Annotated in this window: 197 protein-coding genes and 7 tRNA genes (2 of these 204 running past the window's edge); 69 read left to right on the top strand and 135 right to left on the bottom strand. The window is 68.6% G+C overall.

What is annotated here, in order from left to right; all coding sequences use genetic code 11:
* From ftsY to EDD31_RS11705, 10 genes are all read right to left on the bottom strand, one after another.
* Positions 1–1,182 carry the 5' portion of a signal recognition particle-docking protein FtsY gene (gene ftsY / locus EDD31_RS11750; RefSeq protein ID WP_123304315.1) on the bottom strand. It extends 12 nt beyond the left edge of the window, so the window shows 1,182 of its 1,194 coding nt (coding positions 1–1,182); the start codon lies at positions 1,180–1,182; its stop codon lies off the left edge, out of view.
* Between the two features lie 40 nt (positions 1,183–1,222).
* On the bottom strand, positions 1,223–4,774 hold the full coding sequence (smc, locus tag EDD31_RS11745) for a chromosome segregation protein SMC (RefSeq protein WP_123304314.1): 3,552 nt from the start codon (positions 4,772–4,774) through the stop codon (positions 1,223–1,225).
* A 25-nt stretch (positions 4,775–4,799) separates the two neighbouring features.
* Entirely contained in the window at positions 4,800–5,228 is a 429-nt protein-coding gene (ndk, locus tag EDD31_RS11740; RefSeq protein ID WP_123304313.1) for a nucleoside-diphosphate kinase, read from the bottom strand.
* 42 nt (positions 5,229–5,270) lie between these two features.
* Positions 5,271–5,753, bottom strand: a complete 483-nt coding sequence (locus EDD31_RS11735; protein WP_170163292.1) for a DUF4233 domain-containing protein — start codon at positions 5,751–5,753, stop codon at positions 5,271–5,273.
* 39 nt (positions 5,754–5,792) lie between these two features.
* The gene (dhaM, locus tag EDD31_RS11730; protein ID WP_245991157.1) at positions 5,793–6,509 is read right to left on the bottom strand and encodes a dihydroxyacetone kinase phosphoryl donor subunit DhaM; all 717 of its coding nucleotides are present in this window, start codon (positions 6,507–6,509) and stop codon (positions 5,793–5,795) included.
* Positions 6,506–7,174, bottom strand: a complete 669-nt coding sequence (gene dhaL / locus EDD31_RS11725; RefSeq protein WP_123305483.1) for a dihydroxyacetone kinase subunit DhaL — start codon at positions 7,172–7,174, stop codon at positions 6,506–6,508. Before dhaL ends, dhaM begins: the two co-directional genes overlap by 4 nt.
* Positions 7,175–7,253: 79 nt before the next feature.
* Positions 7,254–8,258 carry a dihydroxyacetone kinase subunit DhaK gene (gene dhaK / locus EDD31_RS11720; RefSeq protein ID WP_123304311.1) on the bottom strand — a complete coding sequence of 335 codons (1,005 nt, stop codon included), beginning with the start codon at positions 8,256–8,258 and terminating at the stop codon, positions 7,254–7,256.
* 34 nt (positions 8,259–8,292) lie between these two features.
* Positions 8,293–9,654, bottom strand: coding sequence for a bifunctional folylpolyglutamate synthase/dihydrofolate synthase (locus EDD31_RS11715; RefSeq protein ID WP_123304310.1), 1,362 nt, complete (start codon positions 9,652–9,654; stop codon positions 8,293–8,295).
* Positions 9,651–12,968 (bottom strand): isoleucine--tRNA ligase, encoded by a 3,318-nt coding sequence (gene ileS, locus EDD31_RS11710; RefSeq protein ID WP_123304309.1) that lies wholly within the window; start codon positions 12,966–12,968, stop codon positions 9,651–9,653. The genes EDD31_RS11715 and ileS overlap by 4 nt, the downstream gene beginning before the upstream one ends.
* Before the next feature lie 316 nt (positions 12,969–13,284).
* Positions 13,285–16,836, bottom strand: a complete 3,552-nt coding sequence (locus EDD31_RS11705; RefSeq protein WP_123304308.1) for an ExeM/NucH family extracellular endonuclease — start codon at positions 16,834–16,836, stop codon at positions 13,285–13,287.
* Between the two features lie 151 nt (positions 16,837–16,987).
* On the opposite strand from EDD31_RS11705, the gene proC reads away from it, so the two are divergent.
* The 9 genes from proC to EDD31_RS11660 all read left to right on the top strand — a co-directional run bounded on the left by proC (position 16,988) and on the right by EDD31_RS11660 (position 26,557).
* A complete protein-coding gene (gene proC, locus EDD31_RS11700; protein ID WP_123304307.1) occupies positions 16,988–17,800 on the top strand; it encodes a pyrroline-5-carboxylate reductase in 813 nt (270 codons plus the stop codon).
* 67 nt (positions 17,801–17,867) lie between these two features.
* Complete coding sequence (locus tag EDD31_RS11695) at positions 17,868–19,034, top strand: endonuclease/exonuclease/phosphatase family protein (RefSeq protein ID WP_123304306.1); 1,167 nt, start codon at positions 17,868–17,870, stop codon at positions 19,032–19,034.
* A gap of 141 nt (positions 19,035–19,175) precedes the next feature.
* Positions 19,176–20,204, top strand: coding sequence for an ABC transporter substrate-binding protein (locus EDD31_RS11690; protein WP_245991156.1), 1,029 nt, complete (start codon positions 19,176–19,178; stop codon positions 20,202–20,204).
* A gap of 119 nt (positions 20,205–20,323) precedes the next feature.
* Positions 20,324–21,244 (top strand): iron chelate uptake ABC transporter family permease subunit, encoded by a 921-nt coding sequence (locus tag EDD31_RS11685; protein ID WP_425453715.1) that lies wholly within the window; start codon positions 20,324–20,326, stop codon positions 21,242–21,244.
* The gene (locus EDD31_RS11680; protein ID WP_123304305.1) at positions 21,241–22,023 is read left to right on the top strand and encodes an ABC transporter ATP-binding protein; all 783 of its coding nucleotides are present in this window, start codon (positions 21,241–21,243) and stop codon (positions 22,021–22,023) included. Before EDD31_RS11685 ends, EDD31_RS11680 begins: the two co-directional genes overlap by 4 nt.
* A 244-nt stretch (positions 22,024–22,267) precedes the next feature.
* Positions 22,268–23,506, top strand: a complete 1,239-nt coding sequence (locus EDD31_RS11675) for a sugar ABC transporter substrate-binding protein (RefSeq protein WP_170163291.1) — start codon at positions 22,268–22,270, stop codon at positions 23,504–23,506.
* Complete coding sequence (locus EDD31_RS11670) at positions 23,499–24,473, top strand: carbohydrate ABC transporter permease (protein WP_148058944.1); 975 nt, start codon at positions 23,499–23,501, stop codon at positions 24,471–24,473. Before EDD31_RS11675 ends, EDD31_RS11670 begins: the two co-directional genes overlap by 8 nt.
* Positions 24,473–25,291 (top strand): carbohydrate ABC transporter permease, encoded by an 819-nt coding sequence (locus tag EDD31_RS11665; protein WP_123304302.1) that lies wholly within the window; start codon positions 24,473–24,475, stop codon positions 25,289–25,291. The genes EDD31_RS11670 and EDD31_RS11665 overlap by 1 nt, the downstream gene beginning before the upstream one ends.
* Positions 25,292–25,330: 39 nt before the next feature.
* A complete protein-coding gene (locus EDD31_RS11660; RefSeq protein ID WP_123304301.1) occupies positions 25,331–26,557 on the top strand; it encodes an adenosine deaminase family protein in 1,227 nt (408 codons plus the stop codon).
* Positions 26,558–26,647: 90 nt separating this feature from the next.
* Here the strand turns inward: EDD31_RS11660 and EDD31_RS11655 are convergent, their stop codons facing one another.
* Positions 26,648–27,070: a hypothetical protein gene (locus EDD31_RS11655; RefSeq protein ID WP_123304300.1), complete on the bottom strand. Its 423-nt coding sequence runs from the start codon at positions 27,068–27,070 to the stop codon at positions 26,648–26,650.
* 106 nt (positions 27,071–27,176) lie between these two features.
* Between EDD31_RS11655 and EDD31_RS11650 the strand changes: the two genes are divergently transcribed.
* Positions 27,177–28,775, top strand: a complete 1,599-nt coding sequence (locus EDD31_RS11650; protein WP_123304299.1) for an HNH endonuclease signature motif containing protein — start codon at positions 27,177–27,179, stop codon at positions 28,773–28,775.
* 26 nt (positions 28,776–28,801) lie between these two features.
* Here the strand turns inward: EDD31_RS11650 and cofE are convergent, their stop codons facing one another.
* The 3 genes from cofE to EDD31_RS11635 are packed head-to-tail and all read right to left on the bottom strand — an operon-like array spanning position 28,802 to position 32,091.
* Positions 28,802–29,647: a coenzyme F420-0:L-glutamate ligase gene (gene cofE / locus EDD31_RS11645; RefSeq protein WP_483964256.1), complete on the bottom strand. Its 846-nt coding sequence runs from the start codon at positions 29,645–29,647 to the stop codon at positions 28,802–28,804.
* Positions 29,648–29,670: 23 nt separating this feature from the next.
* A complete protein-coding gene (locus EDD31_RS11640) occupies positions 29,671–30,669 on the bottom strand; it encodes a TIGR03557 family F420-dependent LLM class oxidoreductase (protein ID WP_123304298.1) in 999 nt (332 codons plus the stop codon).
* Positions 30,670–30,678: 9 nt separating this feature from the next.
* Positions 30,679–32,091 carry a family 4 glycosyl hydrolase gene (locus tag EDD31_RS11635; RefSeq protein ID WP_123305474.1) on the bottom strand — a complete coding sequence of 471 codons (1,413 nt, stop codon included), beginning with the start codon at positions 32,089–32,091 and terminating at the stop codon, positions 30,679–30,681.
* Positions 32,092–32,132: 41 nt separating this feature from the next.
* Here EDD31_RS11635 and EDD31_RS11630 point away from each other — a divergent pair, with 41 nt between their 5' ends.
* From EDD31_RS11630 to EDD31_RS11610, 5 genes are all read left to right on the top strand, one after another.
* Positions 32,133–33,269 (top strand): carbohydrate kinase family protein, encoded by a 1,137-nt coding sequence (locus EDD31_RS11630; protein WP_123304297.1) that lies wholly within the window; start codon positions 32,133–32,135, stop codon positions 33,267–33,269.
* 79 nt (positions 33,270–33,348) lie between these two features.
* Complete coding sequence (gene valS, locus EDD31_RS11625) at positions 33,349–36,033, top strand: valine--tRNA ligase (protein ID WP_123304296.1); 2,685 nt, start codon at positions 33,349–33,351, stop codon at positions 36,031–36,033.
* Between the two features lie 9 nt (positions 36,034–36,042).
* Complete coding sequence (locus EDD31_RS11620) at positions 36,043–36,717, top strand: MSMEG_4193 family putative phosphomutase (RefSeq protein WP_123304295.1); 675 nt, start codon at positions 36,043–36,045, stop codon at positions 36,715–36,717.
* 9 nt (positions 36,718–36,726) lie between these two features.
* Positions 36,727–37,263, top strand: a complete 537-nt coding sequence (locus EDD31_RS11615) for a DUF3090 domain-containing protein (RefSeq protein ID WP_123304294.1) — start codon at positions 36,727–36,729, stop codon at positions 37,261–37,263.
* Between the two features lie 3 nt (positions 37,264–37,266).
* Positions 37,267–38,088 carry an SCO1664 family protein gene (locus EDD31_RS11610; RefSeq protein ID WP_123304293.1) on the top strand — a complete coding sequence of 274 codons (822 nt, stop codon included), beginning with the start codon at positions 37,267–37,269 and terminating at the stop codon, positions 38,086–38,088.
* A gap of 36 nt (positions 38,089–38,124) precedes the next feature.
* Here EDD31_RS11610 and EDD31_RS11605 read toward each other — a convergent pair whose 3' ends face one another.
* Positions 38,125–38,691 carry a TetR/AcrR family transcriptional regulator gene (locus EDD31_RS11605; protein WP_123304292.1) on the bottom strand — a complete coding sequence of 189 codons (567 nt, stop codon included), beginning with the start codon at positions 38,689–38,691 and terminating at the stop codon, positions 38,125–38,127.
* 70 nt (positions 38,692–38,761) lie between these two features.
* Here EDD31_RS11605 and EDD31_RS11600 point away from each other — a divergent pair, with 70 nt between their 5' ends.
* Positions 38,762–39,355: a dihydrofolate reductase family protein gene (locus EDD31_RS11600; RefSeq protein WP_123304291.1), complete on the top strand. Its 594-nt coding sequence runs from the start codon at positions 38,762–38,764 to the stop codon at positions 39,353–39,355.
* Here the strand turns inward: EDD31_RS11600 and EDD31_RS11595 are convergent, their stop codons facing one another.
* From EDD31_RS11595 to EDD31_RS11520, 16 genes are all read right to left on the bottom strand, one after another.
* Positions 39,356–39,664: a chorismate mutase gene (locus tag EDD31_RS11595; RefSeq protein WP_123304290.1), complete on the bottom strand. Its 309-nt coding sequence runs from the start codon at positions 39,662–39,664 to the stop codon at positions 39,356–39,358. It abuts the gene before it with no gap.
* Positions 39,665–39,690: 26 nt separating this feature from the next.
* Entirely contained in the window at positions 39,691–40,887 is a 1,197-nt protein-coding gene (locus EDD31_RS11590) for a baeRF2 domain-containing protein (protein ID WP_123304289.1), read from the bottom strand.
* Between the two features lie 109 nt (positions 40,888–40,996).
* Entirely contained in the window at positions 40,997–42,274 is a 1,278-nt protein-coding gene (gene clpX, locus EDD31_RS11585; protein ID WP_123304288.1) for an ATP-dependent Clp protease ATP-binding subunit ClpX, read from the bottom strand.
* A gap of 150 nt (positions 42,275–42,424) precedes the next feature.
* Positions 42,425–43,129 carry an ATP-dependent Clp protease proteolytic subunit gene (locus EDD31_RS11580; RefSeq protein ID WP_123304287.1) on the bottom strand — a complete coding sequence of 235 codons (705 nt, stop codon included), beginning with the start codon at positions 43,127–43,129 and terminating at the stop codon, positions 42,425–42,427.
* A gap of 17 nt (positions 43,130–43,146) precedes the next feature.
* A complete protein-coding gene (locus EDD31_RS11575) occupies positions 43,147–43,764 on the bottom strand; it encodes an ATP-dependent Clp protease proteolytic subunit (RefSeq protein ID WP_123305472.1) in 618 nt (205 codons plus the stop codon).
* Between the two features lie 169 nt (positions 43,765–43,933).
* Complete coding sequence (gene tig / locus EDD31_RS11570; RefSeq protein ID WP_425453713.1) at positions 43,934–45,325, bottom strand: trigger factor; 1,392 nt, start codon at positions 45,323–45,325, stop codon at positions 43,934–43,936.
* A 150-nt stretch (positions 45,326–45,475) separates the two neighbouring features.
* A complete protein-coding gene (locus tag EDD31_RS11565; protein WP_245991155.1) occupies positions 45,476–46,489 on the bottom strand; it encodes a LacI family DNA-binding transcriptional regulator in 1,014 nt (337 codons plus the stop codon).
* Positions 46,490–46,545: 56 nt separating this feature from the next.
* Complete coding sequence (gene arfA / locus EDD31_RS11560) at positions 46,546–48,045, bottom strand: arabinosylfuranosidase ArfA (RefSeq protein ID WP_123304286.1); 1,500 nt, start codon at positions 48,043–48,045, stop codon at positions 46,546–46,548.
* A 49-nt stretch (positions 48,046–48,094) separates the two neighbouring features.
* A complete protein-coding gene (locus EDD31_RS11555) occupies positions 48,095–48,994 on the bottom strand; it encodes a carbohydrate ABC transporter permease (protein ID WP_123304285.1) in 900 nt (299 codons plus the stop codon).
* Entirely contained in the window at positions 48,991–49,938 is a 948-nt protein-coding gene (locus EDD31_RS11550; RefSeq protein WP_123304284.1) for a carbohydrate ABC transporter permease, read from the bottom strand. Before EDD31_RS11550 ends, EDD31_RS11555 begins: the two co-directional genes overlap by 4 nt.
* Positions 49,938–51,287 carry an extracellular solute-binding protein gene (locus EDD31_RS11545; protein ID WP_123304283.1) on the bottom strand — a complete coding sequence of 450 codons (1,350 nt, stop codon included), beginning with the start codon at positions 51,285–51,287 and terminating at the stop codon, positions 49,938–49,940. The genes EDD31_RS11550 and EDD31_RS11545 overlap by 1 nt, the downstream gene beginning before the upstream one ends.
* A 152-nt stretch (positions 51,288–51,439) precedes the next feature.
* The gene (gene epsC, locus EDD31_RS11540) at positions 51,440–52,021 is read right to left on the bottom strand and encodes a serine O-acetyltransferase EpsC (protein ID WP_123304282.1); all 582 of its coding nucleotides are present in this window, start codon (positions 52,019–52,021) and stop codon (positions 51,440–51,442) included.
* Positions 52,021–52,950 (bottom strand): cysteine synthase A, encoded by a 930-nt coding sequence (gene cysK, locus EDD31_RS11535; protein ID WP_123304281.1) that lies wholly within the window; start codon positions 52,948–52,950, stop codon positions 52,021–52,023. The genes epsC and cysK overlap by 1 nt, the downstream gene beginning before the upstream one ends.
* A gap of 333 nt (positions 52,951–53,283) precedes the next feature.
* Positions 53,284–53,766 (bottom strand): mycothiol transferase, encoded by a 483-nt coding sequence (locus EDD31_RS11530; protein ID WP_245991154.1) that lies wholly within the window; start codon positions 53,764–53,766, stop codon positions 53,284–53,286.
* A gap of 41 nt (positions 53,767–53,807) precedes the next feature.
* Positions 53,808–54,446 carry an IMPACT family protein gene (locus EDD31_RS11525; RefSeq protein ID WP_123304279.1) on the bottom strand — a complete coding sequence of 213 codons (639 nt, stop codon included), beginning with the start codon at positions 54,444–54,446 and terminating at the stop codon, positions 53,808–53,810.
* Positions 54,447–54,456: 10 nt separating this feature from the next.
* Entirely contained in the window at positions 54,457–55,734 is a 1,278-nt protein-coding gene (locus EDD31_RS11520; protein WP_123304278.1) for a GNAT family N-acetyltransferase, read from the bottom strand.
* Between the two features lie 233 nt (positions 55,735–55,967).
* Here EDD31_RS11520 and rpmF point away from each other — a divergent pair, with 233 nt between their 5' ends.
* The 5 genes from rpmF to EDD31_RS11495 all read left to right on the top strand — a co-directional run bounded on the left by rpmF (position 55,968) and on the right by EDD31_RS11495 (position 59,094).
* Positions 55,968–56,135, top strand: a complete 168-nt coding sequence (rpmF, locus tag EDD31_RS11515; protein ID WP_123304277.1) for a 50S ribosomal protein L32 — start codon at positions 55,968–55,970, stop codon at positions 56,133–56,135.
* Positions 56,136–56,435: 300 nt separating this feature from the next.
* Positions 56,436–57,428, top strand: a complete 993-nt coding sequence (locus EDD31_RS11510) for a hypothetical protein (protein ID WP_123304276.1) — start codon at positions 56,436–56,438, stop codon at positions 57,426–57,428.
* Positions 57,425–57,925, top strand: a complete 501-nt coding sequence (locus tag EDD31_RS11505) for a hypothetical protein (RefSeq protein ID WP_148058943.1) — start codon at positions 57,425–57,427, stop codon at positions 57,923–57,925. Before EDD31_RS11510 ends, EDD31_RS11505 begins: the two co-directional genes overlap by 4 nt.
* 150 nt (positions 57,926–58,075) lie before the next feature.
* On the top strand, positions 58,076–58,588 hold the full coding sequence (locus tag EDD31_RS11500) for a hypothetical protein (protein ID WP_123304274.1): 513 nt from the start codon (positions 58,076–58,078) through the stop codon (positions 58,586–58,588).
* 86 nt (positions 58,589–58,674) lie between these two features.
* The gene (locus EDD31_RS11495; protein WP_123304273.1) at positions 58,675–59,094 is read left to right on the top strand and encodes a GNAT family N-acetyltransferase; all 420 of its coding nucleotides are present in this window, start codon (positions 58,675–58,677) and stop codon (positions 59,092–59,094) included.
* A gap of 66 nt (positions 59,095–59,160) precedes the next feature.
* Here the strand turns inward: EDD31_RS11495 and EDD31_RS11490 are convergent.
* A tRNA-Pro gene (locus EDD31_RS11490) sits at positions 59,161–59,234 on the bottom strand.
* A gap of 79 nt (positions 59,235–59,313) precedes the next feature.
* Positions 59,314–59,384, bottom strand: a tRNA-Gly gene (locus tag EDD31_RS11485).
* A 157-nt stretch (positions 59,385–59,541) separates the two neighbouring features.
* Here EDD31_RS11485 and EDD31_RS11480 point away from each other — a divergent pair.
* Positions 59,542–60,270 carry a hypothetical protein gene (locus EDD31_RS11480; RefSeq protein ID WP_123304272.1) on the top strand — a complete coding sequence of 243 codons (729 nt, stop codon included), beginning with the start codon at positions 59,542–59,544 and terminating at the stop codon, positions 60,268–60,270.
* Between the two features lie 8 nt (positions 60,271–60,278).
* On the opposite strand, the gene EDD31_RS11475 is transcribed toward EDD31_RS11480, so the two are convergent.
* Together EDD31_RS11475 and EDD31_RS11470 are read right to left on the bottom strand one after the other, a co-directional pair.
* On the bottom strand, positions 60,279–61,217 hold the full coding sequence (locus EDD31_RS11475) for an Fpg/Nei family DNA glycosylase (RefSeq protein WP_123304271.1): 939 nt from the start codon (positions 61,215–61,217) through the stop codon (positions 60,279–60,281).
* 38 nt (positions 61,218–61,255) lie between these two features.
* Positions 61,256–61,702: a ribose-5-phosphate isomerase gene (locus EDD31_RS11470; protein ID WP_123304270.1), complete on the bottom strand. Its 447-nt coding sequence runs from the start codon at positions 61,700–61,702 to the stop codon at positions 61,256–61,258.
* Positions 61,703–61,769: 67 nt separating this feature from the next.
* On the opposite strand from EDD31_RS11470, the gene EDD31_RS11465 reads away from it, so the two are divergent.
* Complete coding sequence (locus EDD31_RS11465) at positions 61,770–63,782, top strand: M13 family metallopeptidase (protein WP_123304269.1); 2,013 nt, start codon at positions 61,770–61,772, stop codon at positions 63,780–63,782.
* Between the two features lie 85 nt (positions 63,783–63,867).
* Here the strand turns inward: EDD31_RS11465 and EDD31_RS11460 are convergent, their stop codons facing one another.
* The 7 genes from EDD31_RS11460 to EDD31_RS11430 all read right to left on the bottom strand — a co-directional run bounded on the left by EDD31_RS11460 (position 63,868) and on the right by EDD31_RS11430 (position 73,873).
* Positions 63,868–64,476 carry a mycothiol-dependent nitroreductase Rv2466c family protein gene (locus tag EDD31_RS11460; RefSeq protein ID WP_123304268.1) on the bottom strand — a complete coding sequence of 203 codons (609 nt, stop codon included), beginning with the start codon at positions 64,474–64,476 and terminating at the stop codon, positions 63,868–63,870.
* Between the two features lie 66 nt (positions 64,477–64,542).
* A complete protein-coding gene (locus EDD31_RS11455) occupies positions 64,543–65,895 on the bottom strand; it encodes a sensor histidine kinase (protein ID WP_123304267.1) in 1,353 nt (450 codons plus the stop codon).
* Entirely contained in the window at positions 65,892–66,605 is a 714-nt protein-coding gene (locus EDD31_RS11450) for a LytR/AlgR family response regulator transcription factor (protein ID WP_123304266.1), read from the bottom strand. The genes EDD31_RS11455 and EDD31_RS11450 overlap by 4 nt, the downstream gene beginning before the upstream one ends.
* Before the next feature lie 14 nt (positions 66,606–66,619).
* Positions 66,620–67,627 carry a glycosyltransferase family 2 protein gene (locus tag EDD31_RS11445; RefSeq protein WP_123304265.1) on the bottom strand — a complete coding sequence of 336 codons (1,008 nt, stop codon included), beginning with the start codon at positions 67,625–67,627 and terminating at the stop codon, positions 66,620–66,622.
* 77 nt (positions 67,628–67,704) lie between these two features.
* Positions 67,705–68,391, bottom strand: a complete 687-nt coding sequence (locus EDD31_RS11440) for a hypothetical protein (protein WP_245991152.1) — start codon at positions 68,389–68,391, stop codon at positions 67,705–67,707.
* Positions 68,391–70,814 (bottom strand): glycoside hydrolase family 3 C-terminal domain-containing protein, encoded by a 2,424-nt coding sequence (locus EDD31_RS11435; protein ID WP_123304264.1) that lies wholly within the window; start codon positions 70,812–70,814, stop codon positions 68,391–68,393. The genes EDD31_RS11440 and EDD31_RS11435 overlap by 1 nt, the downstream gene beginning before the upstream one ends.
* 80 nt (positions 70,815–70,894) lie before the next feature.
* Positions 70,895–73,873 (bottom strand): beta-glucosidase, encoded by a 2,979-nt coding sequence (locus tag EDD31_RS11430; protein WP_245991149.1) that lies wholly within the window; start codon positions 73,871–73,873, stop codon positions 70,895–70,897.
* Positions 73,874–74,247: 374 nt separating this feature from the next.
* On the opposite strand from EDD31_RS11430, the gene EDD31_RS11425 reads away from it, so the two are divergent.
* From EDD31_RS11425 to pepN, 3 genes are all read left to right on the top strand, one after another.
* Positions 74,248–76,650 (top strand): glycoside hydrolase family 3 protein, encoded by a 2,403-nt coding sequence (locus EDD31_RS11425; protein ID WP_123304262.1) that lies wholly within the window; start codon positions 74,248–74,250, stop codon positions 76,648–76,650.
* An 81-nt stretch (positions 76,651–76,731) separates the two neighbouring features.
* Positions 76,732–77,190, top strand: a complete 459-nt coding sequence (locus EDD31_RS11420; RefSeq protein ID WP_123304261.1) for a hypothetical protein — start codon at positions 76,732–76,734, stop codon at positions 77,188–77,190.
* Between the two features lie 91 nt (positions 77,191–77,281).
* Entirely contained in the window at positions 77,282–79,879 is a 2,598-nt protein-coding gene (gene pepN, locus EDD31_RS11415; RefSeq protein WP_123304260.1) for an aminopeptidase N, read from the top strand.
* Between the two features lie 68 nt (positions 79,880–79,947).
* Here the strand turns inward: pepN and rlmN are convergent, their stop codons facing one another.
* From rlmN to EDD31_RS11395, 4 genes are read right to left on the bottom strand one after another with little or no spacing between them, the layout of a single operon-like run.
* On the bottom strand, positions 79,948–81,228 hold the full coding sequence (gene rlmN / locus EDD31_RS11410) for a 23S rRNA (adenine(2503)-C(2))-methyltransferase RlmN (protein ID WP_123304259.1): 1,281 nt from the start codon (positions 81,226–81,228) through the stop codon (positions 79,948–79,950).
* Between the two features lie 37 nt (positions 81,229–81,265).
* Complete coding sequence (locus tag EDD31_RS11405; RefSeq protein WP_123304258.1) at positions 81,266–81,772, bottom strand: PTS sugar transporter subunit IIA; 507 nt, start codon at positions 81,770–81,772, stop codon at positions 81,266–81,268.
* The gene (gene malQ, locus EDD31_RS11400) at positions 81,769–83,970 is read right to left on the bottom strand and encodes a 4-alpha-glucanotransferase (protein ID WP_123305463.1); all 2,202 of its coding nucleotides are present in this window, start codon (positions 83,968–83,970) and stop codon (positions 81,769–81,771) included. The genes EDD31_RS11405 and malQ overlap by 4 nt, the downstream gene beginning before the upstream one ends.
* A gap of 29 nt (positions 83,971–83,999) precedes the next feature.
* The gene (locus tag EDD31_RS11395; RefSeq protein ID WP_123304257.1) at positions 84,000–84,242 is read right to left on the bottom strand and encodes a PTS sugar transporter subunit IIB; all 243 of its coding nucleotides are present in this window, start codon (positions 84,240–84,242) and stop codon (positions 84,000–84,002) included.
* A 139-nt stretch (positions 84,243–84,381) separates the two neighbouring features.
* Between EDD31_RS11395 and ptsP the strand changes: the two genes are divergently transcribed.
* The 5 genes from ptsP (at position 84,382) to EDD31_RS11370 (ending at position 89,602) form a co-directional block, all read left to right on the top strand.
* The gene (ptsP, locus tag EDD31_RS11390; RefSeq protein ID WP_123305459.1) at positions 84,382–86,103 is read left to right on the top strand and encodes a phosphoenolpyruvate--protein phosphotransferase; all 1,722 of its coding nucleotides are present in this window, start codon (positions 84,382–84,384) and stop codon (positions 86,101–86,103) included.
* A 20-nt stretch (positions 86,104–86,123) separates the two neighbouring features.
* On the top strand, positions 86,124–86,528 hold the full coding sequence (locus tag EDD31_RS11385; protein ID WP_123305461.1) for a globin: 405 nt from the start codon (positions 86,124–86,126) through the stop codon (positions 86,526–86,528).
* A 48-nt stretch (positions 86,529–86,576) separates the two neighbouring features.
* Positions 86,577–87,509: an acyl-CoA thioesterase gene (locus EDD31_RS11380; RefSeq protein ID WP_123304256.1), complete on the top strand. Its 933-nt coding sequence runs from the start codon at positions 86,577–86,579 to the stop codon at positions 87,507–87,509.
* Positions 87,510–87,643: 134 nt separating this feature from the next.
* On the top strand, positions 87,644–88,711 hold the full coding sequence (locus EDD31_RS14805) for a hypothetical protein (RefSeq protein WP_170163290.1): 1,068 nt from the start codon (positions 87,644–87,646) through the stop codon (positions 88,709–88,711).
* A gap of 219 nt (positions 88,712–88,930) precedes the next feature.
* A complete protein-coding gene (locus EDD31_RS11370) occupies positions 88,931–89,602 on the top strand; it encodes a hypothetical protein (protein WP_123304255.1) in 672 nt (223 codons plus the stop codon).
* Positions 89,603–89,650: 48 nt separating this feature from the next.
* Here EDD31_RS11370 and EDD31_RS11365 read toward each other — a convergent pair whose 3' ends face one another.
* The 5 genes from EDD31_RS11365 to EDD31_RS11345 all read right to left on the bottom strand — a co-directional run bounded on the left by EDD31_RS11365 (position 89,651) and on the right by EDD31_RS11345 (position 95,626).
* Positions 89,651–90,490, bottom strand: a complete 840-nt coding sequence (locus EDD31_RS11365) for a carbohydrate ABC transporter permease (protein WP_170163289.1) — start codon at positions 90,488–90,490, stop codon at positions 89,651–89,653.
* On the bottom strand, positions 90,487–91,464 hold the full coding sequence (locus EDD31_RS11360) for a carbohydrate ABC transporter permease (protein ID WP_123304254.1): 978 nt from the start codon (positions 91,462–91,464) through the stop codon (positions 90,487–90,489). Before EDD31_RS11360 ends, EDD31_RS11365 begins: the two co-directional genes overlap by 4 nt.
* The gene (locus tag EDD31_RS11355; RefSeq protein ID WP_245991148.1) at positions 91,464–92,783 is read right to left on the bottom strand and encodes an extracellular solute-binding protein; all 1,320 of its coding nucleotides are present in this window, start codon (positions 92,781–92,783) and stop codon (positions 91,464–91,466) included. The genes EDD31_RS11360 and EDD31_RS11355 overlap by 1 nt, the downstream gene beginning before the upstream one ends.
* 57 nt (positions 92,784–92,840) lie before the next feature.
* Positions 92,841–94,019 carry an ROK family protein gene (locus EDD31_RS11350; protein ID WP_211336113.1) on the bottom strand — a complete coding sequence of 393 codons (1,179 nt, stop codon included), beginning with the start codon at positions 94,017–94,019 and terminating at the stop codon, positions 92,841–92,843.
* A gap of 89 nt (positions 94,020–94,108) precedes the next feature.
* Positions 94,109–95,626, bottom strand: coding sequence for a glycoside hydrolase family 3 N-terminal domain-containing protein (locus tag EDD31_RS11345; protein ID WP_123304252.1), 1,518 nt, complete (start codon positions 95,624–95,626; stop codon positions 94,109–94,111).
* 143 nt (positions 95,627–95,769) lie between these two features.
* On the opposite strand from EDD31_RS11345, the gene EDD31_RS14655 reads away from it, so the two are divergent.
* From EDD31_RS14655 to EDD31_RS11295, 9 genes are all read left to right on the top strand, one after another.
* On the top strand, positions 95,770–97,452 hold the full coding sequence (locus EDD31_RS14655) for a BadF/BadG/BcrA/BcrD ATPase family protein (protein ID WP_170163288.1): 1,683 nt from the start codon (positions 95,770–95,772) through the stop codon (positions 97,450–97,452).
* Between the two features lie 150 nt (positions 97,453–97,602).
* Positions 97,603–98,811: an exo-beta-N-acetylmuramidase NamZ family protein gene (locus tag EDD31_RS11330; RefSeq protein ID WP_123304251.1), complete on the top strand. Its 1,209-nt coding sequence runs from the start codon at positions 97,603–97,605 to the stop codon at positions 98,809–98,811.
* Entirely contained in the window at positions 98,808–99,791 is a 984-nt protein-coding gene (locus EDD31_RS11325; RefSeq protein ID WP_123304250.1) for a GNAT family N-acetyltransferase, read from the top strand. The genes EDD31_RS11330 and EDD31_RS11325 overlap by 4 nt, the downstream gene beginning before the upstream one ends.
* Positions 99,788–101,509 carry an ABC transporter substrate-binding protein gene (locus tag EDD31_RS11320; RefSeq protein WP_170163287.1) on the top strand — a complete coding sequence of 574 codons (1,722 nt, stop codon included), beginning with the start codon at positions 99,788–99,790 and terminating at the stop codon, positions 101,507–101,509. Before EDD31_RS11325 ends, EDD31_RS11320 begins: the two co-directional genes overlap by 4 nt.
* 78 nt (positions 101,510–101,587) lie before the next feature.
* The gene (locus EDD31_RS11315; RefSeq protein ID WP_123304248.1) at positions 101,588–102,565 is read left to right on the top strand and encodes an ABC transporter permease; all 978 of its coding nucleotides are present in this window, start codon (positions 101,588–101,590) and stop codon (positions 102,563–102,565) included.
* Positions 102,566–102,568: 3 nt separating this feature from the next.
* The gene (locus tag EDD31_RS11310; protein ID WP_123304247.1) at positions 102,569–104,455 is read left to right on the top strand and encodes a dipeptide/oligopeptide/nickel ABC transporter permease/ATP-binding protein; all 1,887 of its coding nucleotides are present in this window, start codon (positions 102,569–102,571) and stop codon (positions 104,453–104,455) included.
* Positions 104,452–105,306 carry an ABC transporter ATP-binding protein gene (locus tag EDD31_RS11305; RefSeq protein WP_123304246.1) on the top strand — a complete coding sequence of 285 codons (855 nt, stop codon included), beginning with the start codon at positions 104,452–104,454 and terminating at the stop codon, positions 105,304–105,306. Before EDD31_RS11310 ends, EDD31_RS11305 begins: the two co-directional genes overlap by 4 nt.
* 26 nt (positions 105,307–105,332) lie before the next feature.
* Positions 105,333–106,262, top strand: a complete 930-nt coding sequence (gene murQ, locus EDD31_RS11300) for an N-acetylmuramic acid 6-phosphate etherase (RefSeq protein WP_123304245.1) — start codon at positions 105,333–105,335, stop codon at positions 106,260–106,262.
* A gap of 27 nt (positions 106,263–106,289) precedes the next feature.
* The gene (locus tag EDD31_RS11295; protein ID WP_123304244.1) at positions 106,290–107,168 is read left to right on the top strand and encodes a MurR/RpiR family transcriptional regulator; all 879 of its coding nucleotides are present in this window, start codon (positions 106,290–106,292) and stop codon (positions 107,166–107,168) included.
* Between the two features lie 6 nt (positions 107,169–107,174).
* Here the strand turns inward: EDD31_RS11295 and EDD31_RS11290 are convergent, their stop codons facing one another.
* The 9 genes from EDD31_RS11290 to EDD31_RS11250 form a co-directional block, all read right to left on the bottom strand.
* The gene (locus EDD31_RS11290; RefSeq protein ID WP_123304243.1) at positions 107,175–108,107 is read right to left on the bottom strand and encodes a carbohydrate ABC transporter permease; all 933 of its coding nucleotides are present in this window, start codon (positions 108,105–108,107) and stop codon (positions 107,175–107,177) included.
* On the bottom strand, positions 108,104–109,066 hold the full coding sequence (locus EDD31_RS11285; RefSeq protein ID WP_245991146.1) for a carbohydrate ABC transporter permease: 963 nt from the start codon (positions 109,064–109,066) through the stop codon (positions 108,104–108,106). Before EDD31_RS11285 ends, EDD31_RS11290 begins: the two co-directional genes overlap by 4 nt.
* A complete protein-coding gene (locus EDD31_RS11280; protein WP_123304241.1) occupies positions 109,063–110,400 on the bottom strand; it encodes an ABC transporter substrate-binding protein in 1,338 nt (445 codons plus the stop codon). Before EDD31_RS11280 ends, EDD31_RS11285 begins: the two co-directional genes overlap by 4 nt.
* 50 nt (positions 110,401–110,450) lie before the next feature.
* Complete coding sequence (locus EDD31_RS11275) at positions 110,451–111,371, bottom strand: N-acetylmuramic acid 6-phosphate etherase (protein WP_123304240.1); 921 nt, start codon at positions 111,369–111,371, stop codon at positions 110,451–110,453.
* Positions 111,372–111,609: 238 nt separating this feature from the next.
* Complete coding sequence (gene ettA, locus EDD31_RS11270) at positions 111,610–113,292, bottom strand: energy-dependent translational throttle protein EttA (protein WP_123304239.1); 1,683 nt, start codon at positions 113,290–113,292, stop codon at positions 111,610–111,612.
* Positions 113,293–113,493: 201 nt separating this feature from the next.
* Positions 113,494–115,023, bottom strand: coding sequence for an outer membrane protein assembly factor BamB family protein (locus EDD31_RS11265; RefSeq protein ID WP_170163286.1), 1,530 nt, complete (start codon positions 115,021–115,023; stop codon positions 113,494–113,496).
* 171 nt (positions 115,024–115,194) lie between these two features.
* Positions 115,195–115,746 (bottom strand): single-stranded DNA-binding protein, encoded by a 552-nt coding sequence (locus EDD31_RS11260; protein ID WP_123304237.1) that lies wholly within the window; start codon positions 115,744–115,746, stop codon positions 115,195–115,197.
* A gap of 151 nt (positions 115,747–115,897) precedes the next feature.
* Entirely contained in the window at positions 115,898–117,376 is a 1,479-nt protein-coding gene (locus EDD31_RS11255) for a GTPase (RefSeq protein WP_211336112.1), read from the bottom strand.
* Positions 117,373–118,938, bottom strand: a complete 1,566-nt coding sequence (locus EDD31_RS11250) for a GTPase (protein ID WP_123304236.1) — start codon at positions 118,936–118,938, stop codon at positions 117,373–117,375. Before EDD31_RS11250 ends, EDD31_RS11255 begins: the two co-directional genes overlap by 4 nt.
* A 123-nt stretch (positions 118,939–119,061) precedes the next feature.
* On the opposite strand from EDD31_RS11250, the gene EDD31_RS11245 reads away from it, so the two are divergent.
* Both EDD31_RS11245 and EDD31_RS11240 read left to right on the top strand, forming a co-directional pair.
* Positions 119,062–119,137: transfer RNA gene (locus tag EDD31_RS11245), tRNA-Arg, on the top strand.
* Between the two features lie 51 nt (positions 119,138–119,188).
* Positions 119,189–120,697: a hypothetical protein gene (locus tag EDD31_RS11240; RefSeq protein WP_123304235.1), complete on the top strand. Its 1,509-nt coding sequence runs from the start codon at positions 119,189–119,191 to the stop codon at positions 120,695–120,697.
* On the opposite strand, the gene EDD31_RS11235 is transcribed toward EDD31_RS11240, so the two are convergent.
* The gene (locus EDD31_RS11235) at positions 120,657–121,196 is read right to left on the bottom strand and encodes an aromatic ring-opening dioxygenase LigA (protein ID WP_211336111.1); all 540 of its coding nucleotides are present in this window, start codon (positions 121,194–121,196) and stop codon (positions 120,657–120,659) included. The two genes, EDD31_RS11240 and EDD31_RS11235, sit on opposite strands and share 41 nt — an antisense overlap.
* Before the next feature lie 175 nt (positions 121,197–121,371).
* Here EDD31_RS11235 and EDD31_RS11230 point away from each other — a divergent pair, with 175 nt between their 5' ends.
* The 5 genes from EDD31_RS11230 to EDD31_RS11210 all read left to right on the top strand — a co-directional run bounded on the left by EDD31_RS11230 (position 121,372) and on the right by EDD31_RS11210 (position 125,545).
* Positions 121,372–121,899 carry a PadR family transcriptional regulator gene (locus EDD31_RS11230; protein ID WP_123305450.1) on the top strand — a complete coding sequence of 176 codons (528 nt, stop codon included), beginning with the start codon at positions 121,372–121,374 and terminating at the stop codon, positions 121,897–121,899.
* Positions 121,896–122,618, top strand: coding sequence for an ABC transporter ATP-binding protein (locus EDD31_RS11225; RefSeq protein WP_123304234.1), 723 nt, complete (start codon positions 121,896–121,898; stop codon positions 122,616–122,618). Before EDD31_RS11230 ends, EDD31_RS11225 begins: the two co-directional genes overlap by 4 nt.
* A complete protein-coding gene (locus EDD31_RS11220; protein ID WP_123304233.1) occupies positions 122,615–124,609 on the top strand; it encodes an FtsX-like permease family protein in 1,995 nt (664 codons plus the stop codon). Before EDD31_RS11225 ends, EDD31_RS11220 begins: the two co-directional genes overlap by 4 nt.
* Positions 124,610–124,672: 63 nt before the next feature.
* Positions 124,673–125,329, top strand: coding sequence for an oligoribonuclease (gene orn, locus EDD31_RS11215; RefSeq protein ID WP_281270441.1), 657 nt, complete (start codon positions 124,673–124,675; stop codon positions 125,327–125,329).
* Positions 125,330–125,469: 140 nt separating this feature from the next.
* Positions 125,470–125,545 (top strand) — tRNA-His (locus EDD31_RS11210).
* A 402-nt stretch (positions 125,546–125,947) separates the two neighbouring features.
* Here EDD31_RS11210 and EDD31_RS11205 read toward each other — a convergent pair.
* On the bottom strand, positions 125,948–126,232 hold the full coding sequence (locus EDD31_RS11205) for a hypothetical protein (RefSeq protein WP_123304232.1): 285 nt from the start codon (positions 126,230–126,232) through the stop codon (positions 125,948–125,950).
* A gap of 9 nt (positions 126,233–126,241) precedes the next feature.
* Between EDD31_RS11205 and EDD31_RS15095 the strand changes: the two genes are divergently transcribed.
* The gene (locus EDD31_RS15095) at positions 126,242–126,367 is read left to right on the top strand and encodes a hypothetical protein (RefSeq protein WP_281270440.1); all 126 of its coding nucleotides are present in this window, start codon (positions 126,242–126,244) and stop codon (positions 126,365–126,367) included.
* An 80-nt stretch (positions 126,368–126,447) separates the two neighbouring features.
* On the opposite strand, the gene EDD31_RS11200 is transcribed toward EDD31_RS15095, so the two are convergent.
* The 19 genes from EDD31_RS11200 to EDD31_RS11115 all read right to left on the bottom strand — a co-directional run bounded on the left by EDD31_RS11200 (position 126,448) and on the right by EDD31_RS11115 (position 153,937).
* The gene (locus EDD31_RS11200; protein WP_148058940.1) at positions 126,448–126,921 is read right to left on the bottom strand and encodes a hypothetical protein; all 474 of its coding nucleotides are present in this window, start codon (positions 126,919–126,921) and stop codon (positions 126,448–126,450) included.
* A 577-nt stretch (positions 126,922–127,498) separates the two neighbouring features.
* Complete coding sequence (locus EDD31_RS11195) at positions 127,499–128,365, bottom strand: hypothetical protein (protein ID WP_123304230.1); 867 nt, start codon at positions 128,363–128,365, stop codon at positions 127,499–127,501.
* A 333-nt stretch (positions 128,366–128,698) separates the two neighbouring features.
* Positions 128,699–128,896 (bottom strand): hypothetical protein, encoded by a 198-nt coding sequence (locus EDD31_RS11190; RefSeq protein ID WP_148058939.1) that lies wholly within the window; start codon positions 128,894–128,896, stop codon positions 128,699–128,701.
* A gap of 142 nt (positions 128,897–129,038) precedes the next feature.
* Positions 129,039–131,894 (bottom strand): helix-turn-helix transcriptional regulator, encoded by a 2,856-nt coding sequence (locus EDD31_RS11185; protein WP_170163285.1) that lies wholly within the window; start codon positions 131,892–131,894, stop codon positions 129,039–129,041.
* A gap of 77 nt (positions 131,895–131,971) precedes the next feature.
* A complete protein-coding gene (locus EDD31_RS11180; RefSeq protein ID WP_123304227.1) occupies positions 131,972–132,673 on the bottom strand; it encodes an LPXTG cell wall anchor domain-containing protein in 702 nt (233 codons plus the stop codon).
* Positions 132,670–133,200 (bottom strand): signal peptidase I, encoded by a 531-nt coding sequence (locus EDD31_RS11175; protein WP_170163284.1) that lies wholly within the window; start codon positions 133,198–133,200, stop codon positions 132,670–132,672. Before EDD31_RS11175 ends, EDD31_RS11180 begins: the two co-directional genes overlap by 4 nt.
* Positions 133,197–134,624: a SipW-dependent-type signal peptide-containing protein gene (locus EDD31_RS11170; protein ID WP_170163283.1), complete on the bottom strand. Its 1,428-nt coding sequence runs from the start codon at positions 134,622–134,624 to the stop codon at positions 133,197–133,199. Before EDD31_RS11170 ends, EDD31_RS11175 begins: the two co-directional genes overlap by 4 nt.
* A gap of 64 nt (positions 134,625–134,688) precedes the next feature.
* Positions 134,689–135,240 (bottom strand): hypothetical protein, encoded by a 552-nt coding sequence (locus EDD31_RS11165; RefSeq protein ID WP_123304225.1) that lies wholly within the window; start codon positions 135,238–135,240, stop codon positions 134,689–134,691.
* Between the two features lie 235 nt (positions 135,241–135,475).
* Positions 135,476–136,399, bottom strand: coding sequence for an SDR family oxidoreductase (locus EDD31_RS11160; protein WP_170163282.1), 924 nt, complete (start codon positions 136,397–136,399; stop codon positions 135,476–135,478).
* Between the two features lie 152 nt (positions 136,400–136,551).
* A complete protein-coding gene (locus tag EDD31_RS11155; RefSeq protein ID WP_123304223.1) occupies positions 136,552–139,665 on the bottom strand; it encodes an alpha-mannosidase in 3,114 nt (1,037 codons plus the stop codon).
* Between the two features lie 72 nt (positions 139,666–139,737).
* Positions 139,738–140,658: a carbohydrate ABC transporter permease gene (locus EDD31_RS11150; protein ID WP_123304222.1), complete on the bottom strand. Its 921-nt coding sequence runs from the start codon at positions 140,656–140,658 to the stop codon at positions 139,738–139,740.
* The gene (locus EDD31_RS11145) at positions 140,655–141,593 is read right to left on the bottom strand and encodes a carbohydrate ABC transporter permease (protein ID WP_123304221.1); all 939 of its coding nucleotides are present in this window, start codon (positions 141,591–141,593) and stop codon (positions 140,655–140,657) included. Before EDD31_RS11145 ends, EDD31_RS11150 begins: the two co-directional genes overlap by 4 nt.
* A 3-nt stretch (positions 141,594–141,596) precedes the next feature.
* The gene (locus EDD31_RS11140; RefSeq protein WP_123304220.1) at positions 141,597–142,976 is read right to left on the bottom strand and encodes an extracellular solute-binding protein; all 1,380 of its coding nucleotides are present in this window, start codon (positions 142,974–142,976) and stop codon (positions 141,597–141,599) included.
* Positions 142,977–143,125: 149 nt separating this feature from the next.
* Entirely contained in the window at positions 143,126–144,397 is a 1,272-nt protein-coding gene (locus tag EDD31_RS11135) for an ROK family transcriptional regulator (protein WP_123304219.1), read from the bottom strand.
* Between the two features lie 90 nt (positions 144,398–144,487).
* Positions 144,488–150,805: a DUF7507 domain-containing protein gene (locus EDD31_RS11130; RefSeq protein WP_148058938.1), complete on the bottom strand. Its 6,318-nt coding sequence runs from the start codon at positions 150,803–150,805 to the stop codon at positions 144,488–144,490.
* Between the two features lie 393 nt (positions 150,806–151,198).
* On the bottom strand, positions 151,199–151,900 hold the full coding sequence (locus tag EDD31_RS11125) for a hypothetical protein (protein WP_123304217.1): 702 nt from the start codon (positions 151,898–151,900) through the stop codon (positions 151,199–151,201).
* A gap of 52 nt (positions 151,901–151,952) precedes the next feature.
* Positions 151,953–152,114 (bottom strand): hypothetical protein, encoded by a 162-nt coding sequence (locus tag EDD31_RS14800; RefSeq protein ID WP_170163127.1) that lies wholly within the window; start codon positions 152,112–152,114, stop codon positions 151,953–151,955.
* A gap of 81 nt (positions 152,115–152,195) precedes the next feature.
* Entirely contained in the window at positions 152,196–153,017 is an 822-nt protein-coding gene (locus tag EDD31_RS11120; RefSeq protein WP_123304216.1) for an ABC transporter permease, read from the bottom strand.
* Entirely contained in the window at positions 153,014–153,937 is a 924-nt protein-coding gene (locus EDD31_RS11115) for an ABC transporter ATP-binding protein (RefSeq protein WP_211336110.1), read from the bottom strand. Before EDD31_RS11115 ends, EDD31_RS11120 begins: the two co-directional genes overlap by 4 nt.
* 274 nt (positions 153,938–154,211) lie before the next feature.
* Between EDD31_RS11115 and EDD31_RS11110 the strand changes: the two genes are divergently transcribed.
* The 3 genes from EDD31_RS11110 (at position 154,212) to EDD31_RS11100 (ending at position 158,007) form a co-directional block, all read left to right on the top strand.
* Positions 154,212–155,855, top strand: coding sequence for an MFS transporter (locus EDD31_RS11110; RefSeq protein ID WP_123304215.1), 1,644 nt, complete (start codon positions 154,212–154,214; stop codon positions 155,853–155,855).
* Positions 155,852–156,778, top strand: a complete 927-nt coding sequence (locus EDD31_RS11105) for an EamA family transporter (RefSeq protein ID WP_245991143.1) — start codon at positions 155,852–155,854, stop codon at positions 156,776–156,778. Before EDD31_RS11110 ends, EDD31_RS11105 begins: the two co-directional genes overlap by 4 nt.
* 80 nt (positions 156,779–156,858) lie before the next feature.
* Entirely contained in the window at positions 156,859–158,007 is a 1,149-nt protein-coding gene (locus EDD31_RS11100; protein WP_123304214.1) for a calcium/sodium antiporter, read from the top strand.
* 20 nt (positions 158,008–158,027) lie between these two features.
* On the opposite strand, the gene EDD31_RS11095 is transcribed toward EDD31_RS11100, so the two are convergent.
* On the bottom strand, positions 158,028–158,879 hold the full coding sequence (locus EDD31_RS11095) for an inositol monophosphatase family protein (protein ID WP_123304213.1): 852 nt from the start codon (positions 158,877–158,879) through the stop codon (positions 158,028–158,030).
* Positions 158,880–158,910: 31 nt separating this feature from the next.
* Positions 158,911–159,825: an ATP-grasp domain-containing protein gene (locus tag EDD31_RS11090; RefSeq protein ID WP_123304212.1), complete on the bottom strand. Its 915-nt coding sequence runs from the start codon at positions 159,823–159,825 to the stop codon at positions 158,911–158,913.
* Between the two features lie 104 nt (positions 159,826–159,929).
* Here EDD31_RS11090 and EDD31_RS11085 point away from each other — a divergent pair.
* Positions 159,930–160,002, top strand: a tRNA-Lys gene (locus EDD31_RS11085).
* 101 nt (positions 160,003–160,103) lie between these two features.
* Positions 160,104–161,381, top strand: coding sequence for a glutaminase A (gene glsA, locus EDD31_RS11080; protein ID WP_123304211.1), 1,278 nt, complete (start codon positions 160,104–160,106; stop codon positions 161,379–161,381).
* A gap of 50 nt (positions 161,382–161,431) precedes the next feature.
* Here the strand turns inward: glsA and trhO are convergent, their stop codons facing one another.
* The gene (gene trhO / locus EDD31_RS11075; RefSeq protein WP_123304210.1) at positions 161,432–162,355 is read right to left on the bottom strand and encodes an oxygen-dependent tRNA uridine(34) hydroxylase TrhO; all 924 of its coding nucleotides are present in this window, start codon (positions 162,353–162,355) and stop codon (positions 161,432–161,434) included.
* Positions 162,356–162,443: 88 nt separating this feature from the next.
* Here trhO and EDD31_RS11070 point away from each other — a divergent pair, with 88 nt between their 5' ends.
* Together EDD31_RS11070 and EDD31_RS11065 are read left to right on the top strand one after the other, a co-directional pair.
* Positions 162,444–163,148 (top strand): GNAT family N-acetyltransferase, encoded by a 705-nt coding sequence (locus EDD31_RS11070; protein WP_170163281.1) that lies wholly within the window; start codon positions 162,444–162,446, stop codon positions 163,146–163,148.
* A 163-nt stretch (positions 163,149–163,311) separates the two neighbouring features.
* Positions 163,312–164,361 carry a homocysteine S-methyltransferase family protein gene (locus EDD31_RS11065; protein ID WP_123304208.1) on the top strand — a complete coding sequence of 350 codons (1,050 nt, stop codon included), beginning with the start codon at positions 163,312–163,314 and terminating at the stop codon, positions 164,359–164,361.
* Positions 164,362–164,421: 60 nt separating this feature from the next.
* Here EDD31_RS11065 and EDD31_RS11060 read toward each other — a convergent pair whose 3' ends face one another.
* Complete coding sequence (locus EDD31_RS11060) at positions 164,422–165,882, bottom strand: sugar porter family MFS transporter (RefSeq protein WP_123304207.1); 1,461 nt, start codon at positions 165,880–165,882, stop codon at positions 164,422–164,424.
* A gap of 197 nt (positions 165,883–166,079) precedes the next feature.
* On the opposite strand from EDD31_RS11060, the gene pdxS reads away from it, so the two are divergent.
* The 7 genes from pdxS to EDD31_RS11025 all read left to right on the top strand — a co-directional run bounded on the left by pdxS (position 166,080) and on the right by EDD31_RS11025 (position 170,148).
* Entirely contained in the window at positions 166,080–166,991 is a 912-nt protein-coding gene (pdxS, locus tag EDD31_RS11055) for a pyridoxal 5'-phosphate synthase lyase subunit PdxS (RefSeq protein WP_123304206.1), read from the top strand.
* Between the two features lie 34 nt (positions 166,992–167,025).
* Positions 167,026–167,646 (top strand): pyridoxal 5'-phosphate synthase glutaminase subunit PdxT, encoded by a 621-nt coding sequence (pdxT, locus tag EDD31_RS11050; protein WP_123304205.1) that lies wholly within the window; start codon positions 167,026–167,028, stop codon positions 167,644–167,646.
* Between the two features lie 22 nt (positions 167,647–167,668).
* A complete protein-coding gene (locus EDD31_RS11045; protein ID WP_148058937.1) occupies positions 167,669–167,998 on the top strand; it encodes a hypothetical protein in 330 nt (109 codons plus the stop codon).
* Positions 167,999–168,165: 167 nt separating this feature from the next.
* Positions 168,166–168,864, top strand: coding sequence for an ANTAR domain-containing protein (locus EDD31_RS11040; RefSeq protein WP_123304203.1), 699 nt, complete (start codon positions 168,166–168,168; stop codon positions 168,862–168,864).
* Positions 168,865–169,061: 197 nt separating this feature from the next.
* Positions 169,062–169,571, top strand: coding sequence for a DUF6098 family protein (locus EDD31_RS11035; protein ID WP_148058936.1), 510 nt, complete (start codon positions 169,062–169,064; stop codon positions 169,569–169,571).
* Positions 169,549–170,025 (top strand): thioredoxin-dependent thiol peroxidase, encoded by a 477-nt coding sequence (gene bcp, locus EDD31_RS11030; protein WP_123304201.1) that lies wholly within the window; start codon positions 169,549–169,551, stop codon positions 170,023–170,025. The genes EDD31_RS11035 and bcp overlap by 23 nt, the downstream gene beginning before the upstream one ends.
* Before the next feature lie 38 nt (positions 170,026–170,063).
* Positions 170,064–170,148: transfer RNA gene (locus tag EDD31_RS11025), tRNA-Leu, on the top strand.
* 51 nt (positions 170,149–170,199) lie between these two features.
* Here the strand turns inward: EDD31_RS11025 and EDD31_RS11020 are convergent.
* Both EDD31_RS11020 and EDD31_RS11015 read right to left on the bottom strand, forming a co-directional pair.
* Positions 170,200–170,487 (bottom strand): MGMT family protein, encoded by a 288-nt coding sequence (locus EDD31_RS11020; protein WP_123304200.1) that lies wholly within the window; start codon positions 170,485–170,487, stop codon positions 170,200–170,202.
* Between the two features lies 1 nt (position 170,488).
* Positions 170,489–171,301, bottom strand: coding sequence for a TrmH family RNA methyltransferase (locus tag EDD31_RS11015; protein WP_123304199.1), 813 nt, complete (start codon positions 171,299–171,301; stop codon positions 170,489–170,491).
* 108 nt (positions 171,302–171,409) lie between these two features.
* On the opposite strand from EDD31_RS11015, the gene EDD31_RS11010 reads away from it, so the two are divergent.
* Together EDD31_RS11010 and EDD31_RS11005 are read left to right on the top strand one after the other, a co-directional pair.
* The gene (locus EDD31_RS11010; RefSeq protein ID WP_123304198.1) at positions 171,410–171,943 is read left to right on the top strand and encodes an NUDIX hydrolase family protein; all 534 of its coding nucleotides are present in this window, start codon (positions 171,410–171,412) and stop codon (positions 171,941–171,943) included.
* Positions 171,940–172,350, top strand: a complete 411-nt coding sequence (locus tag EDD31_RS11005; protein ID WP_123304197.1) for a DUF3054 domain-containing protein — start codon at positions 171,940–171,942, stop codon at positions 172,348–172,350. The genes EDD31_RS11010 and EDD31_RS11005 overlap by 4 nt, the downstream gene beginning before the upstream one ends.
* A 67-nt stretch (positions 172,351–172,417) precedes the next feature.
* Here the strand turns inward: EDD31_RS11005 and EDD31_RS11000 are convergent, their stop codons facing one another.
* From EDD31_RS11000 to rph, 8 genes are all read right to left on the bottom strand, one after another.
* Positions 172,418–174,493, bottom strand: coding sequence for a beta-xylosidase family glycoside hydrolase (locus EDD31_RS11000; RefSeq protein WP_148058935.1), 2,076 nt, complete (start codon positions 174,491–174,493; stop codon positions 172,418–172,420).
* 117 nt (positions 174,494–174,610) lie between these two features.
* Positions 174,611–175,420 carry a carbohydrate ABC transporter permease gene (locus tag EDD31_RS10995; protein WP_170163328.1) on the bottom strand — a complete coding sequence of 270 codons (810 nt, stop codon included), beginning with the start codon at positions 175,418–175,420 and terminating at the stop codon, positions 174,611–174,613.
* Positions 175,421–175,535: 115 nt separating this feature from the next.
* The gene (locus tag EDD31_RS10990) at positions 175,536–176,456 is read right to left on the bottom strand and encodes a carbohydrate ABC transporter permease (RefSeq protein WP_123304194.1); all 921 of its coding nucleotides are present in this window, start codon (positions 176,454–176,456) and stop codon (positions 175,536–175,538) included.
* 21 nt (positions 176,457–176,477) lie between these two features.
* Positions 176,478–177,773 (bottom strand): ABC transporter substrate-binding protein, encoded by a 1,296-nt coding sequence (locus EDD31_RS10985; RefSeq protein ID WP_123304193.1) that lies wholly within the window; start codon positions 177,771–177,773, stop codon positions 176,478–176,480.
* Positions 177,774–177,819: 46 nt separating this feature from the next.
* On the bottom strand, positions 177,820–179,433 hold the full coding sequence (locus EDD31_RS10980) for an FAD-dependent oxidoreductase (protein ID WP_123304192.1): 1,614 nt from the start codon (positions 179,431–179,433) through the stop codon (positions 177,820–177,822).
* Positions 179,426–180,538 (bottom strand): LacI family DNA-binding transcriptional regulator, encoded by a 1,113-nt coding sequence (locus EDD31_RS10975; protein WP_123304191.1) that lies wholly within the window; start codon positions 180,536–180,538, stop codon positions 179,426–179,428. The genes EDD31_RS10980 and EDD31_RS10975 overlap by 8 nt, the downstream gene beginning before the upstream one ends.
* Before the next feature lie 404 nt (positions 180,539–180,942).
* Positions 180,943–181,611: an RdgB/HAM1 family non-canonical purine NTP pyrophosphatase gene (gene rdgB, locus EDD31_RS10970; RefSeq protein ID WP_123304190.1), complete on the bottom strand. Its 669-nt coding sequence runs from the start codon at positions 181,609–181,611 to the stop codon at positions 180,943–180,945.
* Entirely contained in the window at positions 181,608–182,393 is a 786-nt protein-coding gene (rph, locus tag EDD31_RS10965; RefSeq protein ID WP_123304189.1) for a ribonuclease PH, read from the bottom strand. The genes rdgB and rph overlap by 4 nt, the downstream gene beginning before the upstream one ends.
* A 45-nt stretch (positions 182,394–182,438) precedes the next feature.
* Between rph and EDD31_RS10960 the strand changes: the two genes are divergently transcribed.
* Both EDD31_RS10960 and EDD31_RS10955 read left to right on the top strand, forming a co-directional pair.
* Positions 182,439–182,819 (top strand): ArsR/SmtB family transcription factor, encoded by a 381-nt coding sequence (locus tag EDD31_RS10960; protein WP_123304188.1) that lies wholly within the window; start codon positions 182,439–182,441, stop codon positions 182,817–182,819.
* On the top strand, positions 182,812–183,294 hold the full coding sequence (locus tag EDD31_RS10955) for an SRPBCC domain-containing protein (RefSeq protein WP_123304187.1): 483 nt from the start codon (positions 182,812–182,814) through the stop codon (positions 183,292–183,294). Before EDD31_RS10960 ends, EDD31_RS10955 begins: the two co-directional genes overlap by 8 nt.
* 101 nt (positions 183,295–183,395) lie before the next feature.
* On the opposite strand, the gene EDD31_RS14795 is transcribed toward EDD31_RS10955, so the two are convergent.
* The 5 genes from EDD31_RS14795 to clpS form a co-directional block, all read right to left on the bottom strand.
* On the bottom strand, positions 183,396–183,938 hold the full coding sequence (locus EDD31_RS14795) for an endonuclease domain-containing protein (protein WP_170163280.1): 543 nt from the start codon (positions 183,936–183,938) through the stop codon (positions 183,396–183,398).
* A gap of 651 nt (positions 183,939–184,589) precedes the next feature.
* On the bottom strand, positions 184,590–187,289 hold the full coding sequence (locus EDD31_RS10945; RefSeq protein ID WP_123304185.1) for a phosphoenolpyruvate carboxylase: 2,700 nt from the start codon (positions 187,287–187,289) through the stop codon (positions 184,590–184,592).
* A gap of 78 nt (positions 187,290–187,367) precedes the next feature.
* Complete coding sequence (locus EDD31_RS10940; protein WP_123304184.1) at positions 187,368–188,159, bottom strand: MBL fold metallo-hydrolase; 792 nt, start codon at positions 188,157–188,159, stop codon at positions 187,368–187,370.
* 64 nt (positions 188,160–188,223) lie between these two features.
* Positions 188,224–188,940 (bottom strand): DUF2017 family protein, encoded by a 717-nt coding sequence (locus EDD31_RS10935; RefSeq protein WP_123304183.1) that lies wholly within the window; start codon positions 188,938–188,940, stop codon positions 188,224–188,226.
* Positions 188,885–189,193: an ATP-dependent Clp protease adapter ClpS gene (gene clpS, locus EDD31_RS10930; protein WP_170163279.1), complete on the bottom strand. Its 309-nt coding sequence runs from the start codon at positions 189,191–189,193 to the stop codon at positions 188,885–188,887. Before clpS ends, EDD31_RS10935 begins: the two co-directional genes overlap by 56 nt.
* Before the next feature lie 100 nt (positions 189,194–189,293).
* Between clpS and EDD31_RS10925 the strand changes: the two genes are divergently transcribed.
* Positions 189,294–190,724: a nicotinate phosphoribosyltransferase gene (locus EDD31_RS10925; RefSeq protein ID WP_123304182.1), complete on the top strand. Its 1,431-nt coding sequence runs from the start codon at positions 189,294–189,296 to the stop codon at positions 190,722–190,724.
* A 280-nt stretch (positions 190,725–191,004) separates the two neighbouring features.
* On the opposite strand, the gene EDD31_RS14790 is transcribed toward EDD31_RS10925, so the two are convergent.
* From EDD31_RS14790 to EDD31_RS14650, 32 genes are all read right to left on the bottom strand, one after another.
* On the bottom strand, positions 191,005–191,166 hold the full coding sequence (locus tag EDD31_RS14790; RefSeq protein WP_170163278.1) for a hypothetical protein: 162 nt from the start codon (positions 191,164–191,166) through the stop codon (positions 191,005–191,007).
* An 89-nt stretch (positions 191,167–191,255) separates the two neighbouring features.
* Positions 191,256–193,094, bottom strand: coding sequence for a DEAD/DEAH box helicase (locus EDD31_RS10920; protein WP_123304181.1), 1,839 nt, complete (start codon positions 193,092–193,094; stop codon positions 191,256–191,258).
* The gene (locus EDD31_RS10915) at positions 193,095–193,439 is read right to left on the bottom strand and encodes a DUF3039 domain-containing protein (protein ID WP_123304180.1); all 345 of its coding nucleotides are present in this window, start codon (positions 193,437–193,439) and stop codon (positions 193,095–193,097) included.
* A gap of 87 nt (positions 193,440–193,526) precedes the next feature.
* A complete protein-coding gene (gene nagB / locus EDD31_RS10910) occupies positions 193,527–194,318 on the bottom strand; it encodes a glucosamine-6-phosphate deaminase (RefSeq protein ID WP_123304179.1) in 792 nt (263 codons plus the stop codon).
* Positions 194,319–194,479: 161 nt separating this feature from the next.
* Positions 194,480–194,761, bottom strand: a complete 282-nt coding sequence (locus EDD31_RS10905; RefSeq protein ID WP_123304178.1) for an HU family DNA-binding protein — start codon at positions 194,759–194,761, stop codon at positions 194,480–194,482.
* Between the two features lie 221 nt (positions 194,762–194,982).
* Complete coding sequence (locus EDD31_RS10900) at positions 194,983–195,996, bottom strand: threonine aldolase family protein (RefSeq protein WP_123304177.1); 1,014 nt, start codon at positions 195,994–195,996, stop codon at positions 194,983–194,985.
* A gap of 4 nt (positions 195,997–196,000) precedes the next feature.
* Entirely contained in the window at positions 196,001–197,551 is a 1,551-nt protein-coding gene (locus EDD31_RS10895) for a hypothetical protein (protein ID WP_148058934.1), read from the bottom strand.
* Between the two features lie 196 nt (positions 197,552–197,747).
* A complete protein-coding gene (gene nucS, locus EDD31_RS10890) occupies positions 197,748–198,443 on the bottom strand; it encodes an endonuclease NucS (protein WP_123304175.1) in 696 nt (231 codons plus the stop codon).
* A 3-nt stretch (positions 198,444–198,446) separates the two neighbouring features.
* Positions 198,447–198,716: a F0F1 ATP synthase subunit epsilon gene (locus EDD31_RS10885; RefSeq protein WP_123304174.1), complete on the bottom strand. Its 270-nt coding sequence runs from the start codon at positions 198,714–198,716 to the stop codon at positions 198,447–198,449.
* A gap of 55 nt (positions 198,717–198,771) precedes the next feature.
* Entirely contained in the window at positions 198,772–200,226 is a 1,455-nt protein-coding gene (gene atpD, locus EDD31_RS10880; protein WP_123304173.1) for a F0F1 ATP synthase subunit beta, read from the bottom strand.
* A 17-nt stretch (positions 200,227–200,243) separates the two neighbouring features.
* Positions 200,244–201,143: a F0F1 ATP synthase subunit gamma gene (locus EDD31_RS10875; RefSeq protein WP_123304172.1), complete on the bottom strand. Its 900-nt coding sequence runs from the start codon at positions 201,141–201,143 to the stop codon at positions 200,244–200,246.
* 3 nt (positions 201,144–201,146) lie between these two features.
* Positions 201,147–202,778 (bottom strand): F0F1 ATP synthase subunit alpha, encoded by a 1,632-nt coding sequence (gene atpA / locus EDD31_RS10870; protein WP_123304171.1) that lies wholly within the window; start codon positions 202,776–202,778, stop codon positions 201,147–201,149.
* A gap of 65 nt (positions 202,779–202,843) precedes the next feature.
* Positions 202,844–203,665, bottom strand: a complete 822-nt coding sequence (locus EDD31_RS10865) for a F0F1 ATP synthase subunit delta (RefSeq protein WP_123304170.1) — start codon at positions 203,663–203,665, stop codon at positions 202,844–202,846.
* Positions 203,665–204,252 (bottom strand): F0F1 ATP synthase subunit B, encoded by a 588-nt coding sequence (locus EDD31_RS10860; protein WP_123304169.1) that lies wholly within the window; start codon positions 204,250–204,252, stop codon positions 203,665–203,667. The genes EDD31_RS10865 and EDD31_RS10860 overlap by 1 nt, the downstream gene beginning before the upstream one ends.
* Positions 204,252–204,470 (bottom strand): ATP synthase F0 subunit C, encoded by a 219-nt coding sequence (atpE, locus tag EDD31_RS10855; protein ID WP_211336109.1) that lies wholly within the window; start codon positions 204,468–204,470, stop codon positions 204,252–204,254. Before atpE ends, EDD31_RS10860 begins: the two co-directional genes overlap by 1 nt.
* A gap of 96 nt (positions 204,471–204,566) precedes the next feature.
* Positions 204,567–205,430: a F0F1 ATP synthase subunit A gene (gene atpB, locus EDD31_RS10850; RefSeq protein ID WP_245991140.1), complete on the bottom strand. Its 864-nt coding sequence runs from the start codon at positions 205,428–205,430 to the stop codon at positions 204,567–204,569.
* 122 nt (positions 205,431–205,552) lie between these two features.
* Complete coding sequence (locus EDD31_RS10845) at positions 205,553–205,990, bottom strand: Cg1360 family ATP-synthase-associated protein (protein ID WP_483964269.1); 438 nt, start codon at positions 205,988–205,990, stop codon at positions 205,553–205,555.
* 2 nt (positions 205,991–205,992) lie between these two features.
* A complete protein-coding gene (locus EDD31_RS10840; RefSeq protein WP_123304167.1) occupies positions 205,993–207,198 on the bottom strand; it encodes a glycosyltransferase family 4 protein in 1,206 nt (401 codons plus the stop codon).
* Positions 207,195–207,977 carry an L-threonylcarbamoyladenylate synthase gene (locus tag EDD31_RS10835; RefSeq protein WP_211336193.1) on the bottom strand — a complete coding sequence of 261 codons (783 nt, stop codon included), beginning with the start codon at positions 207,975–207,977 and terminating at the stop codon, positions 207,195–207,197. Before EDD31_RS10835 ends, EDD31_RS10840 begins: the two co-directional genes overlap by 4 nt.
* A gap of 82 nt (positions 207,978–208,059) precedes the next feature.
* Positions 208,060–208,896, bottom strand: a complete 837-nt coding sequence (gene prmC / locus EDD31_RS10830; protein WP_425453712.1) for a peptide chain release factor N(5)-glutamine methyltransferase — start codon at positions 208,894–208,896, stop codon at positions 208,060–208,062.
* Positions 208,897–208,979: 83 nt separating this feature from the next.
* Entirely contained in the window at positions 208,980–210,086 is a 1,107-nt protein-coding gene (gene prfA, locus EDD31_RS10825; protein WP_123304165.1) for a peptide chain release factor 1, read from the bottom strand.
* A gap of 106 nt (positions 210,087–210,192) precedes the next feature.
* Positions 210,193–210,405 carry a 50S ribosomal protein L31 gene (gene rpmE / locus EDD31_RS10820; RefSeq protein WP_123304164.1) on the bottom strand — a complete coding sequence of 71 codons (213 nt, stop codon included), beginning with the start codon at positions 210,403–210,405 and terminating at the stop codon, positions 210,193–210,195.
* A 132-nt stretch (positions 210,406–210,537) separates the two neighbouring features.
* Positions 210,538–212,643 carry a transcription termination factor Rho gene (gene rho, locus EDD31_RS10815; RefSeq protein WP_123304163.1) on the bottom strand — a complete coding sequence of 702 codons (2,106 nt, stop codon included), beginning with the start codon at positions 212,641–212,643 and terminating at the stop codon, positions 210,538–210,540.
* Between the two features lie 228 nt (positions 212,644–212,871).
* Positions 212,872–213,768, bottom strand: coding sequence for a homoserine kinase (thrB, locus tag EDD31_RS10810; RefSeq protein ID WP_123304162.1), 897 nt, complete (start codon positions 213,766–213,768; stop codon positions 212,872–212,874).
* 14 nt (positions 213,769–213,782) lie between these two features.
* Positions 213,783–214,895 carry a threonine synthase gene (thrC, locus tag EDD31_RS10805; RefSeq protein ID WP_123304161.1) on the bottom strand — a complete coding sequence of 371 codons (1,113 nt, stop codon included), beginning with the start codon at positions 214,893–214,895 and terminating at the stop codon, positions 213,783–213,785.
* A complete protein-coding gene (locus EDD31_RS10800; RefSeq protein ID WP_245991133.1) occupies positions 214,895–216,184 on the bottom strand; it encodes a homoserine dehydrogenase in 1,290 nt (429 codons plus the stop codon). Before EDD31_RS10800 ends, thrC begins: the two co-directional genes overlap by 1 nt.
* 107 nt (positions 216,185–216,291) lie before the next feature.
* The gene (locus EDD31_RS10795; protein ID WP_123304159.1) at positions 216,292–216,912 is read right to left on the bottom strand and encodes a hypothetical protein; all 621 of its coding nucleotides are present in this window, start codon (positions 216,910–216,912) and stop codon (positions 216,292–216,294) included.
* Complete coding sequence (locus EDD31_RS10790) at positions 216,909–218,213, bottom strand: hypothetical protein (RefSeq protein WP_123304158.1); 1,305 nt, start codon at positions 218,211–218,213, stop codon at positions 216,909–216,911. The genes EDD31_RS10795 and EDD31_RS10790 overlap by 4 nt, the downstream gene beginning before the upstream one ends.
* Position 218,214: 1 nt before the next feature.
* A complete protein-coding gene (locus EDD31_RS10785) occupies positions 218,215–218,874 on the bottom strand; it encodes an ABC transporter ATP-binding protein (RefSeq protein ID WP_170163277.1) in 660 nt (219 codons plus the stop codon).
* A gap of 276 nt (positions 218,875–219,150) precedes the next feature.
* On the bottom strand, positions 219,151–220,608 hold the full coding sequence (gene lysA, locus EDD31_RS10780; RefSeq protein ID WP_123304156.1) for a diaminopimelate decarboxylase: 1,458 nt from the start codon (positions 220,606–220,608) through the stop codon (positions 219,151–219,153).
* The gene (argS, locus tag EDD31_RS10775) at positions 220,608–222,278 is read right to left on the bottom strand and encodes an arginine--tRNA ligase (RefSeq protein WP_123304155.1); all 1,671 of its coding nucleotides are present in this window, start codon (positions 222,276–222,278) and stop codon (positions 220,608–220,610) included. The genes lysA and argS overlap by 1 nt, the downstream gene beginning before the upstream one ends.
* 131 nt (positions 222,279–222,409) lie before the next feature.
* On the bottom strand, positions 222,410–223,717 hold the full coding sequence (locus tag EDD31_RS14650) for a hypothetical protein (protein ID WP_148058933.1): 1,308 nt from the start codon (positions 223,715–223,717) through the stop codon (positions 222,410–222,412).
* Between the two features lie 217 nt (positions 223,718–223,934).
* Between EDD31_RS14650 and EDD31_RS10760 the strand changes: the two genes are divergently transcribed.
* Positions 223,935–224,010, top strand: a tRNA-Arg gene (locus tag EDD31_RS10760).
* A gap of 59 nt (positions 224,011–224,069) precedes the next feature.
* Positions 224,070–224,573 carry an NUDIX hydrolase gene (locus EDD31_RS10755; protein ID WP_148058932.1) on the top strand — a complete coding sequence of 168 codons (504 nt, stop codon included), beginning with the start codon at positions 224,070–224,072 and terminating at the stop codon, positions 224,571–224,573.
* 112 nt (positions 224,574–224,685) lie between these two features.
* Here EDD31_RS10755 and EDD31_RS10750 read toward each other — a convergent pair whose 3' ends face one another.
* The 3 genes from EDD31_RS10750 to moaA all read right to left on the bottom strand — a co-directional run.
* On the bottom strand, positions 224,686–228,873 hold the full coding sequence (locus tag EDD31_RS10750) for a DUF5979 domain-containing protein (RefSeq protein WP_123304151.1): 4,188 nt from the start codon (positions 228,871–228,873) through the stop codon (positions 224,686–224,688).
* 402 nt (positions 228,874–229,275) lie between these two features.
* Positions 229,276–229,587, bottom strand: a complete 312-nt coding sequence (locus tag EDD31_RS10745) for a MoaD/ThiS family protein (protein WP_211336108.1) — start codon at positions 229,585–229,587, stop codon at positions 229,276–229,278.
* 1 nt (position 229,588) lies between these two features.
* Positions 229,589–230,686, bottom strand: the 3' portion of a protein-coding gene (gene moaA / locus EDD31_RS10740; RefSeq protein ID WP_123304150.1) for a GTP 3',8-cyclase MoaA. The gene runs 45 nt beyond the window's last position; 1,098 of the gene's 1,143 nt are visible here — the last part of the coding sequence; its start codon lies beyond the right edge, outside the window; the stop codon is at positions 229,589–229,591.

The following is a 230,686-nucleotide window of genomic DNA, read 5'->3' as shown; positions in this document are numbered from 1 at the left end:
GGCGTCCACGAACTCCGCGGGCACGAAGGGGGCGAGGTCGTCCGGGCCCTCCCCCAGGCCCACGAACTTCACCGGAACGCCAAGCTCGCGTTGGACCGCCACGACGATCCCGCCCTTGGCAGTGCCGTCGAGCTTGGTGAGCACGATGCCGGTGATGTCGACCGCCTCGGCGAAGACCTTCGCTTGACGCATCCCGTTCTGCCCGGTGGTCGCATCAAGGACCAGAAGGACTTCACTGACCGGCGCGGTGCGCGACATGACCCGCTTGATCTTCCCCAGCTCGTCCATGAGGCCCGCCTTGTTCTGGAGACGGCCGGCGGTGTCCACCAGGACGACGTCGCTGCCCTGCTCCCGCCCGGCGCGCACGGCGTCGAAGGCCACCGACGCCGGGTCGGCCCCCTCCTTCTCGGAGCGGATCACCTCCACGCCAATGCGCGACCCCCAGGTGGCGAGCTGATCGGCTGCGGCGGCGCGGAAGGTGTCCGCCGCACCGAGCACCACCTTCTTCTGCTCGGCCACGAGCACCCGGGAGATCTTGGCGACGGTCGTGGTCTTCCCGGTGCCGTTGACGCCCACCACCAGCACGGTGGCCGGGTGCGGCACGCCGTCCTCACCGGTGACCGGCGCATCGGCCAGCGAACGATCCATCTCGGGGTTGACCAGCGCGACCAACTCCTCGCGGAGCATCTCGCGAAGCGGCCCGGCCTCGGTGGAACCCAGCACCTTGACGCGGGTACGCAGCGTGTCCAGCAGTTCAGTCGCGGGTTCGAGACCGATGTCGGCCAGCAACAGGGTGTCCTCGAGCTCCTCCCAATCAGCCTCGCTGAGGTGGTCGCGTGAGAGCACACCGAGCAGTGCCTGGCCCAGAGCCCCGGAGCGGGCCAATCGGGCGCGCAGACGCTGCATGCGCGAGCCCGCCCGCTCGGGGCGTTCCAGCGTGGCCTCAGTGGCCACCAGTGCCTCGGTCTCAGCAAGGGCCTCTGCATCGTCCGGCGCGGTCAGCTCGGATTCCGGCGCCGTCGCACGAGCGGTGGCCTCGGTATCAGGGTCGAGAACCTCCGGTGCGGAGGGGTCGATCGATGGCGGGGTCTTGGTGCCGGAGCGGCGCAGGAGGAAGGCCGCACCCACCACGAGGACGAGGAGACCAACAGCGATCAGCGCAAGAGTCACGTTCGGATCCACGCCCCCAGTCTCCCCTATTCGTGGCCCAGGGTCAGACGCCCTAGCCGGGTTCGTGCTCGAGGCGCTGAGAGATCACCGTGGTCACGCCGTCTCCGCGCATGGTGACCCCGTAGAGCGCGTCGGCGATCTCCATGGTGCGTTTCTGGTGGGTGATGATCACGAGCTGCGACGTGGACTGGAGCTCCCGGAAGATCTCCAGCAGCCGGCCCAGGTTGGTGTCATCCAGGGCGGCCTCGACCTCGTCGAGCACATAGAACGGGCTGGGGCGGGCCTGGAAGATCGCGACCAGGAAGGCCACCGCCACCAGCGAGCGCTCTCCGCCGGAGAGCAGCGACAGCCGTTTGACCTTCTTCCCCGCGGGGCGCGCCTCGACCTCGATGCCGGTGGTGAGCATGTGTTCCGGATCGGTGAGGACCAGCCTCCCTTCACCGCCGGGGAACAGCCGGGAGAAGACCCCCTCGAAAGCCTGCGCTGTGTCGTGATAGGCCTCGGAGAAGACGCGTTCCACCCGCTCGTCGACCTCGCGGATGATGGACAGCAGGTCCTGGCGGGATTTCTCCAGGTCCGCGAGCTGGTCGGTGAGGAACTTGTGGCGCTCCTCCAGCGCGGCGTGTTCTTCCAGGGCCAGCGGGTTGACCTTGCCGAGCCGGGCGAGGTCGCGTTCTGCGGCCTTGAGCCGCTTCTCCTGCTCGGCACGGACGTAGGGCCGCGAAGGAGGATCATCCTCACCCTCGGTCGGAGCAGAGGGCACCGGCTTGTCCGGGCCGTACTCCTCGACGAGGACGTCGGGTGCCAGGCCGAGCTCGGCAACGGACCGTTCGGTGATCTGCTCGATCTTCATTCGCTGCTGGGTGCGCGCCATCTCATCGCGGTGCGCGGCGTCGGTCAGCTGCGCGAGCTCACCAGCGATCTCCTCGACCGCCGCACGCACCTCAGCCATCGCCTGCTCGCGCTCGGACCGTTCCGCCTCGGCTCGCTCACGCTCGGCCGCCGCCTCGGCCACGGCAATCTCCACGGCGGCCACGGCGCGCTCGGCTCCGGCGCGCACCTCAGCCGCGGCTTGAGCGTCCGCTGCCCGCCTGGCCGCTGCCTCGGCCGCTCGGGCACGGGCTGCGCGTTCCTCGTCCGCGGCGGCCTCCAGGGCCGCTGCGCGATCAGCTAGCGCCCGGGCGCGCTCCTCGAGGGTGCGCACCCCCAGGCGCGCGTCGGTCTCTGCGCTGCGCGCCGCTGCCGTCGCCGCGGTGGCCGCCTCGCGGGCAGCGGTGCGTTCGGTGAGCTCCTCCTCGCTCTGGGCCGGTTCCTTCTGTGCCTGCTCCAGACGTTCCACCAGGGTGCGCAGCTCCTCCTGATGCTCGGCGATCTCCGCTTCGGCGCGGGCGATGGCGGGCTGGGCGCGTTCGATCTCGGCTTGGGCCGAACGCAACGAGGAGCCGTGCCGGCCCAGTTCCTCGGCGACCGCGGCATGGCGCGCATCCGAGGCATGCAGCGCATCCAGGCTCTCCTGGGCGCCGCGCTTGGCCTCCGTCACCCGCTCGTGGGCCGGTCGCAGCGCGAAGCGCGTCTGCTCGGCCCGGGCGGTGGCTGCCTCGACCTCGCGAGCGGCTTCCTCATAGGTCGCCTGCAGGGCGAGCACGGAAGCCTCGCCGGTGGTTCCACCGCGTGCGCTGTGGGCCGAGATCAGATCTCCCTCGCGGGTCACCGCCACCACGTCCGGGTCCGTGGCCACCGCCTCGCGCGCCGCAGCGAGGTCGTCGACCAGCCGGGTGCCGGCCAGCAGGGGGATGAGGGCGCCGCCGAGGGCGTCCGAGGCCGTGATGACCTCCGTGGCCCCGATGCCCGGGCCTGCGTCCCGCTCGGTGGCGGGCTGAGCCCGCCCGCCGGCGACTACCAGGCGCACCTGTCCGGCGTCCTCGTCACGCGAGCGGCGGATAGCGTCAACGGCCGTGTCGGGTGAGGTGACCACGGCCGCATCGGCGTAGTGCCCCAGGGCGGCGGACACCGCGTTCTCCCATCCGGGCTCGACGGTGAGGTGCTCGGCCAGGGAGCCGAGTACGCCCGGCCCGCCGGATTCCAGGAGCGCTCCGGTGCCGTCCTTGCGTCGCAGCGACAGCTCCAGCGTGTCGCGCCTGGCCGACCACGTGGAGCGATCGGCTTCCGCGGCCCGTTCGCTCTCCACCAGCGCGGCGACCGCCTCCTCGGCCGCCTCCAGCTCGGCGACCGCGGCCTCGTGTGCCTCGTCGAGACCTTCCTCGCCTTCCTCGACTCCGGCAACCTGCTGTTCGAGGCGCGCGAACTCGGACTCGGCGGTCCGGGCCCGTTCCTTCGCCGACGCCAGCGCATCGCGCAAACGCCCGAGTTCGGCCTCAGCCGACTCCAGGCGCGAGCGCCGGGAGTTCACCTGCCCGGTCAGCCGGGCCAGGCCTTCGCGCCGGTCGGCCAGTCCGCGGTGCACGGCTGCGAGAGCCTGCTCGGCGTCTCGCTGAGCTTCCTCCGCTGCGGTCCGCACCGCCACTGCCTGGTCAAGAACCTGCTGCGCGGCCTCGACCTCCCCGGCGAGCGCCGCCTCCTCTCTGCGGACGGCGGCCGCGCGTTCGTCAAGTTCCTCCGGGCGGTCCGAGGTGTCCTCATCCTCGGCGGCGGATTCGTGGCCGAGGAGGCGAACCCGTTCAGCGGCGACATTGCCCAGGGCACGCAGTCGCTCGCGCAACTCGGTCAGCCGGTACCAGACCTCGGTAGCCTCGGACAGGTGCGGAGCCGCCTGGGCCGCAGCCTGTTCCAAGGCGACCAACCGCCCGCGGGCGGCGCCCTGAGCCTGCTCGACCTCCGCGCGGCGCTCAAGCAGCGCTTTCTCATCCGCCTCGTCCTGCGCGAGGGTGCCCGTGAGCTGGACGAGGTCATCGGCCAGCAGGCGCGCTTTGGAGTCCCGGAGGTCGGACTGCACGCGCTGCGCACGCCTGGCGACGTCGGCCTGCCGGGCCAGCGGGCCGAGCTGGCGGCGGATCTCGGCGGTCAGGTCGGTCACTCGCGCCACGTTCGCCGCCATGGCCTCGAGTTTGCGCACGGCTTTGTCCTTGCGCCGCCGGTGCTTGAGCACCCCGGCTGCCTCCTCGATGAAGCCGCGACGGTCCTCCGGCGTGGCCTGCAGCACCGAGTCCAGGCGCCCCTGCCCCACGATGACGTGCATCTCCCGGCCCATGCCGGTGTCGGAAAGCAGCTCCTGCACATCCAGCAGGCGGCAGGAACTGCCGTTGATGGCGTACTCCGACCCTCCGGCACGGAAAAGCGTGCGCGAGATGGTGACCTCGGTGTACTCGATGGGCAGGGCGCCATCCGAGTTGTCGATGGTCAGGGAGACCTCGGCGCGTCCCAAGGGCGGCCGGGAGGAGGTTCCGGCGAAGATCACGTCGGCCATGTTCCCGCCGCGCAGGGTCTTGGCCCCCTGCTCGCCCATCACCCAGCTCAGCGCGTCGACCACGTTCGACTTGCCCGAGCCGTTGGGGCCGACGACCGCGTTGATCCCTGGCTCGAAATGCAGGGTGGTCGCAGACGCGAAGGACTTGAATCCGCGGAGCGTCAGCGTCCTCAGGTGCATCGGAGCAGACTACCGAGCCGCGGCGTCACTGCTGGGGGAACCACAGCCCGATCTCGCGCTCGGCTGACTCGACGGCATCCGAACCGTGCACCAGGTTCTGCACCACGGCGGTGCCCCATTCGCGTCCGAGGTCACCGCGGATGCTTCCCGGTGCGGCCGAGGTGGGGTTGGTGGTGCCGGCCAGGGTGCGGAAGCCCTCAATGACTCCGTGTCCCTCCACGATGGCGGCCACAACCGGCCCGGAGGACATGAACTCCAGCAGCGGTTCGAAGAAGGGCTTGCCCTCGTGCTCGGCGTAGTGGGCGGTGAGCAGATCGCGGTCAGCGTGGCGCATGGTCAGCGCCGCGATGCTGTAGCCCTTGGCCTCGATACGGCGCAGCACCTCACCGGTGAGCTGGCGGGCGACGCCATCGGGCTTGACCAGGACGAGGGTGCGCTGGAGCTCTGCAGTCATGGCTCCAGGCTACCGGCCGGGCGAGGCCCGCCCGGCCGTCAGTCAGGTCTGGTCCGTGGAGGCCTCGCCGGGCCCCTCGTGCTCCGGTTGAGCGGCGAGCGCGGTCTCGTACCGCTCCCATCGTTCGACGTCGATGCGGGCGCCGAGCCGGAGGGAGACCACCCACAGCACGGCGAAGATGACGCCAATCGCGAACATCGCGGGCACGAAGACTCCGGAGCCGATCAGCAAGGCCTGCACCACCGAGCCGAGAATGATCCCCGGGAGCCCCGCGCTGCGGCCGGCGCCCACCCGCAGCAGCCGTGCGGCCACGATGGCCACGAACATCAAGGCAGCGCCCACGGCCCACACCCAGGTGAGGTCAGCGACCTCCAGACCGTGGGCGACCAAGGTGGCGAAGAGGACGACGAAGACCTCCGACCACAGGGTGGCGTTGAGGAAGAGCCGCTGAGCCGAACTCGGCTCCTTCAGCTCGCCGAGCTCCGTTGTCTCGTCGGTGGCCTGGCGTGCGCTGTCATCACTCACCCGACCAGGGTAATCGTGCGCGGGCGCCAGCTGTTCGAGCTACCGGCCGCTACCTTCACCGAAGCCGGACTCGATCAGGGCGGCGACGGCGTCCAGGGCCAACGACGCTCCCGGGCCGGAGGCAGTGACGCGGATCGTCTGACCCTGGGTCCGCCCGAGAGACATCAGCGACAGCACGGAGGCGCCGTCGACGTCGTCCACCAGGACCTCGGCGTCGAAACCGGCGATCGTGCGGGCCAGCAGCGCAGCCGGGCGGGCGTGCAGGCCCACCTCGTTGACCAGGGTGAACTCACGGACTTCCACCTCGGAGACGGGTGCCGCAGCGATCTCGGGTGTCGCCGCTGAGGCGATGTGTCTCGGGTCTGGGCCGGTGGCGCCACGAGCGGCCTGACGGTGGGAGTACCCGTTCTGCGCAGCGACCGCTGCAGCGACCGAGCCTTCGATCAAGGGACCATCGACCACGGTCACCCGGGAGTCCTCGTCGATGAGTTCCTTCGCCGTCTCAGCGGCCATGACCGCGGAGCCGAGGTCGGTGAGCACCACTACGCCGAAGCCCTCGTCGAGCAGCGTACGAATCGCCGCCTCGACCCGGGGGATGGAGGTACCGACCCGTCCGTCTTCCGTGCCGCCGGCGGCGCGCACGGTAACGTCCGGAGCCATCTGGGCAGCCACCTCGCAGACCCCCTCGGCCAGCTGCGCCGAGTGGGCCACGATCACCAGGGCGGTCGTGATGTCCCGCGCACCCGGTGAGTTCATTCGGCGTCCTCGCCGGCGGCTGCCTCCGCCGCGGCGCTGAGCTCGAGTGCTGCCTCGGTAGCGGTGCGCAGTAACAGCACGGTGGAGACTGCGCCCGGGTCGCGGTACCCCGCCGAGCGCGGGCCGAGGTAGGAGGCGCGGCCCTTGGTGGCGATCATCGGCACCGTGGCGTCTGCGCCCTCCTCGGCCGCGTGCGCCGCGGCGGCGAGAACAGCCGTGGCGTCGCCGCCGGCCTCAGCCGCCTCACGTGCAGCCTGGGCCGCCGGAGCCCAGGCGTCGACCATGGTCTTCTCCCCCACTTCAGCCTTCCCACGGGACTGCAGTCCGCCCAGTGCGGCCTCCAGCGCGGTGGCGACGGCGTGCCCATCGAGCTCACCATCGGGCGCGCTGACGGAATCCGTGGCCTTGGCGGCCCGGAGGAAGGCCGTGCCGAAGAGTGGGCCGGCCGCACCGCCGACGTTCGCCATCACGGTGGTGGCCACCGTCTTCAGCAGGGCGGCGGGTGTGGGGGTTTCCTGGGAGGTCTCAGCATCGGCGGCGAGGCGCTTGGCCACCGCCGTCATGCCGCGGTCCATGTTCTCGCCATGGTCGCCGTCACCGATCGCCCGGTCGAGTTCGATCAGCGCCACGCGCTCCGCGGCGAACACTGCGTGCGCTCGCTCCATCCAGTCCTGCACCCACACGGCCGTCAGCCGTTGCTCGCTCACCGTGTCAGCCTCTCGTTGTCTTTCCTGGACATGCCATTCAACGCAGCGGACTGCGCAGGGACACAGTATCGACCGGCGCGTCCCACAACCGGGTCAGCGTCTCGCTCATGCGCAGCACGCTGATCGAAGCACCCTGCATTTCCAAGGAGGTCACGAAGTTACCCACCAGGGAGCGGATGACGCGAATCCCGCGGCGATCGAGCAGATCGCGCGCCTCGGCGTAAAGGACGTACAGCTCCGACAGCGGCGTACCGCCCATGCCATTGACAAGAAGGAGCGCCTCCTCGCCGTTGCGGAGATTGAGATCCGAGATCACCGGTACGATCAGTCGCTGCGTGATCTCGGCAGCGGTTCCGAGGCGGACGCGTTCTCGTCCCGGTTCTCCGTGGATGCCGATGCCGATCTCGACCTCATCTTCGCCGAGGTCGAAGGAGGGCCGGCCGGCATGGGGCACGGTGGGGGCGCGCAGGGCCACGCCCATGCTGCGCACCTGACCGGCCACGTAGCGCGCGATCCGGGCCACGGTGTCCAGGCCCTCCCCCGCCTCTGCTGCCGCTCCGGCGATCTTCTCCACCAGCAGCGCCCCTGCCACCCCCCGACGGCCGGTCATGCCGGCGGCATGCTCGAGGGCGACGTCGTCGGCGATCAGCACCGACCGGGTGTCGATCCCCTCGGCCTCGGCCAGCTCCGCAGCTGCCTCGAAGTTGAGCACATCGCCGGTGTAGTTCTTGATCAGGTGCACCACCCCTGCTCCGCCGTCGACGGCCCGGGTGGCTTCCAGGATCGGCATCGGCGGCGGCGAGGAGAACATGGCTCCCGGGACGGCGGCATCGAGCATGCCCGGGCCCACGAAGCCAGCATGCAGCGGCTCGTGGCCGCTGCCACCGCCGGACACCAGACCGACCTTGCCCGGGGTGACCCCGGCGGCACGGACGATATAGAGCGGGTCCTCGTTGACGCGCACGAGGCCGGAGTGGGCCAGGCCGAAGCCGCGAGCGGAGTCGGCCACCACACGGCGCGGATCGTTGATGAGCTTCTTCACAGGAGCCTCCCGCCTCCAGTGTGCCCCCTGCGGGCTAGTCCTTCTTCCCGAGCAGGGTGCGAGCATCGGCAGCCAGCAGCACCGAACCGGCGATCAACACGCCCGTGCCGGTTGCTGCCTGCCCGGCGATGTCGGTTCCGACCTCCGCGCGCCCGACGGCCTGGTCGATGGCATCGTCCAGCCGGGGCGCCAGATAGACGCGGTCCTCACCGAAGACGTCCCGGGCGATCTCCGCGAGCTCGTCGGCGGGCATGGCGCGCTGGTCCAGCGCCTCGGTCACCACCACTTCATCCAGCACGGGCTCGAGTTCGGCGAGGATCGCCTCCGCTTCCTTGTCGCGCATGATCCCGACCACGCCCACCAGCCGGTCGAAGGCGAAGGCCTCCTCCACGGCTTCGCGCAGTGCCGCAGCACCGGCCGGGTTGTGCGCCGCGTCGAGCAGGATCGCCGGGGAGTTGCGCACCATCTCCATGCGGCCGGGCGAGCTGACCGAGGCGAAGGCCTTCTCGACGACCTCACCGGAGAGCGAGCGTCCGCCGAGCAGGGCCTCGGCGGCCGCCAGTGCCAGCAGCGCGTTCTGCGCCTGGTGGGCGCCGTGCAGGGGCAGGAAGATGTCGGCGTAGACGGCCACCGGCGTACGCAGTGTGAGCAGCTGCCCACCGACGGCGATCTGCCGGTCGGCAACCTCGAGTTCCTGGCCGGCGCGCAGCAACCGCGCGCCGTGCTGGGCGGCTGCGGAGAGGATGATCTCGCCTGCTTCCTCGTGCTGTTCGGCCACCACCACGGTCGCGTTGTCGCTGATGATGCCGGCCTTCTCCGAGGCGATCTCGGTGAGGGTGTGGCCGAGCCACCGCGTGTGGTCGCGCTCCACCCGGCCGATCACCTCCACCACGCCATCGGCCACATTGGTGGAGTCCCACCGTCCACCCATGCCCACCTCGACGATGGCCACGTCCACCGGGGCATCGGCGAAGGCGGCGTAGGCCATGACGGTGTAGACCTCGAAGAAGCTCAGTCGCGGGCCGCCCTCGGCCTGGGACTTCTCGTCCGCCATGGCGATGTAGGGCTCCACGTCGCGGTAGGTCTCCACGAAGCGCTCGGGGCTGATGGGATCGCCGTCGAGGGCGATCCGTTCCCGCACGGTGTGCAGATGCGGCGAGGTGAAGCGCCCGGTCCGTAGGCCGGACTCGCGCACCAGCGCCTCGATCATCCGGGCGGTGCTGGTCTTGCCGTTCGTGCCGGTGATCTGCACGACCTGATAGGCGCGCTGGGGGTCGCCCAGCAGATCGAGGGCGTGCCGCACGCGCTCCAGCGAGGGCTGAGGCTGGTGTTCTGGGGCGCGAGCCAGGATCTCGGAGTAGATCTCCCGGACTTCGCCGTCATCGTTCGTCGTCACTGTGCCTCACTGCCCTTGGTCACACGCACCTGCACCGACTCGCCGGTGATCACCACGACCTGCACAGCGAGGGTCTCACGCGCAATGAGATCGCGATGCGCCTCGACCCACGCCACCTTGTCGGCCGGCACCGTGAGTTCCAGGTGGATCCGGTCGGCCACATGCAGTCCGGAGTTCTTCCGTTCGTCCTGCACCTGGCGTACGAGGTCGCGGGCATAGCCCTCCGCGGCGAGCTCTTCATCGACGGCGAGGTCGAGGACCACGAAGCCGCCACCGGGCAGCAGCTGGGCGGCGCGAGCACTGTCGTCCCCCTCCGCCGCGACCTGCGTGTGGAGCTCGTACTCGCCGTCGTGCAGGGCCACTCCCCCGGCGGTGACGCCCTCGGCGGTTTCCTGCCAGTCGCCGGCGCGGGCCCCCTGGATCGCCTGCTGCACCTGCTTGCCCAAGCGGGGGCCGGCGGCCCGGGCATTGACGCTCAGTCTGGTGACCACGCCGAACTCCTCGGCACCCCCCTCGGCGAGGGACCGCACCACCACCTCCTTGACGTTCACCTCCGCGGCGATCAGATCGGTGAAGCCGGCGATGCCCGTGCTCTCGGCCGGGGCGACGAAGGTGAGGGCGCGCAGCGGCTGGCGGACGCGCACCTGGGCGGCCTTGCGGAGCGCGTGAGCGGCGGAGACGACCTCCCGCGCGGTGTCCATGGCCGCCATGAGCTCCGGGTCGGCCACCGCCTCGCTCAGGTGCGGCCAGTCGGCCAGGTGCACGGAGCGCCCACCGGTCAGCCCCCGCCAGATCTCCTCGGTCACCAGGGGCGCCACGGGCGCCATCACCCGGCAGAGCACTTCCAGAGCGGTGCCCAGGGTGTCGAAGGCGCCGCGATCCTCGCTCCAGAAGCGGTCGCGCGAGGTGCGCACGTACCAGTTGGTGAGCAGGTCGATGTGCTCGCGGATCCGCGCGCAGGCCTCGGCCACCTCGTACGCCTCCAGGCTCGCGGACACCTTGTCGGCCAGGGTCTTGCTGTGGGCGAGAAGGTAGCGGTCCATGACGTCGAGACCGGCGATACGGGCGCGCTCGGCCTCGTCAGGGTTCTCGACGTTGATCGGCTGATAGCGGTACCCCTGCCCGCCGTCCACCGTGCCGGAGTAGAGAGCGAAGAAGTACCAGGTGTTCCACAACGGCAGCAGGATGGTGCGCACGGCATCGCGGATGCCCTGCTCGGTGACCGCGAGCGTGCCGCCGCGCAGGATGGGTGAGGCCATGAGGAACCAGCGCACCGCATCGGAGCCGTGGGTCTCAAAGGTCTCGTTCACGTCGGGGTAGTTGCGGCGCGACTTCGAGGCCTTGTGCCCGTCGTCGCCCAGGATGATGCCGTGGCACATGCAGGTGCCGAACGCCGGGCGGTCGAAGAGCGCGGTGGCCAGGATGTGCAGGGTGTAGAACCAGCCGCGGGTCTGCCCGATGTACTCCACGATGAAGTCGCCCGGGAAGTGATGCTCGAACCAGTCGGCGTTCTCGAAGGGGTAGTGCACCTGGGCGAAGGTCATCGCCCCGGAGTCGAACCAGACATCGAGCACATCCTCCACGCGGCGCATGGTGGAGCGCTGGCCCTCAGGGCGCGGGTCATCGGGATTGGGGCGGGTGAGCTGGTCGACATAGGGGCGGTGAAGGTCGACCTCGCCGCGCGCATTGCGCGGCAGTTCGCCGAAATCGGCCTCGATCTCGGCGAAGGAGCCGTAGACGTCCACACGGGGGTACTCGGGGTCGTCGGACTTCCACACCGGGATGGGGCTCCCCCAGAACCGGTTCCGGGAGATCGACCAGTCACGGGCGTTCTCCAGCCACTTGCCGAACTGGCCATCCTTGATGTGCTCGGGGGCCCAGTTGATCTGCTGATTGAGCTCGAGCATCCGGTCCTTGAACTCGGTGACCGCCACGAACCAGGAGCTGACGCCCTTGTAGATCAGCGGCTGACGGCAGCGCCAGCAGTGCGGATAGGAGTGGTCGTAGGTCTCGCGGCGGAAGAGCACGGTGCCCGGTGAGACGGCGCCGGTGTCGGCACCGGCCCCTGCTGCGCCGGCACGGGTGGCCGCTTTGAGGTGCTCGATGATCAGGGGGTTGGCATCGAAGACCTGCACGCCGGCGTACTCGCTGACCGGCGCGGTGAAGGCACCGTCCGGGCCCACCGGCATCACGGCCTCGATGCCTTCGCGATCCGTGATGGCCTTGTCGTCCTCACCGAAGGCTCCGGCGGCGTGGACCAGGCCGGTGCCGTCCGTGGTGGTCACGAAGTCGCCGGTCACCAGGCGGAAGGCCTTCTCGTGCCCGGCGTAGTAGCGGAAGGGTGGGGTGTAGCTCAGGTCGACGAGTTCGGCTCCGGTGCCACGCCAGGTCACGGTGAGCTCGTCGCCCTCGGCCAGGTTCTGGGCGAGTTCGCGCCGATGGGCCTCGAGCCGCGCCTCGGCGAGCAGGTAGCGCTCGGTGCTCCCCGTCGGCCCAGCAGACTCGACCACCACGTATTCCACGTCGGCGCCGACGACGACGGCGAGGTTCGCGGGCAGGGTCCAGGGCGTGGTGGTCCAGATGAGAGCCTTCACGCCCTGGAACGGCCCGGGCGTGGTGATCTCGAAGCCCACGGTCAGCGCCGGGTCCTGGCGCTGGGCGTAGACGTCATCGTCCATGCGCAGCTCGTGGTTGGACAGTGGCGTCTGGTCGTTCCAGCAGTAGGGCAGCACCCGGAAGCCCTCATAGGCGAGGCCCTTGCTGTGCAGCTGCTTGAAGGCCCAGATCACGGACTCCATGTAGTCCGGCTCGAGGGTCTTGTAGTCGTTCTCGAAGTCCACCCAGCGGGCCTGGCGTGTGACGTAGTCACGCCACTCGTCGGCATACTTCATCACCGAAGCCCGGCAGGCCTCGTTGAAGGCCTCGATGCCGGTGGAGAGAATCTCGTCCTTGGTCTTGATGCCGAGCTGGGACATCGCCTCGAGCTCGGCCGGCAGGCCGTGGGTGTCCCAGCCGAAGCGTCGCTCCACCCGCTTGCCGCGCATGGTCTGGAAGCGCGGGACGACGTCCTTGGCGTAGCCCGTGAGCAGGTGCCCGTAGTGCGGGAGGCCGTTGGCGAAGGGAGGACCGTCGTAGAAGACGAACTCGTTCTCGCCCTGCTCGCCCGCTGGGCGCTGATCGATGGAGGCCTGAAAGGTGTGGTCGGCGTCCCAGTACGCCAGCACGTCCCGCTCGATACCCGGGAGGTTCGGCGAGGCAGGCACGGCCTCGGCGTCCTCAGCGCGGTGCAGGGGGTAGAACGGCTCAGCGGTCACAGGTGCTCCTCGGTGGTACGGCGCGGCGGATGCGAGGACGATCTCGCTGCCCGGCACCAGATGCTGTGCCGGTGGCGTGACCGCGGTACCACCTCACTTGCCCCGGAAGCGCCCAAGCGCAGCCGTGACCACTCAAGCGGGCTGTGACGGGCCCGAATCGCCCGGTTCTAGTGAGGATCGGCCAGCTGCACGCCGAACGATCCCGTTCTTCCGGAAGCTCCCCGGTGATGGCCGGATCAACGCCTGTACGCAAAGTCTAGCGCCGTTCCTACCCCGGAGGCCACGGGGCAGGAACGGCGCGCGAGGTGGACACTGATCACATGCTCGCGGGGGTGCCCCGTCTGCGGTTCGCCGCGACGATGCCGGCACCGGCCAGGAGGAACAGCATGGCGGCAGCCACGAGACCGGCCGGATTGGCGCCGGTGGTCGGCAGGCCCGGGCCGGCGCCCGTGTCGTCCCCTGCGCCTGGGCCGTCATCGTCGCCTGGGCCATCGTCGCCTGGTTCCTCGCCAGGGGCGGGAGCCGTCGGCTCCTCGGTGGGCTCCTCACCCGGCTCCTCGCCCGGTTCGTCCTGGGTGCCCACCACGATGTCGGCCACGATCGGATCGTGGTCCGAGGCGCGCCAGACGCCCTGGGACCAGCCGGGTTCGTCGTACAGACCCGGAGTGCCGGTGGCCTCGTAGCGCGAGTACTCCAGCGCAATCGACTCCGCAGCGTTCGTCGACCAGATGTCGGTCTGGACGACCGTGCTGGCGGCGGCCTCGGTGGCGAAGACGTGGTCGAGCGAGCCGACCTCCGAGCTGAAGGCGTAGGACCACTGGCCGGTCTGAGCCGAGAGGTTGACGTAACCGCCGTCCTCCAGCACCACCAGCGGGTCTTCCAACTCATAGGAGTTGAAGTCACCCATCAGGTAGATGCGGTCCGTGCCGTAATAGTCCTCGAGCTCGTTGGCGAAGGCGAGCATGCCCATGGCCTGGCGGGTGCGGTCGCCGTTGAAGGCGCCTTCGCCGTACTGCTCCTCGTTGTCTCCGGTGCCGGAGCCGCCCTTGGACTTCAGGTGATTGACGATGGTGATGAAGCGGTCGTCCTCATCGCCGTCGACCGGCTGGAAGACGGCAGCCATCGGCTCGCGAGCGTTGGAGTACACCTCGCTGAGGGTCTGCCCCTCGATGGTGAGGTCGGCGAGCTCACCCAGGTGCTCGACGCCGCCTTCGAAGAGGATCACCGAGTCGACGGGCTCGACCACGGCAGGCTTGTAGATGTAGCCGTTGCGGATGACGTCCTCGCTCTCGGGGAACTCGTCCACCGAGACGAAGTCCCAGGTTCCTTCCCCCTCGACCTCGTTCAGCGCCTCGATCAGCACCTCGTGGGCGTAATCGCGGCTGAAGTCCACATGGTTCAGCTGCGCGGAGTTCTCCATCTCCTGCAGGGCCACCACATCGGCGTCCATCGCCACGATGGTCTCGATGATGCGAGCCTGCTGGGTCTCGAAGTGCTGCTGCGAGTAGGCACCACGCACGTCACACCAGTCGGCGGTGGTGGGGTCGCCGAAGCGGTCCTCATGGTAGCCACAGCCGGGCTCGTCCTCGCCGAGGTTCGGGAAGTAGTTCAGCACGTTGAAACCAGCCAGGCGCAGGTCGCCCGCGCGAGCCGGCGGGGCGGCGTTCTCGTCGCGAGTGTCCGAGAAGGTGGCGGGCTCGAGTTCGGGGTTGCCGGGCAGGAAGGCGGTGGGCTGGAAGCGCCAGGAGTCGTAGCGGTACTCCAGGATCACCGGGGCGGTGAAGTCCACCTCTGCGCCGATCCGCACGTGCTGCTCGGTGTTCAGGTAGGGCAGCGGCATGTGCCGGTCGAAGGCGAAGCTGGACCAGCGGTTCCGCCCACCGTGGTCGAGCCAGATGAGGCGCTCCGCGTTCTCCTGAGCGAGCGCGGCACGCTCCGCGCTCGCCGGCGCGTAGACCGTGTTCGGGATCCGCAGCGGCTCCTCGCCGTCCACGATGCCCACCCAGCCACCGATGCTGTCCGGGTTGCCGTGCAGGAGCGAGTAGTTGTCCGTGACCGTCCACTCCCCGGCGGGCTCGATGAGCATGCCGAGCAGGTACGGGCGGTCCTCCACCGCCACGAAACCGTCGTAGGTCACCGGCACCACGGGCTGAGCATCGCCGTCCAGCTGCTCGATGGAGGCGCTGACCAGCTGCAGCTGAGCGGACTCGCTCGCGCCGGTCTCCCGCCAGGAGGAGACGATCGCGGTGACCTCGACGTAGTCGTCGATGTCGACCTCGGCGCCGTCCCAGGAGGTGCCCATGTGCACGAAGATCGCGCAGGGCACCTCGGGGTATTCACCGGAGAAGCTCTCCGCACCGCAGGCTCCGGGAGTCTGCAGGTAGAAGCCGTCGTGGGCCCGCGAGTCGTTATCGGCGTCCGAGTAGACGGCCGTCACCACACCGCTGGTACTCACCGACTCGCCGTAGAGCGCGGCGTCCTGCGGGTCGAGGCTCACCGCGCCGCGGATCTCCGCGATGCTCACCTCGATCGGGTCTTCAGGCTCGCCCGGGCCACCGTCACGCCCGCCGGGCAGTTCCTCACCGGCGGAGTTGGTGGCCACGAACTCCTCGACGAGGTCGAAGTCGGCCTCGTTGTTGAGTGAGGGGCCGTCCCAGTCGGTCACGCGCTGGAAGGCGCGCACGTCGGTCAGAGAATCCAGGGTTTCGGCGGGGGCGTCGCCGGACCACAAGTGTGCGTCTCCGAAGCCGAGGACATCCACGATGTCCTCCCACTCCGTGGGGTCGACGGCACCGGTCGGCACACTGACCTGGGTGGTGGAGGTGGTCAGGTAGAGCGAGTAGGCGAGTGAGCTGAACCAGTTGCCGACCACGAAGTCGGCGTGGTCGTCGAGGCTGACCCCCTCGTCGTCGCCCTGGCCGCCTTCGAAGGCGATGAGGAAATGGCCCTCGGCGGGGACGACGCCGTCAAGATTGGCCGAGCTGGTGTAGTTGCCGGCCGCGTTGGTGAACTGGATCGACCATGCGGTGAGGTCGATGTCCTCGCTGCCGTAGTTGTAGAGCTCGACGTAACGGTCGGAGTAGATCGACCCGTCCTCGCCACCCTGACTGTAGGCCTCGTTGATCAGGAGTGTCGCGGGTCCGTCGTATGGCGGCAGCGGCTCGGGGCCGCCGGTCTGACCAGCAGAGTTGGTCGGACTCGAGGGCGCGACTGCGAAATCCGCACCGTTGACGCCGGTGTAGTCCACCCGGGTCAGGACGTCCGGGTTGTGATTGCCTCCAGGAGGCCGGCTGTCACCGAGCCACACCGGAGGGCTGCCCCAGCCGAGAGCGTCGACGACGTCGGCGTCCCCGGTGACGTCGCCAGCCAGGCCGGCCAGCGAGTCCTCGGTGGCGGCAATGACGATCGAGGAGCTCGCGGCGGCGAAGTTGATCGTCGTCTCGAGGTCCGGCGACGGCAGCGGTTCGTCGCCTTGATTGGAGGCGACCCCCTGGATGAGGAAGTGCCCCTCGGCGGGAATGGAGTGCCCATCCAGCAGGGTGGTCTCACCGGCCTGGTGGCTACTGGCGTTCCAGCGCTGGATGGACCAGCCGCTCATGTCGACGGCGACGTCGCAGATGTTCTCAAGCTCGACATAGCGGTGGGTGAAGACTCCGCCTCCCGAGCCTCCGGAACTGTTCACCTCACTGATGACCACGCAGTCGGTGCCGTCGCCGGGGGGCGCGACCTCTGCGGCAGCGTCATCGGTGGCCAGAGCCGTCATCGGCACCACGAGTGCGCCGGCGAGCGCCGCGGCCGCCAGGCCCGTGCGGGATCGGCCGGCGCGGCCGAAGCCCGCAGTCCGGTGGTGGTGTCCTGCAGTGGTCATATGGAAAGCCCCGTCTCCGAGATAGCTGCGCGCGCCTGGACGCTGAGGTTCGGTCACACCGATCAGACCGCACCGAGGTTACGTGGAGGTAACGAGGGGGAAAAGCCCGTGTCCGGCTTCGCCCGTGGATCGGGAGTGACATGCTGGTCCCATGATCGGATTCATTGGTTCGGGCAACATGGCCGCCGCGATCGTGCGTGGCATCGTCACGAGTGAGGACGAGGCTGCCCAGGCCATCCTGCTCAGTTCTGCCACCGGGGTCTCCGCGCGCGCTCTCGCCGAGGAGACGGGCGCCGAGGCCCTCACCGAGGGTGACGCCAACCTCGAGCTGGTACGCCGAGCGGGGCCGGGCGCCCTCATCATGCTGGCGGTCAAGCCCTATCAGTTCGCGCAGGTCCTCGCGCCACTGCGCGAGGAGCTCGCCGCCCAGTCCAGCGTGCTGGTCTCCCTGGCGGCCGGCCTGGACCTCGCTGATCTGGCGGCGATGGTCAGCCCCGGTCAGCCGATCATCCGCGCCATGCCGAACGTCAACGCCCGCGTGGGCGCCGGCGTGACCGCTCTGTGCGCGAACGAGGCCACCACCGAGGAGCAGCGCGCGGAGGCGGAACGGGTCTTCACCGCCGTCGGCGAGATCTTCTGGCTCGCGGAGCGGGTCTTCCCCGCCTACACCGCGATTGCCGGTTCGGCGCCGGCCTGGGCCGGGCTCTTCGTCGAGGCACTCGCCCGCGGAGCCGTGTCAAAAGGCCTGCCCAAACAGCAGGCGGTGGAGATCGCTGCGGCCATGCTTCTCGGCTCGGCCCGGACTCTCCTCGAGACCTCAACCACTCCCACCGGCCTGGCGGATCTGGTCTCCTCCCCCGGCGGCAGCACCGTGGCCGGCACCATCGAGTTGGAGGAGGGCGGCTTCACCCCGGCAGTGGTGCGGGCCGTGCGCGCGACCGCGGACCACGCTGCGGGTAGGTAGCGCCAGGGTTCCCCAGGTCTGCCCTCTCGCTCTTCCCGGCAGCTGCCAATGTGACTACGGTGGTGGGGTGCGCGCCTCCTGGGCCTCCCGGCCTCTCGTGACCGCTGCGGCGACCATCGGCACTCTTGCCCTCGCCGCGGGAATGAGCGCGCCCGCTTCCGCCACCGTCCTCGCCGACTCCGGGACGGCAGCGGCTCTCCGCGTGCTCTCCTACGACGTCTCCCTGGAGCACGACCTCACCGCATCGCTTCCGGACGGCGCCGACGATGAGGCCGCAGCAGTCGCCCAGGTGCTGCAGACCGTCCGCCCGGATGTTGTTCTCCTCGGGGGTTTCGGCGAGTCGCTCAGTGAGGTCGAGCTCGAAGAAGCTGTCGAACTCTTCGTCGACGAGTACCTCGCAGTCGGCCAGAACGGCGAGGAAGCGCTGTCGTACACCTTCAGCTACTCTGGCCTGCCAGCCCAGAGCTCCGGGGAAGCTCACGGAGCAGGCATGGTGCTGTTCTCGCAGTACCCGATCGACACCGAGGGCCTGCGCACCTTCTCCACCTTCCAGTGGTCGGACATGCCCGGCGCGCTGCTGCCCGAGGACGGAGCGGAAGCGGAGGCCGGCGCGCTCTCCACCTCCGGTCATTGGGATGTCCCGATCGAGGTCGGTTCGACCACAGTGCACCTGCTGGCCTCCCACCCGGCGTCCACGGTCGACGCGGACGACCCCGCGCTGCGCCGCAATCACGATGAACTGCGGTTCTGGGCGGACTACGTCCGTGGCGTACGCCCGTGGGACCGCTCATACATCTACGACGACGAGGGCGCCCACGGTGGGCTGATGACGGGCAAGCGTTTTGTCATCCTCGGCCGGCTCGGAGCCGACCCCGAGGACGGCGAGGCTTACGACGAGGCCATCGCCCAGTTGCTCGGCCACCCCCGCGTCCATGACCCGGAGCCGGTCTCCACCGGAGCACGAGAGGCGGCAGAGACTCAGGGGCGCGTCAACTCCCAGCACAGCGGCGACGCCGAGCTGGACACCGCCGATCTGGCCGACGACGGCCCGGGAAACCTCCGTCTGGACTACGTGCTCCCCTCCAAGAACCTGCCGGTCGCCGACTCCGGAGTCTTCTGGCCGGCTGCGGACGAGCCCGGCTCGGAGCTCACGGGGATCGAACCTTTCCCCGCCTCGGCACACCGGCCCGTCTGGGTCGACCTCCTCGTCCCGGGCCTGGAGACGACGAACTAGACTGAGACCTCGGCCCCGGGGCTTCTCCGGTGTGCAGGTTCCGTCTGGACCTGCCGGCCCGGCCGCGGCGCAGTGACCGTGGCGACCATTGCCGGAGCGCTCGCGTTCCGCGCTCACGCCGTCGTCATGGGAGTTTGCCGAATGCGCTACCGCCGTGCCCTGATTGTCTGCGCCGTCCCTGCAATGGCCCTGGGCGCCTGCACCGGTCAGGCAGATGCCGGTCCCGAGAGCCGGACTGACCAGTCCGAGGAGCCGATCGAGCTCGCCTCCTGCGGATACCACTCCGAGATCACCGGTCCACCGGAGCGGATCCTGGCGATCAAGTCCTCCACCGCAGAGTTGTTGCTGGCCCTGGGCGCCGGCGATCGGCTGGTGGGAACGGCGTTCCTGGATGCTCCTCTGCCTGAGGAGTATGCGGCTGAGGCGGCCGATGTCCCAGAGATCTCCGAGCAGAACCCCGCCTCGGAGCTCGTGCTGGAACTCGAGCCCGATCTGATCGTGGCTGGCTGGGAGTCGAACCTGACCGATGCCGGCGCCGGCGATCGGCAGATGTACGAGGACCTCGGCGTCGCGACCTGGGTGCCCCCCTCGGCCTGTGAGCAGGCTGGCGAGGACCACCGTCCGGCGCCGCTGACTTTCGAGGACGTCTTCGCCGAGATCGAACTGATGGGGCGTGTGCTTGGCCCCGAGGCGCAGGCTCGGGCAGAGGAGCTGATCGCCGAGCAACGTGAGCAGCTCGCAGAGCTGGACGAGCAGATCAGCGAGACGGCCGGGCTACGCGCCGTGTGGTGGTCCTCGAACAACCAGACACCGTACGTCGGCGCCGGGGAGGGTGCCCCGCAGCTCCTGCTCGACGCGGCGGGGTTGGAGAACGTCTTCGACGACCTGCCCGAGCGGTGGGAGAACATCTCGTGGGAGGACTTCGCTGCCGCTGATCCCGACGTCATCGTGCTGGTGGACTCGGAGTGGAACTCCGCCGCGTCCAAGATGGAGGCACTAACCGAGGAACCGATGACCAGCGAACTGACCGCCGTGCAGGAGGAGCGCTACATCGTCCTGCCCTTCCCGGCCACCGAACCAGGGATCCGCAACGTACCCGGAGCCCTGGACCTGCACGCCCAGCTGGCAGAGTTCAGCGACCTCATCGAGCAGGAGGCGAGCGCACCCTGAGCACCGCTGCCCCCTCGCGTGGCCGCCTGGCCGTCGTCATCCTCGCCCTCATCGGAGGCCTGGCGCTCGCCGGGGCCTGGGCGCTGACCGTCGGGCCTGCTGCCATCACCACCGGTCAGGTGCTCACCTCCGCCTGGCACCACGCATGCTCGCTGGTGGCCGGTGCGTGCGCGGCCAACCCCTTGGGGCCCTTGCAGGACGCGATCGTCTGGCAGGGCCGGGGTCCGCGGGTGGTGGCAGCAGCGGGGATCGGCGCTGGTCTGGCCCTGTGTGGCGCGGCCATGCAGGCACTGGTGCGTAATCCACTGGCGGACCCCTACCTGCTCGGGGTGTCCTCGGGGGCGTCGGTGGGCGCAGTCCTGGTCCTGGTGCTGGGAATGAGCGTGGCGCTGCCGGCGGCGGCCTTCGCGGGCGGTTTCGCCGCACTGGTGCTGACGCTGGTGCTGGCCACCACACGCGGTGGTGGCCTCTCCCCCGTGCGCACGATCCTGGCCGGGGTCGCGGTGGCGCAACTCGCTTCAGCGGCGGTCAGCTTCATCATCTTCTGGTCCGCCTATGGCGACTCCTATCGTGAGGTACTCACCTGGCTGATGGGGTCGCTCGGCGGCGTCTCCTGGCAGGGAGCGCTCCTCGCCCTGGGAGCCACGGTGGTGGTGGGACTTTTTCTGCTCTCGCAGGCCAGCACGCTCGACGCGTTCACCTTCGGCGAGGTCTCCGCTGCCTCGCTGGGCATCTCGGTGACCTCCACGCGGTGGGTGCTGCTCTCCGCCTCCGCGCTCCTGACCGGCGTGCTCGTGTCGGTAGCCGGAGCCATCGGCTTTATCGGGTTGGTGATCCCGCACGCGGTGCGTTTCCTCGTTGGCGAGCGCCACCACCGGCTCATGCCGGTCGCGGCGCTGGCAGGCGCCATCTTCCTCCTGCTGGCCGATACCGCAGCGCGCAGCGTGTTCTCTCCGCGGGAGGTGCCGGTCGGCATCATCACCGCCGCAGTGGGCGCACCGGTCTTCGCGTACCTCCTGCGGCGCCGGGCGCGAGCATGAGCGAGGTCCAACCCGACGGCGCGGTGGTCAGCGGCCTCAGTGTGCGCATCGGCGAAGCCGTCCTGGTGGACGACGTCACCTTCACGGCACCGGCGGGCGCCATCACCGCCCTGATCGGGCCGAACGGCGCCGGAAAGTCCACCCTGCTGCGCGCCCTGGTCGGCGCGGTGCCACTGGCCGGGCAGGCCGTGGTGACCCTGGCGTCCGAGGAGCTCACCGGGATGAGTCACCGCGAGCGCGCCCGCCGAGTGGCGCTGGTGGAGCAGGACGGCGCGGCCGATGTCGCCAGGCCGGTGCTCGACGTCGTGCTGCTCGGAAGGACTCCGCACCGCTCACGGTGGGGTGGCGACTCACCCGGCGACCTCGAGCTCGCAAGCGAGGCACTGGAACGTGCCGGCGTGGCCGCTCTGGCTGAGCGCGACTTCGCCACCCTCTCCGGCGGGGAGCGCCAGCGTGTGCACCTGGCACGGGCTCTCGTGCAGCAGCCGCGCTTGCTGTTGCTGGATGAGCCCACCAATCACCTCGATGTCGCCGCACAGCTCCAGGTGCTCCGGCTCACCCGCGCACTGGCGCGCTCGGGTATGACGGTGCTCGCGGCGCTGCACGATCTGAACCACGCCCTGCGCTACGCCGACCACGTGGTGGTGCTGGCCGGCGGAGAGGTGGTGGCGACGGGCGATCCCCGAGACGTGCTCACGGGCGAGCTGGTGGGCGAGGTGTACCAGGTGCGGGCCACCCGGGTGCAGGCAGCGGGGCATGACCTCCTGGTCATGGATTGAGGGAGTCGTTCCTCTCGCCGCCTGCGCGGCACACTGCGGCGCCGGGCTCAGCCCGAGGGGACGCTCGAAGTAGCCACCGTTTGTTACACGAAGTGGCGCTCCGGTTAACACGGCGTCGCTACAGTGCCGTTCGGGAGTCCGGCTGAGGTCACCCCAGTTGCTCCCGCGCATGGAGCTCCGGCATTCCGGTCGGCGCTGCGCCATCACTTCCTTCGCATCGATGCACACCTCTGGAGAGGCCTTCATGTCCCGACGCGTCTTGTCCGCCCTCGGCGGCACCCTCAGCCTGACTCTGGTCCTCGCCGCTTGCGGCGGCAGCGACGACTCCCCCGATGCCGGCGCCGATCCCGCAGACTTCGAGGGGGTCGAGCTGACCATGTGGCACGGCGTCCCCTACGACCCCTTCATGACGCTGAACCGAGAGCAGCTCGAGCAGTGCGCCGAGGACCTGGGCGTGACGATCGCGGTCGAGGACTTCACCGCGGATCAGCTCGCCCAGCAGGTGCTCCAGGCCGGCTCGGCCGGGGACCTACCGGAGATCCTCATGGTGAACTCGGCGACGATCGGTGAGCTGGCCTCGAGCGGCTTCCTCGCCGATCTGAGCGCCTTCGGTCTGGAGCCGGAAGGTCTGGACGAGTCCACCGAGCAGATGGGCTACCGCGACGGCACGCTGTACGGCATCGCGACCCACGTGGAGCTCGCCGCACTCGAGTACCGCCCGGATCTGTTCGAGGAGGCGGGACTGGAGCCGCCCACGACCTTCGAGGAGCTGCGCGAGGTGGCGGCCGAGCTGACCACCGAGGATCGCTACGGCATCGCCCTCCCTGGCGATGCGAGTGGCGATGCCGGCAGCTTCTTCCTGTTGCCCTTCATCCTCAGCGCCGGCGGCGACCCGGCCGATTTCTCCGATCCCGGCACGATCGCTGCGCTGCAGCTCTACCAGGACCTCGTCGAGGATGGCTCGATGTCCTCGGAGATGGTCAACTGGGGGTGGGACTTCCAGGATCAGTTCAACGGTGGCCTCGCCGCGATGACGATGAACGGTCCGTGGGCCGGCTCGCCGCAGTCCCAGGACTACGAGAACGCACCCCGGGAGTTCGCCCCGACGCCGGTCCTGGACAGCTCTCACGAGCCGCGGTCGGGTGTCACGGGCAACCTGTGGACGGTGACGACCGGCCATGACGACACCGTCTCGGCGGCGGCCGCCGCGGTGCTGGACTGCCGTATCGCGCCGGAGAACCAGCTCGAGATCGCCGAGGTGCAGTACTACCTGCCCGCCCACCAGGATGCCGCGTCCGACTTCAGCGAGCTCGACCCGGTGATCGCTCCCTTCGTGGATGGCATCGCCGGTGCCTACGACCAGGCAGCCGAGCTCGACGATGACTGGCGTGCCGTCGGCACCCGGCTCGGCTCGGCCATCGACTACGTGGTGGTCGAGGGCATGAGCCCCGAGGAAGCACTGGAGCGCGCAGCCGGTGAGTGAGACGACCATGGGGCCTGCGGTGGACGCGACTCGTCTGCCGCAGGCCCCTGGCGGCGCCGCCCAGCGCCGCGGTTCCGGCGCCGCGGGACCACTGGAGCGCCGCCGCAACCGAGCGAATCTCATGCTGCTCCTGCCGGCGGTGCTCTTCATCGGACTCTTCCTGGCCTATCCGCTGGGCTACGGCATCTACATGTCCCTGGTGGACTTCACCTCGGGCACCTTCCTCACCGGCGAGGCGCCCTTCGTCGGCTTCGCGAACTACGCCGAGGCGATCGGCTCAGCCCACTTCGGCCGGGCCCTGCGCAACACCCTGCTCATCACCATCGTCTCCCTGGCCATCCAGATGAGCGGCGGTCTCCTGCTGGCGCTGTACTTCCAGCGGGACTTTCCCGGGAGCCGCTGGATGTCCACCGTGCTGCTGCTGCCCTGGCTGGTACCCCTGATCATCACCGCCACCACCTGGCGATGGATGCTGCAGGGCAACGGCATCATCAACCAGCTGCTGGCGGGCATCGGCATCGATGGGCCGAGTTGGCTGGCGGACTCCAGCTGGGCGATCTGGGCCATCATCGGCGTCAACACCTGGGCGGGCCTACCCTTCATGGCGACCATCCTGGGTGCTGCGCTGCGCAATGTCCCTCACGAACTCGAGGAGGCTGCCACCTTGGATGGCGCCGGATACTGGCGGCGCCTGTGGTCGATCACCTTGCCGCAGATCATGCCCGTGATGCTCGTGATGACCATCCTGGGCATCATCGCCACGCTGAAGGTACTGGACCTGGTGCTCGCCCTGACCGGCGGCGGACCGGCGAACTCCACGCAGACCCTGGCGCTGCTCTCCTACGACTCCTCCTTCCGCCACTTCAACTTCGGCGTGGGCGCCGCCTTCGGCAATGTCCTGCTCGTCGTGACCATCATCATCGCCGCGGTGTATGCGTGGTTGAGCCGGCGCGAGGAGGCGAACTGATGCGGCCGCGTCATCCGGGGTCGCGATGGCTCTGGTCCCTCGGCGGTCTGGCGATCGTCGTCGTCCTGCTCTTTCCGATCTACTGGTTGGTTTCCGCCTCGCTCCAGGCCTCGGCCAGCTCGGCGACCATGACGGTGGTGCCGACCTCGCCCTCACTGCAGGGCTATGCGAACGCCATGGAGCGGATGCTCTCCCCCATCCAGACCTCGTTGATCGTGGCCGCTGGTGCTGTGCTGTTGACCCTGCTGATCTCGGTGCCGGCCGGCTTCGCGCTGAGCCGGCTACGCGGGCGAGTGGTGGACGTCGCCCTGCTCGGCGTCCTGCTCGCCCAGATGGTCCCGAACATCACGCTGCTCAACGCGCTCTACGCCATGTTCAACACGATGGGCATCCTGAACAGCCACCTGGCCTTGATCATCGCCAATGCCACGTCCGCTGTGCCGTTCGCGGTGATCGTGCTGCGCTCGTTCATGCTCTCCTTGGACAGCGAGGTCCTCGAGGCGGCCATGATCGACGGCGCCAGCACGCTCCAGCGCTTGTGGCGGATCGTGGTTCCGCTGGGCCGCAACGCGATCATCACCGCCGGGGTCTTCGCCTTCATCTTCACCTGGGGCGACTTCCTGATCGGCCAGACCCTCACCCGTTCTCCCGAGGTGCGTCCGGCAGTCGTCGCCATCTTCCACATCATGGATGCCCCCACGGTGGACTGGTCCACCGTGATGTCCGCCGCCGCCATGACCGCACTCCCAGCGGCGATCCTGCTGATCTTCTCGCAGCGCTACATCAAGGCGGGCATCGGCGCCGGAGCCGGGCGCTAACTCGCCGCACCGTTTCACGTCACAGACCAAGGAGCCCTCGTGTCCCGTCCAGAACTTCCCCCCACTCCGCTGCCGTCCGGGTCACCTCGCTGGGCCGGACCTGCCGAGGAGCCCTACCTGGCGCTACCCAAGGTGACTCTGCACGATCATCTGGATGGCCACATCCACCCCGAGACGCTGGTGGAACTGGCGCAGGCCCAGAACGTCTCGCTGCCGTACCAGGACGGCGAGAAGCTGGCCTGGTGGTTTCACACTCGCGATGCCGAGCCCCGCGAGGAGTTCCCGCACCAGAAGTTCTGGTTCACCACCGCGTTGATGCAGGACCCCGACTCGATCAGCCGGGTGGCCCGCGAATGGGCCTTCGACGCCGCGGCGGACGGCGTCATCCATGGTGAGGTTCGCTGGGCACCGGAGAAGCACGTGCGCGGCGGGCTGAGCATGGACGAAGCGGTGGCAGCAGTGACCGCCGGGCTGGCCGGGGCGGAGACCGAGCTCGCCGCGTCGGGCCAGGAGGTCAGCTTCCGTCAGCTGCTCTGCGGCATGCGCGAGACCGAGCTGTCCGCCGAGGTGGCGGAGCTGACCGTGCGCACCTACGAGGATGGCGGGCGCGGCACCACCCCGGGCTCGGTGGCCGGCTTCGACATTGCTGGTCCGGAGCATGGGCATCCGGCCGCCAAGCATCTGGTCGCGGCCCAGATCCTGCACGAGTCCGGCGTGCCGTCCACGATCCACGCCGGCGAGGGCGACGGCGTACACAGCCTGTGGGAGACCGTGCACGTCCTGCACGCCCTGCGTCTGGGCCACGGCGTGCGCGTGGTCGAGGACTTCACCCTGAACGGCGAGGCGCTTGATGTGCGCACGGCCGTCCAGCAGGTCGAGCTGGCCGGCGGCGTGGAGAGCGCTGACCTGGATTTCGGTCCGGTGGCCCGGTGGATCCTGGATCGGCAGATCCCGCTCGAGGTCTGCTTGCTCTCCAACTCGAGGTGGGTGGTGGATGGCCCCGCACAGCACCCGGTCGATCTGCTGGCCCAGCTGGGCTTCGCGGTCACGATCAACCCCGACAACCGCATGATGTCCCAGACCTGCATTTCGAAAGAGATGCGCGTGCTCGCGGAGACCTTCACTTGGGATGTTGCGGACTTCGCCCGGGCCGAGCTCACGGCCGCCGAGGCGGCCTTCCTGCCGCTGAAGGAACGGGGGCGACTGATGGAGCGCATCATCGAAGGCTTTGAGGAGCGGGCGCCGGGCTCGACCGCGATGGGGTGAGGCGGTGCGCCCCGGAGAGGCCGCGTGGCCGCGGGCTCGAAGGCCAGCGCGGCCGCTGGCGGACGGGATTCGGCAGGCGTGGGCACCCAGTCACGACTCACCGCAGCGTCCGCTGAAGGGCCAGTGATCCGGGTAGACCGGCGGAACGGCGACGACCTGGACGTTGTCCTCGTAGGTGATTCGGCCCGGCGCGCTCGTGCGGAGCTCCACCCACCCGATCCGGTGGCGATCGAGAAGGCCGAGATATACCTCGGCTTGGCGTAGCAGATCGACTGCGGAGGCCTTGAACCAGGCACGTGCCCCGGGATTCTTCGTGTGGTCGTAGCAGTCCGCGACCACGGTGACCGGGTCCACGTATGTCGCATTCGCACGGTCGTTTGCCGCTCTGAGCCAGACGGCGTCCTCAACAGAAAGCAGGCCCGCAGTTCCGAGTCCGTTCGCGAGTGCGAAGATCCCTGGGAATCTCCCGCGACGGTTCGGTACGGCGCTCTGATACCGAACGAAGGTGGGCACCGATCTAGCCTAACGACACACCCGCCGCACACCCCGGACGGCCTCCGAGAACTGCCGATCACGGCCGACGGACCGCAATGTCAGTGGTCGAACGTATGTTTGATTCATGGCGAAGCGAGAGTTCGAGATCCCGGATCTTCCGGGCCGTGAGCTGGTCGAGCGCGCTGCGAACGTGACCGGCCTGGAGCTTGCTGTGCTCGCGGATGCCTTCGACGACTCGCTCGACTCCTACGACTCGCTGGACGCTGTGGCCGTGTGGGGCCGGGTGGCCGCGTGGGCGCAGGCACGCCAGGCCGAGGCGGCTGCCGTCGTCGAGGCGCAGGTGACCGAGCTCTATGGAGCGGGCGAGGGCGCCCGGCCCGCTCCCACGTCAGCCGGCCCCGGCGAGGCGCGGAGCCGTCGTGTTCTCGAGCCGCGTGCCGCGCGAGAGCTCGCCATGCGGCTCGGCATCTCCCGGCCAGCCGCGGCCACGCTCATCAAGACCGGCCGGGCGATCACCGGCTCGATGACCGCCACCGGCGAGGCGCTGGCCGACGGGCACCTGTGCTGGGCCAAAGCCCGAGCCCTGATCGGCGGTCTCGACGGGCTGCCTGAACCACTGGTCATGGACGTCGAGGACACGCTCCTCCCGCATGCTGCCGGTCGCACGCCCGCACAGCTGACGCGCGATGTGGCGAAGCTGGTGGTGGCGGCCGACCCCGAGGGAGCTGGGGCGCGACATCAGGTCGCCCGCAGCATGCGCCGGGTCAACCGGCCCAGCGCACTCCCGGACGGCATGGCCCGTATCTCGGCAGTGCTCCCGGCCGAGGACGCGCTGGCGCTTGACCTCAGCCTCGACGGAGCGGCGCGCCATGCACGTGCTGAGTCGGACGGACGCACCACCGATCAGCTGCGCACTGACGCTCTCGCGGCGATCGGGCATCACGCCCTGGCGACCGGCCGGGTCGAGCTGCCGGTGCTGTCGGGCACGGCCGACTGCCGATCGGGTGGGATGTCGCCCGATACCGCGGCGGAGCCCGCCAGTGCGGATTCAGCTCAGACCGTCAATGAGGTGGGCACCGAGAATTCCGAGGCGAGGCCAACGATTTTCAGCTTCCCCACCGGGGGCGGCGCCCCGCGCATCAACGTCACCGTACCCGTCACTGCACTGCTCGAGCCTGGTCGTGAACCGCCGGGCTCTGGCGAGGCACCAGCTGGCGGAACCGTTGGCGAAGCACTCCCCTCACCGGAGAATGTCCCGGAACTTCACGGTTATGGCGCCATCGATCCGATCACCGCCCGAGCCCTCTCGGCCGGCGGCATCTGGCGCCGACTGGTCACTGATCCGGAGACCGGCACGGTCCTCGATGTGGGGCGGAAGGTCTACCGGCCACCAGCCGACCTGGCCCGGCTCGTCCGGGCGCGCGACGGAACCTGCACGCGGCCGGGCTGCACGGTGAAGGCCCAGGCTTGCGAACTCGACCATGTCCAATCGTGGGAGCATGGCGGACCGACATCGGCGGCGAACATGGTGGCCCTGTGCCCGAGCGATCACCGTGCCAAGTCGCGTGGCGACTTCACCGTGGTCCGGCATGCGGACGGAGCAGTGGACTGGACCTCCCCGACGGGGCACACCTACCGGCGCGCACCGGGCGGGACCGTGGTCCACCTCGATCGTCACGACGGTCAGGCAGATGCCTCCGTCCCCGCAGATCCGCCCTATTAGCCGCAACACAGCGCCGCAGCCCTCGATCAGTGCGTCTCGGGGTCCTCAGCCACCCCGCGGCGGAACATGTCCTCCTCCGGGGTTCGGATCAACTCGCGGGCACCGGCGCCGTCCTCGTCGGTCACGGCATGCCCCATGCCGCGCACGACGGCCACTGGCCGGCCGGTGGCTTTGCCTTTGACCAGCTCGGCGGCTGCCGCGATCTCGTCGGCCACCGCAATGACCGTCACCTGCAGCTCTCGGCCGTAGGAGTCGTGCTCGCCGCGCCGGTCGTCCTGCACGGCCACGCCCGCCGCGCCGATCGCCTGGTCCACCAGACCGCGGCGCCAGGGCCGGCCGAAGGTGTCCGTGACGATCACGCCGGGCTTGACGCCGGTCCGGGCGTGCAGGCCGAGGCGGAGCTTGCGGGCGGAGGCGTCCGGATCCTCCGGAAGCAGCAGCGCGGTACCGGGCGGGACATCGGAGGTGTCCACCCCGGCCGCGGCCATCACCAGGCCCAGGTGGTTCTCCACGATCCGCAGCGCACCGCCATCGGGGCGGGCACGCTCGGCGACGACCCGCACCGTCTCCCCGGCGATCACTGCCTGGCGCTCCTCCTCGTCGCGGGCGGCCACCAGGCGCCCCTCGGCCTTCGAGACGATCTTCGAGGAGACCACCACCACGTCCCCCGGGCGCAGCCCGAGCGTGCCGTCGGGCCACACCGCGCGCTCGAGCACCGGCGTCAGGACGGCGGCGAGGTCATCACCCGAGGTCAGCACCGGCACGCCCTCGGGTGCGATCACGGTCAGGGCAGCGGTCGCGGCCGGCTCCACGGGGACTGTCGGCCCGGTGGCTACCGCGGGCGCGGCAGGCTCGTTGTGCTCCGCGGACACCGCAGACCCTCTCTCCTCCGCGCTCACCGGCTGAGCTGGGGCAGCACGTCGCGCCCGAAGACCTCGGCCCACTCCCGCTGGTCCCTGCCCACGTTGTGCAGATAGATCCGGTCGAAGCCCAGGTCCACGTACTTCTGAATCTCGGCGCGGTGTTCGTCCGGATCGGCGGAGATCACCATGCGCCCGGCGAAGTCCTCCTCGCGCACCAGCTTGGCCATGGCGGCAAAATCGAAGGGCGAGCGAATGTCCGCCTTGGGGAACTTCATGCCGCCGTTCGGCCACTGGTCGAAGGCACTCGCCAGCGCTTCTTCATCGGTAGGCGCCCACGACATGTGCAGCTGGAGGATCTTGGGCATGGCGTCCGGGTCCTTCCCGGCGTCCTTCGCGCCCGTGGCGAAGCGATCGAAGAGCCCGGCGATCTTCTCCAGCGGCGCACCCACCGTAATCAGGCCGTCGGCGTGCTTACCGGCCCGTTTGGCGGTGACCGGCCCGCCGGTGGCGACGTAGATCGGCGGCGCCTCATCCGGCATGGTCCACAGCCGGGTGGACTCCAGCTTGTAGAACTGCCCGGAGTGCTTGGTGTCCTTGTCGTTCAGGGAGTTCGTGAAGAGCTTGCGGATGATCTCGATCGCCTCGAACATCCGGTTGATCCGCTCCGGCGCCTCGGGCCAGTAGTCGGCGACGATGTGCTCGTTCAGTGCCTCGCCCGAACCCAGGCCCAGCCAGTGCCGACCGGGGTACATCGCGCCGAGTGTGGCCGAGGCCTGCGCCACCATGGCCGGGTGCCAGCGAAAGGTCGGCGCCGTCACCCCCGGGCCGATATCGCCGGTGGTGCGCTCCCCCAATGCGGACAGCACGTTCCACACGAAGGACGACTCCCCCTGGCTCGGCGTCCAGGGCTGGAAGTGGTCGGCAGCCATGACGCCGGAGAAGCCGTGCTTCTCCGCCTCCACGGAGTACTCGATCGCCTCGCTGGGGTGGAACTGCTCCAGCGCTGCGGCATAACCGATGGTGAGGCTCATACCTCCAGGCTAGACCCACACCCGGTCCACGATGTGCTGGGCCGCCTCGACCGAATCCACCAGGGGGTGGGCCGCGAACGCTCGCCAGGCCTTGTCCTTCGAGCGGGTCCGGGCGGCCTCGATGATCAGCCGTTCGGCGGACTTCACCGCCTGGACCCGGGCGAGTTTGTCGCCGTCGAGCGGAGTGCCCGAGGCCAGCGGATGAATGCCCCCGCGGTCAGCCAGCACCGGCACCTCCACCACCGCGCCCAGCGGGAGCCCGGGGATCAGCGGAGCCGCGTCCGGCCCGGCATTGCCGATGTTCAGGATCATGCGGTGCTCTTCCACCCCGAGCAGTGCCGCCATGAGGTCGATCGCCACCTCGTGATAGCCGCCGCCGAGATCCTCCTCCTCACGTGCGCCGGCCCCCTGGGTGTCCCGCTCGGTGGCCATGTAGGTGGCCTCTCGCTCGGCGTGCGCCTGCTGCCACAGCTGCCCGGCCTGCTCCGGTTGGGCCGCCGCCGCAGAGTAGAAGGCGTGCTGCTGCTCGGCGAGGTACTCCCCGCGGGTGTGTTCTGCGCGCGCGATCGCCCCCAGCGCCTCGCGCGCATGGTCGTAGTAGTACTGGTACTCGTTCGGCAGGGCCCCCGAGGCGCGCACCCAGTCCACACCCAGCAGCCGCACTTCTTCCAGCGAGGAGGCCGCGGCCTCGTCGGCCAGCAGGCCGGGGAGGAACTCGATCCCGCCGACGTCGGCCCCGCCGCGAGCGCGGATACTGCGCAGCCAGCCGCAATGGTTCAGGCCGGCGTAGTCCACAATGGCCTCGCCGCGATCGAAGGCCTCCGGCGGCAGTCCGAGAGCCCGCAGCGCGCGCCGCACCAGCGAGATGGGCGTGTCGCAGATCCCGACCACCCGCTCCCCCAGGGCCACCCGCATGGCCTCGGTGACGATGGAGGCGGGGTTGGTGAAGGAGATCGTCCAGGCCTGCGGCGCCAGCTCCGCGATCCGCCGGGCCACGTGATCGACCACCGGCACGGTGCGCAGTGCATAGGCGAGGCCTCCGGCACCGACCGTCTCCTGACCGAGGACCCCCTCGCCGAGGGCCGTGCGCTCGTCGGCCACGCGGCCGGCGGTGCCTCCCACGCGGATGGCCGAGAAGATCACGTCAGCGCCGGTGACCGCTTCATCGAGGTCGGTCGTGGTGCGGAGCGCCGGCACACCGCCACCAGCCGAATGCTCAGTGCCCGCAGCCGCACGACCAGCGTCAGCACGACCCAGCGTCGCGGCGCGCTGCTCCAGCACCGCTCGCATCACGGCGAGCCGATCGGCGTCAACGTCGTAGAGGACGAGTTCGTCCACATCGATGCGCTCGCGCGCCGCGAGAAGGGCCTGATGGACCTGGGGCACCCGGAAACCGCCGCCGCCGAGAATAGTGAGACGCATCATGCCACCGTAATGCGAAGCGAACCTGGCAGGATCACGGTGTGCGCACTCAACCCGCTCAGTTCGCCCAGCCGGCCTCCCCCTATGCCACCCAGCAGCCTCTGGATGTGCTGGTGACCGGCCCGGTCTTCTTTGACCTGGTTTTCACCGGATTGCCCTCCGGCCCGGTGCCCGGCACCGAGGTGTGGGCCTCGGGCATGGGGTCGGCACCGGGGGGCATCGCGAACCTGGCCGTCGCGGCCTCCCGGCTGGGCCTGAGCACCGGTCTGGCCGGCGCCTTCGGCGACGACGCCTACGCCGACTGGCTCTGGACCGTGCTGGGCAAGCAGGAAGGAGTGGACCTGAGCGCCTCACGCCGCTACCGCCACTGGCACACCTCCGTGACCGTCTCCCTCGCCATGGAGAACGACCGCGCGATGATCTCCCACGGCCACCCCGATCCCGAACCCGCGAGCGCGCTGGTCTCCGGGGCGCGCTACGCCCATGCCGTCGTCGCCGAACTCTCCGCCGAGGGCGAGCCGTGGTGGCGTGATCTCGCGGCGCGCGGGACTCTGATCTTCGCCGACGTCGGCTGGGATCCCGAGGGCTCGTGGGATCCGGCCTGGCTGGACCTGCTGGAGGGTTGCCACGCCTTCACCCCGAACGAGGTCGAGGCCATGGCCTACACCCGCGCGGACTCGGCAGTGGAAGCCGCCAGGGCTCTCGCCGAGCGGGTGCCACTGGCGGTGGTCACCCGGGGTGCGGATGGTGCCGTGGCCGTGGACTCGGCTAGCGGTGAGGAGGTCGAGGTCGATCCCCTTCAAGTGGAGGCGCTGGACGCGACCGGCGCTGGCGACGTCTTCGGCGCCGCGCTGATCACCGGCACCATCAACGGCTGGGACCTGTTGCGCCGGCTGCGCTTCGCCGTGCTGTGCTCCGCGCTGGCCGTGCGCCAGTTCGGCGGCTCGCTCGCCGCGCCGGGCTGGGGTGACATCGCCGACTGGTGGGAGGCCACCGTGGCCGCTGCCCGCACCGGGGATCGCGCCGCCCGCGAGACCGCCGCGCGCTACGACTTCCTCGACGACGCGCTTCCCGGCCACCCCCTGGCCCGCGTGCGCCGCGCCGACGCGACCATGGCGCGCCTCGCCGACGTCTCCACCGGGGAAGGGCCAGCCCCCACGGTCCGCTCCTCGATGTGACCGACGCGGCCCCGGCCGGCTGGGCCCCACCCGCTGCGGCGTGACACCCGCGCCGGGCTCCATGGAAGAATCGGGAACCATGAGCCAGCAGAACCTCCCCGACCCTGCCGCGCCCGCGAGCGCAGCCCCTGCCACCCCGGCCGAGCCCTTGCCCGCGCCGCAGGTACCGCAGCAGGTCGGACTGGAGGGGCTCGAAGCCAAGTGGGCCGCCGCCTGGCAGACCGAGGGCACTTACGACTTCGACCGCTCCGCCACGCGCGAGCAGGTCTTCTCCATCGACACCCCGCCCCCCACGGTCTCCGGTTCCCTGCACATGGGGCACGTCTTCTCCTACACCCAGTCCGACGTCGTGGCCCGGTTCCAGCGCATGCGCGGCAAGTCCGTCTTCTACCCGGTGGGCTGGGACGACAACGGCCTGCCCACCGAGCGTCGCGTGCAGAACTACTTCGGCGTGCGCTGCGAACCGGCCCTGCCCTACGACGAGTCCTTCACTCCCCCGCAACGCGGCGGCAAGGTGGTCAAGCCCGGTGACCAGGTGCCGGTCTCGCGGCGCAACTTCATCGAGCTCTGCGAGGAGCTCACGGTCGAGGACGAGAAGAGCTTCGAGGAACTCTGGCGCCACCTCGGCCTGAGCGTGGACTGGGCCTACCAGTACCAGACCATCGGCAGCCGCGCCCGCAAGGTTGCCCAGGTGGCTTTCCTGCGCAACCTCGCCCGCGGTGAGGCCTATCAGGCCGCCGCGCCCGGGCTCTGGGACGTCACCTTCCAGACGGCGGTCGCCCAGGCGGAGCTCGAGGCACGGGACTACCCCGGGCACTTCCACGAGGTGGCCTTCCACGCCCCGGACGGCGCCAACGTGGTCATCGAGACGACGCGCCCCGAGCTCCTCGCCGCCTGCGTCGCGCTCATCGCCCACCCCGATGACGAGCGCTACCAGCCGCTGTTCGGCACCACGGTCACCTCCCCCGTCTACGGCGTGGAAGTCCCGGTGCTGTCCCACCCGGCCGCCGAGATGGACAAGGGCGCGGGCATCGCCATGTGCTGCACCTTCGGTGACCTCACCGACGTGCAGTGGTGGCGTGAACTCGACCTGCCCACCCGCCCGGTGATCGGCCGCAACGGCCGCGTGCTGGCCGAGGTGCCGGAGTGGATCACCTCCGAGAAGGGGCGGGCTGCCTACGCCGAGATGGCCGGGCAGACCACCTTCTCCGCTCGCAAGACCGTGGTGGAGAAATTGCAGGATTCCGGGGATCTGCTCGCCGAGCCCAAGGCCACCCAGCGGAAAGCGAACTTCTACGAGAAGGGCGACAAGCCGCTGGAGATCGTCACCTCACGCCAGTGGTACATCCGCAACGGCGGACGCTCCGTGGACGGTCGCGACCTGCGCGCCGAGCTGCTCGCTCGCGGCCAGGAACTGGACTTCCACCCCTCGTTCATGCGGGTGCGCTACGACAACTGGGTGGGCGGACTCAACGGCGATTGGCTGATCTCGCGCCAGCGCTTCTTCGGCGTGCCCTTCCCGCTGTGGTACCGCGTGGACGCCGACGGCGAGGTCGATTACAACGCCGTCATCACCCCCGACGAGGCCTCCCTACCCGTGGATCCCTCCAGCGAGGTGCCCGCCGGTTTCACCGAGGACCAGCGCGGCAAGCCCGGCGGTTTCGTCGGCGAACCCGACATCATGGACACCTGGGCCACGTCCTCCCTCACCCCGCAGCTGGCCGGCGGTTGGCTGGAGGACGAGGATCTCTTCTCCAGGGTCTTCCCGATGGACATGCGCCCCCAGGCGCACGAGATCATCCGTACCTGGCTGTTCTCCACCGTGCTGCGCTCCCACCTGGAGTTCGACTCCCTGCCGTGGCGGCATGCGCCGATCTCGGGCTGGGTGCTCGACCCGGAGGACAAGAAGAAGATGTCGAAGTCCAAGGGGAACGTTGTGACACCCCTGGACCTACTGGAGCAGCATGGTTCCGACGCCGTGCGCTACTGGGCAGCCTCGGCGCGCTTCGGCACGGACACCGCCTTCGAGGTGAGCCAGATCAAGATCGGTCGCCGCCTGGCGATCAAGCTGCTCAACGCCTCGAAGTTCGCTCTGACGATGGGAGGCGACGCCGAGCTGGTGCTCGACCCCGGCGCCGTCAGCGAGCCACTCGACCGTGCCATGCTCGCCGCTCTGGCCGAGGTGGTCGACAGCGCCACCACGGCGCTGGCCTCCTTCGATCATGCCAGGGCGTTGAACCTCACTGAGTCGCTGTTCTGGACGTTCTGCGACGACTACCTCGAGTTGGTCAAGGAGCGCGCCTACAACCGGGACGGAGCACTCGCACCGGCCGAAGCGCTCTCGGCTCGCGCCGCCCTGGCCATCGCAGTCGATACCTTCGTGCGCCTGCTCGCCCCGGTGCTGCCCTACGCCACCGAGGAGGTGTGGAGCTGGTACCGCACCGGCTCGGTGCACCGCGCGCCCTGGCCCGAGTCCGCCTCGCTCACCGCTGCGGCCGGCACCGTCGACCCAGCGCTGCTCGGCGCCGTGGGCCAGGCCCTGGCTGCGCTGCGGAAGCTGAAGTCCGAGGCCAAGGTCAAGCAGGCCACCCCCATCCTCTCGGCCCACCTGCAGCTGCCGGCTGCCGCCGCCGCCCTGGTGCAGGACGGGCTGGCCGACCTCCGCGCGGCCGCCAAGGTGACCGGGACACTGACCCTCGACGCCGGTGAGGACGGCGTCACCGTGCTCGCCCACGAACTCGGCGAGCCGGTCGCACGCAGCTGAGGTGAGCTCATGGCCACCCTCATCCTGATCCGGCATGGCCGCAGCACCGCCAACACCGCGGGAGTGCTCGCCGGGCGGTCCGCCGGTATATCCCTCGACGACACGGGCCGGCGCCAAGCAGAGGAGGCCGGCACACGGTTGCAGCGGCTCACGCTGGCTCGCCTGGTCTCCAGTCCGCTGCTGCGTTGCCAGCAGACGGCGCAGGCTGTGGCGGCGTACCAGCGCGAGGATCTCCCCCGGCTCGAGGAGGACGGGCTCACCGAGGGTGATTACGGGCAGTGGCAGGGACGTTCCCTCAAGGACCTCACGGCCGAACCGCTGTGGTCCCAGGTACAACGTCAGCCGTCGGCGGTGACCTTCCCCGGCGGGGAGTCCCTGCGGGCCATGCAGGCTCGCGCCGTCGAAGCGGTGCGACGCCACGACGCCGAGGTAGAGGCCACACACGGCCCGAAGGCCGTGTGGGCATTGGTCAGCCACGGCGACATCATCGCCTCCACGCTGGCTGAGGCCTGCGGCATGCACCTCGACCACTACCAGCGCCTTCAGGTCTTCCCCGGATCGGTCTCCATCGTGCGGTACACGCCCGAACGACCTGCGGTGCTGGCACTGAACACGGCCGGCGGCGATCTCACCTGGCTGGAGGCACCCACCCCAGGTACCCAACCCGGTGGCTCCGCTCCGTAGGATGGTCCCGTGCCCACAATCCGCCATGAATACGACTGGCCGGATCGTTTCGTGCTCGGGGCCGTGGGCGAGCCCGGAGCACGGACCTTCTACCTCCAGGTGCGCCACCAGAGCGACGTGCTCAGCGTGGCGCTTGAGAAGCAACAGGCGGCCGCCATCGCTGCCGGGATGGACCAGATCCTCGACGAACTGAGGAGCCAAGAGGGCAACCCAGCCTCAGTGCCCGAGAGTCCCATGCCCGAACTGGTGGACGAGGAGCCGCTCGACGAGCCGATCGTGGAGCAGTTCCGGGTGGGGCCGCTGGCATTGGGCTGGGACCCGAGCAGCCGTCAGATCGCGATCGAGGCGGCAGCGTTCCCCGGCGACGACGAGGCCATCGACGACGAGCCCGAAGAACTCCTCGTCGTGCGCGTTCCGGTCGGGGCGGCGCGCGCCTTCGCCAAGCGAGCGCGCGATGTGGTGGCCGCCGGGCGGCCACCGTGCCCGCTGTGCGGCGGGCCCGTGGACCCCGGAGGCCATGTGTGCCCGGGCCCCAGCCTGGACTGAACCGTGCCCGTCACGCCACCCGAGGAACTGGCCGGGACTCTCGAACTGGGCGAGCCGATCATCACGGCCTCGAATGCCACCTTCACCGCCTTCGTCGGTGATCAGAAGGTGGTGTACAAACCTGTGGCCGGCGAGCAACCGCTGTGGGACTTCCCGAGCGGCACACTCGCCGGTCGGGAGATCGCGGCCTATCTGCTCTCCGAAACCCTTCGATGGTCCGTGGTGCCGGCGACGTGGTTGACCGACGGTCCACTCGGGCCTGGCATGGTGCAGCGGTGGTGCGAACCGGATCCCAAGCAGGATGCCGTCACGCTCGTGCCCGCGGACCGGCACCTGGCGCCAGACATGATTCCGGTGCTGCAGGGCCTCGATGCCCAGGACAGGCCAGTGCTCGTCGTGCACGAGAACAGTGCCGCGCTGCGCCGGATCGCGGTCTTCGACCTGCTGGCGAACAATGCGGACCGCAAGGGCCACCACGTCCTCGAGCGGGCCGACGGTCATCGCTACGGCATCGACCATGGTCTGACCTTCCACACCGAGGACAAGCTGCGCACCGTGCTGTGGGGTTGGGCGGGCGAGGACCTCAGTGAGGACGAGGTCGGCGGCCTCCGGCGGGTTCAGGCGGCCCTCATCAGTCGTAGCAGTACTGGCGGCAGCGACACCACTGACAACGCCGCGGGCGGAGCGTTGCGCCACCAACTCGCTCAGCTGATCTCGGCGGAGGAGATCGCGGCGCTAGCCAGGCGTTGCGAGGAACTCCTTGCGGCACCGGTCTTCCCCGAGCCCCGGGACGACTTGCCCGTCATTCCCTGGCCGCCGTTCTAGGGCCCAGACCCGCCTCGCTCGGCCCCATCCCCGCCCTCATCGCAGGATGCGGTCTACAAGTGCGCTGACGGCGGCGTCGACCGATAGCCCGGTGTCCAGTGGCGCGGTGAGGTGGTCGAACATCAGTCCGTCAATGGCGTAGTGCAGCAGGGCGATCTCGGTTGGTCCTCCGGGAAGACCGGAGGCGTCGTTGAAGGTGACATCGTCCTGAAAGGCTCGCTGTCGCCAGGCTCCGAGCGTGGCAGCGACGCTGGGGCGTCGAGCCGCCTCAAGGCGCAGTTCGAAGAGCGCGAGCGACACGTGCGGGTCAGCACTGAGACGTCGCACGACATCGCGCACGTAGTCGGCAAAGAGCGCCCGATCAGGTGCCCGGGTGCCGTCCGAGGAAACGGCGTCGGGACCGGGGAGGAGTCGCTCTCCGATACGGTCGACGAGAGCGGAGATGAGGTCGTCACGGCTCGGGAAGTAGTTCGAGGCGGTGCCGCGCGGTGTGCCGGCTGCGGCGTCGACAGCGCGATGGGTGAGACCGCGGGCTCCCCGCTCAGCGAGCACCCGAACTCCGGCGTCGGCGAGGATGAGGCGTCGTTCAGCGTTGCGAACCATGCAACTCATCCTAGCCAAACCACAACGCCTGTTGTAGTTTTACTACGACAACTGTCGTGATTGGAGACACATGCGGAAGCTCGTCTACTACGTCGCCGTCAGCATTGACGGGTACATCGCCGATCCCACCGGCGGGTTCGATGACTTCCTCATCGAAGGCGATCATGCGGCAGTGGTGTTCGGCGAGTACGCCGATGCGCTTCCCGCACATGCGCACGCAGCCCTGGGCACCGAGCCACCACGCACGCGATTCGACACCGTCATCATGGGGTGGAACACGCTCACTCCGGCACTCGATATCGGCATCATCAGTCCCTATCCGCACCTGCGTCAGGTCGTTGCGAGCCGTCGCCGACGAGAGGTGGATCCGGCGATCACCCTCACGGACGATCCTCTCGCCACGGTCCGCCGTCTGAAGCAGGAAGAAGGCCTGGACGTCTGGCTCTGCGGAGGCGGTGAGCTCGCCGGATCTCTTCTGTCGGAGATCGACCATCTCGTCCTGAAACGCAGCCCCGTCGTCTTCCGGTCAGGTATCCCGATGTTCGGCCATGCCCCTTACGAGCCGCGCACCTTCGAGAGAGCGAGAACTCGCACATTCGACTCAGGCGTCGTGATCGAGGACTACGTCTGCTGCGGCAGAGCGTCATCGCCTGGCCCGACTTAGCTAGCCCTCGCGTTGGGCGGCGATGCGCTCGTGGTGGCGGATGACCTCTTCGACGATGAAACCGAGGAACTTCTCCGCGAAGACCGGATCCAAGCCGGCCTCCTCGGCCAGCGTCCGCAGCCGTTCCACCTGCCGGGCCTCACGGGCCGGATCCGAAGCGGGCAGGCCGAGATCGGCCTTCAGCTCCCCGACAGCCTGCGTGCAGCGGAACCGTTCGGCGAGGATGTGCACCAGGGCGGCATCGATGTTGTCGATCGTCTGCCGCGCCTGGCGCAGCTCCACGGGGATTCGGGGCCGGTCACTCGTCATGGCCCGATGGTACGGCGAACGGCGGGCTAGTTGCCCGCTGTCTCCCGGGCCGGATCACCGCTCATGCCGAAGGCGCGATCACGCGGGGTGGAGTCGTCCTCCCAGCGCAATAGCGCACCCACACCCTCGGTGAGGCGCGTCCCATCAGCGGCGTCGTCGATCAGGATGATCTCCGCGCCCTGCGCGGCAGCCGCCTGGCCCAGCGCCAGGTCGAGGCGTTCCTCGTGCGGGGCTTGAGCACCCAGGCTCGCCACCTCCTCGCGCGAGGGGCTGATCTGCAGTGGCTCATCCCCCACCCACACGGTGCGCTCAGCGAGGGTGGACGGCGGCCCGGCGGCCGTCTCGTTCAGGATCAACTCGGACACCTGCCCTCGGCGCAGTGCCCGCAGCACCGCGTCGGTGCCGGCCACGGCGGGGCCGTCCTGCCCGCGGGCCTGGTCGTAGCGGTTCAGCACCTCTTGGCGGCGCCGCATCCGATACTGCAGCAGGACGGCGGACAACCGCTCCTCGAAGGCGTCTTCGTGGGCACCGGCGTTCCGCGAGCCGCCGTCGAGGTGCAGCAGGATGTCGCGGGCGTGCTGCTGCAGATTGTCCGCCACCAGGTGCCGGGCCCGTACGTCACCGGTCAGGATCAGCAGTTCCGGGCGGTCTTCGGCCACATGACGGTCGAGTTCACTGGCCACGGCCTCGGCGTTGCGCTCCCAGGAGTCCTCCGCACGCGACTCGAAGCGCTTGTGGGACAGCGCGCCCGAGTTCGCCTTGCGGAGTTCGTTGTGGCCACCGTCCACGGAGGACTCCTGGTCCACCGCAGTCGGAGCGGAACTCGGGTCGCCATGGACGGTGATGTCGGCGCCAGAGCGATCCACGGCGGCAAGGAGGTAGCTCACGTGATCGTCGAGAGCCCTCGCCAGGGCCAACGGGTTCTGGCCCAGCGTGGCCTCGTCACCGGCCGGTGGGTCGGCGAGCACCTTGTCCAGGTAGACCTGCCCCTGGCCGGCGATGATCACCCGTCCGTGCTTGCCGCCGGAGCGCGAGACGGTGCGGATCTCCTCGTCGAGTGCTTCCAACGTCGGGGCGTCGAGCCCTTCGAGGCTGCGCTGGAGATCCTTCCAGCGCGTGGTCAACGTCTGTGCGCCCGTCTCGGAGTCACGGGAGGCGTCCATGACCACCGTGGCCAGGGGGACGTCCTGCGGCAGACGGGCAGTGAAGGTGCTCAGATTCATGAGTTCAACCTCGCGAAGTCGGGGCCATCTCGTCCCCTCCACTCTCGCTCCCTAGCGGACTGAGCGCATCCTGGGCCGGACTGTGACCCGCGCGCCCGGACCGTGTGGGCTAAGCGCTCTTCTCGCGCGGGGTGCGGCGCTTGGTCTTGCTGCGCGGCACCAGGGTGGGGTTGACGTTCTCCATCACCACGTCGCGGTTGATCACCACGCGGGCGACGTCGTCACGGGAAGGCACCTCGAACATCACGTCGCGCAGTACTTCTTCCATAATGGCGCGCAGGCCGCGCGCGCCCGTGCCGCGCAGGAGAGCCTGCCCGGCAATGGCGTCCAGAGCGTCATCCGTGAACTCCAGCTCCACGCCGTCGATCTCGAACATGCGCTGGTACTGCTTGACGAAGGAGTTCTTCGGCTCGGTGAGGATCCGCACCAGCGCCTCGGCATCGAGCGGCGGCACCGTGGCCATCACCGGGAGCCGGCCCACGAACTCGGGGATCAGGCCGAACTTGTGCAGATCCTCCGGGCGCACATCGGCAAAGGCGTCCGCGTTGTCAGACGCCTCGCGCAGTGGGGCTCCGAAACCGATACCGCGCTTGCCGGAGCGGGAAGAGACGATCTCCTCCAGGCCGGCAAAGGCGCCCGCCACGATGAACAGGACGTTCGTGGTGTCGATCTGCACGAACTCCTGGTGGGGGTGCTTGCGCCCACCCTGCGGCGGGACGGAAGCCTGAGTGCCCTCGATGATCTTCAGCAGCGCCTGTTGCACGCCCTCGCCGGAGACATCCCTGGTGATCGACGGGTTCTCGCTCTTGCGGGCGATCTTGTCGATCTCATCGATGTAGATGATGCCCTTCTCGGCCTTCTTGACGTCGTTGTCCGCGGCCTGGATGAGCTTGAGGAGGATGTTCTCCACATCCTCGCCCACGTAGCCCGCCTCGGTCAGCGCGGTGGCGTCGGCGATCGCGAAGGGCACGTTCAGCATGCGCGCCAGCGTCTGCGCAAGATAGGTCTTGCCGGTGCCGGTGGGGCCGATCAGCAGGATGTTGGACTTCGCGATCTCGACCGCGTCGCCCTCCCCGCCGTGGTCACCGACCTCGGCGGCCTGCACCCGCTTGTAGTGGTTGTAGACGGCGACCGCCAGAGCTCGCTTGGCCCGGTCCTGACCCACGATGTACTCACCGAGGAAGTCGAAGATCTCCCGGGGCTTGGGCAGCTCGGTCAAGCCGACCTCGGCGGTCTCGGCGAGTTCCTCATCGATGATCTCGTTGCAGAGGTCGATGCACTCGTCGCAGATGTACACGCCGGGACCGGCGATGAGCTTCTTGACCTGCTTCTGGCTCTTTCCGCAGAAGGAGCACTTGAGCAGATCGGCTCCGTCAGTGCGTGCCACGCTCAACCACCATCTCGATCGTTGTCGGTGCCAGTCGGCCCGACAGCCGGGCAATCCGGCACGTGCCCATTCCACACCACGGCGGGCACATCTGTCCTGTCTTTCCGCCCTCGGCGCGGCGAGGGCGGAAAGACAGGCGGATTCCGCGTGTCAGGCCTGGGCAAGCTGCGGCGGCTTGCGGGACTCGAGCACCTGGTCGACCAGGCCGTAATCCTTGGCCTGCTGCGCCGTGAGCAGCTTGTCGCGCTCGATGTCGCGGCGGATCACGTCGATGTCGGTGCCGGTGTGCTCAGCCAGAGTGTCCTCCAGCCAGGTACGCATCCGGGTGACCTCCTCGGCGTAGATCTCGATGTCCGAGGCCTGCGCGTAGCCGCCGCCGGAGAGCGAGGGCTGGTGGATCATCACGCGCGCGTTGGGCAGCGCCAAGCGCTTGCCCGGGGAGCCACCGGCGAGCAGCACGGCGGCGGCCGAGGCCGCCTGCCCGAGGCAGACGGTCTGAATCTGCGGCTTGATGTACTGCATCGTGTCGTAGATCGCCGTCATGGCCGTGAAGGAGCCACCGGGCGAGTTGATGTACATGGTGATCAGGCCGTCGGGGTCCTGCGCCTCAAGCACGAGGAGCTGAGCCATGACGTCATCGGCCGAGGCGTCATCCACCTGCACACCCAGGAAGATGATGCGGTCCTCGAAGAGCTTGGTGTACGGGTCCTGGCGCTTGTAGCCGTAGGCAGTCCGCTCCTCGAACTGCGGGAGCACATAGCGCGAGGACGGGCTGGCGGCCATGCCTCCGGCCGGGGCTGCCGAGCCAGCGGCCTGCGGGCGGAAGCCGGCCTGGGCGTGGAAATCGAAAGTCATCGTCTGCGTCTCCCCGATCAGTTCTTCGAGTCCGTGCCGCCACCACCGGGCACTGAGGCGGCGTGCTCGACCACGTGGTCGACGAAGCCGTACTCCAGCGCCTCGGCCGCGGTGAACCAGCGGTCGCGGTCGGCATCCTTATTGACCTGCTCCACGCTCTTGCCGGTTTGCTCAGCGGTGATCTCCGCGAGCTGGCGCTTCATGTGCAGGATGAGATCGGCGTTGATGCGGATGTCGGTGGCAGTGCCGCCGATACCACCCGAAGGCTGGTGCATCATCACGCGGGCGTGCGGAGTGGCGAAGCGCTTGCCCGGAGCACCGGAGGAGAGCAGGAACTGCCCCATCGAGGCCGCCATGCCGATCCCCACGGTGGCGACGTCGGGCTGGACGAACTGCATCGTGTCGTAGATCGCCATCCCTGCGGTGATGGAACCACCCGGGGAGTTGATGTACAAGAAGATGTCCTTCTCCGGATCCTCCGCCGCCAGGAGCATCATCTGGGCGCAGATGGCGTTGGCGTTCTCATCCCGCACTTCAGTACCCAGCCAGATGATCCGCTCACGCAGAAGGCGGTTGTAGATGGATTCGTTCAGGTTCATCCCGGCGTGCTCGGCGCGCGCCACCGGGTCCGGCATCGGATTGCTCACGTGACTGGTCTCCTCTACTGGCGCGGGCTGACCGCGGCCTGACTGCTGATCACTCGACCCTAGTCGCGCTGCGAAGACGACTCCGCCCCGAGCGCGTCCGTTTCGCTGTCGGCGCACTCGGGGCGGAGCTGCAAGCTCAGCGTGATGGCTGGATGGCTCAGGCCTTCTCGTCGGCCTCGGTGGCGTCGGTCTCGGTGGCGTCCGCGGACTCGGTGTCCTCGCCGCCAACCTCCGCCGCCGCGTCGTCGTCCTCGTCGGAGCCGAGGAACTCGGTCAGGTCGACCTCGTTGCCCGCCTCGTCCTTGACGGTGACCTCACGCAGGGCGACCGCGAGGGACTTGTTGCGCACGATCTCACCCATGAACGCCTGGATCTGGCCGGCCTGGGACGCCGCCTGGATGAACTGGTTCGGGTCCATGCCGTACTGCTTGGCGGCCTGCACCAGGTACTCCAGCAGCTCGTTCTGCGTGGCCTGCACCTCGTACTTCTCCGCGATGGCGTCCAGGATGATCTGGTCACGCACCAAGCCGGTGATCTCCTCGCGCACATCCTCGCCGTGCGCATCGCCCGGCTCCTTGCCCTCGGCCTGGAGGTGCTTGTTGATCTCCTCCTCCACCGGGCCGGCCGGCACGGGCACGTCCAGGTCCTCGCGCAGCTTCTCCAGCAGGGCGTCCCGGGCGGCCACGGCCTGCTCGGAGACCGCGTCCTTGGCTACCTGCGCGCGGAGGTCATCCCGCAGTTCGGCGATGGTGTCGAACTCCGAGGCCATCTGCGCGAAGTCGTCGTCGGCCTCGGGGAGCTCGCGCTCCTTGACCGCGGTGGGGCTGACCTCGACCTCGGCCTCCTCGCCAGCGTGCTCGCCACCGGCGAGGGTGGTGGTGAAGGTGGTGGTCTCGCCGGCGCTCAGGCCGGTGAGGGCCTCGTCGAGACCGTCGAGCATGTTGCCGGCGCCGATCTCGTAGGAGATCCCGGAGGCAGAGTCGATCTCTTCCTCGCCGATGGTGGCCTTGAGGTCGAGGGTGACGAAGTCGCCCTGCTGCGCAGCGCGGTCCACGCCCACGAGCGTGCCGAAGCCGGCCCGCAGCTCATCGAGCTTGGCGTCGACGTCCTCCTCCGAGACCTCCTTGCCGCCGGGCACGGTGAGCTCGAGGGCGGAGAACTCAGGCAGGTTCACCTCGGGGCGCACGTCCACCTCGGCGTCGAAGATGAGCTCTCCGCCGGCCTTGCCGGTGAGGTTCGGCAGCTGCGTCACCTCGATCTTCGGCTGAGACATCGGGCGGATTCCGGCCTCGGCCACCGCGCTGTTGTACAGGCCGGGCACAGCATCATTGACCGCGTGCTCGATGATGGCGCCACGGCCCACGCGCTGCTCCAGGATGGGCGGGGGAACCTTGCCCTTACGGAAGCCGGGGACGTTCACCTGCTCACCGATGTGCTTGTAGGCGTGGTCGAGGCTCGGCTTCAGCTCGTCGTACCCCACTTCCACGGTCAGCTTGACGCGGGTCGGCTCGAGGTTCTCGACGGCGCTCTTCACGATGGTGTACTCCATGGTCGTTCTCGCGGGGCGCGCCGGGACAACGACCTCACGGCGCGCGCATAGACCGCACAATCGTAGGCCATCACGAGCCTTCCCATCCCCCGGGGCGAAGCGCGATCTAGCTCACCGCACTGCGGAGCGCCGGCAGCGGGGGGTCCTGGACTAGGAGTGCGGCATGGTCGAGCCGCGTTCGGCGATGTGGAACGGGGCATCGTGACGGCAGGGCTCTGCCGAACGGCCTGCGATGCGGGCCTCCAGCAGGTCGAGCGCAGCCGAAGCGATCTCCTCGCGCCCGAAGTGCACCGAGGTCAGCGGTGGCGCGGAGTACTCCGCCTCCTCGATGTCGTCGAAACCGATGACGGCGATGTCGCCGGGCACCGTCAAGCCGCGCACCAGGATCTCGTGCATGGCGCCAATCGCCAGGGTGTCGTTGAGCGCGAAGACAGCATCGGGTCGCACGCCGGAGTCCAGCATGCGACCGATGGACTCCGCCCCCGCGGCGCGGGTCCATGGGCCGGCCTCTCCATACAGCGAGGGGTCGAGCGGGAGCCCGGCGCCCTGCAGGGCGAGCTCGTAACCGCGGGTGCGCAGCGCTGCCGAGCCCACCACCTCCCCCTCGTGTGAGCCGATGACCGCGATGCGCCGCCGGCCGAGACCGAGCAGGTACTCGGTGGCGGCCTGCCCGGCCTCGGTGTTGCGCATCGTGACGTGGTCGACCCGGTCGGAGAAGATGCGTTCGCCGAGCAGCACCAGCGGTGGGTTCGTGGGCAGCAGCTGCTCGTCGTCAGGCCCCAGGGCCAGCGGGGAGAAGATCAGCCCGTCGGTCATGGTGCGGCGCGAAGAGTGCAGCGATTCGAGTTCCCGCTCGCGGTCGGAGTTGCCGGTCTGCTCGATGATCACCACCAGCCCTCGCGCGCGGGCCACCTCAATGACCGACTCCGCCAGCTCGGCGAAGTAGGGCAGGGAGAGGGTGGGCACCACGAGCCCGACGATGCCGGTGCGCCCACGCCGCAGATTCCTCGCCGAAGCATTGAGCTGGTAGCCGAGCTCGGCGATGGCCGCCATCACCCGATCACGGGTGGCCGGGCGGATGTGCGGGTAGTCGTTGACCACGTTCGAGACGGTCTTGACGGACACCCCTGCTCGCCGAGCCACGTCATGCATGGTGACTGCCACGGGCGCTCCTCACTTCTCAGGTCATGCGCGTCGATCCCCCAGCCCCCGGGTCGAGATCATCGCAGACGGATGACGGACCAGGACACGGGCGGCAGCTCGATACGCAGCACACCGTCCTCGATGGCGGCACTGGAGTTCTTGCGCGGAAGCACGGAGGTGGAGTCGGCTGCGGTGGCCTGCCAGGTGTGATCCGGGTTGGCCAGGGTCTGCGCTTCGATGACCTCGCTGCTGCCCAGAGAACGGACATCGACCTCCAGGCCGAGCGGTTCGTCGGTGGACCGGTTGACCACGAACACCGCGGCCTCGTCATCGTCACGGGTGGCCACCAGGTCCACCACCGGGACCTCGCCATGCTTGGCGGTCTCCATCATCGGGGCATGCACGGCGGGACGGAGTACGTCACCCCGCGCATGCCGTGCGGTCAGGGAGAAGGGGTGGAAGGTGGTCTGACGCCAGGCCGCTCCCCCGTTCTCCGTCATGATCGGAGCAATCACGTTGACCAGCTGGGCCAGCGAGGCCGCGTGCACCCGGTCGCTGTGCCGCAGCAGTGAAATGAGCAGGTTGCCCACGACCACCGCATCGGCCACGTTGTACTTGTCCTCCAGCAGCACCGGGGCAATGGGCCAGTCATCCCCGCTCGGGGGCCGGGACTCGGCACGCTGCTGGTACCAGACGTTCCATTCATCGAAGGAGATGTGGATCTGCTTGGACTGCTTGGTGGCCGCGCGGGCGTAGTCGGCGGTGGCCGACACCGAGTCGATGAAGTAGTCCATATTGGTGGCCGAGGCGAGGAAGCTACGCAGATCGCCGTCCTCCTCGAAGTAGTACGCGTGGGCACTGACGAAGTCCACGTACTCGTAGGAGCCCTTGAGCACCGTGGCCTCCCACTCCCCAAAGGTGGGCATGGTCGAGGACGAGGAGCCGCAGGCCACGAGTTCGAGGTCGGGGTCGATCATCCGCATCGCGCGCGCCGTCTCGGTGGCCACGCGGGCGTACTCCTCGGCCGTCTTGTGCCCGATCTGCCACGGCCCGTCCATCTCGTTACCCAGGCACCACATCTTGACCCGGTATGGGTCTTCGGCGCCGTGTGCGCGGCGCAGGTCCGCGAAGTGCGAGCCGCTGGGCACGTTGCAGTACTCCAGCAGATCCAGAGCTTCCTGGACGCCCCGGGTGCCGAGGTTGACCGCCATCATGGGCTCGACGCCGGCCTTCCTGGTCCACTTCATGAACTCATCGACTCCGAAGGTGTTCGGGTCCGAGGAGTGCCAGGCCAGGTCCAGGCGCGGCGTCCGCTGGTCGGACGGGCCGATACCGTCCTCCCAGCGATAGCCGGAGACGAAGTTACCGCCCGGGTAGCGCACCGTGGTGGTGCCGAGCTCGCGAGTCAGCTCGAGCACATCGGTGCGGAAGCCGTCCTCGTCCGCTGCCGGATGCTCAGGTTCGAAGACGCCGTGGTAGACACACCGGCCCAGGTGTTCGACGAAGGTACCGAAGGTGCGCGGACGCACCGGGCCGATCACGAAGGCGCGGTCCAGTACGGCAGAGGCGGTCAGCATGTTTCTCCTTGGGAAGCAGGGGTGGTGAGACGGGTCGGTCGGGCAGGGCTCAGGTACCGGTGATGCCGGAAGTGGCGATGCCCTTGATGATCTGCCGCTGGAAGAACAGGAACGCGATGATCAGCGGCACCGCTGCCATGACCGCCTGGGCCATGTCGTAGGCGTAGGTGATGCCATAGCCGGAGACCACGGTCTGCAGTCCCACCGGCAGGGTCATGATGTTCGAGTCCGTGGTGGCGATGAAGGGCCAGAGGAAGTTGTTCCAGGCACCGATGAACACGAAGATCGAAACCGCGCCGAGGATCGGGCGGGAGAGCGGCATCACGATCTGCAGCAGGATCCGCATCCGGCTGGCCCCGTCGATCATCGCCGCTTCCTCCAGTTCCACCGGGATGGCATCGAAGAACTTCTTCAGGATGAAGACCATCGGGGCGGCCACCACCTGGGGCAAGATGATCGCCCAATAGGTGTCCAGCAGGTTGAAGTCGACCATCTGCTGGAAGAGCGGGACGATCAGGATCTGTGCGGGGATGAGGATCGAGGCCACGATCACCGCCAGGGTGATCTTCCGGCCGGGAAAGTCCATGCGCGAGAGCGCATAGCCGGCCAGGGCACTGATCGCCACAGTGATGACGGTGATCGCCGTGGCGGTCAGGAGCGAGTTGAAGGCCCATCGGGGCACCAAACCGGCCTGCAGCACATCGGCATAGTTCTGCAGGCTCAGGCCACCCTCGGGGATGATCACGAAGCCCGGTGATGCGGCTTCGACATTGGACTTCAGCCCCGTCAGGGCGGCCCAGAGCACGGGCGCCAGCCAGGTGATGGCGACGATGATCAGCAGTGCGTAGGCCAGGACGGTCAACGGGCTGACGCGGCGTTTGCGGGCGACCGCTTTCGGGTCGGCGACACGGTCGGCATCGGTGCCGACGGCGGGGACGGTGGTGGTCATGGGCGCGCTCCTCGACGGCTGTTGATCACCATGTAGATCACGGAGATCCCGATGATGAGGAAGAAGAACAGGTAGGAGATGGCCGAGGCGTAGCCGAGCCGGTACCCCTCGAAGCCGACCTCGTAGACGTACTGCAGGATCGGGCGGGTCGAACCCGCCGGACCGCCGCCGGTCATCTGGTAGATCTGGTCGAAGACCTTCAACGAGGCCAGCACCTGCAGAATCAGCACCAGCACGGTGATCGGAGCCAGCGACGGCAACGTGATGGACCAGAACTTGCGGAAGGTTCCGGCGCCGTCGAGTTCGGCGGCCTCATAGAGCTGGTCGGGGATCGCCTGCAAAGCCGAGAGATAGAGCAGGAAGTTGAACCCGATGGTCCACCACACGGTGGTGATCACCACCGAGAGCATCGCGGTGTCGGGATTGTTCAGCCAGGCGATGTTGCCGATGCCCACCCAGCCGAGCACTTCGTTGATCAGGCCGAGCTCGGGGTTGTAGAGCCACACCCAGATCTGGGAGATGACCGTCGAGGCGAGCAGATACGGCATGAAGATGGACAAGCGCCACAGCCACTGGCCCTTCACCCCGGTGTTCACCAGGACGGCGAAGAGCAGAGCGACGATCACCAGCGGGACGGAGGTCAGGATGGTGAACCACACCGTGTTCCACAGCGAGCTCCACACCTGCGGGTCGGCGAAGGCCTCGGTGTAGTTCATGAAACCGGATAGTTCGGTGTTCGCCCCCATGAGGGAGCGCCCGGTGAAGCTCATCCACAGCCCGTACACCGTGGGATAGATGAGGAACAGGAAGAACGCCAGGGCAAAGGGGGCCATGTACAGCCAGCCACGTAGCGCATCGCGACGCTGCGGCTTGTTCACCCGGGGGCCGGTGTCGAGTTCGCCGTCGGTGGCGAGCGGTTCGCGAGGTTCGGTGGTCGTCGTCATCAGGCACCTGCAATCGGGCTAGGACGGGACAACAGGTCGTTGATGCGATCCACAAAAGCCTCCAGGCCCTGCTCCGGAGACACATCGCCAGTGAGCACACGCTGGATGTACTCACCGAAGTAGTCATGGAAGGAGGCGCCCGATCCACTGAAGTAGGCCGGCGGATCGTAGACCGCGTAGTCAGCAGCCTCGGCGTAGTTCGACTGCGGGTCCAGCTGGCCGTACTCCTCGGATTCGAGCACGGGGAGATACACGGGCAGGTGGCCGGCGTCGGCCCACTGCACCGAGCGCTGGAGGATACCGGCGACCAGCTCGTGAGCAGCACGCCGCGAATCGGGATCGGGGTTGTTCTGGTGCGGAAGCACGAAGGAGTGTGAGTCGCAGTAGGCGACCGGCTCGCCGAAGATCGGCGGGATCATCTGCATGCTGAAGGGGACGCCCTGGTCGCGATAGCTGCCGACCTCCCAGACACCGCCCATGAACATTCCTGAGCGCTGCGTCCCGAATTCGGAGATCGCGGTTCCACCATCGTTGGAGGCCGAGGCCACCTCGCCATCGAGTAGGGAGACCATCCACTCCAGCGAGCGCACCGCGGCGTCCATGTCGATCTGCATCGGACCGCCCTCGGGCAGCTCGATGGTGGCGCCCATCTGGCTGTACCAGGTGTAGAACGCTCGCCACTGGTTGGACATGTCACCGAGGAAGCCATAAGAGAGCCCCATGCCACCGGTGATCTCTCCCATGCGCAGGGCGACGTCGCGGAAGCCCTCCTCGGTGTCGATGCCCTCCAGCAGGCCATCGGACCCGAGCACGCCGGCTTCTTCGGCGACCTCGGTGTTGAAGTAGAGCACGAAGGGGTGCATGTCCAGACTGATGCCCTTGACCTCACCGTCGTACACCCCGGCGTCCCACACGGCCTCGGGGAAGTCCTCCGGGGTGACGCCGAGTTCGGCGAGCAGATCGAGGTCCCAGGAGTCCATCAATCCGCCCGGCGCGTAACCGGCGAGCCGGGTGACATGCATGACCGCGAGGTCTGGTGAGCGGCCGCCCACCGAGGCCATCGCGAGCTTGGTGTAGTAGGGCGCCCCCCACGCCAGGACTGTCTGGTTCACGCTGATGTCCGGGGTCGCCGCGAGGGTTTCATCAACGATGGTGTTCAGGATCTGCCCATCGGGACCGGTGAGCAGGTGCCACATCTCGACCGTCGACTGGCGGCCGGCGGGGCCGCAGCCACCGAGCCCGAGGGCGGCTGCTCCGCCCAGCGCGGAGGCGCCGAGCAGGAAGTTTCTTCGGGACAAACCGCCTGGAGCGCGTGAGCCTGCGCTCTGGCGGGGACTGGATCGTTCCATGGCGACTCCCTCGTCTACCTCGGATCGGCCGCGGCGTTGCGGCCTGCCTTGCCAGTGGAGAACGTGCGTGTGCCAGCAAGGTACAACGATGTAGAAGTGGAGGCAAGACCTTCCACTCCCGCGTGGTGGGATCGCTGGGATGCCGCCGGAGGTCAGATATAGACGGCCGGATCCACCCAGTCCTCGCGCCGATCCTTGGCGATATTCCGCAAGGTGGCGGGCACACCGACGGCCACCGCGCCGTCGGGAACGTCCTTGACCACGACGGCGTTCGCGCCGACCTTGGCGTCCTCACCGATGCGCACGGGGCCGAGGACCTTGGCGCCGGCACCAATCACCACGCGATCCCCCACCGTGGGGTGGCGTTTGCCTCGCGACATCGAGACCCCACCCAGCGTGGTGCCGTGAAAGAGGACGACGTCCTCGCCCACGACGGCGGTCTCGCCGATGACCACGCCCATGCCGTGATCGATGAAGAAGCGGCGGCCGATCTCGGCTCCGGGGTGGATCTCGATACCGGTGACGGCCCGGGTGAACTGGGAGATCAGCCGGGCGGGAAGGCGCAGGAGCGCACTGATGCGCCAGAGACGGTGACAGACGCGGTGCGACCAGAGGGCGTGAACACCCGGATAGCCGAGCGCGATCTCCACCAGCGAGCGTGCCGCCGGGTCACGGCGCCGCGCTGTGCGGAGGTCTTCGAGGAGCAGGGTGCGCAGCTGGGAGCGCTGAGGCATCAATCCACCAGTCCTTCGAACAGCGCGGTGGAGAGGTAGCGCTCACCGAAGTCGGGAATGATCACCACGATGGTCTTCCCCGCGTGCGCGGGCCGGGAAGCGAGTTCGGCGGCACCCCAGAGTGCAGCGCCACCCGAGATCCCGGCCAGGATGCCTTCCTGCGTGGCGGAGCGGCGGGCGGTGCGGATCGAGGTCTGCACGTCGACGGTGAGGACCTCGTCGATCACGGCGGTGTCGAGCACCTCGGGAACGAAGTTCGGGCCGATGCCCTGGATCGTGTGCGGGCCAGGCTTGCCGCCAGAGAGGATCGGGGATTCCGCGGGTTCGACAGCCACCACCTGCAAGCCAGATTTGCGTTCCTTGAGCACCTGGCCGACTCCGGTGATCGTGCCACCGGTCCCGCTGCCGGCTACGAGGATGTCGACCTCGCCGTTGGTGTCGGCCCAGATCTCCTCGGCGGTGGTGCGGCGGTGCACAGCCGGGTTGGCTTCATTGGCGAACTGCCGGGCCAGGATGGCGCCCGGGCGCTGGGCAGCGATGTCGACGGCCTGCTGGACGGCGCCCCGCATGCCGTGGGCGGGATCGGTCAGCACGAGTTCGGCGCCGTAGGCACGCAGCAACGTGCGGCGTTCCGTGGACATCGAGGAGGGCATGCACAGGACGACGGTGTAGCCGCGAGCGGCACCCACCATGGCTAGCGCGATGCCGGTGTTCCCGGAGGTCGCCTCCACGATGGTGCCGCCGGGCGGGAGTTCTCCTGAGGCCTCGGCGGCGTCGACGATGGCCACGCCGATGCGGTCCTTGACGGAGTTGGCCGGGTTGTAGAACTCGAGCTTGGCCAGCACAGTGGCCTGCTCTCCGACGATGCGGTTCAACCGGACCAGCGGGGTGCGCCCGACGGCGGCGGTGACGTCCGGGTAGATGGACATGCGGGACTCCTCGGCAATGAAGCGATTGGTGGCCCGTTGTGGGGCCCCGCTCACGCTACTGCGCGCGTAGGGCCCCCGGCTTGCGAGTGGCGGGCTGTCTCACCCTTTCGGCGCGCGGGGCGGTCCCCGACGCCCCGACGCCCCGACGCCCCGACGCCCCGACGCCCCGACGCCCCGACGCCCCGCGATTGTGGTCAGTTTGCGCCGCTCTGACGCGCCCGAAAGCTCCCAAAGCGGCACCATCTGACCACAATCGCGAAGGATGCGTGGTGGGAGGGAAGCACAGTGGGGTGGGGCGAGCGAGGCGGGGGTACTGCACCATGTCCCGAGGTCTCAGTCGCGACCGGCACCACGATCGGCGAGCGCATCACGCGTGATCTCGGCCTGACCGAGGTGCTGGGCGAGCTCCTCCAGCACGTGCAGCAGCACGCCGCGGGTCGAGACAGTCCAGAAGTGCTCCCTCCCCTGGGGCACGGCCGCCGGAGCGGAATCGGCATCGGTGGCCGCCACGTCCGCGAGGAAGGCCGCGCGCGTGTGCGCGGCCAGGGAGACGGCCTCACGCACGGGCATACGGGCGCTGAACTCCGCGTCGCGATCGCGCGGTACCTCGACTCCGCGGTTCACCGAAGAGGACCAGCGGCGCATCATGCCGCAGCAGTGAACCATCAGCTGCACCACCGAGTTACTACCCGGAGCCGGCAGTTCGGCGTTCGCGGACTCATCGTCCATGGTCTCGAGCAGCGCCACGAGCTCGTCGAACTTCAGCAGGATGAAGTCGACCAGCACGTCGTCACGCGAGAGGGGGTCCGTCGTCATCATGGGCCTTCCTGGTTGTCGGTTTCCGGCAGGTTCATGCACTAGCGCACCTTCTCCTCGGAGATCTGCTCGCCGGCGCGGACGGGCGAGTAGGCGGCAGAGGTCAGCGACGCAATGAGATCCTCCAGTGCAGCGGCCTCAGCAGTGGCGAGGGTGAGCGTCACACCCGAGGCACCGAAGTCGGTGCCGACGACATCGACGCCGCGAGCGCGCAACTCTGACTCCAGCCGACCGGCCTCGGTGTGCGGAAGCTCCAGCCTGAACAGTGACCGGCGCACGGCACGCACGCGCGGCACCTGCGGCAACGCCGCGGCGACGGCGTCCCTGTAGGCACGCACCAACCCTCCGGTACCGAGCTTGATGCCGCCGAAGTAGCGGACCACGACGGCGACCACGCACTCCATCCCTGAGCCGCGCAGCGCCTCAAGTATGGGCATACCGGCGGTGCCTGCCGGCTCGCCGTCATCGGAGGACCGTTCGATCGGATGACCCCCGGGTGCCGGGACGATGAAAGCCGAGCAGTGGTGACCGGCGTCCGGGAACTCCCGGCGTGCGGCCGCCACGACGGCGCGCGCCTTGTCCTCGCTGTCCGCACGGGCGATGAGCGTGAGGAAGCGGGAGCGCTTGATCTCCAGTTCCGCCCGGGTGGGCGATCCGGGCGCGGGGCCGATCATGCCCATCAGCGCAGGCTCAGAAGCCCCAGCTCATGCCCGGGGCCACCGGCCAGCCGAAGCCGGTCGAGGTGCTGTGCAGGCGCCCGGGCTCGAGTTCGCGCACTCGCCCGGCCCCGGCCAAGGCCGCCAGCTGGGTGCCACCGAGGTAGACCTCAGCGAGGTCGGCCACGTCGAGAGCGAGGTGTGCCGGTTCCTCGGTGCGCGAGACCTCCGCGCCCTCGGCGTCGCCGCGCAGGTGCCAGCGGCCCTCGTTCGAGGCGAGCATGGTGTCGCTGATGTCGAGGACGACGTCAACCGGGGCGGCATAGGCGCGTGAGGCGAGCGCAGCGGGGACGTCGAGCAGACGCAACCACACCGCGTCGGCCAGGGTCTGCTCAGTGGGGCGCAGGTCGACGAGCAGGTGCAGCAGGGGATCATCCGGGGTGAGAAAGCCGGTCTCCACCGTGCTCATCAGATCGAGGTCACTCAACGTGCCCCAGAGGGCCCGGGCCGCCGCAGGATCGAGGGCCACCGCCTCACGAACCTGGACGGCACCCTTGGGTGAGCCAGTGTGGGACCACTTGGCCTGGCGGCGGAAGAGCGCGTAGCCGCGCGGAGTGCCGTCCTGGTCGCGGACGATCAGGATGCGCAGGCGCTCGGTCTCGCGCCGCTCGCTGGGCTTGTCGAGCAGGTGACGGTCACGCAGCGCCTCGGTGTCGCGAGTGATCCAGCCCGGCCGGGTGACGGCGCGGTGGACCTGGTCCACGATCGGCCCGTGCTGGGCGGCGTCGAGGGTGTCGATCTCGCTGATGAGGTCCGCAGCGCCGGGAACGTCGCGCAGAGTGGCGCCGCGACCGACCTTCAGGTCGATACCGGTGGTCGCGGGGCCGTAGCCGTAACGGCCGTAGATCCCGCTCTCCGCGGCGTAGAGCGCCGAGAGGACCTCACCGCGCTCCAGCGAGCGGTTGAAGTGCGCGCCGAGCATCGCGCGGGCCAGGCCGCGGCGGCGGTGGCTCGGGTGCACCACCACCCAGGAGAGACCAGAGGTCGGCAGATCCGCGCCGCCGGGCACCGGAATGCGCATCTGGTAGGAGGTGTGCATCGCGGCCAGGCGCGCCGCACCCTCACCCCGTTCGTCCCAGATGCCGACGGAGCGCCCGGCCTCGGGCTTCCACACTTCATGGCCGGCGTCCTCGGGGTGGGGCTCGAAGACGAAACCCCAGCGGATCATGTCGAGCATGAGGTCACGGTCGGCATCGCCGAGTTGGGCGAGACGGTAGCCGTCGGGGAGCGCGGCGGGCGGCACGGAGGTCATGGTGCTCAGCCTGCCAGCCGGCGGGCCCGCGGCGCGACGGGATTCCCGGCCGAGCAGCGCCCGATGGCTGGCCTCACGCGGTGTGGCGTCCGCGCCAGCGAGCCATCTCACAGGCGCGGTGGCAGCCGGGGGTGGCTAGTAGTGCCCCGGTCATGGGATATTGGTCGCTGACATTCGTCGCGTGACCGCACTGGTCCGCGCGGCCCCGACGAAATGGAAGGAGCGGCAAGGGCATGGCAGTTCCGAAGCGCAAGATGTCCCGCAGCAACACCCGCTCTCGCCGGTCCCAGTGGAAGGCCGAAGTCAACGAGCTTCAGCCGGTTCGCGCTCAGGGCCGCGAGGTGATGGTGCCGCGGCGACTGGCCAAGGCTTACCAGAAGGGTCTCGTCCAGGCCGACTGACGGCAGACGAACCCCGCAGAACCCCTCTCCGCGCTCGCGGAGGGGGGTTCTGTCATGACCGGGCGCACAGCCCGGAGACGGAAACCTTCGCGATCGGCAGAGCGACCCGCTTCGCATAGGGCTCGGGGCCTACGCGAGCGGTGCCCCAGACCCACCAGGGTTGACCGGCAGCGCATGAAACAGGCCCGTAGCCTCATGTGCACACGATGGGCACGCATCTAGCCTCGTCTCATGTCACCCCGGCCGTTACTCACTCGAGACGACAATGAGCGTGGCGCCGGGAGCACTGAGTATCTCGGCATGGTTGTCGTCGCGGCCGTCGTGATCGCCGTACTCATCGCCGCAGCGCCGATGCTCGGCTCTGTCACCGGCGGCCGCATCAGCGCCGCGGTGTGCGAGATGGCGGGCGGTTCGGACTGTGGTGGCGAGCCCGGAGTGGTTGGCGACCCCGTCACAGCCGGTGAGCCCTCCAGCTCGTCACCCGCAGGGTCCGTCGACGAGGACTACGACCGCGAGGATGCCGGACGCGACGCGCGCGATTCCCGCCGTGATGACCAACGCCGGGAGGAGCCTGCCCCCGGGCCGGGGCCGGCTGATCCCGGCGGAGACTCTCCGACTGAACTCGGCGATCCGGTCCCCGGCGAGTCGGCGGACTGGCCCGAAGCGCCCAGCTGGCAGCCCGTGGATGAAGGCGCTGGCGAGTACAACTCCGAGGATGCTCGCGCCCGGGATCACGCCGTCAAGTTCCTTGCGGAGGGCGGAGCGCACGCGCTCTCCGGGACCTGGCCGGACGCTTCGCGGAACCTGCTGCACTTCTTGGGCAACACCGGCGAACCTCTTGACCAGGACGTGGACCGCATACTCGGCGACGTCCCCCGCCTCGCGGGGGAGTACGAGCAGAGGGTCGACTTCTATGGCCAGACCGCCATCGAGACTGCGCAGCACAATGGCGCGGATGGACCGGTGACCTTTCCGCTGAGCACATCCTGGACGGGTTTCTACATCGGCGACTCCGACGACCCGAACTGGTTTCGCGCCATGGGTGGGATCGAGTACGCGATCGTGGGACAAGTGACCGTCTACCCGCCGTCCACTGAGGGCGGAGATTGGACCTACCAGTCAGAAACGTCGTTCGTGTTGCGCGACGAGTACAATTGGGATGCGGATAAGTCGACCAACATCCTCGGCTTGGAGGTATCCGACGACGAACTCGCCCGGCTCCACCGCGCCGGATTGGCCCAGGAGTTCACCATGACCGGAGAGTCGATGCGCATGACAAGGGAGGGGCCATGACGATCGGGAGGACACGAGCGTCCGCCGTGCGCGCCGCCGTCATGCTCACCGGGGTCGCGGTCTTGGCCGCAGGATGTTTCGCCGACTCAACTGGCCGCGAGCACGAGGACGACGACCCAGTGGGAGGCTCTGACACGGAGATCTCCGCAGAGGCCGAGGACGTCCTCGAGCGTTATGGGATCGCACTGCCTGACAGCGCCTCGACGCCACAGTTGGAGCTTCTCCCGGAGAACGCGGGCCGTGAGGAGGGCTACCGGCTCAGCTTCACCATGGGTCAGGAGGAGGCCGAGCAACTGTGCACCGGGATCAATGGTCCGGGCCCTGCGGCAAGTCTGACGGAGAGCGATGCGGAGGTCCTTGGAGTCGAGGAGCCACCAGAGGGGGCGCGACTGTGTTTCGGCAGCCGCCCGGACCATGGCCAACAGCAGATCCGGGTGCTCTACGCGGGCGACCCGGCCGAGGTCACCCTCGCCCTCTACCTCATGCCGACGCGATGATCACCGACCACACACTCGGATAGCCGCCGAGAGACGCCGCTGGCCGTGTCGCGCACGTTCTACCTGCCTCTGGGCCACGAACTGCTAGACCAGGCACCCGCCGAGGGCCCCGCGTCGACTGCGCTTGACCGCGATCATGGAGGATGGTGCGTGCGAAGGAGGGGCATCAAGACAAACAGGAGGCGCGCCCTGCGCGTCGTCGTCGCTGTGACCGGAGTGGCGGTGCTGGCGGCGTGTCTCATCGAGGGCCCCACAGATGGACCGAACACTCGCGGCAGCAGTGACGACGCCACCTCCGCTGTGGACGCCTCGAGAGACGCCGACGAGGTCCTTGAGCGTTACGGGATCGCACTGCCTGAGAGCGCCTCGACGCCACAGCTGGAGCTTCTCCCGGAGAACGTGGGCCGTGATGAGGGCTATCGTCTCTCCTTCACCGTGGAGCCGGACGAGGTAGAGCAGCTTTGCGCTGACATCAACGGCCCGCTGCCTGCGCCGAGATTGACCGAGACGAGGGCGGAAGTCTTGGGAGTGGAAGAGCCTCCCGACGGGGCGCAGCTGTGCTCCGGCAGCCGCCCCGAGAACCTCCGCCAGCAAATCCAGTTGCTCTACGCGGGCGACCCGGCCGAGGTCACCCTCGCCCTCTACCTCATGCCGGTCCGCTGACGCCCACGGTTCGCTGGAGCGGGCCGAGCAACGAGGCAGGCCCCAGTACGCTCAGCGAGCACCCCTCGCCGAGCCTGGAGTTCCACATGATTGTCGACCTCGAACCGACTGACCCGCACTGGAACACAGCCCTCCCTGTGCTGCGCGAGCTGCGCCCGCACCTGACCCGGGAACTGCTGGATCAGGTCATCGCAGAGGGCGCCCCGCAGGGGTTGCGCTTCACTGCTGTCCTCGAGGACGGCCAGTGCGTGGCCATCGCCGGCTGGCGGGTGATCGCCAACACCAGTGCCATCCGGAAGCTCTACATCGACGACCTCTGCACCTCCGGTGCCACGCGATCTCGGGGGCATGGCTCCACGCTGCTGAACGCGCTGATAGCGCGAGCGCGGGAGCTGGACTGTCGGCTGGTCGACCTGGACTCCGGGGTGCAGCGGCATGAGGCACACCGCTTCTACCTGCGTGAGCGCATGGACATCGTCTCGCACCACTTCAGCCGGCGCGTGTAGACAGCGAACGCCCGAACCCACCAACCGTGGGTTCGGGCCTTGCAGATGTCCTGCAGCCTCACACTGTCGGGGTGACAGGATTTGAACCTGCGACCCTCTGCTCCCAAAGCAGATGCGCTACCAAGCTGCGCTACACCCCGTCGATCGCCGCCGCTCGGCCACGCACTGGCGGCGAGGGCGGCACCCCCGTCGACCGGGATGGCCGGGAGCGACGATCGGAGCGGATGACGGGAATCGAACCCGCACCATCTGCTTGGAAGGCAGAGGCTCTACCATTGAGCTACATCCGCGCGGCCGGGAGACCCGAGCGCAGCAATGATCGTAACGCAGCCCGGGCCGCCCCGGGCAATGCGACCTGGCGGCGGGCATGAGGTTCTTGCCACGTCTGGCCTCGGACCGGGCGGATCGTCCGTCCTCACCGGGCTCTCCGGCTTATGATCCGAGGCGATGAGTACCGATCAGTCCATGGCCAAGGCCGCGTACGAGGAGCTGGGCCACGGCGGCGGCTGCGAATACTGCGATGACTCCGTGCCGCACAGCCACGAGGACGTTCGCGGCCCGATCGAGACTTCCCGCGCCCGCGCCAAGCAACGCTTCTTCCTCATGCTCGCCGTGGCCGTCAGCGCAGCTATCGTCTCGGGCATCGCGATGGCCTTGGCAGATCTCGGCCTCACTCCCGCGCTACTGCCCGCGCTGGTCGCGGGGATCGGCTGGCTCCTCGCCACCGCGGGCGGCGTGCTGGCTGCGACGCGCGCCGGGGGCGCCACGGCGCGCGGCATGGCCATCGGCGCGCTCACCAGTGCCGCACTCACCCCGCTCATGGCCCTCGGCGTGTCTCTGACCGCGATCGCCACCGAGGCCCCGGCATGGAGTGCCGGCCTCGGCGCCGCGGTCATCTGGCTGCTAGCCGGGGCGATCGCCGCAGGATTCCAGGCCAGGGCCTGGCGCCGCACCCTGCTGGAGAAGGGCGAGACCGGTGAGAGGATGCGGTACCTGGCGGTCCGCAAGAAGGGCCGCACCGGGCAGGGTGAGATCCTGCGGTGGGCACTTCAAGCCGTACTGGTCGGCGGGGCCGTCGCGCTGATGGTCCTCGTGCCGGTCGCCGTGATCGTCCTCATCCCGGGCGCAGTGGCCCTGGCGGCCTGGGCCGCCGTCCGCCAGCACGCGCGTCGCTGAAGCCCCTGCTACTGACGCGGCGCGCGCTGGCAACGCGGGCACCAGAACACTCGACGCGCCTGCATCTCAGCCTCCGACACACTCGCCCCGCACACCAGGCAGGGCTGCCTGCTGCGGTGGTAGACGTACCAGCGCTGCGCCTCGGTATCGGGCTGCCGGCCCTGGTGCTCGGCACGGACGGTGACGATCCGCCCAGTCTCCACGCCGTCGCGCATGAGCACGACCAGGTCATCCCAGATCTCACGCAGGCGGGCTGCCGGCACGTTCTTGCCCAGCCGGCGCGGATGCACCCGGGCACGAAAGAGCGCTTCGGCGCGGTAGATGTTGCCCACCCCGGCCAGGATCGACTGGTCCATGAGGAGCTCCCCTACCGTGCGCCGCCGGGCGCGCACTGCGGCGACAAAAGCCTCGCCATCGCCGTCCTCACGGAGCGGGTCGGGCCCGAGCCTCTCGTGCACGGCTGACTTCTCCTCCCCGGTGATGACCTCACACGCGGTCGGCCCGGTCAGGTCGGCCACTCCGTGCTCGCCGAGGATCCGGGCCCGGACGGCGCCGCGCGGCGCGGGCGGCTCCCATGCGGCCGGTTCCTGGCCGGCCTCCTTGCCATCCCCACCCTCCAGAGCCCGTTCCTCCTCACCGACCCGGCGCCTCGGTGCGCCGATCGCGTGATCCCCGGTGAAGGTCGCGTCTCCGGCAAAGGTCCACGAGCCATACAGGCCGAGGTGGATCCGCAGCCAACGCTCCGGGAGCGCCCCGGCGTCGTCGCCAGGCGCGAGGCCCAGGAAGAGCTGCTTCCCGTGCGCCTCGGTGGCGCGGAGCACCTGGCCATCGAGCAGGGCGGCGCCATCGGCGAAACGCCCTTGCGGGGAGGAAACGGCGAGGCGCTGGCCACCGAACAGCTCCCGGAACGCCAGCGCGAGTCGATGGATGGAATGACCTTCGGGCATAGGCCTATGCTCCCAGCCGGCGCCCGCCTCCCGCCTGCCTAGCGGCTCTCGTAGGCCGCCACCTGGTCGATGCGGCGCTGGTGGCGGGGGTCCCCGGAGAAGGACTCGGCGAGGAAAGCCTGCACGATCGTCACTGCCTCCTCCTCGGAGTGTTGGCGCGCGCCCAGAGCCACCACGTTCGCGTCGTTGTGTTGCCGGGCGAGCCTGGCGGTCGTCTCGTTCCAGGCCAGTGCTGCGCGCACTCCGCGCACCTTGTTCGCCGCGATCTGCTCACCGTTGCCCGAGCCCCCCAGCACGATGCCCAGCGAACCGGGTTCCGCAACCACGGCCTCACCGGCGGACAGGCAGAAAGCCGGGTAGTCGTCCTGGGCGTCGTAGTGCTCGGCCCCGTGATCGATGACGTCGTGCCCGTCAGCCGTCAGCCGGTCAACAAGGGCCGACTTGAGTTCGAATCCGGCGTGATCCGCGGCGATGTGGATGCGCATGCCCCTATTGTGCCAAGCCGGGGCCGTGCCTCGTGCCAGCACGCGGCCCACCGCATAGGCTCGATCCATGACACTCGACCAGACTCCGGCCATGACCGACGCCGAGGCGATCGACGAGAACATCCGTATCCAGGACGATCTGTACCGCCACGTCAACGGGCGCTGGCTTCAGCAGCACGAGATTCCTGCCGACCGTGCCCGCGATGGCTCCTTCACCCGACTGCGCGACCTCTCCGAGGAACACACCAAGGCCATCATCGAAGATGTGGCTGCCGGCCGCTACGAAGAGCCCCTGCGCCCGCAGGCCGAGCAGAATACCGAGAAGGTCGGTGCGCTGTATGCCTCCTTCATGGACACCGAGCGGGTGGAGTCGCTCGGCGCCTTCCCGCTACGCGCCGACCTCGATCTGCTGAGTGCTGCCCTGAACAAGGACGCCCTCACCCACGCCATGGGATCTCTCCAGCCCACCGGGGTCACCGGCGGGGTGGGTTACCTGGTCAATGCCGACTTCAATGACCCCGATCGTTACGTGGTCATCCTGGTGCAGTCCGGTCTCGGACTCCCCGACGAGTCCTACTACCGGGAGGACTCCCACGCGGCCACGCGCACGGCCTACGTGGGCCACGTGACGGCGATGCTCGCCCACTCGGGCCTGATCACCGAGATGGAGGCGATGGGTGCCGCTGAGAAGATCATGGCTTTCGAGACCAAGCTTGCCGCGGCCCACTGGGATCGGGTGGCCACCCGCGAGATGGACAAGCTGAACAACCCGATGACCTGGCAGCAGCTGGTCGACGCCGCCCCCGGGTTCGACTGGGAACGCTGGCGCAGCTCCCTGGAGGTGCCCCAGGGCGCTTTCGACGACCTCATCGTCGGCATGCCGGACTACATGGCAGCCTTCGCGAGGATCTGGTCGGAAGCCTCCGCCGAGGAGCTGCGGCTCTGGCTCACCTGGCAGGTCATCCATGCCCGCGCCCCCTACCTCTCCTCAGCTTTCGTGGAGGAGAACTTCGACTTCTACGGCAAGACCCTGACCGGCGCCCAGGAACTGCGCGAGCGCTGGAAGCGCGGCGTCGGCCTGGTCGAGGACGCCATGGGCGAAGCCGTGGGTGAGCTCTACGTGGCCCGGCACTTCCCGCCGGAGCACAAGGCCCGGATGCAGGAGCTCGTGGCCAACCTGGTCAGCGCGTACTGCGAGTCCATCAACGCGCTCGACTGGATGGGCCCAGAAACCCGCGAGCGCGCCCTGGAGAAGCTGGAGGCCTTCACCCCCAAGGTGGGCTACCCCGATACCTGGCGGGACTACACCGCCCTGGAGATCGCTGCGGACAACCTCGTGGGGAACGTACGCTCGGCTGCGCTGTTCGAGGACCGCCGCGAACTGGCCAAGATCGGCCAGCCGATGGACCGCAGCGAGTGGTTCATGTCGCCGCAGACCGTGAACGCCTACTACAACCCCACCTGGAACGAGATCGTCTTCCCGGCGGCCATCCTGCAGCCGCCCTTCTTCGACCCCGAGGCCGACGACGCCTGGAACTACGGCGGGATCGGCGCCGTCATCGGGCACGAGATCGGCCACGGTTTCGATGACCAGGGCTCGAAGTACGACGGAACCGGCAAGATGCGCGACTGGTGGACCGCCGCGGACCGTGAAGAGTTCGAGCGCCGCACCGAGGCGCTCATCGCCCAGTACGACGCCTACTCCCCTGCACAACTCGACGACACGCACACCGTCAACGGCGCGCTGACCGTGGGCGAGAACATCGGTGACCTCGGCGGGCTGTCCATCGGCATCAAGGCCTATGGCATTGCGCTGCGCGAGCAGGGTGGTCTCGAGGCCGCGCCGGAGATCGACGGATTGACCGGCCTACAGCGCGTGTTCTTCTCCTGGGGGCGGATCTGGCGGGAGAAGTCGCGCGACGAGGAGGCCATCCGCCTGCTCACCATCGACCCGCACTCACCGCCGGAGTTCCGCTGCAATGGCGTGCTGCGCAACCTCGATGCCTTCCACGAGGCTTTCGACGTCGCGCCCGGTGATGCGCTCTACCTCCCGCCGGCCGAGCGCGTGCGCATCTGGTAGCGACTCCTGGCAGAACTATGCAGTCCCCGCCGCTGGTAGTGACGGGGACTGCAGAGTTCTGGTCCTGAGTGTGCCGCCCGCGGGCCTAACTGAAGTCCGGGCCCTGGGTGCGGCTGCGCTTGAGCTCGTAGAAGCCGGGAGTCCCCGCGACGAGCAGGCAGCCGTCCCAGAGCTTGGCTGCGGCCTCTCCCCGGGGCGCCGGGGTGACCACGGGGCCGAAGAAGGCGACGCCCTCGACGGCGACCACGGGCGTGCCCACATCGTCACCGACCAGGGAGATGCCACGTTCGTGCGAGGCACGCAGGGCGTCGTCGAGCTCATCGGAGTGCGCATATCTGGCCAACTCGGCGGGCAAGCCCACCTCCTCGAGCGCTGCGGTCAGGACGGCGTCCCAGTCCTTCTGCCCGCCAGGGTGGATGCGGGTGCCCACCGCGGTGTAGAGCGGCTCGACGACATCCTGGCCATGGAGTTCCCGCGCGGCGTTGATCACACGGGCGGGGCCCCAGGCTCGATCCATCAGCGCCCGGTAGCCCTCGTCGAGGTCCTGGCCTTCGTTGAGAACGGCCAGGGACATGACGTTCCAGGTCACCGAGACATCACGAACCTGCTCCACCTCGAGCATCCAGCGTGAGGTCATCCAGGCCCAGGGGCAGATCGGGTCGAACCAGAATTCGGCAGTGTGGGAGGAGTTCATTCCCCCATCCAATCACCGCCGCGCACGCTCAGCGGGGCGCGTCCACCTCGCCACCGCCGCGCACGCTCAGCGGGGCGCGTCCACCTCGCCGGCGCCGCGCCCGGAGCCCTCGGGCAGGGGCATGAGCACCCGGAGGGAGAACCAGCACTGGTCCCGACTGAAGGTGACCGTGCCGTCGTAGCGTTCGGCGGCATCCTCGATGTTCCGCAGGCCGAAACCGTGCGAGGCCCGGTCGGCCTTCCGGGTGACCGGCCGTCCGCCGACCACGTTGATACCGCCGTCGTAGGTGTTGTCGATCCGGATCATCAGCAGATCCCCGTGCGCGAAGACCGCGAGCTTGATCCGGCGGTCCTCCCCCTGCGGCAGCCGGGTGCAGGCTTCGATGGCATTGTCCAGGGCGTTGCCGAGGATGGAGATGACGTCGATCACGCGGATGAACTCCAGCAAGCGGCCATCGGCCACCACGGTCAGCTCGATGTTCTGCTCGGCGCAGTGCGCGCCCTTGGCCTGCAGCAGCGTGTCCAGCACGGGCGAGCCGGTGCGGCGTTGATGCCCGTAGTCAGCCACTGAGTCCTCGAGCTCTGCGAGGTAGGACGCGCGGCGGGTCTCGTCGGTCTCGGCGCGGATGACCTGGATCTGGTGCTTCATGTCGTGGTACTTGCGATTGACCTCCTCCACGGTGCGCCGGGTGAGGAGGTACTGCTCGTGCTGCGAGCGCAGCAGCGAGTTCATCGCGCTGTTCTCCGCGCGCAACTGGTTCTCGCGGCGATGCTCCTGCTGGACGTACAGGGCGATGTAGCCGCACAGGTCCACCAGGGTGCGGATCCAGAGGATCTCGGCCCCCAGCCGGCCGGAGAAAGGCGTGTTGGCTGACAGGAAGGAGATGTTGGACATAAAGAAGGTGACCGCCGCGATCGCCCCGGCCGCCAGGACCTCGGAGGGCGTGACCTCGATGCTCTGACCGCGCGGGAAATGCCGGGACTCCGCCGCCCAGGCCAGCACGAACACCCCCGGGTAGAGCGCCAGCAACGCGATCGAGCCTGCGCTCTCCAGCGGACCGGTCTGGCCGAAGAAGTAGATGTGCAGTTGCCAGTGGAAGGCGGCGACGAGCTCGGCCAGCACCAATGCTCGAGCGGTGAGGTAGCCGGCGGTCAGGGCCGAGGTCCGCAGCCCGCCCCAGAGCACCGCGTACATCACAGCAACGGCCGCGAGCATGCCCGGCACCCACCACTGCACGCCCAGGCCGCCCGCGATGTGGTGGACGACCAGCAGCGCGGCCAGGCCTGCTGCGCACCATCCCACCATGGCGACCGCCCGCATGCGCCGGGCGAGGATCAGCAGGAAGACGAGGCAGGCCCCCCATTCCGCCACGGCCGTGAGCGCGCGCGGGATGTCCGCGACCGCAGCGCCACCGATCACAGCCGGGACCCACCCACGTGATCGGCCAGGGCGGTCAGGAAGGCCTTCTTCCGCGGCCGGCTGACCTGCAGTTCCCGCCCGCCCGTGAGCACACAGGTGCTCTGCCGCACTGCGGTGACGTGGGCAAGGTTCACCAGATAGCCGTGGTTGGCACGGAAGAAGCCCTTGTCGGTCAGTTCGGCCTCAAGATCCTTCAATGCCCCGGTGAAGTGGTACTCCGCGCTGCGGGTGTGCACGGTGATGCGGTGACGGTTGGACTCCAGGTACAGCACCTCGGAGAGATCCACGCGGTGATGCTCGTTCCCGGAGGAGATCATCAGATGGTGCCGCTCCCGGCGGCGCACCTGCTCCAAGCTGCGGTCCATCTCCGCGGCGAACACCGAGTAGGGCACCGGCTTGAGCACGTAGCTGAGTGCCGCGACCCGGTAGCCGGAGATAGCGTGCTGGGGCGAGTTGGTGATGAACAGGATGACGACGTCACCGTCCACCTCGCGAATCGCCCGGGCCACGGCCATGCCGTCCACCCCGGGCATCTCGATGTCCAGCAGCACGATGTCGTAGACGGGCCGGTAGTCATCGGCCAGTGCCGAGCCTTCCGTATGGGTGTCGATGGTGAAGCTCAGGGAGTTTTCGCTCTCGTAGCGGCGCAGATGCTCCATCAGCACCGCGCGAGCCATCTCGTCGTCTTCGACGATCGCGATCCGTGGCATGCTCTCCCCCGATCTCAGTTGAACCCAATGAGTCGTCGCGCCACCCGATAGGCGACGATCGAGAACCGCCCTCCCCACCGCCCCGGCAGGCTGGACACGGAGGCCACGGGGTGGCGCCGCAGCCGCCGGTGCAGCTGGGGATTGCGCCGGACCTCTCGCCAGAAGTCGGCACGGAGCTGCAGAGCCTCCTCGGTGCCGGCGCGTAGCAGCATGACCGAGGTGACAGCGCAGACCGTGGCCACGTGGTGCACGAGGTAGCGATACAGGGCCGGCGGCACGTGGTTCTTGTCCGGCACCTCCGCCACCAGCAATCGGTTGACGCGCAGGTACTGGTCCATGCGCCGGATCATGACCGCCTCGTTCACCGACTGGTCCTCCCTGCCGATGAAGTACCGGTAGAGATCGACGTCGAGGTAGTACAGGCGCCGGGCCTGGTTCAGCGGCACCATCACGAAGAGATTGTCCACGTAGAAGGTGCGCTCCGGCAGCCGCAGCCCTGAGGTGCGCAGGAGGTCGGTGCGATAGGCGAGGGAGTGCATCATGAAGTACTGGCGGGGCCCGAAGCGCCGGGTGTGCTCCCAGCCGATGACCCGCCCGCGAGGTAGTGCACGCCGGTAACGTACCGCCGTCTTACGGTGCCGGCCCACACGCTCGTAGACGAAGTTGGTCACGACGACGTCGGGCCCTTCGGCCACCCGGGTGAGCTCCCGCAAGGTGGCCACCAGGGTGTCCAGCGCTGCGGGGTTCAGCCAGTCGTCGGAGTCCACTACCTTGAGGTACACCCCCGTGGCCGCGTCCACACCGGCGTTGACGGCGCCGCCGTGCCCGGCGTTCTGCTGTCGGATGACCGTGATCTGCGGGTGGGCGGCCGCGAACTCGGCAGCGACCTCGGCGGTGGCGTCGGTCGAGCCGTCGTCGACGATGATGATCTCGACATCGCTCGCACCGGTCAGGGTGCGCACACATCGTCCGAGGTGACCGGCGGCGTTGTACGCAGGCACCACGAGCGTCAGCAGCGGCATACCTTCACCATTTCCACACGTCCCAGGCGCCACTCACCCTGGGAACCTTATCGGTCGTCGGCAGGTGCTCGGGACCGTCAGTCCTGGGCGCTCTCCACGATCTCCTCGGCCTTGTCCGCGGCGTCCTCGGCGTCGGGCACCTGGCGGAAGATCAGCTTGAAAATCGGGTAGAAGACCCAGAACTGGATGGCGGCATTGATGATCATCGTGAGCACGTCCGCCGTGGTCTCACCGGTGGAGCCCCACCAGCCGATGAGCGTGTCGTAGAGCGGCGCGCGGTAGATACCCTGCGCGGCCGCGGCCACGAAGGTGATGATCACGTAAGCCAGCGCATACCAGAAAGCGGCCTTCCAGATCGAGGAGTTGGATTTGAAGGTGATGCTCCGCTGTGCGAAGAAGTTGATCACCTGGGCGATCAGGATGGTGATCTGCACGGCCAGGAAGTACGCCAGGCCTCCGGCTCCCCCCTCAGCCATCTCGCCGGCGGGGTAGTTGAAGATGAAGTTGGTGGCGCCGTCCTCGGTGGTGCCCACCGGGAGCACCTGGAAGTCGGTGTGCAGCAGACCGGTGTGGGAGAACACCCACCGGAAGAACGGCATCAGAGCCAGTTGCAGCGCCGTGACGCCATTGCTGATGATGAAGAACATCGCGAACTGCGCGATCCCGGGATGCTTCTCGGCGAACCGGCCCCAGACGCGGGCCACGGGCCGCCACAGGGCAGCGAACGGGGACTGGCGGCCCTGCCGCTGAGGGGTCTCGCTCATCAGTGGGTTCCTTCCGGGGTGGCCGCGGCGGCGAGCGCGCGCCGGGTGCGGCGGTTGGCGCGGAGATTGCGCAGGGCCGCGGTGATCAGTCGCCCGACACCGCGCAGATGGCGGCCGTTGATGACCGTCAGCAAGGCCTCGACCATGTCCATGGACACCATGCCGTTGGTCATCTTGGCGATGGCGCGCGGGGGCATGTTGGCGATGAAGATGAGATTCAGGTCGGGCTTGCCCTTCCTGGCCGAGGCACGCATGCGCCAGGCGATGATCCGCCAGGCCAATCGGGCCAGGGGGCTACGGGCCTGACCGAGCCGCGAGAAGGGGTGGTTGATCTCTATCGGCCCGGCAGGCCAATCCGGTGGCGGCAGGCTCCTGCCGAGCAGGGCCGTGAAAGCACCGTCATCGACCTCGGTGACCGAGCCGGCTGCATAGAGCGTCAGCTCAGCCCCCTCGGCACCGGCCGGCGCGGCCACTCCTTCAACGCTGACGCGAGCCTGCAGGCGCGTGTCACGGACGTGCGAGCCCACGGTGATCGTGTACTCCCCGCTCTCCACGATCCACGCACCGGTCGCGTCTGCGTGCGCGAAGGCGGCCGTGCCCAGTTCGAGGGTGACCTCGCGGGCTTCTCCTGGCTCAAGATGGACCTTGGCGAAGCCGCGAAGCTCCGTGGCCGGGCGGTAGGCCGGACCGGCTGGTGGGCTCACGTAGAGCTGGACCACCTCGGCGCCGGCGCGCTCGCCGGTGTTGGTCACCGTGAGGCTGGCGCTCCGGGAATCGGCGCGCAGGTCGGTGTATTCGAAGGTGGTGTAGCTCAAGCCGTAGCCGAAAGGGAAGGCCAGTTCCGCGTGGACCGTCTCGGTGTAGCGATATCCCACGTAGAGGCCCTCGCGGTACTCGGCGGTGCGCTCGGTGGACGGGAATCGATCCGCAGCGGGGTGATCCTCCAGGCGCAGCAAGTAGGACTCGGCCAGACGCCCCGACGGGTTCACGGCACCGGTGAGTACCCGCACGGCCCCCTCGGCGCCGGCCTGGCCGCCGAGGTGGGTGTGCAGCAGTGCCGCCGTCCGCTCCAGCCAGGGGGTCTCGACCACACCGCCAGCGGAGAGGATGACCACCACCGGTGCCACCTGGGACAGGGCCTCCAGGGCCGCGATCTGGTTGACGGGCAGCTGAAGATTGGCCCGGTCGATGCCCTCGGACTCCATGATCTCGGGCAGGCCGAGGTGGAGCAGGATGGCATCGGCCCCCCGAGCGACCGCCAGCGCCTCATCCAGCAGCTTCGCGTCGGCAGCTCCGTCACGGCGGAAGCCCCGGGCCTTGCCGACGATCTCCAGTTCCGAGGTCTCCAGGGCTTCGATCGCCGACGTCACCCGGATCGGGTTGACCTGTGACGATCCCGCCCCCTGATAGCGGGGGGTGAAAGCGAAGTCACCGATGACGGCGACCTTCGTGCCACCGGCGAGGGGGAGCACGCCGTCATTGCGCAGCATGACGATCGATTCCTCGGCCGCCCGCCGGGCGAGGACGTGATGCGCCTCGACGTCGACGGCAGGGGCCACCTCACGCTCGGTGCGCTCGATGAGCCGGAGCATCTCGCCCACCCGGTCGTCGAGATCACTCGCGCTGAGTTCGCCGGCTGCGACCGCCGCGACGATCTGCCGGGGTGAGTCGTAGCCGGGTGAGGGCATCTCCAGGGTGCCGCCGGCATGGACCGCCTCCACGGCGTCGTTGGCCCCGCCCCAGTCGGAGATGACGGCACCGTCGAAGCCCCATTCATCGCGCAGCACGTCGATCAGCAATTGCCGGTGTTCGTGGGCGTAGACGCCGTTGACGAGGTTGTAGGCACTCATCAACGCCCAGGGGTGGGCCTCGCGCACCACGATCTCGAAGGCACGCAGGTAGATCTCGCGCAGGGTGCGCTCATCGAGCACCGAGTCGCTGGCCATGCGCTGGGTCTCTTGGCTGTTGACCGCGAAATGCTTCGGGGTAGCGGCCACACCCTGGGACTGGATGCCGCGGACGTAGGCCGCGGCGAGCTTGCCCGAGAGCAGCGGGTCCTCGGAGAAGTACTCGAAGTTCCGCCCGCCGAGTGGGCTGCGTTTGATGTTCAGGCCGGGCCCGAGGAGGACGTGCACCTGGGCTGCTGCGGCTTCACGGCCGATGGCCGAGCCGACCTCCTCGGCCAGTTCGGTGTCCCAGCTGCTAGCCACGGTCGCAGAGGTAGGAAAGCACGTGGCCGGTTCCGAGGCGGCGATGCCCAGGTGGTCCGAGGACCCGGTTTGCTTGCGGAGCCCGTGCGGGCCGTCGGCGTGGAAACGGCGCGGAATACTCAAGCGCTCTACCGCCCGCGACTCCCAGACGTTCTCGCCGCTGAGCAGGGCGGCCTTTTCCAGCACGGTGAGCTGGTCGAGCTTCTCGATCACTGATCTGTCCGTCTCTCTCGTCGTCGCAAGCGCCTGGTCCGCACCGGCCCACCAACAGAAGCTGGTGGGCCGGCGGGTACTCAGTGCGTTTCGGCGGTCTCGTCAGCGGGGTTGGCCGGCCCGTCGGCGATCACGGCAGCCTGTCCGCCGGAGTGACGCTGCACCCGGCGCACGACGCGGTACCCACCGAAGGCGATCAGCAGTCCGATCACCACGGTGATACCGAGCTGGATGTAGCGCCAGGTCGGCGGGGTGTAGTCGATCTCCGCGCCCGGAGCGAAGCCGTTCATGGCGTTGGAGTTGGCCACCGCGAACAGCACGTTGTGCGTGGCGGTGCGGATGTTCGTCACGGCCTCGGCGCTGGAGGTGTCCTCGAAGGACTTCATCGGCGCCATCGTGAGCTGCAGGTCCGTCCCGGCCGCGATGGACTGGTCCGGGTACATGTACTCGTAGAGGTTGAAGTCCGTGATCACCACACCCCGGAAGCCCCACTCCTGCCGCAGGACGTCGTCGAGCAGCGCCGGGTCTCCCCCGGCCCAGGTAGCGCCCACGCGGTTGAAGGAGCTCATCATCGCCATCGAGCCGATCTCGGCGGTCTCGATGGTGCCGCTCTCGTCGGCGATGTAGGGGATCTCCGCCGAGGATTCCTTCACGATGGTCTCGAAGGGCTTGAAGTAGATCTCCCGCATGGTTTGCTCGTCCGCCCAGGTGGCGATGCCGTTGTCGACCCGGCCCAGCTCCTGGTCGTTGAGCGCGAAGTGCTTGGTGTAGGTGTACAGGCCCCTGCTCGCCGCACCGGAAACCACCTCGGCGCCCAGGATGCCGGAGATGATCGGATCCTCGGAGTAGTACTCGAAGTTCCGGCCGGCGAAGGGCGACCGGTGGAGGTTCACGCCGGGTGCATACCAGCCGGAGACGCCCATGTGCAGGGCTTCCTCACCGAGCGCTTCACCCATCCGATACAGCAGGTCCTTGTTCCAGGTGGCCGCGATGACCGGTGCCGAGGGGTACGCGGCTCCGTTGAAGTCGCGGTTGATGAAGGAGGTGAAGCCGTGCGGCCCATCGATGTCGTTGGTGCGCGGCTTGGCGATCGAGGCGATGCCATCGGTGTTGTAGGCACCGTTGAGCAGCATCGTCGTCATCTCGTTGACGGTCAGCTGGTCGAGCAGCTCGTCCCAGGCCGGGTCGTCGTACTCCAGCCCGCGCAGGTCGATCAGTGCCATGCCGTTGCCGGCGCCGGTGGTGGGCATCTCGGCCTCCGAGGCCTCGGCGGCCGCTTCCTCGTCGTACTTCTGGAAGCCGGCGATGATGTCCTCGGAAGCCTGCTGGTCCTGCTCCGTCGGTGCGGTGGGGAAGGTCGCACCGAAGTCCTCGCGGGACATCAGGTGGGCGCCCTCGCCATCGGCGCTGCCGGAGAAGTGCGCGCTGACCTCGTCGAACTGGTTGGTCGCCGCGACGTCGTCGCTGGAACGCGGGTTCGACTCGTCGTAGACGATGGTCTCGGTGACCTCGTACTCCACTGGGTCGATGCCCTCGGCGAGGTTGTGGCTGTCGGTCTGGATCTTCAGCTCGTAAGTGCCCTCTTCCAGGACGAACGCTCCCGCGCCGTCGTAGTCGAAGGAGGCCATCTCCTCCACAGCCACCTCGACGGTCACCGTCTCGGAGTCCCCCGGCGCGAGCACGTCGGTCTTGGCGAAGTCCGCCAGCACCACGTGCGACTTCTCAATGCCGCCCGGGGTGTAGGGAGCGGTGTAGTAGAGCTGGACGGTGTCCTTGCCCGCGACGTCACCGGTGTTGGTGACCGTCACCTCCATCTCGATCACGCCATCGACGTCCGGCTCGGTGGAGCCCGTGAGCTCCCACTCGAAGTCGGTGTAGCTCAGGCCGAAGCCGAAGGGGTAGACCACGGCGTCGTCGTAGTCGAGGAAGCCCTCCTCAGCGGCGGTCTCGTAGAACCGGTATCCGTAGTAGATGCCTTCCTCGATCTCGACGAAGAACGCACCGTCCTCCATGTCGGCGTTGTTGGAGCCACCGATCACCGAGGCGTTGGAGCTGTCGATGTTGGTGTACTCCCACCGGCCGAAGTTCGCGAAGGTGGGGTCGGCGGAGAAGTCCGAGGCCCACAGGTCCACGGTGCGTCCCGAGGGGTTGATCTCACCGGTGAGGATGTCCCCGAGCGCGTTGAACCCGGTCTGTCCCGGCGCGCCGGTCCAGAGCACGGCGTCGACGTCGGGGTCGTCCTCGAGGATGCCGGCCTCCATGATGTTGGAGGAGTTGATGATGACGATGACCTCGTCGAAGTTGTCCTGGGCGAGCTCCAGGGTCTGCTGCTCGTCCACGTTGAGCATCAGCTCGTGCTGGCCCTCGAAGTAGTTCTCGTCCCAGCCCTCCATATCGGTGGCCAGGTCGCCGCCCTCGCCGCCTCCACGGCCGAAGACCACGATCGCGGCGTCGGAGTAGTCGGCGAAGGTGTCGGTGAGGCCGTCGTAGCCGGACACCGGCATCTCACCCACGGCGAAGGTCGAGGACTCCGGGTCGTCCATGGCGATCCTGGTGCGCGGAGCGTCTGCGGCGAACTCCTGCAGCGTCTCGTAGACGGCGTCGTTGATCTCGAAGCCGGCGTGCTCCAGGCCCCCGCGCACGTTCACGGCGGTGGAGACGTCCACCGAGCCGGAGCCGGAACCGCCATAGACGGGCTCGGCGGCCGTGCGGCCGAAGAGGGTGACCGCGCCGGCGGCCATCGGCAGCGCGTCGTCGGCGTTCTTCAGCAGCGTGATGCCCTCGCCGGCGATCTCCTCGATCAGCTCACCGGCAGCCTCCTGTGCCTCCTCCAGCGAGGCGTACTGGCTGGTGTGGTAGTCGGTGTCCCAGTTCTCCGCCTCGGGCGCGTTCTCCACCTCCCATGTGCCGGTACCCAGCTGGGATTCGATCCAGCCGAGATAGACCTGGATCGCCAAGTTGGCGGCGATGACCAGCGCGATCAGGATCGCGATGATCGGCGTCCAGATGGACAGGTACTTGCGATTGGACATCGGCGTCTTCGCCGGGGCGTCACTCACTGCGATCTCCTCGCGCGGTCGTTGTCCCGGCGAGGACTTCTGTGGTCTTGCCGGGGTGAGGCCCCGCGTACGTCCCTGGCCTGGCGACGACGGCGGCGCACTCAATGCGTGAAATTAGGTGACTCCATGACAACAGCGGCGCGATCGGCGGCCAGCACCGCCGTGCACAACCTGTCGCTTCGGTCGCACAAGCTGTTCTGCCCGGTGCACCACGCTGCCTCTGCGGACAGGATGTGCCCCCGTTTCGACAAGTTATGCAACCACTGCGGCCCGTCATGCTCACTCCTTGATTGGTTGGTGTCACCGCCGGTACAGGCTGCCTCACGCCCGAACCCCCGGCGAGCAAGAGTCGACGACGACACAAGGAGAGACCGATGAGGGTCACACCGATCCGGGCCAGTGTGGCGGTTGCCGCTGCCAGCGCTTTGATTCTCGCCGCGTGCACCACTGACGCGTCCGAGGAGCCCACCGACGGGCCAGACGACGGGGCCACGGAAGACGACGCCGGAGCCGGCGCCGAGTTGGATGAGTACGAGATCGAGGAAGTGGATGACGGCACCACCACCTTCGTTGTCGTGCGCAACCCCGGTGACGGGCCAACGCTGAGCTACGCCGCGGACAGCAACGTCGAGATCCTCGAGGAGGAGATCGATGGCCGTACCTATGCCTTCAAGGACATGAACGGCAACGGCGAGCTCGACGTCTGGGAGGACTGGCGCGAAGACTCCCGCACCCGCGCCGAGGATCTCGCAGGCCAGCTCTCCATCGAGCAGGTCGCTGGCCTCATGCTCTTCTCCAGCCACGAGCGCGACCCGCGCGCCGGGCTGACCGATGCCCAGCAGGAGTACCTCCAGGAGTCGCGCCTGCGCAACGTGCTGAACGCCGGACCCAACGAGGTCGATCACGTGGTCGGCTGGGTCAACGAGATGCAGGCCTACGTCGAGACCCTCGCCAGCGATGACGAGCCCTACATCCCGGTCAACTTCTCCTCCGACCCGCGATCGACCGCGGGTGACGGCGCCGCCTACGACGCCGACGGAGACATCTCCCGCTGGCCCTCGAACCTCGGTCTCGCCTCGACCTTCGACGTCGAGCACATGCGCAACTTCGCGGAGATGGCTTCGGCCGAGTACCGCGCCATGGGCATCACCACTGCCCTGAGCCCGCAGATCGACCTCGCCACCGAGCCGCGCTGGCTTCGCGTCGAGGGCACCTTCGGCGAGAACGCGGATCTGGCCATCGAGATGGCTCAGGCCTACGTCGAGGGCTTCCAGGGCACCGCAGGCCAGGACGAGTGGGGCTCGGAGTCCGTGGCCGCCATGATCAAGCACTACGCCGGTGACGGCCCGGGTGAAGGCGGCCGTGAGTCGCACACCAGCGTGGGTCAGTACGGCGTCTACCCGGGCGACAACTTCGACGAGCACGCCTCGGTCTTCCTGGCGGCCCTCGACGCCGCTGCGGTCATGACCGCCTACTCCATCGCCGTGGACGGTGAGGGTGAGCCGCTCTTCGGTGAGCGCGTCGGCACCGCGTACGACCAGGGCCGGATGGACATCCTGCGCGAGGACAACAGCTACGAGGGTGTCGTCGTGACCGACTGGGCCGTGACCCGGTCGATGTCCGACCCAGACACCGCCCTCGGCACGGGCTGGGGGGCGGAGGACCTCTCGATCGAGGAGCGCCACTTCGAGATCATCCGCACCGGTCACGACATGTTCGGTGGCAACAACGACGTGGAGCCGGTGCTCGCCGCCTATGACCTCTGGCAGGAGGCCTACGAGGCGGGCGAACTCGACATGGACGCCGATGAGCGCTGGGCGCTCACCGGTGAGCGCGTGCTGAACCTGATCTTCAACGCCGGTCTGTACGAGAGCCCCTACCTCGACCCCGAGGAGTCGGAGCAGGTCGTCGCCAGCCAGGACCGGCTGGACGCCGGCTTCGAGGCTCAGCTGGACTCCGCGGTCCTGCTGAAGAACGAGGACGCCATCACTGAGACGGAGGCCGGCGACTGGTCCGAGCAGACTGTCTACATCCCCCGCTCCTTCGACTTCGGTCACCCCAGCTTCGGCGAGGCCGAGTACACCGAAGGTCCCACGATGGACCTCGAGGTGGCCGAGGAGTACTTCGGCACGGTCGTGACAGACGAGTACGAGCTCGACGAGAACGAGCAGGTCACCGGGTACACCGCGCCGGACCTCAGCGATGTCGACGTGGTCGTGGTGGGCATGCGCAGCCCGGACAACGGCAACAACTTCTCCTACGCCGGGCTCGATCGGGACGAGGACACCTGGTACCCCCTCTCGCTGCAGTGGCGCCCCTACACCGCCGATGGGCCGAATGTGCGTGAGGTCTCCATCGCCGGTGACATCGTCGACGGCGAGCAGGAGAACCGTTCATACTTCGGTGAGACCTCGAGGATCTCGAACGAGGCCGACCTCGACGCCTTCGAGCGCGCCGTGGAGGCCGTGGAAGCCAGCGGCCAGGACATCCCGATCCTCGTGGTGGTCAAGGCGAACAACCCGGTGGTCCCCACCGAGTTCGAGGAGCAGGCGGACGCGGTGATCGCCGCCTTCGGCATCTCCGACCAGGCCGCGCTCGAGGTGGCTCTCGGCTTGCACGAGCCGCAGGGCAGACTGCCCATCGGTTTCCCCGCTTCCATGGACGCCGTGGAGGCACAGCTGGAGGACGTCGGCGAGGACCACGAGACCTACGTGGACTCCGCCGGCAACGACTGGAGCTTCGGCTTCGGCCTGAACTGGTCCGGTCTGATCGACTGACCGGACGGGCTCGTGCCGGCCGCACATCATGCGCGGCCGGCACGAGCCATGACCCCCGCATCACCACACAAGGAGAGAAACATGAGCACCACCACCATCCGCCGGAACCGGTCCACCGGACGGCCCAAGGTCCTGATGGCTGGCGCGGCCGCCCTCGCCCTGGCTTTCGTCGCGGCATGCGGCAACGGCGATGAGGGTGGCGAGTCTGACGAGGGGGACGACCCGGCCGCCGAGGAGTCCGCCGACGAGTACGCCCACCCGCAGGTGGTAGCGGACCTCGAGGGCGCACGCCAGTCGGTGCTGGACGGGCTGGAGGAGTTCGGCGACGACCAGACCCAGTTCTTCCTCGCAGACGACGTGAGCGCCCCCGAGCAGAACTACGGCATGTGGGTACTTCCGGTCGAACGCTCGGAGGAGACCTCCTACATGACCCAGCAGCTCGAGCTCAACGACGGCAACTTCGAGATCGAGGCCGAGGCCGCCGAGGACGGAACGACCTACTGGATCGACCAGGACGGCGAGATCACGGTCGAGGACTGACCGTCCGCCTCCCTCCCCTGGATACCCCGCAGTCCCCGTCGCCTCGTGCGGCGGGGACCGCGGGGTTTCGAGCACCAACTACGCTCGTCCCATGCCTGGAGAGAACCTCACCCGCACCGAGGCGGCCGAGCGCGCCGCCACCATCACCACCTCCGCCTACGAGGTGCATCTCGACCTGACCAGCGGGGAGGAGAGCTTCTCCTCCACCACCACGATCCGCTTCGCCGCCACCGGCCCGGCCACCTTTGTTGACCTGATCGCCGACTCAGTTCAGCGCATCGGGCTCAACGGCGCGGCCGTGCCCGTCGCGGCCTTCGCGGATTCGCGGATCGCCCTGGAGGGACTGGCTGCGGAGAATGAACTGGTGGTCGAGGCCACCTGCCGCTACATGAACACCGGCGAGGGCCTGCACCGCTTCACCGACCCGGTCGACGGCGAGACCTACCTGTACTCCCAGTTCGAGGTGGCCGACGCCAAGCGGGTGTTCGCCTGCTTCGACCAGCCCGACCTCAAGGCCAGCTTCTCCTTCACCGTGACGGCGCCCGCGCACTGGAGCGTCATCTCGAATGCCCCGGCCGCCGAAGTCAGTGAGCCCGCCGGAGCGGAGCCGGCCACGCGGACGTGGACTTTCGCTCCCACCGAGGTGATGTCCACCTACATCACGGCCGTGATCGCCGGCCCGTACCACGAGGTGCGCAGCGAACTGACGTCCCGGGATGGTCGCACGATCCCCCTGGGGGTGTACTGCCGGTCCTCGCTGGCCGAGCACCTCGACGCCGAGAACATCCTGGACATCACGCGGGCTGGCTTCCGCTTCTACGAGGAGGCCTTCGACCAGCCCTACCCCTTCACCAAGTACGACCAGCTCTTCGTGCCGGAGTTCAACGCCGGCGCCATGGAGAACGCCGGGGCGGTCACGTTCCTGGAGAACTACGTCTTCCGCTCCAAGGTGCCCGAGGCGATGGTCGAGCGGCGTGCGGTGACGATCCTGCACGAGCTCGCCCACATGTGGTTCGGCGACCTCGTCACCATGCGCTGGTGGAACGACCTGTGGCTGAACGAGTCATTCGCCGAGTACGCCTCCACGCTTGCCACCGCCGAGGCCACCCAATGGACCCAGGCCTGGACCACCTTCACTTCACTGGAGAAGAACTGGGCCTACCGCCAGGACCAGCTCCCCTCCACCCACCCCGTGGTCGCCGAGATCAACGATCTCGAGGATGTCGAAGTGAACTTCGACGGCATCACCTACGCCAAGGGCGCCTCGGTGCTCAAGCAGCTCGTGGCCTGGGTGGGCCAGGAGGAGTTCCTCACCGGCGTGCAGCGTTATTTCGCCAAGCACGCCTGGGGCAACACCGAGCTGCCGGATCTGCTCGTCGAGCTTGAGGCCACCTCCGGGCGAGACCTGTCGGCGTGGTCCAAGCTCTGGCTCGAACAGGCCGGCGTGACCCTCCTGCGCCCGGAGATCGAGACCGACGATGACGGCGTCATCACCTCCTTCAGCATCCTGCAGGAGGCGCCGGAGGAACACCCCACACTGCGCCCGCACCGCCTGGCCGTGGGTGGCTATGACGTCGTACGTGACGGCGACGCCGTCCTGCAGCGCACCACGCGGGTGGAGATCGACGTCACCGGTGAGCGCACCGAGGTGCCCGAGCTCGCCGGCCGGCAGCGCCCCGATCTGATCTTGCTCAACGACGACGACCTCGCCTACGCGAAGATCCGCTTGGACAGCGACTCCCTGGAAGCGGCCACCAGCCACCTCGACGGCTTCGCCGATTCCCTCCCCCGCGCACTGGTGCTCACCGCCGCATGGGACATGACCCGCGACGGCGAATGGCCGGCCCGCCGCTTCCTGGATCTGGCGTTGCGCGCCGTGGCCACCGAGACCGACTCAACCGTGGTGCTGGTGCTGCTGCGCCAGATCGCCACCACACTCGGCTCCTACGTGGCCCCCGAGGTGCGGGACGAGGCTTCCTCGATGGTGGCCAGCCGCCTGCTGGACCTGGCACGCTCGGCTGAGCCCGGATCGGACTCGCAGCTGCAGCTGATACGTTCCTTCACCGACCACGCAGTGGACGAGGGACACTTCGCGGTGCTCGAAGCGCTCCTGGGTGAGGACGCGGAGGCTGCGGCCACGACGGCGGGACTGGTGGGCCTGGAGATCGACACCGATCTGCGCTGGGCACTGGTGCACGGTCTGGCAGCCGGTGGCCGCGCCGATGAGGCGGTGCTCGACGCCGAGCTCAAGCGCGACTCCACCGCTGCTGGGCAGCAGCAGGCCGGAAAGGCGCGAGCTCTGGTACCCGAGGCCGACCGCAAGGCCCAGGCGTGGGCCGATGTGGTCGACGGCGACGATCTGCCGAACGCCGTACAGCGGAACGTGATCGCCGGTTTCACCCACGTACACGATCACCGGCTTCTGGAGCCCTACGCCGAGCGTTACTTCGCCGCCCTGGAGCGTGTCTGGAAGGAGAAGACCAACCAGATGGCCCAGCAGGTGGTCAGTGGCCTCTACCCGATCGGCCTGGCCGGCCGCACCGAGACGGTGGACATCGTGGCCATGAGCCACCAGTGGCTCGAGGCTCACCCCGACGCACCTGCGGCGCTGCGCCGGCTGGTCATCGAGGCGCTGGACGGCGCCGAACGTGCGGTGCGTGCCCAGGGGGCGGACCGCGCCGCCCGATGAGCACTGCCCGGGTGCGGCGCGACTGAGAGGCCTCGCCGCACCCGAGGGTGCAGGCCTCCGATGGCCCGCTACTCTGCGGCTGCGAGCTGGCCGCAGGCGCCGTCGATCTCCTTGCCACGGGTGTCTCGCAGTGTGGTGGGGATGCCGGCGGTGTTCAGGCGGCGCACGAACTCGGCCATCACCTGCGGTTCGGAGCTGGTCCAGATCGAGCCGGGGGTGGGGTTCAGCGGGATCGGGTTGACGTGCACCCAGCCGCGGCCGCGGGCCAGCAGCTTCTTGGCGAGCAGGTCCGCCCGCCAGGGGTGGTCGTTCATGTCCTTGATCAGGGCGTACTCGATGGACACGCGGCGGCCGGTCTTGCGGAAGTAGTCGTGCGCCGCGTCGATGGCCTCGTCGGCCTTCCACCGGGAGTTGACCGGGATCAGCTCATCGCGCAGTTCGTCGTCGGGAGCATGGAGCGACAGCGCAAAGGTGATCGGCAGGTTCTCCTCGGCGAGCTTGCGGATCGCCGGCACCAGGCCGACGGTCGAGATGGTGATGCCGCGAGCGCTCATGCCCAGCCCCTCGGGAGATGGCCCCACCATGCGACGCACAGCATTCATCACCCGCTTGTAGTTGGCCAGCGGCTCCCCCATCCCCATGAAGACGATGTTCGAGACGCGCACAGGGCCGCCACTGTCGGGCGCCTCGTCGTCGGCCTCGGCGCCGAGGGGGAGGGTCTCCTCTGCGCCGCGCGCCCCGCCGTCCAGGCCACCTTCGGCGATCAATCGGTTGGCGCGGACGATCTGATCGACGATCTCGGCGGAGGACATATTGCGGGTCAGGCCGTTCTGACCGGTCGCGCAGAAGGGGCAGTTCATCCCGCACCCCGCCTGCGAGGACACGCACAGGGTGATGCGATTGCGGTAGCGCATGAGCACCGACTCGACCAGGGCGCCGTCGAAGAGCCGCCACAGGAACTTCACCGTGGCACCGTCATCGGTGGTGAGCCGGCGCACCTCGGTGAGCAGTGGCGGCAAGAACTCAGCAGCGAGCTGGTCGCGCTCCCCGGCCGGCAGGTCGGTCATCTGCGCCGGGTCGGTGGTGTAGCGAGAGAAGTAGTGCACCGAGAGCTGCTTGGCTCGGAAGCCCGGTAAGCCCAGCTCCTTGGCCTTGGCGATGCGTTCGTCCAGGCTGAGGTCGGCCAGGTGCGTGGGTGGCTGGCTGACCCGTGGCCCCTGAGCGAACTGCAGGAGGGGGCGCCCCTCGGAGTCGGTGCGCTGACGCCATCCCTCAGCGGCAGGACGCACCTGGGGCCGGCCCTCCCCTGGTGCTGGAGAGCCGGTGGGGGCGGCGGGATCGGCAGGCATACCTGCCAGCCTACGTGGGCACGGCGGATGCGGTCCCTCAGAGCCAGGTGTAGAGCTGGTCACCTACCGCGATGGGGTGATCGGGTGGGGCGTGCTGCCCCAGCGCGGCGGTGGGTGCCTCCATGGCGACCACCGGCACGAGAAGGCTGTACCCGGCCTCACGAGCGGCAGCGGGATCGACCGTGACCAGCGGCTGCCCCAGCTCGACGTGTTCCCCGGCGCGTACATGGAGGGTAAAGCCGATGCCCTTGAGTCTGACGGTGTCGATGCCCACGTGGATCAGCACGCCGCGGCGGCGCGCGGGCCCCGTGGTCCGGTCCTCGGCGTCGCGGTGCTGTTCCTCTGCCTCGCTGAGGATCACCGCGGCGTGGGGATGCAGGGTGAGCACTCGGCCACGGAGCGGGCTGACCACCTCGAAGCTGCCGTCGGCCTCGGGGTCGATGGCCAGACCGGCACCGATCATCGCTTGGGCGAAGACCGGATCCGGCACCTCACTGAGTTCACGTACCGTTCCCGAGACCGGGGCCCGGACGGTCAGGCTCATTCCCGGGGTCCGGCCTCGGCACGCGCGTGGCGTGCGAGATCGGCGCGATCCATCTCGGTGCGGATGCGTTCGACCAGGGAGTGCAGGCGAGGGCTGCGCGCGAGCTCCTCGATACTCACGGGTTCCTCGGCACCGTCGGCGAGCGGCAAGCGCCAGTTGGGGTACTCCGTGAAGGTCCCGGGCTGGTTCTGCGTGCGGCGCTCCCCCACGGCATCGGTGAAGGCCATCCCCACCAGCACCGCGGCGGTGCGTGCCACGTAGCCATGCAGCGCCTCGACGATCTCCCGCTCAGTGGGGTCCTCGTTGATCAGGCCCTCGCTCCGGAGAGCATTCAGGATGGCTGCGCGCTCGGACTCGAAAGCCATGCGCTCCACCTCAGCCGGGCGGGTGAGTAGCCCCAGCCGGCGGCGCAGATCGACGTGCTCGCCCGCCAGGTAACCCGCTGAGGGCGGCAGGTCATGCGTGGTGACCGTGGCCAGTGCCCCGGTGCGGTAGCGCGAGGGCGGGAGAGGCCGGCCCTTCCGGGACTTGGCGAACCACAGCACATCGGAACCCAGGACGCCACGTTCGGCGAGCTGTTCGCGGACCTCGGGCTCCACGGTGCCGAGGTCCTCTCCGATGACCACCGCGCCGGCGCGCGAGGCCTCCAGGAGCAGGACACCCAGCATCGCCTCGCCGTCGTAGGTGACGTAGGTGCCCTCCGAGGCCGGTCGGCCCTGGGGAACCCACCAGAGCCGGAAGAGGCCCATGATGTGATCCACCCGGATGGCCCCGGCGTGACGCAGCACCGTCCGCAGCATGTTGCGCAAAGGGGCGTACCCGGTCTCCGCGAGCCGGTCGGGGCGCCATGGTGGCTGCGACCAGTCCTGCCCCTGCTGGTTGTACATGTCCGGCGGCGCCCCCACGGTGACGCCGGTGGCGAAGACTTCCGCGTCGGTCCACACCTCGGCGCTGCTGCCGTGCACGCCCACAGCGAGGTCATGCATGATGCCGATTCCCATGCCGCTCTGGCTGGCCTGACGCTGGGCGGCCGCGAGTTGCTCGTCGGCCACCCACTGCAGCCAGGCGAAGAAGTCGATGCGGCCAGCCAGCCGGCGCCGCACGCGGGCCACATGCGGACCGTAGGCGTCGAGCAGTTCGGGCGGCCAGGGAGAGTTTCCATGTTCCTCGTAGAGCGCGCACCAGAGCGCGAAGTCCTCGAGTCCGCGGCCCTCACGCGCCCGGAAACGCTCGAATGCGGACTGCCGGGCCAGGGAGCGCGGCGCTGCGTAAATGACGCTGAGCGCTTCGCTCTTGGCCGACCACACCGCGTTGCGGTTGAGCAGTTCGGCACTGGAGTTCATCTCCCGGACCTCTTCAGCGGCCCAGTGCACCAGGGCGCGCTCGGGGCCGGCGAGGTAGGCAGCCTCGCGAATGTCCTCGGGACGGATGTAGATGGGGTTGACGAAGCGCCGGGTGGCCGGCAGGTAGGGCGAGTCGCTCATCGGAGCGGTCGGCTCGGCGGCGTGCAGCGGGTTGATGAGCAGGAAGTCGCCGCCCAGCGTCCCGGTCAGGTCGGCGAGCTCAGCGAGGTCAGCCAGATCGCCCAGCCCCCAGGAGTGGGCGGAACGCATGGAGTAGAGCTGAGCCATGGCACCCCAGCCGCGGCCGCCGTCCAGTGGGTCCGGCAGCCGCTGTGGCACGACTGCCACGGTGGTGGTGGCCCGGCGATGGGCGCGGTGACGTCTGCCCTCCCCCACGGCGGCGCGCAGACGATGCCACCCCTGGGGCAGGTCCTCCGGGAGGTCGACGAAGGACCGCGCGATCGGCACACCGTCGACGAGCCGTGGCGCGATGGTGTCCGGACGCAGTGCCATCGGGAGCTCGGTGCCATCCTCCAGCTGGAGCGTGAGCACCACGGAGGTGTCAGCGGGCGCATGGACGGGGATCGTCGTGGTCTGACCGGCCCGCACCACCGCACTGGGCGGCAGGAACCGGCGCCACGGGGCGACCTCGGCATCGTCCAGAGAGGCCAGGACCTCCTTCTCGTCTGCCGCGGGCACCCCGAGGGCGTGCAGCACGGCGCGCACCGTCTCACCGGGGACCGGCCGCATGGAACCGGTGTTGTCCTCGTACTCGGTGGCCACGCCGTGGACGGTAGCGAGAGCAGCGAGGTCGGCATCGACCTCGGGGGGCGCCTGGATGTCGGATTCACTCATCGGTGCAGCGTCACGGGGTAGCGCCACACTCAGAGGAGCTCGTCGATCTCGGCGGCGAGCTCATCGGCGACGGGCCCGACCACGATCTGCACGACCCGGCCGGTGCGCACGACGCCAAACGCGCCGTTCTCCTTCAACTGGTCCTCACCCACCACCGTGGGGTCCTCGACCTCCACGCGAAGCCGGGTGATGCACGGTTCCACGACGCGGATGTTCGCAGCGCCACCGAGGGCAGCCAGGATCTTGTCGGCTTTGCTCTTCTCGCTGGACATGTTGGTGCCTCCGTTGGTTCCGTGCGTAGGGCGATCCTACCCGCGATGCGATGCACTTCACGCCGGAGAACCGCCGGTGAGAGCGCGATTCGCCCGCAATTGCGCGGCACAGGGGCACGAAGCGGGCACAATGTGGCGGATGGGCGATGATTCATGGTCCCACCCGGACCCCCTCCCCGCCGGCCGCTTGCTCCGGGGAGTCGGGGTGAGCCCCGGACGCGCAGCCGGACCGATCGCCCGAGCACGCCCCCAGGCAGGTCCTCCTCCCACAGCGCCTGATGTCGCGGAGGACCGCGTCGAGCACGAAGCCGCACGGGTACGCCGCGCCGCCCGGTGGGTGGCCGCCACACTGCGCGCCGACGCCGCGACCGTCGCCGGGGAGCGCCGCGAGCTGCTGGAAGCCACCGCTCAGATGGCCGCCGACCCGACCTTGGTGACCAGCGCCCAGGAGCTGGTGCGCACACAGCGGACCCCGCCGGCACTGGCGGTCTGGCAGGCAGCGGACCAGGTGATCGCCCGTTTCGGGGAGATCGGCGGCTACCTCGCCGCCCGCGCACGCGACGTCGAGGACGTCCGGGACCGCATCGTGGCTCACTTGAGCGGCCGGCCGGTCCCAGGGGTACCGGTCCACGATCATCCCTTCGTGCTGGTGGCCCTCGACCTCGCCCCCTCCGAGACGGCACTGCTCGATCCCGCCAAGGTGCTGGCCCTGGTCACAGCCGAGGGCGGCCCGACCTCCCACACCGCGATCCTGGCCCGGGATCTCGGCATCCCCGCCGTCGTCGGCCTGGGTGCGGCCGCGGCGTGGGACGGCGAACTGAGCGAAGGCCGCATGCTGCTGGTGGACGGCTCTGCGGGCACCGTGGAGGTGGACCCGAGCCCGGAGTCGGTCGAGGTGGCCGCGCGGCCCTCCGAGGTGCGCGCCCCGACCGGCCCCGGCCGCACCCAGGACGGTCACCGAGTCGAGTTGTTGGCCAACATCGGCGATCCTTCCGGTGCAGCGGAGGCGGCGCAGGCGGGGGCCGAGGGGATCGGGCTCTTCCGCACCGAGTTCTGCTTCCTCGACCGCACCAGTGAGCCCAGCGTGGCCGAACAGGCTGAGGCCTACCGCCAGGTGCTGGAGCGCTTCCCACACAAGAAGGTGGTCATCCGCACCCTCGACGCCGGTTCGGACAAGCCACTGCCCTTCGTCACCAACGCTCGCGAGACCAACCCGGCCCTGGGTCTGCGCGGTTTGCGGACGGCCCGGATCGCCCCCCAGGTCCTGGAGAACCAGCTCGCCGCCATCGCCGAAGCCGGCCAGGGCACTGACGCCGAGGTGTGGGTCATGGCGCCGATGGTGTCCACCGTGACCGAAGCAGAGGACTTCGTCGCGCTGTGCGAACGCCACGGGCTCCCTCAGGCCGGGGTGATGATCGAGGTGCCCTCAGCCGCGATGATGGCCGGGCAGTTGCTCTCGCGAGCAACTTTCGCTTCCCTGGGCACCAACGACCTCATCCAGTACACCCTGGCGGCGGACCGCCAGCTCGGTTCGCTGGCGGATCTCTCGGATCCATGGCACCCCGCCGTGCTGCGCCTGATCGAGGCGAGCTGCCAGGGCGGCGCCCAGCAGGGCCGGCCCGTCGGAGTCTGCGGCGAGATGGCTGCGGCCCCGGCGCTCGCGGTGGTCCTGGTCGGCCTGGGGGTGACGTCGCTGTCGATGACGCCCCGCGCGCTCGGCGACGTGGCCGCGGTGCTGTCCGACACGGACTTTCCCACCTGTCTCCGCCTGGCACGGCTGGCTGCCGATGCCGAGACGGCCGAGGAGGCGCGGATGCGAGTACGCAGCGAACTGCCGGTGCTGAGAGAGTTGGGACTGTGACTTCTCCTTTCTACGACGCGATGGGCGGGCAGGAGGGCTTCCGCCGGTTGGTACGCCGCTTCTATCAGGGTGTGCGCGAGGACGACCTGCTCGCGCCGATGTACCCGCAGGACGACTGGGAGGGCGCCGAGGAGCGGCTGCGCCTGTTCCTCGAGCAGTACTGGGGCGGGCCGACGACGTACTCCGAGCAACGCGGCCATCCGCGGCTGAGGATGCGCCACCTACCCTTCCAGGTCACTGTCGAGGCGCGGGATCGCTGGCTGCGGCATATGCGGGACGCCATGGCCGAGCTCGACCTGCGCGAGGACGTCGCGGCGATGCTCTGGGACTATCTCGAACGAGCGGCGAACGCCATGGTCAACGCGGCGGGCGCCCCCGAGGGCCCGCCGCAACCCGGCGCCGACGTCCGGCGGTCACTGCTCTAGGGACACCGGTGGCGCCGGAATGCGCCCGCCATGCGAGAGAATGAGGCCATGAGCGCCGAGACACCTCCGAGTTCCGACGTCCTCGATCTGCCCACCGATGCTGAGGGCCCACTGGGCCACCTGCTCCGGGCACTGCGCCTGGAGCGCACCGGCCCGAACGCCTTCGTGGGACCGACCCTTCCCACTATCCAGCAGCGCGTGTACGGCGGTCAGGTGCTCGCCCAGGCGATCATCGCCGCTGCCGACACCGTCCCGGCAGCGGGCGAAGGCGCGCGCTCACCTCACTCGGTGCACGGCTACTTCCTGCGCCCCGGCTCTCTGGATCACCCGGTGGAGTTCGCTGTCGAACGTCTGCACGATGGCCGATCCTTCTCCACCCGCCGCACCCATGCACTGCAGCAGGACACGCCCATCCTCTCCATGATTTCCAGCTATCAGGTCGACCAACCCGGACGGGATCACGGCTCCGTGGCCCCGGCGGCCCCGGCGCCGGAGAGCGTGCCCAGCGCGCTGGAGACCTTCGAACAGGTCGATCATCCCGCCGCGCAGTTCATGGTGCGCACCGCTCCCTTCGAGATCCGGCACGTGGGCGGCGATCTCTACCTCGATGCCGGTGAGGCGCGCACCGACCAGCAGCTGCTGTGGATCCGTGCCCGCTCGGAGCTCCCTGCCGGCCTGAGCCAGGTCCACCACCGCGCGCTCCTGGCCTACGCCTGTGACCAGGTGATGCTCGAGCCGGTACTGCGCCGTCACGGGATCTCCTGGCGGACCCGCGGGCTGTCGCTCGCGAGCCTGGACCATGCCATGTGGTGGCACCGGCCGGTGGACGTCGGCCAGTGGTTGCTGTTCGCCCAGGAATCCCCCTCGGCACACGGGGGCCGCGGTCTCGGTACTGCGAGGGTCTTCGCCGAGGACGGCACTCATGTGGCCACCCTGGCCCAGGAGGGCATGGTGCGAGTGCCCGAGGACGCCGGGGCCTGAGCCGGCACCCTGCGGCGCAGCCTCGCCTCAGCTGGGCCTTCCGCCCAGCCCCAAGCGCCCGGAGCTGAGGAAGACGTGGCTGATATCGTCTCGCCGACGTGCAAGACGATCAGGGGCAACTCAGGGAGACCACGATGACCGACCACCCTTCGCACCCGCCTGCCGGCGATGATGCGGCTGCCGGACCGGTTCCCCACCCCCCGGTCCATCCCGAGCACCCCGGCCCGGAACAGCCCTACTCGCCGGATCAGCAACCGGTCTATGAGCAGCCGGCGCCGCAGCAGCCCGGCTACCCTCCCCAGCAGCATCCCTACCCCGGCGCTCCCGGCAGCCAGACGCAGCAGCCCGGCTACCCTCCCCAGCAGCATCCCTACCCCGGCGCTCCCGGCAGCCAGACGCAGCAGCCCGGCTACCCTCCGCCGCAGCACCCCTACCCCGGCGCTCCCGGCAGTCAGGCATCGGCCGGCCAGCACTACGGCCCAGTTCCTGAGCAGCCCGCGGCCCCGAGGAAGCCCAGTGCTTTCGCAGCCTTCGCGCTGGTTCCCCTCACCGTGCTCAAGCGCATCTGGTCGGGCGATACGGGTGCGGCGCTCACCTACCCGGGCGAGCTCGGCCAGAAGCTCGGGAAGGCGCACGGACCGTGGCTCACCGTCGGTGGCACCGTGGTCGTGCTGGCGATGATCACGGGCTTGTTCGGCACCCTGGTCAGCGACATCAGTATGCGGGTGAGTTCGCCCTTCGGTGTCTCGGCGATGACGTACGTGACGAGCATGGTGCTCGTCCCCTTTCTCGCGGGCGCGTCCTTCGTGCTGCGGGTGTTCACCATCCGCTGGACCCTGGGCGTGCGGCAGGTCGCGGACGCCTCACTCGCGGAGGCTGGGAACCTCATGGCCGCCGCGGGCTCGCTCTACGTGGCCTTCTGGGCCGTACTGGTGCCGCTGAGCCTGCTCCCCGGGCCCGTGGGAGGCTTCCTGGTGAGCCTGGGCAGCGCGGCCGTCGGCTTCGTGGCCATCCTGGGTGCTGAGCTGATCATCTACGTGGGGATCGCTCGCCGGGTGGAGTCGCCGAAGGGCCCGCTGGTCCCCCATGTTCTCCTTTCGCTGGCCCACGCGGCAATGGTCTTCCTGCTGGTGGCCATCATCCTGTCCATCAGTTTCGAAGCGATGTTCTACTCGGGCTTCCTGCCCTTCTTCCGCTTCTGAATCCACGGCAATGATTCCGGGGGCACCATGAGCGAGCAGTATTCATCCGGTCACGACGCACAGCAGCCACCGGTGGGCGGACCGCCTCGCGGTGGCCCGCCTGCGGGCTGGCCCGCCAGGCCATCCGGGCCGGAGTCTCCGGCCGGCACCCCGGCGGGTCCGACCGCACCACCGCACTCAGCAAGCTCGCCGTCTGGACCCATCGGTGTTCTCTTCGCCATGATTCCGAAGATCCTGGGGTCGGTCCTGCGCGGTCAGACCAACGATGCGCTTGCGACGCCCTTCGTCGCGGGCCGGCAGATCGGTAGCAAGCACGGGCCCTGGCTCTTCTCCTGCGCAACACTCTCGATCACGGTGGGCCTGACGATCCTGCTGAGTTCCATGGTCGGCGGCGTGCTGAGCAACGGCCTGAGCGGCTGGGCATCGACCGTCTCGCTCTCGGAGCTCCTGGTGCGGTTCTTCGGCCCGGTCCTGATCACCGCGACGCTCTTCATGCTCCGGGTCCTCACTGTGCGCTGGACCTTCGCCACGAGGCAGATCCCGCTCGGCGCCGCCGGTGCGGGGAACATCGTGGCTGCGGCATGGCATGTCTACGGAGCCTTCTGGGTGATCATGTTCCCCTTGGCCCTGATGCCCGGGATCGTCTTCGGCTTTCTCCAGTTCGTGGTCGGCAGCCTGTTGGCCGTGGTGGTGGTGATCGTGGCCGAGATCCTGATCTACGCCGGGATCGCGCGCGCCGTGCCCGCCGGCAAACCCGATCCGCTGATTCCCCATGCACTACTGACCCTGGTGTGGGCCGTCTTCATCGGCGCAACGTCGGTGGTCCTCGGGACCATCGCAGCGGCAGCTCTGGTCGACTCCCTCCTCTCCAATCTCGGCGGCCTGTTCTAGGCACGTCCCGGAGCTGCGGGGCCACGGCAGCCGCGCCTACTGGCGGAGTTAGCCCTTCACCGCGCCGGCCACCAGCCCGGAGGCCATACGCTTCTGCACGATGCTGAACAGGATGAGCACCGGGATCGCGATCAGGGCGGAGCCGGCCATCACCCCGGCCCAGTCGGTCCCAGTCATGCCCTCCTGGAAGCTCTGCAACCACACCGGAAGGGTGACCCGGCCGCCGGAGGAGAGGATCACCAGAGCGAGGGTGAACTCGTTCCACGAGACCAGGAATCCGAACACGCCGGTGGCCACCAGCCCAGGGCCGAGCAGCGGGAAGGTCACGCGGAAGAAGGCGCCCACCTTGGTGCAGCCGTCGATCATGGCGGCCTCTTCCAGATCAGCGGGCACGGAATCGACGAAGCCCTTGAGCATCCAGACGATGAAGGGCATCACGGTGCCCACGTAGAGCAGCGACAATCCGGTGACGGTGTTGATCAGCCCCCAGCCGGAGAGCATGCGGAACTGAGAGATGAACAGCGCCTCGGCCGGGATCATCTGAATGATCAGCACCGCCACCACCATCCCGGTACGGCCACGGAAGCGGAAACGGCTCAGCGCCACGGCCGCCAGGGTGGCCGAGACCAGTGCCACGGCCACCGACAGCAGGCTGACGCGCAGGCTCATGGTGAGCGAGGTCCAGAAGGAGGAGTCGTTCAGCACCCCGAGGTAGGCATCCGGCGTGAAGTCGAAGGGCAGCACCGTGGGTCCGTCGATACGCATCTGCCCCGAGGGCTGCAGCGAGACGTTGATCATCCAGTAGATCGGAAAGATCCACAGCAGCGCTATGGCGATGGCCGCCCCGTTCACGACCAGCTTGGAGCGCCGGCGGCTGGTGGGGTTCACGTCAGATCTCCCTGCTTGCCCAGTAGGCGGACGTAACGCCAGGTCAGGACCACCAGGATCGCGAGCATGACCATAGCCAGGGCCGAAGCCATGCCGTAGTTCCCGCCGCCGATGCCGGTGTGATAGATGTACGTGCCCAGCAGGTTGGTGGCTCGTGAGGAGCCGGCGCCTTGCTGCAGCGAGTAGATCTGCGCGAATACCCGCAGATCCCAGATCACCTGCAGGATCGCCAGCAGGATGAGCACCGGCTTGATGATTGGCAGCACGATATAGCGCAGACGGCGCAGCAGGCCCGCGCCGTCGAGCTGGGCCGCCTCGACCACCGAGTCGTCCACCTGAGTCAGGGCCGCGAAGGTAGCCAGGGCCACCAGGGGCGTACTCGCCCAGACGATGACCGTTCCCGCCACCAGCAAGAAGGTGCCGGTGGACTCCTGCAGCCAGTGGAAGCCCTGGAACTGCTCCAGGCCGAGCGTGACCAGTACGGCGTTCACCACGCCATGCCGGTGGTCGACCATGAGCTTCCAGATCGCCACCGCGGCGATCACCGGGGTGGCCCAGGCGAAGACGAGCACCACCTGAAGCAGAACGCGCACTGCGGCAGTCACGCGCTGCATCATCACCGCGAGGCCGACGCCCACGAACATGGTCGCAGCCGCGCAGGCGGCGGTGAACACCAGAGAGCGCGCGGTGACCGTCCAGAAGTAGCCGTCGCTCAGGATCGCGGTGTAGTTGCTCAGCCACACGAACTCCGGTGGCTGGCCGAACTGCTGGGCGAGGCCGAACTCCTGGAAGGACATCACCACCTGTCGCCACAGTGGGTAGCCCAGGGCCAGCGCCACGAGGCCCACGGGGAGCAGCAGCAGCAGGAAGGGTGTGAGCCGCACCAGCGTGCGGGACGATCCGGCGCGGCGCTCCGGCGGTGGGGCCGGCGAGGAGCCGGCCCCACCCGGGAGCACCTGTGGTTGAGCGGTCATCAGTCGTTCAGGATCGACTCGAGTTCAGCGTCGACGTCCGCGGCCACCTGCTCCACGTCCTCGCCGCGGGCGATCCGGGTCCAGATCTCCACGGGCAACTGCGCGGAGTCGGCCACGCCCCAGGCCGGCGTGTTCGGGGTGAGCTTGGAGTGCTCCACCGCCAGTTCGTGCGCTTCGGCCGTGGGCCCTTCCAGCGCACCGGCGTAGTCGAGGTTGCCGGGCACCCAGCCGTCGGAAGCCAGCAGCTCCTGGAACTCCTGGGCGTAGATCAGCGTGAGCACCTCCTGGGCGAGTTCCTGGTTCGGCGAGGCAGCGGAGATCGCGACGTTGGAGCCACCGGCAAAGGTGACGCCCGGGGTCCCGGGCTCAGTGCCGGGAAGGGCCATGACACCGACCTGGCCGTTCTCCCACATCTCCTCATCGATGTCGGCCTCAGCGAAGGCCAGGGCAGAGAGGAAGCCCACCCGGCCGGCGCTGAAGAGTTCGGGGGCCGCCTGGACCTGCTCGTTGGAGTCCAGCGCGTACTCGGAGCCCTCATCCAGCAGACGCTGGGCCGCCCGCAGGCCCTCGAGGGACTCCGGGCTGGAGAGCTGGGCCTCCCAGGTGCCGTCGTCCTGCTGCACGGCGTATTCCCCGCCATAGGTGAAGAGCCAGCCCTCGAGCGTCTTGGGGTCGGCCGCCGGCAGGTACATGCCGGTGAAGCCGTCCTGGTCCTCGGGGTTGAGCTCGTTGAGCTCGATGGCGGCGTCCTCGAGCTCCCGGATGGTGGTCGGCACCTCGATGCCGGCCTCTTCTAGCAGATCGGCGCGGTAGTAGATGATGCGTGAGCCCATGTACAGCGGCGGCGCGTAGGTCTCTCCCTCCCAGGAGCCGGCCTCCACACCGGACTCCACGAGTGAGCTGCCGCCGAGGTCCTCGAGAATGTCGTCCACCGGCGAGAACGCACCCACCGAGGTGAAGGTCGAGGCCTGGGTGTTGCCGATCTCCAGGACGTCGGGGGTCTGGGAGGAGTCCGGCAGGGAGGTCTGCAGGAGCTCGACGATGCCGGGCCAGGGCTGGATCTGGATCGTCAGGGTCGATCCCTCGTTCTGGCTCTCGAACTCCTCGACCAGCCAGTCGAGCGCGTCCTGGTTCACCGAGTTCTCCATGAACCAGGCGGTCAGGTCGGCGCTCTCGGCACCCTCGGCACCGTTTTCGCCGTCGGCGCCGTTCTCGCCGTTCTCGCCGGCGGGCTCGTCTCCGTTGCATGCGGACAGGATCATGGCCAGGGCGACGCCGCCCACGGCCACGGGGGTGAAGCGGGATCGGATGTGACGCATCTGATGCTCCTTGGGTTGTGATGAGGACCGGCGGGGTGGCCGCCGACAGTGACTGGTTTAGGAGAAGCCGAGCTCGCCGATGAGGACGGGGACGACCGCGCCGGTGAGCACGGCGTCCTCGCCCAGCGGAGAGAAGTGGACATCAAGATCGGCAGCGAGTGCAGGCAGGATCCGCCCGCGCACGGTGCCTTCGAGAGCCTCGATGAAGGCCCCGCCGTAGATCTCGGTGGGGCCGAAGAGCCGGAGCTGCTGGAGGTTGAGCGCGCTGACGATGGGGGCGAGGACCCGGCCCAGAGTGGCGCCGGCCTCGGCTCGGATCCGCTGCGCCGAAGGGCCTGTGTCCGCGCCGAGGCGGGCCCGCAAGGTGGAGCTGGAGACAGCACCCTCGAGGCAGCCCCGGCGGCCACAGGCACACGTCGGACCCTCCTCGTCCACGGTGATGTGCCCGATCTCCCCGGCCGCGAGGCGGTGACCACGGATCAACGTGCCGTGCAGCACGATGCCGGCGCCCACGCCGAGACCCAGGGCGACGGTCAGGAGACCGTGCTCGGGAGCGTGACCGAAGGTGACCTCGCCGAGCGCCAGCACATTGGCGTCGTTCTCCACGTGGACCGGCACGCCGAGGCGCTGGTGGAGGATCTCGGCGAGGGCGAGATCATGCGAAGCGAGGTTGGAGGCCTCCACGAGGTAGCCGGCCGGGTCGACCAGGCCCGGCGTACCGATACCCAGGCCGAGAACAGGGGCGGATGTCAGCGCCAGGAGCTCGCGCGCCAGATCCTCGAGGTGCTCCGCGAGGTGGGCGGGATCTCCCAGAGAGGCCGAACGGCGGTGCAGGATTCGACCCGACAGATCGAGGACCGCACCGCGCGCCACCTTCACCTCGGAGAGATCGAGGGCCACGAGCTGCCGGCTGCCGTGCTGGAAGGCCACCAACGTGGGTGGCTTCCCCACGCGGGGCTGCTTGGCCGTGCCGGCCTCGGCGACGATCCCCTCGGCCAGGAGCTCACTGACGAGATCGGAGATGGTGACCGGCGCCAGCCCGGTCGTGCGCGCCAGCTGAGCCCGCGAGACCGGCTCGCCATGGAAGAGCAGGCCCAGCACCACGGCCCGGTTGTGCGCGCGCACCTCTGCGGGGCGGCGGCGCCGCGATTGCCGCAGGGTCAACCCCGCAGCCACCGCACGCGACCGCCCGCTGGAGCTCTCGAGCGGGGCGGACGTGGCCTGCGTCATAGGCATGCCAATTAGTATGGGCGCCTAAGGAATAAAAGCCAGGGACGAAACAGAACTGTAATGCGGAATTTTCCCGACCGGAACTCGAGAGGGCTTCAGGATGAACTGAGCAGAAGCTCCAGCGCCGCCTCGGCGTTGGCAAGCCCCACACCGTGCGCGAGCACCAGCGTTCCGCCGGGTCCCGGGTCTGGAGCGCCCTCGGCCACTCCCCCGTGGACCACCACCGCATCGGGGAAGGCCGCCAGGACAGCAGCAAGGTCGGCCTGCTCACCAGGATCGGCGAGTGGTTCGCGGGTCAACGCGAGTACCCGCACCCCCGGGTCCAGGCTCGCGAGCGACTCGGCGAGCGGTGGCGAGCCAGGGACGCCCGGCGTGAAGATCGGAGCATCCGGGAAGCGCCGGCGCAAGGCCTTGTGGAAGCCCGGGGCCGTGCGACCGGTGGCCATGTTGGCGCGCCGACGGAGGTCCACCAGCACCGGATCGCCCGCGGCAACGGAGCTACCTTGAGCGAATCGAACCGCCGCGCGGGCCGCCTCAGCACCGACCTCGGTGACGGCGGCCAGTGCGTTGTCGGCATCAACTTCGGCCGCATTCGCCCGGTGCGCGCGGACTCGCTCACGCAGCATCTCGGCCCGCTCCGCAGCCCGCACCAACAATGCCGGATCCAGACGTCCGGATCGCAGTGCCGAGGTGACGGCTTCGAGCGCGCGGACGAAGAGGGCTTCGTCGTCCCGGTTGAGGGTGGTGCCCAGGCAGAGCAGGTCCGCGCCAGCCTCCAGAGCCCGCACACAGGCCTCGCCGAAGGTGGCCAGATCCGTCCCGGCGACGGCGGCCATGTCCACCGCATCGGTGATGATGGCGCGGTCCTCACCGCCTGGCATCTGGCGAGCCAGCGCCGTGACGGCCGGCTCGAGAGTGCCTGGTTCCGGCCCGATCGCGGGGATGTGCAGGTGCCCGGTCATCAGCGAATCCAGGCCTGCTTCGGCGGCGGCGTCGAAGGGGGGCAGATCGCGCCGGCGCAGCGTGTCCTCGGAGACATCGAGGGTGGGCAGCGCGAGATGGGAGTCGACCGTGGTGGCGCCGTGCCCGGGGTAGTGCTTCGCGCAGGCCGCCACACCGCCGGCGTGCAGGCCCCGCACGAAGGCCGCGCCGTGGGCGGAGACCGCGGCGGCATCCGGGCCGAAGGAACGCACGCCGATGACCGGATTCCGCGGCTCCGAGGCCACATCGAGCACAGGGGCCAGATCCACGTCGATGCCGGCAGCCGCGAGCATGGCGCCCAGCGCCTGACCGCCACGCTGGGTGAGATCGACATCGCCGGCTGCCCCGAAGGCGGCCGCACCCGGGAGCGTGGAGCCGGTGGTGGCCTGGAGCCGGGAGACATCCCCGCCTTCCTCATCGACCATCACCAGGAGCGGCCCCGCGGCGTGCAAGGCGTCCGTCAGTGCCCGGGTGGTGGGCACATCCGGAGTGTTCTGCGCGAAGAGCACGACGCCGGCCAGGCCCTCGCGAGCGGCCTCGATCAGCCATGGTGGCGCGGTGGTTCCGGAAAACCCGGGCAGCAGGACCCCGAGGGCAAGCTGACGGATATCGTGATCGGTCTGGGGGGTCATGCGGCGCAACCTCCAGCGGCTGTACAGAATTTTCAGATCGGCCCCTGCCCGGGGAAACTAGTGCCACCATAGACGGAGACGACCAGTGGCGGCATGCTTTGGCGCATGGGTGTCACCGCATCGGAGCGACGATAGAGGTGCCTGTGAGTGAGCGTATGCCCTTGGTTCTGGGTCTGGACATAGGTGGCACATCCACCCGGGCGGCCTTTCTGAGCGCCAAGGGTGAGCTGCTCGGCCTCGCGCGGGGTGGCGGGGCGAACATCAACTCCTCCCCCGGAGACCTCCCCCGGCAGCTGGGCGCGGTCATTGCCACCGCCCAAGCCCAGGTGCGCGAGCACCTCGCTGCCGGCACCGTCGCTGAGGTTGTGGCGTGCGTGGCGGGGGTGGCCGGCTCGGGAGCGGCAGCCGGTGACCGCATCACCGAGTTGCTGCGCGGGGCCCTGAGTTACGCCGGTATCGCGGCACCGGCCGAGATCGTGCCAGATCCGGTGATCGCCTTCGCGGCCGGCTCGGCACAACCTGAGGGCTCCGTCCTCCTGGCCGGCACCGGAGCGGCAAGCTTCCGCATCGAGGGCTTCGCCGAGGCTGCGCGCGCCGATGCCCTCGGCTGGCTGCTGGGGGACGTCGGCGGCGGGATCTGGATCGCGCTCGAAGGGCTGCGCGCCGGCGCCGCGAGCCTCGACGGGCGCGCCACACCCACGGCACTGGCCCCAGCGGCGGCACAGTTCGCCGCCGACCATCTGGGAGAGAGCACCGGCGACCCGCTGCAGGACCTGATCCGCGTGGTACACGGCACCCGGCCCGCCGAACTCGGCAGCTTCGCGCGGACGGTAGCGCGCCTGGCCAGAGGCGGCGAGGCCTCCGAACCCGATCCCACGGCGGCGGAGATCGTGGCGCGCGCAGCGGGCGGGCTCCTGACGTCGCTGGCCGCCGTCTCGCCCCGGCCGGCCTCGACCGTGGTCCTCGCTGGTTCGGTGCTCACCAAGGACGGGCCGGTGCGCTCGACCGTCCGCGACCATCTCGTGCACCAGGGCCTCACCACACTGGACGCAGCAGAGCCGGTGGTGGGGGCTGTCTGCCTCGCGGCCCACCGTGCCGGATGGGATCAGCCCGACCCGCGAGCGCTCAGTGCCGCCGTGGATGCCATGGAGACGCGCGCTGCTCCCGCCACGCGCCCCGCCGCACCTCCGCCGAGCTCGCGCAAGCGCCCCCCTGCGGCACTCGCGCTGGATCACTACCGGCCCGAGGATCACGACCGGCTCTACGAGATCTGCGTGCGCACCGGTGACTCCGGCGACGATGCCACCAGCAAGTACCGGGAACCCGAGCTGCTCGGCCACATCTACCTGGGTGCCTACCTCGCACTCGAACCCGAGCATGCCCTCGTCCTTCGCGATCCCGACGGCGTCGCTCAGGGATACTGCGTCGCGACCGCGGAGACGGCACGCTTCGAACAGCGCTGCGAGACCGAGTGGTGGCCGGCACTGCGCGAGCGCTACCCGATGCCACGCCCGGAGGAGGACTCCCCCGATGCCGCGCTGATCCGCAAGATCCACCAGCCGGGAGGGACGAACCCTGCGCTGCTGCAGGACTTCCCCGCCCATCTGCACATCGATCTGCTACCCGTAGCCCAGGGCGGCGGCAACGGCAAGCGGCTCCTGCTCGCCGTGCTCGACGAGCTTCACGCCGACGGCGCTCCGGGCGTCCATCTGGGTGTGGGCGGGCGCAACGCGCGTGCGATCGGCTTCTACGAGCACGTCGGCCTGCGCACGGTGATCCACCACCCGTGGGGCCTCACGATGGGCACCGCACTCCCCCTGCACTAGATCTGCGTCGCCGCTCGTCACCTCTGCACTGACCCACGCCCCGCCGGCGATGTTTCCGCGATGTCACCATCGAGTAACTTCGCTTGAAACTGATTGACGCACATGGTTCACTCCTCGTAACTTCCTAACCTCAACGACGAGGAAGACTCCATGACTTCAGCTGCAACATCGTCGGCCCCCACCACCGGGCTGACGCGCGTTCTCGATCAGCCCACCCTGCTCCCCCAGGGCACCGTGGCGCTGTGTGCGAACTACACCTCGGTCACCGCCGACCTCGGCCGCGGGGTCGACGCGCTGCTGGCGGCCGGAGTGCCGCTGACCTCGCTCCTCACCCCGGAGCACGGCTACTGGGGCGCCGCCCAGGCAGGCGAGTCCGACGGCGAGGGCACCGATGCCGCCACTGGACTGCCGGTCCTCGACTCCTACCTCCTGGAGGGCGCCGAACTTGAGGCCCTGCTGCTGCGCTCGCAGGCGGAACAGATCGTGGTGGACCTGCAGGACATCGGCACGCGCTTCTACACCTACATGTGGACCCTGTACGACGTCATGTGCGCAGCCGTGCGCACCGGCCAGCGCGTCGTCGTCCTCGACCGCCCGAACCCGCTGGGGCGTTCGGGGGCCGGGCCTGGCCTGGATGCCGAGTGCGCGAGCTTCGTGGGCCGGGTTTCGATCCCGCTGCGTCACGGCCTCACCCTGGGTGAGCTCGCCCGCTGGTTCGCCGCCGAGCACGTTCCGGCGGCCACCGGGAGCAGCCCCGAGCTCGTGGTGATCGAGGCGGAGTGGGACGGCTCCGCCTCGCAGGACACCGCGACCTGGGTGATGCCCTCGCCGAACATGCCCACACTCGACTGTGCGGCGCTCTACCCGGCCACCGGCTTGATCGAGGGCACCACGCTCTCGGAGGGGCGCGGCACCACCAAGCCCTTCGAGCTCATCGGCGCGCCGTGGACCGATCAGCGCCTGGCGGCCGCCCTGCGCGAGCATGAGCTGCCTGGAATGACCGTCCGAGAGGCCGTCTTCCGCCCCACCTTCGCCAAGTGGGCCGGCGAGACTGTGCATGGGGTCCAGTTCCACGTACGCGACGCTGCCGCCATCGACCCGGCGCAGACCATCCACACCGTGCTGTCCACGGTCCGCGACCTCTACCCGGATCAGGAGCTCTGGCGCCACCGCGGTCCCGGCATCGACGGCGAGTCCCGTCCGCCTTTCGCCGATCTGCTCTGGGGCTCCTCCGCATTGCGCCACGGCATCGACTCCGGCGCGAGCGTCGAACAGATTCTCGCGGCCTCCCCACCCGCACCCCGCGTCCCTGCCGATGTGCTGCACTACCCCGGCCACCATGGGGACGGACACGGATGACGCTCTATCGGAGCTACCGCAGCGGTGACCTCGCCGGGATCCTCACCGTGCTGGACCAGGCGATGCCTGAGGAGGGCATCAGCGAGGAGACCTTTGCTACCACCGTTCTCCTCGACGGCAACTTCGACCCTGCCGGCTTGGTGATCGTCGAACTCGACGACACCATCGTCGGCTTCCTGTACGCCACCTCCGCACAGAGGGGGATGCTTCCTCAACCAGACCACGGCTATCTCACGATCGCCGCGGTGGCACCAGCACACCAACGGCAGGGCATCGGCTCCGAGTTGCTCCACAGGGCGATGACCCATCTGCGGGACCGCGGTGCCGCACGCGTCACCATCGCGGGCTACCCCCAGGGGTATTTCGTGCCCGGGATCGACCCGGTGGCCTACTCAACGGCGCGAGCCCTCGCGTCCGGGCACGGTTTCGAGCAGATCGGGTCCGCCACCGCCATGCATCGCGCACTGCAGGGCTACGCCATCCCCGAGGAGGTGCGTGCACTGATCCGCCGCCGCATGGACGACGGGTATGTGTTCGCAGCGGCAGGCTGGGACGACCTGAGCGAGGTGCTCACTTTCGCGGAACGCACCTTGGCACCCGACTGGGGCAACGCCGTGCGCGAGGCAGTTCTCGCCAGTCGCCAGCCCAGCCGGATACGTCTGGTTCGCTCGCCCGAGGGCACCGTGGCCGGTTTCGCCACCTACGCGACCTATGGCGGGGTCCGCGAACGGTTCGGGCCTTTCGGTGTGGACCCGCAGCAACGAGGCACAGGGCTCGGCAAGGCCCTGCTTCACCAGACCTTGAGGCAGATGCACGACGAGGGCGCCTCGCGCGCCTGGTTCCTGTGGACCGGGGAGGACTCCCCCGCCGGGAAGCTTTACCGCAGCAACGGCTTCGAGGTCACCCGGCGCTTCGACGTCATGCGCACTGAACTCACCCCCTCAGACTCACCGCACCACCGATGGAAGGATCACCCATGAGAAAGATGCGAATGACGCGGTACGCCGCGGGACTCGCAGCAGGCGCGCTGGTCCTCGCCGCCTGCGGAAACGGCACCGATGACGGCGCCGGCAACGACACCGGGACCGGCTCCGACACCGACAACGGCTCTGAGGGCGACGACGCGGCCGCCGAGGTCGAGCCGCTGACCGTCCACGCCAATGACGGGACCTCGTACCAGGCGAACTACAACCCGTACTCCACCTCGGCACTGCGCGGGACCACCGGCTTGATCTACGAGCCGCTGGTGATCTCCACCCCCATGCAGCCTGGCCAGCCCATCCCGTGGCTCGCCGAATCCTTGGACTTCAACGACGACGGCACGGTGCTGACAGTGAACCTCCGCGAGGGCGTGCAGTGGAGCGACGGGGAGGCCTTCACTGCCGACGACGTCGCCTTCACCTTCAACCAGCTGAGCGAGAACTCCGCCCTCGACACCGCCGCACTGCGGCCCGCGAGCGCCACCGCGGTGGACGAGACCACCGCGGAGATCGAGTTCGAGGAACCACGCTTCGCCCGTGAGGGCGCCATCGGCAACACGGTGATCGTGCCGGAGCACATCTGGTCCGAACTCGATGAGCCGTTGGAGTTCGTCAACGACGAGGACCCGGTGGGTACGGGCCCCTTCGTCCTCGGCCAGTTCGGTGAGCAGATGTACACCCTGGTCAAGAACGAAGAGTACTGGGCGGCCGACGAGATCGAGGTCGAGGAGATCCGCTACCCGGCGAACACCACCGAGACCCTGACCACCCGCCTCCAGCAGGGTGACCTGGACTGGTCGGGTGGCTTCATCGCCAACATCGAGCAGGTCTTCGTCTCCCACGACCCCGACAACCGCGGGTACTGGTACCCCGGCGGTGGCGCCGTGAACATCACCATCAACAACGAGCGCGAGATCTGGGACGACCAGGATCTCCGCGAAGCCGTCTCACTGGCAATCGACCGCGTGGAAGTCTCTGAGGTCGCCATGCAGGGCTACGTCCCGCCGGCCCACCCGACCGGACTGCCGATGCCTGCTTACGAAGAGGTGCTGGCCGATGAGTACCGCGACATGGAGCTCGATTTCGATCCCGCGCGCGCCAACGAGATTCTCGATGAGGCAGGCTACGAGACCGGCGAGGACGGCGTGCGTACCGCGCCGAACGGTGACCGCCTCACCTTCGACTTCGAGGTCCCCTCGGGTTGGCCGGACTGGGTGGACATCTCCAACGTCATCGAGCCGATGTTCTCCGAGATCGGTATTGAGCTGAGCCCGCAGGGTGTGTCGCTGGAGCAGTACGTGGAGAACCGTAACAACGGGAACTTCGACATCACCCTCGCCTCGGTCGGCATGGGCCTGACGCCCTACGACATGTACCGCAACATGCTCAGCTCCGAGTACCGGCCCGACGAGGACTCCGAAGACCAGTCGGTGAGCGCGAACTTCGGTCGTTTCTGGTCCGATGAGGCCGACGAGCAGCTCCAGCGCTTCGAGAACACCGGCGACGACGACGAACGACAGGAAGCCATCGAGGAGATGCAGCGGTTCGTGGTCGAGGAGCGTGCGGTCATCCCATTGATCCCCACCGCGAACTGGTTCCAGTACAACACCGTGCGCTGGACCGGCTTCCCGAACGAGGACAACCCCTACGCCCTCGGTGCGCCCTTCCAGGTGCCTGACAACGCCCTCATCATCCGAGAGCTCACGCCGAACAACTGATCCGATCCGGTCGGGCGGTGCACTGAGGGGAGTGCGCCGCCCGACCGGGCGCGTGACAAGCCCGCCAGGAGGGCGTTCATGAAGTATCTGCTACGCAAGATCGTGCTCTACGTCTTCATTGCGTGGGCCGCGATCACCTTGAACTTCTTGATCCCCCGGCTCATGCCCGGGGACCCGGTCTCCATTCTCATCGAGAACATGGAAGGCCGGATCGACGCCAGCGCCCGCGCGGCGCTGATGGAGGCCTACGGCCTCACCGACGCCCCGCTGTACGTCCAGTACTGGGATTACCTGACCGGACTCGCCCAGGGCGACCTCGGGCTCTCGATCAGCTACCACCCGGTGCCGGTGGCCGACATCGCCTTCGGTGCCATGCCGTGGACCCTCGGCCTGGTGGGCGTGACCACGATCATCAGCTTCATCCTCGGCACCGGCTTCGGCGTGCTCTTCGCCTGGTGGCGCGGCCGCAAGACCGACTACGTCCTCCCTGCGCTGACCTTCCTCAACGCCGTTCCGTACTTCTGGATGGCGCTGATCCTGGTGCTGATCTTCGCGATCAATCTCGACTGGTTCCCCTACGCGAACGCCTACGGCCTGGGGCTCTTTCCCGGCTGGAACATGGAGTTCGTCAGGTCAGTGCTCTACCACGCAATCCTCCCGGCGCTGACGATCGTCATCGGTTCCTTTGCCGGCTGGGTACTCTCCATGCGCAATATGACGGTGACGGTCCTCGGCGAGGACTACGTGTCCATGGCCGAGGCCAAGGGCTTGCGCAAGAGCACCATCCTCTTCACCTATGGAGCCCGGAACGCCATCCTGCCCTCCATCACCGGCTTCGCCCTGTCCCTGGGCGCGGTGGTCTCCGGCTCGATGCTGACCGAGGTCATCTTCAATTACCCCGGTGTGGGCTACACGCTCTTCCGCGCAGTTCAGGCCCAGGACTTCCCGCTCATGCAGGGACTGTTCCTGGTCACTTCGCTGGCGGTGATCCTCGCGAACCTCATCGCGGACATCGTCTACATCTTCCTCGACCCGCGCACGAGAGCGGAGGGCTGACCCTTGAAGATCTCCCGTTTCCTCCCCACCTCCGGCAAGGTCACCGCCGGGCTGATCATCGTGTTCATCTTCGCGCTGATCGCGATCTTCGGGCCGATGGTCACTGACTACGCCCCGCGCCAGACCGGCAATCCCCCCCTCGCACCCCCCTCGGCCGACCACTGGTTCGGCACCACGCAGATCGGCCAGGACGTCTTCTCCCAGTTCGTCCACGGCGCGCGGATCTCCCTGGGTATCGGCCTCTTCGCCGGTGCGCTGTCACAGGTGGTCTCAGTGATCGTGGGCCTGGTCGGCGGATACTTCCGCGGGCTGGCCGATGAGGTGCTCTACATCATCACCGCCGTCTTCCTGGTCATCCCAGGCATGCCCCTCCTGGTGGTCCTCACCGGCTACCTGCCCACCCGGGGCATGATTTCGGTGGCCATCGTCATCACCATCACCTCCTGGGCAGCCTCAGCCCGTGTGCTGCGCGCGCAAACCATGTCGCTGCGCAATCGTGACTTCGTCGAAGCCGCGCGCGCGTCCGGGGAATCACGACTGCGGATCCTCTTCGCCGAGATCATGCCGAACGCGCTGCCCGTGGTGGCCTCGGGTTTCCTCTTCTCGACCATCGCGGCGATCCTGGCCGAAGCTGGCCTGTCCTTCCTCGGTCTCGGATCGCTCACCACGGTCAGCTGGGGCTCGATGCTCTACTTCGCGCAGAACTCCCAGGCACTCCTGGCGGGCGCCTGGTGGTGGTTCGTGCCGCCGGGCCTGGCCATCGCGATCATCGGTGCTGGCCTGGCGCTGATCAACTTCGGCATCGACGAGTACGCCAACCCCCGCCTGCGCACCGGCAAGTCGCGGGCCAAGGCGGTCAAGGGCTCGGGCATGCGCCAGACCGCCATGTCCTCCGCGGCTGCGTCCGCCGAGGCCGGGGCCGCCGAAGGTGGTTCCACGGTGCGCTCGGGTCTGAGCGACCCGAGCAACGAGGAGGCCAGCAGCCCGGGCGTCGCGCAAGCCGCGCACGAACAGGTGCGCGCCAGTGCGGAACCCCAACTGCGCAAGCCGGACGTGCCCGGTGACCCGGTCATCACGGTGCGCGACCTCGTGGTGGACTACCCCATCGCTGAAGGCACCGTGCGCGCCGTCGACCACGTCTCGATCACCCTGCATCGCGGGGAGGTGCTCGGCCTGGCCGGGGAGTCCGGCTCGGGCAAGTCCACGCTCACCAACGCGATCACGCGGCTGCTGCGCAGCCCGGCCGAGGTCGTCGGTGGCGAGATCACCTACCACCGCGGCGTGAGCCGGTCGGGGGGCTCCGACCGGGGCGACATCGACCTGCTGAACATCTCGTCCGGTGACCTGCGCGCGCTGCGCTGGAGCGAGCTGGCGATCGTGTTCCAGAGTGCGATGAACGCCCTGAACCCGGTCACCCGGATCTCCGCGCAGTTCGACGACGTCGTGAAGGTGCACCGCCCGGGCATGGCGCCCAAGGCACGCCGCGAGCTCGCCAAGGTCATGCTGGAGAAGGTGGGGATCGATCCCGAGCGGGTCGATGCCTACCCCCACGAACTCTCCGGTGGGATGAAACAGCGCGTGGCCATCGCCATCGCGCTGGTGCTGGAGCCGGACGTGATCATCATGGACGAGCCGACGACCGCGCTGGATCTGCTGATTCAGCGCGAGGTGCTCGACCAGGTCATGCAGTTGCGGGACGAGTACGGCTTCGCGGTCATCTTCACCACCCACGACCTCGCGCTCCTACTGGAAATCTCCGACACGATCGCAGTCATGCAGCAGGGCGTGCTCGTCGAGTACGGGCCCGGTGAGGCGGTCCACGCCGATCCGCGCCACCCCTACACCCAGACCCTGCTGCGGTCCCTCGCCGACCTGGGAGCCAACGTATGAGCGACAATCCTGCTGCCATCGCGGCGGCCGAGATCCCCCCGGGCACCGTGGTGCTCGAAGCACGCGACATCGTCAAAGACTTCCGCGGCAAACGCGAAGGGCTACGTCGCAAGCGAATGCGAGCCGTGGACCACGTCTCGCTGCAACTGCGTACCGGCCGCGTGACGGCACTGGTGGGCCAATCGGGTTCGGGAAAGTCCACCATGGGGCGGATCCTTGCTCAGCTCATCGTGCCTACCGGGGGCGAACTGCTACTACACGGGGAACCGATTGCGGCCACCCGGGGGCGGAAGTACATCAACTACACCTCCACCGTGCAGATGACGCTGCAGGATCCCTTCGCCTCCCTCAACCCGGTTCATCGCATCAGCTACGTGCTCAAGCGTGCGCTGCGCATCCATGGGCACGCTACGAATGAAGACGATGCCCAGGAGCAGGCGCTGGAGTTGCTGCGCAAGGTCGAACTCACCCCCGCGGAGCGCTACCTGCACCGCTTCCCCCACGAACTCTCCGGCGGCGAACGGCAACGCATCTCCTTCGCCCGGGCGCTCGCCGCGCAGCCGCAGGTGCTGCTGGCCGATGAGCCGGTGTCGATGCTGGACGTCACCATCCGCAAGGAGATGCTCGACCTGCTCGACAATCTCCGGCGGACCGAGAACCTGGCCATTCTCTACATCACCCACGATCTGGGATCGGCCCGCGCCTACTCCGACGAGACCCTGGTGATGTACCACGGTCAAGTGGTGGAACGGGGTCCGAGTGCCGAGGTCATCGACAACCCGCAACACGAATACACCCAGCGCCTCCTCGCGGCCGCACCGGACCCGTCCCGGCGACGTCACCGCGCGTGAGCAACGAACGAGGAGAAACAGAGCTGATGACCGAGATCTCGACCACCGGCCCCCGGCTGGAGGCTCTGGCCACCGAAGCGGTCGACGACCGCTACGCCGACCTCGACACCCGGCCGGTGCTGGGCGTCCTGCAGGCGATGAACGACGCCGAGGCAAGTGTCCCTGCTGCAGTGGCCGGCGCACTCCCCCACCTGGCCCGCCTGGTGGAAGCCACCGCCGAGGCGCTGCGCGGGGGTGGGCGCCTGTTCTACGTGGGCGCGGGCACCTCCGGGCGCCTCGGCATCCTCGACGCCTCGGAGTGCCCGCCCACCTTCCACACCGATCCGCAGACTGTGCAGGCTCTGATCGCCGGCGGGCAACAGGCCGTGTTCGCTGCGGTGGAGGCCGCGGAGGACTCCGCGGACGCCGGCGTGGCGGACATCCGTTCCTGCAGTGTGGGACCCCGGGACGTCGTGGTCGGCATTGCCGCCTCGGGCCGCACCCCCTACGTGCTCGGTGCGGTCACGGCCGCCCGAGAGGCGGGCGCGCTCACGGCAGGGGTCTCCTGCAATGTGGGGTCACCGCTCGGGAACGCCGTGGACTACCCGATCGAGGTGGAGGTCGGACCCGAGGTGGTCGCCGGATCCACGCGGCTCAAGGCTGGATCGGCCACCAAGCAGATCCTGAACATGATCTCCACCGCCGTCATGGTCCGGAACGGCAAGACGTACGGAAACCTCATGGTGGACGTCTCGGTCACCAACGCCAAGCTGCGCGACCGCGGAGAACGGCTGGTCATGCGGATCACCGGAGCGGATCGGGACGAGGCGGCGCGCGCACTGACCGAGGCCGGAGACAAGGTCAAGCTTGCCGCGGTCATGCTCTCCAGGGAGGTGAGCCGCCCCGAGGCGGAAGCGCTGCTCGAGGCGGCCGAAGGACGGCTCCGAGCCGTGCTGGACCGGATCGACGGCTCCTGAGCGACGGCCTGAAGTAGGTTCGGCGGTATGACTCTCGAGGCACCCCAGATCGATTCAGTCAATCTCGTCACGCGGATCGCCGGTCTGCTGCCAGAACTGCGCCCGGCCGAACGCCGAGTGGCCGAGGCAGTGATCGCCAATCCGGCCGAAGTGGCCCGCGAGTCCATCACCACCCTGGCGGAGCGGTGCCACACCTCGGCACCGACCGTGGTGCGCTTTGCCAAGCGACTCGGATTCGCCGGCTACCCCCAACTGCGCCTGACCCTGGCCAAGGACGCCGGCCGAGAGGAGGGCCGCCACGCTGGCGAGCCGCTCTCCGGCACCCTCGATGCCAGCGACACCCTGGACGAGGTGGTGGCCAAGCTCGCCTACGCGGAGTCCCGAGCCCTCGAGGACACTGCCGCGATGCTGGACCGCAGCGCGCTGGCCAGCACCGTCGAGGCGATAGCTGCGGCCCCCCGCATCGATCTTCTGGGTGTGGGGGCCTCGGCGGTCCCCGCGATCGACCTCGGCCAGAAGCTCCTGCGCCTGGGGCTGGCTGCCGCGCACCACACCGACAGGCACGCCGCGATGACCTCGGTCTCGCTGCGCGGTGAGGGCGACGTCGTCATCGCTGTCTCCCACTCCGGGTCCACCACCGATGTGATCGCCCCGGCCGAGCTCGCCCGCGAGCACGGTGCCACCACGGTCGCCGTGACGAACCACCCGGAGTCTCGCCTGGCGAAGGCCTGCGATGTGGCCCTGGTGACGGCCTCGCGCGAGACCACCTTCCGGTCCGGGGCGATGGCCAGTCGTATCGCGCAGCTGCTGATCGTGGACTGCGTCTTCGTGGGGGTCGCGCTGCGCGACATGGAGGCGACCCAGCAGGCGCTGGACGCCTCCTTCCGCGCCGTCGCCGACCTGTAGCGGGCTCTACTTCCCCATCCCGGAGGTCAGCCCCGAGATGATCTGCTTGGTCGCGATGAGGAACAAGACGATCAGGGGCACCGTGGCGATGACCAGTCCGGCGAAGAGCGTCGACCAGTTCGTCTGATACTCGCCGAAGAAGGTCGTCAGACCCACCGGAATGGTGTAGTTCTCCCGGTTGCGGATCAGGATGAGCGGGTAGAAGAAGTCGTTCCAGATGGGCACGAACCGGAAGACCACCACGGTGGCGATCGCCGGGCGCACCAGCGGCATCATCACACTCCAGAACATCCGCAGTGGCCCGGCTCCGTCGAGCCGTGCAGCCTCCTCCAGCTCCCCGGGCAGCTGGCGGAAGAAGGTGGTCAGCACGAACACCGAGAAGGGGATGGACAGGGCCGAGTAGATCAGGATGAGCCCCAGCCGGCTGCTGACCAGGTTCAGGGCGTCGAAGAGGTAGAAGATCGGCACAATCATGAGGAAGACCGGCATCATCAACCCGGAGGCGAAGACCGCCTCGATCACACCCATGAGCCTGGTCTGGGACCGGGCGAGCGCATAGGCCGCCAGCAGCGAGACCATGGTCGCCAGGACCACCGAGATCGTGGTGACCATGACCGAGTTGAAGAAGTAGGTGGAGAACGACGCCTCGATCCATGCGCGCTGGTAGCTGGTGAAGTCGGGCCGTACCGGCAGGCCGAGCGGCTCGGTGGCCAGCTCCTGATTGGTGCGCAGCGAGTTCGCCACCATGACCAACAGGGGCAGCACCGCGATCGCCGCGTAGAGCCAGAGCACGCTCGAGGTGAGGGCGGCACGGATCCCGCCAGGCCTGCGCCGGCGGGGCGCACCCGAACCCGGAAGCTGGCCAGAGGTGCGGGCAAGGGCCGGGCCGGCCACAGGAAGGGGGCCGGCCGCGTTCTGGCCGGTGGGAACCGCGCTCATCCCAGGAGCCTCCTCTCGTTGCGACGGAACCAGCGAGTGAAGGCGATCGAGAGCACGAAGATGAAGAGGAAGAGCAGGATCGCGATCGCCGAGGAGATCCCGATGGCATTGGAGGATCCCGACTCGAAGGCGCTGCGGTAGAACAGCAGCGACATCACGTCGGTCGCACCGGCAGGCGCGCCGGTGGACCCGCCGAGCGCGTAGGGAATCGGGAAGGCCTCCATGGCGAAGATGAAGGTCAGCACGCTGACCGTGCCGATGATCGGCATCATCAACGGAAGGGTGATGCGCACGAAGCGCTGAATGGGGCCCGCGCCGTCGAGTTCGGCGGCCTCATCGAGCTCGGGAGCGATGCCTCCCAGGGCGGCTCCGTAGATCAGCAGCGGGAAGCCGACCCACTGCCAGGCGGTGACCAGCACGATCACCCAGATCGCCGTGCTCGGATTGCCGAGCCAGGGCTGGGCCAGGGAGTCGAGGCCGACGGCCCGCAGTAACGCATTCACGGGGCCGAACAGTGGCGACAACAGCAGCGACCACAGGTACCCCACGACCAGTGGGCTGACCAGGTACGGCATCGTGTAGAGCACCTGGAAGAGCCGGCGGAACCGTTCCCGGCGGTGCAGGATGGCTGCGAGCACCAAGCCCACGGAGTTCTGCACCACCATAGCTCCGGCGAAGAGCAAGAGGTTGTGGCCCAAAGCCCGGGGGATCTGCGTGCGATACGGCTCGGCGGTGAACAGGTGCAGGAAGTTCGCCAGGCCCACGAACTCCCCCTGGGCAGTGCCGCGCCAGGAGTACATGGAGTAGCTCACCGCGGTGGCCATCGGGTACAGGATCAACAGCCCGAACAACACAGCTGCCGGAGCGATGAAGAGCAGAGCCGTGCCGGTCGGCAGCGCCGCCGTCATCCGACGGCGGCGCTGCCCGGACCGCGAAACCGGTGGGGGCGTCGAGGTCACTGACCTGGCTCGAACCACTGCGACACGCCGTCCTGGAGGTCCTGCGCCACGGCTGCGGGGTCGGTGTCACCGAGGAAGAGTGCCTGCACGCGGTCGCCGATGATGTCGGTGCCGGTGGGGTCCCCGTAGCGGAAGTGCACGAGCAGCAGGTAGGGGGTCGGGTTCTCCTCGTACAGGTCCCACATCTCCTGCATCAGCGGGTCTTCGAAGGTGACACCCGGAATGGGAGAGAACTGCTTGATGTCGTTGGCCATCATCTGGCCGAACTCGGTGGTGGCCAGCCATTGGATGAGGGTTTCGGCTTCCTCCGGGTGGGCGCTGTTGGCGCTCAGCCCCCAGTTTCCGTCGGCCCACGCCGGGGTGACCGGGTGGTCGATGGGCGAACCCGGCGCTGGCGGCACCTGGAAGACACCGAGCTCAAGGTCGGGGTTCTCGTTCTGGAAGAAGGCGAGCTCGAAGGAGCCCCCGGGGAACATGGCGGCTTGTTCGGTGGCGAACAGCATCTGCGAGTCGGTGTAGCTGACGCCGACGACGTCCTGGGGCATGTACTCCTCCACGTCGAGGAGCACCTGAAGCGATGCCACGTAATCGTCGTCGGTGAAGTCGGTCTCGCCGGCGAGCACGGCTTCCTCGAACTCCGAGGCGCCATAGCGGGGGGCGGCGAGGGTGTCGTGCACGATGGGCATCATCCAGGCGTCGAGGCCACCGACTGACAGGGGCGTGATGCCCTCGTCGGCGACGGCCTCGTTGACGGCGAGGAACTCCTCCCAGGTGGTGGGTTCTTCCAATCCGAGCTCGTCAAAGATCCGGACGTTGTAGTACATCTGCAGGGTCTGCGAGGCGAAGGGCACCCCGTAGACCTGGCCGTCCTCGACGCTCATGGCGCCGGCCAGAATCGACTCAGGGAAATCGAGAACCGCCGGCACGATCTCATCGAGCGCCACGATGTTCTCACCCTCGATAAGTGGCTGGAGCTGACCGTAGGTGCGCACCTGCGCGACGTCGGGCCCATCCGAGCCGGTCAGCCCGGTCTGCAGGATCTGGTTGTACTCGGTGTTGACGAAGGCCTGGAAGTCCACAGTGATGCAGGGGTGCTCCTCCTCGAAAACCGAGAAGATCTCGTTGTAGGCGGTGGCGTCCTCGGTGCGCCACGACCACACCCGCAAGGTGACGTCCTCGGCACACTCCTCGCCTGCCGCTCCTTCTTCACCATTGCCCTCTTCGGTCTCGCCGTTGCCCTCGGTGCCAGGATCGGGAGCGTCATCGGAGGGGGCGCAAGCTGACATCAGGAGGGCAATGGAGAGGCCGAGGGATGCTGCGATGCTGCGTTTCATGGAGAGCTCCTAGTGGGGGACGGGGACAGTGAAGGACTGCGTGAGAACGACTACGGGGTGGTTGCCCGGACGGCATCGCGCACGACGCCGCCGGACCGCTCGAGCGCTGCGCGCGCCTGGGCGGGCTCGGCGCCAGTGAGGGCCATGACCAGACCGACTTTCAGATCGCCTCCGGCGCTGGCGAGCACCGCAGCGCTGTCGGGGCGGCTCAGCCCGGTGGCCTGGCAGAGGATCGTCACGGTGCGGGCACGCAGCTTCTCGTTGGTGGCGACCACGGAGACCATGAGGTTGGACCAGGTGCGCCCGAGGCGAACCATGAGGGCCGTTGAGAAGGTGTGCAGGATGAGCTTCTGCGCGGTGCCGGCCTTCAGGCGGGTCGATCCGGTCAGTGCCTCGGGGCCGGTGTCCACGACGATCGGAACATCGACGTGACGCAGCAGGCCGGCCCGGGGGTTGGAGGTGACCAGCGCCGTCACCGCTGCCTGCTCGGTGGCCTGAGCGATCGCTCCGGCCACGAAGGGCGTACGCCCGGAGGCCGCCAGGCCGATCACCACGTCCTCGGCACCGACCGCCGAGACGGCGTCCCGGCCGGCGGCGGCATCGTCCTCCGCGCCTTCCACGGCCTGAGCCAGAGCGGAGTGACCGCCGGCGAGGTGGGCGAGGACAACACCTTCGTGGAGCTGGAAGGTAGGCAGCAGCTCTGCGGCGTCGATGACGGCCAGACGACCGCTGGTGCCTGCGCCGACATAGTGCACCGCGCCACCGCGAGCGACCCGTTCGGCCGCGAGGTCGACCAAGCGGGCAAGGTGCGGAAGGCTTGTGGCGACAGCTCCTGGGACGAGGCGGTCCTCGGCGTTGATCAGCTCCAGGAGTTCACGGGTAGGGACCTGATCCAGCGCGCGGGTCCGCTCGTTGCGTTCCTCGGTGGGAGAGTCCACTGCCGTGCCCCAGGCACTGCCGCCATCGTCCATCGCTCCCACTGGCTCACTGCTCCTCTGCCACAACATCGGGACCGCTGGCCGACTCCCGTGCGCCAGACAGTGCCGTGAGTCACGCCGGAAGTCAAGGATTTTCACCAAAGACTGCATGTAACAAACTGATTAACACGCGTCCAGAACCACGGCAGGCCGTCGCGGGACCCACGACGACGCCGGCCCCGCCTCCTCGGTTCGAGGAGGCGGGGCCGGCGTCGGTCGCGCGGGGAGCTGCTCAGTCGCGGGTGAGCTTGCGGTAGGTCACCGAATCCGGGCGGGCGGCATCGGCGCCCAGGCGCTCGATCTTGTTCTTCTGGTAGGACTCGAAGTTGCCCTCGAACCAGTACCAGTTGGCCGGGTCCTCCTCGGTGCCTTCCCACGCCAGGATGTGGGTGGCCACCCGGTCGAGGAACCAGCGGTCGTGCGAGACGACCACGGCACAGCCGGGGAAGTTCTCCAGCGCGTTCTCGAGGGAACCGAGCGTCTCGACGTCGAGGTCGTTTGTCGGTTCGTCCAGCAGCAGGAGGTTCCCGCCCTGCTTCAGGGTCAGTGCCAGGTTCAGGCGGTTCCGCTCACCGCCGGAGAGCACCCCGGCCGGCTTCTGCTGATCCGGGCCCTTGAAGCCGAAGGCGGAGACATAGGCACGCGAGGGCATTTCGACGTTGCCGACCTGAATGAAGTCCAGGCCGTCCGAGACCACTTCCCACAGGGTCTTCTTCGGGTCGATGCCGCCGCGCGACTGGTCCACGTAGGAGATCTTGACTGTCTCGCCGATCTTGAGATCGCCGCTGTCGATGGGCTCCATGCCCACGATGGTCTTGAAGAGCGTGGTCTTGCCGACACCGTTGGGACCGATGACACCCACGATGCCGTTCGGTGGCAGCGAGAAGGAGAGGTCCTTGATGAGCGTGCGCTCGTCGAAACCCTTCTCGAGCTTCTTGGCCTCGATGACCACCGAGCCGAGCCGGGGCCCGGGCGGGATCTGGATCTCCTCGAAGTCGAGCTTCCTGGTGCGTTCGGCCTCAGCAGCCATCTCCTCGTACCGCGCCAGACGGGCCCGGGACTTGGTCTGACGGCCCTTCGCGCTGGAGCGCACCCACTCCAACTCACTAGCCAGCCGCTTGGCGAGCTTGGCATCCTTCTTACCTTGGACCTGGAGGCGTTCTTGCTTCTTCTCCAGGTAGGTGGAGTAGTTGCCCTCGTAGGGATAGAGCCGCCCGCGGTCGACCTCGGCGATCCACTCGGCCACGTGGTCGAGGAAGTACCGGTCGTGAGTCACGGCGATGACGGCGCCGGGATACTTCGACAGGTGTTGCTCGAGCCACAGCACCGATTCGGCGTCGAGGTGGTTGGTGGGCTCGTCCAGGAGGAGGAGATCCGGCTGCTCGAGCAACAGCTTGCACAGGGCCACCCGGCGGCGCTCACCACCGGAGAGCACCGAGACATCGGCGTCCGGAGGCGGGCAGCGCAGCGCGTCCATGGCCTGGGCGAGCTGGGAGTCGATGTCCCAGCCGTTGGCGGCGTCGATTTCGGTCTGGAGCTTGCCCATCTCGTCCATGAGCGCGTCGAAGTCCGCGTCGGGTTCGGCCATGAGCTCGCCGATCTCGTTGAAGCGATGGACCTTGCCGAGGATGTCGGCCACGCCCTCCTGGACGTTGCCCAGGACCGTCTTCTCCTCGTTCAGGGGCGGCTCCTGCAGCAGGATGCCGACGGTGTATCCGGGGCTGAGGCGCGCCTCGCCGTTGGAGGGCTGGTCGAGCCCGGCCATGATCTTCAGGATGGTGGACTTACCGGCCCCGTTGGGGCCCACCATGCCGATCTTGGCGCCGGGGTAGAAGGACATGGTGACGTCATCGAGGATGACCTTGTCGCCGTGGGCCCTGCGGGCCCGGACCATCGAGTAGATGAACTCTGCCACTGCTCTCCACATCCGTGAGGGTATTCGTGGGCTCGCCTGCGCGGACCACCGCTGAGGTGGCGGCCACGTGGGTGTGGCCTGCAGACGCAGCTATGCCGTGCCAGCCTAAACGCTCAGCGGGACGAGAGCCGATTCGGCCGGAGACGAATGGCGCCTCCCGCGTGTCGCAGCTATACGGTGCTGGCCTGCCCCGCGAGGGCATCAGTCCAACGCGAAGATGGTATGGCCATGCATCCAGCTGATCACTGCATGGCTCTCCCCGACCGAAATCATCGATGATCGGATGGCCCCCTCCTCGATCGGACCACGGAGCACGTCCGCCGACGCGCGGTCGTAGACCACGAGCTCGGAGGCCCGGTCGAGCGACCAGGTATCGCCGATCCGGAAACCGGCGGCGAGGGGCGGAGTGCGCTCATACATCGAGACGTCGAAGGCAGCACCGCTCGCTCCCGTGTCGAGATCGAGGTGCACCACCTCCCCGTCGGGGAGCATGGCGACCACATCTTCGCCGAGCGTGTCGACCGCTTCTCGTGCGATCACCTGGACCGGGTGAAGCGGCTGCGACCAGGCCACATCACCTGAGCGTGTGAGCATCGTGAGGGAGAGCTGCCGCTCCGGGAGATCACTGCGAGCCTCACCTCGTGGAACCAGCTCGCCGATGTCGGCCACGAGAACTCCCCCGTCACCCGCGAACGCTGCCGGCACCGTGCCCACCAGCAGTGAGTGGTCGGCATCGTGCTCGGGGCGCGGATAGTGCCACAACTCCCCGCCATCGAGTCCGTCATGAGCGACGATCTGGGGCGTGTCAGGGGCATCCGCAAGAGCGTCCCCGCGCAGGGCGCCGGCCGAGTCCGGATCACCGATGGGTTCGTTCGCCGTCGTTGTGCTGGTCACCCAGAGGTCCTCCATCCCGGCCGCGCCGCGCATGTGCTCGTCCTGCCAAGGGATCTCCCAGAGCAGTTCGCCGGAGTGCAGCCCGACGGCCTCGAGCCGCAGGCCTTCCTCGTGGCGTACGGGGGTCACGAGCACGTCGCCCATGAGGGAGGAACTAAGATCACGTTCGCCCACCGCGCCGGGGAGTTCCGCGAACCCGTCTGGCGGACGGGCGGCGAGTCCCCGGCTACGCGTGCAGTACTCGCGCTCACCGGTCAGCAGGTCGAAGCCGACGACGTCCGTGTAGGGAGCGTGCCCGGTCGGAAAGGTGCTGGTCTGCACGACCAGACGGTCGTCGAGGACCGTGTACCCCTCCCCCAGCACCTGACGGCTTCCGCGCTCGCGGAAGGCATTGAAGCCCCCGCGTTCGATGTGGAGCACCCACTCCTGGTCTCCGTTGCCCGGATCGACCGCGACCAGGTCCGCCGAGCCACCCTGCGCGCCAGCACTGATGACCAGGAGCCCGTCCGCCGCGCCGGCAAGTGTCGCGGACTCATCCATGGTGGCCACGGCGCTGGCATCGAGCAGCTCCTCCCACGTCTCCAGCGCGTTCCGCGCCCAGGGGTCGCCGTCCAACGCTTCAGGCAGACGGCCGTCCTCGCCATGGAGGTCCCAGGGCAGGTCGAGGTCATCGGCAGCGAGGGAGAGGCTCACGCCGTCGCCACAACGCCAACCGGCCGAAGCGGCAGTGCGCTGGGGCCATTGCCAGATCAGCATCGAGGCCACCAATGCCGACACCAGCACGCCGGCCGTGCTCAGCGCGATCAATCGACTCGGCGACTGCGACTGCCGCGACATATTCCGGACCCCCGTATCGACGTACACCGTCGGTTGACGCTAGACCGAGGTGGCGCGGGAAGAGGTGCCTTCCGTCCGAGTGCCGGCCTTGCAGCAGGCCGATGGTGCAGCTGCCCTCTCCCACGGACTCTCGCTTGGAACGTCAAGGGTACGGGAGAGCTCTGCCTCCGGTCATGCTGCCCCGGCAGGCTCCGGCCTAGCCTCCCACTGGCTGTCCTCGACTCCGGAGCTGTGGGGGCTCGACGACAGCTCCTTCGCGGCCCTCGCGCCCTGGCCTTCTGCAGCGCCGGCGAGCCGGGCTGCGGTGGCGGTGATGTGCTCGCTGTCACTCGCGGACCCGGAGCCGCCCTCTGCGCTCTGGCGGATGGTGCGGGTGAACGCCGCGGTGCCGAGGCGGAGGTTCGGCCCCACCGCGGAGGCGATCACGACCTCCTTGCTGCGGTTCTCACCATCGGAGTTCTTCCAGGTCTCGGTGCGCAGCTCCCCGCGCACGAGCACCGGATGGCCCTTGCGGAGGGAGCCGACCACGTTCTCCCCCAGCTCCCGCCAGGCCTTCACGGTCAGCCAGGTCGTCGGGCGATCGACGTACTCCTGCTCATCGCGACTGAAGTACCTCGACGTCGATCCCACCCGGAACTCTGCATAGGTGTTCTCTCCCGCCACGATCTTCTTCGGATCCTCGGCGAGGAATCCCGTGAAGGCGATCTCGATTTCGTTGCTCATCTCGCACTACCTCCCATCGGAGGCCGACCTGATGCCGACCCGTGTGGGCACACCATGGCCGGAATGAGCGCTACGAGGCAGCGGAGCGCCGCCGCCGTTGTGGACGCCGTGGCAGCATGCGCCGTGCTTGGGGAAGCAGAGCGCACTCTCCTCAGTGCGACAGCGCCTCGCGCAAACGGCGGTGACGCTCGATGATGGGCGCCACGGGCTCGACGAGCATCCTCCGGACCACCTTCCCGATCTGGGCGTCCACTTCGCGCCGGTACGACTCAGCAGCCTCAGCGGCATGTGCGCGGCGCAACCGGCCCATCACCAGCGCCAGGACGACGATGACCGCCACGGCCCCAGCCACGGGCGCAATCACCCACGGCAGCGAGACGTCGAGCACGAACCAAGCCACCGGTCCATAGGTGACGGCGGCGACTCCTAGCACGGCAATCAGCGCGCTCAGGAGACGGACGGCACCCGAACCACCCCAGGGCACGCGCACGGCCTCCACTTGCGCCGAGACCGCGTCGCGCAGAGCCCCGGGCTTGGCCGCGGCCTGCGCCACGGCAGATCGCCAGCGCTCAGGAAGCCCCTCCCCGGTGCGGGCCACCCAGCGGTCGCGGACCGCAGCCACGGCGGCTTCGGCCGGAGGCTCGGGGTGGGCAACCGCACCACCTCCACGGTTGCGCAAGGAGTCGACCACCGAGTCCACTCCGGCAGCACGGGCCAACTCACTGACTTCCTCATCCACTGCGGTCAGATCCGGCTCATCTGCTCCTACCGTGGCGGAGAGCCGCCCGGCGACGGCCTCAACCTCAGAGTGCGCGGTACGCACGGTCACCGAGGGGCGCGCCACCACCTCAGCGAGGATGTCCCGGACCTGGGCGATACCGATGCCCTCGACGGCCGAGGTGGGAATGACCTGGACCCCTTCGAGCCCGTCGCGAGCCAGGAGATCGCGCACGTCGGCGGTCATGCGTTCCACCGCAGAGTCCGGGAGAGTGTCCACCTGGTTGACCAGGACGAGCATCGCATCGCGTCGCCCGGACAGCGCACGCAGGTACCGCTCGTGCAGCGCCTCGTCGGCGTACTTCTGCGGATCCACCACCCACACCAGCAGATCCACCACCGGCAGCAATCGGTCCACCAGGGAGGCGTGATGGCGCGCGATGGAGTCATGGTCGGGCAGGTCGAGCAGAACCATGCCGTGCAGCGCCTCTTCGGTGTCGCCGTCCAGGAGCGATTCGCGCTGCATGCGGCGTTCGGGGCGCACCTCGAGGAAGTCGAGCAGGGGCGTGGCATCCTCGCCCCACACGCACGCGGCGGCTACCTGGGTGGTGGGCCGCAGAGCGCCCACATCGGCGAAGGTCAACCCTGAGATGGCATTGAAGAGGGAGGACTTCCCGGAGCCGGTGCCACCCACCAGAGCCACCACGGTGCGGTCTCCTCCGCGGTCCAGTCGCCCGGCCACGGCATCGAGCGAGCGGCGCGCGTGCTCGGCGATCTCAGGGGCGATCTCCTTGCCGGCCTGGTCCAGCGCGATCACCAAAGCGTCCGCGCGCTCAGCCAGGACGCTGGCGTCATCGGGGAGCCTGCCGGTGGCCGTGTGCTTGGCGTTGTCCATGGCCTCATCGTCGCTCACGAGTGCTCCTTCAACTCTGAGGCGCGCAGTCGTAGGGAGGTACCCGGACGGATGGGCAGGTCCTCGAGCACGGCGAGATGCTCGGCGCTGACCTCTCGCACCGTCTTCTCGGCGTAGTCCAACAGCATCTGGCGCGCGCGGGCCACAGCGCCGGGCACCAGCCGATCGGCCACCTCGGCAGCACCGGCCACGCCCGCGGCACCGGCCTGAATGAGGGCGGCCAGCCCGCGGCGGCTGAGCGCTGGGGTCTCCCCCGGGGCGAGCTCGATGACGGCTTCGGCCCACTGGGAGGTCACGCGCCGCGCCACCTGGTCGGCGGGCGGGAGCGGCACCGAGGAGAGCAGTTCGCCGGCCCCGAGCTCAGGATCCGACCAGGCATCGGTCAGGGCGCTGGCGGCGCGGCGGAGGTGGTCGGCGATGACGAGGCGCAGGGCGGCGAGGGTCTCCCCGGCCAGCCCCGCGGCGGCCGCGTCCCGCGACTGTAGGCCGCGCCCGAAGAGACCGCGGCCGAGCCGGCGCCCCTCCTGCAGCCCGGCCAGGGCGCCACCGCGGGAGGCCAGCGCCAGCCAGCGCGTGGTGGGGGCACCGCTGCCAGCACGGCCCTGGGCCAACGCCTCGCGTACGGCCTCGGCCGGCCCGCTCGTGGCCTCCTGCGCGACCGTGCGCAGCTGCTCCGCGGCGCGTTCTTGGACGTCTGCGGATTCTGCCAGGGCGAGCACCTGCTCGCGCAAACCGGCCCACACGCCGCGCGTCGTGCGGCGCACCACGCCGGAGGAGCGGTGCCGGTCGGCCACCAGGCGCAGCCAGGCATCGAGCTCACGGACTCGCTCGGGAGGCAGGAAGCTCTCCAGTGGCCCGGCATCGCCGATGACCAGGAAAGGCGCTGATCCCATACCGATCTCGTTGAGGCGGTTCATCAGGTCACGGCGCACCGGTGCCAGCACGTGCTCGGGAACCCGATTGAGCACCACGGCGGTGGTGATGCCTCGCTCGCTGGCCTCTTGCAGCATCTGCCAGGGCACGGCATCGCCATAGCGGGAAGCGGAGGTGACGAACACCCACAGGTCCGCGCTCTCCAGCAGTTGATTGGCCAAGGAGCGGTTGCGCGCATCCACGGAGTTCAGGTCCGGCGCATCCAGCAGGGTGATGCCGGCAGGTACCGCCTCATGTGTGACCACCGTGGCGATCTCGGTCAGCGGCCGGCCCTCGATGAGGAAAAGATCATCAGGGTGAACGGCGACCGTGGGCTGCCGGGTGGTCGGGCGCAGGATCCCGGCTTCGGTGACCACCTCTCCCAGCACTGAGTTGACCAGCGTCGACTTCCCCACGCCGGTGGAACCACCGAGCACGACGACGGCGGGAGCTTCCTCCTCCTTGAGTCGCGGAATGAGACGTAGTCGAATCTGGGTGAGGACCTGCTCACTCAGCTCTCGGGCCGCCTGGGCACCGGGGGTCTGCAGCGGGAACTCCACCTTCTCCACACTGCGGGCGACATCATTGACCACGGCAAGACGCGGGTGGCGCGCACTCGCCTTCGGGCGCGCGGGAGGAGTACTTGGCATGCTCACCCCCCTATTGTGAGGGGCAGACGCTCGGCGTGCGAAAATGTTGCCCGCGGCGAGGCGTCAAGCGGACTCCTGACTAGGCCATGGGGCCTGGCCCGGAGCCTGCCAGACCTGCCGCCGGCCCTCGTAGCTCAGTGGATAGAGCACCCGACTTCTAATCGGACGGTCGCAGGTTCGAATCCTGCCGGGGGCGCCAGGGCGACGTGGTTCCAAGCAACGACGTGTGAGAGGGACACTGCGCGAAAAGATGGGGGATGCTCGCATTTCTTGTGATGAATCAGCTCCGGATCGAGAGACGGCCAAGACGGCGTACGCGCGCCACATCGATCGACTGAACGCTCTCGGCCCGCGCCGCTCCGGAAACGCCGCACACCGGGAACTGATCGACGACGTCGCCGCAGATCTCGCCGGGCTCGGCTACCGCGTCGAACGCGACACGCACACCTTCGAGCGGTGGGACTCCCCGGAGCACGGCGCATCGCTCGCAGTGGAGACACAGGCGGTGGAGGTCTCTTCGCCCTGGCCGTACTCGGGCGAGACCGGGCCCGAGGGAGTCAGCGCCCCCCTCATACTGGTATCACCCGGGCGCAGGATGTGGGCGTCGGCTGCGGGACACATCGCCGTCGTCGAGGTCGAGAACATGGAGGCTCCCGCCTCGCTCGTGCTGGAGTCCTGGGGCAGCGACCTACCTTTCGAGGCGGTCGCGAACCCCGTCATCTCGACCGAGCTCGCCGGCATCGATCTCCGGGCCGCACGTTCGGCGGGCGTCGTCGGGGTCGTCGCCGTCTGGCGGGGCCTCTCCGACCATGAGGCGCGAGGCCAATACCTGCCCTTCACCCGACCCCACCAGGAGATCCCCGCCGTCTGGGTGCCGGACTCGGAAGGTGATCGTCTCGTCGCCGCCGCACGCCGCGGTGCGCAGGCGACGCTGGTTCTGGATGCCACACGGCATCCTGGGGCGAGCATGGACACCGTCTGGGCGGTGTCCCCGGGGGCGGGCCCTCATGCGCACGAGACCGTGATCGTGGTGACGCACAGCGACGGCGGCAACGCCGTCGAGGAGAACGGCTTCATCGGGCTGCTCGCCCTCGCCCGCGACGCGGCTGAATCCTCACACGACCGCACGCTCGTCTTCGTCATGACGGCCGGTCACCTGCGGATCCCAGCGGTCACCGCGCACGGACAGGCGACCACCGCATGGCTCGACGCGCACCCTGAGCTCTGGGACGCGGATGCCGCGGGACACCGGGCCGTGGCAGGCCTGGTGATCGAGCACCTCGGCGCGAGACGGCAACGCAACGACTCCCCCAGGGCGGGCAGCGGCGACGACGGAGCGGAGCCCGAGCTGCTGTACGCCACCACCCGCGAGCTCGATGCCCTCGCCCGCGCGGTGTGGCACGGTGCCGGGCCCGTTCGTCCGGTCAAGCCCGGCGCGCTCGTCCATCTGGGCGAAGGCGAGCCGTTGTTCGAAAACCGCATCCCCGCCATCGCCCTCGTGACCGGCCCGGCCTCGCTCCTCGCCGAGACGCCGCATGCAGGGGTCGATCTCGACTTGCTCTCGCGCCAAGTCGAGAGCTTCCGTGCGCTCCAGCGGCGGCTCACTGCGGCCCCCGACCGCCGCTCGTTCGGCACGGTGCGCACCCCAGGCCGCGTGCGAAAGCTGATCGCGGGGGCCCGGGTTACCTTCTTCCTCGCCCGCCAGCGGTCACACCGGGCTACGCGCGCTCGTCGGTCTCGACGGCGTCCACGCGGCTGACCGGCTGTGCCGGGGCGGCACGGAAACCGACGGAGAGCTGGCGGATCACCAGGCCGATCAGCACGAGCAGCACGCCCAGGCCGATCACCATGGCGGAGACACCGAAGGCCAGCACCGAGGTGAAGAGGGAAGCACGCAGGAACGAGGCGTTCATCATCGTGTCGCGCTGCGCCTGGAGTTCCTCGGCGCGGTCCTCGTCACCGGCGTCCCGTGCCTCGTTGACCATGGCACCCAGCTCGGCGTAGGTGCCTTCGGAGCCAGCGAGTGCGTGCTGCTGGATCACTTCAGCCTGGGCGTAAGCGCTGAAGGGGCCGTTGACGTCCGACCCAGCCAAGAACGGCGCGTCACCGGCGACGGTGATGTTCTCTTCACTGAGCTGCGAGCTGACCATGATCCAGGTTCCGATGCCGCCCAGGACGAAAAGTAGCCCCAGGACCAGCGATCCGATCCCGACGCCCTTGATGAAGCTGGCCTTGCGGTCTTCGGCTGTTCTGCTCATGACGCTGCTCCTTGTCTCGACTCTTCAGCCGTTGCAGCCCGAGCTCCACCATCGGATCGCCCGGCGCCACGGCCCCGTGCTCTCGACCGTACCGAGAGCCCGCACGGGCGCACCACTTTCGAGTTCTTACGCTCGGGTATTCACTGAGTGAATACACCCGGTGTACAGTTCCGGCATGAGCGTCCCCATGGCCGTCCTGGCCCTCCTTGATCGCCATCCCGCCCACGGCTTCGCCCTCAAGCGCACGTACGACGAACTCTTCGGCCACGGGCGCGACCTGAAGTACGGCCAGGTCTACTCGACTCTCGCTCGCCTCGAGCGAGACGGCCTGGCCGATGGCGTGGGTGTCGAACCCGGCGAGGGCGCCGACCGCAAGGTCTACGCCATCACTGATGACGGCGTGGCCGAGTTGGAGGCCTGGCTCGATCAGCCACAGAAACCGACCGGCCGCCCCTCCGAACTGTTCACCAAGGTGGTGCTCGCACTCGCCTCCGGACGCCCGGCTGAACCGATCCTCGACCGCCAGCGCCTCGCCCACCTCGAGCGCATGCGCGAACTCACCGCTGACCGGCACAGCGGGGATGTGATCGACCGGCTGGCCCGGGACCACGAACTCGCCCACCTTGAGGCGGACATCCGCTGGGTGGAGCTGGCCGCCGCCCGCCTGAGTGATCTGCGGGCCGACGTGGAGCAGCTGCCATGACCGCCCCCACGCGCCGCGCCGATCGCCGGACCGGCACGACTGGCCCCGGCACCCCGCCCGCAATCCTGCGCGCCAGCGGACTGCATCACTCCTACGGCGCTACCCCAGTGCTGCGCGGCATCGACTTCCAGGTGCGGGAGGGTGAGACTGTCTCGATCATGGGGCAGTCCGGCTCCGGGAAGTCCACGCTGCTGCACCTGCTGGCGGGCTTGCTCCTGCCGGAGAGCGGAGCGGTCTACCTCGACGGCGTGCGGCTGGATCAGCTGCCGGAACGGCGCCGGGCCGAACTGCGCCTGCGGCGTATGGGCTTCGTCTTCCAGTTCGGCGACCTGGTGCCGGAGCTCAGCCTGGTGGAGAACGTGGAACTGCCCCTGCGGGTGACGGGCCACCGCCGCCGCCCCTCCCGCCGCCGGGCGATGGAGATGCTGGATCGCCTGGGCGTAGCCGGCGTGGCGCAACAGCGCGTCTCCGAGGTCTCCGGCGGCCAGGCCCAGCGCGCCGCCGTGGCCCGCGCCCTGGTCCACGAGCCCGCCGTGGTCCTCGCCGACGAGCCGACCGGTTCACTGGACACCACCACCGGAGAACTGGTGCTTGAAGCGTTGATGTCGGCAGCACAAGAACAGAACTCCGCCGTCGTGCTGGTCACCCACGAACTCTCCGTGGCCGCGTGGTCACAGCGCACCGTGATGCTCCGCGACGGCCGTGAGGTCCAGGCGTGATCCGTCTTGGGCTGCGCCTGGCCCTGGCCGGCGGTCCCGTGCGGATCACCGCGCTGCTGCTCGGCGGTGCGTTGAGTGTGCTGATCCTCAGCCTCGCCTGGGCCATGCCGGACGCGCTCTATCCGGTCATCGAGATCCCCGGCGAGGAACCAATCACGCCCTCCGAGCGGGGCACCGCGGAGGCCATGTCCGCCATGTTGCTCGCACCGGTGCTGCTGCTGCTCGTGGTGGCCGGGCGGCTCTCCTCCACCGTGCGGGACCAGCGCCTCACCTCGCTCCGGCTGATCGGCATCAACCGTGCGCGCACGCTCGTGGCGGCCGTGGTGGAGAACGTCTCGCTCACCGCCGTGGGTGCACTAGCGGGCGTCGGCGTGGCCTACGCCGCCGCCTGGCTGATCAACGTTCGCGTGCAGCTCGCCGAACCGGTGGCCTTCTCCCCCGGGCGGATGGCGGTGGTGCTTGGCGCCGTCGTGGTGTTCTCCGGCGTGCTGGCCCTGGCCTCGCTGCGCACCTTGCAGCTGCTCCCCACCCAGGCGCGGCGGGGCGGCGTCGTGAAGCCGGCCTCGTGGTGGCGGGCGGTGCCCTTCGTGGCTGCCGTGGCGTGCTTCGGCCTCGCCATCTTCAGTCAGGAGATCACGGAGCTCGCCCTGCGGCTTCGACCGGAGATCAGCGTCGACGAAGCACGGGGATTCCGGGTGGCCGCCGTCGCTGGGCTGTTTCGGGCCGGGATCGTCCTCGGCGCGCTGGGCATTGTCACCACGCCGGCCCTGATCGCACGCTACGTGGCGCGAGCTCTGCGCCGATCTCGCCGGTTCCCGCTGCTCATGGCGGGCCGGAGCATCGAGGCCGACCCGGCCTCGGCCACTCGGCGGGTGGCCGGAGTGGGCATCGCCCTCTTCGCGCTTGGCATCGGGGCCGGGGTGCTGACTGCCTTCGAGACGGTCCCGCAATCGGTCTATGCGACGCGCAACGCCGAGCGGGGGCCGCAGGAGGTGAGCGTCCACGCGGGCTGGGATATGGAGGCTGATCAAGAGCAACCGCTGACCGCCGGCGACCTCGCCGAGCTTGAGAACATCCCCGGAGCCGAGCGCGTCATTCCGGTACACGAGTACATGGCATCCACGTGTGACGTCATGACGTCCGAGGGATGCCTCGAGATCTTCTCCGGGAGTTGTGCCGACCTGGCGGTCTACTACGTGAGCGTGGCCGGATGCTCCGACGAGCGCGCGGCGTGGATCGGGAGCTTGCAGTCGTGGGACGTCGTGACAGAGAGTTTCGACGGAGTGCCAGAGTCGTTGGAGGTTGTCGCCCGCTCCGCAGACGGGGAGACGGAAGGGGCGGCCACCACCATCGACCTGTCTGGCCCGGAGATCGAGACCGATGAGCGGGCCGTGGTGACGCAGCGCGGTTTCCTTCCGTACTTCCACGTGTTCGTCCCGCCGCATCTCGTCGAGGAGATCGGCGCCGCGGTGCACCGAGCGGACGTCATCGGACCGCCCGGGCGGGAGTTCGCAGTGACCGTGGGCAGTGCCGCTGAGGCGCTCGGACTCCATAGCGACTCCCCCATGCGCTACTCGGACTACGACCTGCTGCTCAGCGTGCGCTCCATGGTGGGAGGAACAGGAGCTGCCCTGGTCGCCGTGGTCCTGGTCGCGGTGAGCTTGTCGATCATGGACTGGCTGCGCGAGTCGCGCCGTCCGCGGATGCGGATGCTGGCCATCGGCGTGCCGCGCCGCACGATTGGACTGTCCTACCTCATCCAGTTCAGTTTGCCCTTGGTGGGCGCGCTGCTGGCGGGCGGCACCCTGGCACTCCTAGGCGTCCGCACCTACGAAGTCCTTGGCGGAGATGAGAGCCTCCGGGCCTTCTCCATCCCGCCGGTCTTCTGGTGGCTGGGGCTGTTGCTGGCCGGCGGCGTGGCCACGGTGGCGGTGATCGCCGCTCTCACCGCTCGCGAGCCTATGCGCGCCCAGGACCTGCGCACCGAGTGAGTCCGCTCCGCAGCCCGCTCGGGGCACTGCTCGTGACCGTGGCGCCCCGTAGGGTGGTGGGCTGTGAACACGAACGCGAGCACTAGTGCGAAGGCTGCCAAGGATCCGATCGTCTGGATCGACTGCGAGATGACCGGCCTGGATCTCGAGGCCGATGCCCTGATCGAGGTGGCCGTGGTGGTGACCGACTCCGAACTCCGCCCGCTCGACGCCGGGATCGACCTGGTCATCCAGCCCACCCCGGGTGCGGTGGAACAGATGGGTGACACCGTGCGTGAGATGCACACCAGCTCCGGTCTGCTCACGGAGCTCGATGCCGGCCTGGAGATGGCCGAGGCTCAGGCACAGGTACTGAGTTACATCAAGCGGTGGGTTGCCGATGCGCGTAAGGCGCCGCTGGCGGGGAACTCGGTGGGCACCGACCGCACCTTCCTCGCGCGCGACATGCCCGAGGTGGTCGAGCACCTGCACTACCGGATCATCGACGTCTCCTCCATCAAGGAGCTGGCGCGCCGCTGGTACCCGCGTGCTTACTTCCAGTCCCCCGCCAAGGCGGGCGGGCACCGTGCGCTCGCAGACATCCTGGAATCCATCGATGAGCTGCGCTACTACCGCGCCGTGCTCTTCCCCGAGGGTGAGGGGCCCAGCAGCGAGGACGCCAAGGCCTCCGCCGAGCGCATCGCCGCCGAGCCCACCGCCGCGCTCCTCGAGAAGTTCTGAGCCGAGCCCGCGCTGCAGCGAGGGACCTGCGCTCTCGGCGGTGAGCGAGGCCACCCTCGCCCGGCTTCGGTCTCAGGCTCGTCGTCGGCTATGCTCGTGCACTGCTGCCGGGCGCTTCGTGCGTCCATTCGGTAGCGATGGTGGGCGTAGCTCAGTCGGTAGAGCATCGCGTTGTGGTCGCGAGGGCCGCGGGTTCAAGTCCCGTCGTCCACCCCAGATGGCCCCTACTCGAAATACGGGCTGAGGAAACCACGGCAGGGGCCTCCGAGCGAGGCTCCTGCCGCAGGTCTGAGATAGACGAAAGGCCACCCCGTGGGGTGGCCTTTCTGCTTGCCAGCTATGTCTGGCGCTCGTGCATGGTGGTGGAGGGTGGCGGCTGACCACCGCTGCGTCGTGGACGCGGTGAGGCCGGTGGCACCGTCGAGGCGGCGAGTGCAGCCACATCGTCGTTGAAAAGGGTCTGGGCGGCCAGCAGGACGAGGTACTCCTCGACGAAGACTGCGGCATCGGTCGGGCGGTTCTTGACGTTGGCCAGCTTCTAGAATGAGCTTCCCGCCCAGGCAGGAACGATGTCTGCACAGTGGACCGCGCGAAGCCGGTACCGCGACAGCAGCGGCACTACCGGGTGTCGATCACGTCGACACCGTCGCTGCCAGCGCGCTCGTAGACGACGTCTACGCCCTCACTCCATCCCAAGGAGCTGTCCAGCTCGAAGTAGTGCGGGGCAAGGTCATCGGTGCACGGACCGTCGTGTGAAGAGCCGTCGATCAACTCCACCACCTCGACGGCGCCGGCCTCGTCGACCTGCCAGTTGCTGAAGTCCGCATGCTCAGGCTCAGGCGGGCAAGAACTGGAACCGTGGATCAGCAGCTGGATCGCCTGGTCATCGACGACGATCGCCATGGAATCCCAGTGCTCCTCGACGTCCAGGCCCGCTTCATCCGCAACAGCCGCGAAGGCGACTTCGTGAGACGGATAGATGAGGACAGGCTGCCGATCGCCGTGACCGGCACCATCGGGGTCGCCTGCACCACGTGAGCCGTCCTCCTGGCAGCCGGCGAGAACGCTAACAACGGCCGCCCCTGCGGCTACGCACCTCAGCTTCACACCCATAGCTTCTACCTCCCGTCGAGGACTCGCATCGGACCGTCGTCGCTGATCGCCCGGTCGAAGCTCAGCTCCACCGTCTCAGCCCAACCGGACTCGGCGGTGAGCTCGAAGAAGTACTCGACGGCGTCCGCCGTGCACTCCTCGGTAAGTACATCGCCCGTCTCCTCGAACGCCACCGCCTCCACTCCCCCGTTGAGCTCCACATCACTGGCTTGCGGCTCCGGCGGGCACGAACCGGATCCGAGCAGCACGAGCCGGATGGTGGTGTCATCGACCACGATGGCGAGCTCGTCGAGCTCGAACTCCTCGCGCTCCTCCCCTGCGGCATCCAGCGCCGCCTCGAAGTCCGCCACGTCCGACGGTGCAACCTCGACGGCGGCATCATCCGCGCCGCCGGGATCCTCACCGTCGCCGGCCTGGCAACCCGCCGCGGCGAGCGCGAGAGCAGACGCTGTTCCAGCTATACGCGTCCTCCTGCGCATGCCTTACCTCCTGACGTTGATGGCGATTCACTGGGTATATGTCGCGGGCACCCCGATGGCTTGCATTCCGTGCGCACCTTGAACCGCCCTGGGTTTGGTGGAGACTCTGGTGTGTCCTGACTCTCCACCAAACCCAGGGCGGTTCACATCCTGATCCAAGCGCTGCTGGATCTGACGGAGTTCCTCGCCGGAGAATCGTGGCCGGCCGCCACGCCCTCGAGCCGAGTCCGGCACATATCCCTCACGCTGAAGCACCTGGCCAACGGTCTCAGCCTTCACGCCATGCCGCTCGACCAACTGCACTAGCGTCGCGCCGTCCAGGTGCCCGGCGAGGATCTCTTCTACTTTTTTCGCCGGCAGGCTCCGCCGACCTGGCATCGCAGGCGAGCCACTGGACCGTCGTGACCGGGTGGCTCTGCGCCGCACGTCTTGGATCCAAGACGTGTCGCGCGAGAGGGCAGGTTTATCCGAGTAGCGGAGCAGGATGGACCCCAGCTGAACGAGGTTCGAACGCTCGACCGAGGGACAACCCCGGTCGAGGTTCGGGCCTCGCTCTCGTTGCGGATGGCTTCGCGAGTCACCGTGACCATGGCGGGCCATCGTGGGGAAGAATCTGCTGCCGTGGATCCGGGGGCGGCAGCACCTGAGCCCACTGCTGACCCTGCTGCGGCGGACCCCACTCGTAGCCCGGTGGATACCACTCACCATCGGGGGCCTGCCACCAACCACGAAAACGCCGCTTCACCGCCCGGCGCACCGCGCGTCGGGTGGAGCCGATGGCCCACCACAGCGCGGTGGCCAGAGTGAGGATCACCGGCCACGAACGCACCCCCTCGTCCATCCCGGGCCGCACTGGCGGAAGACCGCTCTGCGCCACCGAGCCCGCCCCGAGGAAGAGCCCCGGAGTCAGTGCCAGCAGGAGAACCAGGAGCACGGACAAGGGGTAGGCCTGCCACCACAGCACGCCGGTGCCCGTAACGCCATGCGCCCAAGCTCGCCCCAGGCGACGACGCACGACGAGCAGCAGGATCCCTACGCTGACCGCCGCCGCGCCAACGACGCCTGCCACTGCCCAGGGCTGCGGCTCCTCGCCGAACTCCACGAACCACGCATCCGGCAGTATCGCCACGAGCAGGTCCCGATAGGGCTCGGCGTACAGCGCGGCGATGGAGAGCCAGTAGACCATCACCGCCAGCAGAGCCACATAGGGCATGACTCGCATGGTCAGCGCCCACATGAGGCCAGAGTCCGCGGAGATCGCCCCACCCGGGGGCGGTGCCATGTTGCCCTCACGGATCTGGCGCGCGCGCTGCTGGTGATGATTCGGGTCGATCTCCCCGTCACCGTAGGGATTGTGCCGGTGCTGACTGTTGGACGATTCCTGGTTGCGCTGATATTCACTCTTCTGGCCGGCGAAGGCCGCCCAGTCGTTCGGCTCGCTCAATGGTCGGCCCGCCTCATCCGCCCGCGGCTCCCGGGGTCAGCAGCCGTGGGGCGAGGGCTGTTCGGGCCGTCCTGGTCGGGCACTGACATCGCCGCGAGGCACTGGTGGAACGGAGGGCTGGACATGTCTCTCCCAACTTGCCCCCGGCCAGGGCACGCCTACGTGACGTGCGTCACCTTCAAGCTTGGCGGACGCTCTCCGGCAAGCCAAGACCGTCTCGCATCCTGGTCAGCAGAGCGTCGGCCACAGGAGGCTCCCTGCGGTCAACGCCCGCACAGGCCGGCCATGCCAGGGCAGGGCAGGGCAGGGCAGGGCAGGGCAGGGCAGGCGAAGCTACCCTTCGATCTCAGCGGCTCGCTGAGCGAATGCCTGCACCTCGCTCGCCTCCACAGCCATCCCCACCGGGTTGGCGTAGGAACCATCACTCTGGGCTTGGAACGCGCCGGCGTCGATGCCGACCAGGCTGTACGGGGCGTCCTGAGTCTCCGTGTATACGAAGAAGAGGTACTCCTCGCTCGGTTCTAGCGACACGATGTCACTCGCGAAGCCCTCTCCACCTGCCACCGCCACCGCTGCCTCAGCGTCTTGCTCCAGAGGCGACGACTGCTCATCGACGACAGTGACGGGGAACTCGCCTCCTGGTCGCAGGCCACTTTCTCGATCGCTGACTACTCTAGCGAGGCTCAGCGACCGCTCCGCGAAGCAGGCGCTTCGCTTCCCTGCGCGAAGACACCTCGAGCTTCTTGAAGATCTTGGCGATGTGCTTCTCGACGGTCCGGACGGAGATGTAGAGATCCTCGGCGATCTCGGGGTTGCTCTTCCCCTCCCCGATCAGCAGGGTGACCTGACGCTCTCGCCCGCTGAGTTGAGACAGCTTGTGCCGCAGCGCTGGATCTGTGGCCGGCGCGGAAGCTGATCGCGGACCGACCATGCTCGCCAGAGTGGGGGCATCCTCCCGCAAGCTGGTGGCGAGATCACCGGCTCGCTGCTCCAGGACCCGTGCGCCACATCGCTGGAAGACCGTGGCAGCCCACACGGCCAGACCGATGCCGGTGGTCCTGTGCTCGGCGAACCGCTGATTGCTCACCAGGCCGGCAATGTCGAGCGCAAGGAGCGCCCGCTGCATACGAAAACCACCACCTTCCGCGATCGAGAGCGTGGTGCGCGGAGGTGACTTGTGATCAAGCCAGTCCAGTGCGTCGAAGAGAAGGTCGAGCCGCTCCTGCGGATCAGAACGGCTCAGCCCGCGGGCATGCGCGATGGCGTAGCGGCGGGGCGCCTCCAGAGCAGGAACGCTGTCGTCCTGCAGCGTCGTGATGATCGAGGCGATGACCTCGGGCCGGCCGATCGAGGCCAGCTCCCGCGCGAGCAGCGTCAGCGGCATGATGCCCAGGCATGCCAGCCCCAGGTCGCTCTCGTTCGTGCGCAGGAGCGCATCAATAGCTCGGGCGTGGTCCTCCGCGGTGATGGCGGCCCACGCCCTGGCGTAGTCGATGTAGACGCGACTCGCTGGACTGCCCTCCGAGCCAGGAGCCTCCCACAGCCGGTCAAGTATCCGGTGGGCGCTCTCCTGCCCACGGGCCGCACGGACGAGGGCATCGACGGCGTAGGAGATGAGGGCTTGATCGCACTCGCCGCGCTCGAGCCCGCCCTCAGCGGCTTGTGCCGCCACCGCGGCCGCCTCATCCCACAACCCGGCGTCAAAGAGCGAGAGAGCAAATCGGGAGCGCCCGAAGGCACCGAGCCTGTCCTGGCCGGGCAAGCCCTGGGAGCTCGCTTCGAGTTCGTAGTAGGCGGACTGGCACGCGCCGACCTGATGCAGGCGCGCTCCCCGCACCGCCCGTATGCCCAAGTACGCGGATTCAGCGGACGGCGTCTGCGCGAGCTGATCCGCGATGTCGCCGATCGCTTCGATCGGGTCCACCAGGGGGCGCGGCGTCGCGAGGACGCGCCACGTGGCAATGAGCCCGCGCAACCCGCGGACCTCTCCCGCGGTTCCCTCCGCGCCATCGAGGTACACGTCGAGTGCCTCGGTCGTTCGCGCCAACACCGCAGACCACCGCGACGGTACCGAGCCGGTGACGCTGACAACGCCGGCCTGAGCCACCGCCCGAGCGAACAGCTGGATGGCGTCATTCTCCTCGGCGGCCAAGTCCACCACCTGGGCGAGCTCCCCCATCGCGGCCCACGGCTCACCACTGCGCATACGCAGGAGCGCGAGCCCGCCACTGCGCAAGGCGCCGGGTGGCAACGCCCTGATGGCCGGCTCCGCCTCCAGGAGCGCACGGACGTCGGCCCCGTGCGCAACGCTGCGCAGCAGGAGAACCACCACCTCGGAACCCGTGTCGAGCGGCAGTACCGAGACCAGGTGCTCGGCGGATTCGCCCGGCCGTCCGGCCGTCAGCAGATCCCGGGCGACCGCGAGCGCCTCGGCGACCAGACGCCGACGGCCGCTCTCGTCCGGCTCCAAGCGCAGGGCCGTGGCACGGTGCGTGACCCCGGCGGACGACCCGAGGAGTGCGGCGACGCGCTGATGCCACTGGGCCCGCTCCTCCGGCGGGATCAGAGCCTGGAGAACAACGGCGACGCTGCGATACCGGATGCGGTAGCCGAAGCTGGCGGCGTCCCACTCGGACACACCTGCCTCGGTCAGGACCGTGAGCTCGACGGGGTGCTCGACAACCTCGGCCATCTGCTGCGCCGACAGCGGCTGGCCAGCCGTGGCCAGGAGCGTCAGGAGACTACGGGCATGCGGATCGAGCCCGCGGACCATCGAGCTGATCGCCTGATGGAAGGGGTGGCCGGCTCGTGCCAGAGCGGCCTGGTGATGTGCGACCGCATTCTCGATGCTGCGGCCGGCACCGGGAGGGCACTGCGAGAGCCATGCACCGATGCTGACGACATGGGCGGGGATGCCATCGGTGGCGGCATGCACCGCACCGGCTGCCTCGGCGCCGACGGGCACCCCGGCGAGTTCGGCGAGAAGCTCACGCGACTGGTCGGCGTTCAATGGCGGCAGATCGATGAAGGCACCGCAGGAGCCGGTCTGGGCGTGACGGGCGAAGCCGGACAGATCCGGCCGCGCACAGGGCCTGGTGGTCACCACCAGCGCCCCCAGGCGGTGCTGCGGTTCCCGGAGCAGACGCCAGAGCACCTGAGCCGAGAGGTCATCGACCCAGTGGAAGTTCTCGATGACCACTACCGCTCCAGCACCGAGCTCCTCCAGCCGTGCCGCCGCCGCCTCGAGGAGCTCGTGAGCTTCCCCGCGCTGCGCCGTCTCCGGGTTCCACAGCGCCGGCACTCCCGCGGAGCCCGGTTCCTCCCGATCGGACTCGTCCAGCACGATCGACAGGGCGGGGCGGCCGCAGTCGGCCAGTGCGCGACGCAGCAGGGCCGACTTCCCCATGCCGGCAAGTGCCTCGATCACCACCAGATGTGCAGATCCGGCTTCCGCACGCTGGAGCTGGCGAACGATCTGACCACGCTCGGCGGTACGGGCGACGAACGAGTGATCGATGCCGAAATCCATGGTCTCCGTGCAGTCGTGGCGTGAGATGCGGCTCTGTACCTCAGTTTCCCAGTCTATGACCCACGGCGGCGGCTCGTTCATCCCCGAGCGGGAAGGCCGAGACGGCCACGCGTACCTCGTGCCCTGCGCCACCGCACCACTCCCGCACCGGCGACGGTGAGAAGCAGAGCCACCGCCGTCAGCTGCGCGGCCGCGGTTCCGGTCTGCGGGAGATCCCGATCGTCGGGTCCGGCGCCGGACGGCGGTGGGGTGTGCGCCGCTGCCACTACCTCGATCCGCAGCTCTCCACTCAGATCCTGGGCGGTGTTGTCCGCCTCGGCCGGCAGTGCTGCCTCGACCCGCACGTACCAGCTCGTCTCGCTGGGGATGACGCCCAGTTCTGCCCGTTCCTCCCTCATGGGGATGCTCCGCACTGTCCCTGGACAGTCGTCACCCATCCACGGACTCGTGCAGACTCGGGCGTCGACTCGGACGGCCTCGGCGGCGGCTTCTGTTCCGTACCAGTCGCTGGACACCTCGATGGCGAGGGCGTCGGGATGCCAGTTGGTGAGCTGAGCATGACCGGTCTGCGGGACTCCAGGTGTGAGATCGGTCAGTTCCAGTGTGCCGTCCGGGTAGCTCACCTCCAAGCCACCGGAGTCCTGCTCGGACTGCGCCGACGCGGCGGGCCCGAGGAACACCGGAAGGGCGAGCAGGCTGACCCCCGCTGCTGCGGCGGCGGCCCGGCCAGCCCAGGCTGCACGAGCCGACCGGTGGCGGCCGACGACTGTCGTTCTCATGGCGTGTGTCCTTTACTTCGGGTTCGTGGCGACATCAGGCTTGCGATCACCAGCGCCAGCGCGGAGACCATCGCGATCTGCATGGCGGGCGGCTGCGCCAGAGCTCGAAGCACTCCGCCGGCGTGTGGGATACGGGCGACGGTGGCCTCGACCTCGGTCGCGGGGAAGGGCCGTGGGTCGGCGACGGCATTGGCGTCGCCGCGCATGGTGACCAACCAGCCCTTCGGTTCGTCCGGATCGGGAGCGTTGGCGACGATCCGGTGCGTGACCAGGTCACCGGTGGGCCGCTGCAAGGTCACGACCTCCCCCACCTGAGCTTCGCCGGCCGGCATAGCCCGAGTCAGAAGCACGTCGCCGGCGCTGAGTGCCGGCTCCATGGAGCTCGAGGAGACGACACGCACGTGCAGCACTCCGGTGTGTGCGGCGACAGCCAACGCCACCGCCAGCACGGCCACGACTGTCGCCGCCACCGAGGACATCCGGTGCGCCCAGGACCAGCGCGCGCGGCGCGCGGAGGCCCTGCTCACTGGTCCGCCACGGCGCCGTCGGGAGCGCCGTCCCCACCCACGATGACTGTGTTCGGGTGCTCTGGATCCGCAGCGACCTGCTCGTGGCTCGCCGGCTCGAGGTCGCCGATCGCCACCGGGGTCGACGTGGAGCCACTGGGGCAGGAGGTGTTCACCAACCAGTACTGGTCGGGTCCATCGATTGCGTCGAGCACGCGAAGGCCCTCGATGAGCCATTCACCGCCATCGATCTCGCCCGCGACGATGACTTCGCCGTTCTCATTGGGCGCGGCACTGTCGCCAAGCGTGACCTCGTAGCGGCATCCGTCGCCCTCCCCGGCAACCCGGACTGCACCCCAGAACGTGGTCGCGGATGCCGATTCCAGAATCCGGTACTCGCCGCGATACTGCACGTGCGGCTCCGCGTGCAGCGACAGAATCCCGTCTCCGGAGGTGTTATCCCATCCGGCGCCGTAGTCCACGATCGACAACCTCACCCCCTGCTCGCCACCAGAACGGCTGATGAGATCGTGGGCGAACTCCCCATCCCAGGTGGGCCGGAAGAGGTATCCGCTTCCGGTGTAGGACGTGGGATTCACCGAAGATTGCGAGTGGAAGTGCTCCCCGACGAGGGTGCCGAGACCCGGCCACAACCAGTCACCGGTCAGCGATACCCGGTAGCGAGTCACGTCCGACATCTCGGAACCCGTCGGTAGCTGCGGCACCGTGACGTCGATGTGCCAGTCCATCGGATCGCCGAGGGCGTAGACGCCGGAGAGGTCCGGTTCGACGGTAACGGGCAGATCCTGCTCGGTGAAGAACGGCACCTGCGGCTCGCCTGCGGTGCGCACTGGGCCCGAGATGGTCGCCGAGTCGGTCCAGCCGGCGTCGAGCGCGCCGTGCTCCCCATCTGCCTGCGTACCCACAAAGGTCAGGCCGAACTCGCCGAAGTCGCGGCCTGCCGCGGCGCCGTCAGCATCGGAGTAGCGCAGCCGGATGGTGAGATCGATGTCCTCGCCGGGGGCGAGGATCAGGTCATCGACGGTGCCGACTCGAAGCGGTAGCCCGGTCAGTTCCCTCTCGGGGTCCGAGGGGTCAAGAGTGAATCCCCGGCCTCCGCTGACGATGGACAGCTGCCACTGGGCATCGGTCTCCTCCAGGCGTGCGACATCGACGGTCAGCTCGACGGGGGTGGATCCGCTGTTCGTCAGTCGCACGGTCTCGCTCTGCTGGACGTAGTGCTCGAACTCGCCGAAGTCCAACTCCGTGAGGTCCTGGTCCACGGTGAGGTTGCCGGTTCGTACCTGCCCGGTCACCTCACCGCTGTCGGTCCAAGCAGCCGCGGTGGCGGCCCCGGCGCTCGCCACAACCAGCACGCTGATCGCGGCCAGTGCCCACCGTGCCGGCCGGCTGCCCTGTGGTGCGGCCAAGGTCTGTCTCGTCATGTCCATCCGTTCGATTGCCTCTCACATGCGGCTGTGACGCCCCACTGCGGTCACCTGGCTGCGCTCAGTCGCCGTCCGAGGCCGCCTGCTCGCCGGTGAAGGTCAGTACGAGGTCGTCCAGCTCATCGAGGTCCTGGGACTCGTTCGACGCCGTGACCAGCGTCAGGCTGATCTCCACGGATCCGGTCTCCCCGGCGTCATAGATCAGCGGTTCACCACCGGGGCCGAGCGCCAGGCCGGTGAACTGTTCTGCTGAGTCCGAAGGATCGACGCTGATGCCCCCGCCGCCGGACTCCGTGACCGTCAGCTCCCACTCCACATCGGAGTCCAGCCCGGAGATGTCGAGGCTGATCTCGGCCGGGGTGGAGCTGTTGTTCTGCACGGACAGCGTCTCGCCTTGGGACTCACCGGGGACGAACTCGTCGAACCCGAGGTCGTCCAGGTCGAGTTCGAGAGAGAAGCTTCCGGTAGTGATCTCTCCGGTGATCTCGGCGGTGTCGGTCCAGTTGGCGGCGGTCAGCGTCGCGGCACCGGCCAGGCCGATCACGCCGAGAGCGGCCAGAGCGGGACGTGCTGCGGGGCGTTGCTTGCGCGGCGCCACAGGTGCGGTATCCATCGGAATGGTCCTTTCGCGTCAGATTGATCGGATCGGGGCGATCCGCGAGAGACGCTAGGACGGCAGTGCAGCCGCAGCGCTGGATCGCGCTCGGAAGCCGTGCCCGGCACGTAGGGGCCCCGCCCCGCTACGTGCCGGGCACGCACGCGTACCCGCCCGATCCGGAGCGGCCGGACGGATGGGCGCGCGAGGACCGGGCCTTACGAGCCGCGTCCACGGCCAGGTCGCGATGCGGCTACTGCGCGGAGTCGGACCACCGCGCAGCGGCATCGTGCGCATAGTCCGCATACGACGTCGGGGGCCGCCCCAGCGCGGCCGTGGTCCGCGCGCGCTGGCCAGCGCTCCCCCGGGGGGCGAAGCGCTGAATCAGCTCGTAGGTGCGCCGGAAGTCCTCGCGCATAGCCGGGGCCATGCGCTCGCCGATGGCCTGCTCCCACGTCCGGAGCTCGTCGCCCACGTAGCTGACTTCCCGGCCGAGCGCGGCCTGCCACAGCTCGGCCGCGCCGGGTCCGGTGATCCGCGGCTCTGGGCCGACCATCGGAAAGACGCCAGGGTCGAGTTCGCGCAGCAGGCCGCGGGCAGCCGCCTCACCGACGTCGCGGCAGTCCACACGGACCGTTCCCTTCTTACCGATGGGTTGCGGGTAAGAACCTGAGAGGATTTCGGGCCGCCACAGCTCGTCGTTCTGGTAGAAGTTCGCCGGCAGCAGCACCACGGAGTCCACCGCAGAGTCACGGACCGCGGCCTCCACCCGGTACTTGGGCACGTAGTGCGGGCCAGCGCGTCCCATCAGCGCGTAGATCGCGTTCCGGATCGGCTTGATGCCGCTGTCGGGGTGGATCGCCGTCGAGAGCACCAGTCGTGACACCCCCGCTGCCTCGCAGGCGCTCAGGAAGGTCAGGCCGAGGTGTTCTTCCGCCGAGTCGTGGGGAGTGACCAGGAACGCAGCGTCGACGCCGGCGAGCGCCTCGCCCAGCGAGGCGTGGTCACCCAGGTCACCCACAGCGACCTCGACATCGGCATCCGCGGGCAGGGCAGAGCGCCGCTCCGCAGACCGAAGAAGCACTCGCGGCCGTACCCCGCGCCGGCCCAGGGCTGCGACAACCTCGCGTCCCAGGAGACCCGTGGCACCGGTGATCAGCACACGCTCGGCGCTCACCGTTCCGCGCTCACGGTCCGGGCGCAGGCGAGGCGCGACGGCAGGTTCAGGACGACATTGTCAGTGCGCATGCCCCGGATGCTAGGGCGCCGCTGGGAGCATTCCCCGGGCCCGCCGCAGGATTGGGTGCGCGGCACGTACTCGCTACCCACTCACCCCCGCGCCACCCGCAGTGTCAGCACCTGGAAGGGCCGGAGCTCCACCGCTACCGCACGGTCCACGAGCTTGACACCCGCAGACTCCAGCGGCCGCTCCAGCACGTCCGTGACCGTCACCGAGGCCGCCTCAAGACCGAAGCCGACACTCGCCGACGCCCGCGCGCCGAGGCTCTCGTAGAGCCGGACCACCACATCGCCGCTGCCGTCGTGGGCGAGCTTCACCGACTCGATGACCACCTGCGGATCGGAGACGGTCACCAGCGGCGGGACTGCGGCTCCGCCACTCGCTGCCTCGCCGCTCGCGTCACCAGGCCACACCTCGCGCAGCGGCAGGTTCAGCGCGTACCCGTGCTCGACGGCATCGCTCACCTGCGCGCCGAAGGTCACCGCATGCCGCAGTGTGTGCTCGCCCTGGTCGGCCACCGGGTCCGGGAAGAGCGGGGCCCGCAGTAGCGACCAGCGCACCTGCGTGGCCACCCGCCCGTCGTCCGCCGCGCCGTCCTCGCGCCCGGCGGTCACATCACCGCCGACGCGCACGCGGGTGATGTCGTGCCCGTAGGTGCCATCGTTGCTGAAGGCCACCCCGAAACCGGGCTCGGCCACGTGCACCCAACGATGCGCGACCGTCTCGAAGCGTGCCGCGTCCCAGGAAGTGTTCACGTGCGTCGGCCGCGTGATGTGCCCGAACTGCATCTCCGAGCGCGCATGGTCGGTGTGCACATCGAGCGTGAAGCCGAGCTTGAGCAGCTTCTGCTGCTCGTGCCAATCGACATCCGTGCGCAAGTGCAGCGTGGGGTCGGTGCCGGGGGCGAGGGAGAGCACCTGCACCACGCGGCTCCTCCCCACCGTGCGCGTCACGCGGATCGCGGGCGCACCGTTCTCATCGGTGGTCTCCTCTACCTCACCGTCGAGCACGTCGCTGATGGTGCGCCGGTAGTGCTCTTCGATGTCCCAGGCCTCCCAGGTGTTCGGGATGTCCCGTGCGAGCTGCAGCAGGTTGCCCGGCGCTGCGAGCCCCTCGCGCCCGGTGGCCACCAGTACCGCAGAGGTCACCAGGCCGCGCCGGTCCACCCGCACCCGCACGGCGTCATTGACCAGCAACAGATCCTCGCCGTCGCGCTCCACCCGGGCCGGGGAGGCCACCTCCGCCGCCCCAATCGCGCCCGGCGCCACGCCCTTCTGAGCGAAGGGCGAGGCATTGGCCACCAACTGACCGCCTGAGCCCGCCGCGGCGCCGTCCTGCTCCGCGATCGCCTCCAGTGCCCGCGCGATCAATGCCTCTGCCTCGGTGGCGATCGCGGCGTAGGAGGCCTCGGCCTCACGGTGCACCCACGCGATGGAGGTGCCGGGCAGGATGTCGTGGAACTGGAGCAGCAGGGTCTCGCGCCACAGCCGCTGCAGTTCCTCGTACGGGTAGTCAGCGCCGGCGCGCACCGCCGCCGTGGCCGACCACAGCTCGGCCTCGCGCAGCAGGTGCTCGCTGCGCCGATTGCCGCGCTTGGTGCGGGCCTGGGTGGTGTACGTGCCGCGGTGGTACTCCAGGTACAACTCCCCCACCCAGGTGGGGGCGATCGCGGCGTACTCCTGGCGCGAGGCTTCGAAGAAGGCCTCCGCGGTGGTGAACTCCACCCGCGCCGAGCCCTCGAGGGACTCCACCCGGTGGCCCTGCGCCACCATCTCTCGCGTGGGGCCGCCACCGCCGTCGCCGTAGCCGTAGGGCACCAGCGAGATCGACGATCGTGCCTTGTCCGCGTACTGGCTCGAGGCCCGCTCCAGTTCCTCGGCGTTCAGCACCGAGTTGTAGGTGTCCACCGGCGGGAAGTGGGTGTACACCCGGCTGCCGTCGATGCCCTCCCACCAGAAGGAGTGGTGCGGGATCCGGTTGGTGTCGTTCCACGAGAGCTTCTGGGTGAGGAAGTCGGTGCACCCGGCCAGGCGCGCCACCTGCGGGAAGGAACCGGTGTAGCCGAAGGAGTCCGGGAGCCAGACCTGCGTGGGTTCGGCGCCGAACTCGGTGGCGAAGAAGCTCTTGCCCTCGAGGAACTGCCGGACCAGGGCCTCGCTGCCCACCATGTTGGTGTCGGACTCCACCCACATGCCACCCACCGGCTCGATCCGCCCCTCACGCACCCGTTCTGCCAGCCTCTGGTACAACTCGGGGTAGTACTCCTTGATCCACGCGTACTGCTGAGCCGAGGAAAAGGCGAAGGTCACGTCCGGGTCGCTGTCCATCAGGGCCAGCACGTTCGCGACAGTGCGGCTCACCTTGCGAACCGTCTCGCGCACTGGCCACAGCCAGGCGGAATCGATGTGGGCGTGCCCCACCGCGGCGGCCCGATGGGCGGTGCTGCTCGCCGGGACGGCCAGCACCTCTGCGAGCGCTTCGCGGCCGGCCGTGGCGGTGCCGGCGACATCGTCCGGGTCGACGACGTCGCACATGTCCTCCAGGGCCGCGAGGATCTGGGCCCGCCGGGCGGAGGTGGCCGGCAGCGTGCCGATGAGGCCGCGCAGGGCGCGGACGTCGGCCACCAGGTCCTCCACTGCCGTGTCCACCAGTACCACGTCCACGGCGCGCAGCCGGTAGAGCTCTTCGGGCGGCGCGGTGGCCTTGTCCCCCATCGGGGTGGGCGTGCTCCACGCGTCGCCTGGCACATCCGGGTTGGCGGCGCCTTCGATGAACATCTCCACGGCGTGACCGCCGCGCTGGGGTAGCGGCACCCACGCATTGCGCGGCGAGACGCCCTTGACCAGCACCCCGTCGGGTGACCATGCCGCCCCTTCGGCCTGGAAGCCGGGCTGGGTGTGGATGAAGCCGAGGTCGATGTCGAGCTCGGCCCGCGTCCCGTCCAGCGGCCAGTCCTGCGGCACCGTGCCGGTCAGGTGGAACCAGACCGTGCTCCACGGCCGGCCCCACGGGGTGCCCACCGGGTGCGGGGCGAACCGGCCGCCGTCGAAGGCCTCACGCGCTTGGGCGAAGGGCACGGGTTCGTCCGGAACCTGCCAGCTGGTGACGTCCAGCGCGTGGCGATCGCGCACCACGGCGGGCACGATCCATTCCGCGAGGTAGCGGTCGATGCGGGCGATGGTCAGGGCGCTGTTGTCGTGCATGGAGGAACCTCTCAGGGGGCCGGCAGGCAGGTCGGTCAGGATCGCAGGGAAGGCGGCGCGACGCCGCTGGGCCTAGCCCTTCACGGCGCCCGCCATGGCGAAGGAGCTGCCGGAGACGCGCTGCACCACGAGGTACAGCACGAGCACGGGCAGGGAGTACATGATCGAGAAGGCCGCGAGCTGGCCGTAGTTCACGGTGCCGTAGGTACCGAAGAACCCATAGATCGCCACCGCCGCCGGCTGATTCTGCGCGGACTGCAGCAGCACGAAGGGCACGAAGAAGTTCCCCCAGGCCTGGGTGAACACGAAGATGAAGACCACGGCGATGCCGGGCCGCATCAACGGCACCACGATGCGGCGCAGGGCCGTCATCGAGCTCGCGCCGTCCACCCAGGCGGCCTCTTCCAGGGAGACCGGGATGGAGTCCATGAAGTTCTTCGTCATCCAGATAGCCATCGGCAGGCTGGTGGCAGCGAGGAAGAACATCGTGCCCCACACGTTGTCCAGCAGCCGCAGCGAGACGAACAGCGCGTAGACCGGCACCATCATCGCCGTGATCGGCAAGCACGTGCCGAACAGGATCCCGTACATGAAGGAGCGCCGGAACCGCAGCTGGTAGCGCGAGAGCGGGTAGGCGGCGAGCACCGAGGCCACCACCGTCACGATCGCGCAGCCGAAAGAGAGGATCGCCGAGTTCCACAGCGGGCGGAAGGTGGTCTCCCACGTGGCGATCTGCACGAAGTTGTCCAGCGTGAACATCTGCGGCCACGAGACCGAGACGGTCGCAGCACCGTTGACCGAGGCGAGCAGGATCCATCCCAGCGGCACCAGGAAGACCACGCCGATCGCCAGGAGCACGACCGTGGAGATCAGGCGGCTAGTGCGACCACGCGGCGAGGCGGTGGTGAACCGGCGTCCGCCGCGTGTGACGTTCCTGGCATCTGCCGACGGTGGAGTGGTGGCCGCGACCTGCGCGGCGGGCACGGCGCTCATGAGTCCACCTCCGGCTTGAGGACCTTGATGTAGACGATGGAGAACATTGCCCCCAGCAGGAGCGTGACGGTGGCGATGGCGGTGCCGTAGCCGACCTGCATGAACTTGAAGGCTTCCTGGTAGGCAAGGATCGGCAGCGTCGAGCTCTCCACGCCCGGGCCGCCGGCCGTCATCACCCAGATCAGGGTGAAAACCCCGAGGGTCTGCAGGGTGGTGAGCATGAGGTTGGTGGAGATCGAACGGCGGATCATCGGCAGGGTGATCCGGAAGAACCGCTGGAAGACGTTCGCGCCGTCGATTTCGGCCGCCTCGGAGACATCCGGTGGCACCTCCGCGAGCGCCGCGGAGTACACCATCATCGAGAATGCCGTGCCCCGCCAGACGTTGGCGAGGATCACCGCGAGCATCGGGAAGGTCACCAGCCACATCGGGCCGTCGAGGCCGAGCCAGGAGAGCACGATGTTGAGCGTGCCCTGGGAGGCGAAGAAGGCATAGAGGGCGAAGGCCGCCACGATCTCCGGAAGCACCCACGCGGTGACCACCAGGGCTGAGATCACCCGTGAGACACCGCTGGGCGCCTTGCTCATCATCAGCGCGAGCCCCATGCCGAGCACGTTCTGGCCGATCAGCGCGGAGGCGACCACGAAGACGATCGTGAGCACGACCGACTTCCAGAAGTTGTCGTTGCCCAGCAGGGTGAGGTAGTTGTCCAGGCCCACGAACTGCGGGTCTGCCGCCCGCGGGCCGGTCAGGGCACGGTTGGTCAGGGATCCGAACAGCGAGTAGATGATCGGCCCGAGCAGGAACAGGGCAAGGAGGACCACGGCGGGTAGCAGCGGAGCGGTGCGGGCGAGGTTCCGCCCCACCCGGCGGCCCCGAGAGCGTCTCGGGGCCGCCGGCTGCCCCCGCCGCGGCTCCGCAGCAAGGGTGGCCATGGCTCAGCTGCCGCCAGACGTGTTCTCTTCGCCGACGATGCCGATTACGCCTTGGTCGTAGGTCTCCTGGGCCTGCTCCGGAGTGGCCTGGCCGGTGAGCACCGATTCGGCCGCCACCTGGATCAAGTTGGAGATCTGGGAGTAGTCCGGCGTCGCGGGCCGGAAGTTGGTCACCGGCACGAGGCTGGAGAAGAACTCGAAGGAGGGGTTGTAGTCGAGGTAGGTCGGATCGGAGGCGACATCGTCACGCACCGCGATCTGGCTGTTCTCGGTGGCGAACTTCAGCGAGTTCTCCTGGTTCAGGCAGGTGGTGATGAAGCCGAAGGCCGCCTCGGGGTCGCTGGCTTGTGAGCCGAGGCTGAGCAGCCAGCCGCCGGACATGGACGTCGCGCCCGGCTCCTGGCCCTGCGAGGTGGGCATCTGCGCCATGCCCATGACCTCTTCCCACTCGGGCCACGAGTTGGCGCCATCACCCATCCAGCCCCCGGGCACCCAGGAGCCGTCCACCGCGATCGCGAGCTGCCCCTGCGGCAGGAGTTCGCCCGAGACCCGGTTGGGCAGGTTGGTGTCCAGTGCGTCCTCCAGGCCGGGTAGCAGCTCCTCGGCCTGCGCCGTCTCGATGAAGGTCAGGGCGTCGAGGAAGCCCTGCGATCCGGTCGTCCACTGCTGGGAGTCGAAGTCGTACAGCTCGTCGTCGGTGCCGTAGAGCAGCATCTCGAAGCCCTGCATCGAGGTGGCCTCGCCCTGGGCGATAGAGGAGTAGACGTTGAGCGGGATCACGTCGGGGTTGGCGTCCTGCACGGCGCGAGCGGCCTCAAGGATGTCCTCCCAGGTCTCCGGCTGCCAGTCCTCGGGCAACCCGGCCTCGGCAAAGAGCTCCTTGTTGAAGTAGATGCCGCGGGTGTCGGTGCCCATGGAGATGCCGTAGGTCATGCCGTCATCGCCCAGACCTGCCTGCTTGGCGGCCTCGGAGAACTGGTCCCAGTCCTCCCACTCGGCGAGGTAGTCGTCCATCGGGGCGAGGTAGCCGGCCGCCGCGTTGGAGCGGACCATGAAGGTGTCTTCGTAGATCACGTCCGGGGCGGTGTCCGGTGAGCCGTGCATGAGCGCGAGCGCGGTGAAGTACTCGGTCTCCTGCGCGGCGATCGGCTCCAGCTCCACCGTGACGCCCTCGTTCGCGCTCTCGAACTCGTCCTTGCACTTCTGCAGCAGGTCATCGAGCTGGAAGAACGCATCGGTCCTCTGGTAGGCGACGGTGATCGTGCTCTCGCCACCGCCCTCGTTGGCGCCGTCGTCACTACCGCCGTTCTCGCCGCCAGAGCATGCGGCGAGGACGATGGCACAGGCCGAGGTCGAGGCGATCAGAGTCAGTCTCGTGCGCATGATGCTCCTTTGCGTCATGAGTGGGCCACGCCGTGTGGCTCTGGGAGAAAATATCCACCGAATAGACTTATTCAGTCAAGTCGCTGGCCCGATCCGTGATCCGATTGTGACGCGAGGCCCCGCGCGGGCGCGCCGAGCGCTCTGCGGCGTCAGCCGAGCTGGGCCACGAGCGCCGAGGGCTTCGGGGTGAATGCCTCGTCCAGCACCAGGCTGGCCGCCCCCACGGCCCCCACCCACGGGCCAAGTTCCGAGCCCTCCACCGCGACCTCGTGGAGTTCGCGCATCGTGCCGCTGGCCGCGAACTCCGCGGTGACCGCCGCGGTGATGTAGGGCGCGAGTCGCTCCCAGTTGAGTCCGCCGAACACCACGCGGTCGGCGTCGAGCAGGTCTGCCACGAGCACGATGCCATGGGCGATCTGACGGCCGGCAGTGCGCAGGATCTCCAGCGCGGCGGAGTCCCCGGCCTCGGCCTTCTCGGCCAGCCGGCTCATCGCCACGTCCTCCTGCCACGGCTCGGGCTCGCCGTCGAAGGGTTCGAGGACGCCGAGTGCCACGCCACGGGAGATCAGGTGCTCCAGCGAGGAACTCACCCCCAGGCATCCGCGCCGCCCGCAGAAGCACTCGGGCCCGTCCGGGTCGACGATGAGGTGACCACTCTCGCCGGCGTTGCGCGAGCTGCCCGGCAGCAACTCGCCCTCACGCGCGAAGGCGAAGCCGACGCCGTATCCGAGGTAGCTGAACAGAGTGGTGCCGCCCAGATCGTGGTGGCGTTGCCAGAGTTCGGCGGCCATCGCCGCGGTGACGTCCTTGTCCAGGATCGTCGGCAGCCCGGTCAGGGTGGCCAGTCGCGAGCGTAGAGGCACGTCCCCCCAGTCGGAGAGCAGCGGCGGGTGCACCACACGCCCCTCGACGGCGTCGATCGGGCCCGGTGCGGCGACGCCGAGGCCGCGCAGCGTGGCCGCCGGCACGCGTACGCTCAGCTCGACCACCCGCTCGGCCATGAGCGCGATCGCGTCCTCCAGGCGCTCGGGTGTGCGCTCCAGCACGCGATGCACCACGGCGCCGGTGAGGTCGAGCAGCACGAAGGTGATGGTGAGCGGATCGACGTGCAGGCCGATGGCGTGCGCCGCGTCGGCCCGGGCGTGCAGCAGGGTGCGCGGCTTCCCGCGCCCGACTCCGGCGCGCGCACCCTCGCCGATCATGCCCTCCTCCAGCAGTCGGGCCACGAGGTTGGAGATCGTCTGCACCGACAGACCCGTCGCAGCGGCGATCTCCACCCGGGAGATCCCGGCCCGTGACCGGCGGATCCGGTCGAGCACCACGAGCGAGTTGTAGTCCCCCATCCGCGGCAGGTTCGTGCCGCGGCGCCCGGAGGACGGCTCCCGTGGCGTCCTCGACTCCGCGAGCTCACTGTCGGTCATGGGTCCACTCTGCCAGGGCGCGGCCACAACAGAACGCCGGGCCCAGCCTGTGGCTGGACCCGGCGTTCCGGTGGTGGTCGAGCTAGCCGATCAGCTGCTCATCTGGGTGCGGCGTCGCCGCACATCCAGGCTGATGGCCGTGCCGAGCAGCAGCAGGACTGCGGCCACTCCAGCGAGCGAGCCCACGGTGGCACCGGTGACCGGCATGCCGGGCTTGTCCGGAGTCGGGGGCTCATCAGGAGTCCCACAGGCACTGTCATCGGCGGTGACATCGTTATGGCCGATGGAAGCGACGTTGCGGAACCCTGCCGGGCCGTCCTCCTCACCTGCGGAGCAACTGAACGTGTTCTCACTGGCCTGCGCCGCGTCCAGGGTGGCCACGACCTGCACCTGGTAGGTGTGCACCTCTGCCGCCTCCAGGGCGACGTCGGCGGCCACCAGGTTTGCCTGGCTACCGGCACCGCCCTGCCCCGTCCACATCTCGGAAGCCGCCACGCCTGCGGGTGTGGAGATCACAGCGGCCGAGACGACCTCGAGGCCGTCGCCGAAGCGGAGCTGATCGGTGAGGGTGTAGATCCCTTCGGTGGCACCGCTGTTGGTCGCGGTGATCTCGTAGGTGATCGTCCATTCGCCCTCGGACTCCACCGGGTCCGTGGTGAGCTGCTTGTCGATCGCGATCGACGGCAGCGGCGCACAGTCGGTGTCGACCGTCTCGTTGCCGTTCTCATCGGTCAACGTTGCGGCGTTGTTCAGGCCCTGCTCGAGCATGTTCGCACCGCCCGGCTCGGTGCAGGCCGGCGAACCGGTCCCGTCCTCGTCGCCCGGCCCGACCTGCAAGGGAACATCAGCGATCACGGACACGGTGTAGACGTGCGGGGCATACCCCTCATCGTCCAGACCGGCGAGAGCGACATCGCTGGCGATGCGGGTGATCTCGATGCCGTCGAAGGCCTCGTTGATCAGCACGCCTTCGGGCCCGGTCACTCCCACCTCCTGCACCGTAACGTCAGCCGCATAGAGCAGCGTGTCGTCGAGGTGGTAGGTGGTCGCTTCACCTCCGACGTTTCCGACGGTGATGTCGTACACGACCTCCCACTGTCCCGCCCCGATGGGGTTCGCCGAGACGAGCTCCTTGTCGATCGTGGGCTTACCCGCCCGGATGCACTCCTCATCCTCATCCACGATGCCGTTCCAGTCCACAGCCGCCTGGTTGTCCAGCGCACCCGGGACCGGGCCGCCATCGGCGGTGGCGCAGACCTCATCGGTGGGCACCTCGACACCGAACAGGTCGGCGGCATAGCGCACCGTGACCTCGTACAGGTGCACGACCGGCTCCTCCTCGGCACCGGCGATCGCCTGTCCGGTGACGATCACGACGTCGTCGACACCGTCGAAGCCGTCGTTGAGCTCGGCACCCGGGGCGTCCGTACTGACGTCCTGGACCCCGATGATCTCGATGCCCTCTCCGGCCGCCAGCGTGTCGGTCAAGTCGTACTCACCGGCCCCGGCCCCGTGGTTGGTGACCAGGAGCTCATAGGAGACGTCGTAGACGCCGTCCTCATCCTCGACCGGCATCGTCGGCCCGGCAAGGGACTTCACAATGTCGATCAGTGGCAGGGGCGCGCAGACGTCGTCATCGCGATTCTCGCCGTTGTGCGTCAGCTCGGTCGAGTTCGCCAATCCGCCAGACTCGCCGGAACCGGGTTCCGGGCAGTCCAGGGCGTCAGGGGTCACGGTCTCCAGATCGAGCGAGACAGTCACCTCCACCCCGTAGACATGCTCGGCGCCCGCCTCGAGCGTGACGTCAGCGGCGATGACGTTCTCGGCGCTGCCCTCCGTTCCGAGGCCCGTCCAGCCCTCCTCGAGTTCCACGCCCTCAGGGCCACTCACCGCAGCCGACTCCACGACGACTCCCTCGCCGTACATCAGCTGATCGGCGAGGTCGTAGTCGCCCTCGGCGCCACCGGTGTTGGTGGCCACGAGCTCGTAGAGGATGGTCCAGGTGCCGTCACCGTTGGGCACCGGGCCCTCGGCGATGGTCTTGGCGATGTCGATGAGCGGGAGCGAGGCACAGACTTCGTCCTCGTCCACGATCCCGTTGTGGTCGAGCTCGGCCGAGTTCGCCAAGCCGCCACTTTCACCGGAGCCCGGCTCGGGGCACTCCAGCACCGCGGGATCGATGGTGTCGATGTCCAGCTGGACCATGACCTCGATCTGGTACGTGTGCAGCTCACCCATCTCGAGGAGGACATCCTCGGCGACCATGTTCTCGGCCGCCCCGTCCTCGCCCAGCCCGGTCCACGCCTCATTGACCTCGACGCCCTCGGGCGCCGCGGACACCGAGCCAGCGAGAATCTCGATGCCCTCGCCGTAGAGCAATCGGTCGGAGAGGTCGTAGTCCCCGGCCGCGCCGCCGATGTTCTCGGCTGCGAGCTCGTAGGTGATGGTCCAGGTGCCGTCTCCATTGGGCACGGGCCCACCGGCGATCGACTTGTCGATCACGATGGCTGCCACGGACGTGCACTCGTTGTCGGCATCGGTGAGGTCGTTGTGCACGATCTCAGCCGTGTTGGCCAGACCGCCACCGTCGGCGCCCGGCTCAGCCGGGCACTCGTCGACGTTCGGCGGGCCCTCGATCCCCTCGGCCATGCCGAGGAGGACCTCCACCTGGTAGGTGTGGGACTCCCCGCTGGGCAGGGTCACGTCGGTGGCGATGACGTTCTCCGGTGCGCCCTCGGCGCCCAGGCCGGTCCAGTCCTCGTTCGGAGTGACACCCTCGGGTGAACCGGTGATCGCGGTGTCGAAGACCTCGAGGTCACCGCCGGCGGTCATCTGGTCAGAGATGTCGTAGTCACCTGCGGCGCCACCGGAGTTGGTGGCGACGACGTCGTAAGTGACCGTCCACGTGCCGTCACCGTTCGGCACGGGGCCGTCGGTGATGGACTTCGCGATGTCGATCGAGGGAATCTCGGCGCACGCCCAGTCCTCCTCGGTCTCATCGGTGGACTTGGTCAGCTCCGAAGTGTTGGTGAACGCGCGATCAGTAGCGTCACCCTCACCGCCACACACCGTCGGGTCGTCCGCGCCATCGCCGGCTCCCTCGAACTGCAAGGGCACGTCGGCGATCACGGTCACCTCGTACACGTGCGGGGCGTAGTCCGGGTTGTCGATGCCTTCGATCTCGGCGAAGTCCGTGATCGTGAGATTGCCCTGGCCGTCCCAGGCCGGTTCCGCCAGGATGACGCCGTCCGGCCACTGGGAAACCTCGGCGGACACGATGTCCACCTGGTCGGTGAAGTGCAGCTCATCGCTCAGCGCGTAGTACGCCGCGGGAGTCTCAACGCTCTCGACGATGATCTCGTACACCACCTCCCACTGGCCGCCACCGATGGGGCTGGCCGAGACCAGGTCCTTCGCGTGGGTGGTGTCACCCACCGGGGTGAAGCCGGCCTCGTCGCAAGGAATCGCCGGAGGCAACGGGTCACCGTTCTCGTCCACCGAATCCTCGGGAATGTCCGATTCGGCGCACGCCGTGTTGACGACGTCGTCCTCACCAATCGGCTCTTCCAACACAAAGCTGAACTCGTGCGTGTAGCTTTCCCCCGGTTCCAGCACATCAATCGTGAAGGATCCGAGCTCCGGCTGCAGGTCGTCTTCCACCTCAATGTTGGTCAGCGTTCCCTGACCGGTGTTCTCCACCACGATGCGGTAAGTGATGGTGTCTCCGATGTGGAACTCGGGATACGTCAGCGGGTCATTGGCATCGCGCCATTCACCGTCAACATCCTGAACGTACTTCCTCAGATCCGCCGAGTAGAAGGTGGCGATCTCGGTGGGTGCCGAGGTCCGCATGACCAGGCGGGTGTTCTCCGCGCGGCCCTGGGCCCGGTTCACCAGCGTGTCTCCACTGTCCATGCCGTCAGTCACGACCGGGATCGTGAAGCTGAACGCGCCACGTGGCTCGAGTTCTTCGGTGATGACACGCACGGCGGTCGCGCCGGCGATGAAGTCCGTGGTCCATCCCACCGTGTTCCCGGCGGTGTCTCCGGCAGAGCCGTTCATCGGGTCCGCGGGATCGTCCGAGAGCGCGGCCGGATCTGCGGTTGTGTAGTAGACGGTCGCGCCCATGCTCACCGACACCGGGCCAGAGAGCTCGTACGTGCCGGCCATGGAGGTGCCGCGACCGTCCCCGTTGTAGGGGAGGATGTCGATGGTGTCCGTGAACTCCTGCGGCATCGGGTCTTCGGCGACCACGTCCACCGTCCACGACCCTTCGCCCACGCCGTCTCCGCTGACGTTCGGGATGAAGGTCTGGTCCGAGCTCTTCACGATGGAGGTCGATCCCGCCACGTTGACGGTGACCGATGCGGTCGATGTATCGCTGAATTGGCTGCCAAGGCTGCTCTGGACGCTGTTGACCAGTCGTGCGCCAGGATCGACGTCTTCGGCGATGTCCACCTCATAGGAGAGCGTCTGGGTCTCGTTCGTCGGCACCCCGTCGATCGTCCAGGTCAATGTGTTGCCGTCGACCTCCGGCTCCGGTCCGGGAACCGAGGATCCCGGTGTGTAGGTCATCCCGTCAGGCAGGGTGTCCTCGATGACGTAGCCGTCGACCGTGGGTGAGATCTCGCCGGTCCCCTCTGCGGAGTAGTCCACGGTGTAAGTCGTCGAACCACCCGGATCAACCGTCGAGGGCGACACAGATTTGTCAACCACCGGATTCACGGTCGAGATGCGCAGAACATCCCGGTGCTGACCGGTGTAGGGATAACGCGAGTCGGGAGTCAGCACTCCGACAGCGGGGACATCACCTGGCTCCATGGAGCGACTGAGGTAGACCCAATTCGCACTACCGAAAGGGCTGCGGTAGGCGCTCCATGCCCAGATATCTTGGCCCGGTTGAACGTCAGAATTGATCTCCTGCATCACCCGGAGCGCCGGCCTGCCGCCCAGACCAACAGCCGAGAACCCGGTGCGCACGGCCAGTACGGTCGACAAATCTGCTGGTGCTTCGTCGACCCAGTCCGTTGACCCAGCACAGATCTCGGACTGGTTCGGGTCGTAGGAACCGCTCTCCGGATCGAGGAAAATTGACGAGCCCACATAATACTGGACCTCGAAATCGAGGGCGGCGTCATTAGCATGCATGTCGACTACTTCGTGATCCACATAGGTGACGTACTGCGCGTCCAGCAGGACGCACAACCCCCCAACATCTGCCGTTTGGTCGACGTTCGCGTAGGTACCCGACACGGCGGACTGCACCACCGTTCCCGGGGAAACGCGATAGGAATCTGCCCAGTTCGCAGCGCCCGATTCGGTGAACGCCGGCCGCCACGAACCATAGTGGAAGCCAGAGGTCCAGTTCTGCACGGAGGTGTTGTTCTCCGGATCGTCGTCGATCTCGGACCCACCGGTCGACGTGTAGGTCGGCGCACTCGAGACGACGGTGATCGAACCCGCTGACTCATCGGTCGTCACCCGGATCTGCACTTCGCCGGAGGCCACCACCACACGGTTGGTCGGCAGCGAGTTCCCCGTGGAGTCGAGTGTGGGTACCTGGTCGTGGCTGTAGTCGATGCCACTGAGCGTCAGCTCGAACTGGTCACCCCCCAGGTGGTCCAGTTCGCAGGAGCCAACGAACGGCGCCGTCTGCTCGGCGGGGTGGTCCCCCCCGGACCACGGGTGTCCGGTTGCGGCGCCCGCGCTGAAGGCAGAACAGGCCTCCGGTCCGACCGACATCGGGGCCCCAGCAGTGTTTTCCACGGTCAGGATGTAGGTGATCTCGTCCTCGCCGTCCGCACTGAACGCACCGTGGAAGAGCGACCAGTTGAACTTGAAGTCACGCTGGCCGTCCACACTCTCCCTCTGGTTCGCGTTCTGCTCCCAGGCGATGTCCATGAAGAACGGGTTCTCCACCGCCAGCTCGGGCAGCTCCGCCTCCTGATCGGCGATCGTGGCCGACATCGAGACCGGTTCGCCCTCCACGGCGGTCACCCGCGCGGGCGTGTCGAGAGTCAGTGCCGTGCCCTCGTTGAACGTTCCCCCGTTGCACACCAGTGTCGAGCCGTCCTCCGAGATGGAGGACACCGGGTCCACTCCCTCGGTGAGACACACCGGGGGAATCTCCTCGAAGACCGCTCCGACCGCGGTGACGGTGATGGTGACGTTGTCCACCGGTTCGTTACCTGGCGCCTCGGCGTCGTCATTGACGTTGGCCCACCACTGCGCCGCGATCGAGTCGCCAGTCTGCACAACCTCCGGGGTGGCGGGCTCCCACTCACCCTCGAGCTCGTAGACGGTCACCGCATGGGCCGGCGCAGCAATGGCCAGAGACCCAACCAACACGGCCGTGACGAAGGCGGCCAGCATGGTGGACGGGCGGCGCCCACCAGCAACACGCGCCACAGTCCGACGAATCCCATTCAACGGACTCCGAAGCCGACGACGAATGAGAGAGGCTTTGTGCTCCCTTTTGGGAGACCGATTCGGAGGGAGCGCAGGATAGCTCACGAAGGCACGTCCAATCTGCAACTCGGGCGCCAGTGCGCGAGGGCGAGTCGGGGGTTGTTAGCCAGGAGAGGCGGGGTTGCGCAGACGGTACAGGCGCTCATGCAGGAGGTCCAGGAGTCCCTTTTCGGACGATTATTGATTGGCGCACTTCATCAAATGGCCACCAGCCGTCTGGCGCGCTATGGCAGCGTTTTCGGCGACGTCGTCGTAGGGGATAACGATCTCGTAACGATTGGATCTCAGCTCTCTACCAAGCTACCCGTGGGCGAGCCGGCCGCCGCCTCGGCCCTAGCGGAGACGTCTGCCACGGCGGGGCACCAGCTCGTACTCGATCGGCACTCCGCAAGCTTGCAGATCAGCGGCAATGCGGCGCGCAAGTGGTCCGAACTCGTGGGTGGTGATGAGTCGCATGCCACGGGGCCAGTGACCGGCCCGCGCCACCTCGCGCAGAGCACGGAGGGCCCACACCTCACCGCGGAGGATTCCGAACATCGCGTAGCACTCCGGCCCCGACTCGATCTCGCCGGTCTCGGAGCGGCGCAGGCCGAGCATCACGCCCCGGGGCCGAAAGAGAGCTCTCGTCGGGCCCATCCCGATCCGCGAGGTCATGGCCGCACCGGCGTGGTACACCGCGCGGGCGCGGCTACCGTACAAGCTGCCGCGCGTGACCACGCGCTCCGGGGAGAACTCCGCACGACCGTGGCGCCAGGCGAGCCACGACGCGGCAGCACACGCCGCCACCATGCCGCCGACCGGCCACCACATGTCGGAGGGGCGACCAAGGTGCGGCCACGCCGCCCACACCATCCCTACGGCCAAGGCCACAGGGGCGAGCATCCAGCCGTGCGCCCGGATCACCGTGCGATCGGACGCCGACGACACACCCAGGGGACGCCAGGGCAGGGGGAGATTGACACACACGAAACCGGCGACCACAAGGGCAACAACGACCAGGACGGTGCCGGAACTCAAGCTGGAGTGGGTGAGCATCACGCAACAGTGAACCACCCAGGCGGCGCGCGTCGCCTGGGTGGTTCAGTGCTCAGGGGGTGTTCGAGCTCCCGCGGCGCAGGAACCCGACCACCGCGGTGATCAGGAACAGCGCGACACCGATGAAGGTCAGCCAGATGAGGCCTTCGATGACGGCGCCGGCCACTGAGACGAGGGCCCACACGATGAGCAGGAGAATCAGGATCTTGATCATGGTGGCGAGCGTACTGGCGCCATCGCCACCGCGCCCCTCGAGTGCTCGGACAGCCCGTCCGGCGCGGCCACCCCTGCGCCGCTACTTCACCTCGCTGCGCAGCACCCGGAGGCTGCCGAACACCAGCGGGAGGACGACCCAGAGGAGAGTGGCCACGCCGAGCTGGCCCCATTCGAGTGCGCCGGCCTCGGCACTCTCGCCCATCATGAACGGCATGGACGCCAAGGAGATGTCGATCCAGGGCAGGAAGGACTGCGCCCAGTCGAAGATGGCGTAGAGCGCGGAGTAGATCATGAAGGGAGCAATGACGCCGAAGAAGTAGAACACCGCAACGGCACCCGGGGTGTTCAGCAACAGCATCCCGAGGCCGAAGGCCATCAGGAACCAGAGCACTTGCACTCCCGCCGTCCAACCGAGCTGCGCGGCGTCGAGGTTCCAGACGACGTCATTGCCCGTGACCGCGCCGTAGAGCAGGTTGCCGAGTGCGCCGAAAGCCACCGCCACCGCGATCGTGGCGGCCCCAAGGATCATCACCGTGACCAGTTTGGCCAGGACGACCCGGCCGCGGCGTGGCTCCAAGGTGAAGGTCACCAGGTGCGTGCGCTGGCTCCATTCCGAGGTGACCGTGAGGATCGCCAGGACCGGCACGAGCAGCGAGACCGGGATGATCATCGCGTCCGAGATCCCGGCGGCGGTGATCGTGGTGTCGGACAACGCCAGGACCAGCAGGACGAGGGCCATCACGGCAGCGAGCATCCCGAAGGTCAGGGTGATCAGCCAGAAGCCCGAGCGGGTGTCCAGCAGCTTGCGGAGTTCCACGCCGACCAGGCGCAGGAAGGGGACCGGCGGGGTACTGGACACGTCGATGGTGCGCTGGGCGTCGGAGCGGGCGTCGGTACTCATCGGGCTCCCCCTTCGGTGGCGGTGTGTGGAGTTTCGCGCTGGGTCTCAGAGGTGAGCTCAAGGAAGAGGTCCTCCAGCCCGGCACTGCCCGAACGCAGATCGGTCAGCACCACGCGCGCCTCCAGGGCCAAGCGCCCCACGTCGGCCGGGGCGGCGGAGATTCGCAGGCCCTGCCCGGCACGCTCGAAGGCGTAGCCTGCGGCGTTGGCCGCGGCAATCAGGGCCACGTCATCGAGCGAGGACACCAGGCTCAGCGCCTGGTCCACTCCGGCGAGCAGTTCCTGCTTGGTGCCCTGCGCGACGATCTTGCCGTGCCCGATGAGGATGATCTCGTCGGCGATCTGCTCGACCTCGTGCAGCAGATGGCTCGACAGCAGCACTGTGCCGCCGCGATCTGCGTAGGACTTCAGCAGCGTGCGCATCCAGCGAATGCCAGCCGGGTCGAGGCCGTTCGCGGGCTCGTCGAGGATCAGTACCTCCGGGTCTCCCAGCAGCGCGTGCGCGATCCCGAGGCGCTGGCGCATGCCCAGGGAGTAGTGGCGCAGACGGCGTTTGGCCTCCTGGGGAGAGAGCGAGACCACCTCGAGCATCTCGTCCACCCGTGAGGCGGGAAGTCCCATCTGCTTGGCGCCCAGGGTCAGGATCTCCCGGCCCGTGCGCCCGCCATGCTGGGCAGAGGCGTCCAGCAGCACGCCCACGTGCCGCCCGGGGTTGGGAATGTCGCTGAATCGTCGGCCGCCAATCGTGGCACTCCCCCGGGTCGGCGGAGTCAGGCCAGCCATGATCCGCATCGTGGTGGTCTTGCCGGCACCGTTGGGGCCGAGGAAGCCGGTGACCTTGCCGGGCTGGCAGGTCATACTCACGTCGTCCACTGCGGTGAAGGCCCCGTAGCGTTTGGTCAAGCTGTCGATTTCAATCATGGTCACCAGCCTGACGGTTCTCGTCTCCGGACACATCACCCCAAGGAATGAGGCCTCACCGACCATGGGCGTGGGCAGGTCCTCCCAAAGTCTGAGGGCGGTGAAACCGGTCACCTGGGCGGGCGGAGAACTCGCCCGGGATGCTAGCTTCGCCCTGCCGGGCCCTGGTGCCCGGTAGGACGGTTCGCCGCCGATTCGCCCCAGGCGGCAGGTTTTCACAAGAGCTGCTGCGCCCGGCCGTCCCGCGGAGCAGTCTCGAAAGGTCAGGGGACTCGTGTCCTCGCACATCGCCGCTGCTCGCGGCGTCTCAGCATCGAGCACGATCTCGCCGACCCGGCAGTGGCTCGGCCTGGTGGCACTGGTGCTGCCCGTGCTGCTCATCGCGATCGACAACACCGTGCTCGGCTTCGCCGTGCCGTCTCTGTCCCGAGAACTCAACCCCAGTGCGGGCCAGTTGCTGTGGATCGTCGACATCTACGCCTTCCTCCTGGCGGGCCTGCTCATTACGATGGGCTCCCTCGGAGACCGCATCGGCAGGCGACGCCTGCTGCTGTTCGGCTCGGCGGCCTTCGGTGCCGCCTCAGCCTTCGCGGCCTTCTCCACCTCCGCGGAAATGCTCATCGCCGCCCGCGCGCTCCTCGGCATCGCCGGCGCCACCTTGATGCCCTCCACGCTGGCTTTGTTGCGCACCCTGTTCCCCGAGCAGCGCCAGCGCATGCTCGCCATTGCGATCTGGGCCTCCGCCTTCTCCGCAGGCGCTGCCTTCGGGCCGATCCTCGGCGGGCTCCTCCTCGAGCATTTCTTCTGGGGATCGATCTTCCTGATCAACATTCCTGTGGCCGCGCTCGTGCTCGTTGCGGTCCCGTTGCTGGTGCCGGAATCGAAGAACCCCACCCCGGGGCGCTTCGATCCGCTCAGCGTGCTACAGTCGATCACCGGCATGCTCACCGCCGTCTACGGACTGAAGCGCCTGGCCGCCGGTGAGGTCTCCCTTATCCCGGTCCTGGCCTTCGCGATGGGTGTGGCGATCCTGGTCTCCTTCGTGCGGCGGCAGCGGCGCCTGCCCGAGCCACTGCTGGACCTCAGCCTGTTCTCCCTGCCCCGCTTCCGCACCGCGGTGATGACCAACTTCATGTTGGTCTTCGCTCTGGTCGGATCGATGTTCTTCCTCACCCAGCTGTTGCAGCTGGCCTACGGGATGAGCCCGTTGCGCGCCTCGCTCGTGCTGGTACCCGGATTGCTGGCCTCGGTGGTGGCGAGCTTCGTGGTCATTCCCCTGGCACGGCGCTACAGCCTGCGCGCCCTGGTAGCCACCGGCATCCTCATCGCCGGCGCAGGCTTCGCACTGCTGATCGGAGCGCCGGAGTCCAACGGCTATCTCGTCGCCGGGCTGGCCTTCCTCGCGCTGGGAACGGGCATGGGCTTGGCCGAGACCCTGACGAACAGCGCCGTGCTCTCGTCCGCCCCCGCGCATCGCTCCGGCGCCGCCTCGGCCATCTCCGAGACTGCCTATGAGCTCGGCGGCGCGCTCGGCGTCGCCATCCTGGGTGCTGTGCTCTCCGCGATCTACCGCGTCCAGCTCCTTGACACGCCGATCGAGGTGGCCGAAGGCGAAACCCTGCCCCGTGGCGCCGTGCCGGGCGCGGCCGAGACCCTGGCGGCCGCCGAGGAGATCTCCGCCGGACTCGGCGGCCAGGTGGGGGCCTCGATCTGGGACGCCGCCCACAGCGCCTTCGTCACCAGCGTGCACTGGACGTCCGTGGTGGCGACGGGGCTCATGCTGGTGGCAGCCGGCCTGGTGCTCATCATGCTCCGCGGTGACCGCCCCGCCAGCCAGGCGGGTGCAATCAGCGCCGGCGAGGTCAGCCAGACGAGCGCGGCCGGAGCCACGCCGGCACCGGCGACAATGGAGCGGTGACCGAGGCCAGGCAAGCAGCGCCACCCCCGGGCCCTCCCGGCGCACACCGGCCGGGCCGGGACTTCGCGGTGATCGCTGCGAGCGCCCTGTCTTCCCAGACCGGTGCCGCCGTGGGCTCCTACGCCTTCGCCACCCTCACCCCGGTGGGGGTGGTGGCGGCCCGCCAGCTTGCCGCCGCCACGGTGCTCACGATCCTCACCCGGCCCAAGCCGTGGCGGTTCACCCGCGCGCAGTGGCCACCGGTGCTTCTGATGGCCCTCTTCTTCGCCGGCATGAACACCTCGATCTACGCGGCCATCGACCGGCTCGGTCTCGGCACGGCCGTGACCATCGAGTTCCTCGGCCCGCTGGCGGTGGCAGTGACGGCCACCCGCCGCCGCCGGGACTGGGTGTGCGCCGCGCTGGCACTGCTCGGTGTCATTCTCCTCACCCGGCCAGGCCCATCCGCGGACCTGCTCGGTCTGGCCTTCGCGCTCGCCGCGGCGGCGTGCTGGGCCGGTCACATCCTGACCGCACGAGTGCTCGGGCGGCGGCTCCCGGGCAAGCAGGGCGTGGAGGGAGTGGCGGTGGCCACCACCCTGTCCAGTGCCGCTCTGCTACCCATCGCGGTGCTCATCGTGATCCGGATGGAGCCGCCCCCAGAGGCCTTCCTGTTCGCCGCTGGCGCGGGCCTGTTCGCCTCCGCGCTGCCCTACACGCTGGATCTGCTGGTACTGCGCCGCGTCTCGCCCGTGGTCTTCGGGCTAGGCATGTCACTCAACCCGCTCTTTGCTGCGCTCATCGGTGCGGTCGTGCTCGCGCAGTACCTGCCGGTTGTCGGCTGGATCGGGATCGGGTTGGTGATGGCCGCGAATGCGCTCACGCTCACCGGGCCGCCACCACCGACACGACTCAGCTCTGTCCCTCAGACGCCGTCGTCGTAGACCGGGGCATGCGGCCCGATCGATGTGCGCGGCTGAGAAGTGGAGCCGCAGGGCTGGGCGGCCGCAGGTAATCTCAGCGAGTGACCCTGACGAATGTGCTGCTGGTTCTCGGTGGCATGGCTCTCCTGACCGCCGGTGGCGAGACCCTGGTGCGCGGCGCAGCCTCATTGGCCCGCACGATCGGCATGTCCTCACTGATCGTGGGACTCACGGTCGTGTCCTTCGCGACCTCCGCTCCCGAGCTGGCGGTCTCCACCGGTGCGGCGCTGAGCGGGTCACCCGGCCTGGCGGTCGGGAACGTCGTCGGCTCGAACATCGTGAACATTCTGCTGGTGCTCGGCCTCTCGGCCATCGTCGTGCCCCTGATGGTCAACTCACGCTTGGTGCGTACCGACCTTCCGGTGATGATCGGACTGTCGATCGCGATGCTTCTGCTGGCCCTGGACGGCAGCTTCACCCGCCTCGATGGCGCGCTGCTCTTCGGTGCGCTGGTGGCCTACCTGGCGTGGACTGCGATCCGGGTGCGCCGGGGCGGGCCGGAGGTGGCCGCCGGGCTGGTCGAGGAGGCCGGCGACGAGGACTCGCCCGGCCCGCTAGCTCGCCGGCTCGCCTTCCTGCGCGCCACCAAGGCACGCTCCACGGTCACCGACCTCGTGCTGGTGGCCATCGGCGTCGGCCTTCTCGTGGGAGGGGCGCAACTCATGGTGCGCGGCGCCACCGAGATCGCTGCGTCCTTCGGCGTCTCCGACCTGGTCATCGGCCTGACCGTGGTGGCGGTGGGCACCTCGCTGCCCGAGCTGGCCACCTCGCTCATCGCTGCGCTGCGCGGCGAACGGGACATGGCGGTGGGCAACATCGTCGGCTCGAACATCTTCAACATCGGCGCAGTGCTCGGTCTCACGTCGCTGATCGCCCCGGACGGCGTGCGGGTGGACCCGGCCGCGATCAACTTCGACATCCCGATCATGGTGGCCGTGGCGCTGGTGCTCCTGCCCCTGGCGTTCACGGGTTACCTCATCAGCCGCTTCGAGGGCGTGGTCCTGGTGGCCTTCTACGGTGCTTACGTCGCCTTCCTGCTGCTCGCGGCCGCAGACCACGACGCGCTCGAGCCGTTCTCGACGGCGATGCTGTGGTTCGTGCTCCCGCTCACGGCCGTGTGGCTGATCGGATTCCTGGTCTTCGAGCTGGTGCAGCGGCGGCGCGGCGACGCCCCGGCTGGCGCCGAGTAGCGGCCAGCGCCAGCGGCCGCTCAGCCCTGGCGGCGGGCGACGATCCGCTCGACGACCTCGTGCAGCACCGGGTAGTCCGCGCCCGGGCCCAGCACGATCGTGCCCGGGGCGAGATGTGCCCCCGCGGTGGCGGAGTCCAACTCGTCCGAGGGGCCGCCAGTGGGGTACCAGAAGGGCTGGTATGTGGCGCCGGCCCGTTCGGCGATCAGCTTTCCCGCGGCATAGTCCCAGGGCTTACCGCCCAGGAGGAGCGCGGCGTCGGCCCACCCGGCCGCAACGTGCACGAGCTGCTGTGCCGCCGAGCCGAGCTTGCGAAAGGAGGAGAAGGCCGTGAGCAACTCGGCGAAGTCCTCCAGGGCGCCGGGCCCTTCGGCCTGTAGATCCTGGGGGCCGGGGAAGCCGCACACGATCGAGGAGCGATCGCCCGGCTGGGCCGGTGGCGCCTGCAGCGGCGCGCCCTCCAGGTAGGCGCCGTCGTCGTCAGCGGAGAACATGTGACCCGCCATGGGGTCATAGATCGCGCCGGCCACGATCTCGCCGTCGACCTCGGCGCCGATGGAGACGCACCACAGCGCCAGGCCCTGGGCGAAGTTGGTGGTGCCGTCAATGGGGTCGACGTACCAGGTGACGGCGGTGCCGTCCCCACGCCGGCCGCGCTCCTCCCCCACCACGACCGAGTCGGGCACCCGGTCGAGAATCATCGGCACGATCAGATCTTCGGCATTGCGGTCGTGCTCGGTGACGATGTCGTACCGGTCTCGCTTGAGATCGACGGTCATCGCGGACCGGAAGGCACCGGCGGCGTAGTTCCCGGCACGGCGGGCGGCCTCCTCGGCCACCAACCGCAGGACGGCAGTGCTCGGCGTGCTCATGGCTCTCCTTCAGTGGTGGATGGGGTGCGGGTCACCAGAAGGCCCGGACGGCGATGGCATCGGCGAAGTTGTCGACCGCGCTCGGGACGGCGTCCAGGTAGAGAGCGGTGTCGACCACACCGATCTCCAGCACGTAGTACTCGTCGGGGTAGTCGCCCTGGACGATGTCCACCCGGCAGAAGGTGAGCTGTTCGTCGTGACCGAGGCGCTCCTTGATGTACGAGTGAATGGCTTGCCGTGCCACCTCGCCGATCTGCCATTCCTCCGAGGTGGCCACCCGGGCGCGGACGACCTCCTCGGGCGGATTGGAAGGATCGAAGGGGCCCGTGAGCATGGCCTCCTTCTCCACCGCGTGCGAGACCAGGCCGTTCATGAACACCACGGCTGTCTCACCGCGTTGGTCCACCGAGTCGAGGTAGCGCTGCACCATCACCGAGCGGCCCTCGGCGAGCAGATCCATCGCGTGCATGATCGCCTGCTGGCGCGAGTCGGGATCGACGGCGGTGTACCGCCCGGAATCGGAACCACCGGAGGAGATCGCCGGCTTGACCACGAAGTCTCCCGAGGCCGGGAACCGTGTGTGGACCTGCCGCTTGGAGTAGTTCTCGTCCGGTTCGAGCCAGACGGTGGGGATGATCGGCATGCCGCGCTTCTCCAGCTCCAGGAGATAGTGCTTGTCCGTAGCCCAGCGCAGCACGTCGGCGTGATTGACCAGGCGCGGCACGGTATCGGCCCAGGCGAGGAACTCGTCGCGGCGCTGCGCGTAGTCATCGACCGATCGCACCACGGTCATGCCCTGCGACCAGTCGACATCGGGATCGTCCCAGAGCACGATGCGCGGTTCCATCCCGCGCTCCCGCAGGGCATCGGTCAGGCCGACGTCGTCGGGCCCGAGGTTGGGTTGTGCTGCTGAGGTGGCCAGATGGACGAGGGGTCGCTTACTCACCGTGCCAACCTATCGCGACCGGGTGCCCCTGATCTCGTGGAGCTGTGCCTGACCTCACCACCGGCCGTGTTGGTGACTGGCCGCCCGCCCCATAAGATGGTCGGGCGCTACTAGCTCAACTGGCAGAGCAGCTGACTCTTAATCAGCGGGTTCGGGGTTCGAGTCCCCGGTGGCGCACAGAACGAGGCCCTGGTCTGCGGAAGTGATTCCGTGGACCAGGGCTTTTTTGTGTCGGCTTCTCAGTGTCGCCGACGCGCCTTGTCACGGATAGTGGACGAATGCGCTCACCGATCCGCGATTACCTGGACGCCGTCATCCGGGACACCAGTGACATCACCAGCGGGAAGGTCTCCGACGACATCCCGGAGCTGGCCCGGGTGGACCCTGATCTCGTGGCGGTCTCGCTCAGCACGGTGACCGGGACCGTGTACTCGAGCGGCGACCACGAGCACCAGTTCAGCATCCAGTCGATGTCCAAGCCCTTCGCCTACGCGATGGCGATCGAGGACCACGGCCTGGACGAGGTGCTCAACCACGTGGGCGTGGAACCCAGCGGCGACCCGTTCAACGAGTTCTCCCTCGACGAGCGCACCGCCAAGCCGCGCAACCCCATGATCAACGCGGGAGCGATCGCCACCCACGGCCTCATCAAGAGCGACCACGCCCCGGCCTCCGATCGCCTGATGGACCTGTACTCCCAGCTCACGCAGCGCAACGTCGAGATCGACGAATCGGTGGTGGCCTCGGAGATGGCAGCCGGGGACCGCAACCTCGGCCTGGCCTATCTGCTGAGCGCTGCGGGCGCGCTGCACCTGAATCCGCCGGCCGCTGTGGCCGGCTACGTGCGGCAATGCGCCGCCATGATGACCGTGGACGACCTGGCTCTGATGGCGGCGACGCTCGCCAATGGTGGGGTGCAGCCCAACACCGGGAACCGGATCTTCAGCCGGGCCACCACCAAGCAGGTCCTGAGCGTCATGGCCTCCTGCGGCATGTACGACGCTGCCGGTGACTGGATGACCTCCGTCGGCATTCCCGCCAAGAGTGGGGTGGCCGGCGGCATCATCGGGGTGCTGCCCGGACAGATCGGCGTCGCCGTCTTCTCACCGCGCCTGGACCACCACGGCAACAGCGAGCGCGGCTCGGAGATGATGCGCCTGCTCTCCGAGAACCTCGGCCTGCACCTCATGACGGCCGGCCGCCCGGCACGGTCGTCGCTGCGTGAAGTGCACACCGCCCAGGTGGACGACGAGGCCGCGACCATCTACGCGCTGCAGGGTGATCTGAGCCTGAGCAGCATCGAGACATTGGTGCACGAGATCACCACAAATCCGCCGCAAGACCCCCTGGTCGTCTTCGACATGACCCGCATCGACGAGGTGCTCCAGGTCGCCCACGAGACCGCCTCATCCCTGGCCACCACGCTGATCGACCAGGGGCACCGGGTCATCTTCGTCGACCCCACCGAGGCTTTCGCGGATTTCCGCGACGAGGAGGGCCGGGAAGTCGAGCGCTGGAGCCCCGAGGAGCTGCGCGAGCACACCTCAGGAAGTTGAGCGTGGCCTGCAGCGGGTCTCAGAGTGGAAGGTCGGCCGCAACTCGACGCTCACGCCGAACCCTGCTCCAGCGCCCGGCTCGCCGCGGCCGCGCATACCGCGCACCGGGTGCTCTCCGGGATGTGCTCGCAGTTCGCGCAGAAGAGCTGGAGTGTGGTGCATCCCGGATCCGCGCAGTTGAAGAACTGGGAGGTGGGGCCACCACAGTGCACGCACTCGCCCAGGGTCTTCGCCTGGTCGCTGAAGCGGGTGTTCATCCGGCCGTCGAAGACGTAGAGCTCGCCCTCCCAGTACCCGGCGTCCTGGTAGGTCTCGCCGTAGCGGACGATGCCGCCATCGATCTGATAGACCTCTGCGAAACCACGGTCCTTCATGAGCGCCGTGAGGACTTCGCACCGGATGCCACCGGTGCAGTAGGTGATGACCGCCTGATCCTTGAGGTGGTCGTACTTGCCCGAGTCCAATTCGGTGACGAACTCCCGGGTGGAGTCCACCTGCGGCACCACGGCACCGGCGAAGCGCCCGATCTGCGCCTCCATGGCGTTCCGGCCGTCGAAGAAGGTCACCGGAGCCCCCCGGCGCTTCTTGGCGTCGATCAGCTCGTGCACCTCCTCGGGTGTGAGGTGCTCGCCGCCGCCGACCACGCCGTTCTCATCGACTTGGATCTGATCCGGCACCCCGAAGGACACCAGCTCCGGGCGCACCTTCACGCTCAACCGGGGGAACTGATCAGCCTCCCCCTCGGACCACTTGACCTCGAGCCCGTGAAAGGGCCGGTAGGCCCGCGTCTGTTTCACGTACTGCTTGACGGCACCGATCTCGCCGCCCACGGTGCCATTGATGCCGTGCTCGGAAACGATGATGCGTCCCTTGAGCCCGAGTTCGCGGCACAGAGTCCGCTGCCACAGCATGACCGCTTCGGGGTCTGGCAGCGGAACGAACTTGTAGTAGAGAACGATGCGGGACTGGGACACAACGATCAGGGTACGACGGCCCCGCAGCCTCTATCGTGGCAGGAGAGCGATCACGTTCCGCACCACCCGAGAGAGCGGGGAGACGATCATGACCTCCGAACTGGACGACTCACTCGTCCACACCTGGGTGACGGGCTGGGCCCGCACCCACGGCTACGAGGTACGCCACGAGGGCAGCGTCCATGCCGCAGGCCCGAAAGCTGCGGAGCACGACTGGGAGTACGTCGTCTTCTCCCCGGGCGCAGCACAGCTCGACGCGCTCGTGGCAGCAACGCTGGAGAATCAGGACCGGCTGCTCACCGTGATCGACGAGCCCGACGCGAGCCCGATCGGTGAGGACTTGGGCGGCCTGGCGTTGCTCAGCGACGAGGAGAAGCTGATGATCGCCGACATGGCGATCCAGGACGTGGAGGACCCGATCACTCCCCACGGCTACCGCGTCCGCCGCGAGGATCACGAGGGCTGGACGCTCTTCACGGTCACGCACGGCGAGGACGTAGCCGCGCGAGGGCGCATGGCCGTAGCCGATGACTACTGCATCCTCGACCGCATCTACACCGCGCCGGATTATCGACGCCAGGGCCTGGGCACCTTCGTCACCCGGGCGCTGCTGGCCATCGCGCACGAGCACAACGTCTCCGAAGGGCTGCTGGTGGCCACCGGTGACGGTCAGCAACTCTACGAGTACCTCGGCTGGTCTGCGATCGGCACCGTGCAGGTCTTCGGTGCGCCCGGAGCCACCGACCGGCGCCGCCCCTCCCACTCGCAGATCGACGAGGAACTGGCCGGGTAGGCGACCACCAGGTGGACATCCCCGGGGAGCGACGGAAACGGGCGGCCGCACCTCGCTACTGTCTGGGCACCGCGAGCGCAGGCCCGACCCGTCTGGCCGGCATCGGGCTCTGGCCCACCGCCCTGCGCTCGCCACGATGTCCACTCACCGAAAGGAGCGGCACATGGCCGCCCACCCCACCTTCCTGGAACGGCTTGATGCCGGCCCAATGATCTGCGCCGAGGGCTTCCTCTTCGAACTGGAACGGCGCGGCTACCTCACCGCCGGCGAGTTCGTGCCGGAAGTAGCCCTGGAACACCCCGAAGCGTTGCGCGCGCTCCACGTGGACTTCCAGCGAGCCGGCTCGGACATCGTGGAGGCCTTCACCTACAACGGTCACCGCGAGAAGATGCGGGTGATCGGCAAGGAAGATCTCCTCGAGCCGCTCAACCGCGCCGCCCTGCGCATCGCCCGTGAGGTGGCCGATACCCGGCCTGGCGATCTCATGGCCGGGAACATCTCCAACACCAACATCTGGGATCCCGCCGACCCGGCCAAGCAGCGCGAGATCCGCGGCATGTTCGAGGAGATGGTTGGCTGGGCGCTCGAAGAAGGCGCCGACCTCATCGTGGGCGAGACGTTCTACTTCGCCGGTGAGGCGCTCACCGCTCTGGAGGTGGCCAAGGCCTCGGGTTTGCCCGTGGTGTTGACGCTGGCCCCGATGGCCATGGACGCCATGGCCGACGGCCCAGGGATCGTGGAGACCTGCCAGGAACTGGAGCAGGCCGGCGCCGATGTGGTGGGGCTGAACTGCTTCCGCGGACCCGAGACGATGATGCCCTGGCTCAAGCAGATCCGAGAGGCGGTCTCCTGTCACGTGGGTGCGCTCCCCGTGCCCTACCGCACCACCGCCGAAGAACCCACCTTCTTCAACCTTTCCGACGTGCGCGCCGCAGTCCCCTCACCGCACGGCCGGACCTTCCCCACCGCGCTCGACCCGCTCTACACCAACCGCTACGAGATCGAGGCCTTCGCCTCCGAGGCCTACGCACTCGGGGTGAACTATCTGGGCGTGTGCTGCGGAGCCGGGCCGGTGCACATCCGCCAGGTGGCCGAGGCCGTGGGCCTGACCACTGAGGCCAGCCGGTACTCCGAACGCATGGAGAACCACTTCATGTACGGCACGCATGACCGCCTGCCGGAGAACATCGCCGCGCTCGGCTCCCAGGCCTGACCTGCGGGCCACGCCCGCGCGGGTGCGGCGCTACGTCGTGCGGCGCGACATTGCGTGGCGCTATGCGGTGCGCCGCGCCGCCCCCGCGGACTCTGGTCGCGCCTGCGGGCTGTCCGACATGTCCTCGAGCTCCATGCCCTTGGTCTCCGGTACGGCGAAGTACACGAAGAAGAAGGAGATCAGCGCGAAGGTGGCGTAGAAACCGTAGGCGAAGGGCAGCCCGATCTCGGCCATGGTGGGGAAGGAGGTGGAGATCGCGAAGTTCGACAGCCACTGCGCGGCCGCCGCGACGCCGAGGGCGGCCGCCCGGATGCGGTTGGGGAAGAGCTCACCGAGCAGCACCCACACCAGGGGGCCCCAGGTGGCGCCGAAGGCCACGACGAAGACGTTCGCACTCACCAGGGCCACCATGGCCCACGGCTCGCCGAGCTGCGCTTCCTGCGTGCCGTCCGCCAGAGTCTCCAAGGTGGCGAAGGAGAAGGCGACAGCCATCATTCCCAGCGAGAGCGCCATGCCGATCGATCCGCACAGCAGCATGATGCGCCGGCCGATCTTGTCGACCAGGATGATCGCCACGACGGTCACCACGATGTTCGTGACCGAGGTGATCACCGAGACGGTCAGGGCATCACCCTCCTCGAAGCCGACCGAACGCCACAGCGTGGTGGAGTAGTAGAAGATGACGTTGATGCCCACGAACTGCTGAAAGACCGACAGCAGGATGCCGATCCACACCACCGGCTTGAGGCCGAACTTGTCCCCGCGCAGATCGCCGAGGGACTGCTCGCGCTCGTGGTCCAGCGTGGCGCGGATCTCCTCGATCTTGAGGTTCACGTTCGCCACGCCCGTGAAGTCGTAGAGCACCTGGGAGGCCTGATCGAGCTTGCCCCGGGCCACGAGGAAGCGCGGCGACTCCGGAAGCCGGAGGGCGAAGAGTCCGTAGACCGCCGCAGGAATCGCCTCGGCCATGAACATCCATCGCCAGGCCTCGCGCCCGAACCACAACTGCTCTCCCGCTCCCCCGGCAACGTCGGCCAGGACGGCGTCGGACAGCAGGGCGGTGAAGATGCCAGTGACGATGGCCAGTTGCTGCAGGGAGCCGAGCCGCCCACGAACGCGCGCCGGTGAGACCTCGGCGATGTAAGCCGGCGCGATCACCGAGGCGGCCCCGACACCGAGGCCGCCGAGCACGCGCCAAAAGATCAGGTCGGTGACGCCGAAGGCCAGACCCGATCCGAGCGCCGAGGCGAAAAAGAGCGCCGCCGCGATGAGCATGGTGGGCACCCGGCCGAGCTTGTTGGCCACCATGCCCGCGAACCAGGCACCGGCCGCGCACCCCAGCAATGCCGAGGACACTGCGAAGCCCTGCAGGCCCGCGCCGAGGTTGAAGTCCTCCGAGAGGGCGTCCACGGCCCCGTTGATCACGGAGGTGTCGAAACCGAAGAGGAATCCACCCATGGCTGCCGCGAGGCAGATCCCGATGACCCGCCCGTTCAAGCGGCTGACGGCCGGCTGATCCATGCTCCTACTCCTGACGTTGGGTGGTCTGGCCCGGCGGACACTACGTGACCATGGCCGTCAGCGACATCGGGGGCCGGGCCGAACTGCTCGCGGTCTAGAATTGGGAAGGCGCCTCGGCGGCCACCTGAGCATCCGAGAGACTCCACCCCAAGGCCACACCGCCCCAGTGGGCGGCCACCGCAACGCGAAGGACACACGTGAGCAGCGACAGCAGCGCGAGCCCCGAGAACGTGATCGGCACCGCGAAGGTCAAGCGGGGCATGGCGGAGATGCTCAAGGGCGGCGTGATCATGGACGTCGTGACCGCCGAGCAGGCCCGGATCGCTGAGGACGCCGGCGCCGTCGCCGTGATGGCCTTGGAACGCGTGCCCGCCGACATCCGCGCCCAGGGCGGCGTGGCCCGGATGAGCGACCCCGATCTGATCGAGGGCATCATCGCTGAGGTCTCCATCCCGGTGATGGCGAAGGCGCGCATCGGTCACTTCGTGGAGGCCCAGGTGCTCCAGTCCCTCGGCGTGGACTACGTCGACGAGTCCGAGGTGCTCACTCCGGCCGACTACACCCACCACATCGACAAGTGGCAGTTCACCGTGCCCTTCGTGTGCGGCGCCACCAACTTGGGCGAGGCCCTGCGCCGGATCACCGAGGGCGCCGCCATGATCCGCTCCAAGGGCGAGGCGGGTACTGGCGACGTCTCCAACGCCACCACCCACATGCGCTCGATCCGCCAGCAGATCCGCGCCCTGACCGCACTTCCCGAGGACGAGCTCTACGTGGCCGCCAAGGAACTCCAGGCACCCTACGAGCTGGTGAAGGAGGTCGCCAGCACCGGCAGGCTCCCCGTGGTGCTCTTCACCGCCGGCGGGATCGCCACGCCTGCCGATGCCGCCATGATGATGCAGCTGGGCGCCGAGGGCGTCTTCGTCGGCTCGGGCATCTTCAAGTCCGGCAACCCGGCCCAGCGGGCGGAGGCCATCGTCAAGGCCACCACCTTCTACGACGACCCCGACGTGCTCGCCACGGTCTCTCGTGGGTTGGGCGAGGCCATGGTGGGGATCAACGTCGAAGACGTCGCCGAGCCGCACCGCCTGGCTGAGCGCGGCTGGTGACGACCCCGCTGAGCCGCGTGCGCCGCTGTCAATCATGACCGGCCGTCTGCCCGTCATCGGCGTCATGGCCCTGCAGGGTGACGTCCGCGAGCACATCCATGCACTTGAGGCCTCGGGGGCTCACGCTGTCGCAGTGCGCCGGGAACGCGAACTCGCCGGCCTCGACGGGATCGTCCTGCCGGGCGGTGAGTCCACCACCATCGACAAGCTGCTCCGCGCCTTCGAGCTGTTCGAACCGCTGAGGGCCGCGATCGCCGGCGGTCTGCCCACCTACGGATCCTGCGCGGGAATGATCCTGCTCGCGGATCGGCTCATCGACGGAATCGAGGGGCAACGCACCCTCGGCGGGCTCGACGTCACCGTTCGCCGCAACGCCTTCGGGCGCCAGGTGAACTCCTTCGAGACCGATCTGGTGGTCGACGGGACTCCCGACGCCCCGCAGCGCCCCGTGCACGCCGTCTTCATCCGGGCTCCGTGGGTGGAGGAGACCGGTGACGGGGTGCAGGTCCTCGCCCGCGTGCCGAGCGGGGAAGCCGCCGGGAGGATCGTAGCCGTGCGCCAGGGCGAGGTGCTCGCGACTTCCTTCCACCCGGAGATCACCGGTGACTACCGGCTGCACCGGATGTTCGTGGAGATCGTTGCCGGTCATCACTGAGGCTTGTGGCACCATCGTGGCCATGACCCAGGGGAAGAACACCATCAAGCGTCTGTCCGCCCTCGCTGCCGGCCTTGCGCTGGCCAGCCTCGGCCTGGCCGCCTGCCAGACCACGACGTACACCTGCAATAACAACGAGTGCACCGTCAATCTCAGCGGTTCTGGCGCAAGCACCGAGGTGGGCACGAACGAGACCGAGGTGACCCTCGTGCGGGCGGACGGGACCACCGCGAGTTTCACGATCGACGGCGCGGCCGGGGAGTGCACGGAGGGCGAGACGCTGGAGGTCGGCGGGATCTCCGTCACGTGCACGGAGGTCGGCGACGATTCCCTGAGCGTCGATCTGCGTTGACCAGCGCAGCAGCCCAGCGCGACGCGGACCGCGGCTGAGATGTGACGCAATACTGCACCCAGGCGCGCGGGAGCACGACTACGCTCGTGGCACCTCCTCCCTCGGGGGGTCTCTCGCGCGCGCTAGCTGGTGGTCGCGGGAGTTGACCGCGGTAGACAAGGTGTTTCGTGTACGACGACCGGCTCTTCGTCCAGACGCTCTCAGACTTCGTGCGCACGCTCGTCCAGCCGTACGATCCTGACGCTGCGCTCAATGATCTCGCGCTCCGTGTGGCCGAGGTGCTGCAGATCCGTGGAGCCGGTGTCTCCCTGTACGAGAACAACAAGCTCCAGATGGTCACGGCGATCCCGCCCCACCTCAAGCCGCTCGAACTGTTCCAGGAAGAGCATCAGGTGGGGCCGGCGGTGGAGGCCTTCCACACCGGGACGACACGCGAGATCAGTGACCTGGCGGCAGAGCGCGAGCGCTGGCCCGAGTACGTTGCCGCAGCCTTGGGCACCGGGACGACGTCGATCGCGGTCCTTCCCCTGGCGCTCGAAGACGAGGCCTTCGGCACGCTGACCCTGTATGCCGAGCGGCGCGGATGGCCCGAGAGCGACATCGCGGCTGCCTCGGTGCTGGCGGACATGGCGACCGCTTACCTCATCAATGCTTCCACCAACCGCCAGCACACCGAACTCAACAAGCAGCTGTCGCTCGCACTGGACTCGCGGGTGGTGATCGAACAGGCCAAGGGGATCATCGCCGAGCACTGCGGTGTAGCGGTGGCGCAGGCCTTCGAGATGATCCGCAACCACGCCCGGCGGCACAACCTCAAGGTCCGCGACCTCGCAGACGCCATCGTCTCGATGGGACTGCGGCTCTAGTCCCTCCCTCCCCTGGTGGGCGGCGGGATCGCCTGGGCACTATTTGCGCCACGCTCGCTCTGGCGGTTAAGTTGCTCTTTGGCCATCCCGGACCCGATGCGCCATCCAGTCGCTCCAGCCCTCGGCGGCACCCAGATTTCGCCTCTCGGCGAAACCCTTCTGCGGCACTCACCGGTGCCAGATGTTCTGGAGTGTCCATGAATTCGGCTGCCACGCCTGCGTCGTCCCCGCCATTGCGCTCGATCGGTCAGATCGTGCTGCTGATGCAGACCGTCGGACCGCTGTATCTGCACGTCCCGGATCCTCACAGCATCGGAAGCCGCGACGGTGAGTTCCGGGACCCCGAGTCCACCTTCCGCTTACCCGGAGCCCCGGCCTGGAGCCTGCAGCCCGAATCCTGGTGGCTCGATTCCACGGCCACCTGGGTGGCCCGGCGGCTAGCCCGGCACGCTACCCATGCTGCGACCGCGCCCGCGCCCACCCTGCTCTCCGGAGAGATCGTGAGCTGGGGTATCGACGGGCAGCCGCTGATTGGCGGGCACCGCACGGTGGCCTTCCTCGATGCGGACGTCTTCGTCGAAGCACAGGCCACCTACTCCGCGTGGCGCGAGACGGCGCTCCCGCGCGGATCGCGATCCTTGCGTGCGGACACCTCGGAGGATTTCCTTCTGGAAGAATCAGGGCATGACTCGACTGAATCCCGGTGACGCCGCTCCCGACTTCTCGCTCAGTGGCGCCGGCGGCCAGCAGATCTCGCTAGATGCCCTGCGCGCTGAGGCGGAGCAGGGCGTGATCGTGTACTTCTACCCCGCCGCCTCCACGCCCGGTTGCACCACTCAGGCCTGTGACTTCCGTGATTCGCTCGCCTCGCTGACCGCAGCCGGGTACGCCGTCGTGGGGATCTCGCCCGACGAGGTGGACAAGCTCGAGACCTTCGCCGATGCCGAGTCACTCCCCTTCCCCCTTGCCTCGGACCCCGAGCACGAGGTGCTGGAGGCATATGGAGCCTGGGGTGAGAAGGTGAATTACGGCAAGACCTACGTGGGCGTCATCCGTTCCACCGTGGTGGTCGGGGTGGACGGCACGGTCACGCTCGCCCAGTACAACGTCAAGGCAACCGGCCACGTGGCCCGGTTGCGCAAGGCGCTCGGGCTCGACTGACCGGCAGGACGGGGCACGGCGGCTAAGCTGTGCGCCGAGCGCGAGTGGCGGAATTGGCAGACGCGCCAGGTTTAGGTCCTGGTGTCCTCGGACGTGCGGGTTCAAGTCCCGCCTCGCGCACCACCCTGTGACCTCGACCGAAGCGGGCCTCGGTGCCGCACTCGCGGCAGTGACCTACGGTTGCCAGCGGTAGCGCTCGATGTCGACCCAACCTTCGCCGGTCTCGACCCCTTCGGCGCGAAGCAGCGCGAGCTGCGTGCTGGACAACTCGGGCGACGGCTTCCCCTGCGCCCCCAGCACCCGGTGCCAGGGCAGGTCTGAGCCGTCCTCACGTAGGATCCGGCCGACGATCCGCGGCGTGGAAAGGCCCGCGGCATTGGCGATATCGCCGTAGGTGGCCACGCGGCCCTCGGGGATGGCCGCGATCAGTTCGCGGACCCGCTCGTGTGTCTGTTCGTCCATCTCAACCTCGCTGTCGTGCGGCTTCGTACAGGGCCACTGTGGCAGCGCTGGCGGCATTCAGCGAGCTGGCGGCGCCGCCGATGGGGATACGCACCATCACGTCGCAGGCCTCACGCCAGCCGGAACTCACACCATGGGTCTCGTTGCCGATCACCAGCAGGGTCGGCCCCGTCAGGTCGGCCTCGGCGATGACTGCGCTACCTTGCTCATCGGTACCGACCACACGCAGGGGCGAGCCGGCGGCGCGCAGGCCGTCCACCCACTCGATGACCACCTGGTGCGAGGCTGCCCGCACCACCGGCACGGCGAAGAGTGAACCGGTGGATGCTCGCACTGAGCGCGGGTCATAGGGGTCGGCGCTGTGGCCGGTGATGATCAGGGCCCCGCCACCGAAGGCGTCCACCGAGCGGGCGATGGTGCCGACGTTGCCCGGCGTCGTGGGGCGATCGAAGACCACGCCCAGGAAGGGCCGCTCCTCGGTGACGGTGATGCGGGCGAAGTCGTCCTCGGGGAGCCCGACCACGATCACCAGTTCGGGTACCTCCTCATCCTTGCCGCTGAGCTGCGCCAGGAGTTCAGGAGCCATGGCGACGTGACCGGTGGGCACGCGTTCGAGGACGCCGAGCGCCCACCGCGAGAGCGTCCGCTCCGCGTCGTAGACCACGGCGCGCACCTGCCAGCCGTACTCGAGGGCGAGGTTGATCGGGCGCACCCCCTGGACCACGAACTCGCCGGCTCGCTGCCGCTTGTTCCGGTTGTGCAACAGCGCCTCCCACACTTGGAATTGCGCATTGGGCCGCGTGATACGCCGCATCGCTCCACCTCCAGATTGCCGGGCCTTCCGGTCAGGTTCCCACACCCGACCGGCGCCCCTGCGGCCAGCCGCCTCGCATGCGAGAGCCCGCTGCGATAGAAACGAGGGATGAGCGAGATTGCAGCCGACGACGCGGGGCCGTGGCTCTCCCCTGAGGACCTGGACTTCGTGCGCCGCAAGGTGCCGATCCTGTACATCGATGCGCTGCCGGTTCAGCTCGACGAGAACGGTGAGCTGACCGCCATCGGCCTGCTGATGCGCGCCAATGCCGATGGCCACATCACGCGGGCCTTGGTGTCCGGTCGGGTGCTCTTCCACGAGTCCATTCGCGAGGCGCTGGCCCGCCATCTGGAGAAGGACCTCGGCCCCATGGCCCTGCCCCAGCTGCCGGCCTCACTGACGCCCTTCGCGATCGGTGAGTACTTCCCCACCCCGGGCGTGCGCTTTCACGACGAACGCCAGCACGCCGTCTCCCTCGGCTACATCGTCCCGGTCTCGGGTGACTGCCAGCCGCGCAACGACACCCTGGAGACCACCTGGCTCACCCCGACCGAGGCGGTCCTGCCCGAGATCCTGGCCGACCTCTCCGACGGTCACGCCGCTCTGCTCAAGCAGGCCCTGGCCTCGATGGGGAAATCATGACGGATACCGAAGGCACCCAGCAGCCACTGCCGGGATCGCGCCGACCGCTGCGCTGGCTCGGCGTGGATCTCGCCGCGGTCATCGTCTTCACCGTGGTCGGGATGATCAATCACGGCACCGACCTCACGCATTTCCCGCTCGTGCTCTGGCCCTTCATCGCCGGCCTGACCATCGCTTGGATGGTTCCCGCCGTCCGATCTCTGCCACTCCTGGTGTGGCCCACCGGCGTCATCGTGTGGCTGTCCACCACCGCGATCGGACTGCTGCTGCGCGGCGTCCTGCCTGAGGGTGTGGCCGGCGGGGACCTCTCCGGCGCGTTTCCCGTGGTCACCGCCGTGGTCCTCGGCGCACTTCTGATCGGCTGGCGACTCGTGCTGATGTTCATCGGGCGTGCACGGCGGTCCTGAGCGGAGGTAGACCACGGGGCGGGACCCGGCGCGTCTCGGCCTGGGTCCCGCCCCGTGTGGGAGCCCGTTACCCGATGGCCCGACGGCGCAGGGCCAGGCCGGCGAGCACCAGCCCGGCGCCCATCAGGGCGAGGAGGCCCGCGCCGGCGGCCCCGGTGTGAGCGAGTTCCTCGGAGCCGGTGCCGGCCGGGTGGGTTGAAGGACCTGCAGTCCCGCCCTCGGAGTCCGCGACGGGTGCCTGACCTGAGGGCGTGCCGGTGGGCTCTTCGCCTGGAGCCGGATCAGTGGGCTGCTCGCCCGGCGGCGGCTCGGTCGGCTCCTCCCCCGGCGGCGGCTCGGTCGGCTCCTCCCCCGGCGGCGGCTCGGTCGGCTCCTCCCCCGGCGGCGGCTCGGTCGGCTCCTCCCCCGGCGGCGGCTCGGTCGGCTCCTCCCCCGGCGGCGGCTCGGTGTCACCGGCACACGCCTCGCGTTCGGCCTCGGTGGGTGCCCACCGGAACCACGAGAATCGAGCGTCGATCTCCGGGGCAGCGGTCGCGCCCCGCATGGCGAAGGGCCCGACGCCCACCGGATCGATCTGCCCCAAGTCCACCGGGCGGCCCAGCGGCCAGAACACCTCACCATCGGGCGAGATCGTGGCAGTCATCTCCGCGCCGTCGCTGCTCAGCCGCAACCAGAAGGTCTCGTCGAGGTCGGACGGCACCGCGCGAGTGTCCTGGGCGCTGTGGCGATCACTCCCGTTCTGGCGCCAGATGTACTCCAGGCGGGGGCCGTTCGACCCCTGCCCCAGGATGAGTTTGACGTAGTCTGTGTCGCTTTCGTAGACGAGAAGACCGGCCTGCTGGAAGGGTTCGGACACCTCGACCGTGAGCTCCGTCGTCACTTCCCATCCGCTTCCAGGCAGCTCCTGCAGCGGGAAAGCCGCCCCGCTCACGCCGCTGTCGTAGGTGGGGATCACCAGCTCACCGCCGGCCAGTTCGTGGCGGTCGATGTCCTCACGCACCATCGTCCATCGCTGCTCATTGAGGCTCGGACCGTCGAACTCATCGGAGCTGCCCCCCGAGCACATCTGCCGCAGCGGGTCGGGATCGGGCGCAGGCGCCGGTGGGCGTTCGGCGTCGGGATTGTGTCTGGCGTAGGCGATGGTGGCACCGAGGCGGTGGCCGCCCTCATAGAAGAGATAGGTCTGGCCGTCATGGGTGACAATCTCCGGTGCCGCAACCCGGCCCACATCGGGCTCGACGCCGCTGGAGCTGTGGAGTGTCCAGGCCGGGCCGGTCTCGGTCAGCGCGGCGTTGACCGTGCGCGCATGAATGTCGCCCGAGGAGGCGTGGTAGATGACGTACAACTGCCCCTCCCATTCCCACAGGTTCGCGGAGGAGACGTTCTGCCCCTCAGCGAAGCCCGGAACGATCAGCGGCTCCTGCCGGACGTCCCACTCCCGGCCATCGTGCGACTCCGCGACGGCGATGCGCCGGACGTCGTCTTGCCAGTTCCACATGTAGAACATGGCGAAGTCGTACTCGGAATCGGGGTCGGGATGCTCGAACACCCGGGCGTAGGAGGACTCGGTGGTCCCGGGCGGTCCGTCGCTGTTGTCGACCGCGATACCGCCGTACTCGAACGTCACCCCGTCATCCGAGAGTGCATACCGCGTCTCGGAGTTCTCGCCGTGGAAGTACATGATCATCTGCTCCTCCTCCGGATGCCAGAAGGCCTCGGCGGTGGAGACGTGACTCACCCAGTCGTAATGCGGCGGCCACTCGTTCTCGATCAGCGGGCTCCCCGGGTGTTCCACCCACGGACCATCAAGAGAATCCGCATACATCATCGCGATGCCGCCAGGAGGATCGTGGGGGGCGTAGTAGAGGTACCACTCCCCGAGCGGATCGTCGAGGTGCTCGCCGGCATGGAACACACTGGGAAAGATGAACTCGTCGTTCGGGTTGTACTCGAGCTCGTCATAATCAGTGAGGATCCCGGCGAACTCGAAGACGGGCAAGTCACTCTCGCTGGGCCCACCCTCCCCGCCCTCCGGAGCGCCGGCCGCCGGGCCGGCAACTCCCAGGATCAGGGCAGCGCCGGCCGCGACCATGATGCTCGGTGGCCCCGTCCTGGACCGTCTCGTGGTGCTCGAGGTGCGCATGACATTCTCCTCCATCTCTCTGCTCGCCTCGTTGCGAGCAGGGTGTCCACCAGCAGGCGTCTGAGTGCGCGCCGGTGCCGGATACGTGCCGGCGGCCTGCGCCAGCGCGTGGTGTGGTCAGCCTTTGAGGCCGGTCTGAGCCAGGCCCTGGATGAACTGCCGCTGGGCAATGAGGAAGACGACGAGCACGGGGATCACCGTGAGCGTGGTCGCGGCGAGCTGCACGTTCCAGATCGGGCCACCGTAGGCGTCTACGTACTGGGTCAGGGCCTGCGGCAGCGTGAAGTTCTCCCGGCTGGAGAGATACACGATCGGCTCGAGGTACATGTTCCAGGACTTCATGAAGGTAAAGATCGCCACCGCCGCGATGGCCGGACGAGCCAGGGGGAAGGCGATCCGCCAGAAGATGCCCCACCGGCTGAGGCCATCCATTCGCCCGGCCTCCTCCAGCTCCAGCGGTAGGGAGATGAAGAACTGCCGCATGATGAAGGTGCCGAGCACGCTGGGAGCGCCGAAGATCGGAATGACGATCAGGGGCCAATGGGTGTCAATGAGCCCCAGGGAGTTCACCGCCCGGAACAAGGGGACGATCGTCACCTCCGAGGGCACCAAGAGGCCGGCAAGGACCACCACGAAGAGCAGGTTGTTGCCCCGGAACTGGATGCGCGCGAAGGCGTAACCCGCCAGGGAGGCGACCAGGATCGTGCCGATGGTGGACAGCGCGGCGATGTACAGCGAGTTCCAGTACTGGATCGCGAAGGGCTGCAGGTCGAAGACCGCCCGATACGGGGCGAGCGAGGGGTCGGACGGCCAGAGCGTGGGGGGCACGCGCAGGATCTCACTGGTCGTCTTCAGGCTCGAGGTGGCCATCCACCACGTGGGGAACAGGAACGGGACGGACAGCAGGCTGAGCAGCCCCACCAGCATCCAGCGGGTGCGACGCTGCCGTCTGGCGCGGCCCACGCGGCCATGAGCCGGGACCGGGCGCCGCGGGTCGATGGCCGCGGACTTGCGGCCGTCGCGGGTGGGGGCGCCGAGCTGGTCAGTTCTCATGGTGGACCCACCTCTTTCGCGTCTGCCATTGCAGCAGGGTCAGCACCAGCACGATGAGGAAGAGCAGCACGGCAATGGCACTGGCGTAGCCGAACTCGTTGAACTGGAAGGCCTGGCGGTACAGGTAGTAGACGAGCACCGTGGTCGAGTTCCCTGGCCCGCCCTGCGTCATGACGTCGATCAGCGCGAAGGTCTCCAGGGAGCCGACCACCGTGAGGATCGAGACGAGCAGGATGGTGGGGCTGATCATCGGCACGGTGATCGTGCGGAAGCGCCGCCAGGCTCCCGCGCCGTCGAGCGTGGCGGCTTCCTGGATCTCCTCCGGGACACCCTGCAGCGCGGCGAGGAAGAGCACCATGTTCAGCCCGACGTTCTTGAAGACCTGCACGACCACGATGGAGACCATCGCCGTAGTGGAACCGCGCAGCCAGTTCGGCCCGTCGATACCGATGGAGGCGAGCAGCGCGTTGATTCCTCCGTCGGATTGGAGGAGGAAGCCCCACACGATCGTCCACGCCACCAGCGAGACCACCACCGGGGAGAAGAAGGCCACCCGGAAGAAGGTCGTGCCGGGGAGCTTCTGATTGAGCAGCACCGCCAGCAGCAGTGCGAGCGAGATGTTCAGCACCAGGATGCCCGCGGAGAACCACGCGCTGGCGATCAGCGACTGACGCAGCGCAGGGTCGGCGAGCATCCGTTCATAGTTCGCCGCGCCCTCGAAGGTGAAGGTCGCCGCCAGCACGTTCCACTCGTGGAGGCTGAACCACACGACGGCGATCAGCGGCACCATGACGAAGGCGACGGATCCCAGCACGGCCGGAGCCACGAAGAGATAGCCGGTCGCGGCGTCACGGCGTCGCCACGACGATCTGGGGCGGCTACGGCCGCGCACCTCAGCGGTGGCTGTCATGAGCGCTTCCTCCTCCTACGGTCAGTCCTCGAGCAGGGGCTGGGCGGCTTCGCACACATCCGCGAGGACGACGTCCACGTCCGCTTGCGCCGTCCACAGCGAGTCGAGCTCGCCGCGGATCGTGCTCTGCAACTGGGCGAAGTTGGCGTGAGCCGGCTTGGTGATCGCGCCGTCGATCCCACCGACCACCACGGCCTCCAGCTGCTCCTGGCTGAGCATCGGGTTGCCCTCGGCGAGCACAGCAGCGTCCAGCAGGGACTCGCGCGGCGGCGGGAAGTAGGCGGCCAACGCCTCCGCGTTCTCAGGATTGGTGAAGTAGGCGAGGAAATCGGCAGCCACGGCTGGATCCTGGCCGTTCTGCAGGACGCCGAGCCCGGCCTGACCGATGACGTTCTGCTGACCTGCCGGGCCCGCCGGCAGAGGAATCAGATCCCACTCGAAGCTGCCGTCGAGCGCTGAGGCCCGCGAGATCTGGGTGATGGAGAACGTCATGTCACCACCGAAGAAGTCCGGGGTGGACCCGGGGCCGGGCAACGCGCCGTCCACGAAGATCGCCTCGTGCAGCCAGCTCATCGCCTCGACCATCTCGGGCTGCGTGAAGCCGCACTCCGTCCCGTCGGCGGTCCAGGCCTCGGCGTCCCAGCCGCCCCAGACCATGGCGAGGTTCTCCCAGATGGAGTAGTTGAAGTCCCGCACCTCCATGCCATGCCCGCCGATCTCGTCAGCGCTTTCGGCGGAGAGCTCACGCATGGCGTCGAAGGTCCACTCGCCGTCGGCGAGGAGCTGCTGTGGGTCCGGCAGGCCGGCCTCGTCGATGCGATCGGTGTTCACGAACACCGCGAAGGGCGAGTTCGAGAAGGGGTAGGCGTACAACCCGTCGTCCTGCGACCACAACTCCAGCGCGGCAGGCAGCAGATCCTCGTACTCGTAGCCCTCGCTCTCCTCCAGGGCTGGGCGGAGATCGGCCAAGGCCCCGGAGCCGACGAACTCCGGCGCCGTGGACTCGAAGATCCACGCCAGGTCCGGAGTGTTCCCACCGGCCAGCTGGGTGGTCAACGAGGTGGTGTAGTCGTCGAAGGGCAGGGACTCGAAGGTGACCGAGGAGACCAGATCCGGGTTCTCGGCGATGTAGGCGTCTGCGATGTCGTCGAATAGCGCCAACTGGGACTCGTCCGCAGTCCAGACGGTCATGCGCAGGTCGATCGGCTCGTCGGGGTCGGGCTCGCTCACGTCCGTGCCCGAGCCGTTGCAGGCGGCGAGGGCGACAGTGGCGAAGCTGGCGGTCAGTGCGGTGGTGATGGATCGACGTTGAACCATGATGCTCTCCTTGGATTTTCGCGCGCCCGTGGGCGCAGAACTGAAGTCAGTAGCCGAAGACGCCATCGGGCCAGCGCAGTTCGACTCCGTCGGCAATCAAGCGGGACTGCAGGCCATGGACGAGCGTGGTGTCGCCGTGAACCTGATGGGGCGTCGTGCCATCACGCAGGCACGAGGCAGCCAGGACTCCGGCGACCTCGCCGATGTTCCACTCCACGGGGTGGAGGCGATAGCAGCCGTTGGTGATGTGCGTGGTGCCGATGTTCTTGGCACCAGCGAGAAGGTTGGTGTGCGACCGAGGAATGAGTGCGCCCAGCGGAATCTCGAAAGGCTCCGCTCCCACGTCGATGTAGGTATCGCCTCCGGTCGAGGGGTGCAGATCGATGCGGTACATGCCGATCCCGACCGAGTCGGGATAGCTCCGGGCGCCGCCGGCACCGCGCTGCTCGAGCGAGACGTCCTGTTCGCGAATCGTCTCCAAGGCTCGGATGCGGCGACCCTCGCGGTGGTACGGAGCCATCGCGAGACCGTCGGTGGTTCCCATGACCTCCGGCACCAAGCGGAGCCCAGGCCATCCGGTGCCTCCATCCGGGCGTGGTGCCTCGGTCTGCATCCAATACAGCATGGAGAAGCTCAACTGCTTGGCGTCCGCCAGCCGCTCCTGGCGCACCTGGTCCGGGACGTCGATCACAGGCCCTTCGAAGTAGTCGATCATCGGCCAGTTGACCAGGCAGATGTCACTGTCGAACGCACCCGGCTCGAACTGGTCCTTGGCGAGGATGCGGCGGAAGGTCCACAGGTTCATGTCGCCCCCGCCCTTGGACTGATCGGCGTCGACGGCCAGCGGATCATCGCCCGGGTTGGGGGTGAAGGCGCGCTCGACATGCTCCAACGTGCGCGGATTGGGCGCGATCCAGCTGATCAGCGGCCCGCTCCAGAAATCAGGGGCCACCGCACGCCAGTGCTCGTAGCGCTCAGGCTTGTCGATGACGTGATCGCCGGGGAGGTGCTCCACGGCGAAGCACACGCTGACCGCCTGGATGTTCTCCGGCTGCGCCTGCTCCGGCGCGCTCGGTTCGCCGGTCTCGGCCCGGGACTCGAAGCCGGTGACGTAGTCGGCGCCCGTCAGGGGCAGGAGATCACCGGTCTCGGTCGCGTCGATGACATAGCGGGCGGCGATGCGCGTGCGCTCCCCGCCCGTGGCGCTCTCCAGGGTGACGGCAGTGACGCGATCGCCGTCGGTCTCGGCGCTGACCGGGCGCACGGGTTGCAGCACGCGGATACGGCCGCTGGAGCGGTAGGGCGCGAGCATCTCCTCGATCACGGCCAGCCCCGCCCGCGGTTCGGCGCACAGCTTGGAGACCCAGCCTGCCCCGGGGTTCAGATCGGCTTTGGCCTGGGCCGACGGGATCAGCGGGTAGGCCCGCCGGTAGTGGTCGCGGATGCCGTCACGCAGTCGCCGATAGCTAGCCGTGCAACCGAAGTCCTCGATCCACGGGTGCTCATCGGGCGGAACCGCCTGGCTGGTGAGCTGCCCGCCGAGCCAGGCGAACTCCTCGGTGAGGATCACCCGCGCGCCGTGCCGAGCCGCGCCAAGCGCTGCAGCGACGCCGCCGAGGCCTCCGCCGACGACGAGGACGTCTGTGTGCCTGTCATGCACGTTGTGCCTTCTTCCTGGCCGTTGCCGACCGAGTCTCGCGGGCCGGAGTAGATCGGCCGGGTGGCGCGACGGTCGCGCCCTGATGGGGGATGCACGGGAGGTGGAGTTGGAGATCGTCCTGCGTCAGTGACTCCGGCGAGTCGGCCAGTTGCCGGAGCAGCAACCGCAACGCCTCAGCGCCCATCTCCCGGCGCGGTGTGAGGAAGCCAGTCCAATCGATGCCGTCGATCTGCTCCGGGCGCTCGGGGTCGCCCAGTCGCACGATGGACAGGTCACCGGGGATGGACCATTCCCGTTCCAGAGCGGCGCGGCGTAGTGGCGCTGCGAGGTCGGGGGCGGCGACGGCAGCGGTGATCCCTGCCGCCTCGAGGGCGTCGATCAGCTCAGTGGAGTTCGGGTCCGGGTCCTCGAAACTGATGGCCTCCAGGCCGGCGCGTGACACCGCGGTGCGGTAGCCCTCGAGCCGGTCGCGCATCGACTCGTGTTCGGTGCTCTCGATGAGCGCGGCGATCCTCCGATGCCCCAGGGCGATGAGCTGATCGACCGCTTCCTGGGTGGCTGCGGCGTAGCCTGCGCCCGCATAGGGGACCACGCCGGCTGCCGACTCGCGCCGTCCGATGAAGACGAAGGGAAAGTCACGGCGCAAGAGGTCGGCGAGGTCCTCGGGATAGCTGTGCCGGCCCACCAGGATGCAACCGTCGGCCACGCGGAGCCTGCCGACACCACCGGAAGCGGTGAGGCCGCGCCCTGCCTTCGAGGCCAGCGAGGTGAACATGAGGAGATCGACGCCGGCGTCCTCAGCGGCCTGTTCGACGCCTTCGAGGAACGGGTGGTAGAAGTCCCCGGCGACCACCGGGAACACAGCCTCGTAGGTGTAGACGCCGATGATCGACGTGCGGCCGCCGGCCAGCCGTTGCGCGACGGGATTGGCGGCGTAACCGGTCTCCTCGATCGCCCGCAGCACTCGCTCGCGGACCGCACCGCTGACCCGGCGCTGAGCAGCGCCGGTACCGGTCAGCACCATCGACACCGTGGTCTGGCTGACTTGCGCGAGCCGGGCAACGTCTGCCTGGGTCGCTCTCCGAGCCATCGGTTTCGGACTCATCTTTGGGCCCCTTTCGCCATCGAGAGCTAGCGAAGGGCGTTTTACGCAAAACTGCAAGAGGCGGTGGGGACGGGATGGTCGCGAGGCGTGCAGGAAGCGGCCGGGAGAAGCGGCCGGGAGAAGCGGCCCGGCGAGGCTAGTCGCGAGGGGTGCGGGAAGGATGAGGCAGTCAGGAGGCGTACGGGAAGGTTCGTCGCCGCGCCTCCGTCACCCCACCGTGGCGCGTGACCGGGCGCTCACGACCCACGGCACGGCGGCTGGGCTCTCATCGTGGCGCGTGAGCGGGCGCTCACGGTCCTCGGCCCGCGCGCTCGACTCTCGTCGTGGCACGTGAGCGTGGCGTCCACGGACCGGCCGCTGTGCTCATCCCCCGCGTGCGCCGGCGAGCGAAGGCTCGGAGCCGGTCAGCGCCCGAGCACCCGCGCCACGTGCGGAGCGATCTCACGAAAGGCCTTGCCGCGGTGGGAGATGGCGTTCTTCTCCTCCGGGCTCAGCTCGGCAGCCGATCGTGGCTCGCCGTCCGCGGGCTGCTCGTCGGGCTGCAGGATGGGGTCGTAGCCGAAGCCTCCAGCGCCGCGTGGAGCGGTCAGCAAGCGACCGGGCATCGCGCCTTCGACCACGAACTCCTCGCCAGCGGGGGTCACCAGCGCAGCCGCGCAGGCGAAATGCGCGCCGCGGTGCACCTCGGGGACGTCGGCGACCTGCGCCAACAGCAGCTCAAGATTGGCGCGGTCATCGCCGTGCCGTCCGGCCCAGCGGGCGGAGAACACCCCGGGCGATCCGCCGAGGACATCCACGCAGAGCCCGGAGTCGTCAGCCACGGCCGGCAGACCGGTGGCGGCGGCGAGCGCCCGCGCCTTGATCAGGGCGTTTGCCGCGAAGGTGACACCGTCCTCGACCGGCTCGGGCACGCCGAACGCGCGGGCACCCACCACCACCTCGGCGGAGAGGTCCGGCAACAGCGGCGTGAGAATCGCGCGCAGCTCATCGATCTTCTTCTCGTTGTGCGTGGCGAGCACAAGCCGGGCGCCCGGCGCTTGAGCCGAGGCCTGCCCCGTACCGGACGCCGTCATGCGCGCCGTTCCAGCGGCTTGCCGAGCGCCTCGGCTTGGATCTCACGCAGCTGAGCGGTGCCGGAGACGGCCAGATCCAGTAACGCGTCGAGCTCCGCGCGGTCGAAGGGCGCGCCCTCAGCCGTGCCCTGCACCTCCACGAAGTCTCCTGCGCCGGTCACCACGACGTTCATGTCCGTTTCCGCGGCGACGTCCTCGACGTATGGCAGGTCGAGGACTGGCTTTCCATCCACGATCCCTACGGAGATGGCTGCCACCGAGTCGGTGAGCACCGGCTTGCCCGCACGAGGTTTGATGTGGCCCTGTTCTACGCCCCACGCCACAGCATCAGCCAGCGCCACGTAAGCGCCGGTGATGGCCGCGGTGCGGGTGCCGCCGTCGGCTTGGAGAACGTCGCAGTCGAGCACGATGGTGTTCTCGCCGAGCGCATCGACGTCGATGATGGCGCGCAAGGAGCGACCGATGAGGCGCGAGATCTCGTGGGTACGTCCACCCACTCGGCCCTTGATCGATTCGCGCTGGGAGCGGGAGTTGGTCGCGCGCGGGAGCATCGCATACTCGGCGGTCACCCAGCCCTGCCCGGATCCGCTGCGCCAGCGCGGCACGCCCTCGGTGAAGGAGGCCGCGCAGAGCACCCGAGTACGCCCGAACTCCACCAGCACGCTGCCCTCCGCAGCGTCGAGCCAGCCGCGCGCGATGCGCACCTCACGGAGTTCGTCGGAACGGCGGCCGTCCGCGCGTACAGGGGACAGAGAGTCGTGCGATGTGCTGTGTGCAGTCATGGCAGCCACGCTACCTGCGGCAACCGACACGGACGCCGATCGCCCATGCCGCCGACCTTGACACGTGACCAATTAGTCACCTATTTTCGTGTCGTGCCCGATGAACTCGTCTTCAAGGCCCTCGCGGACCCCACCCGGCGCCTCTTGCTGGATGCGCTGTTCACTCGCGACGGCCGCTCACTCGGTGAGCTGGAGCGCGTGGTCAACGAACACACGGAGATGTCGCGTTTCGGGGTGTCCAAACACCTCAAGCTGCTGGAGGACGCGGATCTCGTCATCACCAAGAAGTCGGGCCGGGAGCGGCAGCACTACCTGAACCCCATCCCGATCCGGCTGATCCACGACCGCTGGATCAGCAAGTACACCGCGCCACACGTGCGCGCACTCACCGAGATCAAACGACGAGCGGAAGAAGACCATGACTGAGACCACCCAGATCCACGCGATCTACATCGATGCCCCGGCCGAGAAGGTGTGGGAAGCCCTGACCAGTTCGGAGTACAGCAACAAGTACGGCTACGGCGGCGACCTCGAGATCGAGCCGCGCGCCGGGGGCACCTGGCGTCACCACACCACTGCCGAGATGAAGCAGATGGGCATGGGCGACATCGCCGTCGAGGCCACCGTCATCGAGTTCACCCCGCCAAGCCGTTTGGTACTCGACTGGAGCGCTGCCTGGCACGACGAGCCCGCCTCGCGCCTGACCTTTGAGATCTTCGCCAGCCCCAGTGGCCTGACCCGGCTAGTTCTCACTCACGAACTGCCTGACTCCCCCGCCACCGCGAAGGATGTGGCCGGCAACGGCGACGTCGAGAACGGTGGAGGCGGCTGGCCGTGGGAACTCGCCAGCATCAAGACGCTGCTGGAGACCGGCCGCCCCATGACCACCGCCGGCGCCTGAGAGCGGGAGCGGCCCGGGACCGGTGCGCAGCGCCGGCCACGCCGAGACTGAGGGTGAGGAATTGGTTGCTCCAAGCAGCCATTTCCTCACCCTGAGTCGATTCAACTAGCCAAGGCCTCGCGGACTTGCTGGATCACGACCTGAGGATCCTCCGTGACCTGGCGCCATGTCAGGCGCAGCACGACATAGCCGGCCAACGTCAAAGAGTTCAACCGTCGCCGATCGGCTTCGAAGTCCTGGTGATACTCCCTGCCATCAGCTTCGAGAATGACATTGGCCGCAGGGAAGAGCACATCGGCGCGCGCAATGATGCGGCCGCCGACGCGCACGGGCGCATTCGCGATCCAGCCGGTGATGCCGGCTTCCCGTAGCAGCTGGTGCAGCCTGTGCTCCAGTTCGCTCAGCGCACCGTCAGCAGTCAGGGCTGTCAAGGAGCGGAGTTGACTGACGCCTCGATGTCCTTGGCGTGCGGCAATCGCTTCCTCCAGATCAGTAGCTGTCAGAACCTCTCGCGTCCGGACCCAGATCATCAGGCTCTCCGCATCCGAACGTGGAAAGTCCATCAGGCAATCGAGTGCTGTACGCGCCCGCGTGGTCACCGCAAGTGGGCCCCGATGCGTGACCTCACCCGGGCTGATACCCATGCGATGAGGCACGACGCCACCAGTGGTTCTCCGTGAACCTTCGGTGATCACATGCGCCTGACCGTCGTCGGGAGCTCGAAAGCCGTGGAGCAGAGCCGCCGTCCGCAGGCAGAGCACCACCCCTGGCCACGTGAGCGTGGCCGCAGCCGCCCGGGTCTGCAACGCCGGGAATCGAGCCGCCCAGCGTGGGTCGCAGTAGGCCTTGCCGACAACGGGCTGCCAGTATCCACACTCCTGGCGGTGCCTGATGGCAGCTCGTGAGTAGCCGGCATCCCGGGCCATCCGCACGGTGAACGCTCCGCAGATCGCTGCCCGACGGAGGCGCTGGAGTGCGTGTTCTTGCGAGCACATGGCGTCAGCTTCACTGCTTGAGCCGCGCTACGCCCAGCTAACGGAATGGGCTGTGGAGAGGACAGCGTCGGCTTACCGAGCTGTGGAGCGGCTGGCGCGCCGGGGGTGGCCTGAGCACGACGGAAGGTGGGCTGCGGGCGAGGCACGGGCGCGGTGAGGGCGAGGCGAGGGGAGACTGAGAGTGAGGAATTGGTTGCTCCGAACAGCCAATTCCTCACTCTGAGTCGATTCAACCGGGAATGGAGCCTGCTCGGCCCTGCTCGGCCGTGCCAGGCCCAGTCCAACCGGGCTGGACCCCGTTCAGCCGGTGTTCTGCAGGCCGGCCGCCACACCCTTGAGGGTGATGAGCAGCAGATTGCGCTGATCCTGCAGCGCGGCGTCTTCCATCTCCTCCTCCGAGCGCAGGGCACGTAGGGCGCGCAGCTGCAGCAGGGAGAGGGCGTCCACGTACGGGTTACGCAGCTGGACCGCGCGACCGAGCACGCGGTGCCCCTCGAGCAGCCGGGAGTGCCCGGTGATCGCCAGCACCCAGTGCCGAGTCAGATCGAACTCCTCGAGCACCAGAGCTGCCAGGTCGTCGCGGTCGCCCAGCGCCAGGTAGCGCTCGGCGATACGGCGGTCGGTCTTGGCCAGCGACATCTCGATGTTGTCGATCAGCGTGGCGAACAAGGGCCAGTCAGCGTAGGCCGAGCGCAAGGTCCCGAGCTCACCCACGGCCTCGAGCGCCGAGCCGAGACCGAACCAGCCGGTGAGGTTGATCCGGGCCTGGCCCCAGGCGAAGTTCCACGGGATGGCACGCAGGTCCTCCAGGGACTCCACCGAGAGTCCGCGCCGCGCCGGGCGCGAGCCCAGGGCCAGCAGACCGACCTCCTCCTGGGGAGTGACCTGAGCGAACCACGGAGCGAAACCTTCAGCCTTGACCAGCGAGAAGAAGCGCTTGCGCGACACAGCGTCCATGGTGGCTGCCATGTCGGAGTACTGCTCGGCAACTGCGGCGTTTCGATCCTCGATCGAGGGGGCGGAGGCCATGAGGACCGCCGCAGCCACCTGTTCAATGTGCCGGAAGGCGATCTCGGGGTTGCCGTAGCGCGCGGAGATGACCTCGCCCTGCTCGGTGAGCTTGAAGCGCAGATCCACCGAGTGCGGCGGCTGGGCGAGCACTGCCCGGTTGGCGGGGCCACCACCACGGCCCAGCGCCCCACCGCGGCCGTGGAACTGGGTGAGCTCAATATCGTGCTTGGTGGCCCATTCGGCGATCCGGGCCTGGGCCTCGTACAGCGCGAGGGTCGCGGCAACCGGGCCGACATCCTTGGCGGAATCGGAGTAGCCGAGCATGATCTCCACCCTGCGACCGGTGGCCTCCAGACGGCGCTGCACGGCCGGGATCTCGAGCATCTCCTCGAGGATGCGGGGAGCGTTCTGCAGATCCTCGAAGGTCTCGAACAAGGGGATGACGTCCAGCACCGGCGCTTCGTCGGCGGACCCGAGCGCCTTCTCGGCCAAGGTGTAGACATCGGCAAGGTTCTGCGCGGACTGGGTGAAGGACACGATGTAGCGCCGGCCGGCCTGCACGCCGTAGCGGCTCTGGATCGCCGCGATGGACCGGAAGGTCTCGATCACCTCATCGCCGGGCACGGCCATCTTCTCGACCGAGTCCGGGTCCTCCAGCCACGCCAGGGTCTGGGTGTGGACCTTGGAGTGCTGCCGGATCTCCAGCTCAGCCAGGTGGAAACCGAAGGTCTGCACCTGCCAGATGAGTTCCTGCAGATCGCCGTAGGCGGCGCGGCTGGCCCCGGCTGAGACGAGAGAGTTCTGCACGCACGCGAGGTCCTCGAGCAGCTCCTGCGGGTCTTCGTAGGACAGATCGGCATTGCGAGCGCGCGTCGCGGCCACACGGTACGCCACCACGAGCAGCACCTTGCGGTGCGGTTCGCCCGGCGAGTTCCCCTCGGCGGCGTCGGTGAGATCCTCGGAGAGCCTGCGCTGACGTGCCCACAGGGCGAGCAGTTCCTCACTCGGCGGAGTGAACCGGTCATCGAGGGTGAGCGCCAGGCCCACGCGGCGAGCGCGGGACTCGAGTTCGGTGAGGATCCGCTCCGAGGCCAGGGCCGCGGCCTGCCGGGTCACACTCGCGGTGACGTTCGGGTTGCCGTCGCGGTCACCACCGATCCAGGAGCCCAAGCGGATGAACGCCGGCGCCTTGGGGGCCGCCGCACCGCGCCGCTCGCCCTGGAGCCAGTCGTCCAGGCGCCGATACGAGGCGGCGAACACCTTGGAGAAGGAGGAATCGAAGACCGTGAGCGCGGTACGGACCTCGTCCAGCGGAGAGGGTTGCGCGACCCGTAGCTGCGCGGTTCGCCAGAGGTTGTCGACCTCCTCCAGCATCTGTCGCTGATTCTGCGCGAGCGCCGCCGGACCAAGACGCTGATCGTCGCGGTGGTTGAGCAGGTCCCCCAGACGGCGCACCGAGGCAGCCACCGCGTTGCGGCGCGCCTCAGTGGGGTGCGCGGTGAGCACCGGGTGGAAGCGTAGTTGCCCGAGGCGGCGTTCGGCTTCCTCGCGGCCCACCTCTGCGGCCAGATGGGAGAAGGCGGCAGCCACGGAGTCCGAGGGCTTCTGCTCCTCCAGGGGCACGTTGCCGTCGCGCGCACGCAGGGAGCGCACACGGTGCTGTTCCTCAGCGAGGTTGACGAGCAGGAAGTAACAGGTGAAGGCTCGCGCTACCTCCTTGGCCCGTTCCGAGGAGAACCCCTCCACGATCGTCTCGGCGCGCGCCAGCACCTCGGCGTCGTCGTCGAGAGCGGCGATCGTGGCTTCGCGCAAGGATTCGACATCGGCCAGCAGTCCCGGGCTGCCCGACTCTTCGATGACCTGGCCCAGCAGGGAACCGAGCAGACCGACGTCTTGGCGCATGGCATCGGGGATCTCGTGGGTCGCAGCTGCCCGGGTGTCGGAACCTGTCGGCTCAGAAAGCGGGGAAGAGACCTGTTCGTGGCTCATGGCGCCTCAGGCTACCCGCGGAATGTGAATCCTCGGACACGGCGTCGCATCGTGAGCGCATCGCGGATGCCAGCAGCCTCAGAGGTACCAGTCGTCCCCGGCGCGAGCGAGGTCGATCGGGCCGTCGTAGACCTCGTTGGCCTCGGCCCGCACGACGGCGGGGTCGGTCCACGGCTGCAGGTGGGTGAGCACCAGGCGCCTGGCGCCGGCCTCGCTGGCCACGGCGCCGGCACGCTTGCCCGTGAGGTGGACACCACGCACCTGATCACGACCCTCTTGAAAGGCAGCCTCAGAGAGCAGCAGATCGGCGTCCTGCGCCAGCGGGATGAGGGTGTCGCAGGTGTCGGTGTCCCCGGTGAACGCCACGGTGACCTCGCCACCGCGCTCCCCCGGTCCGGTAACCCGCAGACCGAAGGCGGGCACCGGGTGCCGGACCGGGAAGGAGGTCAGTGTCATCGGGCCGACCTGCACGGGCTGGGCGGGATCGTGCTCCCGGAAGGCAAACTCCTGCGAGTAGCTCTCCCGGGCGTCGCCGCCGTCGAGACCACGCAGGCGCTGCAGGCTGTGGGCGGGGCCGAGCACGTCGAGCTGAGGAAGGCAGCCAGCCGGGTGCCATTTGCGGTAGACCTGCATCCCCACCAGGTCGGCCACGTGATCGGCATGCAGGTGCGAGAGGGCGATCAGGTCGATCTCTGCCGGGTCCACGTAGTTGAGCAGCGCACCCATCGCACCGGGCCCGAGGTCCATCACCACGGTCCAGGTACGCAGGCCCCCCTGGCCGTCAGCCCCCTCGGCGCGCAGGAGGTAACAGGAGGCAGGCGACTGCGGCCCGGACATGGATCCGGAGCATCCGACGACGGTCAGTCTCATGTAACTCGACTCTTGGGGCCGCCACACCGAGGTGGCAGGGAGGGCAGATTGACTGCAATTCAGCCTATCCGCGGCCTCCACGGCGGACTACGGCTTGAAGCAGTGACTCCTGCCACCAGGTCAAGGCGTTGTACATCGTCGCCATGGCTGCGGTCACCTCGCTCTCCTGATCCGCATCCTCCTCGAGCGTCTGGTTCCGCCACCTCTCGACGTCGGCCTCGTCCTCGATGCCGAGCCGGGCGGCCAGCACCAGCCGAATATCGGTCAGAGCCGCAAGCCACTCCCCTTCGGTACCGGCGAGGATGCGCACGTCGACGTCCTGGGTTCCACTGCCGGCACCGTGCAGCGTGCGCCAGATCCGGGCGAGCCGCTCGGCCTTCTGACCGCGCAGGGTCGACTCGGTCATCGCGCGCAACTCGGCGGCCATCTCGGCGTCCTCGCTCGCCGGTGGCAGCAACCTGGCCAGGGCGGGATCCTCGGGGGCCTCCGGGGAGGGAGCAGCCTCGCTGCGACCACCGGAGGGGTCATCGGCGGGGTCAAAGTCCAGGGCGGCGAGGATCTCCTCATCCGAGGCAGGCGCGGATCGCACGTCGGCGTCATCGGCGGACAGTGGCGTGCCGAGCAGCAGTGCCACATCGGCGACGAGCCGAGCGATGACGCGGCGTTCGGTCTCGGTCAGCTGGGAGCGGTAGCCGCCGCCGCGTGCCGGGGTGAAGGCGTGAATGCTAGTCCTCCTGCTCGATGGTGGCCCAGAGCCCGTAGGAATGCATGGCCTGGACATCGGCCTCCATCTTCTCGCGCGGGCCACTGGAGACGATCGCACGCCCCTCGGTGTGCACCTGCATCATCAAACGGCTGGCGTGGGTCTCCTCATAGCCGAAGTAGGTGCGGAAGACGTAGGTGACGTAGCTCATGAGGTTCACCGGGTCGTCCCACACCACCGTGCGCCAGGGCTTCTCGGGCCTGGTGGAGACCTCGCCTGCGGTCTGCTCCTGCTCCGCCGGCGCCGCCATGGTGATCGGTCCTGAGCTCATGACTCCAGGGTATGCCTGCGGCACGGGCACAGGCTTGGCGAGTACCTGGGCGCTGAGGGAGGCCCGCGAACCGTTGCCGGTCAGCAGGTAGCGTCACCTCATGCGTTCCACCGCGCTGCACACGGACAGGTACGAGCTCACCATGGTCGACGCGGCTCTGCGCTCCGGTGCGGCCGATCGCCGCTCAGTCTTCGAGGTTTTCACTCGCCGGCTCCCGGCCCGACGGCGCTACGGCGTGCTGGCTGGCACGGGGCGGCTCCTCGAGGCACTGGAGTCGTTCACCTTCGGTTCGGACGAGATCGAGTACCTGCGTTCGAGCAGCAACCTGGCTCCTGAGACGCTGGAGTACCTGGCCGGCTACCGCTTCGGCGGTGACATCATCGGCTATCCGGAGGGTGAGTGCTTCTTTCCCGGTTCCCCCGTGCTCACCGTGCGGGGGACCTTTGCCGAGGCGGTCCTGCTGGAGACCCTCACCCTGTCGATCCTCAACCACGACTCCGCCGTGGCCGGGGCAGCCTCGCGGATGACCACCGCCGCTCATGGCCGGGCCTGCATGGAGATGGGCGCGCGGCGTACCCACGAGGGTGCCGCCGTCGCGGCGGCGCGAGCAGCCGTCATCGGCGGGTTCGCCGGCACCTCGCTGGACGAGGCGGGCCGCCAGTACAGACTCAACGTCATCGGCACCGCGGCGCACGCCTTCACCCTGGTGCACGACGACGAGGAATCGGCCTTCTCCGCCCAGGTGGCAGCTTTCGGACCGGAGACGACGCTGCTGGTGGACACGTACGACGTCGCCACCGGCGTGGATCGAGCCGTGGCTGCGGCGCGCCGGGCCGGCGGCGAGCTCGGCGCCGTGCGCCTGGACTCCGGGGACCTCGTGGCGCAGGCCTTCCGGGTGCGCGAGCAGCTCGATGAACTCGGCGCACGGTCCACCCGCATCGTGGTGACCTCGGACCTGGACGAGTACGCGATCGCCGCGCTGAACGCCGCTCCGGTGGACTCCTACGGGGTGGGCACGCGCTTGGTCACCGGCTCCGGCCATCCCACGGCTGAGCTGGTCTACAAGCTGGTGGCCCGCGAGAACTCTGCCGGTGTGATGGAACCGGTGGCCAAGGTCTCGGCGGACAAGGCCTCCGTGGGCGGCTTCAAGCTCGCCGGCCGGGTGATGGGCGGGACCGGGCCCACGGCTGGCACGAGGTCCGTCGCAGCTCCCGAGGGCGCCGGCCCCACCACCGGTGGCGACGGCGGAGCCGGGGAACCGGAGGTGCCGGCGGGGGCCACCGCTGTGGAGGAGCTCATCGTGGCATCGGCAGACTCCGCGGCAGCGCGCGCCGAACTCGAACGCACGGGGGCACGACCCTTGCAGGTGGAGCTGGTCAGCGGCGGGCGGATTGCCGAGGAGCACCGCGGTGCTGGGGCGGTCGAGCGGGCTCGGGCGCGTCTGCTCGAGTCCCGGGCCGAGCTGCCGTACTCAGCCTGGCGCCTCAGCGAAGGCGAGCCCGCCATCCCCACGCGCCACCTCGCGGTCTGACAGACACACAGCAGGCGAAGAGTGCCGGAGAAAGCCAGACGGGTAGAGAAACTGGCGCTCAGCGCCACTTACTCTGCCCAAACGAGGCGGTGCCGACGCCGCGTCCGCTACCGCCGTCCCTGGTGTGCGGGCGTCCCTGGTGTGCGGGCGACCGCGCGCGGCCGAGCGGTGCCGCGAGCTACGGCCGGGCACGACGAAGGGCGCGCCGGAGCGCGCCCTTCGTCGTGCACCGTGTGCACGCTGCTAGTGCCCCGTGCGGGCCACTAGCACCGAATCGTGACTAGACGCCGCCGCCAGAGCGACCGCGCGTGACCAAGCTCAGGATGAGCGAGATGACGAGGACAGCCACGCCAACCCAGATGAGAAAACGTGCCGCCTCAACAGCAACACCAGCGATGAGCATGACGGCACCGAGAATGATGAGAATCAACCATGTGTTCATGACTCGATCGTGCCCCCCATACCGGCATCGCGCATCTTGAACGAACGAGGAACTGAAAAGTTCCAGATTCGTCACGTTCTCCGACCCCCTCAATGGCGCCCGACGAACCACTTCCGGATCTGGGCGATGCGCGCCTCCACGTCCTCGGTGGTGGCCATCGCGACCTCGGGCCCACCACAGCGTTGGCGCAGCTCGGTGTGCACCACGCCGTGCGGCTTGCCCGACCGGCGCGACCAGGCCGACACCAGGCCGTTGAGCTCCTTGCGGGCGGCCTGCCGGCGCTTGAAGTCGTCCACTCCGGAGTTCTCCCGGCGAGTCTTCGAGGCTGAGGCTTCGCGGCGCTGAGTCTTGACCTGCTCGGCCTGGCGCGCGCGCAGCAGATCGCGAACCTGTTCGGGCTCGAGCAGGCCGGGAATGCCGAGGTATTCCTGTTCTTCCACCGAGCCGACCTCGGCCTCGGTGCCGAACTCGCCGCCGTCGAAGAGCACGCGGTCGAAGGAGGCCTGGGAGTCCAGCGCCTCGAAGCCCGGGAGCAGCGCATCGGAGGCCTGCTCGCTGCGGTTCGCCTGGGCCATCAAGGCGTCCTCGGGTGAGAAGTCGACCTCGGTGCCCTTCTCCTCGGCGGTGAGCACCCGGTCCAGCGAGTGGTCGCGTTCGGCTTCGAGTTCCCCGGCCAGGCCCATCAGGTGCGGCACCGACGGCAGGAAGATCGAGGCGGTCTCGCCGCGGCGCCGGGCCCGCACGAAGCGGCCGATGGCCTGGGCGAAGAACAGCGGCGTGGCGGCGGCAGTGGCGTAGACACCGACGCTCAACCGTGGGACGTCGACACCTTCGGAGACCATGCGCACCGCCACCAGCCAGCGCTTCGAGCCGTCCTCGGCGAACTCCTCGATGCGCCCGGAGGCGCCGTCGTCATCGGAGAGCACGAGGGTGGCGGGCTGGCCGGTGATGACTTCGAGGATGCGCGCGTAGGCCCGTGCCGCGTTCTGATCGGTGGCGATCACCAGGCCGCCGGCGTCCTCCACGCTGCGGCGAATCTCGGTGAGGCGCTGATCGGCGGCGGCGAGCACGGCGGGGATCCAGCGGCCCTCGGGGTTGAGCGCCGTGCGCCAGGCCTGGGCGGCCATGTCCTTGGTCATCGGCTCGGCCAGCGCGGCGGAGATCTCGTCCCCGGACTTGGTCCGCCAGCGCATCTGCCCGGAATAGCTCAGGAAGATCACCGGGCGGACCACGCCGTCGCGCAGGGCCTCGCCGTAGCCGTAGGTGTAGTCCGCTTGGGAGCGACGCACGCCGTCGCCGTCGCGCACGTAGTCCACGAAGGGAATCGCTGCGGTGTCGGATCGGAAGGGCGTTCCGGTCAGGGAGAGCCGGCGGCGCGCGGGCTCGAAGGCCACCCGGATGGCGTCACCCCAGCTCAGCGCATCGCCGCCGTGGTGGATCTCATCGAGGATCACCAGGGTGGGCTCGGCCTTGGTGCGGGCTTCGTGCAGCGCGGGGTTGGCCGCCACCTGGGCGTAGGTCACGGCGACGCCGTCGAAGGAGGCGCTGTGCCGGCCCTGGGCGTTCCGGAAGTGCGGGTCGAGCTGCACGCCCACCCGGGCAGCCGCGGTGGCCCACTGGGTCTTGAGGTGCTCGGTGGGGCAGACCACCGTCACCCGGCGCACCACCCCGGCCGCGAGCAGCTCGGTGGCTACCCGCAGCGCGAAGGTGGTCTTTCCGGCGCCGGGAGTGGCGACGGCGAGGAAGTCCCGCGGGGCCTGCTCCTGATACTGGCGCAGCGCCTCGGCCTGCCAGGCGCGCAGGCGAGAGGCCGTGCCCCAGGCGGCGCGTGCCGGGAAGGCCGGCGGGAGCTGCTCCGCGGCAGCGGTGGAGACACCGGCCGGGACGTGTGCAGGCGCGGGAGGGCCGGGGAAACGCTCGGCAGACACTTACGAGTCGCTGCCGCGCCGACCGAAGGGCCAGCCGCGGCCCTTCCCCTTGCCGGCTCCCTCGCCGTCACCGCCGCCGGTCATCTCTTCATAGATGGCCTTGCAGGTGGGGCAGACGGGGTACTTCTTCGGGTCGCGCCCGGGCGTCCAGACCTTGCCGCACAGGGCGACCACGGCCTGACCGGAGACGGCTGCCGAGGCGATCTTGTCCTTGCGCACGTAGTGGGCGTAGCGCTCGTCGTCTCCCGGGGACTGCTGCTCGCGAGTCTCCTCGCGTTCCAGCACATCGGTCGAACCGGCCGGGCTCGAGGGCGCCTGGGGCGCCTGCGGATCCGAAGAGCTCATGCCCCGAGTGTACGTCGCGGATAGCGGCTCAAGCAGACCCCTTGGCGGTGATCAGCTCCACGAAGGGCCGCTTCACGAAGGGCCGCTTCACAGCCCCTGCCAGTCCGGCTTGTCGGCGAGCACCTGGCGGTAGTAGCCGCCGAGCTGCAGCCGCGAACCGGCGGCCTCGTCGAGCAGCACGGTGGCATGCGGGTGGTGCTGCATGATCGTGGCCGGCCACATGGCCGAAACGGCGCCCTCGACGAGCTGGTGGATGGCCTCGGCCTTGCCCGAGCCGGTAGCCAGCAGTACCAGGTGCCGGGCGTCCATGATGGTGCCCAGGCCCTGGGTGACGCAGTGTCGGGGCACGGAGTCGATGTCGCCGCCGAAGAAGCGGGCGTTGTCCTGGCGGGTCTGCTCGGTCAGGGTCTTGATCCGGGTGCGCGAGGCGAGCGAGGAGCCGGGCTCGTTGAAGGCGATGTGCCCGTCGGAGCCGATGCCGAGCAGCTGGAGGTCCACGCCCCCTGCCTCGGCGATGGCGCGCTCGTAGGCGGCACAGGCATCGGGCAGCTCGGCGCTGGAGACCGCCCCCGGCGGTGCCTGCACGGCACCGTCAGCGAAGTCCACGTGCGCGGCGAACTCGCGCTCGATGACATTGCGGTACCCCTCGGGGTGCTCGGCCGGCAGACCCACGTACTCGTCGAGCAGGAAGCCGCGCGCACGCGCGAAGGAGATCCGGCCCGCCCGGTGACGCCGGATGAGCTCTTCGTAGACCGCCAGCGGGCTCGAGCCGGTGGCCAGCCCGAGCACGGCGTCCGGCTTCGCGGCGAGCAGCCGTTCGATCTCGTCGGCGACGAGGGAGGCCATCTCGGCGCTCCCTGGTTGAATGACGACCTCCACGACACTTCCCTTCGATCTCACAGGTGCGACCTACACGCTAGCTAACACGGCGCGGCACGAGCCGCGCGCAACTGTCCAGGACAAGCGAAGCGGGCAGGACCCGATGGTCCTGCCCGCTTCGCTGCCCGCGGCCGGCGATGGCCGCCGCGGTGGTGGCGAGATCAGCCCTGAACGGCCTTCTTCAGCGCCGAGCCGGCAGAGATCTTCACGCCGTAGCCGGCGGGAATCTGGATCTCTTCGCCGGTGCGCGGGTTGCGGCCGGTGCGAGCGGCGCGCTCCACGCGCTCCACGCTGAGCAGGCCGGTGATCTTCACGGGCTCTCCCTTGCTGAGGGAGTCAATGAGGACCTCCTGCAGAGCCGACAGCGCGGCTTCGGAGTCGGTCTTGGTCAGCTCGGTGCGCTCAGCAATGGCGGCGACGAGCTCGGTGCGGTTGACGGACATGAAATCCCTCTCATCGGTCGTTCGGGCACCGGTTCCTGGTGCCGCATGGCCCGACATTACGCACCAAAGTCCGCGATTGCTGCATCGGAGTCGGCTTGTCGCAGATCCCGGTCTCACACCAGTCACATCTGTCACCACCCGTCACAGGAGTCACAGTGTGCTGGCCTGATGGGCCCACACGGGCAGATCGGCGGACGGCACGCCAGGCCCGCCCGCGCGCCTCAGCGGAGGTGCTGCGCCAAGCCGCGCACGAGTGCCTCCACGTCCTCGTCCTCGGTGTCGAAGGAGGCAACAGCCCGCACCACGGTGGCGGTCCACGGGTGCACCGGCAGCTCGGCAGCGATGGCCGGTAGCTTCTCCGCTGGTACGGGGATGAAGACGGCGTTGGCCTGTACCGGGTGGGCCGGAGTGATCCCCAGGTCGGCGAGACGCTCGGCGAGCAGGGTGGCCGCAGCATTCGCGCGGGTGGCGTTCTCGTGCCAGAGATCCCCCTCAAGGAGTGCAAGCAACTGGGCGGAGAGGAATCGCATCTTCGAGGCGAGCTGCGTGGAGGACTTGCGCAACCATCGGGCTCGCTCACCCAGGCGCGGATCGACGGTGATCAGCGCCTCGGCGCCGAGCAGTCCGTTCTTGGTGCCGCCGAAGGAGAGACAGTCCGCCCCGGCGGCCGCCTCGGTCAGCGAGACCCCCAGCGAGACGGCGGCATTCGCCAGGCGGGCGCCGTCGATGTGCAGCCGCGCGCCTCGCCGGTCCGCCTCGGCGCGCAGTGCCGCGAGCTCGTCGGGGCTGTAGACCGTACCCATCTCCGTGGCCTGGGCGATGGTGAGCGCGGCCGGCTTGGGGCGGTGGACCGTGCCGTCGTACTCGTCGAAGACCGCGGCCATGCCCGCCGGGCTGACCTTGGCATCCACGTGATCGATCGCGAGCATCCGTGTACCACCCACGCGCTGGGGTGCCGTGGATTCGTCGTTGAGCATGTGGGACTCGCCGCCGGCGATCAGTGCTTCCCAGGGTTCGAGCATCGCCTGCGCGGCCAGCACGTTCGCGCCGGTGCCGTTGAAGACCGGGAAGACCTCCGCGTGCTCTCCGAACAGCTCTCGCACACGCTCGTCGAGTTCGGCGGTCCATCGGTCGGAGCCGTAGGCCGGGGCGTGGCCGGTGTTGGCCCGGGCGATGGCCTCCAGGATGCGGGGGTGAATGCCGGAGGCGTTGTCGGAGTGGAAGCCGCGAGTCATGCGGCTATTGTGCCTGCGCCAGAGCTGGGATCTTCACCTGCCCTGGTCGCGCCACCTCCGCCCGGTACATCTCGCGAGCCTGCTCGAAGCCGATGACCCAGCCGGTCTGGCGGATCGAGCGGTACAAGGGCGTGGTGAGTAGTTCCACGCGAGAGTCCAGCACCTCGGGAAAGCCACCATGGGCGAGCATCGCGTCCTCATAGGCGGCCAGGTGGCGCCCGGCCTCATCAAGGTAGTGCGCCTCCCCCGTGCTGCGGTGCAGCAGGATCAGGGTCTTGATGTACTCCATGCCCCAGAAGCTCCAGACCGCGTCTCCGCCGTAGGAGGCGACGGCGAGGCGCACCACGGGCACCTGGCGGTGCGCGCGCCGGTCGGCGTGATAGCGCAGGGGTAATGGCTCGGCCACGCCGATGCTTCGGATGTACTCCACGCATCGTTCGTAGTAGGGGCGCTCCGCCGCATCCTCGGGGTTGAGGAAGCCGGTGGCGAGCACGATGAGCCAGTCCGAGGAGTAGTAGGAGCCCTCGTCAGCTTCGGTGGAGAGGTCTTCGAGGAAGTGGCCGGACCGGTCCTCCCAGAAGGTGCTCAGGATCGCCCGTTTCATGCCGCTCAGCGCCGCCTGGTCCTCGGGTACCAGTCCGAGGCTCATGCCGAGCTGCTGGGTCTTCCAGCAGATGACGTTGTCGAAGAAGGCGCTGCGACGCTCGGTGATGTCCTTGGCACCGGAGAGGCGGATGTCTCGCCGCACCAACAGACCTTCATGATCCAGGACACCGGAGAGATAATCCGCGTAGTGCCGGCGCAGCGCCGGCCCATACCGCCTGAGCAGATGCTGGGCGGCCTCGACGGTCTCCAGCGCATGCACGTCCTCGGCATAGTGCGCCGGTCGGGCGGGCTCCTGCCCGAGCAAGGCAGCGAGCGCATACAACATGCCGTACAGGGTGTCCGAGGGCCGGTGGTAGAAGTTCACGCCCGTCACGGTGCGCCGGCCGGTCGTGACCACCGTGGTGTGCAGTTCCCTGGCCTGAGCGGCCCAGCCGAGCGCGTGCCCGAGGGTCTGCAGGTAGACCAGCTGGCGATCACGCCAGTCCTGCGCGAGGTCAGGGCCGGCACCGGGAAGGGACCGGTCGAGCATGGGGTAGTAGAAGACGCCGAGGTTGCGCACAAACAGGGCACTGAAGTGGTCGCCGGAGATCAGCAACAGACCCTGTGGGTCGAAGCGCAAGGCGTGAATGTCGGCCACGATGCCCTCGATGTCCCGGGCGGTCGACCGTGGCGAGGCCACGTAACGCGTCGCGAGGATATTGAGCCCGGTCGCGTAGACGGCCAATGCCCGATACGGAAGGCTCTGACGCAGCTGCAGTCCCGCGGTGCGATCGCTGACCACGAGGCCGCGCTCGGTGAACTCGGCCCGGAAGGTCTTCTTCACCACGCTGTGGCGCGTGAACGGATTCGTGGCATAGGTGAACGCTGCGGAGCCGAGAGCGAAGGCCAGCGGTAGGAGCAGCTTCAGCGCGGTCCGGCCGCACCGGCCCACGCGCCGTCGGGATGTCATCACTACGCTCCTTCTGCCGGCTCAGCGGCCCACGGCGCGCTCCAGGCGCACTCCTCACGGCGAAGTGCTCAGTGTGATCGGTGGCAATGACGGCGACGTGACGCAGGGGTGAATAGGCAGTGGCGGACAGGCGGCGAGCGTGCTCAACTGCCGGACCACCCGTACCGCGCCCCGGCTGGGCGATGTGCCGGGCCGCTCAGAACAGCCGGGAGTCCACGTCGTCGAGGCCGCGCATGGCGTCGTAGTCGAGCACCACGCACCGGATACCGCGATCCTCAGCGAGTACCCGGGCCTGCGGCTTGATCTCCTGGGCGGCGAAGACCCCCCGCACCGGTGCGAGAAGCGGGTCACGCCCCAACAGCTCCAGGTAGCGGGTCAGCTGCTCCACCCCGTCGATCTCGCCGCGTCGCTTGATCTCGACCGCCACGGAGTTGCCCTCGGGGCCGCGGGCCATGATGTCCACCGGGCCGATGGCGGTTGGGTACTCGCGGCGCACCAGGGTGTGGCCGGGGCCGAGGATCTCGATCTGCTCGGCCAGGAGCTTCTGCAGGTGAGCTTCGACGCCGTCCTTGACCAGTCCCGGATCGACGCCGAGCTCGGCGCTGTGGTCGGCGAGCACCTCGTGAATGCGCACCACGAGCTTGTCGTCGGTCTTGGCGCTGCGCACCGTCCAGAGTTCGACCACGCCGGCCTCGGCATCGGCGCCCTCTGGCTCATCGACGGTGAGCGAACACGGCGGGCTCATCCAGTTCAGCGGCTTGTAGGAACCGCCATCGGAATGGACCAGCACGGAGCCGTCGGCCTTAACCATGAGCAAGCGCTTGGCCAAGGGCAGATGGGCGTCCAGCCGACCCGAATAGTCCACCGCGCAGCGCGCGACGACAACCCGCATGGATCAGTTGTCGGCAGGCTTGGCGCGCTCAACCACCACAGTGACCACATCCTCGTCCACCGACATGAAGCCTTCCTCGACGAAGAAGCGCGTCACCTGCCCGGCGGCCGTGGTGATCTTGACCTCGCCCGGGCTCAGGAGCGTCAGGGTGGGCTCGTGGCGCGCGAGGATGCCGATGGAGCCGTCGATCGCCGGGGCCACCACGGACTCCGCCGGGCCGCTGAACAGCTGGGCGGTGGGGATCACGACGTCGACCGTCAACGAGTCGGCCATGACCGGCCTCCTTCTACGATGCGCCGGCCCCGTGCGGGGCCGGCGACTGGCTGGATCAGGACTGCTGCAGCTTCGCCCAGGCGCGCTCGAGGTCTTCGAGTCCACCGATGTTGTAGAAGGCCTGCTCGGCGATGTGGTCAAACTCGCCGTCCGCGATCTTCTTGAAGGCTTCGATGGTCTCGCTCAGCGGCACCGTGGAACCCACCACGCCGGTGAACTTCTCCGCCATGTAGGTGTTCTGCGAGAGGAACTGCTCGATCCGGCGGGCACGGGCCACCGTGATCTTGTCTTCCTCGCTGAGCTCGTCCACACCGAGGATGGCGATGATGTCCTGCAGTTCCTTGTTCTTCTGCAGGATCGACTTCACCCGGGTGGCCACGTCGTAGTGCTCGGTCCCCACGTACTGCGGGTCGAGGATCCGCGAGCTGGAGGCCAGCGGGTCCACGGCGGGGTACAGACCACGCGAGGCGATGTCACGCGAGAGCTCGGTGGTGGCATCCAGGTGCGCGAACACGTTCGCCGGGGCGGGGTCGGTGTAGTCGTCGGCGGGCACGTAGACGGCCTGCAGCGAGGTGATCGAGTGGCCGCGCACCGAGGTGATCCGCTCCTGGAGGATGCCCATCTCGTCGGCGAGGTTCGGCTGGTAGCCCACCGCGGAGGGCATACGGCCCAGCAGCGTGGAGACCTCGGAGCCGGCCTGGGAGAACCGGAAGATGTTGTCGATGAAGAGCAGCACGTCCTGGTTCTGCACATCGCGGAAGTACTCCGCCATGGTCAGCGCCGAGAGCGCCACGCGCAGGCGGGTGCCCGGCGGCTCGTCCATCTGGCCGAAGACCAGCGCGGTCTTGTCGAAGACGCCGGCCTCCTCCATCTCCTCGATGAGGTCGTTGCCCTCACGGGTGCGCTCACCCACACCGGCGAAGACGGAGACACCACCGTGGTCCTGGGCCACGCGCTGGATCATCTCCTGGATGAGCACGGTCTTGCCCACGCCGGCGCCGCCGAACAGACCGATCTTTCCACCCTGGACGTACGGGGTGAGCAGGTCGATGACCTTGATGCCCGTCTCGAACATCTGGGTCTTGGACTCCAGCTGGTCGAAGGGCGGCGGGTTGCGGTGGATGGGCCAGCGCTCGGTCACCTCAAGGGTCTCGCCCTCGGGGAGGTTGAGCGCCTCGCCGATCACGTTGAAGACCTTGCCCTTGGTGATGTCACCGACCGGGACCGAGATCGGCGCCCCGGTGTCGGTCACCTCGGCGCCACGCACCAGGCCGTCGGAGGGCTTCAGGGCGATGGCGCGCACCAGGTTGTCGCCCAGGTGCTGGGCGACCTCAAGGGTGAGGGTGAAGCTCTCCTCGCCCAGGGTCACCTGGGTGGTGAGCGCGTGGTAAATATCCGGGATCGCATCGGGCGGGAACTCGATGTCAACGACGGGGCCGGTGACGCGGGCGATGCGGCCCACCCCGGGCGCAGAGGCCTGCGGGGCGGTCTCAGAGGCGGTGGCAGTCATGATCGGTCCTTCGCTGGTCAGCTCGCCGCCAGGGCATCGGCCCCGGAGACGATCTCGGAGATCTCGGTAGTGATGTCGGCCTGACGCGCGCTGTTCTTCAGGCGCGTGTACTCACGGATCAGGTCTTCCGCGTTGTCAGTGGCGGTGCGCATGGCCTGCTGGCGCGCCGCAAGCTCAGAAGCCGAGGCCATGAGCAGCTGTGCGTGGATCCGACGGCGCACGTACATCGGCAACAGCGTGTCCAGCACCTCCTCCGCACTCGGCTCGAAGGTGTAGAGCGGCGAGGCTTCGGCCTCCGCAGCCGAATCGACGTCGGCCTCCTCCGCGGCCACTATGGCCAGCGGGAGCATCCGGCGCACCTCCGGCACCTGAGTGACCATGGAGACGAAGCGCGTGTAGACCACGTGCAACTCCCCCACACCGTCCTCGGCGTGGAAGCGCTCGAGCAGGGTCTCGGCGATGTCATCGGCACGCTCCACCGTGGGGGCGTCCGAACCGCCGAGCCAGGTCTGGGCAACCTCGCGGCCGCGAAAGCGGAAGTAGCTGTCGCCTCGGCGGCCCGCCACGTAGAGCTCGGCAGTCTTGCCCTGCTCCTCCAGTTCGCCGAGCACCTTCTCGGCCGCGCGGAGCACTGAGGCGGAGTAGGCGCCGGCCATGCCGCGATCGGCGGTGACCACGAGGACCGCAACACGGTTGTTGTCCTCACGGCCGGTGAGCATCGGATGACTCAGGTCGGCGTGCGCGGCCACAGAGGACAGTGCTCGCACGAGTGCCCGGGTGTACGGGTCAGCAGCCTTGGCCGCTGCCCGCGCCTTGCCGATCCGGGCCGCAGCGATCAGTTCCATGGCCCGGAAGGTCTTCTTCAGGGTCTGGGTGGCCTTGATCTTCTGCTGATAGACCCGCTGGTCGCCTGCCATAGGTCAGCTCCGCTTCGCAGCGACGATCTGCTCCTGCTCACGGTCCGCGTCGGCCTCCTCGGCGTCCCCGGCACCGGCACCGCTGTAGCCGGCGAGGAAGCCCTTGAGGAACTCCTCGATCCCGGCCTTCAGCGCAGCCTCGACGTCGTCGTCCCACTTGCCGCCCGAGGCAGCGATCTCGTCGAGCACGGAGGTGTTCCGGCGCAGGTGGTCGAGCATCTCGGTCTCGAAGCGGCGCACGTCGGCGACGTCGATCTCATCGAGGTAGCCGTTGTTACCGGCGTAGATCGACGCCACCTGCTCCTCGACCGGGAAGGGGGCGTACTGGGGCTGCTTGAGCAGCTCCATCAGCCGTTCACCGCGCGTCAGCTGCTGACGGGTGGCCGGGTCGAGGTCGGAGGCGAACATGGCGAAGGCCGCCATGGCGCGGTACTGCGCCAGGGTGATCTTCAGCGTTCCGGAGACCTTCTTCATCGCCTTGACCTGCGCAGCGCCACCCACACGGGAGACGGAGATACCGACGTCCACGGCCGGGCGCTGGTTGGAGTTGAAGAGGTCGGACTGCAGGAAGATCTGACCGTCGGTGATCGAGATGACGTTGGTGGGGATGTAGGCCGAGACGTCGTTGGCCTTGGTCTCAATGAGTGGCAGGCCGGTCATCGAGCCGCCGCCGAGCGCGTCGTTCAGCTTCGCGCAGCGCTCGAGCAGACGGGAGTGCAGGTAGAACACGTCGCCCGGGTAGGCCTCACGGCCCGGCGGGCGACGCAGTAGCAGCGACACGGCGCGGTAGGCCTCGGCCTGCTTGGACAGGTCATCGAAAACGATCAGCACGTGCTTGCCGCCGTACATCCAGTGCTGGCCGATGGCCGAACCGGTGTAGGGCGCGAGGTACTTGAAGCCGGCCGGGTCGGAGGCAGGAGCCGCCACGATCGTGGTGTACTCCAGCGCGCCGGCCTCCTCGAGCGCGCCACGCACCGAGGCGATGGTCGAGCCCTTCTGGCCGATCGCCACGTAGATGCAGCGCACCTGCTTGCTCGGGTCACCCGACTCCCAGTTCGCCTTCTGGTTCAAGATGGTGTCCAGCGCGACGGCCGTCTTACCCGTCTTGCGGTCACCGATGATGAGCTGACGCTGGCCCCGGCCGATGGGGGTCATGGAGTCGATGGCCTTCAGGCCGGTCTGCAGCGGCTCGTGCACGGACTTCCGGTCCATCACGCCGGGGGCCTGGGCCTCGAGGTTACGCCGGCCCTCGATGTCGGTGATCTCGCCGAGGCCGTCGAGCGGCTGACCCAGCGGGTCCACCACGCGGCCGAGGTAGCCCTCACCCACGGGCACCGAGAGCACCTCGCCGGTCCGGCGGACTTCCTGGCCCTCCTCGATACCGGTGAAGTCGCCCAGGACGACCACACCGATCTCGCGCTCCTCAAGGTTCATCGCGAGCCCGAGCGTGCCATCGGCGAAGCGCAGCAGCTCGTTGGCCATCGCGCCCGGCAGGCCGGAGACGCGGGCGATGCCGTCCGCGGCCAGCGTGACATGCCCGACCTCCTCGCTCGCCGCCTTGGTGGGCTCGTAGGAGTTCACGAAGCTGTCCAGCGCAGCCCGGATCTCCTCGGACTTGATCGTCAGCTCAGCCATTGGTCTTCCTCACGTCCGTCATTCTCATCGCACCAGGTGCGCGGGGGTCACTAACAAGCACAGGGTCAGCCGGCCAACCTGCGGCGGGCCTCGGCGAGCCGGGAGGACAGCGTGGCGTCCACCACCTGCTCACCGATTTCGATACGCAATCCGCCGACGACGGCTGGGTCCAGGCTGACATGCACCTGCACCTCTCGGCCATGCTTACGGCGCAGGGTTTCGGTCAAGCGGGCGATCTGCTCATCGCTGAGTGGCGTCGCCGAGGTCACGGCCGCCACGAGGCGCTGGCGCCGGGCGGCAGCAGCGTCGGCGTAGCCCCGCAACGCGGAGCCGAGCGCCTGGCCGTGGGGCACCACGCAGGCGCGCTTGGCCAAGATCTCAGTCTCCGGGCGAGTGCGACCCGCCAGCACCGAGCCCATGAGCTCGACGCGATCATCCACACTGCGTCCACGTGCGGTCAGAGCCAGGGCCAGCTCTCGCTCGCCGGCCACGATGCGGTCGAGCCGGTAGATCTCGTCCTCGACCTCGGCCAGCTGGCCGGCGTGCTCGGCAGCGGAAAGCACGCTGTCCACGCCGATCTGCTCGATGGCCGCGGGCAGGTCCTCCGCCCGCGACCAGTTCTCCCGGGCCAAGCCCGAGACGACATCGGCGACGACCTCATCGACCTTGCCGGTCAGCAGGCCATGCGCCAGCGCGGAACGCGCCTCGCCGTTGCGGGCGGGGTCGGTCAGCGCCCGGCTGAGCGACACCGAGGCGGCGAGGGAGTCCGCGACACCGAAGAGCTGCTCACCCCAGGTACGCACCTGGGCTTCACTCTCGGCCTGGCGCAGAACCGGTTCCCACCGCTCCTGCACCCGGGACAGTGCCGCTGCCGATGCCGCACGCATCACGCCTCCTGGCCGGTGGTGCCGGCCGAGCCACCCACGGTGGCCCCGCTACCGGACTGTTCTGCTTCGAGGTCGTCGAGGAAACGGTCGATGACGCGGGACTGCAGCGCCTGATCCTTGACCGACTCCCCCACGATCCGCGAGGCCAGCTCGGTGGCAAGCATGCCGACATCGGCGCGCAGCGAGATCTGCGCCTGCTGACGCTCGGCCTCGATCTGCCGATCCGCAGCCGCCAGGACACGCTCGGCCTCGGCCTGCGCGTTCGCCCGGGCCTCGGCGACAATCTGCTTGGCCTCCTCCTGGGCGCGCTCACGCGTCTGCGCGGACTCGCGGCGGGCCTCACCCAGCTCGCGCTGCATGCGCTCGTCGGCCAGCTTGGCCTCCTCACGTGCCCGCTCCGCTTCCCGCAGGCCGCCTTCGATCTTCTCGGCGCGCTCGTCCAGCGTGGCCTGGATCTTCGGCAGGGACTTCCAGAGCACCCCGACGATGATGACCAGCGCTACGGCCGACCAGAGGACGTCGTAGAAGGGCGGTATGAGGAGCTGCCAGCCCTCATACTGGCTGCTCGCGTGAACCTCGGAACTCATCAGACGAAGTAGGCCAGGATGAAGACGATGAAGCCGATCAGGGCGAGGAGCTCCACGAAGGCGGCGCCGATCAGCATGTTCACACGCAGGGTGCTGGCCACCTCAGGCTGGCGAGCGACGCTCTCCTGAGTCTTCGCCACGAGCCAGCCGATGCCCAGACCGGGGCCCAGCGTAGCCAGGGCGAAAGCGATGGTCGCGATGTTGCCGGTGATCTCCATCAGTTCAGTTTCCTTATCTCGGGTGGTGCCGGGGTACTCGGGTGTGACTTCCGGCCGACGCGGTCGGCCCGCCGGAGGTCTGGCATGGACTGGGGGTCAGTGCTCTTCGATGCTGAGCGAGATGTACACGGTGGTCAGCAGAGCGAAGATGTAGGCCTGCAGGCCGGCCACGAAAAGCTTGAACATCGTGAACACGGTGCCACCTACCAGGGTGAACGCGCTCGACGCAGCCAGCACCCCGGAGACCTCCAGGAGCAGGTAGTGCGTCGCGGCGAAGGCGAGCACCAGGATCAGGTGCCCGGAGGCCATGTTCACGAAGAGACGCACGGTGAGCGAGACCGGGCGGATGATGAACGTCGAGATCAACTCGATGGGCGCGAGCAGGATCAGCACCGGGCCGGGCACGCCCGAGGGCGCTGCGGTGGCCTTGAGGTATCCGCCCACACCATTGGCCTTGACCCCGGCCCGCACGAAGGTCACGAGGGCCATGAGCGCAAGCAGCAACGGCATCGCGATCGTGCCGGTTCCCGCGAAGTTCAATCCCGGAACCATGCCCGTGAGGTTGAACATCAGGATCGCGATGAAGAAGACGCTGATGATCCGCACGTAGGGGCGGGCACGCTCTCGCGAGCCGAGCACCTCTTCGACGATGTTGACGCGCACGAAGTCGACCAGCATCTCGATGATGGACTGCCGACGGTTGGGCACGAGCTTGAGCTTGCGCGTACCGAGCCAGAAGACGAGCAGGATCACCGCGACCGAGACGAAGCGCACCAACTGGATGCGGTTGAACTCGAAGACCGTGCCCTCGAACAACAGGGCGGGCGGGAAGATCTCGTTGAAGATGTCCGGGGGGGTGAATCCTCCCCCGTCGCCACCGTAGGCCAACACCGATGCGGCGTGCCAGGACGACAGTGCGGCAGACAGGGCGTCCCCCTCTGGGTTGCTCGAGTCGGTCACAGGAGTTCCGGGCGCGCTCCGACATCGGAGCGCTGCGCTAGGAACACCGAAAGCCTAACCCATCTGCGGCGATGGTCCGTACCAGAGGCGCCACCGGTGCTCGATCACGGCGGTGGCGGCGCTCACGTTGAGCGCTTGCCGGTGTCCACGTAACCCACGCGCGCGGAAGTGAGGGCCTGCGCCTCGAAGGCCAGGGGGACGACCAGCCCGAGCAGGAGTGCCACGAGCAGGGCGGGCGTGGAAAAGAAGTCGAGGTCGCGCAGGAGCAGCAGCACCACAGCAGCGATCAGGATCTTGACCAGTGGTCCGCCGAGCACCACGGCGGTGGTGAAGCCCATGGACCGGTCGGCACTGAGGTACCCGGCCGTGCCGGTGACCGCCACGAAGGCAGCAGTCAGCGCGGCGCCGATGAGCATTCCCCACACTCCCGGCCAGCCCGCGATCACGCCGGCCACAGCGCCGCCGAGAACGGCCAGGGCGACCGCGAAAAGGGCCGATAGCCGGAAGTAGCGCGCGAAGGCCCGGCGGACGGCCTGGTTGCTCTGCTCGTCAAAGGCCATGGTCACGGCTTCGGCTCCTTCGGTACGTCGATGGCGGTGTCGTCCGCTTCGCGGATCTCGGGTGCGCCGGGCTCATCCACTGCGGTCACCGGCTCCGGGGCTGACACGGGGACCGGTCGTCCGCGCAGGCCCGGGAGCTGGGTCCAGGTCACGACGGCGGCCGCAGCCGCCGCCAGCCCGGCACCGATGCCCACCGGGATGGGATCCCAGATGGCAAGGGCGACAGCGGAGAAGGAGAAGACCGCCGTCCACAGGTACATGATCACGGTGGCGCGTCGCTGGCTGTGGCCGAGGTCCAGGAGGCGGTGATGCAGGTGCATGCGGTCGGGATGGAAGGGCGAGTGACCCTTGCTCACCCGCCGGATCACCGCAAGCGTGACATCGAGCAGCGGCAGTAGCAGGACGGCGACCGGCAGGAGGATCGGAACGTAGGCAGGGAGAGCCTGCTGACCGGAGATGGTGGCGGGATCGATCCGGCCGGTGACGATGATCGCTGCGGCCGCCACCGTCAGTCCCAGGAAATAGGCGCCCGAGTCGCCCATGAAGATCCGCGCGGGATGGAAGTTATGCGGCAGGAAGCCGACGCAGGCCCCGACCAGCGCAGCGATCACAGCGGTGGCGATGTCGGAGTAGTCGCCGGGTGAGGCGGCTCGGGTCAGGAGATAGGCGTAGACGAAGAAGGCGCCACCCCCGATGGCCACCGTGCCGGCAGCCAGGCCGTCCAGGCCGTCGACGAAGTTCACGGCATTGGCGGCGACGACGATGACCAGCACTGTGGCGACCAGAGACAGGCGGGAGGAGCCGATGGTCAAGCCGAAGACCGGGAAGGTGATCAGCTGGACGCCGAACCACGCCATGATCCCGGCCGCAAGCACCTGGCCGACCAGCTTGGTCATCCAGTCCAGGTCCCAGACATCGTCAGCGGCGCCGAGCAGGCAGATCAACCCGGCGCCGATGACGACGCCGAGGATCGTCCCCGATTCCTCGAAGGCAGCCTCCAGGAACGGCACCTGCGAGCCGATCAGCAGCGCGACGGCCAATCCGATGAACATCGCGATGCCCCCGAGGCGGGGAATGGGCACCACGTGCACGTCCCGGTCACGAACAGGCGTGATGGCCCCCAGGCGCAAGGCTGCGCGTCGCACCAGCGGCGTCATCAGGAAGGTGACCGCCGCCGCGGTGAGCATGACCAGGAGGTAGACCCTCACTCGCGGTTGCCCTCGCCCCGGGTGTGCTCGGCGCTCTCCTCCGCTGCGGGCAGTTCATCGGGTTCGCCCACCGGCTCGTCAGCCGGAGCCGCCTCGGCCGGAGCCTCGTCAGCCGGAACCTCCGTGGCCGGCACGTCGGCGGCAGGGTCCTCAGCGAGGGCCGGCACGACCTGCGCCAGTTGCTCCCGGCCGATGGCTCCCTCTCGCAGCACCAGCGGCGTCGGTGAGGTGAGATCCACGATGGTCGAGGGCGTCTCCCCCGGGGTCGGGCCGCCGTCGAGGTAGGCACCGACGGCGGGTCCGAAGGCGGCCGCAGCCGCCGCGACAGTCGTGGCCGAGGGCTTGCCGGAGAGGTTCGCCGAGGAAACTGCGAGCGGCCCGGTGCGCCGCAGGAGCTCCAGAACGACCTCGTGGTTCGGCATACGTAGGGCCACCGTGCCGTCGGTCTCCCCGAGATCCCAGTTCAGCGAGGGCTGGGCCAGCAGGATGATGGTGAGGGGCCCGGGCCAGAACGCAGCGGCCAGCTCGCGAGCGGTCTGGGGCACCTCAGCAGCGAGAGTGTCCAGCAGACCGACGTCGGCGACGAGTACTGGTGGGGGCATGTTCCGCCCCCGGCCCTTGGCGTCCAGGAGCTTCTGCACCGCCGCCGGCGTGAAGGCATCGGCCGCGATGCCGTAGACAGTGTCGGTCGGCAGCACGGCGAGTCCGCCGCGCCCGAGCAGGTCGGAGGCCTCGGCGATGCCGATCCGGCGTCCGGTGGGTTCTTGGCAGTCGTGCACGATCACGAACGGGAGTCTTCCACGTCCGGCCCCCTGATGCCGATTCCCTCGACCGCGGTGAGGCGTTTCATATCGCAGATCGTCATGGCCGCACCGCCCGCAGGTACCGATCGCGGCCGGTGAGATCGCGGCCGGTGGTGAGGCCGGTGTAGCCGGATTCGGCGGCGATGTCGCGCGCTGCCTGGGCCTGCACCTCAGCGTGCTCCATGATCAGCACGCCACCCGGGCGCAGCAGCACTGCAGCCTGGGCGATGACGCCCCGCGGGATCGCAAGCCCGTCCACTCCCCCGCCGTAGAGGGCCATCTCGGGGTCGTGCTCGCGCACCTCTGGATCCACGGGCTCCTGGTCGGGCGGGATGTAGGGCGGGTTGGAGACGACAACATCGGCCTGGCCGTGCAGGGCCGCGAGCTCGGGCAGATCAGCCGTGGCATCCCCGGCGATGAGACGCACCGGGGCCCTCCCGCCTGGCGCGGTGTGTCGCTTGATGTTCCGCGCCGCGACGGCGATGGCTTCGGCGGACAGTTCCACCGCGTACACCTGGCTGTCCGGCACCTCGGTCGCGATCGCCAATGCGATGGCCCCGGAACCCGTGCACAGGTCGATGACCACGGGGTGGGGGAAACCGAGTGCGGCCTCAACCGCCGCGCCGGCGACGACCTCGGTCTCCGGGCGGGCGATAAAGGCTCCTGGGCTGGCTTCCAGCGTGAGGTATCGAAAGCTCATCTCACCCGTGAGGTGCTGCAGGGGCACCCGGAGGCGCCGCTGCTCGATGAGGGCGGCATAGCGGGTGAGTTGCTCCTCCGTGGGTTGCCCGGCGATCAGGGCGGACGGGCCGACCAGATGCTCGGCCAGGAGACGGGCGTCCACAGTCGAGTTAGTCACGCCGGCCTCGGCCAGCACGGTCGCGGCGCCCCTCACCGCCTGGCCCCAGGTCGGCCGCCCGTCGTCTGCAGAAACGGCCCCTATGGCGGCCGGATCCGCAGACAAGCCGACCGGATCGCTCACGCGCCGGCCTCGGCGAGGCGAGCAGCATCGTCCTTCTCGATGGCAGAGGTCACCACCGGTCCGAGGTCGCCATCGAGGACGGCATCGAGGTTGTAGGCCTTGAAGCCGGTGCGGTGGTCGACGATCCGGTTCTCCGGGAAGTTGTAGGTGCGGATGCGCTCGGAGCGGTCGACCGTACGCACCTGGGAACGGCGCTGCTCCGACGCCGCCGCATCCGCCTCCTCCTGACGGGCGGCGAGCAGGCGGGCGCGCAGCACGCGCATGGCCTGCTCCCGGTTCTGGAGCTGGGACTTCTCATTCTGCATGGACACCACGATCCCGGTGGGGAGGTGGGTGATGCGCACTGCGGAGTCGGTGGTGTTCACCGATTGCCCCCCGGGGCCTGAGGACCGAAAGACGTCGATGCGTAGGTCGTTCTGGTCGATCTCCATCTCACCGGGATCGTCCACCTCGGGCAGGACGAGCACGCCGGCGGCGGAGGTGTGGATCCGGCCCTGCGACTCGGTGACCGGCACGCGCTGCACGCGGTGCACGCCGCCCTCGTACTTCAGCTTTGCCCACACGCCCTCACTGGGGTCACTGGGAGCGCTCTTGGTCTTGATCGCGACGGCAACGTCCTTGTAGCCGCCGAGGTCGGATTCAGTGGCGGCCAGCAGCTGAGTGCTCCAGCCCATGCGCTCGGCGAAGCGGAGGTACATGCGCAGCAGATCGCCGGCAAAGAGCGCAGACTCCTCGCCGCCCTCCCCGGCCTTGATCTCCAGGATGGCGTCCCGGCCGTCATCGGGGTCACTGGGCACGAGGACGCGGCGCAGGTTCTCCACTGCGGCGGCTGCGGCCTGCTCCAGAGCGGGTAGTTCTTCGGCGAAGGCAGGATCCGTCTCGGCAAGCTCCCGCCCGGCAGCGAGGTCCCCTGCGCTGTCTTGCTGGGCGTTCCAGGCCCGCACCACCCGGCCGAGCTCGGCATATCTCCGACCCAGTCGGCGGGCCCTGCCGGCGTCCGCGTGCACGGCCGGGTCGGCCAGTGCCTGCTCGATCTCGGCGTGCTCATCCAGCAGGGGCGCGATCGCCTCGCGCGGCGTGGCCTCGGGCGTGGACTCGGTCATCAGCGGGCTCCGGGAGTGCGGCAGACGGGGTGGACGTGCAGACGCGAACGCCGGCGCGCCCACAAGGGCACGCCGGCGCAGGGGGCGCGGTAGCCGCCCCGGTTGGCTACTTGTCCTTCTTGCCGTATCGCGCCTGGAAGCGCGCCACCCGGCCACCGGTGTCCAGGATCTTCTGCTTGCCGGTGTAGAAGGGGTGGCAGGCGCTGCAGACGTCGGCGCGGATCTCGCCGGAAGTCTCGGAGCTGCGGGTGGTGAAGGTGTTCCCGCAGGTGCAGGTCACGTTCGTGACGACGTACTCAGGGTGAAGGCCCTGCTTCATGGTGTCTCCTCAGAGGTGGATGCTTGCCCCGGGTCGGCAGAGTTGCCGTGAACCGGAGGCCAACGGGACATTCTGCCAGATGCCTCGCTACGGCGCCAGCACCGGCAGGCGCCGGCGCCGCAGCACCACTGGTCAGCGGATGGCGTGGTCCTCGGACTGGGCGTCCTTGGCGCTGGGGGTGTTCTTCTGCACGGTCATCATGAACTCGGCGTTCGACGTCGTCTCCCGCAGCTTGGAGAGCAAGATGTCGGATGCCTGCTGGGCATCGAGTGCTCCGAGCACCCGGCGCAGCTTGTGCATGATCTTGATCTCCTCGGAGCCCATGAGCAGCTCCTCGCGGCGGGTACCGGAGGCGTTGGCGTCCACGGCGGGGAAGATGCGCTTGTCCGCGAGCTGGCGCGAGAGGCGCAGTTCCATGTTGCCGGTGCCCTTGAACTCCTCGAAGATCACCTCGTCCATCCGCGAGCCGGTCTCGACCAGGGCGGTGGCCAAGATGGTCAGCGAACCACCGTGCTCGATGTTCCGGGCCGCGCCGAAGAAGCGCTTAGGCGGGTAGAGCGCCGAGGCGTCCACACCACCGGAGAGGATGCGCCCGGAAGCCGGCGCGGCGATGTTGTAGGCACGGCCCAGGCGGGTGATGCCGTCCAGCAGCACGACGACGTCCTGCCCGAGCTCGACCAGGCGCTTGGCGCGCTCGATGGCGAGCTCGGCGACCATGGTGTGATCCGAGGCGGGGCGATCAAAGGTCGAGGAGATGACCTCGCCCTTGACCATGCGCGCGAAGTCGGTGACTTCCTCGGGCCGCTCATCGACCAGGACCACCATGAGGTGCACGTCCGGGTTGTTCACAGCGATCGCATTAGCGATCTGCTGCATGATGATCGTCTTGCCGGCCTTCGGCGGAGCCACGATCAGACCGCGCTGGCCCTTGCCGATCGGGGCCACGAGGTCGATCACACGCGGGGTGATGGCCTTCGGCGTGGTCTCGAGGCGGAGCTGCTCGTCCGGGTAGAGCGGGGTCAGCTTGCCGAAGTCGGGGCGACGCTGGGCCGCCTCAACGCTCATGCCGTTGACGGAGTCGAGACGAACGAGGGCGTTGAACTTCTGCCGGCCGCCCTTCTTGCCACCCTGGTTGGACTGCTGCTCGCCCTCACCGGGCTGGCGGACGGCGCCGGTAATCGCATCGCCGCGGCGCAGACCGTTCTTGCGCACCTGGTTCAGCGTGACGTACACGTCGTTGTCGCCCGGGAGGTAACCGGAGGTGCGCACGAACCCGTAGTTGTCGAGCACATCCAGGATGCCCGCCACGGGCACCAGGACCTCGTCCTCGCTGATCTCGGCCGGCTCGTCCATCGGGCCGCCCTCGGGGCCTCGCCCGCGGCGCTTGCGGTTCCGCCCGCGGTCGCGGCGGCGCGAGCGGGGGTCATCGTCACCCTGGAACGGACGGTTCTGCTCGTCCTGATTGTTCGGGCCGGCCTGGTTGGTCTGGTTGCTTTGGCGCCCGCGCTGGCCCTGGCCGCGGTCGTCCTGCCCGCCCTGCTCGCGGTCATTGCGGTCGGAATGACGTCCGCCACGGTCGTTCTGCCGGCCACCGCCCTCGCCGCGGTCGCTGTTGCGGCCCCGGTTGTCCTCGCGACGGTTGTCGTCCCGGCGGTTCTCCCCACCCTGACGGCGGCGGGCAGCGGCCTCGCTCAGCGCGTCCAGCGAGAGCTCGGTCTGCCCTTCCTCCGGCGCGGTCGAGGGCGATGAGGCCGAGGCGGCGGCGAGTTCGCGCTTGAGCGCTTCCTTGGCGTCCGCGCCCTGGTCCGAGCGAGCGGCCTGCCCGGTTGAGCTGGCCTGGCCCTCCTGCGCGGCCTCAGCCGGGGCCGGAGCCTCCTGCTGCTCGGCGGCAGTTGCCGCCTCGGGCGCCGCCGCGGGCGCCGTGGCCCGGCGGGAACGACGCTGCTTCTTGGGGGCAGCCTCTGCAGGCTGCTCATCGGTGGCGGCTGCAGGCTGCTCCGCCGGAGTCGTGGTGGTCTCGGTGAGCGCAGCGGCCTCCGAGGTCTCGGTGGTGGTGCCGGCAGGCCCGCCCGCCGACTGGGCCTGGCTGATCCTCTGGATGAGGTCGGCCTTGCGCAGGCGGGTGGTGCCCTTGATGCCGAGGCGGCCGGCGATGGCCTGCAACTCGGCGAGCTTCTTGCCGGTCAGCGAGCCCCCGTCAGACTGTGCAGTCTGGGGAGCGTCGACGGATTCGGTCACGAGGTTCCTTCCCTCGAGGGGCGCCCGAAGGCGCACTCTGGGTTCCCAGCCGAACTGGCTGTGGGTGGTGACTGCCCCGGGCACACAAAACACCTGTGACGAGCGGGGCTGTGCATACGCCTTCGTGGCTCATCAGCTGATGGCCGCTACAGCACGGACTCAGGCAACTCAGAGAAGGGATGCCAAGTGCATGGAAGAACGATGCGCTGCCATGCTACCAGTACCGCGCTAGAGCGTGACAATCTCCGCGCCGCGGCGCGCCACATCCGGGTGGAGCACGCGCCAGCCGCGAGCACTCAGTGCCTCACTGGTGGCTGAGTCGAGTGCCTCAAAGACCAGGACCGACGGGCCTGCGCCGGAGACCACGGCGGGCCATCCGGCTTCACGAAGAGCGGTCACAGCTTCGAGGGTGGGGGCCATGACCCCGGCGCGCCGGCTCTGGTGGAGGCGGTCAGCAGTGGCGGGCAGCAGGAGCTCAGGTCTGCCGCCCAGGGCCAGGATGAGCAGGGCCGCCCGGGAGATGTTGAAGGTGGCCTCCACCAGCGGAACGTGTGTGGGCAACGCCTGGCGTGCGGCCGAGGTCGACAGGCGCTCTCCGGGCACCAGCACCGTGGGGCGCATACTCTCGCCCAGCGGCACCCGTTCCGCATGCGGGCCCTCGCTGTCGCTCCAGGTGAGCGTGGCGCCCCCGTGGATGGCCGGTGCGGCGTTGTCCGGATGTCCCTCGAACTCTGTGGCGAGCGCGAGGATGCGTGCGTCGTCCAGCGCCTCGGGCTCGGAGAGCATGCCCCGCGCGGCGAGTAGACCGGCCACCACGGCGGCCGCGGAGGATCCCAGGCCGCGCCCGTGCGGGATGGCGTTCCGGCAGTGCAGCTCCAGGCCCGCTTGCGGGGCGCCGGCGGCCTCCAGGCCTGCGCGCACCGCACGCACCACCAGGTGGCTCTCATCCGTCGGCACCTGGCCGGCCCCCTCGCCGTCCACGTGCACCAGCGATTCGCCGGCGATCGCGCGCACGGTGATCTCGTCCCATAAGCCGAGGGCGAGGCCGAGCACGTCGAAACCGGGGCCGAGGTTCGCCGAGGTGGCGGGAACTCGGACGAGCACCCGGTCTCGCACGATGCGCACTGCCATCAGCGCGCCTACAGGCCGAGCGCGCGGACGACGGCCGGCAGGTCTGCCGCGATCGGCTCCGAGGCCAGCTCGCCGTGGCCGCCGGTGTGGTGCGCCAGAGCGGTGACGGTGTCCTTCAGGCCGTTGCCGGTCACCGTGCAGACCACCGTGGCGCCGGCGGGAACCTCCCCCGCCTCCGCGCGGGCGAGCAGACCGGCCACCGAGGCGGCCGAGGCGGGCTCGACGAAGACGCCGGCCTCGGCGGCCAGCAGGGCCTGGGCTTCGAGGATCTCGAGGTCTTCCACGGCGTCGATGCGGCCGCCCGAGTCGTCCCGAGCGGCGGCGGCGAGATCCCAGGAGGCCGGCGCGCCGATGCGGATGGCGGTGGCCACGGTCTCGGGGTGCTCAACGGGCGCGCCTTTGACGAAGGGCGCTGCCCCGGCGGCCTGGACGCCCCACATTTGCGGCACCCGGTCGGTGACGGCCTCGGGGAGGTCGTTTGCTGGGAGCATCGAGGCGGCCGTCGCGCGGCCGGCGTACTCGCTGTAACCCAGCCAGTAGGCGGAGATGTTCCCCGCGTTGCCGACCGGCAGCACGTGGATGTCGGGCGGGGCGCCGAGCGCATCGACGATCTCGAAGGCGGCGGTCTTCTGGCCCTGGAGCCGGTAGGGGTTCACCGAGTTCACCAGCGCTGCCGGGTAGTCCTTGGCCAAGGCGCGCGCGAGGTTCAGGCAGTCGTCGAAGTTACCGTCCACGGCCAGCAGGGTGGCGCCGTGCACCACGGCCTGGGCGAGCTTGCCCGCGGCGATCTTGCCCGCCGGGAGGATGACGGCGCAGCCCAGTCCGGCGGCCGATGCGTACGCGGCGGCCGAGGCCGAGGTGTTGCCGGTGGAGGCACAGACGACCAGTTCGGCGCCCTCGGCCACCACCTGGGTCATGGCGGTGGTCATGCCGCGGTCCTTGAAGGAGCCGGTGGGGTTGGCGCCCTCGACCTTGAGGTACACCCGCGCTCCTGTGCGTTCACTGATCGCATGGGCTTCGACCAGCGGTGTGCCGCCCTCCCCCAGCGAGACCGCGCGCTCGGCATCAACCGGGAGGCGGTCGTGGTACTCGGCGATGATGCCGCGCCAGAGGTGGGCCATCAGTATCCTTCCACGGCGGTGACGGAGACGACCCGGTCGACCGTCGGCTCGGCCTCGAGGCCGGCGACGGTGCGTGCTAGGGCAGCCTCGGTGGTGGTGTGGGTCGTGATGATGACGTCTGCTCCCGGTGAGCCGGCCACACGCGGCTGGCGCACGGCCTCGATGGAGACGCCCTGATCGCCGAAGATCCCGGCGACGGCGGCCAGCGTGCCCGGCTCATCGGCCAGGCGCACAGTGACCTGCGCGCGGGCGGGCACATGTTCGGGGTCGAGCAGCGGCAGCGCGGCGTAGGCGGACTCCCGGGGGGCCTTGCTGCCCCGGACTACGTGCCCGGCGGCGGCCACGATGTCGGAGAGCACGGCCGAGGCGGTGGGTGCTCCCCCGGCGCCCTGGCCATAGAACATCAGGCGCCCGGCAGCCTCGGCTTCGACCACGACCGCGTTGAAGGCGCCACGGACGGCGGCAAGGGGATGCGCCTGGGGCACCAGGGTGGGTCGGACCTGGACGGAGACGCCGTCTGCGGTGCGCTGGGCAACAGCGAGGAGCTTGAGCACGTTGCCGTCGGCGCGCGCTGCCGCGATGTCAGCGGCGGTGATGTGGCGAATACCGGTGGTGGGGACATCGTCGAGGCCCACGCGGGTGTGGAAGGCCAGGGAGGCGAGGATGGCACCCTTGGCGGCGGCGTCGTGGCCGTCGACGTCGGCAGTGGGGTCTGCTTCCGCGTAGCCGAGTGCCTGGGCGGCAGCGAGCGCCTCCTCGAAGCCGAGGCCCTTGGTGGTCATCTCATCGAGGATGTAGTTCGTGGTGCCGTTCACGATGCCGGCCACGGAGGTGATCTTGTCGCCGGCGAGCGATTCACGCAGGCCGTAGACCACGGGGATGGCGCCGGCTACGGCGGCCTCGTAGTAGAGGTTGCCGTTGCCTGCCTGAACGGCGTCGTGCAGCTCAGGGCCGTGGGCCGCGACCAACGCCTTATTGCCGGTCACCACGGTGCCGCCGGCGTGCAGGGCACGCAGCATGTAAGAGCGGGCTGGTTCGATGCCACCGATGAGCTCGACCACGATGTCGGCGTGGTCGATGACGGCTTCGGCGTCCTCGGTGAGCAGTTCCCGCGGCACCCAGGGCGCACGCTCGGCCGAGGCGTCGCGCACAGCGATGCCGGTGAGCTGCAGCCGTGCTCCGGAGCGGGCCACCCAGTCGTCGCCGTGCTCGGAGAGCATGCGCACCACCTGGCTGCCGACGGTCCCGCAGCCGAGGAGGCCGATAGTGACGACGCCATCCGTACTCAATGCAGGGCCCTTCGGTGGTGGATCGGTTGCCGCCTCAGCATAGGGGCGGTACGGCGAGACCCGGAAAGCCATCCGCCAGCTGGGCGAATGACGCCACGCACTGGCGGTTAGTCGGCCACGAACTCCTGGCGGCGGGTGGTGCCTTCGTCCCAGCGGGCGTAACAGATCACGGCCAGAACCACGGCGAGGCCGGCGGCACCGAACAAGTACGGACGGGCCGAGCCGTTGTAGACGATGTTGGCTTCGTAGGGCACCAGACCGGGGACGCTCATCAGCGCCACAAAGAGCACCGAGCCCAGCGCCCCGTAGGCTGAGCCGACCGCGACGGCGATCAGCACGCCGAGCGAGATCAAGAGCATCCATAGCGCGAGGAAATGAGCGATCGGCACACCCGGCGGCAAGAGCAGCAGTGGGATCGCACCGGCGACAGCGCCGACGCCGACAACCGCCGCGATCCGCAGAGTGCGCACCGGCGCCAGGGGACGGCTGGCGTTCCAGGACAGCCATGGAGCGGGTTCGGCAAGAAGTGGAAGAAGGACCAGGCCTGGCAGGCAGAGCGCCATCGCTCCCAGGTGTTCGAGGGGCTCGTCGAGAGTCATGCCGTCGGGGCGGACCCGCACCCCGCCAACGCGCGAAGCCACGGGCACGAGGCACCACACGGCCACCAGTGCCAGTAGTCGCCGCAGTGTGACGAGCCTGGAAACGAGGAGCATGCGGAGCGTGGTCACGGCAGCTCGATCGACTCCAGCTCGCACTCGGAGATAGCTTGAGCCGTCCGCTCCCACCACTGCTCCTGCACTGCCGCGGGCTCGCTCCGGAAACCCTCAACGGCACGGATGACCCCCTCCTGCGCAGTCCAGTCGCCCGCCCAGTGCTGTTCGGAGGGGTCGAGGTCCATGTCAAGCCGCCACCAGGTGCGCCACCACTCCTCCAGATCTCCTATGACCTCGCTCCACTCCTCAGCTCCGACCACCAGAATGCAACGCAGCAGCAGTGCCTCGCCCAGCCCGACGGCAAAACGCTCCTCATCGATCCGCAGCGCCTGCGAGGTGTTCCCACTGAGGGGTGGAGCGACCACCGTCCCCGGCTCTGTGACGCCGTGCACCGGAGACTCACTCACCACCCGATCGGGCCACAGCGCCTCGGGAACACGCTCGAGCGTGTCTCGGGTAGCCGCGTGGTATTCCTCCAGCACCGTTTCATGAGAGTGGGGAACGCAGACCTCAGGCGACGAGCCGACACACACCTCCTCATCCGGCGCGCTTCGCTCCTCAACCGCCGGACCGACAACCAACAGGGCCCCGAGCGCGATCAGCATGCCCAGTGTGGGGAGTTGAGCAACTCCCCATGCGCGGAGCGCAAGTGCCGAGAGTGTGGCTGCTGCTGCACTCCAGAACGCGAGCTGCGCAGCCAGCATGGGAAGCGTCGGGATGAACTCGAGCCACGAGCGCTGGTCGATGATCACGATCCCACCCAGGCGCGAGGACTCGATGAAGTACAGCATGAGGAAGTAGGCGAGGTAGGGCGAAATCGAGGCCAGGGGTAGGGCGATCTCTTGCCGCACCATGCGGCCCAGAAGAACGCCCAGAGCCGCCCATGTGGCTGCATACGCACATCCCGCCGGCACCACGAGGAGGAGATGCGAGGGTACGAGACTGACGTCGGCCCCCCGAAGGAGTGACGCCACCACCATGGCGACCACCAGGATCAGATGTGTCCCGATCGCCAGGGCCAGGACTGAGATGAGCACTGGACGAAGCAGCCTTCTCGGTGACGCACTGGAGACTGCCAGCCACTCCGCCGCACCCCAGCGACGCTGTTGCCCGGCCAGGAACGCTCCGAGCCCGCCGCAGATCATCGGTGTGAGGATGAGCGGGAGCGTCGACAACGACAGCGTGGTCGGTAGGACTCCGAACCATCGTTCCGAATGACTCCAGACCATCACTCCGCTGGCCAGAAGCGCGATGGCGCCACTGCCAGCCAGCAGTGCCACGGGTGAGCCGGTGTAGAGGGAGACAAGCTTGGTCATGTCAGCTCGTGGTCTCCAGGACGTACCGACGAACGACCGCACCTGCGGATTCGCCAAGTGCCTGGAGTTCGTGGGAGTCGAGTTCATGCACCAGAGCACCACTCCCGATGACGGCGACCTTGTCTGCCGCCGAGACTGCCTCGTCAACCGCATGGGTGGACAGGAGGACGGTCACGCCATCGAGTGCACGCACGATCCGGAGCAAGTGCGTCTGCTGCGCGGGATCGAGTCCGGAGTTCGGTTCGTCCAGCACGAGCAGCGGCGGCGCCTTGAGGAGCACGGCCGCCAGGACTACCCGTTGACGTTCACCACCGGAGAGTGTGCCAATACGCCGAATCAGAAAGCCACCGATGTCACAGCGGTCCACGACCTCAGCGATCCGCCGCTGAGTCTCCTGCCGAGGGATCTCATAGAGCCATGCCGAGTAACGCAGAAGGCGGCCGACCGTCATTCTGGGGTGCACCCGCGCATCTTGCGGTAACCAGCCGAGCTCGCGATGATGCGCTGTGAGGGCTCCGCCGTCGAACACGTCCAGACCGTCGCGGAGCACGCGTCCGGCGCTAGGTGCGGTGAGCCCGCAGAGGATCCGCATCAGCGAGGTCTTTCCGGCGCCATTTCGCCCGACGAGTACCGTCAGGCCAGGGTTGAGACTGAAGGTCACGCCCGTGAGAATCTCTCGCCTACCCACTCGCCAGCGAACGTCATCGAAATCGACCGTCGACACGTACGCCCCCTCGGCTAGCTTGCACTGACGACCACGATATCCGCCCGCAAGCCGACGCCGATCAGCGACCGGACGATGCGAGCGCGCCCTCGGGCATGGAGCCTGCCGAGACACCGTCGCCGTCATGAGTCATGACCTCGTCCTTCGGACGAAGTGGGCCCGTCCACGTCATGTCGCACACAGGCTAGCGTTCGTGCGCGAGACGGGGGCTGGCTACCCGAGGTCGAGGGCGAGCAGATCCTCGAGGGTTTCGCGGCGCATGATCGGCCGGACCTGCCCCTCGGTCACCGCCAGTACCGGGGGGCGGGGCACCAGGTTGTACTGACTGGCCATGGAGCGGCCATAGGCTCCGGTCGCCGGCACGGCAAGCAGATCGCCCGGGCCGATGTCGGCGGGCAGGGCGACGTCGTGCACCACGATGTCGCCGGACTCGCAGTGCTTGCCCACCACGCGTGCAGTGACATGCTCGACCGCGCTGGTGCGGTTCGCGAGCGCCGCGGTGTAGGCGGCGCCGTAGAGCGCGGGGCGGATGTTGTCGCTCATGCCGCCGTCGACGGAGACGTAGAGCCGCTCTCCCCCGCCGTCGAGCGCGACCGGCTTGACGGCGCCCACGCGATAGAGGGTCAACCCGGCCGGACCGGCGATGGAGCGGCCCGGCTCCACCGAAATCCGCGGGATCTCGGTACCCAGTTCCGCGCATACGGCGTGCACGATGGTCGCCAATCCGGTGGCGATCTGCGCCGGGCTGGGCGGTTCATCGTCCGCGCCGGTGTAGCGGATGCCGTAGCCGCCGCCGAGGTCCACCTCGGGCATCAGGTGCCCGGTCTCCTCGGCGATCTCGGCGCGCAGCTGCAGCACGGACCGGGCTGCGGCCTCGAAGCCGGCGAGGTCGAGGATCTGGGAGCCGATGTGCGAGTGCACGCCGATCAGGTTCAGCGACGGCGCGGCGAGGATCTCCTCGAAGGCTTGCCGCGCGGCACCGGAGGCCAGCGAGAGGCCGAACTTCTGGTCCTCGTGCGCGGTGGCGATGAAGTCGTGCCCGCCGGCATGCACCCCAGTCGTCACTCGGACCATCACCGGGGCCCGGACCCCGCGCTCGGCGGCCAGAGCGGCGACGCGCTCGATCTCGCCGAGGGAGTCGACCACGATGCGACCCACCCGGTGCTCGATCGCGGTCACGAGTTCCTCGTCGGACTTGTTGTTGCCGTGCAGGCCGATGTGCTCGCCCGGCACGCCGGCCCTCAGCGCCACGGCGAGCTCACCGGCAGTGGAGGTATCGATGCGCAGGCCCTCGGAGTGCACCCACCGGGCCACAGCCAACGAGAGGAAGGCCTTGCCCGCATAGTAGACATCGGCGCCGGCCAAGCCTTCGCTCTCGGCAAAGGCGGCGGCGAAGGCTTCGGCGTAGCTGCGGGCGCGGGCGCGAAGATCGGCCTCATCGACCACATAGGCGGGTGTGCCGTGCTCAGCGGCGACGGCGCGCAGGTCTGCCCCGGCGACGCTCAGGGCGCCGTCGTCGCTGCGGCACACGCCGGTAGACCACACGCTGGCAGGGCGACCGTCGGGCTCGGGAGCAGGGCGCGCGCTGGTCACCGCTTCAGCGGCGACCTCGGCGGCCGCGTCGTGTGCGCCGTCGGCGAGGACGCCGTCGTGACGGGTGGGCTCGCTCATCACATCCGCTCCGGTGCGCTGACACCGAGCAGGCCGAGACCGTTGGCGAGCACCTGCGCGGTGGCGTCGTTCAGCCACAAGCGCGCGGTGTGCACGGCTTCGACGGTCTCGTCGCCGCGCGGGGTCACGCGGCACTGCCCGTACCAGGTGTGATAGTTCGCGGCGAGCTGCTCCAGGTAGCGAGCCACCCGGTGCGGCTCACGCAGCTCGGCAGCGTGAGCGACCACGGCTGGGAACTGCCCAAGCGCCGCCAGCAGGATCGATTCGGTGTCATGGGTGAGCGTCGAGGGGTCGAAACCCTCCCGGCTCACGCCGTGCTCGGCGGCGTTGCGCGCCACGTTGCGGGTGCGGGCGTGCGCGTACTGCACGTAGTAGACCGGGTTGTCGTTGCTCTGCGAGGTGAGCAGATCCAGGTCCAGGTCAATGTTCTGATCGGAGGAGTAGCGGGCGAGGGAGTAGCGCGCGGCGTCCACGCCGACGGCGTCCACCAGATCCTCGAGAGTGACCACAGTTCCGGCACGCTTGGACATCCGCACCGGCTGGCCCTCGCGCACGAGGTTCACCATCTGGCCGATGAGCAGCTCGAGGTTGACGTGCGGGGTGTCACCGAAGGCCGCGCACACCGCCATCATCCGGCCCACGTACCCGTGATGGTCCGCGCCGAGCATGATGTAACAGCGGTCGAATCCGCGCTCGCGCTTGTCGAGGTAGTAGGCGATGTCGCCCGCGATGTAGGCGGTCTCCCCGTCGGACTTGATGATGACGCGGTCCTTGTCGTCACCGAAGTCGGTGGTGCGCAGCCAGGTGGCTCCGTCTGCCTCGAAGATGTGACCCGCCTCGCGCAGCCGGGCGATTGCCCGCTCGACGGCGCCGGACTCGTGCAGGGAGTCCTCGTGGAAATAGACGTCGAACGTGACGCCGAAGTCCGCGAGCGACTGCTTGATCTCGTCGAACATCAGCGCGACCCCGCGAGCGCGGAAGACCTCGATGGCCTCGGCGTCCGCCAGGGAGGCGGGCGCAGGCTCACCAGCGGCGTCGGCGTCAGCGGTCACTCGCGTCGCGATGTCCTCGATGTACTGCCCGCCATAGCCGTCCTCAGGTGCCTGCTCACCGCGGGCACGGGCCAGCAGCGAGCGGGCGAAGCGGTCGATCTGGGCGCCATGGTCATTGAAGTAGTACTCGCGGGTCACCTCGGCGCCCGAGGCGGTCATCACCCGGGCGAGGCTGTCCCCCACAGCCGCCCAGCGCACGCCACCGATGTGGATCGGGCCGGTGGGGTTGGCGGAGACGAACTCCAGATTCACGCGCTCCCCGGCGAAGGCCTCGTTGCGGCCATAGGTCTCGCCCGCCTCGACGATGCTGCGAGCGAGCTCACCAGCAGCCGAGGCCGCGATGCGCAGGTTGAGGAAGCCGGGCCCGGCCACCTCGGCCGTGACGTCCTCGGTGGCGTTCAGCCGGGCGGCGAGGGTCTCGGCGAGCGCCCGCGGGTTCGCGCCGGCCTTCTTGGCCAGTTGCATGGCGATGTTCGTGGCCCAGTCGCCGTGCTCCCGCTGCCGGGGTCGCTCCACCTTGGGCTCGGGCACGTCGTCGGAGGCGAGAGCGATCTCGCCTGCGGCAACGGCGTCGAGCAGGACGGAGCGGATCACGGCGGAGAGCTGTTCTGGTGTCACCGGTCCACCCTAATCGGGCACACGGGTGGCCCACCACGAGCACGGCGCGCTCCCGGTCACAATCACCGTGGTGACTGCGCCGCGAACGCGCCGTGGCGGTCCGGCCACCGTACTGCTGCTGGCCGCTTCGATCAGATGGAGAGGTCGAAGAAGAGGTCCTCGACGGCGATGACGTCGCCGGTGCCGGTGAGCACGATGCCGCTGTCGGTGGTCCAGACCACGAGGGCGTCGGCGCGGCCTTCGGTGGCGTTCTCGACGTCGACGTACCAGCGCACGGTCCCCTGGCCGGAGAGGTAGACGGCGTCCTCCGTGACGAGCTCGTACTCGCTCTCCTCCGAGAGCATCTCGAAGAACTGGTCCTGTTCCTCGATGCTCTCGAACGCCGTCGCGGTCAGCTCGACACTCTCGTCCTCGCGCGAGAAGGTGCCCTGAATGGCCTGGCGTGCCCCTTCGTCCATGCCGCGGTCGTAGGTCGCCCAGTCACCCTCCTGCTCGAAACCGGACTCGGCATCTCCGGTGACGACCAGGAGATCCTCAAGGTCCTCGTCCGTGACCACGAGTTCGTCGATGCTCGGGCCGTTCGGGTCACCCTCGTCGCCACCGGCACCCGGGCCGAGGTCGTCCTCGGTCGCCTCGTCTTCAGGAAGACCCTCGTCCTCGGTGGTGGCGGGATCCTCGGGAGTGGTCTCCTCGACGTCGGGCTCGGTGGCCGTCGCCTCGCCGTCGGGAGTGGAGCTGTCACCCCGTCCGAGCAGGATGGCCGCGACGATCACGATCGCGATCACCGCGATGCCGACCAGGATGAGCACGGGAACCAACCACTGCTTACCTCCCCCTTGCGGAGGCTCGCCCCCCGGACCGTCGGGGCCCTGGGGACCGTACGGGCCGTGGGGTGGCTGCGGGCCGTATCCACCGGGCTGCGCCGGACCCTGGGGGCCGTACCCGGACTGCTGAGTGCCATAGGCGGGCTGCGGCGCGCCATACCCCGGCTGCTGGCCGGGGGCATGCTGGCCGGCCGGTGCGTAACCACCAGGTACCGGGCCGACCGCATCGGGCCCGGCCGCAGCACCAGCGGCGTAGCCCGCTCCAGGCGCCTCGGCACCCGAGCCGGTCTGTGGCGGCTGACCGTAGGGCGGCTGACCTCCCTGGGAGGGCTGCGCATCCTGCGGCGGCTGGCCATAGGGCGGCTGACCGCTCTGCGGGGTCTGGCCCTGCGGCGGCTGACCGTACGCAGGCTGCCCGCCCTGCGGCGGCTGACCGTAGGGACCGTGCTGGGAGTTCTGAGCGTACGGGTCAGGCTGACCGGCCGGCCCAGCAGGGGGCGGGGTGGCGCCGGACGGCGCCGAGGCGTCCTGTCCAGGTCCTGCCTGTCCGGCGTCGGGCGTGGGCTCAGCAGCAGGTTCCTGCGGCGTCTTGGGCTGGTCCGGTGAGGTGGTCATGGCTCCTACTTCTGGCCGGGTCCCTGCCCCTAGGCCTGTCGACTCAGGCTCAGGCTAGACGGCAGTGCGCGAAATGTCGCATGACAGGCTCGCCATTCCTCGGGGGCGAGGCCGCCGTCACACCGCAGAAGGGCCCCCAGCTGGCTCGGGGCGCCGTGACCGCTGGTAGCATCGCTACTCGCCGCCACGCCCGCCGGAGATCGCTCCAGGCAGACCGGCCCCGTTAGCTCAGTGGATAGAGCGTCTGCCTCCGGAGCAGAAGGCCACAGGTTCGAATCCTGTACGGGGCACCAGGCACTCGAGCCCCCGCCGCTCCCCGGCTGTGGCGCTGAACTGGCTCTACGCTGATCTCATGCCGACTCCCGATTTCATTCTCGATCTCCGTCGACGCATCGGCACCGAGCTGTTATGGCTCTCCGGTGTCACGGGCGTGGTGCTCGATGAGGGCGGACAGGTTCTTCTCGGCCGCAGGAGCGACAACGGCCTCTGGGCCCTGCCGTCCGGCATCCTGGAACCGGGCGAGGAACCCGCGATGGGTCTCCTTCGTGAGATCACCGAGGAAACCGCCATCATCGCCGAGGCCCTGGCCCTCACCCACGTCTCAGTCGGCCCGCCCACCAGCTACCCGAATGGTGACCGCACCCAGTTTCTCGACCTCACCTTCTGGTGCCGTCCCCTCTCCGGCGAGGCCCAGGTGGCCGACGAGGAATCCACCGAAGTCGGCTGGTTCGCCCTCGGTGACCTACCCGCTCCCCTCGCCCCGTCAAGTGCGGAACGGCTGGCGGCTACGCTGCGCTATCGGCACGACCCCGGTGCAGGCGCGAGCTTCGCCGGGCGAGCCGAGACCGGGGACTAGCATTCAAGCCCCCACGCCGAGCAAGCCTGGCGCCTGTGCTCACAGCGTGGAGCACGACTGATGCCCCGCGGACATCGTCCGCGGGGCATCAGTCAGTCCCTCGAGGCTACCTCTAGGTCAGCGACCCTTCGGTGCCGCGGCGACGCACGACCAGCCAAGCGCCGGCGCCGATCAGCAGGACACTCACCCCGACCAGGAACGCCATCTGTCCCAGGCCCAGGTTCGACCCAGTGACCGGCAGACCACCGGTACCCGGCTTCTCCTCGTCCTCCGGCGCGGAGAACTCGTTCGTCACGTGGAGCTGCGCGACCTCCTCAGCGTCGGCAAGGGTGACGAGCACCTCCTCGCCCTCGAGAGTGAGGATCTCGTCGTCCGAGCCCCACTCCACGGAGATCCACTCGACGCCGTCGGGTAGCTGAGCCTCGCTCGCGCCCTCGTGCAGACGCACCTCGGTGCCCAACAGCACCTCCTCGATCACGACCGGCTCATCGGCGCTGACCTCGACCTCGCGCTCCTGCTCATCTCCCAGCAGGTCGACCCAGGTCACGGTGACCGGGAAGGTGGCGTCGGCAGGAACGAGGTCCGCGCCTTCACCGGAGAGGTGCTTGGCGATCTCGACCGCCCCGCTCAGCTCGGTCACGCTGTTGGTGAGCGAGACCTCAGCCGAGGTTCCAGCGGCCACGGTCAGCACGGCGGTGCCGTCCTCCGCGTCCGCCACGGCGTCGCCATCCCACTGCGGAGCATTCCAGACGAAGCTGTCGGAGTCGGACACGTCCAGCTCGGTGAGGGTCACGTCGGTGCCGTGCGCGAGTTCCTGCCCGAAGGGCACGACGCTCCCGTCGGTGGGCACCGAGATCTCCTCGGAGTGCGAGGTGAGTTCCTCGTCCACCCAGGTGGCCAGCACGCTCACCTCGTTCGGGACGTCCGCGTGACCCAGGGCCACGCCGAGAACATCCTTGCTGAGTGAGAAGGTGCCGGGAGCCCACCTCGCCTCGTTGGTGATGGTCACCAGGACCACCGCGTCGGGCTCGTCGGAGACGATCACCGTCGCACTCCCGTCGCCGTGATCCTCCGCGCCGTCGCCGCTGATGGTGATATCACCCCAGTCGACCGTGCTGTACTCCGGGCGCTCGCCCTCGGTGATGAGCAGATCGGTGCCGGCGAGGAAGTCCTCCTCCAGCACGACCTGCTCGACCGCGTTGATGTCGACGTCGAGCGAGTGCTCGGTGCCCTCGATGTCGGTCCACTCGATGGTGACTGGGAACTCGGTCTCGGGAGCGATCTCCCCAGCGGCCTCACCGCTGATGGTCTTCAGCAGGCTGATGCCGGCGGTGGAGGTCGCGGCATGGTTCTCCACGGAGACCAGTGCGTCGTCGTCCTCACCGATCGTCACCACGGCGATGTTGCCCTCGCTGCTCACGCCGTCGCCCGACCAGGTCGGCTCGGCCCACACGATCCCGGAGCCGTCCTCCAGCGGAACCTCGGTCAGCTCCACCTCGGTGCCGACCGGGAGCTCCTCACCGAAAGGCACCGAGGTGCCATCGGTGGGCAGGGTCAGGGTCGCGTTCTGCTCCACGTCGCTGAGGTCCGTCCAGCTGGCGAGGACCTCCACCGATTCCGGCACGGCCGGGTTCTCGGCCTCCGGTCCGCTGACCTCCTTGGCCACCGCGAAGGTGCCCAGGGTGTAGTCGGCGACGTTGGTGACGGTAATCAAGGCCGGCTCCTGCACGTGCCCGGCCTCGACCGTGATCTCGCTCGGGGAGATCACCGGCTCGCCCCAGGTCACATAGGTGCCGTCCTGCAGCTCGTCCTCGGCGAAGGTGACTGTCGCCCCGACGGGCAAACCGTCGAGCACGAAGCCCTCACTTTCGGAGATGGTGAAGTCCACGTCCTCCTGGGCGGGGAAGTCCTCACCGAGTTCGCTGACGTCGACCTGGGCCGTCACGCCGAACTCGCGGCCCTCCTCGACAAGGTGAGCCGCCGGGCCGTCAACGACCTTCTCGATCTCGAGAGCGCCGGTCTCGGCGAGGTTGGTGAGTTCCACCAGCACATTGGCCTGCGGGGTGAGCTCGACGAGCGCACCACCGTCTTCCAGCGGCGTCACGCCCTCGGTGTCCGCGAAGACGGGCTCGCCGAAGACGACGCCGGGGATGTCCGGGAAGTCCGTCTCGGAGACCACGATGGTCCAGCCGTTGCCGCGCGCGTTGAATCCCGCAACGGGCTCGCCGTTCAGCGGGATGTCGAGGGTGTACTCGTGGTAGACCTCGTCGCTGTCCGGAGCGAACTCCTGCACGGTGACGGTGAAGATCGCGTCCTCGGGCACGAAGTCCGCGCCAGCGGTGTCCGCGAGGTCCTTGACGATCTCAACCGAGCCACGGGCGACGCCCACACCGGTGCCACCGGCGCGGTTGCTCTGAGTGACCGTGTGCTCGGAGGAGAAGAATCCGCCGCCGGAGATGTCATTGCCGTACTGGGTGCCCTCGACGTCCATTCCGCCGCTGGTGGTGCAGGTGGTGTAGCTCAGCACGTACCGGTACTCGTGGCTGAAACCGGTCGCCTCCCCACCGCCGGGCAGCTCAAGCGTGGGCTGCTCGATGGTGAAGGTGAGGGTCTTCTCCTCCGACTCGACCGTGGTCAGGTCCAGCAGGTCGACCGTGGCCAGCCCGCCACCAGAGATCTGGTCGCGTGCCTCGACCCGCAGATTCAGCGCCGTGGCCAGATCGCCGTCGACCTCACAGACCTGGTGGGCCTCGGTAAGCACGTCGGTCAGGATCAGGTCGCTGTCCAGGTCGGCCAGCACCTCGCCGGGGATCTCCACCTCCCAGGAGAGCGTGGTCTGCGGGGCGAAGGTCTCGCCGCCGATCTCGACCGGCTCGGAGTTGATCCAGCCATTCTTGCCTGAGGCCCGGTCCGGGACGCGGGCGTCGCCGGTGACGATGTTCCCGTCCACCGAGGCCTCGTTGCCGAAGGTCGTTCCACCCTCTGGCAGTCCGTCGGTGGTGGCGCAGGTGTCGTAACGGATCAGGTAGCGGTAGTCACCGCCCTGGAACTCAAAGTCCGAATCGCTGGGGATGGAGAACTCGATCGCGAAGTTCTGCCCGTCCGTGATCTCGATGGCCGCATCGAGCTCGATGTCCTGCCGGCCGTCCCAGCTCGGACCGTACAGCTGAATGACGTGCAGACCCTGCACGTAGTGGTCGCCGTTCTCATCGAGGCACAGGGCGTGGTCCCCGCTGAGCGAGTCCTCCAGGGTGAAGGTCTCTTCATCAGCGAGCAGGCTACCGGGAACCTCGACGGTCCACTCGATCTCACCATCGCGGTACTCGCCGCCATGGACCCAGCCGGACTTCCCGGTGCCACCAATCGCCCAGTCCTGCTCCACTCCGATGACGCCGGTGGACTCGCCCTCCACCACTGCCTCGTTGGTGTACTCGGTACCCTCCGGGTCGATCTGACCATCGGGCGTGCAGGTGGTGTAGGAGATGCGGTAGGTCACCTCAGTGTTGAAACCGGCCTCCGGCTCGGTGAGCTCGACGGCGAAGTCGTAACCTTCGACCTCGTGATTGATGTCGGCGATATCGGTGACATTGTTGACGTCACCACCGCGCACGGTCTCGACGCGCAGCTGCGGGTCATCGCAGAGCGCGTGATTGTCGCTCAAGGTTTCCAGGACCTGGACAGGGTTGTCATCCGAGCTGGCCAGCAGACTGCCCGGAATCTCGATCTGCCAACCCATTTCCCAGCGGTTGTCCCGCATGTGGCCACTCTTGGTGACCTCGTCGTCGATCTCGATACCGTCACCGATGCCGCCATCGCCCGGGACCTCGACCCAGCCGTCCTGGCCGTTGAAGTCGAAGAGGACCTCATCCTCGATGGTGGTCTGCTGCGCGGTCACCTCCAGCTCGAAGCTGCCGTGGATCTCGTCCCAGTTCGCGACCTCGTCGCTGAGCGTGCACAGCACTTCGCCGGCGCCCGGATCGGTCAGGCAGCTGCCCCAGACGACGGGGCTCCCGTTGCCGTCGACGCCCTGCAGGTCGAAGGGCAGCGCCTGGTCGAAGCCGAGCTCGTCCGGCAAGCCGATGTAGAAGGTGTCGCCCGGTGCCGGGGCAGCATTGATGGCGTCCCAGGTCCCCGCGAAGCTGAGGGTGTCACCGAGTTCCACCTGGCCCTCACCGGTCCAGCTCAGCTCGCCGTCGACCACGATGCCCGGGTTGGGCTCCGCCATGGCAGGGGTGTTGATTGCCACCAGTGAAGCACCGGCGAGGATTAGGGCGGTCGCGGCGCCAAGCAACCGGCGCATTCCGCGGCCTCGCGCCCTGGACGGCGACCAGATTCCATCCGGTGACCCCGTGGGCCAAGTTCGATCTCTCACGCACTACCTTCTTCCTCGTCGATCCGCATCTGCTACTCGCGTCGCGACGAGAGTAGTAAAAGGTCGCTATATCACCTAATCGCTCGTCTATACGCAGCTGCCCGGTCACCGGCATGCCGACGCCTCTCGCAACATGAAGTGATGCATCTCTCATAGAGGCGGACCAGACCGCGGTACGAAAGTCTGGTGTGCGGGACCTCCCACAGCGTCAATGGCGATCTCCGCTTACTACTACGCCACGGCCTCGGTTCCACCCACGGCATCGAGGGCACGAGCAGCCGAGGCCGCGGCCATACCAGGGATCGGGCGCGAGTTGCGAGGGCCCGCGCCTCAACCGCCCGCGAAGGGAGGGAGGACGTCCACGCGGACCACGTCGGGCTCGGCGCCGTCATCTCCCGCGCCGGCGCCACCGGCAGGCGTGTCGCGCCGCAGCGGCGCCGCAGGCTCCTGGGTCACCACCCGCGTCGCTCCATCGACCAGCAAGCTCGAGAGCCCCAGCACCCGCAGAAGTTCGGACCCGTGCCGGTCACCCAGCAGCACCACCAGACCCGCGGTCGTCATGTCGTCGTCGACGTCGAGTGACTCCGCATCCCGGCCGGCAGCCTCAGCGGCCGCAGCGAAGTATCGCAGGTCGACGCGCATCTCAGCCTCCGATAGCGCTCATGGTGCGAGCGGGTGGCAGGAAGGAGGGATCGTCGATCCCGTGACCGGCGGCCTTGCCCCACATGGCCACGCGCCAGACCTCAGCCAGCTCCTCGTTCGAGGCGCCGCCGCGCAGCATTCCACGCAGATCGGTCTCCCCCGCGGCAAAGAGGCAGTTTCGTATCTGGCCGTCGGCCGTCAGCCGCGTGCGGTCACACGCTGCGCAGAAGGGCTCCGAGACCGAGGCGATGATGCCGACCGTTCCGCCGGGAGCGCCGTGCGAAGGCTCGACCGTCCAGCGCTGCGCGGGGGCCGAGCCGCGCTCGGCGGGGTCTCGTGTTCGCAGCGTGAAGCGCTCGGAGAGCCGGTCCAGGACCTCCGCGGCCGTGACCATGTCGCCGCGTTGCCACGCCCGCGGCGGGCCGAGCGGCATCTGCTCGATGAAGCGCAGCTCGTACCCGTGGCGTAGCGCCCAGGCGAGCAGATCACCGGCCTGATGATCGTTCACGCCGCGCAGGAGCACGGCGTTGATCTTGATCGGGCGCAAGCCTGCCGCTGCAGCGGCATGAATGCCCGCCAGCACGTCCGGAAGCCGGTCTCGCCGCGTGACGCTGGCGAAGGTCGCGCGATCCACGGCGTCCAGGGACACGTTGATCCGCCGGAGACCGGCCCTGACCAGGCCCTCTGCGCGGCGCTGCAGGCCCAGGGCGTTGGTGGTCAGCGAGGTCTGCGGCACTTCGCCGTCAACCGTGCGCAACGCGGTAGTGGCTCCGATGATCCGCTCGAGACCTTTGCGCAACAGCGGCTCACCCCCGGTGAAGCGAAGCTCCCGGACGCCGAGCTGCTGCACGGCGAGACCGATCAGGCGGATGATTTCGTCATCTGAGAGCACCTGGGGGCTGGGCATCCAGTCCATGCCCTCGGCGGGCATGCAGTAATCACAACGCAGGTTGCACCGATCGGTCAGAGAGACGCGCAGATCGGTGGCGACGCGGCCGTAGGAGTCACGCAGGCCGGCGACCGCGGGGCTCGGGGCGCCCCGCACACCATCGCCGGAGCCGCCGGAGGCACGTAACGCCGTCTCGTCACCCAGGCCCGC

This window comes from Bogoriella caseilytica (assembly GCF_003752405.1).
GTDB classification, from domain to species: domain Bacteria; phylum Actinomycetota; class Actinomycetes; order Actinomycetales; family Actinomycetaceae; genus Allobogoriella; species Allobogoriella caseilytica.
The sequence above is the reverse complement of the archived record's forward strand: the minus strand, read 5'-3'. Positions and strand labels throughout refer to the sequence as shown.

Bases quoted from the DNA above. Each gene is read 5' to 3' on its own strand.
- EDD31_RS11170 (WP_170163283.1), bottom strand. From the start codon at position 134,624: ATGACGAGACAGACCTTGGCCGCACCACAGGGCAGCCGGCCGGCACGG.
- EDD31_RS11345 (WP_123304252.1), bottom strand. From the start codon at position 95,626: ATGACCCCCCAGACCGATCACGATATCCGTCAGCTTGCCCTCGGGGTC.
- EDD31_RS11355 (WP_245991148.1), bottom strand. From the start codon at position 92,783: ATGCGTCACATCCGATCCCGCTTCACCCCCGTGGCCGTGGGCGGCGTC.
- EDD31_RS10915 (WP_123304180.1), bottom strand. From the start codon at position 193,439: ATGAGCTCTTCGGATCCGCAGGCGCCCCAGGCGCCCTCGAGCCCGGCC.
- EDD31_RS10935 (WP_123304183.1), bottom strand. From the start codon at position 188,940: ATGTCCAGGCCATGCATTCCTACGGGCTCTGGGCCACCATCGAGCAGG.
- EDD31_RS11145 (WP_123304221.1), bottom strand. From the start codon at position 141,593: ATGGCCACCCTTGCTGCGGAGCCGCGGCGGGGGCAGCCGGCGGCCCCG.
- dhaL (WP_123305483.1), bottom strand. From the start codon at position 7,174: ATGGAGCGAGCGCACGCAGTGTTCGCCGCGGAGCGCGTGGCGCTGATC.
- EDD31_RS11605 (WP_123304292.1), bottom strand. From the start codon at position 38,691: ATGGTTCGCAACGCTGAACGACGCCTCATCCTCGCCGACGCCGGAGTT.
- EDD31_RS11580 (WP_123304287.1), bottom strand. From the start codon at position 43,129: ATGACTTTCGATTTCCACGCCCAGGCCGGCTTCCGCCCGCAGGCCGCT.
- EDD31_RS11370 (WP_123304255.1), top strand. From the start codon at position 88,931: ATGATTCCGAAGATCCTGGGGTCGGTCCTGCGCGGTCAGACCAACGAT.
- EDD31_RS11475 (WP_123304271.1), bottom strand. From the start codon at position 61,217: ATGCCCGAAGGTCATTCCATCCATCGACTCGCGCTGGCGTTCCGGGAG.
- pepN (WP_123304260.1), top strand. From the start codon at position 77,282: ATGCCTGGAGAGAACCTCACCCGCACCGAGGCGGCCGAGCGCGCCGCC.
- EDD31_RS11020 (WP_123304200.1), bottom strand. From the start codon at position 170,487: ATGGACGAACAGACACACGAGCGGGTCCGCGAACTGATCGCGGCCATC.
- EDD31_RS11445 (WP_123304265.1), bottom strand. From the start codon at position 67,627: ATGCCGCTGCTGACGCTCGTGGTGCCTGCGTACAACGCCGCCGGTCAC.
- thrC (WP_123304161.1), bottom strand. From the start codon at position 214,895: ATGGCCCACCTCTGGCGCGGCATCATCGCCGAGTACCACGACCGCCTC.
- EDD31_RS14805 (WP_170163290.1), top strand. From the start codon at position 87,644: ATGACCGACCACCCTTCGCACCCGCCTGCCGGCGATGATGCGGCTGCC.
- EDD31_RS10975 (WP_123304191.1), bottom strand. From the start codon at position 180,538: ATGAGTCCGAAACCGATGGCTCGGAGAGCGACCCAGGCAGACGTTGCC.
- EDD31_RS10860 (WP_123304169.1), bottom strand. From the start codon at position 204,252: ATGAGTTCCGAGGTTCACGCGAGCAGCCAGTATGAGGGCTGGCAGCTC.
- EDD31_RS11010 (WP_123304198.1), top strand. From the start codon at position 171,410: ATGAGCGAGATTGCAGCCGACGACGCGGGGCCGTGGCTCTCCCCTGAG.
- EDD31_RS11225 (WP_123304234.1), top strand. From the start codon at position 121,896: ATGACCGCCCCCACGCGCCGCGCCGATCGCCGGACCGGCACGACTGGC.
- EDD31_RS11395 (WP_123304257.1), bottom strand. From the start codon at position 84,242: ATGTCCAGCGAGAAGAGCAAAGCCGACAAGATCCTGGCTGCCCTCGGT.
- cysK (WP_123304281.1), bottom strand. From the start codon at position 52,950: ATGTCCATCTACCCGGACGTCACCGCCGCCGTCGGGCGCACCCCGCTG.
- atpD (WP_123304173.1), bottom strand. From the start codon at position 200,226: ATGACTGCCACCGCCTCTGAGACCGCCCCGCAGGCCTCTGCGCCCGGG.
- EDD31_RS11120 (WP_123304216.1), bottom strand. From the start codon at position 153,017: ATGAGTACCGACGCCCGCTCCGACGCCCAGCGCACCATCGACGTGTCC.
- EDD31_RS11185 (WP_170163285.1), bottom strand. From the start codon at position 131,894: ATGGATTTCGGCATCGATCACTCGTTCGTCGCCCGTACCGCCGAGCGT.
- EDD31_RS11165 (WP_123304225.1), bottom strand. From the start codon at position 135,240: ATGGATACCGCACCTGTGGCGCCGCGCAAGCAACGCCCCGCAGCACGT.
- atpA (WP_123304171.1), bottom strand. From the start codon at position 202,778: ATGGCTGAGCTGACGATCAAGTCCGAGGAGATCCGGGCTGCGCTGGAC.
- EDD31_RS11240 (WP_123304235.1), top strand. From the start codon at position 119,189: ATGGGGGATGCTCGCATTTCTTGTGATGAATCAGCTCCGGATCGAGAG.
- EDD31_RS11650 (WP_123304299.1), top strand. From the start codon at position 27,177: ATGGCGAAGCGAGAGTTCGAGATCCCGGATCTTCCGGGCCGTGAGCTG.
- EDD31_RS11510 (WP_123304276.1), top strand. From the start codon at position 56,436: ATGGTTGTCGTCGCGGCCGTCGTGATCGCCGTACTCATCGCCGCAGCG.
- EDD31_RS10925 (WP_123304182.1), top strand. From the start codon at position 189,294: ATGCGTTCCACCGCGCTGCACACGGACAGGTACGAGCTCACCATGGTC.
- EDD31_RS10985 (WP_123304193.1), bottom strand. From the start codon at position 177,773: ATGGTTCAACGTCGATCCATCACCACCGCACTGACCGCCAGCTTCGCC.
- EDD31_RS11480 (WP_123304272.1), top strand. From the start codon at position 59,542: ATGAGTACCGATCAGTCCATGGCCAAGGCCGCGTACGAGGAGCTGGGC.
- EDD31_RS11705 (WP_123304308.1), bottom strand. From the start codon at position 16,836: ATGACCACTGCAGGACACCACCACCGGACTGCGGGCTTCGGCCGCGCC.
- malQ (WP_123305463.1), bottom strand. From the start codon at position 83,970: ATGAGTGAATCCGACATCCAGGCGCCCCCCGAGGTCGATGCCGACCTC.
- EDD31_RS11325 (WP_123304250.1), top strand. From the start codon at position 98,808: ATGACGCTCTATCGGAGCTACCGCAGCGGTGACCTCGCCGGGATCCTC.
- EDD31_RS11450 (WP_123304266.1), bottom strand. From the start codon at position 66,605: ATGCCACGGATCGCGATCGTCGAAGACGACGAGATGGCTCGCGCGGTG.
- EDD31_RS11265 (WP_170163286.1), bottom strand. From the start codon at position 115,023: ATGTCGCGGCAGTCGCAGTCGCCGAGTCGATTGATCGCGCTGAGCACG.
- ndk (WP_123304313.1), bottom strand. From the start codon at position 5,228: ATGACTGCAGAGCTCCAGCGCACCCTCGTCCTGGTCAAGCCCGATGGC.
- EDD31_RS10885 (WP_123304174.1), bottom strand. From the start codon at position 198,716: ATGGCCGACTCGTTGACGGTCGACGTCGTGATCCCCACCGCCCAGCTG.
- EDD31_RS11035 (WP_148058936.1), top strand. From the start codon at position 169,062: ATGAATTCGGCTGCCACGCCTGCGTCGTCCCCGCCATTGCGCTCGATC.
- EDD31_RS11315 (WP_123304248.1), top strand. From the start codon at position 101,588: ATGAAGTATCTGCTACGCAAGATCGTGCTCTACGTCTTCATTGCGTGG.
- EDD31_RS11635 (WP_123305474.1), bottom strand. From the start codon at position 32,091: ATGCGTCTCACTATTCTCGGCGGCGGCGGTTTCCGGGTGCCCCAGGTC.
- EDD31_RS11555 (WP_123304285.1), bottom strand. From the start codon at position 48,994: ATGACCACCACCGTCCCCGCCGTCGGCACCGATGCCGACCGTGTCGCC.
- EDD31_RS10960 (WP_123304188.1), top strand. From the start codon at position 182,439: ATGCCGCCGACCTTGACACGTGACCAATTAGTCACCTATTTTCGTGTC.
- arfA (WP_123304286.1), bottom strand. From the start codon at position 48,045: ATGCTGACCGCCTCTGCCGTACTGGACCGCGCCTTCGTGATCGGCCCG.
- EDD31_RS11620 (WP_123304295.1), top strand. From the start codon at position 36,043: ATGGCCACCCTCATCCTGATCCGGCATGGCCGCAGCACCGCCAACACC.
- EDD31_RS11405 (WP_123304258.1), bottom strand. From the start codon at position 81,772: ATGAGCCTGACCGTCCGGGCCCCGGTCTCGGGAACGGTACGTGAACTC.
- EDD31_RS11135 (WP_123304219.1), bottom strand. From the start codon at position 144,397: ATGACCGACAGTGAGCTCGCGGAGTCGAGGACGCCACGGGAGCCGTCC.
- EDD31_RS11005 (WP_123304197.1), top strand. From the start codon at position 171,940: ATGACGGATACCGAAGGCACCCAGCAGCCACTGCCGGGATCGCGCCGA.
- bcp (WP_123304201.1), top strand. From the start codon at position 169,549: ATGACTCGACTGAATCCCGGTGACGCCGCTCCCGACTTCTCGCTCAGT.
- EDD31_RS11525 (WP_123304279.1), bottom strand. From the start codon at position 54,446: ATGGGCATGATCGGCCCCGCGCCCGGATCGCCCACCCGGGCGGAACTG.
- EDD31_RS11495 (WP_123304273.1), top strand. From the start codon at position 58,675: ATGATTGTCGACCTCGAACCGACTGACCCGCACTGGAACACAGCCCTC.
- EDD31_RS11000 (WP_148058935.1), bottom strand. From the start codon at position 174,493: ATGCGCACCTCGAGCACCACGAGACGGTCCAGGACGGGGCCACCGAGC.
- rpmF (WP_123304277.1), top strand. From the start codon at position 55,968: ATGGCAGTTCCGAAGCGCAAGATGTCCCGCAGCAACACCCGCTCTCGC.
- EDD31_RS11205 (WP_123304232.1), bottom strand. From the start codon at position 126,232: ATGGCGATCGTCGTCGATGACCAGGCGATCCAGCTGCTGATCCACGGT.
- EDD31_RS11425 (WP_123304262.1), top strand. From the start codon at position 74,248: ATGAGGGTCACACCGATCCGGGCCAGTGTGGCGGTTGCCGCTGCCAGC.
- EDD31_RS11150 (WP_123304222.1), bottom strand. From the start codon at position 140,658: ATGAGCGCCGTGCCCGCCGCGCAGGTCGCGGCCACCACTCCACCGTCG.
- EDD31_RS10995 (WP_170163328.1), bottom strand. From the start codon at position 175,420: ATGCTGGTGGGGCTGCTCAGCCTGCTGTCCGTCCCGTTCCTGTTCCCC.
- EDD31_RS11600 (WP_123304291.1), top strand. From the start codon at position 38,762: ATGCGGAAGCTCGTCTACTACGTCGCCGTCAGCATTGACGGGTACATC.
- ptsP (WP_123305459.1), top strand. From the start codon at position 84,382: ATGGGCGATGATTCATGGTCCCACCCGGACCCCCTCCCCGCCGGCCGC.
- pdxT (WP_123304205.1), top strand. From the start codon at position 167,026: ATGACCGGCCGTCTGCCCGTCATCGGCGTCATGGCCCTGCAGGGTGAC.
- EDD31_RS11125 (WP_123304217.1), bottom strand. From the start codon at position 151,900: ATGCTCACCCACTCCAGCTTGAGTTCCGGCACCGTCCTGGTCGTTGTT.
- EDD31_RS14790 (WP_170163278.1), bottom strand. From the start codon at position 191,166: ATGAACACATGGTTGATTCTCATCATTCTCGGTGCCGTCATGCTCATC.
- EDD31_RS10945 (WP_123304185.1), bottom strand. From the start codon at position 187,289: ATGAGCCACGAACAGGTCTCTTCCCCGCTTTCTGAGCCGACAGGTTCC.
- EDD31_RS14800 (WP_170163127.1), bottom strand. From the start codon at position 152,114: ATGATCAAGATCCTGATTCTCCTGCTCATCGTGTGGGCCCTCGTCTCA.
- EDD31_RS11520 (WP_123304278.1), bottom strand. From the start codon at position 55,734: ATGACCTCCGTGCCGCCCGCCGCGCTCCCCGACGGCTACCGTCTCGCC.
- dhaM (WP_245991157.1), bottom strand. From the start codon at position 6,509: ATGAACTCACCGGGTGCGCGGGACATCACGACCGCCCTGGTGATCGTG.
- epsC (WP_123304282.1), bottom strand. From the start codon at position 52,021: ATGCCTCAGCGCTCCCAGCTGCGCACCCTGCTCCTCGAAGACCTCCGC.
- EDD31_RS11595 (WP_123304290.1), bottom strand. From the start codon at position 39,664: ATGACGAGTGACCGGCCCCGAATCCCCGTGGAGCTGCGCCAGGCGCGG.
- EDD31_RS10895 (WP_148058934.1), bottom strand. From the start codon at position 197,551: ATGACATCCCGACGGCGCGTGGGCCGGTGCGGCCGGACCGCGCTGAAG.
- EDD31_RS11675 (WP_170163291.1), top strand. From the start codon at position 22,268: ATGTCCCGACGCGTCTTGTCCGCCCTCGGCGGCACCCTCAGCCTGACT.
- EDD31_RS10900 (WP_123304177.1), bottom strand. From the start codon at position 195,996: ATGACTCGCGGCTTCCACTCCGACAACGCCTCCGGCATTCACCCCCGC.
- EDD31_RS11070 (WP_170163281.1), top strand. From the start codon at position 162,444: ATGACCTCCGAACTGGACGACTCACTCGTCCACACCTGGGTGACGGGC.
- EDD31_RS11350 (WP_211336113.1), bottom strand. From the start codon at position 94,019: ATGCCTATGACGCAGGCCACGTCCGCCCCGCTCGAGAGCTCCAGCGGG.
- EDD31_RS10875 (WP_123304172.1), bottom strand. From the start codon at position 201,143: ATGGCAGGCGACCAGCGGGTCTATCAGCAGAAGATCAAGGCCACCCAG.
- EDD31_RS11200 (WP_148058940.1), bottom strand. From the start codon at position 126,921: ATGCGCAGGAGGACGCGTATAGCTGGAACAGCGTCTGCTCTCGCGCTC.
- EDD31_RS10940 (WP_123304184.1), bottom strand. From the start codon at position 188,159: ATGAGACTGACCGTCGTCGGATGCTCCGGATCCATGTCCGGGCCGCAG.
- EDD31_RS11590 (WP_123304289.1), bottom strand. From the start codon at position 40,887: ATGAATCTGAGCACCTTCACTGCCCGTCTGCCGCAGGACGTCCCCCTG.
- EDD31_RS11095 (WP_123304213.1), bottom strand. From the start codon at position 158,879: ATGAGCACGCCGAGCACTGCCGTCCTGCGGTTGGTGGCCGAGGAGGCC.
- murQ (WP_123304245.1), top strand. From the start codon at position 105,333: ATGACCGAGATCTCGACCACCGGCCCCCGGCTGGAGGCTCTGGCCACC.
- EDD31_RS10990 (WP_123304194.1), bottom strand. From the start codon at position 176,456: ATGACAGCCACCGCTGAGGTGCGCGGCCGTAGCCGCCCCAGATCGTCG.
- EDD31_RS11380 (WP_123304256.1), top strand. From the start codon at position 86,577: ATGAGCGCCGAGACACCTCCGAGTTCCGACGTCCTCGATCTGCCCACC.
- EDD31_RS11440 (WP_245991152.1), bottom strand. From the start codon at position 68,391: ATGAGCGAGACCCCTCAGCGGCAGGGCCGCCAGTCCCCGTTCGCTGCC.
- EDD31_RS11385 (WP_123305461.1), top strand. From the start codon at position 86,124: ATGGGCGGGCAGGAGGGCTTCCGCCGGTTGGTACGCCGCTTCTATCAG.
- lysA (WP_123304156.1), bottom strand. From the start codon at position 220,608: ATGAGCGAGCCCACCCGTCACGACGGCGTCCTCGCCGACGGCGCACAC.
- EDD31_RS11155 (WP_123304223.1), bottom strand. From the start codon at position 139,665: ATGCACGACAACAGCGCCCTGACCATCGCCCGCATCGACCGCTACCTC.
- EDD31_RS11235 (WP_211336111.1), bottom strand. From the start codon at position 121,196: ATGAGCAGAACAGCCGAAGACCGCAAGGCCAGCTTCATCAAGGGCGTC.
- EDD31_RS11640 (WP_123304298.1), bottom strand. From the start codon at position 30,669: ATGAGCCTCACCATCGGTTATGCCGCAGCGCTGGAGCAGTTCCACCCC.
- EDD31_RS14795 (WP_170163280.1), bottom strand. From the start codon at position 183,938: ATGGGTATCAGCCCGGGTGAGGTCACGCATCGGGGCCCACTTGCGGTG.
- EDD31_RS11420 (WP_123304261.1), top strand. From the start codon at position 76,732: ATGAGCACCACCACCATCCGCCGGAACCGGTCCACCGGACGGCCCAAG.
- EDD31_RS11665 (WP_123304302.1), top strand. From the start codon at position 24,473: ATGCGGCCGCGTCATCCGGGGTCGCGATGGCTCTGGTCCCTCGGCGGT.
- rpmE (WP_123304164.1), bottom strand. From the start codon at position 210,405: ATGAAGCAGGGCCTTCACCCTGAGTACGTCGTCACGAACGTGACCTGC.
- nucS (WP_123304175.1), bottom strand. From the start codon at position 198,443: ATGCGGGTTGTCGTCGCGCGCTGCGCGGTGGACTATTCGGGTCGGCTG.
- EDD31_RS11360 (WP_123304254.1), bottom strand. From the start codon at position 91,464: ATGACCGCTCAACCACAGGTGCTCCCGGGTGGGGCCGGCTCCTCGCCG.
- rdgB (WP_123304190.1), bottom strand. From the start codon at position 181,611: ATGACGGCGTCCGGTACGGGGCAGGCCTCGGCTCAAGCGCCGGGCGCC.
- EDD31_RS11320 (WP_170163287.1), top strand. From the start codon at position 99,788: ATGAGAAAGATGCGAATGACGCGGTACGCCGCGGGACTCGCAGCAGGC.
- prfA (WP_123304165.1), bottom strand. From the start codon at position 210,086: ATGACCGAGTCCACGCCCGAGGCCACGCCGCGCGAGGCGATCGCGCCC.
- EDD31_RS11305 (WP_123304246.1), top strand. From the start codon at position 104,452: ATGAGCGACAATCCTGCTGCCATCGCGGCGGCCGAGATCCCCCCGGGC.
- EDD31_RS11530 (WP_245991154.1), bottom strand. From the start codon at position 53,766: ATGACGACGGACCCCCTCTCGCGTGACGACGTGCTGGTCGACTTCATC.
- EDD31_RS10845 (WP_483964269.1), bottom strand. From the start codon at position 205,990: ATGGCCTTTGACGAGCAGAGCAACCAGGCCGTCCGCCGGGCCTTCGCG.
- EDD31_RS10745 (WP_211336108.1), bottom strand. From the start codon at position 229,587: ATGCGCGTCGACCTGCGATACTTCGCTGCGGCCGCTGAGGCTGCCGGC.
- EDD31_RS11545 (WP_123304283.1), bottom strand. From the start codon at position 51,287: ATGGAACGATCCAGTCCCCGCCAGAGCGCAGGCTCACGCGCTCCAGGC.
- rph (WP_123304189.1), bottom strand. From the start codon at position 182,393: ATGACTGCACACAGCACATCGCACGACTCTCTGTCCCCTGTACGCGCG.
- smc (WP_123304314.1), bottom strand. From the start codon at position 4,774: ATGCACCTGAGGACGCTGACGCTCCGCGGATTCAAGTCCTTCGCGTCT.
- proC (WP_123304307.1), top strand. From the start codon at position 16,988: ATGATCGGATTCATTGGTTCGGGCAACATGGCCGCCGCGATCGTGCGT.
- EDD31_RS10865 (WP_123304170.1), bottom strand. From the start codon at position 203,665: ATGCGTGCGGCATCGGCAGCGGCACTGTCCCGGGTGCAGGAGCGGTGG.
- EDD31_RS10750 (WP_123304151.1), bottom strand. From the start codon at position 228,873: ATGCGCCGGTTGCTTGGCGCCGCGACCGCCCTAATCCTCGCCGGTGCT.
- glsA (WP_123304211.1), top strand. From the start codon at position 160,104: ATGCGCTCACCGATCCGCGATTACCTGGACGCCGTCATCCGGGACACC.
- valS (WP_123304296.1), top strand. From the start codon at position 33,349: ATGAGCCAGCAGAACCTCCCCGACCCTGCCGCGCCCGCGAGCGCAGCC.
- EDD31_RS11180 (WP_123304227.1), bottom strand. From the start codon at position 132,673: ATGAGAACGACAGTCGTCGGCCGCCACCGGTCGGCTCGTGCAGCCTGG.
- EDD31_RS11250 (WP_123304236.1), bottom strand. From the start codon at position 118,938: ATGCCAAGTACTCCTCCCGCGCGCCCGAAGGCGAGTGCGCGCCACCCG.
- EDD31_RS11115 (WP_211336110.1), bottom strand. From the start codon at position 153,937: ATGATTGAAATCGACAGCTTGACCAAACGCTACGGGGCCTTCACCGCA.
- EDD31_RS11505 (WP_148058943.1), top strand. From the start codon at position 57,425: ATGACGATCGGGAGGACACGAGCGTCCGCCGTGCGCGCCGCCGTCATG.
- EDD31_RS11470 (WP_123304270.1), bottom strand. From the start codon at position 61,702: ATGCGCATCCACATCGCCGCGGATCACGCCGGATTCGAACTCAAGTCG.
- EDD31_RS10955 (WP_123304187.1), top strand. From the start codon at position 182,812: ATGACTGAGACCACCCAGATCCACGCGATCTACATCGATGCCCCGGCC.
- EDD31_RS11060 (WP_123304207.1), bottom strand. From the start codon at position 165,882: ATGGATCAGCCGGCCGTCAGCCGCTTGAACGGGCGGGTCATCGGGATC.
- EDD31_RS11295 (WP_123304244.1), top strand. From the start codon at position 106,290: ATGACTCTCGAGGCACCCCAGATCGATTCAGTCAATCTCGTCACGCGG.
- EDD31_RS11230 (WP_123305450.1), top strand. From the start codon at position 121,372: ATGAGCGTCCCCATGGCCGTCCTGGCCCTCCTTGATCGCCATCCCGCC.
- clpS (WP_170163279.1), bottom strand. From the start codon at position 189,193: ATGAGCTCAGGACCGATCACCATGGCGGCGCCGGCGGAGCAGGAGCAG.
- atpE (WP_211336109.1), bottom strand. From the start codon at position 204,470: ATGGAGATCACCGGCAACATCGCGACCATCGCTTTCGCCCTGGCTACG.
- EDD31_RS11140 (WP_123304220.1), bottom strand. From the start codon at position 142,976: ATGCGCACGAGACTGACTCTGATCGCCTCGACCTCGGCCTGTGCCATC.
- rlmN (WP_123304259.1), bottom strand. From the start codon at position 81,228: ATGCCTGCCGATCCCGCCGCCCCCACCGGCTCTCCAGCACCAGGGGAG.
- EDD31_RS11065 (WP_123304208.1), top strand. From the start codon at position 163,312: ATGGCCGCCCACCCCACCTTCCTGGAACGGCTTGATGCCGGCCCAATG.
- EDD31_RS11550 (WP_123304284.1), bottom strand. From the start codon at position 49,938: ATGACGACGACCACCGAACCTCGCGAACCGCTCGCCACCGACGGCGAA.
- EDD31_RS11290 (WP_123304243.1), bottom strand. From the start codon at position 108,107: ATGAGCGCGGTTCCCACCGGCCAGAACGCGGCCGGCCCCCTTCCTGTG.
- EDD31_RS11690 (WP_245991156.1), top strand. From the start codon at position 19,176: ATGCGCTACCGCCGTGCCCTGATTGTCTGCGCCGTCCCTGCAATGGCC.
- tig (WP_425453713.1), bottom strand. From the start codon at position 45,325: ATGGAGTACACCATCGTGAAGAGCGCCGTCGAGAACCTCGAGCCGACC.
- EDD31_RS10790 (WP_123304158.1), bottom strand. From the start codon at position 218,213: ATGACCAAGCTTGTCTCCCTCTACACCGGCTCACCCGTGGCACTGCTG.
- EDD31_RS11015 (WP_123304199.1), bottom strand. From the start codon at position 171,301: ATGCGGCGTATCACGCGGCCCAATGCGCAATTCCAAGTGTGGGAGGCG.
- EDD31_RS11045 (WP_148058937.1), top strand. From the start codon at position 167,669: ATGACCCAGGGGAAGAACACCATCAAGCGTCTGTCCGCCCTCGCTGCC.
- EDD31_RS10905 (WP_123304178.1), bottom strand. From the start codon at position 194,761: ATGTCCGTCAACCGCACCGAGCTCGTCGCCGCCATTGCTGAGCGCACC.
- EDD31_RS11460 (WP_123304268.1), bottom strand. From the start codon at position 64,476: ATGAACTCCTCCCACACTGCCGAATTCTGGTTCGACCCGATCTGCCCC.
- EDD31_RS11330 (WP_123304251.1), top strand. From the start codon at position 97,603: ATGACTTCAGCTGCAACATCGTCGGCCCCCACCACCGGGCTGACGCGC.
- EDD31_RS11465 (WP_123304269.1), top strand. From the start codon at position 61,770: ATGACACTCGACCAGACTCCGGCCATGACCGACGCCGAGGCGATCGAC.
- EDD31_RS10755 (WP_148058932.1), top strand. From the start codon at position 224,070: ATGCCGACTCCCGATTTCATTCTCGATCTCCGTCGACGCATCGGCACC.
- EDD31_RS14650 (WP_148058933.1), bottom strand. From the start codon at position 223,717: ATGACCACCTCACCGGACCAGCCCAAGACGCCGCAGGAACCTGCTGCT.
- EDD31_RS11275 (WP_123304240.1), bottom strand. From the start codon at position 111,371: ATGGACGATGGCGGCAGTGCCTGGGGCACGGCAGTGGACTCTCCCACC.
- EDD31_RS11575 (WP_123305472.1), bottom strand. From the start codon at position 43,764: ATGCCGGACCCGGTGGCGCGCGCCGAGCACGCCGGGATGAACCTGAAC.
- EDD31_RS11680 (WP_123304305.1), top strand. From the start codon at position 21,241: ATGAGCGAGGTCCAACCCGACGGCGCGGTGGTCAGCGGCCTCAGTGTG.
- EDD31_RS11280 (WP_123304241.1), bottom strand. From the start codon at position 110,400: ATGAAACGCAGCATCGCAGCATCCCTCGGCCTCTCCATTGCCCTCCTG.
- EDD31_RS11260 (WP_123304237.1), bottom strand. From the start codon at position 115,746: ATGAGCAACGAAATCGAGATCGCCTTCACGGGATTCCTCGCCGAGGAT.